We start from the raw sequence: 230,686 nt of genomic DNA, 5'->3' as shown, positions 1-230,686 counted from the left end.
GACCATTAACAGAAACTCAGCCAACCAAAATAGCAGGATATAGGTCAAACTGGTCCAATTATAGACACCAATGGACAAGGCTGAAAAGAATCCGAAGACCGCAGGTCCACCTGCCATCAAGAGAATCACCAATTCAGGAATATAGGCATTAGTCTTACGCGCTCCTTCCGTATTGAGCAGGAAACTTTTGGGAGCTGCTAAAGCCTCTCTAGTCTGCTGGTCATAATAGACCGCCTGACCATCACACTCGCCAATAAATACTCGACGACGTCTAAGAAAAAACATTCTAACCTCTTTCCAATTAGTTATTGAAGTTCTGTTACCAAACTTTATAATCTCTACTGCTTCACTCACTTTTATTTAATTTCAAATCAGCTAAGCTCCAGCTTTATAATCATGTAGCTCTTTTGTCAAAATAGCTCCATCCGGTCCGACGCTCACTTCTAGATAGACACCTGGATCGTCATCAGATCTACATATCACACTAATTTTCCCCTCCTCAAACTGTTGTGATAATTTCAAGATTCTAACAAAGTAATTTTGATTGAACGCAACAAAAGCAATTCCCAACAAAAGACCTGCAAATATAATCTTAAAAATTTCACCTCCAATCGGTTGCCCCAACAAGTCTTTAAAGCGGGAAATAAAATCATATACATAGTAGAAACCTACTGCAGGAATAGTAAATAAGAGTGCATTAAAATATAAAAAAGCACCTTTACTAAAACCTTTTTCCGTCTTTTCCTCCTCGTCTTGATTTTCGTCATCCGGATAAATCATAGTAGTCAGACAAACTGTTTGAGTAGTCACTTGAGCTATATTGACATTTCTATACAAGGCTCGTTCTACAAGGAGAGTGACAAAAGCAAACTCTGCTATCCAGATAAGAATAACACTCCAAAAAGTAGTCATGCTATAAGTTCCTTGTAAAAATAGACTAAAGAAGGAAGAAATGCCACTTCCGCTAGCTATAAAGAGAACAACTAAGAGAGGAATATGTCGATTCATCTTATTTGACTTCTCTGTATCTAATAGTTTACTCTTTGGCGCTTCTAAAACTTCGTGGGTCTTACGATCATAATAAATTGCTTTGTCATAATATTGATTCAAATAAAAACGACGTCTTCTAAAAAACATTCTAGCCTCTTTCTATTTTCTTTATTCTATTTCCTTTTTGACGCGATGATTTCTGTACCGTTCAACTGCCTTCAACCATCGAATCATATTATTTTGCCATAGCAATAGAACTGCGACAGCTGGCAAAATCCCCATCACGCTTAAATTGAATATCTCACTGCCGATGGGTGTTCCCATCATCTTCAAAACGAGCATGGTGAAGATAGAAATCGGGCCCACCAAGCCCATGATAGCCATAAAAACTGTGAAAATCCAAGCGAATCACGAAGAACTATAGATTGTTTCTTCATTGACTCCATCCAATTTAATTACACTATTGATCAATCGGTCTATAATGATTGGCCAGTTAACGGCCACTTTTTTGTACAATCACAACTCTTCATATTCTGGATGCTTTCGGATATAGATGGCTGCGTAAACGGCATCCACGATAACCGCAGGAAACGTTAATGTGATTAACATCCCCAAGAAAAGACCGAAGATTCTCTCAACATAGCCTGTCATCACGGCTATGAACAGCAGTATAATTCCAATAACTCCCAAAATGTTGAAAAGCCATTCTTTTTTCTTACTATTCACCTTATAGGTCTCCCATTGGTTAATCTTCCAAATTTTCCCTTGATTTTGAGGGAGGTAATACCAGGCGTAAATCAAGGTCATCCCAAGGAATAAGAGCAAGATGGGAATGAGATAAAACAAGGTGAAACTGGAATCATTGACCGTTCGTGCACTAATAGAATCCTCGCCCGAGGTAAACATCAATAGGCCAATAAAGGTGAAGCTGACGACTATTGTCCAAGCTACCAAGCCGATTAAGATGTAGGTCAGAGATTTAAAGCGATTCACCAAAGAGTTAAAAAGGCCAAAGATAATACTAAATCCATTAATCAGAATACAAGAAAGAAATAAAACCTTGATAATACCAATCCTATCTTCGTAGCTACCCGCAAAATATAAAAATGCCGTAATCGGTAGCATGATCCAAGGAAAAAATTTAATATAGCCTAAACTAACCTCATTTGTAATCAAAGGGCCGTGGTAGCGTTCTTCGATCACTACTTTCTTTTTCTTTGAAGCTTTTGACATGAACTCCCTCTCCTTATCTGGTCAGATTGATTTTATACAAGAAAACTATTTTCCACTCTCTACCTTCTACTTCAAAACTTGGTTTTCATCTTTCTGTAGTTCGGTGATGATAGGTTCTTGATCTGTTCCCATCCTCACTTCTAGATAGACATCTGGATCGTCATCAGCTCTACATATCACATTAAGTTTTCCAGCACGGAATAAATCCAATATATCAAAACTCTTGGGAAGATTGTTCTGATTATATAATACGAAAGAAATACCTAATAAAAGTCCAGTTGCAATAATTTTAAAGATTTCTCCTCCAATAGGATTACCTAACAAGTCTTGATAATTAAAAATAAAATCATAGGCATAGAAGAATCCAACCAAGGGTACTAGAAAAATTAAACATCTTATCAAGCGTGTAGCATTGCGGCTATCTTTTTCACTCATCTCCATCTCTGCCTCCACTTCCTTGGCTTCGTCTGACTTTTCCATAATCACCCGACAAACCGTTTGAGAGGTAACTTCTGCTCTATTGACATTTCGGTACAAGGCGCGTTCTACGAGGATAGTAATAAAGGCAAACTCTGCTATCCAAATAAGAATAACACTCCAAAAAGTTGTCATGGTATATGTTCCATGTAAGAACAATCTAAAGAAAGAAATTAGGCCTCCTCCACTAGACAAAAATAGGACAACTAAGAGAGGTATATGTCGGTTCATCTCGCTTGACTTCTCTGTATCTAATAGTTTACTCTTTGGCGCCTCTAAAAGTTCGTGAGTCTTACGATCAAAATAAATTGCTTTATCACCATATTGATTAAAATACATACGACGTCTTCTAAAAAACATTCTAGCCTCTTTCTACTTAACTATATACTTCCTATTACCAAATCTCTGGATTGAAAACCAGGAAGACTCATTTTGCGTTTGCAATATAAGCCAATTTCTCAATTCTATCATGAAGGTCTTCTACATTCAAATTTTCTCGAAGGTATTCACAGAGCACTCCATTTTCATAAAACATTTGCTCTGAAAGCTGACCTTTTGGTTCATTAGGGCACTGAATCATAACAATGCTGAAAACACCACCAGGACCAGAATTTTCAATTGAATTCCCCTCAAAATGATAGGTGAAAGCCCGAAAATGAGAACCATTGTAGTTACCTGAAATTACATAGGCAACTTTTACTAGATTTCCACGACCAAATGGATAATGACTAAAATTAGCGTATTTTGCTACATAAGGATTCTGAAAAAGTTTCAGTGTCAGGTCATTACTTGTTTTTTGCTTAGAGTAATCTCTGTAATAATCGTTACCTTGTGCTTTGTCAAATTGATAGCCGTGCTCGGAAGCGAAGGCTTGGTATACTTTATTCTTTTTGGCGGAATGACTAATCGCCCAATAAACTATCCAACCTACGAAAGCAAAAATTGCTAGCATTAAGACAATAAAAATTATTACAAAATCCATCATTTTCTCCTATTTTTCTTAAATAAAACGATTCAGTCATCAAAATCTTTAGTAATACGATAACTGAACCACATTAAATATCAATTTAATTTTTCCTGTAAGCTCTGTCAAGCTCATTTCTCACAGAAACTGCATACTCCTACACCTTCTCCGCCAGTTCTTCCCACTCTAGCATGGCTTCTTCTTGGGCGGCGGTCAGCTGGTCGATTTGCTGCTGGCTCTCCATGAGTTCGGCGGCGTCATTAGTGGCCTCCATGGCTTCCTGAAGCTGACTGATCTGACTATCCAAATCCTCGATTTGCGCTTCCAATTGCTCTAGGCGGCGGGCCAGCCGGCGCTGTTCTTTCTGGTTTTCCTTTTGGATTTGATAGTCATTGGCAGGGACAGGCTTGTCAGAATCAACCTGCTCCATCTCCTCACGCAAGGCTTCCTGCTCTGCCTTTTTCTCCAGATAGTAGTCATAATCACCCAGATAAAGGGTAGAGCCTGTCTCAGAGAGCTCGATAATCTGGGTGGCCACGCGATTGATAAAGTAACGGTCATGGCTGACAAAGAGCAGGGTGCCGTCAAAGTCAATCAGGGCATTTTCCAGCACTTCCTTGCTGTCAATGTCCAGGTGGTTGGTCGGCTCGTCCAGAATGAGGAAGTTGTTGTTTTCCATAGACAGCTTGGCTAGGAGCAAACGTGCCCGCTCTCCACCCGATAGCATGCCGACAGACTTCTTGACATCGTCTCCCGAGAAGAGGAAAGCGCCTAATCGATTGCGAATCTCGACCTCTGGTGTCAGCTTGAAGTCATTCCATAGCTCATCGAGAACCGTATTGCTGGCAGTCAGTTTGCTCTGGGTCTGGTCATAGTAGCCCACTTCCACATTAGCTCCCAGCTGCTCCTTGCCTCTGATGAAAGGAACTTGACCGATTAGTGATTTAATCAAGGTCGTCTTTCCAATCCCATTCGGACCGACAATAGCTATCGCATTGAACTTGCGAATATCAAGGTTAACCGGCTCCGACAGGACTTCCTCGCCGTAGCCAATAGCTGCATCTTCCAAGGTCAGAACAACATTGCCCGAAACCTTATCGGATTTGAAGGTCATATTAGCCGAGCGACTGCTGGTCTCCGGCCTGTCCAAACGCTCCATCTTTTCCAGCTGCTTACGACGGGACTGAGCCCGCTTGGTAGTGGAAGCCCGAACTAGATTGCGATTGACAAAGTCCTCCAGCGCAGCGATTTCTTTCTGTTGCTTTTCGTAGTTCTTGGCTTCAGTGGCTAGCTTCTGCTCCTTTTGGACCACAAAGTTAGAGTAATTGCCCACATAGCGATCCAAGGAATGCTTGGTCAAATCCAGCGTCATGGTCGCAACCTTGTCTAGGAAATAACGGTCGTGGCTGACGATGATCAGGGCACCGCTGTAGTTGACTAAGTAAGTCTCTAGCCAGGCAATGGTCTCGATATCCAAATGGTTGGTCGGCTCGTCCAGGACCAGCAGTTCTGGCTTTTCCAAAAGCATCTTAGCCAGAGACAGACGGGTATTCTGCCCGCCTGACAGTTCAGAAATCTTCATCTGCCACATGGACTGGTCAAACTTGAAGCCATTCAAAATAGCTCGAATATCGGCCTCGTAGGTAAAACCACCTTTCTGGCGAAAATCCTCTGAAAGCTGGTCATACTGGGTCATGAGTGCAGTCAGGGCTTCCCCCGACAATTCTCCCATTTGCAGCTCCATCTGCCGCAAGCGCTTCTCTTGCTGGCGCAGACTATTAAAGACCAGCAGCATCTCGTCATAGATAGTATTCTCCGACTCAAAGCGGCTGTCCTGAGCCAGATAGGACAGAGACAGGTCTCGTTTTTTATTGATCTGACCAGAAGTAGGCTCTTCCTCACCCACCAAAATCTTGAGCAGGGTTGACTTCCCAGCTCCATTTTTACCGACGAGGGCAATCCGGTCACCCTCATCCACCTGCAGGTTAATATTGTCAAAAAGAAGCTCCCCTGCAAAAGAGCGCTCAATCTTGCTTGCTTGTAAAATAATCATAAGACCATTATAGCAGATTTCCAGAAGCACAGCTATCAGAATTCAAGAGAAAGCGAACTCAGCTCTCCAAAAGAAAAAAGACAGTCATATCAGACTGCCTTACATAAAACTATTGAGAATAGATTGATTCTGCAAAATCAGATAAATTCCCAGCAGAATCAGAACCACAAAGACAGCAAATTTAATCATTCCCTTAATCAGACGAATAACCAAAAGGATAATCATGGACCCGACTAGCCACATAAAGGCGGAATTGTGAAAAAATCCCTGAACTGCCTCAATATTCTGGCCGAAGAAGAGCTGAATGGGCGCTGGAACATGATTTTCCCAAGCCGCTGTCACTCCTAGCTGGTTAGCAATCTCATTACCGCTTTTCCATAGCCAGACAAAGATTCCTGAGTTAAAAACAAAGAGAAAAACTTGCTCTGGAAAGTGTCGAATCAAATAAAAAATAGATTTTAACATAGGCTTACGATTGATACAAGTCTTTTACAGCCTGGATATCTGTCGGCTGGATACTGTAAAATGAGCCTGCTGACTGCATCACTGATTCCTCCTCATTATGGTCTAATCCGATAGCATGGCCCAATTCGTGCGCCGCTGTATTGACAATCCGCTCATGAGAATAAGCATAGCGACTGTCTAGCAGGTAGTAACTATTAAGGCGAACTGTGACATGGGTAAACCGCTTGGTTAGGAGATTAGTCTGCGACTCAGCTTCACCAGCTGCACTGACATTGCCATCGTTCATCTCCGTCGCAACAATGTCCGCCTTGTCTTTGTCATTGATGATTTGAAAGGTGAAGGCACCTGTTTGATTCCAAGAATCAATGGCCTCCTTATAGGCTGAACGGAAGGTTTCATTATTTGTATCGATATAAATTGTAGCGCTTGGCTGATCCCAACGAGCCCCTGTTGTTGCATGCTCATCTGTCAGCTGATCCGTCTGCGTCTCCTCACTGCTGTGAAGCCCCGTGGAAATGCCTTGGTGATTTAAAAATTGATCCACTCTGCCAACAGCCGTCTGAACAGCCTGCGTCAGTCCCTCTGTACCCGGTTTTGTCGAAGTGGTAAAATAGAAAATTCCGACAATAACCATAAAGCTCAGGACAAAGGACCAGGCAAGTCCCCAAACCACGCGCCCAATCAAACGCATGAGAAACCGGATGCATTTAAAAATAAGTCCCATCGCAACCTCCTTTACTAGATTGTAAGAGAACGTTGATTTTACCACCGCTTTCTTAAAAAAGACTGAAAAATTAGCCTTCTTTCTATCTATTATTATAAAAGAAAATGACTACAAATCTGCAACCATTTCTTTTCATACTATTGAATACTCTTTGCAAATCTATTTTTGAGTATAAAATTAAGAACCCGTCTCCTGACTGACCTTGCCACTATTATAGTCCAAACGAATCCCTTTTTGCACATTCGGAATAAAGACATTGAATTCTAGACTGCCATCGCTGGACTTGGCCTCTAAATGTGACCCAACCGGTACTAAATCAGTCTCCGTGGCATAAATCAAGGTTACCCGGTAGCGCACCCGCTTGTTCTTATCCAGGGCCTTACGGATCTTTGTCTCATAGTAATTCTGCCCTGTCGAATCCGCTTCATTGGCTTGGTTGGACCAGGCCGTCTGCACAGCGATATTGGCAGGATTGCTAGTAGAAGCATCAAAGCCCTTCAAACCACCGATCAGCGAATAGGCCAAGAGATGTCCGCGGTCCACAGCGTGATTGTACTCACCAGGGAGGTTCTTGAGTTGATGCCAGCCTGCCGGTACCCATGAAGTGTTGGCATTTCTAGTTTCTTCCCGTTTTTTGTACTGGCGGGTAGACTTGGATAAAAAGGCATTCGCCACTGTCGGAAGGGTTTGCCCTTGTACAAGCTTGGTCTTATTGTCAGCGTAGGGCTTACTAGAAATCCCCGCATCCAAGTCTGTCTTATTCCCATTCACGATAAAGGCACCAGCTCCATTCCATTCAATGCTGCCTTTAAGCTGAGCTCGGACAGCATCCGTCAGAACGCTCTCAGCCAGTTCCCGACTAGGGGTGCCCTGATCTTGAACTTGCCCAACTCTGATTTCTGAATTTGGACTCTGAAGTGGCTGCTGACCATCCTGTCCCCAGAAATAGCCAGCCAGCGCCAAAATCAAGGCTAGAGTCAGCCCAGCCCAGCCTTGCAGGCTCTTAGAATTCCTTTTCTGACTAGTCTTTCTTTTCATCTTCTTTCTCTCAACTTAGCAAACTGGATTCACATTTCAGCCAGTCTTTTCGACTAGGAGCTAGTTTCCAGTAAACTTCCCGATTAATTCTTGCCAGGTTTCTGGTGAAAAAACTGAGCCCTTACCGTTTCCGATAATGTTATAGCCAATCATCAAAGCCACAAAAAAGAGAATCACGTCTACCAGGAGAACCAACAGAACAAGGCCAATCTGCCGGCCTAAATATTTAAGATTTTCACTCATCGTCTTCTTCCTTTACACGCTTCACTTTGGCTCCCAAGGCTGCCAATTTTTCATGGAATTTATAGTAGCCTCGGTCTAAGTGTACCAGTTTGCTGACCTTGGTCTCGCCTTCAGCAATCAAGCCCATCAAAATCAAAGTCGCACTGGCCCGAAGGTCAGTTGACATGACTTCAGCTCCCTGAAGACTGCCACCACCCCAGATGCGAGCTGTATCACGCATGATATCAGAGTGCAACCCCATCCGACGCATTTCCTCTAGATGCTGGAAGCGGTTCTCAAAAACAGTCTCAATCATCGTAGACTCTCCCTTGGCCATGGCCATGAGCGCCGTAAACTGAGCCTGCATGTCGGTAGGGAAACCCGGATAAGGAAGGGTCTTGACCGAAACCGGTCTGAGCTTGGAAACATCGGAACGAATCCGAATCCCTTCATCTTCCTCTGTCACTTCCACTCCCATTTCCTGCATTTTGGAAAGCAGGGGACGATTGTGCTCCCAAATGGCATCCTCAATCAGCAAGTCACCGCTGGTCATAGCTGCAGCAACCATAAAAGTTCCTGCTTCGATACGGTCTTGAACCACATTATGCTTGGCCCCTCGCAGCTGGTCCACTCCGACAATAGCCAGAGTCTCTGTACCCGCTCCTCTGACCTTGGCTCCCATTTCATTTAAAAAGAGGGCTAGGTCAACGATTTCAGGCTCCCGAGCAGCATTTTCAATCACTGTGGTGCCTTGAGCCAGCGTTGCAGCCATCATGATGTTTTGCGTTGCTCCCACACTAGGAAAGTCCATGTATATGTGAGCTCCCTTGAGCCGCTCTGCCTTTGCTTCGATATAACCCGCTGTTTGGGTAATCTGAGCGCCCATGGCTTCTAAGCCCTTCAGGTGCAAGTCAATAGGTCGGCTGCCAATCGTACAGCCGCCTGGCATGGAAACCTTAGCATGACCATTACGAGCTAGGACTGGCCCCAAAACAACGATAGACGCCCGCATTTTGCTGACATATTTGTAAGGCGCCTCCTCAGACAAAGGCTGGGTGGCATCCACAACAACTGTATTTTCTTCCTGATTAAAATCCACCTGAGTGTTTAAACCGCGGACCACATTGTTCATGGTAAAGACATCAGACAAGACCGGAACATTTTTCAGCACAGACTGGCCCTCGCTAGCCAAGACTGTCGCTGCTAAGAGAGGCAGGACCGCATTTTTTGCTCCTTCAATCTTGACCTTTCCGACCAAGCGATTATCTCCACCTTGAATAATAATTTTTTCCATACCGATTCCTTACTCTAAATTTTTAAAATCATCCATACTATCATACCATAAAATCAAAAATATGACCTTATAAAGTACCATTAAAAATCGCCCGGCTCATATCGTAAATACCAATGAAGAAAAGGCTGACTAAATAGCCCAAGGCAATGCTAAACAAGAGAATCAAAAAGCGAATTTTCATCGCATTATCGGCATTAACCTTGAAAAATCTCTCCCACTCAACAACCGTTGACAGCAGATGAAAGGCAAAGAAAATAAAGAGCAAATGACTGCATAATTTAAAAACAACTTCTACCATAACTTTTATTATACCACAAGACTCCAGTCAGGGACGAACTAAATAGTCCCCCCTTTTTCTTTGGAAAAGAAAACTGAGACAGTTCTGCCTCAGTTTTGCGTATTCAGTTTGTATTCATGAAAGCATATTACCAGATGATGAACTACTTCCATCAATCTAGGCAAAATGGCTTCTTATAATCTTGTTCCGACATTGATCCGGTTGATCGCCCGTTGCAGGGCAATCTTAGCCCGGCGTTCTTGGTCAATCAAATGCTTATCATGTGCTTCTTCGATTTCTTGCTCAGCTCGGAGCTTAGCCCGCTCAGCCCGACTAATGTCGATATCTCGCTCACGCTCAGCTGAATCCGCCACAATGGTAATGACATTATCTGCAATTTCAATGATTCCGCCATTAACCGCAATCCAGTCGATATGCTTGTCATCATCAATCCGGCGCACCTTGACCTGATCCACTTCTAAAACAGCGATGGTATTGATGTGGCGGGGCAAAATCCCCAGCTCACCATCAATGGTCTTTACGGAAACAAATGCAGCATGGTGATCATAAATAAGACCATCCGGTGTCACGATTTGTACTGTCATTTGAGCCATCATTCACCTCTTAGAATCCCATTTTCTCAGCCTTGGCCAATACATCCTCGATGGAGCCCACACCACGGAAAGCGTCTTCTGGCAGCTTATCGTGCTTACCTTCAAGGATTTCCTTGAAACCACGAACCGTTTCAGCTACTGGTACATAAGAACCTGGCTGACCGGTAAATTGCTCCGCCACATTGAAGTTCTGTGACAGGAAGAACTGAATCCGCCGCGCACGTGCAACCAAAGTCTTCTCATCGTCAGACAACTCATCCATACCAAGGATAGCAATGATATCCTGCAATTCATGATAACGTTGCAAGACCCGCTTAACCTCTGCTGCCACTGCATAGTGCTCTTCTCCGACAATCTCTGGTGAAAGGGCACGAGAGCTGGAAGCCAGTGGATCCACGGCTGGATAAATCCCTAACTGAACCAATTTCCGTTCTAGGTTGGTCGTAGAGTCTAAGTGAGCAAAAGCTGTCGCTGGCGCAGGGTCAGTATAGTCATCCGCTGGCACATAAATAGCCTGGATGGAAGTAACGGAACCTTTCTTGGTCGATGTGATCCTTTCTTGTAACTGTCCCATTTCCGTCGCAAGTGTCGGTTGGTAACCAACGGCTGACGGCATGCGGCCCAAAAGGGCAGACACTTCCGAACCAGCCTGCGTAAAGCGGAAGATGTTGTCAATAAAGAGCAACACATCCTGACCTTCCACATCACGGAAATATTCCGCGATAGTCAGTCCGGTAAGAGCAACCCGCATCCGAGCTCCTGGCGGTTCATTCATCTGACCAAAGACCATAGCGGTCTTTTCGATAACGCCAGACTCTTTCATTTCCCAGTAGAGGTCATTCCCTTCACGCGTCCGTTCACCAACACCCGTAAAGACAGAAATCCCCCCGTGTTCTTGGGCAATATTGTGGATCAATTCCTGAATCAGGACAGTCTTCCCAACTCCGGCACCACCAAAGAGACCAACTTTCCCACCTTTCAGATAAGGAGCTAGAAGGTCGATAACCTTGATCCCTGTTTCCAAGATTTCTGATGAAGTCGATAGTTCATCAAAGGTCGGTGCCTTCTTATGAATCGGCTGGCGCTCTGCATCAGCAGGAAATGGCGCATCCAAATCAATAGTATCTCCTAGGACATTGAAGACCCGACCCAGAGTTTCCTTGCCGACCGGAACAGAAATCGGACGACCAGTATCCAAAACCTCCAAACCACGCGTCAAACCATCGGTCGACTCCATGGCAATGGTCCGCACCACACCGTCACCAAGCTCAAGAGCTACTTCAAGGACGATTTTTGATTTTTTCTCATCATTTTTATAGACTACAAGTGCATTATTTATCTCAGGTAGTTTGTCTCCAGCAGCAAACGCAACGTCTACGACTGGCCCGATAACCTGAGCAATTTTGCCTGAGCTCATGTTTTTTCCCTCGTTTAATTTCTAATTCATTTGTGGCCTTATTCTAGGGCACTTGCACCCGCCACGATTTCAGTAATTTCCTGCGTAATGGCAGCCTGCCGAGCGCGGTTGTACTGAATAGTCAAATCACTGATGACCTTTTTAGCATTGTCTGTCGCTGTCTGCATAGCAGTCATGCCGGCAGCATTCTCAGCCGTCTTGGCATCAATAATGGCACCGTAAATCATGCTCTCCGCAAACTGGGGCAGCAGTTGATCCAAGATAGAATCCCGACTGGATTCCAGTTCCAGATTCAGCGTATAATCTTCATCAGCTTCATTGGGATCCAAGTCAATGATTGGCAGCATCTGCTCCACCCGCATCTGACTAGTCAGACTGTTGACATGGTGATTATAGCAGACATAGAGCTCATCGAAGAGTTCATTCTGATACATCTCAATGGTTTTGCTAATGATTTTACGAACCTCATCAAAGCTAGGCTGGTCGGCTAGACCACGCAGTTCATAAACTGGCTGAATGCCCCGAGCTCGGAAGAAATCCGCACCGACGCTTCCGATACAGATGACTTCAAAGTCCTCTCCAGTCGGATGGTACTCAGCTTTCAGCTCCATCAAAGCCTTGAGAATGGTTGCGTTATAACCTCCTACCAGACCGCGGTCAGAAGTAATGACGATATAGGCTGATTTCTTAACTGGCCGACTGATTAACATCGAGTGATGACGGGCATTTTCTGCCTCGTGGCCATGCAGCATATCCGTAACTAACTTACGCACTTTCTGGGCATAGACCTGAAAGTTCTTAGCTGCTTCCTCAGACTTTCCCAGCTTAGCAGCAGAAACCATCTGCATGGCATTGGTGATTTGACTGGTGTTTTTCGTGGATGCAATTTTATTTTTAATATCATTTAATGAAACTGCCATCTGACACCTCTATTCTTATTTGAAGCTAGACTGGTCAATAAACTCAGTAATGGCAGCATCCAAGACTTCTTCGCTTGGAAGATCTTTCGTTGTCCGAATGGTTTCATAAATGCTTTCTTGATGTGCATCAAAGTAGGCAAATAGTTCTGACTCAAAGCGCAGAATATCGTCTACTGGCACACTGTCTAAGAAACCATGGGTCAAAGCATAGAGAATCACGACCTGCTTTTCAACCGGCAGCGGCTCATGAATCGGCTGTTTCAAGACTTCTACAGTCCTGCGTCCACGATTGAGTTTGGCCTGCGTTGCTGCATCCAAATCACTACCAAACTTAGTAAAGGCCTCCAGCTCCCGATAAGAAGCCAGGTCGATACGCAGGGTTCCAGCTACTTTCTTCATAGCTTTGATTTGGGCAGAGCCCCCAACCCGTGATACAGAAGAACCTGCATCAATGGCCGGACGTACCCCAGCATTGAACAGGCTGTCGCTGAGGAAAATTTGTCCATCAGTGATTGAAATCACGTTGGTCGCGATATAAGCCGAAATGTCTCCTGCCTGCGTTTCAATAAATGGCAGAGCTGTAATCGAACCACCGCCTAGCTCATCAGAAACCTTGGCTGAACGCTCCAAGAGACGGCTATGCAGATAGAAAACATCCCCTGGAAAGGCCTCACGGCCTGGCGGACGACGGAGCAAGAGGGACAATTCACGGTAGGCTACAGCCTGCTTAGACAAGTCATCATAGACAATCAAAACATGCTTGCCATTATACATGAACTCTTCTGCCATCGCTACACCAGCATAAGGCGCTAGGAAGAGCAAAGGCGACGGCTGTGAAGCAGAGGCTGTCACGACAATCGTATAGTCTAAAGCACCATACTGACGCAACGTTTCTACCTGTGTACGGACTGTAGATTCTTTCTGACCAATCGCCACATAGATACAAATCATATCCTGACCTTTCTGGTTCAGGATGGCATCAATGGCAATGGTCGTCTTCCCAGTCTGACGGTCCCCGATAATCAGCTCCCGCTGGCCGCGGCCAATCGGAACCAAGGCATCAATAGCCTTGAGACCTGTCTGCAAAGGCTCAGATACTGACTTACGCTGCATGACACCCGGAGCCGGTGTTTCAACCGGACGTGTCTTGTCCGTGACAATGTCACCAAGTCCATCAACAGGACGACCCAGCGGATCAACAACCCGTCCAATCAAGGCCTCTCCCACAGGAACTTCCATGATTTTACCAGTCCGGCGAATGGTATCTCCCTCACGAATGTCTGTAAAGTCTCCCAAGATGATAATCCCAACATCAGTTGACTCTAGATTTTGCGCCATACCATAAGAGCCATTTTCAAAGATTAAGAGCTCTCCGCTCATAGCCTTATCCAGACCATGAGCACGCGCGATTCCATCACCAATATAAGTGACGACCCCTGTTTCTGTGACGTCAAAATTTGGCTGGAAATTTTCAATTTGTTGCTTAATTAAAGCGCTGATTTCTTGTGCGTTAATCGCCAAAATTCACACCACTTTCTATTTCAATTTTTCTTTTACGACTTGCAATTGACGTTTTATACTTGCATCAATTGTTTTGTTATTGGCAGAGATGACAAAACCGCCAATCAAGCTGCTGTCCAATTCTTCCTTGAGCGAGCGGACTTTTAGGCCCATCTTCTGCTCAATAATTGGTCGAATCTTTTCCTTCTGACCGGCTGTCAAAGGCTGAACAGAGCGCAGTGTCACCTCAAACTCATTGCTGATCTTTTCAAGCTGGTGCTGACTCTCCAGCACAATCTCATAAAAGAGGTCCTCACGATGATTGAGAATGACGATTTCAATCAGATTATCAAGCAGCTGGGAGCCTGAGTTTTGAAAGAGCCGCAGACTCTTTTCTTTCTCGTGGTCACTGATGCCGATATGTGACAAAAAGTCAGCAAGGCCGGTCTCCGCGAAAACAGCCTTAATCTGACTCAGTTTTTCAAAAACATCTTCTTGCTGACCTTTTTCAAAGACCGTCTGAACAAAAGGCAAAGCATATTTCTCAATGATTGCATATTGCTTCTTATCCATCAGGCATCTCCTAACTGTTTGATATAGCGGTCAATGAGCTCGCTCTGAGCTTCCTTGTCCAGCTCCTGACTCAAAATCTTACTAGCCAGAGTTACTGTCAAGTCAGCTACTTCTCCTTTGATGCTGCTCATAGCCTCTGCCTTGTTTTGGGCAATTTCCTGATTGGCTTTAGCCTTCAAGCGCCCTGCTTCTTCTGCTGCATTAGCTAGGATTCCAGCCTTGTTCTTCTCAGCTGTTTCTTTAGCTGTTTCAACAATAGTAGCAGCTTCTTCACGGCTTCCTGCCAAGGCTTCTTCACGCTTTTGCGCCAAGGCTTCAGCTTTCTGACGGGCAGCTTCTGCACCATCAATATCGTCTGAAATCTTTTGAGCACGCTGATCTAAAATCCCGATAATATTGCCCCAAGCAAACTTCTTAATGAGAAATACTAAAAGAAGAAAGGAGCCAGCAATCAGGATAAAGTTGCCAATAATTTCACCTACGGTTATATTCATTTTATCTATCCTTTCTTTTTATTCTTCCTCACCATTAATTTTCTTACCAAGATACATAGATGTTAGCATGGTAAAAACATAGGCTTGGATACAGGAAATAAAGATGGAAAAACCAGTCCAAACCATGTTCATAATAAAGGCAACCGGATACCAATAAGCAGCTTGATTTGCTAACATTAACAATAAACTAGCCAATGCTTCACCCGCAAAAATATTCCCATAAATCCGCAAGGCTAGGGAAGCAAAGTTTGTAAACTCTTCCAAGATATTCATGGGTGTCATGATACCCGGAGTCACAAAACCTTTTAGATATCCTTTTATCCCTTGACGTCGGACTCCTTCGACATGACAGAAAATCGTCACCAAAAGAGAGAAACCTAAGTCAAAAGCCAGATTGGCTGTCGGCGATGTCCAGAGATTGAAACCATTGGTTGTCTGAACCTTAGCCATTAATCCCAAGTTATTCGCCACAGCTACGAAAAGAAAGAGGGAGAATAGAAAGAGCGAATAATTCTTCATATAGTGCTCGCCAATATTTCCCTTGGTAAAATCCATGACAAAGTCATAGATATATTCCAAAGCATTCTGCTTTCGTGACGGCTTAATGGTCATCTTTCGACTTGCCCAATAAACAAAGCCAAAGGTTACAAACACCGTCAGCAGGGTCATAGCTAGCAGGGTCAAATCAAAGGTCACAGGACCCATATTGATAGTCGGATTGACACTTTCTTCCAACAGATGACACCCCCTTTTCTAAAGTGAATTCTTTCTTACTTGATAAAAAAAGCCATAGCCATTGTTACAAAGAAGGTTCCTTCAACGAATGCAATTCCTAAGAGCAAAAAAACTCTCAACTGATTGATAATTTCTGGCTGACGAGCTGCTGCCTTAAATAGATTACTCATAATCATACCTTCAGCAATTGATACGCCCAAGCAGGCCAAACAAAGTCCTAAATATGTTAAATTCATGATGACTTCTCCTTTATATTTTAAAATTTACTTCCTTAGTTTACTCCTAAAATATCGAATAGTCAATCTTTTGCCACCATTGTAAGCGTTTTTTATTTCATTCTTTTGATTTACAAATTTTCCTGTCAAAACAATTGAATTATTATTGATATACAAACTATTCTGCTATATAAATAAGAAGAAAGTGATTAAAATTTCACTTATTTCATATATTTTTTAAAGAAAAAAGAGCAAAGTGATTATTTGCTCTTGATTTTCCTATAGTTATGGATGGCTGACAATCAGCTGCAAATCTCCAGCTAAGGTCCATTCTGTGACATCGCTAGGCAGGATGAAATGCTCCCCTTTTTCAAGAGGATAAACTGCCCCACCAACTTCTAGCTCACCGACACCTTCCAAGACACTGACCAAGCTATAGTCTGCTGTCTTTTTAAAATTGACTGAACCGACGATATCCCACTTGTAAACAGCAAAGAAGTCATTGGCCACCAAAAGAGTAGAAGTCAAACTATCTGCCTGAATGGTAACAGGACGGCTATTGGCTAGCTCACCGATAGTTAAAACATCAATCGACTGCTCCAAATGCAGCTCACGAAGATTACCAGCATCGTCCTTGCGATCAAAGTCATAGACACGGTAGGTCGTGTCACTGGACTGCTGAGTCTCCAAAATCAAAATCCCTGAGCCAATGGCATGCATGGTGCCACTTGGTACATAGAAGAAGTCACCAGCCTTGACTGGAATTTTGGTCAGAAGATGGTCCCAGTCCTTGCTCTCAATCTGCTGGCGCAGCTCTTCCTTGCTCTTGGCATTGTGACCATAAATAATCTCTGCTCCTTCGTCTGCAGCAATGACATACCAGCATTCAGTCTTACCAAGCTCCCCTTCGTGCTCTAGTCCATAGGCATCATCAGGATGGACCTGAACACTAAGCCAGTCATTAGCATCTAAAATCTTGGTCAAAAGTGGAAAGACTGGCTCCAGACGATTGCCAAAAAGCTCACGGTGCTCGGCATAGAGAACATCTAACTTCTGGCCTGCAAAGCGTCCATTCTTAACGGTTGACACACCATTAGGATGAGCCGAAATAGCCCAGTACTCTCCTACATGGTCGCTGGGAATCTCATAGCCAAAGACATCGCGCAGCTTGGTACCGCCCCAAATCTTCTCCTGCATCACAGACTGTAGAAATAATGGTTCTGACATAGTAGACTCCTTAAATATTTTTTACATCCAGCAAGGAATAACCCTTGGTGTCGAAACGGTTGTTACTGCTTCTATTATAATATAGCTGGAGGTCCTTTGTCTACTCTCTTCCGAAAACAGGTCCTTTATAATAAAAAAAGTATAGCTCCCCAGCAAATGCCGCAAAGATAGCCTACCAGCACATCCTTTGGATAGTGCACTCCGCCAATCACGCGCACTACGGCCAGCCCTGCTGAAAGCAAGAGGCAGAGGAGTCCCGGCAGCCAGAAAAAGTAGAGCAGGCACATGGAAATCACTGTCGCCGAAAAGACATGGCGGCTGGGCATAGACTTACCTGATGTATCCTTGGCCAGCAAGGGTTGAATAGCCCATTTTTCGTAAGGGCGTGCTTGATTCAGTCGTTTACGAATAGCCGACAGCAGACCAAATCCGATAGCTGGTAAGAAGAAAAAAGTAAGCAACCCTTTCCAGCCTTCCGTCAGAAAGGCACTGATTAGAACGAGACCATAAACGATAGGTATGAAGAGGGTCATTCCCCGATTGAAGTAAACCAACCCTTTCAGCCACTGAGGGCGACTGCGAAAGGGAGTCGTTAATTGTTGATAAAAAATCGTGTAGTCTTTCATGCTTGCTTACCTGCTTTTCTAAAAGTTGGACTCTCATACTTTCTCTACTATAGCATATTTTTAGACAAGATGGTAGATAGATAGCAAAAGAGACTGAGACCCAAGCCCCAATCTCTTATTGTTCATGTTTTCTCAGGAGTATTATTTCTCCAAGTTCCAGATTTCCTTGGCATATTGCTCAATGGTATCATCTGAGGTAAACTTATCGGAAGTAGCAATGTTAATCAAACTCATGCGTGCCCATTTTTCTTTGTCACGATAGAGAGCATCAATCTTCTCTTGAGCTTCTACATAGGCATGGAAATCTTCCAAGAGGAAATATTCATCATTGTGGGTGATGAGGGCTTCGTAGATTTCAGAGCCTTCTTCACGGACGTTTGGAATGGTGCCATTGACAAAGGTATCGACCACTCGGCGAATGTCTGGATTGCTTTCATAGACACCGCGTGAGTAGTAATCGTGGCGGGCATAATGCTCGTAAACTTGGTCCTTGTCCATCCCGAAGATGACAATGTTGTCGTCACCCACCTCGTCCTTGATTTCGATATTGGCTCCATCCAGAGTAGCCAGGGTAATGGCACCTGTCATCATAAACTTCATATTGGAAGTACCAGAAGCTTCCTTGGAAGCCAGAGAAATCTGCTCTGATACATCTGCCGCAGGAATGATGAGCTCAGCCAGGCTGACCCGGTAGTTTTCTAGGAAAACAACCTTGAGTTTACCTTGCAGACTTTCATCCTTGTTGACCAGATTAGCCACTTCATTGATCAGCTTAATGACCGACTTGGCAAAGTGGTAGCCTGGAGCAGCCTTGGCACCGAAGATAAAGACGCGCGGTACCATATCCTTGTCAGGATTGTCCTTGAGGTCCCAGTAAAGCTTGATGATATGAAGCAGGTTGAGCAGCTGACGCTTGTAAGCATGGAGCCGTTTCACCTGCACATCAAAGATGGCTTCTGTAGAAACTTCCACTCCTGTTGATTCCTTGATGAAGTCAGCCAGACGAGCCTTGGCTTCTTGCTTCACTCGGTAGAAATCGCCCAGCACTTGCTGATTGTCCTTGAATTCCAAAAGCTTGCGCAGCTCATGAATATCACTTCTCCAGCCCTTACCAATCAGTTTATCAATCTCAGCCGACAGAGGCTGGTCCGCAATTTGCAGCCAGCGGCGCTGGATAATGCCATTGGTCTTGTTGTTAAACTTCTCTGGGTAAATACTGTAGAAATCACGCAAAGTGTCTTCTTTGAGCAATTCTGTGTGGAGTTTGGCAACACCATTGATTGAATGACCACCGATGATAGCCAAGTGAGCCATGTGGATTTGATTGTCCTTGACGATCCGAGTGTTTTCGATGACTTGCGGATCAAGGCTGAGTCCAGCCATTTCAGCCACATAGCGGTTGTCAATTTCTAGGATAATCTGATAAACCCGCGGCAGGACATTCTTAAAGAGCTCTGCATCCCATTTTTCCAAGGCTTCAGACAGAATGGTATGGTTAGTGTAGCTCATGGTTTTAACTGTAGCATTCCAAGCATCTGCCCATTCCAAATCGTACTCATCCATCAAGAGACGCATAAATTCAGCCGGTGCGACAGCTGGGTGGGTATCGTTGATATGGACAGAGACCTTCTCATGAATATCCTTGAGCGGGCGACCTTGCTTAAGGTAGGATTTGATAATGGTCTGCAGACCTGCACTGGTCATAAAGTATTCCTGAATCAAGCGCAGCTCTTTTCCTTCGTAGCTAGAATCGTCTGGATAGAGAATGGCAGTGATATCTTGCACCCGGCGACGAGCCTCAATGGTCGGATAGTCCAGTTCATGCTCCTCTGGAATTTCAACATCCCAAAGCCGGAGATTGTTGACATTATCATTGCCAAAGCCAATCTGCGGCACATCGTAAGGAACAGCACGCAAGGTTTTGGAATTCTCATAAAGTGGCACGATCCGGCCCTTTTCATTGGCATGGAGGGAAACATTTCCGAAGATTTTAACATCAACAATATCATGGTCCTTACGGGTCTCCCAGACATTGCCTAGACTGCCAAACCAAGCATCAGGAATTTCTACCTGATAGCCATCTACGATGCGTTGCTTAAAGAGGCCATAGCGATAGCGAATCCCATTTCCAAATCCTGGATAGCCAGTGGTTGCCAGCGAGTCCATGAAGGCAGCCGCTAAGCGGCCCAGACCACCATTCCCCAAGGCCATATCGTACTCAGCATTCTTAACATCCTCAAAGTCAACGCCCAAATCGGCAAAGCCTTCCTTGACCGTATCGAGGATTCCTAAGTTGAGCAAATTGGTTTCCAGCATACGACCTGGAAGAAACTCGATAGAAAAGTAATAAGCTGTCTTTTGCTGCTGCTCAATCAACTGATTGCGACGCTCCAGCCACAGGGGCGTGATATACTTGCGGATGGTGCTGGCTAAAGCCTGAAAAAGCTCCACTGAAGTCGCATCAGCAACCTTAATCAGCTGTCTTTCATGTAGAATATCCTTAAAATCTCGAATAAAACGTTCTTTTGTTAGTTCCATAGTGGATGGTTATCTCCCTTTCTTAATAGCGGGAAGCAGATTTAAACGTAGAAATACTTTTTTTCAATCAAGATGAGAAGCACTCGCTTCAGCCACAAGCTGCAAACAGGGCTCCAAAACAGTATGATAATATATAAAAATGTAATTCTCACGGAAATCCTCCCTTGTCCTATGGGCAAGAGAGGATTTGTTTATACTGATTCCAAAGTAAATGTTATAGGAGTGATTGATATAAATCACTGTAAGCCTGGCTGGCTGTATCCCAAGAGAAGTCTCTCTCCATCGCCTGCTCTTGCAGAGATTTCCAAGCTTCCTTGTCATTGGCATAGAGCTTAAGGGCCTCCTTGAAGGTCCAGGTCAGCCAGTATCCAGAAAAGTTATTGAAGCTAAAGCCCGTTCCCTGTCCTGTATAGACATTGTAAGGTTCGACGGTATCACGCAGACCGCCCACTTCATGCACCAAAGGCAAGGTTCCATAGCGCATAGCCATCATTTGTGACAGGCCACAAGGCTCGAAGCGGCTTGGCATAAGGAAAATATCGCTGGCAGCATAGATCTCCTGAGCCAAGGTCACATCAAAGAGGATGTTGGCTGAAAGCTTATCAGGATAGGCATGACCAAACCAAGCGAAAGCCTGCTCAAAAGCTGGATCCCCTGTTCCCAAGAGGATAATCTGCACATCTTCCTGCAGGAGATTGTGCAACTCTTCCACTACCAAGTCAAAGCCTTTCTGACGGGTCAGACGGGAAACAATCCCAACTACCGGCACATCGTCACGCACAGGCAGACCAACCCGTTCTTGCAAAGCTCGCTTGTTTTCTAGTTTACCAGATAAGTCAGATTTGTCAAAGTGATGGGCTAATAGCGGATCCGTTTCTGGATTATAGATATCTGTATCTATACCATTGACAATTCCGACCAACTTACCGGACTCCATCCGCAGGATTTGATCCAAATGGCAGCCAAATTCTGGTGTACGGATTTCACCTGCATAGCTTGGTGATACAGTTGTCACTCGGTCCGCATAGAGAATGCCAGCCTTCATCCAGTTGAGACAGTCATTCCAACGCAGGGTTCCGTCTGCATAGCGCTCATAGCCTACTCCAAATAGTTCCCAAAGCATGCTGTCAGGGAATTGACCTTGGAACTCCAGATTATGGATGGTCAAGATAGTCTTGATATTCTGATATGCTTGAATCCAATGGTATTTTTCCTTAACCAAGAAAGGAATCATAGCTGTATGATAATCGTGAACATGCAGAACATCTGGAATAAAATCAATCCGCTCCATCAGCTCTACGGCTGCTAACTGGAAGTAAGCAAAGCGCTCACCATCATCAAAATCCCCGTAAACATGACCGCGGAAGAAATAATGCTGATTGTCAATAAAATAGAAGGACACACCATTCAAGACCAGTCGCTTGACCCCAACGTATTGGCGACGCCAGCCAACGCTGACTTCAAAATAGAAAAGGTCTTCCACTTGGTCGCCAAATTTGGCATGGGTCATGTCATAGTATGGCAGAATGACACCAACTTCATGGCCAGCCTTGACCAGTGATTTGGGGAGAGCGCCGATAACGTCTCCCAAACCACCTGTCTTAGAAAATGGGGCTCCTTCTGCTGCTGCAAATAAAATCTTCATCGAATTATGTCCTCTGTAACTTTTTGGCCCTTCTTGACTACGATTGGGTCTTCTGCTGTTCCGCGAATCACCACTCCTTCGCCAATTTCAACACCCTTGTCCACAATCGCATACTCGACAGTTGCATTTTCTCCAACTTTCACTCGAGGGAAGAGAACACTGTGTTTGACACTGCTTCCAGTCTTAATCTTGGTATTCCGTGAAATCACAGAATTGATGACTTCACCTTCCACAATGCTTCCTGACGCAAACTGGGAGCGAGATACTTTTGAAGACTCAGCATAGTAAGTCGGCTCTTCATTCTTAACCTTGGTGTAAATCTTTTGGTTCGGACTGAAGAGAGAGTAAAATTTCTTACTTTCCAGCATATCGATATTAGATCTGTAGTAGGTCTCTACAGAATAGATATTAGCCAGATAGCCTGTATATTCGTAGGCAAATGCCCCTTCCTGAGTCGCTAAATCACGCAGGACATAGCGAAGTTTTTGCGGATGCTCTTTCTTAGCTTCTTCTTCCAGCTTTTCAATCAGCCATGGAGTATCTACCACAAAGATGTCTGTAGACATATTGAAGAGCTCAGCATCTTCTCGGCCATCAAAGAGTTTATGCCCTCTGACATGGTCTGTCTCATCAATATCTAGGACAGCATTTACATCTGAGATATTTTCCTTGTGCAATTTCTTATAGACAACTGTAATCGGCTGCTCTGTTGTATTGTGCAAGTGGAAAACTTGATTGAGGTCAATATTGACCAAGATATCGCAGTTAAGTGCGACAGTTTGGTTGGAACCAGAACGTTTAAGGTAGGTCAAAAGCTGATCATAGTATTCCTCACCGACTGTAGAGCTTTCTACACGGGTATTGTAAATTCCCAAGTAATAGTGGCTGAGCAAGGTAGACAGACCCCACTCACGACCTGAACGAATATGGTCAAAGACAGAGCTAATATTGTCCTGCTGGAAGATACCAAAGACACTGCGGATACCAGCATTGGCAAGACTTGAAAGCGGGAAGTCAATCAAGCGGTATTTCCCACCGAATGGCAAACTTGCTACTGGACGATGATTTGTCAGAGTTGACATATCATGGAAGCCGACTGTGTTTCCTAAAATTGCTGAGTATTTATCAATCTTCATCTTTTGGTACCCCCACTTTCTCGTTGTATCCGACAACATATACTTCCTCTGTACCATCAATCTCTACACCATCAGAGATGATCGCACCTTCACCGATAATGGCCCGCTTAATCTTAGCGTCTTTGCCAATAACAGCTCCACTCATGATGACAGAGTCTTCAATGACTGCGCCCTTTTTAACTTGAGCACCAGTAGAAAGAATAGAGTGTTTTACTGTACCGTCAACGAAACAGCCATCAACGACCAGCGAATCTTCTACATGGGAATTTTCACTGATGAAGTTTGGCGGAGAAATCAAGTTGCGAGAATAAATTTTCCAGCGACGATTGCGGCTATCCAGAGCATTTTCTGGGCTGATGTATTCCATATTGGCTTCCCAGAGAGACTCTACTGTACCAACGTCTTTCCAATAGCCTGCAAAGTCATAAGCATAAACGCTTTCGCCAGATTCAAGGTAGTTAGGGATAACATTCTTACCAAAGTCAGACATATCCACATTACTCTTTTCAGCAGCTACCAGCATATTGCGCAGACGCTGCCAGTCAAAGATATAAATCCCCATCGAAGCCTTGGTTGACTTAGGATTTTCTGGTTTTTCCTCAAATTCAACAATCCGATTATTAGCATCTGTATTCATGATACCAAAACGGCTGGCTTCTTTGAGAGGCACATCCAGAACGGCAACTGTCAAGCTGGCATTGTTGTCCTTGTGAGACTGAAGCATATCATCATAGTCCATCTTGTAGATATGGTCCCCAGACAAAATCAGGACATACTCAGGATTGATGCTGTCGATATAGTCGATATTTTGATAAATCGCATGGCTGGTACCTTCAAACCAACGATTTCCTTCGCTCGCAGAATAAGGCTGAAGAATGGACACGCCTGAGTTAATACCATCGAGACCCCAGCTAGAACCATTTCCGATATGACTGTTCAGAGCTAGTGGTTGGTATTGAGTAATGACACCGACATTGTGAATACCGGAGTTGGCACAATTAGACAAGGCGAAGTCAATAATACGATAGCGACCGCCAAACTGTACCGCAGGTTTTGCGATACTCTGTGTGAGCTTTCCAAGACGAGTTCCTTGCCCGCCGGCAAGAATCAAAGCTAGCATTTCATTCTTCATAGACTATTACTCCTTTGTGGAATCTTTTTTAACATTTTTTCGAGCAATCCGACGCTTGATCTTCCAGATGCTGGCTCCAAGAGCTGGCAGTGTAAAGGTCAAGGTCTGTGGATAATCTTTCCAAAGTCCTTCTTGAGACTGAACTGTTTCATTATGTTCCTTCCAAACACCTCCCCATTCTTCTAATTCAGTGTTCCATACTTCTTCATAAGTGGCTTCCACTGGAACACCAATGGTAAAGTTCTTCCGCTCTACAGGCGCCATATTGAATACACAAACTAACATATCTCCTTTTTCTGTCTTACGGATAAAGGAGAGGACACTTTGATCAGTATTATCCGCATCAATAATTTCGATGCCATCGTAGCTCAGGTCAATCTCCCAAAGCGGACGATTGTCTTTATAGAAGGCATTGAGTGCAGCAGTAAAGCCCTGCATCTTCTTGTTCATCTGATCGTCCAGATTCGACCATTCTAGTTGCTCTTCTGACTTCCATTCTAGGAACTGACCAAATTCTGATCCCATAAAGAGCAATTTCTTTCCCGGATGGCAGATTTGGTAGGTCAGCAAGTTGCGGAGCCCTGCGAATTGATTGTAACGGTCGCCCCACATCTTGTGCATAAGACTCTTCTTGCCGTGAACCACTTCATCATGCGAGAATGGCAGTAGGAAGTTTTCAGAGAATACGTACATAAAGCTAAAGGTTACCAGATTAAAATCGTACTTACGATAAATCGGATCTTCCTCGTAGAAACGAAGGATATCATTCATCCAGCCCATATTCCACTTGTAGTCAAAACCTAGACCACCCAGCTCTCTCATGCCAGTAATCTTGGTCTCTGAGGAGCTTTCCTCTGCAATCATCATGACATCAGGATGAGCTAATTTGATAACCGTATTGAGACGCTGCAGGAAGTAATAGCCTTCATAATTGCGATTGCCTCCATCTTTATTTGGCTGCCAAGGACCGCTGTCATAGTCCAGATAGAGCATATTGCTGACAGCATCAACCCGAATTCCGTCCAGATGATAAAAATCAATCCAAAATTTAATGCTGGAAATCAAGAAAGACTGAACCTGATTTTTACCCAAATCAAAGTTGAGAGCACCCCAGCCATAGTTATGAGCCCGATCGTGGTCCTGATACTCGAAAGTTGGTGTCCCATCATAGTAAGCCAAAGCATCATCATTAATAGTGAAGTGACCTGGTACCCAGTCCACAATGACCCCGATATTGTTCAAGTGACATTCTTCGACAAAATCCTGAAACTCCTCTGGCGTACCATAGGTATGCTCAAAGGCGAAGTAGCCCATAAGCTGATAGCCCCAGCTAAGTCCCAGCGGGTGAGCCATAAGCGGCATGAATTCCACATGTGTGTAGTTCATCTCCACCAGATACGGAATCAAGTCTTCTTTTAACTGGGCAAAGCTATAAGGACTGCCGTCTTCATTGCGTTTCCAAGAGCCAGCATGCACTTCATAGATATTGACCGGCCGAGAGAAGAAGCCCCAACGCTTCCGGCGTGCCAGCCAAAGACCGTCTTTCCACTTCTTCTCAGGAATAGTGCGAATAACTGCTCCCGTGCCCGGACGCTCTTCCAGATAGATAGCCAGCGGATCAATTTTCAAAATTTCCTGACCACTGCTGCGCTTGATATTGTACTTGTAAATATCTCCTTCCTTAGGCAGCTCTGTGAAGACTTCCCAAACGCCCGCTTCATTTCGGATCATAGGAATCTGCTCTTCATACCAATTGGTGAAATCTCCAATCAAATGGACACTCTGAGCATTAGGTGCCCAAACGCGGAAAGAGTAGCCAGACTTGCCGTCCACTTCATCCTGATGCGCCCCTAGATAATGCTGTAAATGAAAGTTTTCACCTGTTGTAAAGGTTCTTAATGCTTCGTTCTTATCCATGCAATCACCTTTCTATTTGTAAGCGTTTTCTATAATACTATTCTACATTATTTTTATCTCTTTTTCAAGTAAATTTCAAATATCCTTACGGAAAATTACTAAAACCGAACATTAGCTGAAATTAGTAATAAATGAGAGAGAAAACACTGCATTTTGTGTCTCTCAGTATATTTTAATTCCTTTTTCGCTAAATATAGGAGCTATCCAAAACAAGAAAAATATGAAAATTTTCATAAAGATATAGACCAATATGTAAATTTACATTTTAAAATAATAAGCAATTAAACATATAAATGCTTGATTCTTTTCAAATGGTTCGATAATCTTGTTAAATTTACAAGTTCATCAAGGTAAGAAAAAAGACCGCACAAAGCCGCCTTTCTCATTATTTCACATCAAACACGATGGATTTCACTTGTGTCATCGCTTCGATACTGTAACGAATCCCTTGCACTCCGGCTCCAGATCCCTTAACTCCAAGGAATGGGAAGTTATCTGGACCACGTTGGGTCTTATTATTGATGTGTACAGTACCCACTTCCAGTTTCTCAGCAATTTCAAATGCTTTAGGGAAATCATTTGTAAAGACTGAAGATTGAAGACCAAACTCTGACTGGTTACAGATCTGAATAGCCTCTTCAACGGAAGTCACACGAATAATCGGAAGAACAGGACCAAATGGCTCTTCCCAAGCTAATTTCATATCCAGTGTCACATGGTCAAACAAGGCAGGCCAGATGAGATTTGCTTCACGTTTGATTTCTGTCAAGGCTGACGCTCCCTTTTCTTGAGCATCTTCAATCAAGCCCCAGATGAAATCTGCTGATGCATGATCAATGACTGGTGTGATATCCGCATTATCAAAGGGATCACCAACCGTCAGTTTCTCTACCTCTGCCTTAATCAGCGCCGCTAATTTATCTGCTACGCTCTCCATGACAATGACACGTTTAATAGCCGTACAGCGCTGACCGGAATAACTGTATGCCCCGCCAACAATCTGCTTAGCTGCATGCTCCAAGTCAGCATCTTCCAGCACAACTGCAGCATCCTTACCACCCAATTCTAACATAATTGGACGCATACCAGCCAACTTACCGATGCGCTCACCGATTGGAGTGGAGCCAGTAAAGTTAATGTAGTTTACTTCCTTATGCTCAATGATGTAGTCCCCGATTTCTGAACCACGTCCTGTGATGGTATTGAAAACACCAGCAGGCAGACCAGCCTCAGCAAAAGCCTGAGCCAAGAGCAGACCAGAGATTGAACCTTGAGTAGGTGGCTTAAACATCACGACGTTTCCGCCGATAAGGGCAGGAGCAATCTTAGAACCAGACAGATTGACTGGGTAGTTAAATGGCGCAATGGCCAGTACAACTCCTACAGGCTCACGACGAACCACAGCCAATTTCTTCTTGCTGGCAGCTTCAAAGCCGCCACCTTCCATAACCTGTCCGTGAATACGAATGCCTTCTTCAGCCGCATAGCGAATCAAGTCTGCTGTCCGGACTACCTCTCCGACTGCCGCTTTGATACCCTTGGCAACTTCTTTTGCAAGGATTTCACCGATCTTCTCCTGATCGCGCTCCAAAATATCTGCAACCTTATGCAAATAAGCTGCACGTTCAACTGCTGAAAGAGCTCGCCAAGCTGGCAAAGCCGCACGAGCGCTCGCCATCGCATAGTCGACCTCTGCCTGAGTCATGGCAGGCACAGTTCCTAAAATCTCATTGTTGATAGGAGATGAGATGGTAATTTCATTTTCAGAAACTTTCCACTCTCCATTTATATAGTTTTTATATTGTGTCACTTGTCCCCTCCAAAATGTTATTAAATATTATTTTACCAAATTTTCTGAAAATTTCAACCAAAAGTTATAAATTTAAAGAATTTTTTCACAATTAAGATAGATTATCTAAATTTGTTCATATTAGATCTGCTTATTTTCTGCTTTCTTTGATTTCAACTTTCTGCACAAACTTCACTATGCCTTTGAAGAAAACTAAAAAAGACCAGGAAATTTTTCCTGATCTTAATTTTTCAGATTAATCGAAGTCCAGATATTCTTTTTCAAGTTCAAGAACTTCTTCCATCGTTGCACATTCAGTCAGTGCACGCTGAGCCAGTTCTTCCATCTTCTTCGTATCCAGCTTCTTCATGAGGCTACGAGTCCGAAGAACTGAAGTCGCACTCATAGAGAATTCATCCAAGCCCATACCTACGAGCAATGGCACCGCTGTTTGGTCACCGGCCATTTCTCCACACATACCTGCCCACTTGCCTTCAGCATGAGCTGCCTTGATAACATTGTTGATCAAGCGAAGGATAGAAGGGTTGTAAGGTTGATAGAGGTAAGAGACTTGCTCATTCATCCGGTCAGCTGCCATAGTATACTGGATCAAGTCGTTGGTACCGATAGAGAAGAAGTCTACTTCCTTGGCAAATTGATCCGCCAACATAGCTGCTGCTGGGATTTCAATCATGATACCCACTTGGATATTATCTGCTACTGCAACTCCTTCAGCCTGCAGCTTAGCTTTTTCTTCATCATAAACCGCTTTAGCTTTGCGGAATTCTGTCAGAAGGGCTACCATTGGGAACATGATACGCAATTGTCCATGTACAGAAGCACGCAAGAGAGCGCGGATTTGTGTACGGAACATAGCATCGCCAGTTTCAGAGATAGAGATACGCAAAGCACGGAAACCAAGGAATGGGTTCATTTCATGCGGCATATCGAAGTAAGGAAGTTCCTTATCTCCACCGATGTCCATAGTACGAACAACAACTGGTTTTCCATTCATGCCTTCAAGTACAGCCTTGTATGCTTCATACTGCTCATCTTCTGTCGGGAAGTCTTGAGAATCCATGTAAAGGAACTCAGTCCGGTAAAGACCAACTGCTTCTGCACCGTTAGCATTGACACCTTCAACATCTTTTGGCGTACCGATATTGGCTGCCAATTCGAAGTGCTTGCCGTCTGCAGTCACAGTCTGAGCATCCTTAAGCAATTCCCATTCAGCTTTTTGCTTAGCATAAGCCTCACCAGCAGCTTTAAATGCTGCGATTTGCTCTTCAGTTGGGTTGATAATCACTTCACCAGTGATACCGTTAGCCGCAATCACATCGCCATCTTTTACAAGCTCAGTAATATTATTAGTTCCCAATACTGCTGCGATTTCAAGCGTACGAGCCATGATAGCAGAGTGGCTTGTACGGCCGCCGATATTGGTTACAAAAGCTTTAACAAATTTCTTATCCAGCTGTGCTGTATCAGAAGGAGTCAAGTCATGAGCAATCACAACTGATTCTTCATTGATAGACGCTGGATTTGGCAATTTCTTGCCCAGAAGGTTAGCAAGAACACGCTTTGTCACGTCGCGGATATCTGCCGCACGTTCCTGCATATATGGATTGTCGTCCATGTTTTCAAAGAGAGTGATAAACATGTCCGTTACTTCTTTCAGACCAGCTTCTGCATTGGTCTTTTTCGCACGGATTGTTTCTTTGATTTGCCCAACCATTTCAGGGTCAGCAAGTACCATTAAGTGAGCGTCAAATACCTGAGCGGCTTCCTCACCAAGGCTATCTACTGCTTTCTCACGGATAACAGAAAGCTCGTTCTGTGAAGCTTCAAGAGCTGCATCCAAACGAGCCTCTTCTGCATTCGTATCTTCGACTGAAACAGTCTCAAATGATAAATCCGGTTGAACTAATAGATATGCCTTAGCAACGGCAACACCGTCAGATGCTGCAATTCCTTTAAGCATTTCTGTCATATTAAGCCAATCCTTCTTTTTCCATTGTTTCAGAGATTGCAGCGATAGCATCGTCTGCATCTGCACCTTCAGCTGAGATCTTAACATCAGCTCCTTGGCCAACACCGAGACTCATAACACCCATGATAGATTTCAAGTTTACTGATTTACCTTTGTATTCAAGCGTGATGTCTGAAGCGAATTTGCTAGCAGTTTGAACCAACAAAGTTGCTGGACGTGCGTGAATACCTGTTTCTGCTACAATGTGGAAATCTTTAGAAGCCATAGTTAGACTCTCCTTTTAAATAATTCTTTTTGAGTTATTGTGATAACCCTTACAAGTTGATATTATATCACCTTTTGAAATCTTTTTCAAGAATTTTATAGCCCGCTTACAAAATATTTCTTAGGAAATGAAAACTCTTCTTATTATATTGAAGAGAGAATTTTCGAGCTAAATCCCACATTCCTCAAGCTTTATTCAAAAATTGCTTCCACTAAGTTTTTAATCATAAATTTCTTATTTTATAGAAACTAATTGTTATAAAAATAAGAATATAAACTCCCCCTCCACTCCTACTAGTGATTCCCTAAATTCTGTAACACAAGATATTGGATTTTGGTTTTTGGGAGGAAAATCTTCCAGTCATTTATCTAACATTTTAAGACTTGTTTAAGCATTGCTGCAACAGCATTTTGCTCCCTTTCTGCAATTTTTCACTTCTTTTCATCGTTTATATAAACACTATATATTGTATTGTAATCTATCCTATAACAAAATATCACACAATATTTAGTTCAAAACTATTGACATTCTATTTTCTTTTAGATATACTAGTTTCGTATTATTTAAAAGAAAAAACGAAAGTTTAGAGGAATTTTTAATGGTAACTATTTACTCAAAAAACAACTGCGTTCAGTGCAAAATGACCAAGCGCTTCTTAGATACTAATCATGTAGAATACCGCGAAATCAATTTGGACGAACAGCCAGAATTTATTGACCATGTCAAAGATCTTGGTTTCAATGCTGCTCCTGTGATTCAGACAGCAACTGAGGCATTTTCTGGTTTCCAACCTGGTAAATTGAAAAAATTGTCTTAATGTAGTTTATTTTGAGGGCGGCGCGCCTTGATTGGGAGATAAACTAAAAGACAGATTATCAGGGCAAACTGCAGCTCCTATGCTCATAGGGGCCGTTTCTTTTGTAAGGCGGATATTTTTCCGCTAGCTAATTATCTTATTTATATAGAAAAGGAAAAACATGGGACTCAAACATTTAGAGGATGTGACATACTTCCGACTCAACAACGAAATCAACCGTCCAGTTAATGGTCAGATTATGCTTCATAAAGATCAAGAAGCCTTAAAAGCTTTTTTTAAAGAAAACGTTGAGCCAAACACCAAGCAATTTTCTTCTATCACAGAAAAAATTAAATATTTAATAGAAGAAAACTATTTGGAAAAGGAATTTATTGAACTTTATTCTCCTGAATACATCGAGGAGTTGACTGCTTTTATCCATGCTCAAGATTTCAAGTTTAAATCTTTCATGGCTGCTTATAAGTTCTACAACCAGTATGCACTGAAGACCAATGATGGTGAATACTATCTGGAAAGCATGGAAGATCGGGTACTCTTCAACGCCCTCTACTTTGCCAACGGAGATGAAGCCATTGCCAAGGAGATTGCTAATGAAATCATCCACCAACGCTACCAACCGGCGACACCAAGCTTCCTCAACGCTGGTCGGGCTCGTCGCGGTGAACTGGTTTCCTGCTTCCTCATCCAAGTAACAGATGACATGAACTCTATCGGCCGCTCCATCAACTCTGCCCTGCAATTGTCTCGTATCGGAGGCGGGGTCGGTATTTCCCTCAGCAATCTGCGGGAAGCTGGAGCTCCTATCAAGGGCTATGAAGGTGCTGCATCTGGGGTTGTGCCTGTTATGAAACTCTTTGAGGACAGCTTCTCCTACTCTAACCAGCTGGGCCAACGTCAGGGAGCTGGGGTTGTTTACCTCAATGTCTTCCACCCAGATATCATCGCCTTCCTTTCTACCAAGAAAGAAAATGCTGACGAAAAAGTTCGGGTTAAAACCCTCTCACTCGGCGTTGTCATTCCGGATAAGTTCTACGAATTAGCGCGTAAAAATGAAGAAATGTATCTCTTCAGCCCATATTCTGTTGAACGCGAGTATGGAGTGCCATTTGCCTACCTTGACATCACTGAAAAATACGATGAATTGGTCGCTAATCCAAATATCACTAAGACCAAGATCAAGGCCCGTGATTTGGAAACAGAAATTTCCAAACTCCAACAAGAATCTGGCTATCCTTATGTCGTAAACATTGATACGGCCAACCGTTCAAATCCAATTGACGGTAAAATCGTCATGAGTAACCTTTGCTCTGAAATCCTGCAGGTGCAAGAGCCTAGCCTTTTGAATGATGCGCAAGAGTATCTTCACCTAGGAACAGACGTATCATGTAACTTAGGCTCTACGAACGTTGTCAACATGATGACTTCGCCTGACTTCGGAAAATCCATCCGAACTATGACACGCGCTTTGACCTTTGTCACAGACAGCTCGCACATCACAGCTGTACCTTCTATCGACAATGGTAATAGTCTGGCGCACACCTTTGGTCTGGGAGCTATGGGACTGCACAGCTACTTAGCTCAGCAGTTGATCGATTATGGATCTGCGGAAGCTGTAGAGTTCACTAGCATCTACTTCATGCTCATGAACTACTGGACTTTAGTTGAGTCTAACAATATCGCTCGCGAACGTGGCGTGACCTTCCACAACTTTGAAAAATCTGACTATGCCAACGGCACTTACTTTGACAAGTACCTGACGGGTGAATTTGTACCTAAGTCTGACCGTGTCAAAGAACTCTTCGCAGGCATCTTTATCCCGTCTGCAGAGGATTGGGCAGAGTTGCGCGACAAGATCAAGGCTGATGGTCTCTACCACCAAAACCGCTTGGCCGTTGCACCAAATGGCTCTATCAGCTACATCAATGACGTTTCTGCTTCAATTCATCCAATTACTCAACGGATCGAAGAACGTCAAGAAAAGAAAATCGGTAAAATCTATTATCCTGCTGCTGGTCTATCAACGGAGACTATTCCTTACTACACCAGTGCTTATGACATGGACATGCGCAAGGTTATCGATGTTTATGCAGCCGCAACTGAGCACGTGGATCAAGGACTTTCCCTGACTCTCTTTATGCGCAGCGATATCCCTAAAGGCCTCTACGAATGGAAAAAAGAAAGCAAGCAGACAACCCGCGATCTTTCTATCCTGCGTAACTATGCCTTCAACAAGGGAATCAAGTCCATCTACTACGTCCGCACCTTTACTGATGATGGCGGCGAAGTAGGTGCCAACCAATGTGAAAGCTGTGTCATCTAACAAGAGATTTTAGAAAAAGAAAAGGAAATTCGACCATGTTACAATTTTACCTTCCTCATCATTGTCAGGAAGGTAAAATCGTGAAGCATTGGGACAGTATCCAAGAAGGGATAGCTGATACCCCATTAGGTCGTACCATCTACTAAAGGAGAAAGAATGCAAACTTACTACAAAGCCATTAACTGGAACGCTATCGAAGATGTCATCGATAAGTCCACCTGGGAAAAACTGACTGAGCAATTCTGGCTGGATACGCGGATTCCCCTATCCAATGATCTGGATGACTGGAGAAAGCTGTCCCACAAGGAAAAGGATTTAGTTGGTAAGGTCTTCGGTGGCCTGACCCTGCTGGATACCCTCCAGTCTGAGTCTGGTGTGGATGCCCTGCGCAAGGATGTCCGCACAGCCCATGAAGAAGCTGTCTTCAACAACATTCAATTTATGGAGTCCGTTCACGCCAAGTCTTACTCTTCTATCTTTTCTACGCTCAATACCAAGTCAGAAATCGATGAAATCTTTGCCTGGACCAACACCAATCCATACTTGCAAAAGAAAGCTGAGATTATCAACGAAATTTACCTGAATGGTACAGCTCTGGAAAAGAAAATAGCCAGCGTTTTCTTGGAAACCTTCCTCTTCTATTCTGGTTTCTTTACTCCGCTCTACTATCTTGGTAATAACAAACTGGCTAACGTCGCTGAGATTATCAAGCTGATTATCCGTGATGAGTCTGTCCATGGAACCTATATCGGCTATAAGTTCCAGCTAGCCTTTAACGAATTGCCAGAAGACGAGCAAGAAAAACTCAAAGAATGGATGTACGACCTGCTCTACACCCTCTATGAAAATGAAGAAGGATACACTGAAAGCCTGTATGACACAGTCGGCTGGACCGAAGAAGTCAAGACTTTCCTGCGCTACAATGCCAACAAGGCTCTGATGAATCTGGGGCAGGATCCCCTCTTCCCAGACTCAGCGGACGATGTCAATCCTATCGTCATGAACGGTATCTCAACTGGTACTTCCAACCATGACTTCTTCTCCCAAGTAGGTAACGGCTACCTGCTGGGCGAAGTTGAAGCCATGCAGGATGACGACTATAATTACGGTTTATAAGACAAAGAATCCCTCTTTCCAAAATACGGAAAGAGGGGTTTTGACTGACTATTAATCTATTGATTATCGTAGATATATTCTTCCAGATGTTCTGCGACTGTAATCTCAACTCCAGCCTCAGATGTTAGATAAATCACGGTACAATCATGAGCTGGGACAATAGGAAATAAAAAGGGTTTCATATTTTGATAAATTCTATACATCCGCCTTTGACTCGTTGGATTTTCAAGATAAAGCTTGCTGTCACCACCAGAAAAGTCAGCCGGCAGAAGGGCATAGTAAGCCACCAAAGCTCCATTTTCATCCAATACTCTAATCTTATTTAAGTCCTCAGCTATTTTTTTCATCATTAAGGTGGCCATTTTTTACTCCCTTCATATCTTTATCCAAATAAAGGTGGAGCTGGGAACATCATCCCTAACCCCACCTATACAGTCACTAATTAGATACGCGATAATACGGATGCTGTGAAGCAGTGATAGCATCGCTACCTAGTTGCAATTGTTCTTTTGGAGCAGGATTACCTGTCAAGGGCAATGCAGCACCTTCTGGAATAAAGAACAAGGGATCACTGCTACCAGAGCTATAGTACCCAAAAGATACGACATATTTATTATTATCAACTCTACCATTGTAAAAGGTATTATTGTCAATCACTTCTCCTGAACTTCGTTTGAGCACTGTTGAACCATTGCCATCAATAACAAATTGATCTCCCAAATCATTTTGCCAGGTACCAGCCACAGTAGAAAAATCTCCTGCCGCCAAAGCATTGACATCAATACCTGCTGCTGGAGTGGCTGAATCTTTCGTGTCAGACTTTGTTTCATTTTTAGGCTGAGCTTCAGAAGATGCTGACGCTACATCAGTTTCATCTTGGCTAGCTGATTGAATAGCTTTTGATTCAGACTTGACATCCGATTTAGAAGTTTGAACTGTTTGACTAGAGCTACTGCTTTGAGATGTTTGCTTCTCCTGCTGTTTGCCACAAGAAATAAGTAAGAAAACGGACGCAACAAGCGTTGTACTAGTAAGCAGAAATTTAGCATTTTTCATAAAGGGAACCTCCTCTAAGTTTCAAACATATAATAATCAAGTAAAATTAGTTAATCAGCTACTCGATAATACGGATGCTGGGAAGCAGTGATAGCATCTTGTCCAACTCGAATCTGTGCTTTAGGATTTTCGTTTCCAGTATCAGGCAAAACAGCTCCTTCAGGAATCACTAAAAAGGTTGCGCTGCTGCTACCAGCAGTATAAGCAAGAGTAGATACATAACTACCATCGCTTACTTGACCTTTTAGTAAAGTATAATCGCTGGATTCTTTTCCATTCAGAGTATGAGAAACAACCCCTTGATTATTCAATACTATCACATCCCCCAAATCATTTTGCCAAGTACCGGCTACAGTCGAAAAATCTCCTGCTGCCAAAGCATTGACGTCAATACTCGTTGCTGGAGTCGCTGGGTCTTTCGCGTCAGACTTTGTTTCATTTTTAGGCTGAGCTTCAGAAGATACTGACGCTACATTAGTTTCATCTTGGCTAGCTGATTGAACAGCTTTCGCTTCAGACTTAGAATCTAATTTAGAAGTTTGAACTGTTTGGCTAGAGCTGCTATTTTGAGATGTTTGCTTCTCCTGCTGTTTACTGCAAGCACCAAGCAAGACAATAGAAGAAGCGAGCGCAGTCGCAAGAAACATTAATTTTGCATTTTTCATAAAAGGACCTCCTTTAGGTTTGCCTAATTATAACACGAAAGATTTTGCCAAAACAGGACATAGATGTCCTGCTAGCCTTGATGATAGAGCCGAAGTTCTTTATTCCACTCCTCAGACATTTTTTTAGATAGAAAAGTATGACCTAACAATTTCGCCAGCGTCAGTCCCTCTTCGTAGTATTGTTGAGCCTTTTTCTCGTCCTTGTGTACGAAAAGCTCATATTCTCCCTCTAACATTCTTATCAGCGGTTTCTTTTGATAGTCCTCTGTCAATTCCATGATTATATTAAGTTTGTTGAGTGTATCTTTTGTATAAATGAACTCTTTTCGCTCGCACTCAATACCTGGGATTGTTAGTAGAGCATCTCGCATGAGAAAGAGATATTCATTTGGAATATAGTCAACTGACTGCAGTAATCGCCGAGCGATTCTTGTATATAATTCCTTATCAAACTTAGCTGACCGAATCTCCTCTTCATCTCCCACATAGATCTGATAGAGCTGGATGTAGAGTAAGTCATTCACGTCATAATGCTTTTTACTTTGCAAATCATCCAAATGCTGGGAAAAGAGAGTCATTCCATACTTCTGGAATTTCTCAGAAGTATAAGTATAAATCTTTGATTGCAAGATATCCATTACATTCTGCTCAGCTTCTGGCAAATCATCATAATAAACTTCAAAAATCTCATCTATGATATGCTCCAATTCGGACAAGACTTTGGTATTGCCATAAGTGGTCGTCCGAATCAGCTTATACTTCAAGCGCTGGTAATCAGCAGGTAGAGCTACATCTTCTTTTTTACTTCCTGTCAAGGTTGCCAAATCGACCTCTAGACAGGAAGCAAGATATTCTAAAGTAGAGAGAGTCGGCTGGGAAATGCTGGACTCCAAACGCGTTAACTGCCGTATAGAAAGCTTTGACTCATCACCACACAATTGCTCCTTGGTCCAGCCCCTATTTAATCGAAGCTGTTTCAAATGCTGTCCAAATTCTTTTCCTTGCATCGTCAATTCCCCTCCCAAATAAATCAGGAAACCTTTGCTTATGTTATCATGTTATTCTAGATTTATTATAGCATAACTGGAAAGATTTTACTAATAAAATTCTAAAAAGATTACTTCCTTTTCTCAGTGATGAAATCTACCTAACTGTTGCAACAGTTAGGTAGAGCGGAGCTATTGAGACCTTAGACTCAATAACTAGTCATGGAACTCTGCAGGAGGTCGCTGACGTCCGCCATCACTTGAGAAAAGTATGTAAATCTAAAAATTAGCATATTGCAAATATTAAAGGACCCCAAACTTAAAAGTTTGGAGTCCTTCTATCATATTCTTTTTTAAGCCTAAACACAAAAAACTAGCAATACACATTCAAGTGAGATGGCAAGACACGAATCGTTACTGGCAGTTGGTCGCCCTCATCTCCGTCAACGTTGACGCTAAGCTCTGCCTTATCGTCAGCCAACTCAACTGTGATTTCCTTAAAGGTCAGATACTCGATATTATTACTTTCTTCTCCATTGCCCGAAATCAAATCTGGAACAGAAACCAAGGTGTCCAAGAGATTTTTATCCTTAAGATACAAGAGATGAAGCAAGCCGTCATTGACAGTGGCTTCAGGGAGAATGCTCTCGAAACCTCCGATTGAGTTGGTAGAGCCAATCAAGAGTGTGCTGCTCTTTATCGTGCGCTCTTCTCCATCAATCTTTAAGTGAAATTCGTAAAAACTAGTATCCATCAACTGCTTGAAGCCAGAGATAAAGTAGGCAAACTTACCCCACTTGGTCTTGTCTTCAGAATCTACGTTGTTAATCGACTCTGGAATGGTTCCAATGGCAACCACATTCATAAAGTACTGGTCGTTAATCTTGCCAATATCAAGTGGCTTGACTTTGTTGATATCCAGATTCTGGATGGCTTCTTCAGCGTCTAGGGGAATGCCGAGAGCACGCGCCAAGTCATTGACCGTACCAAGTGGAAAGAAACCAAAGGTCGGACGATAGTCTAGTTCAGCCAGACCGCTGATTCCTTCATTGACTGTTCCATCGCCACCCATGACAAAGACGCTATCATAACGGTCTTCTGCGGCTTGCTTAGCAAAAGCTGCTGCGTCTCCGCCTTTTTCAGTATGCTTGACTACTACCTCATTGAAACATTCTGCCAGTTTTTCTCTTGCCAAGTCTTCATAGGACTTGGCTTTTTCGCCTCCCGAGCTAGGGTTGACAATTAATAGGACTTTAGACATAAGGAAACCTCTTTTCGTTTGATAGCTTATTATACCATCTGGAAAACACTTTCACAAGAATTTGAAACTGCTAGCTTTCGAAAGACCAGAAAAGCAGTTTAGTATTTAAAATCCATTCCACAGAAAAACACTTCTGCCGTTAGATTTTTCTGTCTAACTTTAGAAGTGCTGTCCTATATTTAACTTTTTCTACTAAAAGAAGACAATGAGAACAAAGGCAATTAGATTATTGGCCAAATGTAGCCCCATTGAGTAGCGCAGGTCCTTCTTAGCTAGATAGCCTAGGCCAAAGATTGCCCCCAAGATGAAGTAAACCAGAAACTGAACTAGATTGCCCGGCATGTGCAGAAGAGAGAAGAAGCTGGCAGATACAGTTAAATAAAGCAGGATTTTCGCTAAGCTATTTTGGTCGGGAAAGAGAAACTTAGCCAAAAATCCTCGTGTCAACAACTCCTCTAGAATAGGAGCAAAGATTACCATGTATAGGAAGGCAAAGGCTGGCTGCTGCTGAATCAATTGTACAGCAGTGTTCTGATTGGCAGAAGATTCAATAGGCACGAGCTGCTGGAAGATGATAAAAGCAAGCAAGAGGACGCTAGGAAGCCAGATAGAGCTGGTCAGCTTGGTATTTTTGATTTCCAGTTTCAAGTTTTGCTTATACCATTTCCACATGGCAAAAGAATAGAGACTTGCAAGTATGACAAAAATCGGCAAAATTAATAGTTGAGAAGTTCCTCCTGTCAGAGAATCTATAGTGAAGACAACTATAGCCGAAAATATATAGAAATAGGCCAAGAGAACAAGTATATAAAGTCCAAAATTAGTAAAGAAAGTTTTTAATTTCATAGTGATTCCTTATAGATTGATTTACTTAAACATGGCTAGCAGCAATATTATAGCCATGGGGAGATTGTTCAGGATATGAACCAACATGGAATCTTTTATATTCCCCCGACGAGCATAGGATAAATAAAGAACCAGTCCAAGTGCAAAATAAATTGGGAACTCTGTCAATTGAGTGATATGAGGCAGAGTGAAGACCACAGAAGTCACAATGGCAGCCAAAACTTTTTGATTATTTTTGAAAAAGAAGGCAGTCCCAAAACCGCGGAAAATTAATTCTTCCATGATAGGAGCAATAAAAGCAATCGTTGCAACAAAGAGCAAGGCAAAGAAGATATGCTGCGAAGACATCATTCCCCCTAGCCCTTGTATGGCACTGTCATTACTGGTCTGGGAATTGCCGCTCAGGATGAGATTGAGATAAACACCGACAATAGCAGCCACTCTGGCAAGGAAAAAGAATAGAAAAGCAAAACCGATATCCTTGCCAGACAGTTTGAATTTCTTCTTTTCTTCAGGCACATGCTTCTGATATCGCCGCCACAAGCTACGAAAAATTAAGAAAACTAAAATCAGATACAAGGCTACCAATAAGATTTCTGCATAAATAGGTAAACTCTTCCCGAGCCTTAAGAATAGCATCGGAGCAACATTTATAAGGAGGCTAAGAGCAATTAAGCCTATCCATTTTACAAGTCCTAAAGCAGTTGATTTGAAGTTGTTCATTTTGTATTCTCCTTTTGATAAATATTGATCCCGACTTCCGTATCCTCAACAGCGATTTCCCCCTTCTGCCGGAGAATAGCGGCAGCGAGGAAAAAATCTCCTGCACAGCCGGCTGCATGGAAGCTAGCAAGGACGATATAAGAAGCCGCAGTTAGAATATGCAAGCCATAGATCAAAGTCAAGGCTAGGCTAATCAGAAAGAATGGTGCCAGGATAATGACGAGCATCCTTTTCCGACTGTAACGACTGCCTGGGCTAGTCGCATAGGCCATGCCGCTCTTAAAACCAAACTTGACCTTGGTATTTTCATCCCCCAAGACCTTGAAGAAAAAGCCGTGGATCAGCTCATGAATGACCATTAGAACAAGGAGGTAGAGTAAGTCAAAAAAATGAAAAACTTCGCTACCCTTGCCATACATCAGAATAGCAATCCAAGTAAAGAGGGCTAGAAAAGGGAAAATCAGCAATACAGCCGTTATATTCAGAGTCAGATTGACCTTTTTATTATGGATAAAATCAAGTTCTTTCAGTAGTTTCATAATTTCCGCCTTTCATCGGGAAATAAGCTTATTTGAAATATTTTCTTACCATTGGATAATACATAAGATTGATATAGATATGGATCACCACTAGGACGACAAAACCGGAAACGACATTGAGGGGGGTGAAAGTTCCCACTATCCCTAAAACAATATAGAGGATTGGCAGAAGTCTCTGATTTACATTGAAGAGAATAAGATAGCACTGTTCATAATTGGCTTGCAGCTCTGACTCATCATAAGAGAGCACAAATTCTTTTATTTCCTCAGTAGTCGGAAAGGCTGATAGCTTATAGTGCCGCACCTTCTGAACTGTCTTTAAAAAGACAACTTGCAAAATAATATAAAGAAAGGCAATCGCATAATCTATAAAACTCCACTGAAGCGGGCTCTTATGATTAGTAATATTTCCAATAAAAACAACTCCAACTAAAATCGTAAAAAGAACGATAGCACTGCTGATATTAAAGACAATAGTCGCATATTCCAGATTTTTAAAGGTTAGCCGGTACCATTCATAATTCTTATCCTCATCTGCTTCTTTTTCATAGGCTTCATTGTATTTACGAGTCCGATAAATCAAGAAAAAGACCAAGGGATAGAGGATGATAAGGCTGGCCCTACCTAGCTGGCGCAGCAGTTGAACAGAAAAAATAGTCGACCAACTGATGTTTTTTAGCAGACCAGTTTCAGAAAACAAAATAGACAGACCACCTATTAAAGCTCCAGCTAGAAATATAAGGACATTATATAAAACTCTTTTCTGTGTAGATATACGTTTTTGCTCTTTCACGACTTCTTCTCCTTTATTTTTTTACAATAGATGATACAAGAATGCTGAGGCTGAAGGACTGTTTTAGCTCCTGTTGAAATGAATCTTAATTGGTTCTTCATTCTGCTTCCTCCACCAGCCGAAAGACATTCTCAACGTTTTCATTGAAAATATGGGCAATCTTAAGGGCAATCACAATCGACGGGGTATATTCGCCTCTCTCTATAAGGCTGATTGTCTGCCTGGAAACACCGGCCAGCTTAGCCAGTTCTGTCTGGTTGAGACCGTCACGCGCCCTCAACTCCTTGAGTCGATTTCTTAATTTCATTAAAATCCCCCACTTCTCCTAAAGCTCGATAGACCGAATGTCTTCAATACGAATCAGCTTGGTCTTGGTCTGACCTTTTTTATCTGTCATGCTCAGCTTGACCCATTCTTCATCCACATCCACTACCAGCCAGTTTACCAGCCAGTTATTGGTTCCAATTGACTCGCTCATAATTGTCGGCTTCTTTCCAATCATTTCTTTTAAAAATTGTGACATTGTTTTGTTCCCCTTTCTTTTTCTTTCTAAAGACTTTATCCGTCCCTGCATCCGTTTTAGCTTATTGGAAGAATCAATCCCAAAGATAAAAACCATAAAAGTCATCGGAAGCAAGAACCATAAGAATGCATTCATAAGCGTCCCTCCATTTCCTGTTCAAAAGTATTGTAACAGATTCTTTTCTTTTTGACAAGTATATTTGTCAAAAAAATAATAATCATTGTCAAGAACACCATTATCATAGACAAATAAGGGGCTGGGACAAAAGTCCTAGCCTCTCAATTGTCTTTGGATTGTCGAGCAAGACGCAGTGGTTGAGTGGGCTCTACTACGCTGATTTCATCAGCTTTTACAGCCCTACTCAACTGTGCGGAGGTGGGACGACGAAATCGAATTCTAACGAATTACCGATTTCTGTCCCACTCTCTTTTCCTTTATTCATCTAATTCTGAAAATACTTCTTTTAAAATAGCAATCCCTTGCTGAATTTCCTCCCTGTTGATAGTCAAAGGCGGCAGGAGACGGATAACATTCTCTCCGGCTGTCAGGATAATCAAGCCCTTCTGACGAGCGGCTTCAACAATCTTTGACAGACTGGCACTTGTTTCAATCCCAATCATCATGCCCAGGCCTCGAACAGCAGAAATATTTGGATGGTCCTGAAAAGCAAACTGCAGCTGCTCCAGTAAGATGGCACTCTTAGACCTGACTTCTTCCATAAATCCCGTCTCTTTCATGATATGCAAAGTCTCCAAGGCAGCTGCCATGGCTAATTTATTGCCACCAAAGGTAGAGCCGTGGCTGCCAGGTCCAAAAGCCGGAACCAAGCTAGATTTTCCTAATAGAGCGCCAGCGGGCAGGCCATTGGCCAGCCCCTTAGCCAGTGTCACAATATCCGGTATAATCCCATAATGCTCAAAGGAATAAAGCTGACCCGTGCGCCCCATACCTGTCTGCACTTCATCAACAATCAGCAAAATCCCCTCCCGTCGGCAAAAATCAGCCAAGTTTTTTACAAAAGCATCTTCTGCTGGACGAACTCCTGATTCTCCTTGGACCAATTCCAGCATGACAGCTGCCGTATCCTGATTGACCAACTCTTCTACGCTGGCCAGATCATTGTAAACCGCATAGCTGAAGTGAGGAACCCCATCACCAAATCCTTCCTTAATCTTAACCTGTCCTGTTGCGGCCATAGCGCCAAAGGTCCGACCGTGAAAAGATTGCTGAAAAGTGATAATGCCTTGCTTGCCAGTAGCTTTGCGGGCTAGCTTAATAGCAGCTTCATTAGCTTCTGCTCCGCTATTGCAAAAAAATGCCAAATAGTCATAAAAACCTGCCAGTTCCTGAGCCACCTGCTCTTGCAGAGAGCTAAGATAGAGATTGGGACTGTGCCAGATGCGCCCTGCCTGCTGTATCAAAGCCTGCTGGATCTGCGGGTGAAAGCCAAGATTGGTTACACCAATCCCCGATGAAAAGTCCAAATAAGCCTTTCCCTCATTGTCAATCAGATAGGAGCCCTCTGCTTTAACAAACTCAATGGGTGCCCTCTTGTAGTTTTCAAATAAATAAGTCATCGTTATCCCTCTGCTATCAAGGTGCCCGTCAAAAGATTGTCACCAATCAGAACCTGCCCGACACCGGAAAGCACAGTCTGGACAGCACTCTCAATCTTAGGAATCATGCCGCCCTTGATGACACCTGTCTGAATCTTCTTGGAAACCTGACTGGTCAGAAGCTGGGGCAGGACTTTCTTGTCCTCCAGAACCCCTTCTATATCTGTCATCAGAATCAGCTTCTCTGCCTGCAAGCTGCTAGCAACTGCCGCAGCTAGATAATCTGCATTGATATTTAAGAGCTCGCCAGCTGCATTTTCCCCCAGCGAAGCCAGCACTGGGACTATGTCCTCAGCTAGCAGCTGCTCTAGATAGGCAGTTTGAATGGCCGTCACATCACCGACATAGCCATAGAGGTCTTTGTCGATAAAGTCCGCCGAAACTGTCTTTCCCAAATGTGAAACCAGCTGAAGGCTTTCAATATCTGAGTCGTTCAGTTCTTGTGTCAGCGTCCGGCCGACTTGACCTAGCAAGGCCTGCTCAATAATGGGTAAGTCAGACTTAGCTGTCACCCGCAACCCCTTAACCTTACGAGTAGGCAGCTGGCGCTCTTTCATAAGTTGGTTTATGACCAGACCACCCCCGTGAACGACCACGATTTTCTTACCAGCTGCTATCCACGCTTGCATTTGCTTGATAAACTTAGTAGACAGCTTTTGCGCAGCAACACCACCAATTTTTATAACAATCACATCTTTCATTGCATTTCTCCTTAGGTTCTATAGAGGGCGTTGATTTTCACATAATCATAGGATAAATCGCAGCCCCAGGCCTGAGCTTCAGCGTCCCCATCGTGCAGGTCAATGGTCAAGGTCAGCAGCTCCCCAGCCATGGCATCACTCGTCTCCTCGGGGTCAAAAGCCACAGGGCTAGAAGCCTGCATGACTGGAATCCCCTCAATCCAAATATCAATATTATCTACCGAGACATCTGCTCCCGCATAGCCGATAGCTGCTAAGATTCGTCCCCAATTGGGATCTTGACCAAAAATAGCCGTTTTGACCAAGCTAGAGCCAACGACACTCTTAGCAATCATACGGCCACTCCGTTCATCCTTGGCGTGCCGCACATTAACTTCAATCAGCTTGGTCGCTCCCTCGCCATCCTTGGCAATTTTCTTAGCCAAGTCAGCCATAAGATAGCGGAGCATTTTAGAAAACTTTTCAAATTCTTCCGTATCTGGTAGAATTTCTTCATTTTGTCGGTAGCCGTTCGCCATGACTAATACCATGTCATTGGTCGATGTATCTCCATCCACGGTGATTTGGTTGAAAGTAGTCTCCACATGCTGACTGAGAGCCTTTTGCAAGGTAGCACTGGAAATATTGGCATCACAGGTGATAAAGGCCAGCATGGTCGCCATATTCGGATGAATCATGCCCGAGCCCTTGGCCACCCCCGCCATAGTCACCAAATCTGAGCCAAACTCTTCTGTGACTACACAGGTCTTAGTGCAAGTATCCGTCGTCAAGATAGCCTCAGCAAAATCTTCTGACTTGCCACTCACCAGAATCTGTGACAGACCATTTTTCAGAGCATCCATTGGAAGCTGCTCGCCGATGACTCCTGTAGAAGCCAGACCTACCAAGTCGGGCTCAATCTTCAGCTTTTGAGCAGTCAATCGCTGCATCTCACAGGCGGCGTCCAGTCCCTGCTGGCCTGTACAGGAATTGGCAACACCAGAATTTACAACTATTGCCTGCAATTTCTGGCTCTTTTGGATTGAGGCTTTAGTCACTAGAAGCGGAGCAGCAATGACCTTATTAGTCGTATAGACTCCTGCCACACTGGCCGGCACTTCTGATACAATCCAGCCAAAATCCAACTTCTTTTTCTTAAAGCCAGCGTGTAAGCCATCAGCCGAAAAGCCTAGCGGACTGGCAATCGTTCCATCAATAATCTTCATATCTAACCCTTTCTCATCTAGACATAGGAAGGCTGACTGAGCAGGCCATCTGTTTCAGGAAAGCCCAGCATCAGATTCATATTTTGAACCGCCTGACCAGCAGCCCCTTTAATCAGGTTATCCAGCACAGCCACAACAGTTAAAATATTTGTCACAGGATTATAGTCAAAACCAATATCTGTATAATTAGTACCGACAACCTGATGCAAATTCGGCAGATCAGCTTGGATACGGACAAAAGGCTTGTCCTGATAGCAATCTTGGTAAATAGCAGCCAGTTCTTCCCGAGTCAAAGGTTCCTTCAACTTGCTGTAAACCGTCGCTACGATGCCACGATTGAGCGGAATGAGGGAAGTTGAAAACTGAATCTGCTGCAATCTCTTATCAAAACGCTGCAATTGCTGCACAATCTCCGGAATATGCTGATGCTGATTCAGCTTGTAAGTCACATAATTGTCGTGCACATGAACAAAATGGCTGGATGCAGCTGGATTTTTCCCCGCCCCTGTTAAACCGCTCTTGGCATCGACAATAATAGAGCCCAACTCAATAGCTTGAGCCTGCAGTAAGGGAATCAAGGCCAACTCTGTAGCTGTCGCATAGCAGCCGGGATTGGCAATAAATCGCTCCCCCCTGACATCTGTAAACTCAGACAGCCCATAAATAAACGCTTTTTGGACATAGTCTTCAGCTGGCTCTTTCTGATACCATTTTTTATAAATATTCCCTGGTAAACGATGATCACCAGATAGGTCAATAACTGGAAATCCCGCTTCTACAAAATCTTTTGACAAATCTTTAGCCACTCCGCTTGACGTTGCAAAGAAAACAAGATCTGCTCGTCGCATTATTTCCTGACTGTCGAAAGCTTCTATTTTCAGGTCGCAAATCCCCTTCAAATGAGGATAAAGCTCTGACGCAGGAGCCTCCATATCTTGGCTGGCATGAAGGGAAACGACTTCTGCCTGCGGATGCTGCAGTAAAATACGGAGGAGTTCCATTCCTGAATAACCAGTTATTCCTACAATCGAAATTCGCATATTTTTAAAACACCTCCGTATAAATATGCGTTTTATTTTACTCGCATATTTTCCCTTTGTCAAGTATTTTCTGTATTTTTATGCAATATTTTTGAAAATATCATTATTTATTCTAAAACAATTCATACTTTCTTGCCGAAAAACGGCCTATTTGCTTCTCATATAGAGAAGTAAAGGAGCTGAGAGCACAGAAAAAGATCCGCCCAAAGAGCAGACCTTTTCATCTATCTGTTATCTAATATTACAACTTCTCAGCAACTGCTGCTAGCAGGTCTGGAATAGCTGATTGCTTGCTGCCGCCGGCCATAGCCATGTCTGGCTTACCGCCGCCTCGACCATCTACAATCGGTGCCAATTCCTTAATCAGATTACCCGCATGGACGTCCTTGGTCTTGCTGGCTGCAAGAACATTGACCTTGTCTCCAATTGCTGCGACCAGTATGAGAACATCTGAATAGTCCTTCTGCTTCCAAGTGTCCGCAAAGGTACGCAGGGCGCTTGCATCAGAAACAGAGACCTGACTAGCGATAAAGCTATGTCCATTTGCCTCTTGAACATTCTTGAAGACTTCACCAGAGGCCGCTGCTGCTGCCTTTTCCTTGAGCTCTGCATTCTCTTTTTGCAGTTGACGCAGCTGCTCTTGCAACGCTTCTACCTTGTGAGGCACTTCCTTGATTTGCGGTGCCTTGAGGGTCGCTGCGATAGCCTTGAGCGCTTCTTCTTCCTCGCGGTAGGCTGCAAAAGCTTCCTTGCTGGTGACTGCCAAGATACGGCGAGTTCCGGATCCGATCCCTTCTTCTTTGACAATCTTGAAAATGCCGATTTCAGAAGTATTGCCCACGTGAGTTCCTCCGCAAAGCTCGACAGAGTAGTCACCGATGGTTACGACGCGAACTTCTTTACCATACTTTTCGCCAAAGAGCGCCATAGCACCCATTTCCTTAGCCGTGTCAATATCTGTCTCTACTGTCTCAATGGCAAGGGCTTCCCAAATTTTCTCATTGACTTCTTGCTCGATAGCACGCAGCTCTTCTGCTGTCACTGCTTGGAAATGCGTAAAGTCGAAGCGCAGGAATTCTACTTCGTTCAGAGATCCTGCCTGGGTTGCATGGTTACCAAGAACATTATGCAGGGCTGCGTGCAAGAGGTGAGTCGCCGTATGGTTCTTCATGACACGATGGCGACGGCTATGGTCAATTTCCAGTTTATAGCTTTGACCCAGAGCCAGAGGAGCAAAAACTTCTACAGTATGCAGTGGCTGACCATTTGGTGCCTTTTGCACATCCGTAACTTGCGCTACCAGCTTGCCTGCTCCATCAAAGATTTGACCGTGGTCAGCTACCTGACCACCCATTTCTGCATAGAATGGTGTTTCTGCAAAGATGAGGGCAGCTGTTCCTGTCTCAACAGACTCTACTGATGCATCATCCGCCACGATAGCAAGGAGTTCAGCTATCAGCTCTTCTTTTTCGTAATTAAAGGCACTTTCTACGGTGATGGCCTGCAAGGTTTCATTTTGCATGCCCATTGAGCCGCCCTTGACGACAGACGCACGCGCCCGATCCTGCTGCTCTTTCATAGCCGCTTCAAAGCCAGCACGGTCCACAGTCATGCCTGCTTCTTCAGCGATTTCTTCGGTCAACTCCAGCGGAAAACCGTAAGTATCGTAGAGTTTAAAGGCATCTTGACCAGCAATAACAGTTTGTCCCTTAGCTTTCAAATCTGCCACAATTGTTTCTGCAAAGTGTTGACCAGAGTGCAGAGTACGAGCAAAAGATTCTTCCTCACTCTTGATAATCTTTTCGATAAAGTCTTGCTTTTCAAGAACTTCTGGGTAGTAGCTTTCCATAATCTTGCCCACAGTTGGAACCAGTTTGTAAAGGAAAGGCTCATTGATACCCAGCTTTTGGCCATGCATTGAAGCACGACGAAGAAGACGACGAAGGACATAGCCACGACCTTCATTTCCAGGAAGAGCCCCATCACCAATGGCAAAGGAAAGCGAACGAATATGGTCTGCGATAACCTTGAAACTCATATTGTCGCCATCTTGATCATAGACCTTGCCAGACAGTTTCTCTACTTCACGAATGATTGGCATAAAGAGGTCGGTCTCAAAGTTGGTCTTAGCCCCTTGGATAACAGCGACCAAACGCTCCAAACCTGCGCCCGTATCAATGTTCTTATGTGGCAATTCCTTGTACTCGCTACGTGGTACAGCAGGGTTAGCATTGAATTGTGACAAGACGATATTCCAGATTTCGATATAACGGTCGTTTTCAATATCTTCTTCTAAGAGACGGACCCCAATATTTTCTGGATCAAAAGCCTCACCCCGGTCAAAGAAAATCTCTGTATCCGGTCCAGAAGGTCCCGCACCGATTTCCCAGAAATTATCCTCAATCGGAATCAAATGACTGGGCTCAACTCCCATAGCAATCCAGCGGTTGTATGAGTCCTTGTCATCTGGATAGTAGGTCATGTAGAGCTTGTCTTTGGGAAAATCAAACCACTCAGGGCTAGTCAAAAGCTCGTAAGCCCACTCAATTGCTTCATCACGGAAATAATCACCGATAGAGAAGTTGCCCAGCATTTCAAACATAGTATGGTGGCGGGCAGTCTTTCCGACATTTTCAATATCATTGGTTCGAATGGCTTTTTGCGCATTGGTAATTCGAGGATTTTCTGGAATGATGGTTCCATCAAAGTATTTCTTGAGGGTTGCTACACCAGAGTTAATCCAGAGCAAGGTTGGATCGTTGACCGGCACCAAGCTGACAGATGGTTCTACTGCATGACCTTTACTTGCCCAAAAATCCAGCCACATTTGACGAACCTGAGCACTTGACATTTGTTTCATTTCTTTTTCTCCTTAATTTTTTTCTAAAAATAATTGCATTATGACGACGAACTTTCCAGCATTTCGACATAATCAATAGCGACACAGAGGGAAATCACCAAATCTGAATAAGTCACATCATAGACACTCACCTGATAAGTAGAGGTTAGATGGAAAAGCTCCTTGGTAATCTCTGCAACGACTTGATTGCTGTCATCCAGCAGACGAAAGTTTAAATCCCAGATATTCCCTTCAACTCGAAGACCCAAATTATCAAATTTATATTTATCACGCAAAAAAGAGAATTTCTGACGGATATAAAAGCTATGCCCACTTCTGAGTTTGATTTCAAACTGGGGCAGGAGGGTTATAAGGGTCTTGGTAATCTGACTGACGATTTGTCCTTGACTATCATAGATAGTAAAGGTCTTAGGAATCTGGAAGAAAGAGCCTTCCACTTGGTAATCCACATTTCCTCGATCGTCCTTGATATCAAAGCGTTCGCCGCCTAAGCGAAATTTCTGTTTGACAAGATAGGTTTTCATTATATTACCTCCACAGTCAACATAAAAGACAAGTTCCTTGTCCGAAGGGCGAAAAACCGCGGTACCACCTTCATTCAATGAACTTGTCATTCTCATTTCATATTCTATTTTTCAAGATGAGTAGCATGATTCTCCGTCTCAGATGGCTCGCAGCACCGCCAATTCTCTGAACTAAGAACTTGAAAAATCAATTCTCACCAGTCTTATTATACTTGCTTATTCTCTTTTCGTCAACCTTATTCTGCGGCTGATGATGAAGCTTCCGCTGAACTGCTTTCAGCTGCTGAGCTAGACTCAGAAGTCTTTGAGCTGCTGGCAGCACTTGATGAAGAAGTTGAAGAGCCTGTCGTTTCAATATACTGAGCAAAGACAGATTGGAAAGCACTGTCCTTAACCTTGATGTTGGCATCTTTCAGCTCTTTCGCCACAACGCTTTGGATGAAGCTAGTATCTTTTTCTTTTTGCGCAATGATAATCTTTTTCAGCTTGTCTTTGTAGTCTTTCCAGTTAGAAGATTTCTCTGACTTCTTGACCAACTTAACAATATAGTAGCTTGCTGAGTACTGTGAATCTGGAACAGTCACAAGGTCTGAAACGCCATTTTCTTCCAAAGCAAAAGCAGCTTTTTTGACAGCATCTGGAACATCAGTAGAGCCAGAGTCAAACTTAATTTCTCCGCCTTTTTCCTTAGTGGCAGCATCGGTAGAGTTTTCCTTAGCGATTTGACTGAAATCTGCTCCTTCAGCTTTAGCTTTTTCAAGAACTTCCTTACCTTTGTCTTCGCTGTCAACCTTGATGATTTGAGCTGTTACTTCTGGCGTGTAGTTTTCAAAGGCAGCCTTGTAGTTTTCGTCAGTCAGCTCTTTTTCAGCAGCCTTCTTAACGGCATGCTCTACCAGCATATTGGTGCGGATTTGCTCCTTGTAGGCATCTTCGGTCAATCCATTTTGGGCTAAGACTTGGGCAAAAGCCGTACCGTAAGCCGTTTTAGACTTTTCGAAAGCATCCTTAACATCCTTGTCTTTGACATCTTTGCCGTATTTTTCTTCAAAAATGTCTTTGATAGCCATCTGCAGCAAGACCTGCTGAGCTGCACCATTGTTTTTCACTTGATCGTAAAATTCATTGACAGTAATCGTGTTTCCTTTCATGGTCACGATGTCCTTGCCTTCTGAGTTGGAACATGCTGCTAATACTGCGACTGACAAGAGTGTCACAGCTCCTGCAAATATTTTTTTCTTCATTTTATATTGACTCCTTATTCTTAAAAGTTCACGTTTTCTATTGTAGCACAAATTTGAATTGATATCTTAAATTTTACTAAAAATTTTTGGAAATTAGGAAAAAATCAGAGATGTCATTTTTTTCTAATCATAAGCAGTCCATCTCCCAAGGGAAGCAGACTGGAAGTTAAATCTGAACTGTCCAAAGTTGCGTCAAACAGGCTGTGCAAGCCACGGTAAATAGCTCGTTGACCACGCTTAATGTCCTCAAAAGGCTTGGCAACATCGCCACCTTGAAAGACATCATCAATGAGGACCAGACCACCAGGATTGAGGCGCTTGAGGACATGGGGCAGAAAGACCACATACTTGGACTTGGCAGAGTCCATAAAGACAAGGTCGTAAGAATCCTCTAGTGTCTCAAGCAGATCCACCGCATCACCTTCCAGCAGAGTGATTTGCTGACGGCTGTCATACTTAGCAAAATTAGCCTTGGCCAGCTCAATCATCTCTGGATTGCGATCAATAGTCGTAATCTGAGCCTGAGGAGCATGCTCCGCCATCAAAAGGGCCGAAAATCCAATAGCAGTACCGATTTCTAAAATCTTCTCAGGCTGCAGGCTTTCGAGTAGCAGGCGGAAGTAGGCCACTGTCTCATGGGGAATCACGGGCACATTTTCAGCTTTGGCAAAATTCTCCAGCTCCTTGAGTCCACCAGTGACCGGTTGGAGACGCTGCCTCATAAAATCCACAATCTCTTCTTTGACCACTGGCCGACGCATATTGGGATTAGAGTTTTGGTTATAAGTCTCGACCATCTTATGCCAGTCCCAACTTTTCTACCAAGGCTTCAAATTCGTCCAAGCGACGCTCAAAGACAGCAAAAGCAGCGTTTAGGTAGTCTTCTTTTTCCATATCCACACCTGCTTTTTTGATGACATTGAGTGGATAGTCAGAGTTCCCAGCTTTGAGATAGTCCAGATACTTGTCCTTGTCTTCCTGACTACCATGGACAATCTTTTCAGCCAAGGCAGAAGCCGCTGAAAATCCTGTCGAATATTGGAAAACATAATAATCATAGTAGAAATGAGGAATCCGAGCCCATTCGTACTGAATCTGTGGATTATCTTCTTTTTTCAGTCCATAGTATTTCTCGTTCAAGTCAGCGTAGAGCTCATTGAGAAACTCGCTGGTCAAAACTTGACCTTCTTGGTCAGCCTTGTGGATAGCATGCTCAAACTCAGCAAACTGGGTTTGACGGAAGACGGTTCCTCGGAAGCCATCTAAGAAGTGATTGAGAATAGCAAAGCGCGTAGCATCGTCTTCTACTTCTTCCAAGAGCTTCTCGGTCAGGATATTTTCATTGGTCGTCGAAGCAATCTCAGCTAGGAAGATAGAATAGTCTCCATAGACATAAGGCTGGGTCTCACGGGTGTAGCTGGAGTGCATACTGTGGCCTGTCTCGTGCACCAAGGTAAAGAGATTGTCCAGCGTGTCCTGCCAGTTGAGCAACATAAAGGCATTGGTATCATAAGAACCGCCTGAGTATGCCCCTGAGCGCTTGCCTTGATTTTCATGAACATCAATCCAGCGCTCTGAAAAAGCTGTCTTCACTCGGCTCAAATAATCCTCACCCAGAATAGCCAGGACTTCCTCAGACTTAGCCAAGGCTTCCTCATAAGTGAACTTGTAGTCTGTCTCTGACAAAGGTGTGTACATATCATACATCTTCAAATCAGAAATGCCTAAAATCTTCGCTCGCAAAGCGATATAACGCTGCAAAAGAGGCAAATGCTTATTGACAGCTGAAACTAGACTATCATAGACACTTTCTGGAATAAAATCAGCTGATAAGGCTGCTTCACGGGCAGATGAAAACTTGCGGACTTTCGCATTGTAGTTGTGAACCTTGACATTGGTCTGCAGGGTCTTAGCATAGGTATGCTGATACTGCTCGTAGACGCTGTAGAGAGCCTCGTAAGCTTCCTTGCGGACCTCTCGGTTCTTAGACTCAACTAGGGTAATATAGTTACCGTGGCTGAGCTGAACTTCATTTCCATCTTCGTCATGCACCATAGGAAAGACGATATCTGCATTATCCAAGATAGCAAAGGTCTCGCCTGCTGCACCAAAGATTTCACCAGCACCGGCCAATAGCTCCTCTTCGCGCTGTGTCAGGATGTGGGCTTTCTTTTTCAAAAGCTTGTCAAAATAATGCTGATACAGCTGCAAACCTGGCTGCTCAGCCAAGAAAGCTTGGTACTGCTCTTCTGTAATCGCCATAAATTCTGGCTCATAGAAAGCAAAGCTTTGACCAAAGTCGCTGTAAAGAGTCATGCCTTTAGCCTGATACTCTTGGTACTTAGCCACACGTGTATCTTGGTCATTCTTCATGTGAGCATAAGAATAAAGCTTTTCAATACGACGCATCAAGTCCAACTGCACTTCAGTCGTTGTTAAGAGACTGTCCGCTGAATCAAGCAAATGCCCAGCCAGACCAGCTGCTTTCTTCACTTCTTCTGAAACCTGAGCCAATTCCTCTTCAAAGGCTTCATCTGTTGGGAAAATGGTACTCAAATCCCAAGTATATTTTTCTTCAATTTCATTTCTTTGTTTTGCCATAAAAAAATCCTCCGACTCCCCTATTCTATCACAAAATTCTACTTTTTATAAAACTCAAGTACCAAAATCACATAGTAGCTAGGCAGACAGACTTAATTAATAAAAAAACTCTTTGAACCTAATTCCTAACCAAACAAAAATTAGATTCCAAAGAGTTCATTGCTAAATTTCTTCAAATTTCGTACCGCTGTTGTCTATAACGCTTACAACTTTTTTAGAAAATTGCCCTTTCATCGAGCTATCTATCTGATCTGCAGCTACTTTCACACTCTCCTGAACAGTCTTTGCGACATCGGTAAAAAGAGTATCATAATTGCTTTGAAGGCTGCTTTTTTGAGCTAACAAAAGAGGAGCTAAAACATTCGTTATAATTTGCTTTTCTATTGCTTTCCTAATTTCTGTCAAATCGGCTGTTTTAGATGGTGAAAAGTAACTTTTTACTGGTGCTGAAGCTATTTCTGATATAAACATAGACTTTTTCCTTTCCTCTGCTCTAAACTGCAGATTTATTTAGAATCACGAAGACGACAATAGCTATCTTCAATTTCCCATTCTAAACGGCGTCTCTGCTTAGAGAATGTTTCCAAAACTTTCTCATCTTTTAGATTAAGATTTTTCAATTCCTCGCTGCTAGCCTCTTCTGCCAATATATCATAGGTTTCTATATACTGATTTAGAGTCTGCCATTCGATACTAGTGTCCCTTTCTTGTTTCCGTAAAATAGCAGTCGCCATTTCATACTCTTCTTGTAGCATGTCGGAAAAAGCTTTTTTCTTAGATAGTATGATATCTCGTTCTTTATCAATCTTCAAACGTTCCTGCTGAAGTTCTGAGTATAGTCCCTCCATCTCTTTTTCTTTTTTAGCTATATCCTGCTTCATTGATTGATTTGGTTCCATTGCTCAAAATCTCCTGCTAATGTCTGATCTTTAGCCAGCAGCTGCTCAATTCCAGCTTCAATCTGACCTTGCAAAACTTCAAAGATAGTTAGAAGCATCTGAAATTTAGACAATCGACTTTCAAAGTGCTCTTGTAAAGATCCGACCAATGATTGATAATCTGCACCTCCAGCCTGATAGGCTGCAGTCACCTCATCTGGACTAAGACTGAAGCCCTGAGGAACCTTTCCCAACTGCTCTGCTAGCTTTTCCGCTTCGCTAACAACCTGATCTCTAGCCTGCTGCAACGTGTCATAGCCTAGTTTGGTTACATTTACTAAATTTTGAACAGTTGCCTGGGCTTGAACACTGTCTAGATAAATCTTTTCATTACTGCTAAATCCCCCCTTAGACAGATACTTCTTCATATTCTGGTAAGGAATCATATTTGCTTTGATGGTATCCTTGATAGTCGTCTTTCCTGTCCCATCCATAAGCACAAAATTTTTATTTTTATCGTAGATATAGCCCTCCATCATATGCTGATCGCCGATTTCTTTTTCGACAGTCGCAATATGGCGTACAATGCCAGCAGCATTTTCACTGCCAGATAAGCTGTAGCCTAAGCTGACGATATCCTTATGGTCGATATGATTAAAAATCTTATACTTAGCGCTATCCAGTCGTGCCTGCTGTTCCTTGGGCAAGAGAGGATAGATATTAGGGCCATTGTAGATATGGACTGTGCCAATATGGCGCATCTCCTCCTCTGTCAGGGTGGATAGAGCATACTGGATATCCATAGAGCCCAAAGAGTGTCCGTAAAGATCAATCTTGGCATTCGGATACTTACGAATGGTTTCCTTAAGATGCTTAGCCGCATCCTTAAACTGAGCCGGAGGAAACTCTTGTGTCTGTTTGAGATAACTAGCAGCTACCATAATATTTGGTGCAGCAATTCCTGTCATGAAAGTTCCGCCAGAAATACCTGCAAGATTTGATATAACATTCTTCCTCAGCTCATTAAAGGGATTTTTATTGAAAGAATTAAGGCTCTGCTTCACTGCTTGACCAGCATCTTTATTAAAGATTCCGACTACATTTCCTATCTTATTACTTACGTCTCGATCTGCCTTATCTAGTTCTTCTCGGCTTTTTTGAGTAATAATATTTTTTGAATGACGATAAACAAAAGGGGTAGCATATTCTACTGCACCTACAGGTCCCAGACGGTGAGATGCCGTCACAAAGTCTGTAGGCAGCCAATCCGTAACAGTATCGTGGATTAACTTAGGAGTGTCCGTCTTGGTCTGAGAGCCCTGCATCATGACTGTCACATCCTGCACCTGAGCACGCTCAGCATCCGAAGCTGAGTAGGGAACAGCCTCGCGATTCGTTCCATTATTTGTTAGTACATAAACCTGCTCTTCATTGCCATTTACATTATCATAAATTTGGGAGACTGTGCCTAAATAATCGCCCCCTTTTACATCATATTGTTTACCAACATACATACTCCTATACTCATATAAAGCAGTCTCAACATGTTGTTTATCTCTATATTCGCTACCATCAATAGGGTTTTTATAATCAGGCATATTACTTCTCTCCTCTAATTAGCTCGTTAAATTCCGGAGACATGCCATAGCCACCCGTCTCGTATTCCCCAGTGGTTGAATTTTCTTGAAAAGTCATGTCTAATTCAAACTTCTTATCATCATTAATTATTAAATAGATGTCTAATCCTCCCATCGGATTGAAATCTAATTTATTCTTTTCAATTTTATACGTTTTAATCTTCCCCTCTGGTGTCAGAGCTTTAGGATCCAGTTCTCTCAACTCTTTCTCAATCGCCTTCTTCATTTTTGTACTTTCCGCAATCTGAATCATTTCTTCTTTTTCTGACCGACTATTTAGCATACTACAACCTCCTAAAAACACAGCTGAACTGAGCGTGAAGATACTCAGAAAAATGACAAAAATTTTTTTCATGGCAGCTCCTTTCGTTTCTTATCTTTGCTAAAGCTGGAGCCTTAGCAAAAATGGGAAACTAGATTTAGATTAATGTTTTATATTGATTATTATACTATTTTTATCGAGAATATGAAAACGGAATCATCGGAGATTCATAAATATAAAATTCTTTATCATATGTCATGTCATTCTCCCCTCAATTTCTTTGCGAGTTCACCAGAAATTACGTATCCAGAATATTCCATCTGTCCATTAGAATCTTCCGTTAATGTTGTTGTAATTGTCAAGTCAGGATCATCGTTGATTATAAGCTCAACAATTAAACCTCCCATGGGATTATACTCAAGATTTCTTTCGTTTATTGTATATTTTTTGATTATTCCCTTTTCTGTCAATGCTTCAGGATCTTTCTTCTTTAACATTTGCTTAATCAATCTCTTAGATTTTTTACTCTCCGCAATCTGAATCATTTCTTCTTTTTCTGACCGACTGTTTAGCATACTGCAACCTCCTAAAAACATAGCTGAACTGAGCATGATGATACTCAAAAAGATTACAAAAACTTTCTTCATGGTGGCTCCTTTCGCTTCTCATCTTTGCTAAAGCTGGTACCTTAACAAAAATGAGAAACTAGATTTAGATTAACTTTTTATATTAATTATTATGCTATTTTTCCAAATAACATAATAGCGCAATCATTGCTAGGAAGTTATGAAGAAAAAGTCTTATTCTTCATTGTTATTTACATTTTCTTCATTAATTGTTATACTATTTTTCCAAAGAATATGAAAGCGGAATTATTTTTAAAGATTCATAAAGATAAAAATTTGTTCTTCATGGCCATTTACATTGTCGTATACCTGAGAAAGATTACCAATGTATCCATTCTTACCTGCTATTGAATATTTTCTCCCAAATTCTAATTCACGATACTCTACCAAAGCTTCTGCAACATTCTGCTTATCATTGTACTCTGCATTATTAGCCATGTTAATTCTCTCCTAATAACTCACTCAATTCTTGTGGAATACCATATGATACAACTTCATATTCTCCAGTATCTTCTTCTTGAACAGTCATATCAATATTCAAAACTTCATTCCCATTAATAATTATATAAACATTTAGTCCACCCATAGGATTATAATCTAACTTATCCTTTTGAATTTCATAGGATTTAATCTTTCCTTCTGGTGTCAAAGCTTTAGGATCTAAACCTTTGAGAAAATTTTCCAAGGCTTTCTTCATCTTTTTACTTTCTGAAATCTGAAGAATTTCTTCTTTTTCTGACCGACTGTTTAGCATACTGCAACCTCCTAAAAACATAGCTGAACTGAGCGTGATGATACTCAGAAAAATAATAACTATTTTCTTCATGATAGCTCCTTTCGCTTGTTAGCTTTGCTCAAACTGATGTCCTAACGAAAATGTGAAAATGGATTTGGATTAATGTTTTATCTTATCATTGTTATACTATTTTTATCGAGAATATGAAAGCGGAATCATTGATAGAAATTTGTAAAGATAAAAAATTGTTCTTCATTGCCATATACATTGTCGTAAATTTGGGAGACCGTGCCAACTTAGGTTTCACTCCCCTCTTCCCTAATTACCTCATCTTTAGTTTTCGAATCAATATGATATTTTTTTAATGTAAAATCCACATGTTGGTTATCATTTAATTTTTCGTCCTCTATTAATACCATGCTAAACTCCTATCATCTCATAAAAAGCCGGTGAATAAACAATTTGCAGATTTTTTTGCTGGAGATTGGCGTAATAATTCTCAAACTGCTGGTAATAGTCAGTCAGGTCGGTAGTTATCTGACAGAAGGAAGCAGCTTGTATTGGCCGAACCTGCGGATAGAAATCCTCTGCTGACTTAGTCAGGAGATTATCTCCAGCCTGATAAAGCTGGGCCTGCAGCCGCATCCATCTAGGCTGTTGGTAATAAAGCTGACGGCGGATATAATTGCAGATCTGCGGATCTTGCTGGGCCAGAAAGCTGTTCATCTCCTGCTTTTGAAAGGGCAAACGCAAAATATCCAAAAGCTGACTGTGACCAAAGGGAAAGTTCTTGGTCTTGTACTGGACTTTTCCATGCAGATCTTCGTGAATCAGGTATTTGAGACGCAGAACTTGCTTTTCTTGATCCAGCTCCCAAAGATGAAAGCCCATATTTTTACTAAAATAGAGAAAATCCTTCTGCAGGCGAGTTAGGGAATCCTTGAGCCAAACTTTTCTCCCCAAAAGCCAGAGAACCTGATAGCCATGCTGGCGGTAAGAAAGCGTCCGTTCCTGCAGCCGTTCTATACTTAGAGGACTGCACTGGACTTCAAGCGCCAGTTTTTCATCAACCAGTAGATCAGCAATCTGCTGCAGAGCAGGCAAAAAAGCCTCCACCTCAACTTCTTCTGTCTGGACAGCCCAGCGAAAAAGCTCCGCCTTAAGGTTGAGGTGCTCAGCACTCTCATTTTCCCTATAAAAACTACACTCTTCTAGCGAAACATGCGCAAAGTGCGGCTGCATAACCTTCCCTTTTTTAAAACGGACTGCCCCCGAACAAGCGGGGCAGACGAAATCAGCCTCTTTCTCAATCTTCTCCTCTAGAGCATTACACAAAAGTCCCTTATGATTTCGCGCCACAAACATATCCTAGCCCCCTCTAAAATTTCTCTCATTTACTAAAATATTCGCAAAAGAAAGAGAAACTATCTAGACAAAAAAACGAGTCAAGAGAACATCTCTCCGACTCGTTTTTAATTATCCAAATAATTGATTTCCTTTTCGTTCTGGCAATTTTAGAAAGAGGGCCAGCAGGCAGACTAGACAGATAACTGCTGCTAGAAATAGGTTCATTCCTTCGTAACCCCAACTGTCCAAAAAGTGACCCGCAAGATTTTGAATGAGAATGGTTCCTAGACTGCGGGCTGTCTGGACCAAAGCAATGGCTGTAACTAGGTATTTTTCATCGACCAAGCTGGCTACGATTTTTAGGGTCACCATAATCAAAACCATGCCCGTCACATGCTTGGAAAGGAGAGTCATCCCGATTTTCGAAATCAAACCCAGGTCCAAGGCATAGACACTGTACTGGAGAAAGATGATTCCCAGACAGATATAAAGAAGCTTCTTCATCGAAATCTTGTCCATAAAAAGATAGGAATAAAAGATAAAAGGCGCTTCAACCAGAACTGATAAGGCAACGACAGTCGAAGCCATATCCACCTCTAAGCCACTATGCTGTAACATGGCAGGGATATAGGTATGACCAGTATTCCCCACCCCAGAGTAAAGGGCGACCAAAAGCAGGTAAAAGAGATAGGTTTTGTTGGTCAAGAGCTTCCCCAGACATGTCTGCTTGCGGGTATTCCTGCTTTCTAGGGCTGCTCGGTCGTGCTTGGGCTGGATTCCCAAAAGTCCTATGCTGCTGATAAGCATCATGCCAATAAAGACTGGGAAAATAGCCTGTGGTGCGACTCTTTGATAAATCAATCCTGCCAGCTGAGAGCCTAGTGCATAGCCAATGGTTCCCCAAATCCGAATCTTACCATAAGTATAAGGACTTTGAGCTGCAAGAACATCCATGACTGGATTGACCCCGTTAACCAACATGAGAACTAGGCTATACCAGACCAGTAACTGCCAAAGCTGAGTCGCTTTCATGAAAAATACAGCCCCAACCATCATAACTAGAAAGCTAAAAAGGAAGATCTTTTTAATTCCCAAAGCATCGCTGAGAACTCCAAAAATTGGCTGAGCCAACATGGAGGCAAAGAAGGAAGCTGACACTACCATCGATACTTGGGCATTTGAATAGCCTAAGTCCTGCATATAGACTGATATCAGAGTCGAAAAAAGAGAATAGGCTAGAAAGAAAAAATTAAAGAGTAAAAAATGAGCTAGATAGCTGTTGTGAAACTTTTTTCGCATGAAAATCTCCTTAAAACAGAAAGAAAACTCAGCAAAAGAACTGAGTTTTAGCTTGGAAAGTCATTCCGTTCGTCTGTGACAGAGGACATTCCCTTTATTCAACATCTGTGTTTCTACGACGTTCCTGCTTTGCAGCCTTGCGTTTTTGACGACTGCGGTATTCAAAGTACAGAATGATTAGCAGGATGCCAACAGGCAGCAGAATTAACATCTTATCGCTGAAGAACACGCCATACCAAGGCTTGCTTTCTGATTTGCTGCCAGTCACATTTTCAATGGCCTGAGCAACTGGATTCTCAACTTTCTCGACTTTCATTTCATCAGAGATCTTGCTAGACAAGGTCTTCAAGTCATTTTCAGCCTTGAGAACATTGTTTTCAACCTTGACCTTAGGCTTGGTTCCCTTTTTAACAGTAGCGTAGAAATCCTCAGGCAGCTTATATTTCTGACCATCAATCTCCTGCTCACCCTTAGATAAGAGTTTTTTGTACTCATAGTCCGCATAAGCCTTCTCAATCAAAGCATTACCAAAAGGATGGCGGTAATACTCGCCGTCTTGGTCAGACCAGTCACCGACTCCCATAATCACGGCAATCATGCGCTGATCTCCACGCTTAATGGTCGCGATATAGTTGAAAGCACCGTTAGGACTAGAGCCCGTCTTCATACCATCTACGCCCTTGAGTGCGTATTTAGCACCCGGCAGGGAGTAATTATAGGTTTCAAAGGTCTCCTCGTAAGGAGTTCCGGCTTTAACCGTAACCTTTGCTTTATTAGTATAGTTTAGAATCTCAGGATGGTGGTTGACAAAGTTATAAGCCAGAATCGCCAAATCACGGGCTGTTGTCTGATTGCTGGCATAATTATCATAGTTTTGAGGGTTATAATAGCCCTTAAAAGAAACCGCTGCTGCACCGCTGGCATTGAACCACTTGGTATTCGTCATGCCCAGTTCTTGAGCCTTGGCATTCATCCGATCCAAGAAAGCATCTGGGTCATTGTCGGATAAATAATTGGCCAGCATGACGGTTGTCGCATTGGATGAAGGCACGATTGTCATGGTAATCAGCTCAGATACGGTATAGTCCACACCAGCGACAATTTTATTATTAGAAATTTCATAAATATTAGCAGTGGCCTGATCCTGAGGTGTAGCTGTAATGACCGTCTTTTCGCTGATTTTTCCTTCCTTAATCGCTTCAAAGACCAAGTAAAGCGTCATGAGCTTACTCATACTAGCGGGATCACGCACCTCATCGACATTATCCTCCCAGACAACATCACCTGTACTGCCGTCAATAACGAGAGAAGACTTGGGACGATTAATCGCCTGAACATTATCATGCGGATACATCTTTTTAGCCATATCCACTAATTCATCAGCCCTAGCAGCTAGTGGCACTAACGAGGTCAGGAACACAATTCCCAATAACAAAAGCTTTTTCTTCACAGGATCCTCCAAAGAACAATTATACCTATCTAGTATATCATATTTTACGCAAAGTCAACCATAAATCTAAAAATCCTACCTAAAAAATAGATAGGAAATTAAGAGACTTTTATCTGGCAAAGCCAGTTTTATAGCAACAACATCAAAATCTTAGTGTTTTAACAGACTAAGCGCTTCCTTATCAGCGATAATCACAACATCTGGATGCTTCTGGAGAGTACTGCCTGGCAGCTCCTCTGTCACCTCACCCTCAACAGTCCCTGCTATGGCTTTGGCCTTAGCTGAACCGTAAGCAAAGAGAATGATGGACTTAGCATTTAGGATATTACCAATTCCCATGGAAATAGCCTGAGTCGGAACATCTTCCACCTTGTCAAAGAATCGAGCATTGGACTGAATGGTGGACGGTGTCAGATCCACTAAGTGAGTCTGACTGTCAAAACTAGTTCCCGGCTCATTAAAGCCGATATGGCCATTCGTACCGATTCCCAAAATCTGCAAATCAGCTGGATGCTCTGCTAGAAGCTGATTGTAGCGCGCCACTTCTGCTTCTAAATCTTTCGCTGCGCCATTAGGCAGGAAGCTTTCTTTAAAAGGCTTTTGGTTAAAGAGGTGCTGGTTCATGAAATAGCGATAAGACTGAGGATCGTCCTCCTGCAAACCGACATATTCATCCAGATTAACACTGAACATCTCTGAAAAATCAAGGTCACTCTCAACGATCTGCTTGTAAAATCCTTCTGGGCTGCTACCTGTAGCTAAGCCTAAAGTTTTTGCCCCCTGAGCCAGCTTTTCTTTGAGCAGCTCGAGAGCCACTTTTCCACCTTCTACTTGGTTTTCCACTTGAATAATTTTCATTTTCTACCTCCACTTCTGTTCTTAATTTTATTATATGGTATAGACCAATTTTTGTCAAGAAAAAGTATGCAAAATAGACATACTTTTCAGTCATGCTCGCTTCCTTTTGCGGCAAATCGTGTTATAATAGAGACATGTTTTTACTGATTGTTTTATTGATTTTATTTTTAGTCGGAGTCTTACTCTGCAGCTTGAGTTTCCTCATGAAAAAACAACCAGGCTGGCAGATTGTAAGTTTGATTTTGGGCGGCTTGCTTACAGCTAGTCCCTTTCTACTCGCTGCCTATCTACTCTGGCTGATGAAAACAATATAAGGAGATACGATGAATACCGCTGATTTTGATTTTGACTTGCCCGAAGAGCTGATTGCTCAGACACCTTTGGAGAAAAGGGATGCTTCCCGCTTGCTAGTGGTCGATAAAGAAACAGGAGTCTTCTCCGACCAGCACTTTGACCAGATTATTGATCAGCTCCAGCCCGGCGATGCCCTAGTGATGAATAATACACGTGTCCTTCCTGCCCGCCTTTATGGTATCAAGCCTGAGACAGGGGGCCATGTCGAGCTGCTGCTACTCAAAAATACTCAGGGAGATGACTGGGAAGTGCTAGCCAAGCCAGCCAAGCGCCTCAGAGTAGGTGCTCAGATTTCCTTTGGCGATGGCCGCTTAACTGCTACTGTGGTAGAGGAGCTTGAGCATGGCGGTCGAATCGTGCGCTTTGACTATGAAGGGATTTTCCTAGAAGTCTTGGAAAGTTTGGGAGAAATGCCGCTTCCGCCCTATATCCACGAAAAACTGTCAGACCGCGAACGCTACCAGACTGTCTATGCCAAGGAAAACGGCTCTGCCGCTGCGCCAACTGCTGGACTTCATTTCACAGAAGAGCTATTGGAGCAGATTGCTGCCAAGGGAGTCAAGCTGGTCTACCTAACCCTTCATGTCGGACTGGGAACTTTCCGACCGGTTTCTGTAGACAGCTTAGATGAGCACGAGATGCACTCCGAATTTTACAGCCTGTCCGAGGAAGCTGCCCAGACACTCCGTCAGGTCAAGGCTAAGGGATGCCGTGTCATTGCAGTCGGCACGACATCTATCCGCACCTTGGAGACAATTGGTAGTAAATTCCAGGGGCAGATTCAGGCTGACTCTGGCTGGACCAATATTTTTATCAAGCCAGGATACGATTGGAAGGTCGTTGATGCTTTTTCAACCAACTTCCACCTGCCCAAGTCAACTCTGGTCATGTTAGTCTCTGCCTTTGCCGGACGTTCCTTAACGCTTGAAGCTTATGAGCACGCTATTGCTGAGCGCTATCGCTTCTTCAGCTTTGGTGATGCTATGTTTATCAAATAACTATAGGTGAAAATTTATGAATAAAATTGAAAGCAGACACCGTCTCATCCGCTCCTTAATCATGGAGAAAAAAATCCATACCCAGCAAGAACTCCAGGAGCATTTGGAAGCAAACGGCGTCATTGTAACCCAGTCCACTCTTTCACGAGATATGAAAGCACTCAATCTGGTCAAGGTCAGTGAGAACGATACTTCCTACTATATCATCAACAGTATTGCACCATCCCGCTGGGAAAAACGGCTTCGCTTCTATATGGAGGATGCTTTGGTCATGCTGCGGCCAGTTCAAAACCAAGTCGTCATGAAAACCCTGCCTGGGTTGGCTCAATCTTTCGGTGCCATCTTAGACGCCTTAGAGCTGCCACAGATTGTTGCTACTGTCTGCGGTGATGACGTCTGTCTAATTATCTGCGAGGATAACCAAGGTGCCCTTGACTGCTTTGAGAAGCTCAAAGAATTCACTCCACCATTTTTCTTTAGTAAATAATAAAAGCTGAGACAAATTACCTCAGCTTTTTCTATTTACGATTTTTGTCTCAATGAAACCATTAGTAAATCAGCAAGCCATACTTGACCAGAGCAAGGCAGCATAAATATGATTTGAAGATGGTTTTAAAAAGTGAGCATTTAAGGTGTTGTAGCCAAACGATAAATGGCTTCCGCGTAAATATCCATGGCCCGATACAGATCAGCTAGGCGGAATCGTTCATTGACCTGATGCTCTGTCTGATCAGCTCCCGGAAAGAGAGCGCCGAAGGCGACACAGTTAGGCATAGTACGAGCAAAGGTCGCTCCGCCAGAAGACATAGCTGGACTGTCGTCTCCTGTTTTCTCCTGATAAATTGCCATCAGGGTGCTGACCAACTCACTGTCCAAAGGTACGTAGAGCGGAGCCAAGTAATCAAACTCCTGATAGGTTAGCTCGTATTGACTGGCTATTTCTGCCAGCTTTTCAACCAGCTTTTCCTTGTCTGCCAAGACCGGAATCCGCATGTCAATCCGAATCTCAGAGCGGTCAGAGGTTAAAGTCAGACCGGCAACATTAAAGGAAAGAAAGCCCGTCGGTTCATCAGACACAGGCCCAAAGAGATGGCTGCCTGTCGCATCTTCACCAACCGCCTGAGCCAGAAAGGCAAGAGCTGGATGCGAATCCAAGGGTTGCAAGACCTTAGCTAGGCGAATAATAGCATTGACTCCTTGAGCGGCATCCTTAGCGTGCTTGGGCAAGCCGATAACCGTTACTTCTTCTGCCGTTCGCTCATATTCATAGCCTAAACCTTCCAAGCCAGCAACGACTGACTCCAGTAAGTCACCTGAATAGGAAGCCTTGTCAGGAACGACATTAAAAGCTTGACCAGCTTCGAGCTCTAAAGTATCAGAGCCTGGCCCTTCCAGCTTAAGCTGCAGAAGCCCCTTCTCAGCATAGGTCAAAGGGAAGGAAGAGTCAGGTGCAAAGCCAAGTGCAGCCTGCTCTTCTAGCTGGTTATACCTACCCATACAGCGCCAAAGCGTCTCCTCATCTGTACCAAAGATAAAGCGAACCCGCTTTTTAAATTCCACTCCACTGTCCAGCAATGCTTTTACAGCATAAAGAGCGGCCATGGAAGGTCCCTTGTCGTCCTGCACCCCACGACCAAAAATCCAGCCATCTTTGACAGTCGCTTCAAAAGGCGGCGTCTGCCAGTACGACTCATCACCTGATGGAACAACATCCAAATGACAGAGAACGGCCAGGAGCTGAGCTCCATGACCGATTTCTGCATATCCGTAATAACCTTTAGGGTCGAGGTAGGTTGTAAAACCTAGCCCTCGACAGATTTCTAAAGTTTTTTCTAGGACATCCTGGATAGCTTGTCCAAAAGGTGTTCCATTTTGACCTTCATTCAGTACTGAAGGATAAGAAACGATTGTTTTCAAAGATTCAAGAAAATCTTCTTTAACTTCTTCCGTTATATAATTTTTCATGGAATCACCTCAGCTTCTAGCTTATAAGAACGGTAAGAAAGTTCCTAGGAGTAAGAGACCAATACTGATCGCAATGATAGCTACAATCAGCTTACCGATAAATTTCCACCAAGTTCCGATATTGATACGTCCGAGTGCCAAAGCACCCATAACGATACCAGAAGTTGGAGCAACCAGGTTTAGCACACCTGAAGCAGACTGGTAAGCTGTGATGATCAAGCTTGCCTTGACATTGACAAATTCTCCCAAAGGAGCCATGATTCCCATAGTCGCACTGGCCAGACCTGATGATGATGGGATAAGGAAGGACATTGGCAGGTAGAAAATGTAAGTCAAGACGATAAATACTTGTGATGACAGACCGCTGAGTCCTTGTTTGCCCCAGTTGAGAATTGTGTCTGTAATCATACCGTCATTCATGATCACTTGGATACCACGAGCGATTGCTACGATTAGGGCTACGCTAAGCAGGTCAGCCGCACCGTTCATAAAGGCAGAGATAATCTTGTCTTCCTTGAGACCGTAAACAGCGCCAATCAAGATTCCCATGAAGGCAAAGAGCATAGCTCCTTCTGGGAAGTACCAAGTCCCCAGTGCGGAAGTAGATGAACCAATAATCTTACCGAGTACTGGAAGACCTGTCAGCCAGGTATTGACGTCCTTAAAGATAGTAATACCAAGATCTGTCCAAGGAATGAAACTCAATACCATAAGGACAAATGTCAAAATGAACAATACTAAGACAAGTCTTTGCTTTTTGCTCAGTGTTGACTCAACAGATGAAGAAGTTTCAACATTGAAGTGTTTCAAATCTTCTTCGCGAGTACTGTAAACCAGTGACTTGGTCGGATCCTTTTGAATTTTATCCGCATAGCGATAAACAAACCAAGTACTGAGAGCTGTCATGACAAACAAGAAGATAAGACGGAGAGCAATCCCTTCACCGGTACCAACACCAGCAGTCGCTGAAGCGATACCCGTTGCAAATGGATTTAGCGTAGAAGCCAAACATCCGATTTGCGAACCAAGCAGGATAATAGCCACCCCAGTCAGACTGTCAAAACCAACCGCCATCATCACCGGTACCAAAAGCGGATAGAAGGCCATGGTTTCCTCACCCATACCGTAGGTAGTACCACCAAGAGCAAAGAGAGGCATCAAGACAACAATCAGCATCTTTTCGCGACCCTTGTACTTCTTAACGATAGAGGCAATTCCCACATCCAAAGCGCCAGTTTCATTGACAACACCAAGGAAACCACCGACCATGAGGATGAAGAAGGCAACATCTATCGCTGCAGTAGTTTCCTTGATCAAGGATCCTTCCTCTGGATGCGTACCCAGCATTGCACGAATCGGTGCCATCAGGACATCCCAAATCCCTTGTGGATTTTGTGGCTGAGGCTGATAAACACCTTTTACAAAAGCCCCTGCTGGGATAATCCAAGTCAGCACTGCCATAATGGCAATGATTATCAACAATACGGTGTAAGATGAAGGCATCTTAAACCCTTTTTTTGTTTTTTCACTCATTTGTATTCCCTCCTAAAAATTTTTTAACGAGGTTACGAACCTGCATTCCCCTGTATGAGCAAACAAGAAAACGCTTACTTTGTTTTTATTTTACCATATTAACATTGAAAAAGCCAGTATTTTTGAAAATAATCAATGATTTTCAGGAAAAGACTTGCAGCAACGACAGAGCTCAGCTGCTATCGACTTTCAATCAGTTCTATGCCTAGCCTTTTTCAATAATCGTACCGCTCTCAGACTCAATCAGAGCACCAAGATTTTCCAGAGATGTGATAACTGCTTTACCTTCTGGACGGCCATTGACAAAGGCAATAGCTGCTTCTACTTTTGGAAGCATGCTGCCTGGTGCAAATTGTTCTTGCTTGATATATTCTTCCAATTGAGCAACATTCACATGTTCCAGCTTTGCTTGGTCTGGTTTGTTGTAGTTAACAAAGACATAGTCCACACCAGTCAAGACAATGAAGAGGTCTGCATCAACCAACTCTGCCAAGCGCTGAGAAGCAAAGTCCTTGTCAATAACGGCTTCAACACCAGTAAGATGGCCATTGTCTTCCTTTACGACAGGAATACCGCCGCCACCTGCAGCTACTACTACTTGACCTTGATTCAAAAGCGTACGGATTGTTTCAATTTCCTTGATATCCACTGGTTTTGGTGAAGCAACGACCTTGCGCCAACCGCGGCCAGCATCCTCTTTGAAAGTCGCTCCGCTCTTTTCAGCTTCCGCTTTTGCTTCTTCTTCTGAATAGAAAGGACCGATTGGCTTGCTGAGGTTGACAAAGGCTGGATCGTTCTTATCAACTACTACTTGCGTCACAACAGAAGCGACATTCTTTTCGATACCTTCATCCAAGAGAGCATTTTGCAAAGCATTTTGCAGCCAAAAGCCAATGCTTCCTTCTGTCATAGCCACAAGAGAGTCTAGTGGGAAAGCAGGATTCTTCTCAGAGTTCGCTGCCAACTGTTGCAGCAGCAAATTCCCTACCTGTGGACCATTTCCATGGGTAATGATAAGATCATCACCGTTTTTTATCAATTTTACCAAATGTTTAGCAGTTTCCACCAAGGCTTCCTGCTGTGCTTTCGCTGATGGATCAGATGAAAGGATGGCATTTCCTCCCAAGGCTACAACGATTTTACGATTTGACATTAAATTCTCCTTAATTGCGCCATAAATGAATGCGCTTCCAATTTATTTTAGTAGATTTTTTAATTTTCAATAAGAAAATGAGCTTTTCTTATCATATAAAAGAGGGCCGGACTAAAGCTATTAGTCGCAGCCCTCATAGCTGTTGGTAGACGGTTTCTTATGTAAGATTATACTTTTGGAATGTAGAGGTTTCCAAGAGTTGCAGCCATAACCGCTTTGATGGTGTGCATGCGGTTTTCAGCTTGGTCAAAGTGACGAGCATATTTGCTGCGGAAGACTTCGTCAGTCACTTCCATTTCTTCTACGCCGAATTTTTCAGCAACATCTTTACCGTAAACAGTATTTGTATCGTGGAATGCTGGCAAGCAATGTAAGAAAATCAAGTTTTCGTTATCAGCTTTCTTCACCAAATCCATGTTAACTTGGTAAGGTTTAAGGAGGGCAACGCGTTCTGCAAACTTGTCTTCTTCACCCATGGATACCCAAACGTCTGTGTAGAGTACATCAGCGCCTTTGACTGCTTCGTCAGCGTCTTCTGTAATCAGCACACGAGCACCGCTTTCTTTGGCAAATCCTTGAGCCAATTCAACGATTTCTTTTTCTGGGAAGAGTTCTTTTGGTGAGAAGATATGCACATTGACCCCAAGGATAGCACCTGTTACCAAAAGGCTGTTGGCAACGTTATTGCGTCCATCACCGCAGTAAACCAGTGTCAATCCTTCCAGACGGCCGAAGTTTTCCTGAACAGTCAGGTAGTCAGCCAGCATTTGAGTTGGGTGCCATTCGTCTGTCAGACCGTTCCATACCGGTACACCTGAGAATTCTGCTAATTCTTCTACCATGCGTTGGCTGAAGCCGCGGAATTCGATACCGTCAAACATACGGCCCAATACCTTAGCAGTATCTTCAGTAGATTCTTTTTTACCTAACTGAATGTCGTTTGCGCCCAGATATTCTGGGTGAGCTCCAAGGTCGATGGCTGCTGTTGTGAAGGCTGCACGCGTACGAGTAGAAGTCTTTTCAAACAAAAGAGCAATGTTTTTACCAGCAAGGTAACGGTGCTCAATATTTTCCTTTTTCAGGCGTTTCAAATGAGCTGAAAGGCCAATAAGGTATTCTAACTCTGCACGGCTAAAGTCTTTTTCTGCCAAGAAGCTGCGTCCTTGGAATACTGAATGTGTCATTCTATTATTTCCTCTTTCTATTCTTTATGTATTTGTTAGCACTTGTATGCTTAAATTTCTTCACGTTCAAACGGCATAGACATACAGCGTGGTCCACCACGACCGCGAACCAATTCACTTCCTCGGATCTTAATCAAACGCAAGCCGTATTCTTCCAAAATCTTGTTAGTAACTGTATTGCGGTCATACACCACTACAACACCAGGTGCGATAGTCAAGGTGTTAGAACCGTCATTCCACTGCTCACGCGCAGCAGCTACGATATTGCCACCACCACAGCGAATCAGGTGAACTTTTTCCACACCAAGGTTTTCTGCCAAGATTTCTGCTAGATCACCTTTTTCTTCAACAATCTTAAGTTTGTCATCAACATAAGTCACTGAGTAGACGCGAAGATCGCCTTCGATCTCTGGGTGAATCGTGAACTTGTCATAGTCAACCATAGTGAAGACAGTGTCCAAGTGCATGAACTTACGGTTGTTGGCAAATTCAAAGGCTAAAACTTTCTTGAAGCCAACATTTTTCTTGAAGATATTGACCAAGAGTTTTTCGATAGAAGCTGCGTCTGTACGTTGTGAGATACCTACTGCCAGCACGTCTTTTGAAAGAACCAACTCGTCCCCACCTTCGATACGTGTATCTTCTTCACGATTGTAAACAAGTTCAACATTTCCACCGTATACTGGGTGATGTTTGAAGATGTATTTACCGTAGAGAGTTTCACGATTACGAGTGTCTGCATACATGTGATTGAGCGATACAGCATTACCAATTGTAGCAAATGGGTCACGTGTAAAGTAAAGGTTTGGCATTGGATCAATAGCGAATGGATAATCAGATTCCACCAAGTCCGTCAAGCCTTTTGCTTCTTCAGGAATTTCTGGCAATTCAACTTTTTGAACTCCTGCCATCGTTTTTTCAACCAACTCTCGGTTATCTTTGATACCACGGAGCAGTTCGCGAATAGCCTTCTTGGTTTCACGGCCACGAATATTGGCTTCTTCCAGATATTCTTCGATGAATTGCTCGCGGATTTCTGGAGAAGTCAGTGACTCAGCAGCCAGCTGCTCAAGATAGAGCACCTCAACTCCTTCATTACGAAGCGCTTGAGCAAAGTTGTCATGTTCTTTTTGTGCATCTTCCAAGAAAGGAATATCATCAAAAAGAAGACGTTCTAAGTAGTCCGGCTGCAAGTTTTCTAACTCCTTGCCGGGACGGTGCAACATAACTTTTTTCAGTTTTCCGATTTCTGAGAAAACATGAATGGGATGTGTAGACATCTACTGTCCTCCTTTTTCTTTGCGGTTTAGGTTTTTCTAATCCCGTTTACATATATTATTCTAGCATTTGCCGATAACGCTTTCAAGAAAAATCTTACACTATAAATGTCAAATCCTTTGCTTTTTTACGACAAATATTCTATAATATTCTTTTTTAAAGCGGTTTCTTTGGATATTTTATACATTATATTATTTTTATCAATATTTATTTTTTTGGAAAAAGTTGATAAATGATTAATATTAGAACATTTCGAATTTATTTAACAAAAAAAGAAGCTAATCAGAACCGATTAGCTTCCAGCAAGGTATTTCATAAAATACTCTTTGTCTTTAAAGGTTAATTTTTTATGCTTATATTCAATCCGACCTTCATCCAAGAGCTTTTTCAGAACTTGATTGACCGTTTCCCGAGTCGTGGCTCCTAGCTTAGCCACCTCTTTCATGCTGATAGGAAAGGGCAGACTATCCCTCTCCTTGCACAAATCCATGCAGAGCAGGGACAAGGACTGAACCACACGCTCACTGGCACTGGCGGCCACGACATTGCGCAATCTCAATTCCTGAAATTCCAAGATTTGCGATAGCCGCTTGGTAATGAACAACAGCTGGTCCACACTCTTCTTAGAATATTCTTCAAACAAATCGATAGGAATGGAGAAATATTCGACATTGGTGACAGCACTTGCTGTGTAATGATAGCACTCATCAAAAAACATACCTCCATAGGGGAAAACACTGTTTTTCTTGACATAATCCATATATGAAAATGTGTCCGTCGAATCATATTGCTCAATCCGTACATAACCTTGAGACAAGAGGAAAAGACGTTCTCGTCGGTCTCCTGCAAAAAAGATAATTTGCCCTTTTGGAATCTTGCGATATTGAATCTCCACTGCTAATTTATCGAAATGCTCCACTGGCAGATTGACAAAGGCAGGGTGATGTCGGATATATTGATAATGCTCCTTGGTAATCATGATAACCCTTTTATTTGATACTTGATACCATTATAGCATAAATCCGTTTACAAATAGAAAATGCTGACTATAAAAGTAATGAATCCTAACAAAACAAAGAGGTATGCCCATTTTCTATTCATGGGCTCTCTGTCTGCCTGGACTTTCTTCGGCAGGTAATTGCCCAGAACCACCAAGAGCAGACCGATGGACAGAAAGGCCAGCTTGGTCATAGGAAAGCCCTGATGGAGATTGCGGTAGATGGTCGCCGGATAAATGATGAGATTGATAAGCGGGATGATCCAGCGGATGAGGTGCTCAAAGTTTTTATTGAGCAAGGGCTTGGCAATACTGGCCCCAAAAACAAGCAGCTGGGCCGCCAGCATAAACAGAGGGATGAGGATCAAAAAGAGATGCTTATCCATGTAGGTCGTCACATTGCCAGCCAGATCAAAACGGCTGGACATGACTTGGGGCAGCCGTCTGGAGACCGAAAAGCCATAGAGGGCCGGCAGCAGTAAGAGAGTCAGACTGCAGATAAATTCAATTAGGCTATATTTTTTCATTTCCTTTTCCTCCTCCCAGAGACTGGAACCAGACTAGGATTTCTTCAAAAACGGTGACATCCAGACTGTAGTAAATATAATTCTTCTGCTTTTCTTCGGTCAGCAAACCGGCTTTTTTGAGCTGAGACAGGTGATAGGAGACGGTCGCCGGCGTCAGTTCAAAAGCCTGGGCAATCTCCCCTGCAGACTTCGGACCATGCTTGAGCATTTCCAGAATCCCCCTTCGAACTGGGTCAGCTAGGGCTTTAAGCGTTTGACTGATGCCCATGATTGAACCTTTCCTTCAGGTAAACTTTCAAAATTTTCTTGGTCAGAAAGACTAGTGCCACTACTTCTACTAAGAGCAGAGCCTCAACAGCCAGTGGCGGAAGAAAGCCTACCTGAGCCAGAGCAGGCGCTAAGTCAATCAGGGCGTGAAGTCCCAGAGCGGCTAAAAAATACACTGGAGCCTTCTCCTTGACCGCTTTCCAAACCCAGAAGGTCAGAAGGATTTGAATGAGAATAGCCAAGATCCGTTCAAAAGCCAAAAGATAGATGTTGCCAGCGTTCATGGAACGGACATTGTCAATAACTGCTTGAGGAATTTGAGCCAGCGTCTGAGCATTCCCCTGAGTCACTACCTGAGCTATAACCCAAAAGTTTAAGAGACTGACAATACCAACAAACAAAGCCTCAATACCACCATGCCCCAAGCCATAGGCCACACCATCCCTAAAGGTCAGTGGACGCTTCTTCTGCAGCCAGTAAAAGATGACCCAGCGGGCTGTTTCTTCAAAAATAGCTGCCGCAGCAATAGCATAAAGAACGTATAGCCAAGGATTTTCCGTCTGCAAAGCGATAGTTCCATCAGCCTGAGGCTGTAAAACGATACGATGCAAAATATTTTCCAGAACTTGACTAGACAGATAAAAGCCAACTCCCCCTAAAAGGAAAACTAGCAGAGAAATGTGCTTGGTCTTTTTAAAATAAATCAAAAAAACAAGGACTGACCCTAAAATCAGCAGCATGGCAATCAAGATATGAATGGAAATCATCGTTTTTTCTCCTAAACTGTTTTGGTTTTTTTCTAAATAGATTATACATCTTTCCTTTCTTTCTGTCAAATCTATTTCGAATTTTTTCTAAATAACTTCAATCTAAAAATCATCAAGCTCTACTGCAATAAAAAACGGCTCTATAATTTCTGTAGTGGGTAAAACCACTGTAGGAATGATGGAGCCTATTTGTTGTAGAAAAAAAGTCCCTTAAGACCTATAATGAAAAGCGACAAAACCATCATTAGAAAGACTCTTATGGAACAGTTCAATTTTATCACAAACTTACTGGGAATAAAAGACCCTAACATCATAATCTTGGATGTTCTAGATGCTGGAACTCATAAAGAAATCATCGCTTTGAATATCAAAAAGGAGGGCGGTGGGACAGAACTAAATTTTTAAAAATTTAGTTCGTTGTCCCAGCCCCGCGAGGATGATTAGGAGCTTTTTGGAGTCTAAAAGACGAACAAAAAGTCCAATCAGCTACCGCGTCAAGAGTTTTTTACCAAAACAAAGCGAGACTGAAGAACTTTTGTCTCAGCCTCCTCCAGATTATAACTTCTCATCAACCCACTACAGTTGACAAAGAGTCAGAATGAGACTAAACAAAAGCGCACAATCTGTGCACTTTGTTTTCACTTAATTTACAAAAGAAAGAGTCCCACTAGTACGGCTGTCAATCCGACCAGGATAAAGAGGTAGGCTAGCCAACGCGGCGCTGGTTTTTCTTCCACCACCATTTTCTTAGGCATATAATTTCCAGAAATTAGAAACATTACCCCCGAAAAAATCGCTGCAATTTTATTAATGTTGAAGTGGGAATCAAGAGCATAGAACAGAATGGAAAGATAGACAGCAATATGGGTCAAAGGAACAATCCAAAGGACGAAGCGGGCAAAAGCGGGCTTGGTGATTTCTCGGTAAGCCGTTGCCCCATAAACAATCAGCTGTATCAAAGTCATAAAGATTGGCAGACCCCAGATAAAGAGAAATTTGGGTGCATACTCAAATGTCGGGCTAATCAGCGACACGAAATTGATCCTAATATTCTCTGGCAAACTAGGATAAATCCATAAGGCATAAGCAAGTGGCAGCCAAATAACCAAGAAAGTCAGCAGCAATTCCCTAAGGTTATTTCTCAGTTTCGTTTTCATTATTTTTCCCTCCTAGCGCGGCAATCCAGACCAAAATTTCCTCAAAAACCGTGGCATCTAAATGGTAGTAAATGTAATTTTTCTGCCGTTCTTCATAGATGAGCCCCGCTTTTTTCAACTGGGACAAATGGTAGGATACCGTCGCTCCCGTCAAATCGAAGACTTGAGCGATTTCACCAGCCGACTTAGGACCTTTTTTTAATATTTCTAATATTTCCCGCCGAACTGGATCAGCTAGGGCTTTCATGGTTTCACTAATTCCCAATTTTGATACCTCTTAAAATTGATTTCTAGCTAAGGACAAACAAAGCAACTAGCTCTAGATAAGTCATGGCTCCTACAAATGTAAGCAAGGCGCTACTCAAACGGACAAGATTTTCTGCCAGCAATCCTCCTAAAACTATTTAGAGAACTTTCAAATTCTTTTCTCCATTATACTGTTTTTGAGGATAAAAGACAAGGAGGGCTTAGCTAAACACTTGCTTTTTCTTGGCTAGATAGGCGGTGAGAAGAGCAGCCAGCGCCATAACAATGACTGCTATCAGCCCGCCTGATAGAGGTTCGCTTGGCGTTCCTGCTAAGAAACTGTTGGCTTGACTGGTCAAAGTCGTCTGTAAGAAACTACCGTGCTGGAGATTGTTGCCCGTCCCAATCACTCCAAAGACACCTAGATAAATCATGTTATTAGCCGCATGCAGCGCTATGACCAGCCAGAGATTGTCCGTCAGTGCAAAAAGGAGGGAAAGGAAAATCCCGGTCAGAAAGACATTGAGGATATAAAGGACGGGCGTTCCACCTTTAAAAATGTGGATAACCGCAAAGAGCAGGGAGTTGAGCAGGACAGCCGGTAGCAAGTCCAGCTTGGTGCGGAGTTTGTTCATGACAAAGCCGCGGTAAATCATCTCTTCAGCCAGCGCCTGAAAGAAGAAATTGACCAGGAAAAAGAGCCAAATTCCTAGATTGAACTGCTTTTCGACTTGAATGTGGAGCTGTCCGCCGAGCAGATTGAAGCCCACAGCCAGAAGGACTAAGAAGAAACCCAGTGCTGTACCAAGCAGCAGATTGAACCCTAATTTTTCCTTCCAAAGTCCAAAACTGGCAAGGCTGCGCCGCTCCCAAAATTTAGCGACGAAGAGAATGATGAGTAAACTGCTACCTAAAAAGACGGATAAAGAAACGATGCCTATCAGTAAGCGATTGGCGTCCGTCATGCTCGGCAGCAAGAGCCATTGGGACAAAGCTCCGCTGATGAGGCTTCCCGCAGCAATCGCAAGAAAAGCCAGTGGCAGGCTCAGCCACCAATTTTTTACTCCTGCTTCTTCTTGCAAGATTTCCAGACTAGAGCGATGGGCTGTCTTTTGATAAGTATGTGTCATGTGTGACCTCCTTAAGGTGTATTTTCCCCTACACCCTTATCCTAACAAAAGAAGTACGCCAAACCAAGCTCTTTTTGGTAAGTGGTTAGATTGCGCTAGTAAGTGGTAGAAAAATCACCTAAAAAAGATTAAGAAATCCCCTGCTGACTTTCTCTCTCTTCGCGCTTGGTCAGCCAAACGGCAATGACAAGAGCAATGAGAGCGCCAAAAAGTCCAGTTGGACTAGGACCAAGGAATTTAAACGTTTCTACCCCACTAACAGTGAAAACGGTAGTTATCATGGCAACGGCATCAATGACCCCATGTCCAAAGGCTGGCAGCCAAATGGTTTTGCTACGTACATAGTAAATATCAAGGATAATCCCAAAAGAAATAGCCATGATATAATAGGGAATTAAATTTAAGAAACGCTCACCCAGCGTCCCTGCTCCAATCATATTGACAGGAAAATGCCAAATAGCCCAGATGAGACCACCAATGATGCGTCCCTTAGTCCGTCCGTAGCGCTCTTTCAAATAAGGATAGAGAATACCCCGCCAGCCAACTTCCTCGCCCAAGCCAGAAAGACTGATGGCTAGAGTTAAGACCGTAAGAATCATTAAAATTTGAAGGGCGACTTGTGGGTTCAGGGCAAAAGCCAAATGCTGCGGAAAGACAGCAAAATAGACAAGTGCGCCGCCAAGTACAATGCTACAAATGGCTAACCAGCAGGCTAGGTAATCGCGCCATTTACTGGCGATCTTCAATTTCCAGCCGATAGACTTTACAGGAGCTTTAGCCAAAAAAGCAGCCACCATAGGGGCGAACATTACCACACTTGCGGATAAAATGTTACCGACAAGTTTCTGATTGATCGCATAAAAGTAAGCTATGACTAGCATACCTGGCCAAGCGAGCCCAAACGCCCATACTAGAAACCTTTTAATGGTTGAAGTTGAAATTGTGTTTTACATATAAAATGCTCCTTTCTGTCATTTGTAAAATTATAAAGTCCACCATTGGTATAGCGACCAATAGAAAATATTAAAAGCGATGATAAAAGCGGCGGAGCTAGTTGCTAGCGTGAGGTACTTATTCCCTTGCTTCAACCTCGCTTTGAAGAAGGGCAGATAGGGAAGAAAAGCACTAATCAGCAAGACCACAGCAAGCAAGGCAAACAGTTGGAAATGCCCCGTCAAACCAGCGAGATCGAAAGAATTTTTCGCGAGAATAATTGAGAAAAATGAGAACAAATTACGAAAAGCCCAAAGAATAAGGAAGCCAGTCAGATAATGCCAACTAGACCAGACAACCGAACCTGTTCCCTTGTTTTTCCTAGTGAGCAAACGATACAATTTTGCCAAAATACCGCTGAGATAGCAAAGGGCGACATACAGTGCGGCAAGCCCAGCGAGTAATAAACTACCATAATCTTTGATAACATCCAACAAGGGCAGCTTTGTCCTATCTGAAATAGGCAGGTTCAGAATATAGTGCCCTCCTCTTTCTCCTGCCGTCCAAAAACCAAAATAGTCTTTGATAGGCGCATTTTCAGAAGGGTTAGTTAGATAGCTAGTCGATTTGAAAACCCTAAATATAGATAGGGGACCTCCACTATAAATACGCGCTTCGCGGTAAAAACCAGCTTGAAAGTCCTTTTGAGCTGCCTTTGAGGCTTCTTTTTTCTTACCGTAAATGAGGTCAGGCATGCTAAGAGCGAAATGAAACTCATTTCTTTGATTGACTGTAACGACTGAGCCAATCCCTGACTTCAAATCAAGCAAGAGGCTGGTCGTAAAGCCTGGTGAGTTTCCCCCGTGCCCAAAAGTTCTGGTGTTTTCAAACTCCGTCACCCAAAGTCCGTGAGCATTGACGGGAATATCTGTACCCGGATAAGTATGGCTAGCGCTGTAAAAATTCTCCCAAGTCTCTGCCCTTTTAAAGAGCTTCTCCTTTTGCAGGAGGGCTTGGGCAAATTTCTTGATGTCGGCAAATGTTCCTGTTGCCCGCCCCGCTGGATATTCTCCAAGAACAAAGGGTTGGTCGCCTTTTAGTAAGTCTCCATTTGTATCATAAGTTTTCTCCTTCTCCCGCTGTTTTTGTACAAATACATTATCTGATAAATCAGGTTTGAGTGCGGTGTGTTTCATACCCAAGGGCTGGAAAATATGCTCGTGGACATAGTCGGCAAAGGATTGCCTGCTAATGCGCTCCACGATATAGCCCGCCAGCGCTGTTCCATAGTTTGAATAGGATGTCACCGTCCCCGGCTCATAAATCTGAGACGGAGTTTTTTTCATCAATGCTCCTAAATCCTTGTCGGAGCCTATATACAAAGGGTAATCTTCAAAGCCCGCTTGGTGGTTCATGAGGTCCAGCATGGTAATGGGCTTGTCGTATTTGAGATTTTTTAGGAGATTTTGGGGCAGATACTCCCTGATGTCCGTTTTCAGGTCAATCTTGCCCTCCTCCCAAAGCTGCATGACGCTGACCCAGACGGTGATTTTGGTGGTTGAACCCCACTCGAAGACCGACTTGTCATCCACCGCTAGCTTCTTTTCCTTGTCCGTATAGCCGAAGTTCTTTTGATAGAGAGTATTGCCGTCTTTGTCAAAGACCGTTGTTGCCAGTCCTGCGCTGGTTTTTTCGTGTTCTTGGTAGTAATTTTCAATCTTCTGACCGATTTGGTCGTAAGACGTGCCTGACGGCAATTTTTGCTGGTCGGCGTAAGCGTGGGCTGCTCCAAAAGCTAGCAAGCCACACGTTACCAGCGCCACAGTGCTTTTCAAAAATGATGATTTCATGATGATCTCCAATCATTATTTTCTATATTTCCTTCACTTAAAAAGGAAAAAGAAAGAGTAAACTGAGTAGACCGAGAAGGAGCCAGATCCAGCCAAAGATAAAGAATAAAAGCATTTTAACAAAAGTAAAAATATGAAACATGATTTTCTCCTTTCCTATCAGATTGCTATTTTAAAAGAGGAAGAGGCTGACCAGAAACAGGATTGAGCCAACTCCTCCGAAGATATAAGCTAAAACGCGTGGAGCCGGCTCTTGGTCTGCCACTATTTTTCTCGTGAGGAAGTAGCTGACAGCATTAAGGATGATTGCAGACATAATCCCATTGACCTTAAATACCGGAAAAGCCGGATTGAGCCCATAAAGAAGAACGCTGATATAAACTACGGCATTGATAAAGGGAACCAGCCAGTAAAGGAAATGGACAAATTGCTTGTCGATAATCTCTTTAATAGTCGTCGTGTAGCAAACAATCAGTTGAATTACACTCAAGAGAACTGGCAGAAACCAGATAAAGACTTGCTTGGGCATGCCTAGACCGCTATAGGGCAAATGCCCTCTGATTAGCTGAGATAGGTCTGCATAGATTGACAAAGCGTAGATAAGCGGTAGCCAAATAACGATTAGGCTTGCCACTAATTCTTTCCATTTTAATTTCATTTTCTTTCCTCCTTTTATAATTCCAGACAGTCATCAAAGCGGTCTAAGAGTGCCCTGCCTTGATTATGAGTAATAACGATAACAATGCGGTCCTTGATGGACAAGATATAGTCCATGACTTCCGCCGCCAAGCTCGGGTCAAGATTACTGGTCGGCTCATCAAAAATCAGCACATCATAATCCTTAACCAAGAAACGCGCCAAATCAATCCGCTGCTTTTCACCATAGGAAACTTCCTGCCGCTCCAAATCCAGCTTCTTGCTCAAGAAAGCCTCATTAAAATGCAGACTTTGGTACAAGAAAGTTTGGTCAGGTGCATTTATATCTCTGTATAGCGCGATATTGTCCGCCACACTTCCCTCGATAAAAAAGTCATTCTTTTGGATAAAGGCGATTTTCTGATAGAGACTGTCGCTTGCTAGCTGGCTGACCGCTTGACCATTGACCATGATTTGACCAGCGTAGTCCTTGCTATCAAAATAATTGAGCAAGAGCTTCATCAAGGTCGACTTGCCCCGACCAGACTCGCCGATAATAGCATAGTGCTTGTCCTTGGCAAACTGATAAGAAAAATCCTGAAAGAGAGCCTTGTCGCCCAACTCCAGACCGAGATGTTCAAAATCAATCCGATCAATCGTTTCGGTCAGATTTTGAGCGGGCTCCGCTTCTTTCTTAGCCAACTTAGCATCAAAATCATTCTTAATATCCTTGACCGTGCTCATGAGATTTTTGTTATTGATAAAAAGCTGCAAAGGAGTGAAGACAAAGTTCAAAAGCTGAACACTGGCAATCAAAGCCCCAATGGTCAGAGACCCTTGGCTGACAAACCAAATCCCCAGAGACATACAAAATATCTGAGACAGAAAGCTAAAGAACATCATCAGAGTCACAGCGCCCTCCTTAGCCGCATTATAGCTTTTTCTGGCTTGCTCAAAGTCGCTGTTGCTGCTAGACAGGTGCTCAACCACCCTTTTTTGGATTTGCAAAAGTTTGATTTGCTCAAAGCCTTCCAAAAAATTGGTGACTTGCTTCAAAAAGTAATTGCTTTTCTGAGTGAAATTCGCTGTCGCCTTGCGCATCAATATCCCTGGAATTTGTGACGCAGCCATGGTCAAAAAAGAAATGAGAATAAAGCCCAGAGCCATGCGCCATTCAATCCAAAAAATAGCCAGTGTACTGATAAAAACTGAAGAAAAGGCAGCCACAATATCACAGCGCGGGGTCAAGTAATTCTCTTGGTAAATATCCATATTCTTGGTCGTTGTGTTGAGATAGCTATTTTCCTGCTCGGAAGCCTTGTCATGCAAATTCTTGTCATAAAAAGAATGGAAAAGCCTCGTTTTGACTTCTTCCAAGACTTGCTTATTATGATTGTTCTTGAACCAAATAGCCAGCAAGCTGCAAAGAGACCAAGCACAAGTGCAAAAAAGGCAGATAAAGAATTGTCCAAGCAAGTTAGAATGAGCCTTCTGCGCACTGTCCACAACAACTCCCAGCTGCAAAGAAAACAAAGTGATAAAAATCGTTGCTCCAATGCTAAAGATAGTCGCACCCAGATAAGAAGCGCGGTATTTCCGTAAAATTTCTTTCAACATTTAATTTTTCCTTCCAATTTTCGTCTATTTTTGAAAACGATCCAAGACGGGATTGCCCAGCAGACGGATAAAACCGTGAGCAAGCCTATAAGCAATAAAAGTAATCCTCTTTTCATCTTTTCTCCTTTATCTATCTATTTAGAAAATTTTCTAAATAAAGAGTACGAAACGAAGCAATCTAATCCTTCTTAGGTATTTCGATTTGTTTCTAAATACTCTGGATTAAAAAATCTAGTCTAGAAAAACTAGATTGCCTATTTTGTATTTAAAAATGTTTTTGATTGGATATTTTTTGCAGGTCGTCCTTATTTTTATAGAGCACCCAGGAAAAAACAGCCAGCCAAATAGATAGACCCGTCACTAGACCTACTACGGTTAGTAGGATTGAGTTTCTTGCTTTCTTCATTTTTCCTCCTTTTTGAGTAGAGAAATTTAGAATTTTTTCTAAATAGCTTTTATAAAAAATTGCTCAGTGACTAATTAAACAGAGCAGAATGAAGTAATTAGAACATCTTCTAAATAGATTGTAACACTTCTCTTTCAAAAAAGCAAGAGGTATTTTGGTTTTTTTCTAAATAGCTATCAAAAAATCTAGCCTGTCTAGACTAGATTGCTCTTAGTTCATATTAACCCGATGCCATTCATTGATGACGTAGGCTAACTGACCAACTTGCTCAATTCCGACACCACTGATCTCATCACTGGCCTCGGTGCTACCACCTAAATAAGCCGTATAGAGAGCTATAATATAGGGCTTCTCTTCCATAACTAATGCATCCACATTGAGCGCCTCACGAACATATCCAGGCTTTTGATAGATGGTAATGTCACGCAGATAGCGCTTATAGTATTCACCTGGGAAGGATTCGCCTATATAATAAAGGATATCCTTGTACTTTTCCTGATTTTTAGACAAATACTCAAGGACCTGAATATAGTAGTCCGTCGTGGTCTTATTATTCTCACGGCTGATCGTCTTAATATCAGCCTTGGACTGACCGTAGCGACTAAACATATCATAGGCCTTTTCCATGCCGCCTAGACGCTCTGCTAAAGCGTAGGCTGGAGTATTTTCAGAATAAACCAAGGAATATTCCTGCATGTCTGATATTCTCATAGCACCGTTGAAAGCACCAACATAGTTATCATGCTCGCCCCTATATTCATAGTTTGTATTGGTAATATCAAACCGCTCGTCCATAGAAAGTTTGCCGGCAGCAACCTCATCTACTACCAGCATATTGAGAGGGAGCTTGTAGGTCGATCCCGCAGTCATAGGCTGGGTATCATTCATTGCAAAGGTCTTGCCAGTCGTCAAATCCTTATATGAAAATGCAACCTGGGAGGGTTCAATTCCCATTTCAGTCATATAAGCCTGAATGACCTGAGTCAAATCCAAATTTGCATAGTCAAATCGAAGTCCTAAAGCATCCATAGTAGGGCCGTCCGCCTCCATGACCTTCTGCTTCTCCTCTGGACTTTTTTCAACAGGCTTTGGCTTTTCTTCAACTGGTTTGGAATCAGGCTTGACTTTCTCCTCCTCCTGTTCTTGCTCGCCAGACTTTGCAAGTTGGGCAGCCTCTTGTGCTTTCTTTTCAATGGCCTTATTTCGTTGGGTTATAAACAGGAAGATGAAGCCCAGCAGACAAAGACAAGAAAGGACAGCTACGATAATCGTTACAATTTTTTTACTCAAAACATTTCTCCTAGCATTTGTATTATAAAAAATTATGAGGAAAATAACAAGTGAAACCCAGAAAAAAGGCATTTTAAGCATCAAAAAAGGCAAATCATTAATCGATTCGCCTTTTTATCTATTGAAACTGCCTGTTTATTTAGCAGCCGCGTAAAGTTCGTCAACCTTTTTCCAGTTAATAACTGAGAAGAAAGCTTGGATGTAGTTCGGACGAAGATTGCGGTATTTCACATAGTAAGCATGTTCCCAAACATCCAGTCCCAAGATTGGAGTTTTACCTTCTGAAATAGGAGTATCCTGATTTGCTGTTGAAGTTACTTCCAACTTGCCTTCTTTGTTGACAACCAACCAAGCCCAGCCAGAACCAAAACGAGTTGTAGCCGCTGCAGTGAAAGCTGCTTTAAAGTCTTCAAATGATCCAAAAGTAGCTTCGATATCCGCTGCCAACTCTGCAGATGGTGATGTTTCTGCTGGTGTCATCAATTCCCAGAAAAGAGCGTGGTTAAGATGACCACCACCGTTGTTGATGACTGCCTGACGGATATCAGCTGGGATAGACTCCACATCAGCCAATAATTTTTCCAAGTCTTCACCGATTTCAGGATGCTTTTCAAGCGCAGCATTAACATTCGTTACATAGGTATTGTGGTGCTTGTCATGATGCAAGTGCATTGTTTCTTCATCAATGTAAGGCTCTAACGCATCGTAAGCGTAAGGAAGATCAGGTAAGATAATTGCCATTTGATAGACCTCTTTTTCTATATGATTATAAAAATGATAACGCAATCATTAGAATTTTTCAACTATTTTGCTTGTAAGTCACCCGTCGCAATCTTGAGCAGAGCCAAATCAAACAAGTAATCTTTATCATACAGCCCTGACTTAATCTGGTAATCTGTTTCAATCAGACAGGCCATGGTCTTTTTAAGAAAGGATAAACTCAGTGAGCGAGCATCCTTTAAAGCAAACTTGACTTGATAAGGATTGACCTTGCGGCCTAGATAGTCGGACAAATCAGACACAATCTGACTCTCAGCTCTGCCATTTTCTGCTAAAATCTTGACCTGAGTAAAGATACGAAACTGCCCCAGCATAATAGCAATAAGCTTGATTTCATCCTCACCTTGAAGAGTCAAATCTCGCACCAAGCTTCTAGCTTCATCAATCTTCTGTCGCAAAATCAGCTGGGTCAGGTCAAAAATATTGTCCTGAAGAGTCTTGGGAATGGCCTCGGCAATATCTTCTAAACCAATCTGACCAGACTCTTTATATCCTTTCAGAAAGGCTAAATTTTTACTGATTTCACTGAACTGAAAACCTGATTTCAGCAGCAACTGATCGAAAGCTGCCGGAGCAAATTGTAATCCTTCTGCCTGCGCTTCCTTGCTGAAATAAGCCCGCAGATCTGCTTCCTTGAGTTCTGCAGCCTCAAAAATTTTCCCGTCCCGTTTCAGCAGTTTGACCAGACGGCGCTTGCTATCCAACTTACCTTCTGCGAAGATAACCAGACGAGTTGTATCCGCTGGATTTTCCAGATAATTTTCAAAAGATTTGAGTTCTTCATCAGTCAGATAGCGCTTCTTAGCTGTTGTCAAATCAGCAAAATGGTCCAAAATTACGATTTTTTCATCCGCAAAAAAAGGCAGACTGACCAAGTCCAACTCCACATCCTGGTAGTTTGCTTCTTTCATATCAAAAATAGCAGTGTTCAAATCGCCCGGTTGAAACTGAATCTGGCGGAGAAACTGCTCCTTCAACAACTCAAATTGACCCAAGTCATCTCCAGCAAAAATGGTCAAAGCAGGAAGGTTGCTTGGCGTGATTTTTTTAATTTCCTCAATAGCTAACACCGAAAGTCTCCCCTACTTTATATTTCTTGTCAATTTTTTTCATGTATTGATTGTAACAAAAAAGAGTCGGAAAGTCTGTTATTTTCTTTGCAAACAAAATCTAATTTTTGAATAGATCCGCTATACAAATAGAAACTGTTAGCGGCTTCATTTTTCTTTGTTCTAAAAAACTATCCATGTCCAGTTCTGTTAAAACTTTTCTGCGAACGACAGAGCAAAAAGAGCTGGAAAAATTCCAACTCTTCTTTGTTTATTCTTGGTTTTCAGTTGCATCCTCTACACTGTTTTCAGCTGGTGTAGAAGCTTGCTCCTCTTGAATTGGTGAAACAAAAGGATTATCCTCAACAGGTGCCTGAGTTCCAAAATCCTGAGGTGTTGACTGCTCAGGTGTTTCAGCAGTAAATGGATTTTGAACTGGTTCTGCTTGCTCCACTGCCTGGCTTTGTTCAGAAACAGATTGTTGTGGTTGTTGACCAAACTGTTGGCCTTGGAAACCACCTTGCTGTGGCTGTTGGCTAAATGGTTGGCTTTGGACAGGTTGCTGTGGTTGTTGACCAAACTGTTGGCCTTGGAAATCACCTTGTTGTGGTTGTTGGCCAAATGGTTGATTTTGAACAGGTTGCTGTGGTTGTTGACCAAATGGTTGGTTTTGGACAGGTTGCTGTGGTTGTTGACCAAATTGTTGTCCTTGGAAACCGCCTTGCTGTGGCTGTTGGCCAAACTGTTGATTTTGAACAGGTTGTTGTGACTGACCAAACTGTTGTCCTTGGAAACCGCCTTGTTGTGATTGCTGACCAAATTGTTGTCCTTGGAAACCACCTTGTTGTGGTTGTTTTTCATAGTTTAAACCTTGATTGTATGGCTGTTGACCAAACTGTTGACCTTGGAAGTTTTGCTGGCCATATTGCTGACCATATGAATTTCCAACCATTTCAGGCTTAGAGCCTTGACAAAGCAAAACAATCAAAGCAATAAAACATGGAAGAACTACTATTCCTGCAATAATATTTAGAACCGGAACAAATAACAGTACAAGAGGACCGACATACAGGAAAAGAAAAGCCCAATGATAACCAGCGTCACGCAAGCGGCGAACAATAATAGCCATCTCCGGAATAAAGGTAGCTAAATTATAAATCAGTAGGATAAACCAAAAAATGACAGCAAATCCTGCACCAGCCAAGATTGCAGATGGATCCGGTTCATACCCATAAGTTGCGTCCTGAACTGCTGATGAAAAAAAACTTCCTAATGCAGAAACCCAAATAATGATAAACAATGGTACGACGATAATTATTTTGCACAAAAATGCCCACCAAAAATCTGACCGACTTGAACGACCCGAAAAATCAGCATAGTGTGTCCAGAATTTTTTATATGCAGCAAACATAAAATTCTCCTCTATAATTTTTTATACCCATTATCTTATCACAAATGCATAAATAAATCAATATGACTTCCTGACTGAAGCTAAATGGACATGAGAAAAAAGTATCAGTTGGCATCTTCAATCTAGATATCAGCGAACCGTTTCAATTCTCCAGGAATTCCAACCAGTAAACCGAATGGCCCCCTGCTGGTCAGTTCGATAGATGGCTGTATTAAACTTCTCAAATCTTTGCAAAGTTTCCTGATGCGGATGTAGATAACGATTATTCTGACCGGCTGATATCAAGGCCAGTTTCGGCTGAATTTGCTCTAAAAACTCTGGACTGGAAGAGCCTTTGGAGCCATGGTGACCTGCTTTTAAGACATCTGCTTTCAGCTGAGGGAATCGCTGCAGCAGTTCAGTCTCTCCTTGTCTTTCCAAATCACCTGTAAACAAAAATTTTGTCTGAAAGAACTCTCCGTAGAGTACAATTGAATCATCATTTCCACCGTCGCCTGTTCCAATAGGATAGAGAACCTGCAAAGCTGAGTCAAATACCGGAATCTCATCTCCCACTTCTACGACATGGACAGAAGTTTCTATCTGCTCCAGTTTTTGAACAAAATCAGGCTGAGTCAGACTTCCTTTGGAAACATAGATTTCCTTGATGGAAAAATGCTTAGCTACCTCCAGCATATCTCCCATGTGATCGGTATCGGTATGAGTCAGGACCAATACATCCAGACTAGCAACGCCACGACTTTTGAGATAGGGAATTAAGGTCTTTTCTGCATTGGATGAAGTCTGTCGCTCCTGCCAAGCCTCCTTTTTTCCTATCTCAACTCGTCCTCCTACGTCAATCAAAACCGTCCTGCCCTGCCAGTCCCTGAGAAAAATGCTATCCCCCTGACCAATATCCACCACTGTAATCTCATTTTGCAGCGGATGCTTTGTTAGGAAAAATAAGAGAAGAGCTAGCAAACTAAAAGACAAAAACCAGCTTTTCTTTCTCCGAAAGTCATAGATTAAAGCTAAAACCAAAAGCAGAGCGGCCAGTAACCAGAGGTTGGGTTTCCCAAAAATCAAAGGGCGCGGAGTAAAGTCAGCTACCCAATGAATCACACCTTCGAGTAACTCAAAGAAAAAATTGACCTGAGAGATTTTTATAAGTGGTGACAAAATAAAAATGAGGGTTAACCCTGGCAGCATCAGCAAGTCAAAGAGTAATGAAAATAGAAAAGTCAGAAGTACGGACCAAGGCTGAAATTCTGCAAAGTAGTAGATTAGTATAGGCAAAATCCCCAATGAAATAGTCAGACTTTCTGCTAAAAGCTTCCGAATCGGCGGCAACTTTTCAAAATCCATCATAGAAATCAAAAAGGCATAGGCGCAGGACAAGACACCGCCTGCTGTCAGAAGAAAATTGGGCATGATGATAAAGAGAACCATCAGTGTCAGAGCAAAGTTATCTAATCTGGTCAGTCCTTGCTGGGCCAACAAATTCTGAACTAAGCTTCTGACGACAGAAACAGAAAAGCCTGTCAGTCCAGCATAGATAAATGAAAAAGGCAGCTGCAAAGCATTTACTGTCTCCCTCTTCATCCCCAAACGTAGAAGAATTCTGCGAAAATCATCCAAAAAGAAACCTACCTGCATACCAGACAAGGCAAACAAATGGATGATACCCAAGCTAGAATACAGGTCACTCATTTCCGCAAACTCCGTATCTAAGTCACCAAACAAGAGTCCTGTCATGTAATGGCTCATTGGACTAGGAAAATTACTTCGAATATAGACCAGCGCTTTTCTGCGCCAGATAGACAGCGAATCCAGTGGATTCAGGCTGGAAATTGGTCTTAGTGACTGAATCTTATTGATTTTTAAGGTACGGTAAATCCCCTGACTCTTTAAATAAGCCTGATAGTCAAAGCCCGAAAAATTTCGTTGCTGCTGGGCCTGTTCAAACTCTCCTTCAATATCAAGTACGACCAAATCTGTCAAATGCTGAAAAGCTTTCTTTTCACTGGCTGATTTGATCTTGTAGAAGACCTGATAAAGCCGACCGTCCGTTCGCCCTCGAAAGGATAGGGAATCTCCATTGACTTTGATCGTATCCGGCAAGACCTGAACCGAGCTAGCTGAAGGAGGTTCCTGCCTAAAGGCCTGCTCTGCCATTTCCCGACGAAGCAAGAAAAAGAGGACAAAAAGGGACAGGAATGCCAAGGCAGCTAGACTTTTTTTGAGGGGATAGCTGAAAAAGAGACGAAGCAGAAGGACACCCAGCCCTAAATAAGCCAAGGAACTGCCAGAATAGACTGCAAAATAGGCCCATACAAGTATGAAAGCCAGATAGATAGGGGCGAGGGGTAGCTTTTTAATCCACTGTGACATATTCTTTCAGCTTTTCTAAGGTCTTATCTCCAATCCCTGACACCTTTTTCAGATCATCTACTGACTTGAAGCGGCCGTTGCTTTCGCGGTAGGCTATGATGTCAGAAGCTCGCTTCTGTCCGATGCCTGAAATGGTCTGTAATTCAGCCTCTGTCGCCGTATTTAGATTGACCTTGTCCGACTGTCCACCACTGGAACCAGCAGAATCAGAAGCTCCTGCTTGATGCTGGCCAGTCTGTGTGACATCAGCTCCTTCTTCACCAATCTTTGCCACATAGATTACTGCTTCATCCGTTAATTTTTGTGCCTGATTAATGGACTTAGCCTCGGCGTCTGCTGTCAATCCGCCAGCTTTTTGGATGGCTTCATGGACTCTCGCTCCTGCTCTCAGCTCATAGACACCAGGATTCTTAACTGCGCCTTTAATATCCACAGTGACTTGCTCGCTCTCCTCTTCGTCCGACTTAGCCTTAGAAACAATCCTTTCGCTTTCTTCATCAGCTGAGCTGGATGAGGAAGTTAGCTCTTGGCTCAAGGCGGTTACTTGATTTTGCGGTTGATGATTTCCTTTGATAAGGAAAAAACTACCTAGCACAGCGCCAACTACTGCCAGACCGACAAAGAGCTTGTATTCTTTCAGCTTTTCAATGATTTCTTCAAGCATATTTTTCTCCTTTGTCTTTTTATTCGTAAAAAATTCAAAAAAATAAAACAAGCCGAAAGAATTTTCAGCTTGTCATATTTTAAAATCTTTATTTTACAAGTAGTCGTATAGATAGGAGGGGCATTGATGAAAATAGGAGCTGCAATATCAGTCTGCTTTGCTTATCCTGTATATCCAAGCTTCTATCTTTTGAGCTCTGCTATGTAAAAAGGCCAGATTTGCCAAAAGAAAAGCCATCACAAGCACGCTTAGAATCAGAAGCAGCGGCCAAGAAACTGACTGCTGACATAGATAAAGGATGAAGACTAAGATAAGTATAGGAAAAGTCGTCAAAGCTGTGAAGCAGCCCGGTACCCAGCGACGAAAGCGAAACACTTGCATGATATGGCCCAGCAGATGGAGGGTATGACAGAAGCCAATAGCCAAAGCCAGCTCGGGAATGCGAAATAGAATGGCAAGTAACAAAAGGATAAAAGCCAGTAGAAACTCCTCCGCAATCATCAGAGCAATGCTTTCAGCAGAAAGATAACTTCCTCTTCTGGCAATGAACATCTCCTTTTGATAGCCTTGATGGTCTTGATTCTGAGAAATCCAAGGCCGAACCAGGATAATCTCATCAAACTCATGCAGCATAAACAGTGATAAGGTTACAAAAGATAAAAAAGCAAGAGACATAGCATCCTCCTTATAAAACATACCTACATTATAACTCACTCACATACAAAAATCAGCTCCCAAGCAAGATTGCTCAGGAAGCTGATTAGTATCTTATTTTCTATGCTTATCTGGATCCCAGACAAAGCTAGCAAAAAAGCTGAAAATGATGGTCAAAATTCCAATCAAAATAGCAGGAATAAAGACAAAGGCACGTAAAATCCGTAAGAAGATATTGCCTTTCTTTTGTGTCTGGTAAGGTGCTACTTCAGCATCCAAACGGTCAAACTCCGCATGAACACGGCGGGCCACTTCCTCAACTCCCTCATCATTCATCTTCTTAATGTCTGAAATATCAATGGGATTACCAAAATTCATGTCCACGCGCTCCCCAGCTGCCAAGCCTTTGAGGCTCATAGGACCAGCATAGACCACTGGCATGATACGGACTTTAGCCATCTTAGCAATCACTGCCACTCCTCCCTTGACATCCGTAGAATGGCGGCTGCCGCTTGGGAACATAATCAGGGAACGATTGCTCTTTTTCAGCATATTGACAGGGTATTTGATAGCTGACGGGCCAGGATTTTCTCGGTCGATAGGAAAGGCACCACACATGCGAATCCACCAGCCGAACACCCGATTTTCAAAAAGCTGTTTCTTGGCCATGAAAATGAACTGCTTGGGCTTGGTCGCAAAAGCCATGTAAACTGGATCCCACCATGTCCGGTGAGGGGCAACCAAGATATAATTTTCATCTTTTGAAGGAATCTTTTCTTTATTGTGGTAATGTGCATTGCCGTTTAAGGTCCACAGGATAAAAATCACTAAACCTCGCAAATAAGTATAAAACATAAACTCTCCTTATTTCAAACCAAAATTATACTTGAAATTTATTACATCCTTTCTCATTATACCCTATACCCTTATAGTCTGCAATATTTTTCCAAACTTTGGCTGTAACAGCTGATTCTGATAGCCATTTCCATAAAAAAATGGTATCATTAATCTCATGAACAAGAAAGAATTAATCGGTTTAAACCAAACCCAAGTAGATGAAAAGATTTCGCAGGGCTTGACCAACGATTTTACAAGTGACACCAGCACCAGTAACTGGCAAATCGTTAAGCGGAATGTTTTCACCCTTTTTAATGCCCTTAACTTTGTTATTGCTCTAGCCTTGGTCTCTGTCCAAGCCTGGAGCAATCTGGTCTTCTTCGCAGTAATCAGCTTTAACGCCGTCACTGGTATTATTACAGAGCTGCGAGCCAAGCACATGATTGACAAGCTCAATCTGGTCAGCCGAGAACTGGTCACAGTCATCCGCGACGGCCAGGAAATCAAGATTCAGCCAGAAGAAATTGTACTGGGTGACCTGATCAAGCTGTCAGCCGGCGAGCAAATTCCCAGTGATGCCCGTGTAGTAGAGGGTGTTGCCGAGGCCAATGAAGCCATGCTGACAGGTGAGAGTGACTTAGTTCTCAAGGAAGAAGGCGCTGAGCTGCTGTCTGGTAGCTTTCTGGCCAGTGGGCAGATCTATGCTGAGGTGCACCATGTCGGCGCAGACAACTATGCCAACAAGCTCATGACTGAGGCTAAAACACTCAAGCCTATCAACTCGCGCATTCTATACAATCTTGCGAAAATTTCCCGTTTTACTGGAAAAATCATCATTCCTTTTGGACTGGCTCTCTTCTTTGAAGCCCTAATGATAAAGGGACTGCCTATCAAAAACTCTGTCATTACCAGCTCGACAGCTCTTTTGGGTATGCTGCCTAAGGGAATCGCCCTGCTAACAGTCACGTCACTCCTGACAGCTGTCATCAAGCTCGGCATGCGCAAGGTGCTTGTTCAGGAAATGTATTCAGTCGAAACTCTGGCTCGGGTGGATACTCTCTGCCTGGACAAGACCGGTACAATTACTCAAGGTAAGATGACTGTTGAAGCCTTGCATAGTCTGTCAGATAAGTTTTCTGATGAGACAGTCGGTCAAATCTTAGCAGCCTACATCCAAACTAGCGAGGATAATAACCCAACAGCCCAGGCTATCCGCAAGGGCTACGGCCATCTGGACCATGCCTATACTAGCGATAATGTTATTCCATTTTCTAGTGACCGAAAATGGGGCGCAATGCATTTATCCAGTGTCGGAACTATCTTTTTGGGAGCTCCAGAAATGCTGCTGGACAGCAATCCTGCAGCGGTTGGAGAGGCTCAAAAACGCGGATCGCGGGTTTTGGTGCTGGCTCACAGCGACCAAGTGCTAGACAAACACAGTATCCAACTGCCTGAAGATATGACCGCTTTAGCTGTTCTGGAAATCACTGATCCTATTCGTGAGGGAGCGGCTGAGACACTGGATTACCTGCGCTCTCAGGATGTTGATTTGAAAATCATCTCTGGTGACAATCCAGTGACTGTTTCCCATATTGCGAGCCAGGCTGGATTTGCCAACTACGACAGCTACATCGACTGCTCTAAAATCAGCGATCAAGAACTGGTTGAGCAGGCCGAAGAAACAGCTATCTTCGGCCGTGTTTCTCCTCATCAGAAAAAGCTGCTCATCCAGACTCTCAAGGCCGCTGGTCGGACAACAGCCATGACGGGAGATGGTGTTAATGATATTTTGGCCTTGCGTGAAGCAGACTGCTCCATCGTCATGGCCGAGGGAGATCCCGCAACTCGGCAAATTGCCAATTTGGTCCTTCTTAACTCTGACTTTAACGATGTCCCTGAGATTCTTTTTGAAGGCCGCCGGGTCGTTAACAATATCGGCCGGATTGCTCCGATTTTCTTCATCAAGACGATCTATTCCTTTATCCTGGCTATTATCTGTATCGCCAGTATCCTGCTCGGAAAACCTGAATACCTCTTGATTTTCCCATTCATCCCGATTCAGATCACCTTGATTGACCAGTTTGTCGAAGGTTTCCCACCCTTTGTCCTCACCTTTGAGCGCAATATTAAGCCGGTTGAAAAGCACTTCCTCAAACGCTCCCTGCAGCTAGCTCTGCCAAGCTCCCTCATGATTGTCTTCAGCGTGCTATTTGTTCGCATCTGGGGCAGCAGCCATGGCTGGAGTGACATAGAAATGTCCACCCTGACCTACTACTTGCTAGGCAGCATCAGCTTCCTGTCCGTCATCCGGGCCTGCCTGCCACTCAACCTCTGGCGCAGCCTGCTCATTATCTTTTCTGTCTTTGGCTTCTATCTATCAGCCTTTGTCCTGCAGCACCTTTTGGAAATTGCAACGCTGACAGCCGCAACTTTGCCAGTCTATCTGATCCTCATGGTCGTTTTCGGACTTGTCTTTGTTGCCTGCACCATCAAGCAGAAATACAGATTTGATTAAGGACTGAATTAGCATTTAAGCTCATGGAAACATGCGAGAACCCTCGCATGTTTTTTTGATTGTGTAAAAACTTCCCATATCCCTTTGGAATCCTTGCTAAATCATGCTATAATTGACTTATGAACGAAGCAAAACTAAAAGACGGAGAACGCGTCAACCAGCTCTTTTCGACGGATGTCAAGATTATTCAAAACAGTGAGGTCTTCAGCTATTCAGTAGACAGCGTGCTGCTTTCCCGCTTTCCCAAGCTGCCTCAGCGGGGTCTAATCGTTGATCTCTGTGCTGGAAATGGCGCTGTTGGACTTTTTGCCAGCACTCGCACCAAGGCCAAGATTCTAGCAGTCGAGATCCAGGAACGTCTGGCAGATATGGCCGAACGCTCCATTGAGCTCAATGACTTGACCCAGCAAATGCAGGTCATTCAGGATGATCTGAAAAACCTAGGACGCTATATCACTGGCAGCAAGGTTGATATGATTCTCTGCAATCCTCCATATTTCAAAGTGGACAAGCAATCCAATCTCAATGAAAGCCAGCACTACCTTTTAGCCCGCCATGAAATCTCAACCAATCTGGAAGAGATTTGCAAGATTGCCCAGCGAGTCCTCAAATCCAATGGTCGGTTGGCTATGGTTCATCGACCAGAACGCTTTTTAGATATTTTAGATACCATGCAAGCCCACAACCTGGCTCCCAAGCGCATCCAGTTTGTCTATCCAAAGCTGGGTAAAGAGGCCAATATGCTGCTTATCGAAGCAATTAAAGATGGTTCCCGCGATGGTCTCAAAATCCTGCCTCCTCTCTTTATTCACAATCAGGACGGCAGCTACACTCCGGAGATTCACGAGATTTACTATGGAAAATAAAGCCTATATGTACGTGCTTGAATGCGGGGACGGCTCCCTCTATACCGGCTACACAACGGATGTCCAAGCCCGACTCAAAAAACATCAAGCTGGCAAAGGAGCCAAATACACTCGCGCTCGCCTGCCAGTTACCTTACTTTACCAAGAAGAACACCCTAGCAAGCCGGCTGCCATGTCAGCTGAAGCCCTCTTTAAAAAGAAAACTAGACAAGCCAAACTGGCTTACATCAAAGAAAGGACTCAAAATGCCTGAAATCCAGTTTAAAGGCGACTTTCATCATATCGAAATTTCCCCAGACAGCCAGCTCGATATCGGTCAAGATGTCATCTTCCAATCTTTTACCAGCCTCAATGTAGCCAGTGGCGCACAACTCAAGCTAGGAACCCGAGTTTTCTTTAACGACCATTGTACTGTCCGCTGTCAGCACTCTATCGAAATCGGCAAGGACACCATGTTTGGTGATGGCGTCCGTATTTTTGACCACAATCATCAGTATTCTAATTACCATATCGAGAAGATTGATTATAGTGTTGCGCCAGTCAAGATTGGAGCAAACTGCTGGATTGGGGCCAATACTGTGATTCTCAAAGGTGTGACCATTGGTGATAATGTCATCATTGGAGCCAACAGCTTGATTTTCCAGGATATTCCCAGCAACTCTATCGCCATGAGCAAGGAAGAGCTTATCATTAAGGAGCGTCCACAGGGCAATTTCCATGCCTTCACGCTGACAGCTTCTGATACCTTGGAACAATTGGCTTATTTAGCAGAAAATCTGCCAGAATTAGAATTTCACATAGCTGCTAAGACCAATATTTCTCCTTACTTAGCCAGCTTTAATGACTATCCCAATATCAACCTCTACACCAATATCCACCAGGATGACTTTATTGAGGATTTGCTCGATAGGGCGGATATTTACTTGGATATCAATCACTGGGGAGAGGTAGACCAGATTGTCCAAAGGGCTATCAGCAAGGGGAAGCCAGTTTTAGCTTTCCGTCAAACTGCCCACCAGCCTGAAGCAAATACTTTACTTTTCGAATCGGACCAACCCAAACAAATGGCTAATGAAATACGAAAATTATTGAAAGAAAAGTCTAGGACATAAAGATCCTAGACTTTTCTTTTGCAGTCGATATGTATTTTATTAACTTTATTCACCAGCAATTCCATTTGGAATGATAACTTCCTTGAGTAACTGCTCTTCTTCTTTGATACGGACATAGAGGGTGATACAGTAGAGCGGGAAGAGGATGAAAAGAGCAAAGTAGGCATGACTGAGCAGGGCCAAGCCCACCAATTCTGGTACAACATTCAGGAAATAATTAGGGTGTTTGACATTGCGAAAGAGCCAGTGGTCGACAAACTTATGATCCTTAACCAGCATAAGCTTGATGGTCCAAACTGGTCCCAAGAGCTTGGCAACAAGGTAGAGCATAAACATAGAAAAGAGCAACAACACAGCTCCCAGTAGGCTCACCAAGTCAAAAGCTGGCTTTTTCAGGAGCAACTCCAGAAAGCAGACCGCGTAAAAAAGCATGTGTAGGTACTTCATGATATTTGAGTTTTTCACCCCGTACTCCATGCCACCCTTGGCCAGAATATCCTGCTCATTCTGAGAGGATTTCCTCAAAAACACCAAACGAAAAAGCGACACAGCCGCAAAAATCACTATAATGATTGTCATAAGACCTCCTAAAATTTAATAATACATTTTATTATATAAGGAATTCCGCGACTAAGTCAAGACTGTTGTTTACAAAATCGACCAAGATATAAAAAAGCCGCGACTAGAATTTCCAGACAAAATCCCAGTCACAGCCTCTATAAAATATTTATTTGAAGCAAGTTTCTTTCACCGGTCAGACATCACAAAATTTCAACATAAGTGCTGTATTTTTCCTTGACTTTCGGAGCTATATTATCGTCCGTCACAACTGCACTGAGGTTGTCCAGCCGGTAAAAAGAATAGAAAGAATAGCTGTCAAACTTGCTGTTATCGGCTACAATGTATTTGCTGATGGCATTGTTAAGGATAATCGCGTCACCGTTGCCTTCCTCTTCATTGCTGGTGGTAACATTATGACCGTCAATGCCATTCGCCCCAATAAAGGCCTTGGAAACCTTGATTTCTTTCAAAAGATTATTGGCAAACTGACCGACAAAGGTTTGAGTCTTAGCCCGATAACGTCCGCCAATCAGAATTAAATCTAAAGTGGCTCTTTCTTTTAACTTCTCAAAAATTGGCAGAGAATTGGTGACAATGCTGATATTTTTTCCATCCAAATAGTCTCCGATAAAATCTGTTGTGGTTCCTGACCCAATAAAGACCGTATCCCCGTCAGCAATCAAATCCGCACATTTACGGGCAATCTGCTTCTTCTCCTCAACATTCAGCATTTGCTTTTCTGAATGGGAAATCTCGTTGAGAGCATTCTTGACCTTCTTATGGGCTCCGCCATGAACACGGGTCAGCATGCCCTGCTTCTCCAAATCAATCAAATCCCGACGAATGGTCATATCCGTGACACCCAGCATTTCCTTGAGGTTTTTAACAGCAACCACACCTGTTTGATCCAGTTCTTGCAGAATGATTCTATGTCTACTTTCTTTCATTTTACATTCTCCTTTTGCTCCTGAATTTCTTACAGACTCACCTTCACCTTATTATACAACAGTTCCAGCATATAAACAAAGATTTGTGAATTTTTTTATTTTAAGTAGCTGATATGTTGAATTTAAATATGTAAATTAGTGCTATTTAATCTGTTCTACAACAAGAAAACTAGACTTTATCTATATCAGCCTAGTTTTCTTCGCTTGACTATTTGTTTTTATGGCTTACTTTATATCTTATTCTAGCCACAAGCTTTTATTTTTCCTTTGCAGCGTAGGCTTCGTTACGTTTGATCATTTGTTTTCTATACCAAGCAAAGATTCCTACATAAGCTCCCAAGAAGATAACTGCACCGATGATTGCTTTGATATCACCAGTTGTAGTATTACCGATGGTCCAGCCTAGCAGCTTCTCAATCGGCCCTTCAAGCGTAGAGTGAGTGATTAATTGCGATTTGCTAACTCCTTCAGGGAAGGCACCAACACCTTTAGCAAGTTCTGTTGCGAATGGTGCAATCAGAGTCCCTGACAACAGGAAGAGCGGAAGCAAAAGACTTCCAAACACAATCATACGTAAGAGTTTGCCACGTGTAACTACCAAGAGCGCTGGAGTTACGCCCATTGCAATGATACCAGCCAATGGTAGAATACCATTCCCTACTTTAGAAAGAAGAACTGCTTCAATCAGCATGATTGGTGCAAGTACGTTGGCACAAGCCCAGATTTCAGCACGACCTGCAATAAAAGGCCAGTCCAAACCGATATTAAACTTGCGACCTTGCAGACGTTTTGTAGCAACGTTTGTAATACCTTGTGAAAGTGGTTCTACAGCTGCAATGAACCATGAACCAATCAATGAGAACAGTTCCAAGCAGACACCGGCAGTCAAACCTAGAGTCAGCCAACCTTTAATGACTAATTGCCAAGTGTTTGCATCTTCTGCACCTGCTACAGGGTGTGGAGTTCCCATAAAACCAATGACCACCCCGAGAAGGAAACCGATAAAGAACTTAGAGCCCCAGAAACCAATTTTCTTATTCAAAGCTGCGGCATCAAAGTCATATTTGTCTAGCCATGGGAAGAATTTATCAAAAATCTTATCCAAAACCATGATGACAGGATTCATCATATAGTTCATGTGAGTAGACGTCATCGGAGATGAACTTGGTGCATTCAAAAGATCATCAAATGTTGGCTTCATCAAGTCTGAGTTGATGATTTTCAAAACACCAACTAGGACAACTGCTGCAGTCGCAATCAGTAGTGATACAGCCGGACTCACATGATTGTTATCCGCATACCACTTAATTAGCAGTCCGGTGATGGACAAGTGCCAAATATCAAAGATGTCAACATCCAGTGTATTTGTCTTTTTCATAACCAGCATAACGACATTGACAATCAGCATGATAAGCAAGAAGTACAAGGTCCATGGAGAACCCCAAGTAATTGTTGCCAAAGGAGCCCAGCCAACATCTGTGATGTTAAGCTGAATGCCTGTATTTTCAACAAATTTTGCAAGTGAAGCTGAGAACGCTCCATTCAGCATACCGATGATGGCCCCGATACCCGTCAAAGCGATGGCTAGCTTAATACCACCCTCCAAAGCTTTGGAAAATTTTACACCAAACAACAGAGCCAAGACAGTCAAGATAATCAGCATGACTATCGGGCCGCCCATTTTTATAATGGGATCAAAGAACTTATTCGCTATATCAATAATAGCATTCATAACAAAACCTCCTGGTTTAACCTTTTATAACCTAACTTAGACCATGCTCTTTAATGGCCGCTTCAATATTGTCATACACCGGAGCACTCATAGCTGGGATACGGAAGAGAATCGGTCCTGCTTCAATAACAGGAATTTCTGGTGTGAAGCCCAAATCTGTTGCTGCAATCGGTGTAAAGATATCGTATCCTTGAATTAAATCTTCATTGACATCCTTGACCATTACTGCATCACAATGAACATCATAACCACGGTTTGACAATTCTTCCTCAAGGGCACTTTTGATTTGGTGGCTGGAATTTACACCAGCTCCACAGGCTGCTAAAATTTTAATCATGGTAAAAACCTCCATTTAATTTATTTGATGACTGTTGAAATATAGTGAAACAATTCTTCTTCAGTGTTGCACTTAGCTAACTCAGCTAAATTACCTTGGCTAGTGAAGAAGTCCATAAGCTGTGCCAAAATGTTAGTTTGACTTGAGCTAGAATGGTTAATAATAAAGAATAAAAGAGAGACTGAAACTGTCTGTGCAGGTGCAATCATATTGTGGAAAGTCACAGGCTGTTCCAACTTAACCACAACCACATTCTCTGTTAAGTTGTGCTCAATGTCTGTATGGGGAATAGCTACATTTGGCAAGTCTTTGCCTAAAAACTCCATATCCAATCCAGTTGGAAAAGATTTCTCTCTTTTTATCAGAGCCTCTTTATAAGAAGGCTTGACAATTTTTCTCTCTTCCAGTAAATCAGCTACCTGATAAAATAGCTCTTCTTGACTTTTTGCAGTTAGACAAAAAACTAACTCTTTATCAAACAATTGAGAAAGCTCCATTATTACCTCACCTTGTTTCTTTTTGTTTGTAAATTCATTATATCATTATGATATAATATAGTCAATAGCTTATTATATCTTTTTTATAAATTGTTTGTTTACAATAATTAATAAATCGTGTACTATTTTGTTTGATTTGATAACCAAGTAACTAAATTACACTTTATGTACTTTTTGCTTATAAGATTTCTCACAAAAAACGCCACAAGATTGTGGCGTTTTTTATCATAAAATACTTAAATGTTCCAATCAAATTTTTTTACAAAAGACGAGTATAATAGCATTAACATCTCATCAAAAGAAAAAACTCTGATACATATTTGATGTATCAGAGTTCTAATTTTTTATTTATCACCCTTGTTACGGATAACAAAGCCGGTTTTCTTTTCGCTAGAAGTATTGCGTGGCTTCTTATGGTCCTTGCGGTAGCGATTTTCTTTATCGAAACGCTCGTCTTTGCGACCTTTCTTAAATTGGTCACGACGGCCACCTCGGTCACGGCGGTTGTCATTGCTGCGACGGTTGCTATTTCCGCCACGACTGCCCTTGCCTTTTCCGCCAAAGCCACCGCCAGACGGTTTAAATGGCAATGGTTTTTCACGGGCAATTTCTACTTCAGGAAGAGCATCTGGATCCTGCACCGTCAAGCTGAGGATATACATAGCCAGCTCTTCCGGACTGAATTCTGCTGCTAGCTTGCGGGCATCCTTGCCAAATTTCTCAAAGTTAGAACGGATGTTTTCATCCGCAAAATCGCGTTCAATCTTCTTAAGAGCAACTTTTTTCTTAGCTTGGAAAGCTTCCTCTGCAGTCGCTGGCTTGAGGCCTTTCATACGCTTCTTGGTCAGATTTTCGATGATCTGCAGATAGCCCATTTCATTTGGCGCTACGAAAGTAATAGACTGACCTGACTTACCAGCGCGACCAGTCCGACCAATCCGGTGAACATAGCTTTCTGGATCCTGCGGAATGTCGTAGTTGTAGACATGGGTTACACCAGAAATGTCCAATCCACGCGCTGCCACATCTGTCGCCACCAAGACATCCAGATTGCCGTTTTTAAAGTCGCGTAGAACGCGAAGGCGCTTGCCTTGGTCCAAATCACCATGGATACCCTCTGCTCGGAAACCGCGGATTTTCAGGCCACGAGTCAGCTCATCCACCCGGCGTTTGGTCCGACCAAAGACGATAGAGAGCTCTGGCTGCTCCACGTCCATCAGGCGGGTCATGGTATCAAATTTTTCATTTTCCTTGACACGGATATAATACTGGTCTACCAGCTCTGTCGTCAGCTCTTTAGCAGCAATCTTGACATGTTCAGGCTCCTTCATGAACTTAACACCGATACGCTTGATAGCATCCGGCATAGTCGCTGAAAAGAGCAAGGTCTGACGTTCTTCTGGCACACGGGAAATGATAGACTCAATATCTTCCAAAAAGCCCATGTTAAGCATTTCATCCGCTTCGTCCAAAATCAAAGTTTCAATCTGATTCAGCTTAAGCGCCTTGCGTTTGATCAAATCCAAGAGACGGCCAGGTGTTCCTACGACGATATGAGCACCAGATTTGAGGGCCTTGATTTGCTTTTCGATGCTGGAGCCACCGTAGACAGAGCGTACCTTGACACCCTTGCTGCGGCCAAAACGGAAAAGCTCTTCCTGACTCTGCACGGCCAATTCACGGGTTGGAGCGATAATCAAAGCCTGCACAGCAGGATTATCTGTATCAATCTTCTCCAAAGTCGGAAAGCCAAAGGCTGCCGTCTTTCCTGTCCCTGTCTGGGCCTGACCAATGACATCCTTACCTGCCATAGCAAGCGGAATTGTCTGCTCTTGAATAGGGCTTGCTTCTACAAAGCCAGCTTTTTCAATCTCTGCTAGTAATTCAGCAGATAAATGTAATTCATTAAATTTCAATGTTCTTCTTCTTTCTAAAGGCGGTGCGAAGCCACCTTATAAGGCTTTTGATACTCAACTATCGAAACATACCAAGTGCTTTTCTCTTGCTAAATCTCGATTTTCTGAGAGTATTCGCTCTTCTCTTCATAAATATGGTCTCTCAAGTCCGGGCACTAAAAAAGCGCCGACTCGGTCGCTAGTTCCCACTGAATAGAAAAACTGTATTTCTGCAACTAATCTAGTATACCACAAAAGCACCTAAAAAGATAGAACTTGGCTGTAAAATATTTTATTAGAGATTCTTTTGTAAAAAAATGAAAACTTGAAAATCATTTTCAAAAACATTATAATCTACAAAGAAGAAAGGAGACAGGGATGAATAAATTTTTACGAGTGATTTTCATTTTACTAATCTTAGCTATGCTGGGCGCGGCTATGATCCAGATTTTCCAGCCCCAGCTCTTGGGCAATGAGTCCATCTACGGCCTAGCCCCCTACTGGCAGCGGGAAATTGGTTTCTGGAATCTGGCTATTCTGCCTTTAGTCATTGCCGCCAACATAAAGTATGATTGGTTTTATCTACGGATGACCCTGCTAGCACTGATTCTGGGTGGGCTGGGCTTTGGCACCAACCATCTGCTAGGCTATCTGGAAAAGGCGAATCAAGCCAATCTACTGGGCTGGATTGAAAATTATCTGCTAGTCGTTTGCTGGATCATCGGTTGGGGACTGGAATATCGAAAAAGACAAAAAGTGATGAAGAGACTGTCTAGATAGGCAGATCCTTCATCGCTTTTTTCTTCATTATGGACACTTCTCTATATTAGCCAGCAGCTCCTCAGCAAATTGACCAGTGGTCAAGGCTGCTACTCCTTCCAGCTGACTGGCAAAATCTCCTGTCACTTTTTGCTCAAAGAGAGCCTTCTCAACAGCCTTAGTCAGGAGATGAGAGACCTCCGACCAACCAATGTAATCAAAGAGCATGGCCCCCGATAAGAGAAGAGAACAAGGATTAGCCCTGTTTTGACCTGCTATATCTGGCGCCGTCCCATGAGTAGCTTCAAAAATAGCATGACCAGTCTCGTAATTGATATTGGCCCCTGGCGCAATACCAATCCCGCCCACCTGAGCAGCCAGAGCATCGCTGGCATAGTCACCATTTAGATTGGTCAAGGCGATAACATCAAATTTCTCTGGATAGAGCAGAATCTGCTGCAGAAAATTGTCCGCAATGACGTCCTGGATGATTAGTTTTCCAGAAGCTAGCTCGTCCACATACTCTCTTTGAGCTAGTTCATAGCCCCATTTCCGAAAACCGCCCTCTGTAAATTTCTGGATATTGCCCTTGTGGACCAGAGTCACCCGGCTCAGTCCTTTGGCTAGTGCATAGTCAATAGCCGCCCGTATCAGCCGCTCGCTTCCTTGCTTAGAGATAGGCTTGATTCCAATAGCAGAGCTTTCTGGGAAGCGAATCTTGTCAACCTGCATATCTTTCTGCAGGAAATCGATGACTTTTTGGACTGCATCCGTTCCACTCTCCCACTCAATCCCTGCATAGATGTCTTCTGTATTTTCCCGAAAAATCGTGATGTCAGTCTTCTCTGGGTGCTTGAGCGGACTGGGAACTCCCTTGAAATAACGAACCGGCCGCAGGCAGGCGTAAAGGTCTAGTTCGTGTCTCAGCGCGACATTCAAGGAACGAATCCCTTCTCCGACTGGGGTTTCTAGCGGACCCTTAATAGCCACCAGATGGCTCTTGATCGTTGCCAGCGTTTCATCCGGTAGCCAGTCACCCGTCAGGTCCGCCGCTTTTTTCCCAGCCAAAACCTCCTTCCAAACAACCTTTCTCTGGTCACCATAAGCCTTTTCTACAGCCTTATCAAAGACCAGCCGGGCGTTTCTCCAGATATCAACCCCAATCCCGTCACCTTGGATGTAAGGAATAATAGGAGCATCCGGTACCAGCAATTGCCCTTTCTCAAATAAAATCTTATCTGCCATTTTATCTCCTTCCGATGGGAAGATACTCCAAACCTTGAGCACCGATATAGTTAGAACGTGGTCGAATCAGCTTATTGTTCTTGCGCTGTTCCTGAATATGGGCAATCCAGCCAGCCACCCGACTCATAGCAAAAATCAGGGTGTAAATACTGCTGTCAATGCCCAACACATGGTAAACCGTAGCCGAATAAAAATCGACATTTGGTATCAGGTGCTTGGTATGCTTCATATAGGCTTCAATTTCTACTGAAAGCTGATACCAAACCTCATCCTTGGTCCCCTGTGTCAAGTCCTTGGCCATTTGACGCAGGTATTTTTCACGCGGATCTTGGGTCTTGTAAACTCGATGACCAAAGCCCATAATCTTCTCATGAGAGGCCAACTTGCGATCTAGGTAGGCCTGGCAATCCCCTTCCTCTCTGATCTCTTTCAGCATATCAAAGACACATTCATTAGCGCCGCCATGAAGCGAGCCCTTGAGCGCTCCAACAGCCGCTGTCACGCAGGAATAAATATCGGTCAAGGTTGAGGCACAGACTCGAGCCGCAAAGGTTGAAGCATTGAGCTCATGATCGGCATGAAGGACCAAGGCGCAGTTGAAGGCTTTGACCTCAAGCTCACTCGCCTCTTGTCCTTTGAGCATATAGAGGAAATTAGCCGCAAAGCCCAAATCCTCTCGTGGCTCTATTGGAGTCTGACCCGACCTCAGCCTGGCAAAAGCCGCAATAATAGTCGGCATCTTTGCCATAAGCTGGATGCTCTGCTCATAGGTCGCTTCTAGAGACGCTTCCTCAGCATGGACATTATAAACGCCCAAAAGACTGACCGTTGAGCGCAAGACACTCATGGGATGAAGGTGCTTGCGGGACTGGATGAGAATACACTGCTCCACCGCATCGCTAATGGCATAATTAGCTCGCAAATCTTCTTCAGAATGCTTGAGCTCAATTTGAGTCGGCAAATGCAAATGCCACAGCAGATAAATCACCTCTTCAAAACTTGCATGGTGCTCTACCAATTCAGAAATATTGTAGCCTGCATAAAATAAAGAATCATCCACAATCTGGCTAATCCTGGTATCACAGGCAATGGTATCTTTCAAACCGTCCGTCTGACTCATGCTCACACCTCCTCTAATTTCTTTCTAACGACCATGGGTAAAATTCCTCCATTTTCGTAGTAACGAATATCCGCCTCTGCATCAAAGCGCAGCCGAGCTTGAAAAGCTATTTCTTCAGCACCCTTCCGAGCTACCACATCAACTAGCTGGCCAACTTGCGGATCCTGCGGCAGATTGATGTCAAAAATCTCCTTGCCTGTTAAGCCTAGACTAGCCGCATTTTCGCCCTCTAGATACTGCAGAGGAAGAATCCCCATCATGACCAGATTTGACCGGTGGATACGCTCAAAACTCTCTGCCAGCACCACCTTGACACCCAAAAGATTAGCCCCCTTAGCTGCCCAATCACGGCTGGACCCCATACCGTAGTCTTTGCCAGCTAAGACAATGGTGCCAATTTGCTCCTCTTTGTAACGCATGGCTGCCTCATAAATGGATAGCAACTCTCCTTTATAATCTGTGTAACCGCCAATTTTCCCATCCGCCAGTTCGTTTTTTATCCGAATATTGGCAAAAGTCCCCCGCATCATAACCTCATGATTGCCCCGACGGCTGCCATAAGAATTAAACTCTTGGTAATCCACTCCGTGCTCCATTAAATAGGAAGCTGCTGGGCTGTTTCTGGCAATATTTCCTGCTGGGGAGATATGGTCTGTCGTCACCGTATCCCCAAATTTTGCCAACACAGCAAGATTTTTCAGTGGCTGAATGGCTAAATCATCAGCTAAGCCATCAAAGTAAGGTGGATTTTGAATATAGGTCGAAGCCTGATTCCACTGATAATTTTGAGAAGAGGCTGTCGGAATCTGATTCCATTTTTCATTATCGTCAAACACATGAGCATATTCTTTTTCAAAAAGCTGGCGCGTCACATATTTTTGAACATAATCTGCAACCAAATCGTGCTCTGGCATCAAATCCATCAAATAAACAGGCTGCCCCTTTTGATCATAACCTAGTGGCTCACTGGTCAGATCAATATTGGTATTTCCAGCCAGAGCATAGGCAACTACCAAGGGCGGACTAGCTAGGAAATTGGCCTTGACCAGTGGATTGATTCGTCCTTCAAAATTGCGATTGCCTGAAAGAACAGCACTAGCCAGCAAGTCAGTATCCGTAATCGCCTGAGCCACTTCCGGTCGGAGATCGCCTGAATTTCCAATACAAGTGGTGCAGCCATAGCCGACAAGATTGAAACCAAGCTGATCTAGATAGGACTGAAGACCACTCTTCTTGAGATAGCCTGTGACCACCTTGCTGCCAGGAGCCAAAGAAGTCTTGACAGTCTTTGAAACGCGTAAGCCTTTTTCTACTGCTTTCTTGGCTAAAAGCCCCGCAGCCATCAGGACATAGGGATTGGATGTATTGGTACAGCTAGTAATGGCAGCGATAGCCACATGGCCGGTCTTAATCGTCTCCTCATGGTCAGAAAACTGAACCACTGCAGACTTTTCCAGCTCGCTCTCATCTAATCCAAAGCCTCGGACCCCCGCTTCTCTGACTAGACTAGCTTGAAACTCTTCTTTAGCAGCTGTTAATTCAATCAAATCTTGGGGACGCTTGGGGCCTGAGATGCTCGGCACAATGCTGGACAAATCAATTTCGATTACCTTGGTATAGTTCGGCTCAACCTTTTCATTATAGAAGAGGTGATTTTTTTGAGCATAGAGATGGGTCAGCTCGATATGATCTTCTGATCGATTGGTCAGACGCATGTAATTCAGCGTTTCCTCATCTATCGGAAAATAACCGCAGGTAGCTCCATATTCTGGCGCCATATTAGCCACCGTTGCCCGGTCAGCCAGACTTAGATGAGACAAGCCTGGCCCAAAGAACTCGACAAATTTACCAACAACATTTTCTTGACGCAAGATTTGCGTGACCTTTAAAGCCAAATCCGTCGCTGTCGCAATCTTAGGTAGCTTGCCCAAAAGACGGACACCAATCACCTCAGGAACTGGGAAATAAGAAGCCTCACCCAGCATGGCAGCTTCAGCCTCAATCCCACCGACTCCCCAGCCCAGAACACCGATACCATTAATCATGGTCGTATGACTGTCCGTCCCAAACATGCTGTCTGGATAGAGTTGGTCCTCCTTTTCAATGATGACATCACTGAGAAATTCGATATTGACCTGATGGATAATCCCGGTAGCAGGAGGGACCGCCCGATAATTATCAAACGATTTTTCTGCCCACTTAAGAAATTCGTAGCGCTCATTGTTACGGACAAACTCTTGATTCATATTGGCCTCTAGAGCTGTATCACAGCCATAAAAGTCCACCTGAACACTGTGGTCAATAACTAAATCAACCGGAATCTCTGGATTAATCTGATCGGCCTGACCTCCATGCCCGACAATAGCATCGCGCATACTAGCCAAATCCACCACAACAGGAACACCTGTAAAATCCTGGAGAATGACTCGACTAGGCTTAAAAGGAACTTCTCCGCTTGGTGATTTAGCTTGATAATGCATTAAAGAACCGATGTTATCTTTTGTTACGTCAATCCCATCTTCCTTACGAAGAATACTTTCTAATAATATGCGTATAGAATAGGGAAGCTCTTCTATATCCCCTCCTAGTATAGCTGAGGCTTTATCAAGGTCTGTATATTGGTATACTTTACCTTTGTAATTTAAATCGTTTAGGTATTCTGCCATATTTCTACCCCTCACTTATTTTAAATTGTTTTATATTATACTTTATTATGAAATTTTATGCAATAAAAATTATAATTTTTATGTTATGTTTTCTAACACAAAATAACAGTTTTTTAAATACAGGCAAACTGTACTAATCATTTTCTTTCCAAAGCAAGAAAAAAACAAGCACCATTCTCGGTGCTTGTTATAGGGAAAATAATTTCAAATATTTACTTCTTATTGGCTAACCATTTAAGAAGCTTGGTTAGAAGTCCCCAGATGATTAGACTAATGACAACAATATAAATCCAGGCATTTTTATCATTAGACAAGGGCAGAGGAACATTCATACCAAAGAAACCCGTGATAACTGCGAGTACTGCCAAAAGGACCGAAATAATGGTCAAGACCGTCAAATTGTCATTCAGATTGTTGTTCAGGATGTTATTGTAGGAGCCAGAGAGCTGGCTGAGAACTTGAGCAATCAGATCGGTCATGGAGACGAGCTGACGAGCCTCAATCATAGCATCCTCAAACTGCTCAGTTTCTAATTCATCAAAACGTCGGTAAATGCCATGACTTTTGATATGCTCTAGGAGCATACGATTCTGCTTAGCTGCAGCAACTAGATAGACCATAGAAGTTTCCAAGTCGGACAGGGCAAATAGGTGTTTTTTGGTAGTGGTCTGACGCAGGAGAGCATTAATCTCATCCTTGCGCTTGTCCATCCGCTCAACAACCGGATAGTAAGAATTGGAAATCAACTCTAGACTAGCAAAGAGAAACTTATAGACCGATACTGGCTCATGACGCTCAGTATAAGACTTCATCATATCGACAACATAGGCATTGTCTTGGTTGCTGATCGTAATGAGCCGTCTCTGTTGCACCACAAAGGTCATAGGAATCGTCTCATAATGTTCCTTATCTGTCGCTAGATCAAGGACATTGTAGATAAAGACAACAGTTCCATTCTCACGATTGTAATCCATGTGAGCCCGCTCGTTCTTATCCAGCGCATACTCGATGGTCTCTTTATCAATTTCATAATCCTGATAAATCCGGGCATTCTTTTTGAAACTATCTGAGTCAATGTTGATCCAGACAGACTGATCTTTTAGTTTTCTTTCCAGAAACATGGAGCTCCTTTCTATTATTTTTTTATTTAACGAAAACTACTTTCTCTTCCTCTAACTTCTTTGAAGCTAAGATTTTTATCAATAAATATGATAGTTTTTAAAGCGATTGAAATCCTTTTCTTTGTATATTAGCTGCCAAACTATTTTTTATCGATTGCAATAAATCACTATTTACTGAAAAAAGCATTTCTTTATCCTCAAAATAATCCCTGCTTTCATCTTGAATTGGAATTGTCCTAAATTGTGACAAATCCAAAATCAAAAACACATCAAAGCACTCTCCATTAGCTTTAAATTCAAATTTTGGAGACAAAAATATTGACTGTGGTAAGCATTTAAAGTTTAATTCACCATTTGCTTTTATTGAATAAACCAAAGCTTTATTTTTTTCTCCTTGGGTTAGTTCATTCGTAAGAGTTGTAAAAACATTTTTCATTAAAGACTCTGAAATAACCATTCCTGGAATCACTCTATAAAAATTTCTTTTATTTTGGGCTACATCACACTCTGGACTGATTTCAAGACCTACCGTTTTGAAGTAATCATTCTCTGTTTTATTTTGATTTGCAATTTCTATGAATTGCCCTCTTAGTTCATTATTTTTAATGATATTATCATCAAGGAAAGAAGAGCTAGGCATTGAAAACACTTGCCCTATACGACTAGGATTATCTATTGTATTAATATTCAGCCAACTATTTACTCGTGCAGAATTAACTTCATAATTGTCTTCTGAGGAAATTTCACTAAAACGATCCTCACTTAGCTTGATATCTTCTATTTTATGATTTAAATACGATGAAAAAACAGTATTTAAACTTTGGTATGCAGCAACTATTAACTGTTCATTTCCCACATTTCTTGAAAACTGTTCCAAATTAATATGAGATAATAAGTGTACTAACTGTTTTGCACTCATCCCTTGACCAACATCAGAAGTTTTCTTTATTAATTTCTGACTTGTTAACAATATTTTATTTTCCCAGCTTGAATAGAATTCTAGTAGCTCTATGCCACTTACCATTTCTTCTAGTTCTCTTTGAAACTCTTCCACTCTATCGCTGTTGAATTTATAACCATCAACTTCTGTTTCAAAGTAATCTGCTTTATTTAGACATTTGATCTCTAAAGGTTTTAAATGAGGATATGTTACGTATATTTTTTCCATATCATTATTGAACTCTTGAGCATCATTCTTATTCTTACTCCAAAGTAAAATAAAATACGGGCCGTTATCTTCGTCTATAATTCTTGTTAAATTTGCAGCTATTGTAGAAACTTGACTAGCGCTACCTGTGGTCCCCTCAGTTAAATTGTAATCTAAAAAAACTAGTCTTGTCGCTTCTTTCTCAATGCTTTTTAACGGTAAATTTTCATACTTTCCGTCATAGTATCGAAAAGACTTATTATTTTTTGATAAAAGTTTAATTAATGGTTCTGCTTCCGTATATTGATCATCTAAAATTACAATAGATCCATTATTAGGCAAATTAATCATATCCTATCTTATCCCTCCGGCAGTGGTAAACTTAGTATTATAGTCGCTCCTGATTGATATTCTTTCGGTAAATCTAAATCTTTATTTTTTGGAAAAAGTAGCTGTCCTTTTTGTGAATTCATAATTTCGTTAACAATATTTAACCCTAGACCAAGTCCACCTTGTTTTTCTCCGACAAAAGGACGAATCATATCCTCTGGATTCCCCTGAAATCCTGTTCCGTTATCTGCTATTATTAGCTCAACACGATCCTTATCAGTTAGTACCGTATCGATTAAGATTTTTTTTTGTTTTTTCCCTGATTTATGTATCCAGTATATTGAATTATCAATGATATTCATGATAGCAGACACAATCAAACCTTTGTCACACAATACCTTGTAATTCTTATCTTTATAAAAACTATCAAGCGAAACTTCATGGGCTTCCAACCTAAACTCAACATTAAATAAAGCATTATTAATAATCTCTATAACAGAATAGTTAGATTTTCTTCTATTTCGTAATATAGAAGTATATCCATCAATTAGATCTCGCAATCTAAGAGTTAGTCGATTGATTCTTTCAATTTCTTTAGAATTCCATGAAACTGTAGAAAGCTCCTTTACAATTTTTTCCATCTCATGAATAACAATTGCATAGTTACTTGTGGCTGATGAAGTTTTTACATACGTTTCTTTAATAAATTTATACTCTGACTTCACTCGATTTAATTTATGAGAAATCTGTTTCTTTATTTTTGTTTCAACATCTAAAGATTCAATATCATTTGCTACCTCATCAATAATATCAACCAGATCTTTATTATCTTCTTTTAAGGATTGGCGTAATCTATCCTTATCGATATTTCTTTCCCTAGTAAATTCAAATAAATACTTCTCAATTATATTTACAAACAATTCATAGCTCTGGTTGTCAATGAAACCTTCTCGATTTGCTTTTTCAACCAATCCTCTACTATTTTTGCGTTTTAGAGATATAGCTCCTAAAATTATATTGTTACTCAACGAACTAGCTGGATTATTTACACGTTTTGAGTCAAGATTGAGCCAATCGTTCCCCTTTTCACCATAATCTAAAACTCGCATATTATCACGGAAAATTCTTATTCCCCCATTTTCGGTCAAGTAATCTTTAAAAGATTTTTTATCTTTTACAATAAAGCGAGTAACATCTGATGATTTATCAAAAACATACAGCTCAATAGAAAAGTCATTTATCCCTTGCTGTTCCATGAATTTTTTAGGTTTCCCTTGAAAGAATTTAGCTGGGTCTTTACGTTTGCTATCACTAAAAAGTTCAAGCGGGATAACATCTTTTTCTATCCTACGAGATTCAACTGACATATTATCATATGGTGAAAACTCATACTTAAAATCTTTAATATTACCATCTTTAAAATTAGCTGTCGAACGGTACAAAGCAAATTGTTTAATCTGATTGAAATTTAAAATGCCATCAAGCCAATCTTCGTGTGTACTTTTTATATTAACTTTAAACGATTCTTGGGACTCAAACGGAGAATTCAAAGAAATGATTTGTCTATATGTTTCACGAAATTTACGTTTATCCCACTGCTCTATATTTCTAATTTGAATCCTTGTTCCAGTACTATTTATAAACTTATGAGGTTCCCGTTCCTCAATAGTAATTGGTATTTCATCTAAAAACTGATTTGAATCAAACTTACTCCAATCAATTTTAAAATATACTTCGGGATTTCCCTTCGATCTAGTAATAATTTCAATTTCTTTACCTAGTTTATGAATTCCGAATCGGCCAATTCCTTTTTCTCCAATCGGTAAGCGCCCCAACTTAGTCTTCTTTTCTTCATCAACTTGATTCTTTTTATGAGTATTTCCCGGTTGCATCCAGACATCTCTAATCGTTTCAAAAGACATTCCTACTCCGTTATCTTCAATAACGATTTCCCCAAGCATTTCTGAGTCTAAATAAGATAAATTCACCTCACATTCTTTGGCATCAGCATCGTATGAATTTTTTATTAACTCCAATAATGCGATACCCTCATTTTTAATTAGTTGATCTCCCAATTGAATTAAAATTTGAGCTTTCGGTCTAAATTTAATTTCTGTCATCTCTCAGTCCTCGTTAATAAAATATTCCTCTAATTTTTTTGCAATATAATAAGCCATTAGAGGAGGTACTGCATTGCCAATTTGGGTAAATGCTGCTGTTCTAGGCCCTTCAAAAAAATAATCATCGGGGAAAGATTGAATTCTAGCGGCCTCTCTGACACTTATGGAACGACATTGCTTAATATCAGGATGTATAAAATAGTGCCCGTCCTTAGCAATATGTGCAATCATAGTATGAGAGGATGGTAAATTTGAAGCTAAAACTTTAAACCTATCTAAAAATGATTTTTGATTTTTGTGTGTTACAAGATTTTTAGGTAATGAGTCATATCTCAATCTTACTTTACTTTTATCCCATAATTCAATTGCCTTAGCATAAATTTTTCTATCTCTTTTATTTGTATATCTTGAAACATGCCACGTCAATGGAGCATCACTATCTCTTATGAAACTCTTAACCAGATAGTCGTTCGATTTCGATATATACCTATTATCTTCAGTATTAATATCTAGCTTAGCCAAATCATCTAAAATAAATTTTACACTGGAATTCGGAAAATATTTTTTTTTAAAAACAGGGTATGAAAAATTAAATTCTTTTTTCCATCCAATTAAGATGACTCTCTTACGATTCTGTAGAACACCAAAATCTTCAGCATTTAAAACTTGATATTTCACCTTATAACCAGATTTTGAAAACGATTCTATAATATCTTCTAAAATTTTCCCCGATCCAGCAGTTAAGATACCTGGGACGTTTTCAAAAATAAACATCTTGGGAGAGTAACGAGTAATAAACTTCACATATAGTTTATACAAATAATTCCTAGGATCATCTTTCATACCAGTGAGACTTACAGAGCGGCCCATAATAGAATATGCTTGACATGGAGGCCCTCCAATTACTAAATCCACCCTTTTTGTCTCAGATAAACCTACAAGGTCATCTATTTGTGCAAAAAATTCAAGAATATTATCATCGCTAAGTTCTGCATTTATAACGCTTTCCAAAATAGCATCCGGAATTAGAGTCCATAACTCATCTCTAGAAATCTCTTTCTTAAGATACTTATAATAACTTTCTATACTATTATTCTCTCTTAAATAATAATAGGCTAGTCTTGTCTTTAAAGTATCACAAGCATGCTTATTCATTTCAACATGAGCTATAGAGTTGTATTTACCAGTTCTTTTAAACCCTTCAGAAAGACCACCTGCACCCGCAAATAAATCTATATATTGTATATTAGTTTTCATCTATTCATTCTTATTCTTATAGAAATATATTCCTTTTTTATTAACTTATAACATTAAATAAACTAATTGTCTTTAACAAACAATCACATCTTCTCTTCCAGTTTAACATCTGGATACTTGTCCGCGAACCAGCGCAGGGCAAAGTCGTTTTCAAAGAGAAAGACTGGCTGATCAAAGCGGTCTTTTGCTAGGATATTACGGCTAGAAGACATACGCTCGTCTAAGTCATCTGGTGAAATCCAACGGACAGTCTTCTTGCCCATAGGATTCATGACCACTTCAGCATTGTATTCGTTTTCCATGCGGTGCTTGAAGACCTCAAACTGGAGCTGACCGACAGCGCCTAACATATACTCGCCCGTCTGATAGTTGGTATAAAGCTGGATGGCTCCCTCTTGCACCAGCTGCTCAATCCCCTTATGGAAGGATTTTTGCTTCATGACATTCTTAGCTGAAACCTTCATAAAGATCTCTGGAGTAAAGGTTGGCAGAGGTTCAAATTCAAACTTATTCTTACCTACAGTCAGGGTATCACCGACCTGATAAGTCCCTGTATCATAAACCCCGATAATATCACCAGCTACAGCATTGGTCACATTTTCCCGACTTTCGGCCATAAACTGAGTGACATTGGATAGCTTGGCAGACTTGCCAGTGCGAGGCAAATTGACACTCATACCGCGCTCGAACTCGCCAGAAACGATACGGACAAAGGCGATACGGTCGCGGTGGCGCGGGTCCATATTGGCCTGAATTTTAAAGACAAAACCTGAGAAATCCTTATCATAAGGATGCACAATTTCGCCATCTGTTTTCTTGTGTCCATGCGGTTCTGGAGCAAACTTGAGGAAGGTTTCCAGGAAAGTCTGAACGCCAAAGTTGGTCAGGGCTGAGCCGAAGAAAACAGGTGTCAGTTTGCCAGCCAAAATCGCTTCTTCTGAGAATTCATTCCCAGCTTCGCTCAAGAGCTCAATATCTTCCTTAACTTGCTCATAGAAAGGGTTAGAAGCAAACAGTTGATCTCCTTCTGCCAGAGTTGCAAAGCGCTCCTCACCCTTATAAAGCTCCAACCGCTCATTGTAGAGGTCATAAAGACCCTCAAAGCTCTTCCCCATCCCAATCGGCCAATTCATCGGATAGCTGGCAATTCCCAAAATCTCTTCCAGTTCTTCCAGCAAGTCCAAGGGCTCGCGGCCGTCACGGTCCAGCTTGTTCATAAAAGTGAAAACCGGAATACCACGATGCTTGACAACCTCAAAGAGCTTCTTGGTCTGAGCCTCAATACCCTTGGCCGAGTCAATAACCATGACCGCAGCATCCACTGCCATCAAGGTCCGATAAGTATCTTCTGAGAAGTCCTCGTGCCCTGGCGTATCCAGGATATTGACCCGCTTGCCATCATAGTCAAACTGCATGACAGAGGAAGTCACTGAAATCCCCCGCTGCTTCTCAATATCCATCCAGTCAGACTTGGCAAAATTACCCGTCTTTTTCCCCTTAACTGTCCCAGCTTCACGAATCTCGCCCCCGAAGTAGAGCAACTGCTCCGTAATGGTTGTCTTCCCCGCGTCTGGGTGGGAGATAATAGCAAAGGTCCGGCGTTTCTTAATTTCTTCTTGTAAAGTCATCTTCTTCTCTTTCTTTCATTTAGGATAATGGCAAATCTTAGTATTTGTTTTTTTATTTTACATCGGAGTATTTCAATCCTTTCAACCTACCTATTATAGCGGATTTAGCGCTTTTTTTCAATTATCTTAGAAAGATAAAAAATCGCCCTTTCGAGCGATTCTATTCTCCTAAGTCAATGAAATTTCTCTTATAATCTGACAATGACACAAATTGCAACGATTGAGTTCAAATCCAGTAAATGGAGCAGACAATTTTCTGGTTTCCAGTTCTTCTTTCTCTTCAGCTGTCATGGAAAAAATGGCCTTATTCCGTTTCAAGAGATAGAGGACAAAGTCTCCTTCCCTTTGTCCGTTAGCTTTAAGAAATCCCAAAATTTAGGATATTTCATTCCGCGAACAGAATCGTCTAGCTCGACCAGCTTAAAGAGTTGATAGAAAAACAGTCCATTTGTTACTAGAAGCAAGACAAGTCATGATAAGGCTTCTTAATTTAAGAAAACTCCTGCCAAATTAACTTGACAGGAGCTATAAATTTAAAGTGAATTAACTGCGGACCAAACTTAACTGCTTTTTCCACCGTATCTTAAACAATATATCAAAGAGAACCAGGGCCAAAGAAAGGATGGCTGACACAAGAAGATACTTTAGCCATAGGGGTGCGTTAGGGATAAAAGGCGGACTTTTTAGCAGACCGTAATTACCTCCGGTCACTTGATTAACGCCGACTAGGAAAAGATTGAGTCCAAAGGTGTAGGCTACAATCATGTATTTCTTGAGCAAGGTCTTGTCGTAGTGATTCATCAGATAAATCAAGGAATTAACCAAGAGGGCATAGTGGCCAATCAGGAAAGAAAAGCTGGTAATGTGCGGGAAATCATAGGGGTCAAAGACTGGATAGCCCAAGGCAAAGACCGCTCCGCTGGCTCCTAAAAGAGCAAAATACTGCTTGCTGCGCCATTTGTCTGGCAGAAAGACCACCGCAAACATAGCCAGGCGGCAATGATAGAAGGGCAGACTATTGGAAAAGGGAATTCGAAAACCAAAATACCAGCTATAAAGCATCAGCAGCTGAGCAATCTGAATCCACTTAAAAGCCTTGACAAAACGCGGATTATCATGGTATTTGAGCGAGCTCCAAATAGACAGCAAGACCAGAGCAATCATCACAGCATACCATAAAATCGAGATAGGCGGTGCTACCGTTTTTGTCGTAGTTAAAAAATCTTTCATAAATCCTCCGTTAGATGATTAGGTTAGGGTGACTGTCTTGATCTGCTCCACACGCTTAAAAATGTCAGAAACCAAGCAAACTGCTGCACTTAAGACGATTGAGACAAGCAGATAATTGAGCAGGAGCCCGTGATTGCCAACAAGCGGCGGATCTGTGAGAAATCCATAAGAACCCTTTGTCAACATATTGATAACAAGCAAAAAAGCATTCATCAGAAAGGTCGTCCACACCACTCGCTGCCAGCTCATAGAGAAAGTATGATAATATCTGAAAAGATAAATCAAACAATTTCCCAAGAGCGCTAGATGGCCAACGATAAAGGACAAAATAGTGATATGGGGAAAAGGGTAAGGATCAAAAATCGGATAAATAAAGGCTACAATCGAGCCAAAAGTCCCCAAAAGTGCAAAATAAAATTTATACACTGAGCGATTAGGCAGAAACATCAAGGCAAACATAGCCATTCTGCAATGATAAAAAGGCAGACTCTCAGACAGTGGGGCAGCAGACAGCATATACCAAGAGTAAAGGCCTATCAGCTGGCAAGTTTGCATCCCGACAAATAGCTGCTGGTAAGGCTTCCGATTGTAGTAGCGATAGGAAAGCCAGATAATCACAAAGACCAGCCCCAAAAGAACAAAATACCAAAGTCCCAGTTGAGGCGGTTCGGTTTTATAGGTTGTAAACATATCTCTTATTCCCATCTCCTAGGCTCCCATTCTAATATAAGGTTTGAACAAGACTCAGTCTGCCTGTTGTTGCAATAATTTCTAGCTTTTTCAGACAAAAAGTATCCCAGAAACTTACTTAACTAATCCAAATACTGTTCTCTATCTCCTTGATAAATCTCCCAAAGGATTTCCAACTGTTCTTTTGTCGTCCGCTTAGAGGATAATTCTGGTAAAGATTGGATATCAAAGAAAGCTAACTCTTCTATTTCTGTATTAGGCTGAAAATCTCCATCCTCTATCTGACACTCGAAGACTAGTTTAGCATATTGCTTACTCTGAAATTGAAATTTATTAGTATCAAAGATTGCAAGCAGACGAGAAACTGAAGCATTAAATCCCGTTTCTTCTTGGACTTCCTTGACGATATTTTCCTTAGGAGATAGTCCGACTTCACAAAAGCCGCCAGGTAAAGCCCAAGTTTTCTCATTTTTACCCTTGACTAAACAGACTTTTCCGTCTCGAACCAGTAAGGCGCGGACATCAATCAAGGGAGTGGCATAAAAATCCGTTGGGCGCAACAGCTCTGCCAATTCTTTCCCATCCAAATCTGACCAATCAGCCAGAAGGTGTCCCAAAAGCTGACGGAGTTCTAAGTAACGCTCTCGATCAAATTCATCACGACTAAATGCCAGTCCAGTCTCTGCAATAGAAAGGAGACGTTGAATGGTTTTTGCAGCTTCTTTAGTTTCCATCTTCCAAATCCTCTACCAGCTTAGCCAGATTCATGGAATTGCTGCCTTTGAGAAGAATTTGGTCGGCAGGAGTCAGCTTCTCTCTGACAGCTTGTTTCAGCTGTTCAAACTGGTCTTTCTCGTCATTTTTGACAAAGTATTGCACCTTGCCTGGCGGGTAAATCTCCTTGGCATAGTCATAGAGGGCTTCCATATCCTGTCCATAGAGGAAAAGGTCGGTCACAATTTCTGGATTGAGACTGGTAATCATCGAGCCATGCATGGACTTAGAGTCCGCTCCCAGCTCTTTCATATCCGCCAGCACTGCTAATTTTCGTCCGCCTGGATTGGCTGGAATGGTCGAGAAGGTCTCCAGAATCAAGCGCATGGCTGTTGGATTGGCATTGTAGACATCCGATAGGATATCTGCGCCATTACCAGCTTTCTTCCACTCCGTTCGATTACGGGTCAGCTCCAGCTCAGAAAAGGCTTGAGCAATTGCCTCCTCAGATACCCCCTCCTGCAGAGCTGCATAGGCCGCAATCATGGCGTTGGTCGCATTGTACTTACCGGTCACAGGCAGGTCAATGCTTTGCTCCAAAAAGTTGCATTCAAAGCTCAAGCTGTCCTTGCGCTCTTCCAGACGCGTCAGGAAGATATCCGCATCAGGACCAAAGCGAACCAGTTTGCAGTCTGCTGGCAGAAATTCATTAACAATCTTATCCGCCGGAACGATCAAGAGACCGTCTTTTCTCAAGCCGTCCGCAATCTGCATCTTGCCTTGAGCAATCTCAGCTCGGCTGCCGAAAAATTCCAGATGGGCTTCTCCGACCAGAGTTACAATGCCTGTCTTAGGTTTGGCAAGTTCCGACAGGAGATGGATATCGCCCAAGTGGTCCTGCCCCATTTCTAAGACAAGTTTCTCTGTGTCCTCAGGCATGTGCAGTATTGTGTAGGGCAGACCGATTTCGTTGTTGTAATTACCTTGTGTCTTATAGGTTTTGTAACTGGTTGCTAGTAGCTGAGCCAGCATATCCTTGGTTGTTGTTTTGCCGTTGGAACCTGTCACCGCCAGCACATCCACCTGCATCTTTTCCAGATAGTACTGGGCCAAGCGCTGAAAGGCTGTCAGGACATCATCAACCAAGATATAAGCCCCCTCTGCCACTGGACGCTCAGATAGGGTGGCAGCAGCTCCCTGAGCAAAGGCTGTTGGGATAAAATTGTGACCGTCTCGCGCTCCCTTAAGCGGCACAAAGAGGTCACCTGACTCAATCAAGCGGCTGTCGAACTCAGCATTTCTAAGAGAGACATTTTCAAACTGAGTCACATCATTTTTCGCAGACAGGACTTCTGCAATTTCATATAAATCTAGTTTCATACTTCTTCCTCGTTTTTCGGTTTGCTCGCAAAAAGAAAGGACCGAAAATTTTCAGCCCCTCTATTATATCATATTTTAGAGAAGATGCGCCTCTCTCTTGGCAAATGCCTCTTCAGATAGGCCAACTAATTTCTCAATCAAGTCAGGATAGGCCAGTCCCATATTTTCCCAGAGTAGTGGATACATGGACCACTGGGTAAAACCTGGCATGGTATTGAGCTCATTAAGGAAGACCTGACCATCTTCTGCATAGAAGAAATCACAGCGGGACAGTCCCAGACCGCCCAGAGCTCGGAAAGCGGCCTCTGCATTTTGACGCATCAGGCTCACTACTTCTTCTGGAATCTTAGCCGGAATATCCATGGTAATTTTATTATCAATGTATTTGGCTTCGTAGTCATAGAAAGCTACGTCTTTGACCACTTCTCCGGGCAGGGTACTCTTGACATCCACATTGCCCAGAAGCCCAACCTCAATCTCGCGAGCCGTCACTCCTTGCTCAACCAGCACCCGGCTGTCATATTTGAAGGCCAGATCCAGAGAAGCACGCAATTCTTCTCGATTTTCGGATTTAGAAATGCCGACACTGGAGCCCATATTGGAAGGTTTGGTGAAGACTGGATAGGTCAATTTCTCCTCGATTTCCTGGATTTTTTGCTCGAGATCCTCGCCATCAACCAGTGCTACATAAGGCACTTGGGCAATACCTGCCGATTCCAGCACTCGCTTGGTCGTGATTTTATCCATGGCTAGGCTAGAAGATAAAATATTACAGCCAACATAAGGCATTTTGAGCACTTCTAGGAAGCCTTGGATAGAACCATCTTCACCCATAGGACCATGCAGTACTGGAAAGATTACTGCTCCATCTTCGTAAATGTCGCTAGGCTTAATCTTCCGAGACATATCCACTGTCGCATTGGTCATCAGCTTCTCATCAGCCGCCGGATTTGCTTCAAATTCCTGAGTTTGAATAAAATCTCCATCCTTGGTGATGAAGTAAGTCTTCACTGAAAATCTATCATAATTGACAGCCCGCATGACGCTCTCAGCTGATAAAACCGAAACTTCCCGCTCTGCACTGCGTCCGCCATACAATAAAATCAATCTTTGTTTTGCCATGATTTTTCCTATCATTTTCTAAAAATAGTACGATTTACAAAAGCTGCCAGCCCGAGAAGAATCAGGCTCAAAAGCTTGGTTTTGCATCTACCTAGCCGGTCAATTCTTTCAAGCAAGAGCTTCTGTATCAGTCCGTTTTAGTATATCACAATTCCCAGCATTTTTGAACAGAAAAAAGGACTCTTCCAGCCAGCTAGAGCCAGAAAAATCCTTGATGTTTATAATTCCGTCCGATTTTCGATAGCGCGAATCAGCGTAACCTCATCCGCATACTCAATGTCGGAGCCAACTGCTAGACCACGCGCCAGGCGAGTCACCTTAATCCCAGCGGGCTTCAGAACCCGTGAGATGTACATGGAAGTCGCTTCGCCATCCGCAGTCGCATTGGTCGCGACGATAACCTCCGTCACTTCACTATCCATCAAACGAGTAATCAGACTCTTGAGATTGATGTCATCCGGTCCAACGCCGTTCATAGGTGAAATCAAGCCATGCAAGACATGATAAAGTCCGTGGTATTCCTGAATATTTTCCATGGCAGATACATCCCGACTGTCCTCAACAATCAAAATAGTCGATTGATCGCGCGACTGGTCTTGGCAGATAGCACAAGGGTCTTCGTCCGTCAGGTTGCCGCAGACAGAGCAGTAGCTCAGTTCACGCTTAGCAGCCAGCAGGTTCTTGGCAAATTCATTGACATCATCATCACTCATGCCAATAGTGTAAAAAGCCAGTCGAGTGGCTGTTTTGATGCCAATGCCGGGCAGCTTTGAAAAACTGTCAATCAGCTTGGCAATAGGGGTTGGGTAAAGCATAAAATCCTTTCTCTATTCTCAAAAAATCTCCTCAAACCAGATTGCTCTACTTGAGCACTGACAGCTCTTAGTTTTCTCCGTTTGCTGATGATTTTCATTGAGCACTAATTCATAGGGTGTTGTTGGTTGTAAAGATTGATAATATCGCGAGTGATACTGTGGCTGACAGTAGAAGATAGGTTTGTATTGTGAGGGAACACCACCGCCACCGCAATCTGCGGCTTCTCACTCGGTGCATAGGACACGACATTTGTATTGATGGCTTCTTTCTTGCCCTTGTCCACGAAGGTCTCAGCCGTACCAGTCTTGGCACTGATTGGCACGCTCTCTCCCTGAGAAATAGTCCGGCCAGTCGTAAAGCCACTGCTGCCATGAACCACTTGATAGAAGCCTTGCTTGATAATGCTCATATCCTCGTCAGAGATATTAACCTGGTTCAGCTCCTTGGTGTCAATTTTCTGCACCAAATCACCCAGTCCTCCTTGGTCACTGTTGCCGTAAATGCCTTCAACGATATGTGGAGCCACACGCTTCCCATTATTAGCTACTGTTGAGGCATACTGGGCTAGCTGAAGTGTCGTATAGTTGTCAAACTGACCGAACGAATTGGTCAGATAGTTGGCAAAAGTAAACTTGTCTGGAAGATAGCCTGTGGACTCATTTGGCAGGTCAATCCCTGTCGAAGTGCCCAGACCATACTCTGCAAAAGTCGACCGCAGCTTTTTCATGGACGGATCCAGCTCATCAAAATCCAGCTTCATATCTGCTGAGTAAGGCGTTCCCATCATCTTCAGCGCTACCTGCACCATATAGGTATTGGAAGAGTATTCCAAAGCCTCTTGGGCTGTGATAGCACGTGAACCATACTGGGTAAACCAAGAGGTAATACTGTCCGTACCACCAAAGCTAATGGGCTGGTCTGTCAGGACTTGGTTGCCGCTAATGGCATTATTTTCCCAGCCCGAGGTCAATGTTGCAGCCTTGACCACAGATCCCGGAACAAAGACATTGGTCATGGTCCCCAGAGCATCGACAGAGCTTTCTCCTGTTTCCAGGTCGTGCTGGATGCCTGCCATGGCCAAGACAGCGCCGGTATTGGGATCCATAGCTACGGCATAGACGCCCTCAGAGTAAGTCGCATTGCCACTAGCCAACTCTGCATTAAAGGCATTTTTGAGAATGTCCTCCACTCCCTGCTGGAAGCTTAAATCCACCGTCAGCTTGAGATTGTCGCCCTTACTGCCGTCAGAGATATTTTCCACGCTCTCCATATTACCATTTTTGTCCAGATGAATCTCTTTCTCAGCTCGCTTGCCTTGCAGGACTGACTCATATTGCTTTTCCAAATAGGAGGTCCCAACCCGATCATTGAGGGAGTAGCCTTTTTTCAGGTAATCATCCACTTCCTCAGCCGGAAGTCCAGTCTTTTCTGTCGATATATTTCCCACGATGGAAGCCAGCGAGGTATCCAAGACCTTGCGGTCCCAGCCCGTTGAGACACTGATACCCGGCAGTTCCTTGCTGCTGGAAGCCAGTACAGCCACCTGCTCTGTTGTCAGCGCATCTGTTTGGATGGTTCCCGTCGCAAAGTTGGAAATGGCATTCATCTGACTAAAGAGAACGATGGCCTTCTTTTCCTCATCCGTATAGCCCAGTTGTTTAGGGTCAATGCTCTCAGCTGCTGCCTTATAGATTTTGGACTCAGGCAGGCGGTTGCCGTCTGTATCAAATTTCTTGTCCTTGGGCAGCTTTTCCACTACTTCCTGATAGACTGCGCTGTCCGCCAAATAATAATCCACCTCTTGGCGGTCTGTCACCTCTGTATCGCTGACACTGACATAGGTCAGGAGCTTTTGAGCTGTCGCTCGAATCTCTCCAGCCGTCAGCCGGTTATCCCGTGTATAGGTCACCACCTGCTTGGTCGTATTTTCCACCAAGGGCTTGCCGGTAGCATCATAAATCTGCCCACGCACTGAGCTAGTGGTAATCTTAGTCTTGCTGGCCTTGGCCAACTTATCCGTATAAAAGTCCTGATTGACCACCTGCATATAGCCCAGACGAGCAATCAAGGCTAAAAACAAAAACATCACGATTCCAAACAGCAGATAAAGCCTTCTGGTGATGGAATGACTGTCAAATTTTCTCTTCTTCCTTGCCATCTTCTCTCTCATTCTAGTAAAAGTTCTGACCTTTATTTTACCATAAATCCAGCTCGATGAATGTTTCAAAACTGATAGAAAATCTGAAAATGTGGACGAGTTAAGAGGAAGTCTGCCAAATTACTGAGCCTAAAAGACTTGCCGGCTAGGCTTCCAGCATGACTTATTCTTCCTCTCTGGAAAAGCAAAGAACCTGAGAATAATCCCAGATTCCTTTAAGCTTATTTTCCAAGGTAGTATTCTTTTACTACATTCAATTTTTCGTCAAATTCGAATACCAATGGTGGGAAGTTTGGAATTTCCACATCCATGATTTCATCATCAGACAATTGTTTGATGTGCTTCACAAGGGCACGGATTGAGTTACCGTGTGCACCTACAAAGACATTCTTGCCATCTTTCAAAGCTGGAGCAATCTTGTCTTCCCAGAATGGAAGGGCACGTTCCAAAGTCACTTTCAAGTTTTCAGCATCTGGAATAACTGAGTCGTCAAGTGAAGCGTAACGACGGTCAGTGTGAGCTGAGTATTCGTCATCACGAGGCATTGCAGGAGGCAATACATCGTATGAACGACGCCAGATGTGCACTTGCTCATCACCAAATTGCTCAGCTGCTTCTGCCTTGTTTTTACCAGTCAGGCCGCCATAGTGACGCTCGTTCAAACGCCATGATTTTTCAACTGGTACCCAAAGCTGATCAGCCGCTTCCAAAGCAAGGTTAGTTGTCTTAATCGCACGCTTCAAAACTGAAGTGTAAGCTTGGTCAAACTCGATACCAGCTTCTTTAATCAGTTTACCAGCGTCGATTGCTTGCTGTGTACCTTTTTCAGACAAGTCAACATCAGCCCAACCAGTGAAAAGGTTAGCTTTGTTCCATTCAGACTCACCGTGGCGAGCAAAAACTAATTTTACCATTAGATGGATTCTCCTTTTATTTTCCGAGGCAGTCCCCGTTTATCTATTCTATTTTACAAAATTTTCGCCTAAAAAGCTAGCCTATTTCGTCAAATCAGACCTTTTTCAACAAGAAAGCGCTTTTGTATTTCCGAGCAGAAACCTTTGCCTTAACACCCACCAGATAGATAAACCTCGTTGGCTTCCTTAAGCCACCAAGTCCGCCGCCTGTCTATCAGTTGATGAATGGCCAACAAGCCTGCTACTATCCAGTTACAAAGCATATTGACAAAGACAAAGAGCTCTACTCCCTTAGTCTGCTGGGCGGGAGTTAGCTGAATTTGCTTGACAATCAACGATTCTCCTTCCATTTCGTAAAACTTAGGCATATAAGCACTTAATAAGATGATAACAAAGATAAAGAGAGTAAGCTGAACTGGCCAAGAATAAAGAATTTTATGAAAATGCTCAATCCTCAAAGAGAAGGTAAAAAATCGCTTAACACGCTCTCTTGCTACAAAAAGGATAAATAAGGGAATGTAGCCAAAAAGTGTCACACTAAATAAGGTGGGATTATGAGAACTAGAAGGAATAAATCTACTAAATCCATAGTCGCCTGTCCATAGAAACCAGCCACCTATAACCTGTGGCAACCAATAAGATAGAATGATAATGAGCAGTGTTGAAGTAATCCCAATTTTGACACTCCATACTCGCTGCATCTTCTCCCATATCAGGTGCAGACGTGCTTTATCCGCGCCTTTCTTAGGAAAATTCTCTTTTATGAGTCCACCGCAAGAAGGACAAATAGGATAGCCAGCTTCCTCTTCAAAGAGAAGATGACGGCATTCCAAAAGAAGTGATTCATCACTGTCTAACAACTCATCCAGCCATTTCTTTCTCCACCAGAACATAAGACCTCCTAAAAATCTACCCTACCCACAAAGTAATACCTCTTAAAGATTTCGATACTACAGACTTATGACGAATTTACCTATATTGTAAATGCTTCAGAACTCTTTGAATCTCTTTGTACAAGGCTTTATTCTGCTTTCATTATATCAAAAGAGAATTGGCCTGTAAAATAATAGCATAAGTATATAAGGGGTTATCGTTGAAATATCTGATCTTGCTAAATGCTGTACTTGACTAGGTACCAACGTCTCTAAGCTCAGATGATATCCTGCGAACAAGCCTCGCTAAAACACATAGAAAAAGGCTAAGAGACATAAGTTCTAGCCTTACCTTTTATTAGTAATAGAATCTTGGCGCAGTAGCCGATAGCTCAAAGTACTGCTTTGAAGTTGCAGATTGAATTTGCAAAGCGAGTCACAACTTTGTTCATCTTTAGACTCCAAAAAGCTGCTAATTATCCTCGCAGTCACACCGCCTCCTGCTGGCATTGGGGGCATAGGCCATAGACAGTCGTTTGGCTTTGGGTGATGTGGTAGCCAGTCTGCACTTCAGCCTCATGCTTCACATCCGGAAGTTCCAGCTCCATATCAGCAATACGGCCGCACTTTTCACAGATGACATTGAGGTGCTGATGGCCCATAAAGTCAAAGTAGGTTGTCGTATCATTGCGAACCTTGAGCTCAGCGACAAAACCCTCATCAATCAGAACCTTGAGATTATTATAGACTGTTGCCAGACTCATATTAGGGAAATTGGGCTTCAAGTCCTGATATATCATTTCAGCGCTAGGATGGTCGTGACTTTGGATAATATAGTCAATTACCGCCTTCCGCGTTTCTGTAATACGCACGCCCTTGGCGCGCAAATGGCCAATTACTTGGTCAAAGTCATGCTGATGTTCTTGTTTCATTATTTACTCCGTTATAGCCTCTCATCTAAGTCATTACCATTATACCATGACTAGGCTTACTTGGCTATTAAGAATGATTGTAAATAAGCTAAAAAGAAAAAAGCAGGGCAGAACTAACCAAAGTTCAGCCTCCTGCTTCTGCATGATTGCTTATCCATTTAAGGCAATGCAAGCTTTAAACTAGTATTTTTTTCAATCCTCGCTCTATGCTTGGAATCTCTTTAAGCTTGCTAAATAAAGGGAACCGCCTATGATAGAAAGAATAGCACCAATCCAGCCCAAGAAGTCATTAAAGGTAAAAATTCCACCTACAATCATCAAGATAGAGCCTGCTGGTCCCACACGATTGTCATCCTTATAGTAGACAATACCAGCAATCCCCAAAGCTAGGATTGCAATTTTCAGGATGTCAAATACACCTAGCATAAAATAAATAACCCAAATGAAGAAAGGCCACAAAAGTAGAATAATACCACCAATAAGTCCAACAAGTCCATTTACGAGTGCTAATGTTTTTGTCTTCATCAACAGTCTCCTTTGTATAATTTTTTACTAAAATAGTTTACCATATTTACTAGAAAAATACAAACTTATTTTTAATTTTATGAAAAATTCAAGCATTTGACTGCTTATAATGCTTAGCTTTCTCTGAAAAAGAAAAAGCCTGTTATCCCCAACAAAAGTTGAGATAACAAACTTTTCATATATTCTAGATTTTCAAAGCTTTTTACTGAAGTTTAATCTTAGTCACGCTGACGTTTGGTCAAGCCAACTGCTCCTCCAAGAGTCAAGAATCCAAGAATCAGCATCCAGATAGATGTATCTTGGCCAGTCTTAGGCAGAATTCGTTTCTTGCCAATCTCTTTAACTTGAGCATCTACAAGCAAGCGATTGGTTACATTCATACCTTCAGCTTGATTGCTGTAACCTTCCACTTCGTCCTCGCGGACACTATAGACGATTTCTTTTCCATCCTTGAAGCGAGGCAGGTTTTCAAAGCTGTATTTCCAGCCCATTGCCTCATCAACAGTTACGCTGATGCCTGTATCCTGTCCATCTGCAAGTAAGTGAACAAGGACACTCTGTGGTCGGCGACCTGAACCGTTATCATTGTCAATCCAGATCACACTGCCAGTAAGCGTAGTTGAGTCAGCTGCAAAAGTCCAAGTACCGACAAAGTGAACATCTGCACCATTAATAGTTGCTTCGTTCTTGTCATATGACTGGAAGCTCCATGTGCCATCTGCTGTCTTCACTTCTGTCTTGACCGGCTGGGTTGGAGTGGTCTTGCTACCGTCGGCTAAATCAGATTTATCAGTCGGAAGTAAGGATTTCACTTCTTGTGGCAATTCCTTACCTGCTGTACCGCTGACAAATTCATGGGTTGACTTGTAAGTTGGTGCCGGGCTAGGCTTCGCCACAAACGTCCAAGTTCCAACAAATTTAGCGTCTGCACCATTAATGGTTGCTTCGTTCTTGTCATATGACTGGAAGCTCCATGTGCCATCAGATGTTTCAACTTCTGTCTTTGATGGCTGGGTTGGAGTGGCCTTAGTGCCGTCTGCCAAATCAGATTTATCGCTTGGAAGCAAAGCTTTCACTTCTTGTGGCAATTCTTTACCTGCTGTACCGCTGACAAATTCATGTGTAGACTTGTAAGTTGGTGCTGGACTAGGTTTTGCCACAAACGTCCAAGTTCCAACAAATTTAGCATCTGCTCCATTAATTGTTGCTTCGTTCTTGTCATATGACTGGAAGCTCCAGCTACCATCTGATGTTTCAACTTCTGTCTTCACTGGTTGTGTTGGAGTGGTCTTAGTGCCGTCTGCCAAATCAGGCTTGTCGGCTGGAAGCAAAGCTTTCACTTCTTGTGGCAATTCCTTACCTGCTGTACCACTGACGAACTCATGCACTGCTTTATAAGTTGATGATGGAGTTGCTGTGAATTCCCATGTACCAACAAAGTGCGCATCTGCTCCATTGATGGTCTCTTCTGTTTTATCATAAGACTTAAAGGTCCAAGTACCATCAGCGGTCTTCACTTCCGTCTTCACCGGCTGGGTTGGAATGGCCTTAGTGCCATCTGCCAAATCAGGCTTGTCGGCTGGAAGCAAGTCTTTCACTGCTTGTGGCAATTCCTTACCTGCTGTACCACTAACGAACTCGTGAGTTGCCTTGTAAGTTGGCGCCGGTGTAAAGTCCCAGGTACCAACAAAGTGAGCGTCTGCTCCATTGATCGTATCTTCGTTCTTATCGTAAGACTTGAAGATCCATGTACCGTCGGCGGTCTTCACTTCTGTCTTCATCGGCTGGGTTGGAGTGGCCTTAGTGCCATCCGCTAAATCAGCTTTGTCGGCTGGAAGCAAATCTTTCACTTCTTGTGGCAGTTCTTTACCTGCTGTTCCACTGACGAACTCGTGTGTCGCCTTATAGGTTGGCGCTGGAGTAAAGGTCCAAGTGCCGACAAAGTGTGCATCCGCTCCGTTGATGGTCTCTTCGTTCTTGTCATAAGACTTAAAGGTCCAAGTACCATCTGCCGTCTTCACTTCCGTCTTAGTTGGCTGGGTTGGAGTGGCCTTAGTGCCATCTGCTAAATCAGGCTTGTCGGCTGGAAGTAAATCCTTCACTGCTTGTGGCAGTTCTTTACCTGCTGTTCCACTAACGAACTCGTGAGTAGCCTTATAGGTTGGCGCTGGAGTAAAGTCCCAAGTGCCGACGAACTTCACATCTGCTCCATTGATGGTCTCTTCGTTCTTATCGTATGACTTGAAGGTCCATGTACCATCAGTGGTCTTCACTTCTGTACTAGATGGCTGGGTTGGAGTGGCTTTCGTGCCATCTGCCAAATCAGGCTTGTCAGCTGGAAGCAAGGATTTCACTTCTTGTGGCAGTTCTTTACCTGCTGTTCCACTGACGAACTCATGAGTAGCCTTATATGTTGGATTGGGGGTGAAGTCCCAAGTGCCGACGAACTTCACATCTGCTCCATTGATGGTCTCTTCGTTCTTATCGTATGACTTGAAAGTCCAAGTGCCATCAGCGGTTTTCACTTCTGTCTTCACTGGTTGTGTTGGAGTGGCCTTAGTGCCATTCTCCAGATTCTTTTCTGTTTCTGGTGTTAGGTCTTTGATTTCCTGCGGGAGTTCCTTACCAGTAGTACCACTGACAAATTCATGTTTCTTTTCATAGAGCAAGTCAGTAGTAACTTGATTAGATGGTGCTGAAAGATTATCTACTTTTAAAGTCACGGTATTTGCAATCGTTGCAGCACCCTTTTCTGCTACCTTTTGATTGGTTGCAGTCTTGTAGGTAATGACTATATCCTGAGAAAAATTTGCTTTAACATACTCAGGTGTCATCTTGACCGTAACGGTCTGGCCTTTCTTTTCAATCGTGTAATCACGACCTTCCTTCAAGGCATTACCGCCAGCCTCAACCTTGAGCTCCTTGTAATCCAGACGCTCATCAAAGGTTTCAGTCATCTCAATAGTAGTCGGGGTAGCCAAAATATCCTTACCAGGAACTGGAATCTTGAAGGTTCCCTTATAAGTCACCTCTTGACCTTCCTTAGCTGGAATCTTAACTGGATCCACTTCTAAGACTGGCTTGGGATCAACTTTTTCAATATAAAGACCAAAGACTGCCGAGCAAGCTTCTGTTGATAAATAACCGAAATTCAACGTGTTATCTGCAGAACGAACGGCCAAACCAGAGATGTTGTTTTCATTAGCAGCACCGCTAGTTGAAGTCGTTGCTTCCCAAATTGTCCGACCGCTCTGATCTGTTTGATTCAAAGCATTGGCATTGTTCATCAAGCGCTTATCAACAGCATTTTTATAATCATTAATATAGAAAGACTCTTTTAGACCAAAACCGTCAACTACATCAATGTCAGTCGGTTTCATAACCAACTTCAAATCTGTATCCGAACCATCCGCATAGCGTAGCTCTGCTGTAACATCAGCCTCCACCCAGAAAGCTTTGTTCATAATGTTATTATGGGCCGCATCCACATATGGGATATTCCCAATCTCAAAAGCGCTTCTCTCCCACAACTCTGAAATAGAGAAAAATTCAACTGCATTTTTTTGAGTATCATTCATCTGAGCTTCTGCTGTAGATGAGTTCAGATAGTGGAGTGTTACCTTATTAAAAGTCAGATAGGCATCTACATGTTTTCCATAAGCCGTTCCAACATTAGAGAACTTAAGAGAAAGCGGCTTATTAAAGACCTGATCTGCTTTTTGAGACTTGTCTACTTTGATGGTGAAATTTTCCATTTCTCCAGGATAAACTGCTCCCAGATACTCATAGTTTGGATTAGTCAAATGAACCTGTTCAATCGCCTCTGACTTAGAAAGAACACTGACATTGTTAACATTCAAGTCAAACTTATGAATATTCAACTTGGACAAATCCGTGCCATCCTTCAGCTCCTCCAAGGCAGACAAGGTCTGAATGGGGAGCAGAAAGATTGAAAAAAGCACAACAAATAATCCCATCAGCAGGCGAAATTTGTTGCCAAAAGGATTAACAGGACGCAGTGAGTCCTGAAGTGGTTCCCATTTCATTTCTTACCTCCTAAACTTTTTCAATGATCTCGCAATCATTACGCAAAAAGAAATGTTCCCTTCATTCTATCATAAAGACCTATGATTTAAAAGTGCTTTTGCTAAAATTTTCAACTTTTTATTTTAAGTCTTTAAATATGTTTGTCTCTTATCATTTTCTTTTGTTTAGAGACAAATTTCTTCACTTTACTGCAAAATAAAAACTCCAAGAAAGTTCATAAATCAACTTTCTCGAAGCACCTAAATCTTTTATTGAGCTCAAGAAATGTGGGCAAAAAGAAAAACCTGACATACTCGCCAGAGGCAAGTGTATCAGGCTTTATTAACCAAAATTATTTTACAGCGTCTTTAAGAGCTTTACCTGCTTTGAAAGCTGGTACTTTAGAAGCTGCGATTTTGATTTCTTTACCAGTTTGTGGGTTGCGACCTTTACGTGCTGCACGCTCACGAACTTCAAAGTTACCAAAACCGATAAGTTGAACTTTTTCACCTTTTGAAAGGTACTCAGTTACAGCTGCGAATACAGCATCAACTGCTGCTGCTGAATCTTTTTTAGTCAATTCTGTAGCTTCTGCTACTTTTGCGATCAAATCTTGTTTGTTAGCCATTTAACAAATCCTCCAAATTTTTTCTGGGTTAATAACCCTAACAAATATTATCATATCTAAAAAAAGCATTCAGGTCAAGTACTAAGCCGCTATTTTCTAAATTATTATGGTTTTATTCGTAACGAATCAGCACAGCCCAAGCATTTTCCCCTGTATGTGTCTGAATAATGGACCCTGTTTCCAGCACTGAAATAGGTTTTTTGACATACGGCTGTAAACTTTCCTTCATTTCCTGGGCCAATTCTGGACCGCCTGCATAGGAAATTCCAATCTCAGCCACTTGCTTATTTTGAAGACTTGCTGTCAAATCATCCAACCATTTTTTAAAGGTCTTAGCGCCCCTGCCCTTGACAATGGGCTCCAGCTGATGGTCCTTCATTTGCATGATGACACGGATATTGAGCAGGGAGCTAATCAGACCGGAAACTCGGCCAATACGGCCTCCTTTAACCAGATTTTCTAAGGTAGAGAGACCGATATAGAGCTCTGTATTTTCCTTCACTTCCTCGATTTTAGCTAGAATCTCCTCTAGGCTAGCTCCTTCTTTGGCCAGTTTAGCTGCTTCAGTGACCTGGAACTTCATAGCCTGATCAGTGAAAGAACTATCAACAACCGTCACATCAGCATTAGCCAGAGTCGCTCCCTGACGGGCCGCTTCAACAGTTCCCGACAATGCATGAGACATGTGAATGGAGATAATCTGTGCTCCATCCTCTGCCAAGCGCTCAAAAACATCAGCAAAGACTCCGACAGGCGGCTGGCTGGTTTTAGGAAGATTGCGACTAGACTGCATAAGACGAAGAAATTCACCTTCCGCTAGGTCCGCATCCGAATAGACCACCCCGTCCACCATAACAGAGAGAGGCACAATGGTAATGTCTAATTCCTTAGCAACCTCTGGTTCAATGGTTACGGATGAGTCAGTTACGATTTTTATTTTTGTCATAGATTTCCTACTCTGTATCTAAAATTTAACTTGTTATTACACTACATTATACCAAATTTTTATGGTTTTGTGGGGGAATATTCGCTAAAATCACAGCTCAGGCCAAGCGTTTCCTAAATTTAATCTGCTTGTTTTAGTTTTTTAATCTTTTTGCGCTTCTTTAAAATTAGATGAAAAAGTGTTTACATGCTGCTTTTTTTAGCTTTATTGGGGAAATTTTTGGGAAAAAGCTGGTTTTCAAAGAGAAACTCAGCAAAAAAAGATTGGATTTTCCCAATCTTTTTTCAGTCTTCGGCTACCAAACCATCATTTTTTATGGCATACCGCTCTATGATGCCATTATGACCAAAGAGAACTCCGTGGAGGACTCCGCCATAAACAGCTCCGCCATCCATGCCAATCTTGCCATCCTCAGTCATCCATAGCTGATCAGTTCCCGGCGCCTCATGCAAGAGGTAAAATGTCGGTGTATGACCAAAGACAATCGTTTTGCCAGTCTGATTGCTGCCCTCGTGAAAAGGCGCGCGAATCCAAACTTTTTGATAATCACTGGTCTCTCGCCAGTCTTTCAGATCCAAATCTAGGCCGGCATGGACAAAAATGTACCGCTCTGTCTCCAATAGGAAAGGCATCTGACGAATAAAATCTACTAAATCGGCCGCCTCCGTCTTGACACGTTCCGCGTCTGCTACTCCATCTACAGGAGCATTGAGAGGTCGACCTAAAAGCGAATTAATCGTCGTATCTCCGCCATTACGCCGGTAGTGGTCATAAGACTTTTCAGGATTGTCCAGCCAGGTCAGAAACATATACTCATGATTGCCAGACAGACAAACAGCTCCTTTCTGATCTACTAAATTCTTGACCCGCTCCAAAACTGCTCGGCTGTCCTCGCCTCGATCGATCAAGTCGCCTAGAAAGACTAGTTGGCTGCGACCGTCCCAGTGCTGGAGCAGCTCATCTAGCATACTAGCCTTACCATGGACATCACCGATTGCAAAATATTCTGTCATATGCGCCCCTTCCTAAAGGAGACCGAAACACTAGTGTCTCAGCCTCGCTTGTTTATTTCTTTAATAATTCTCTGGCTTGAGTCAATGCAGCATCCGTTACATCTTCGCCAGCCAACATCTTAGCAACTTCCTGAACACGCTCGTCAGCCGTCAGCAAGCGAACCGTTGAGACGGTTGAATTCTCATCCGAAATCTTCTCAATAAAGAACTGATAATCGGCAATCGCAATGACCTGCGGCAGATGGGAAATTGCCAAGACTTGCCCGTTGGAGCCAATCTTGTGAATCTTCTGAGCAATAGCCTGGGCCACTCGACCAGAAACGCCCGTATCCACTTCGTCAAAGACAATACTGGTCTTGCCTTCCTTACGAGAAAAGGCAGACTTGATTGCCAACATGAGACGGGAGAGCTCGCCGCCAGACGCAACCTTCACCAAAGGTTTGAAATCCTCGCCTGGATTTGCCGAGATGTAAAACTCTACTTGTTCATTGCCTTCACGGTTGAACTTGCCCTTACTGAACTGCACTTTAAAGCGCGCCTTTTCCATGTAGAGGTCCTGCAGCTCTTGCTTGATTTCTGCTTCCAGCTGGGCTGCTAGGCCATGACGAGCCTGACTCAGCTCCTGAGCCAGCTCTACCAGCTCTCTCTCCAAGGCCTTCAGCTCTCGGTCCATATCCTCTGAGGACAAGTTACTTCCAGTTAAAAGGCTGTATTCTTTGGAAATCTGAGCAAAGTAATCCAGCACATCATCTACTTGGCCGCCGTATTTGCGCGTGATGCTGTTAATCAAATCTAAGCGACTCTCCACCTGCAGCAGCCGATCTCCGTCAAAATCCAGTCCATCTAAAATATCCTCTAGACGTTTGCTGACATCTTCCAAGACATAATAAGTCTCTGACAAGCTGCCAGACAGTTCCTTGTAGGCTGGATCGTAATCCTCGATAGACTCGAGATCATTCATAGCTGAGCGGACATTGGTCAGACTGGAAAAGTCTTCATTATCCAGCATAGTATAGGCGTTCGTCAGCGTATCGGCAATGAGCTTGTGGTTGAGCAAACGTTCTCGCTCCTGATGCAGGGCAGTATCTTCACCGCTTTTGAGGGCTGCGCTTTCAATCTCCGCCATCTGAAACTCCAGCATCTCAATTCTGGCCTTATGCTCCTGCTGATTTTTCTGCAAAGCCAGGACTTGCTTACGCAGGCTTCGATAGCGGTCAAAGGTTTCCTGATAACGGCCTTTGAGATGCAAAAAGTCAGCTGAGCCAAACTCATCTAGCATGGCAATATGAAGCTGAGATCTCATCAGCTCTTCCTGATCATGCTGGCCATGGATATCCACCAAATGCTGGCCGACAGCCTTTAGAACAGACAGGTTAACCATCTGACCATTGATACGGCTGATACTGCGGCCGTTTTGCAGAATTTCCCGACGGATAATCAGCTCATCGGTCAACTCCCAGCCTTGCTCCTCAAAAATCTCTTGCAAAGCTCTGCTATTTTCCAGCGAAAAAAGTCCCTCTATCTCAGCTTTGGGCGCTCCATGGCGAATAACATCCGTCGTAGCACGGCTGCCCAGCATCATGTTCATTGCATCAATAATAATAGACTTGCCGGCTCCGGTTTCCCCGGTCAACACCGTCATACCTTGCTCAAAATTAAGGGCAATTTCCTCAATAATGGCAAAATTTTTAATCGAAATTTCTAATAACATAGGCTTTCCTACCAATGGTGAATGATGGTTGCAACCCTTGCGGCTGCTTCCTCTGTCATCATAACCATCAAAATACTGTCGTTGTCTGCCAAGATACTGAAAATATCCTCAGCAAATTCATTTCTAAGATGGCGCTTGACCAGTGCTGTGCTCCCCGGTACCAGACTGAGATTGATCATATTTCCCAAAACCTGACAGGACAATATGTTATTTTCAGCCAAACCCAGACTGCTAGTCATGGTCTTAGGCAGCTCATAGATATAGGTGTTGTCCTTGAGAGGTATCTTGACAATGCCCAGTTCTTTGATATCCCTAGAGACCGTAGCCTGGGTCGCTGTAATCCCAGACTCCCTGAGATGTTCTACAATTTCCTCCTGTGTGCCAATGTCATAGTCACTGACAAAGCGTCTAATCTTTTCTAATCTATCCTTCTTATTCATCCTTAAATTCCTTGTGTGCCGCCTCTACGACAGCTGTCATCAGTTCTGTATCAAGGGACTGCGGCTCTGTACTCTTTTCTAAATAGGCCAGAAATTCCACATTGCCCTGACCTCCCTGAATAGGTGAAAAATCCAGTCCCTTGACAGAAAAGCCAGCCTCCATCATAAATGCTGTGACCTTTTCCAGAACTGCCAGATGGACCTTTTTATCCTTGACAATCCCTTTTTTCCCAATCTGCTCGCGGCCTGCTTCAAACTGAGGCTTGATTAAGGCGACCACTTGGCCCTCCCACTCTAAAATCTCATGCAGAGCTGGCAAAATCAAACTCAGCGATATAAAGCTGACGTCAATACTGGCAAAGCTCGGCTCCTGCTCAAAGTCAGTCCTTTGGGCATAGCGAAAATTATACTGCTCCATGCTAACAACCCGCTCATCCTGCCTGAGCTTCCAAGCCAGCTGATTAGTACCAACATCTACTGCATAGACCAGCTTAGCTCCGTGCTGCAGCATGACATCTGTAAAACCGCCAGTCGAAGCTCCGATATCCAAGGTCACTCGATCAGTGACCGAAATATCAAAGACTTGCAAAGCCTTTTCTAGCTTGAGACCGCCACGGCTGACATATCTGAGTTTCTCGCCTTTTAAGCGTAGCTCTGTTGTTGTGTCAATCTTTTCACCTGGCTTGTCAAAGCGCTGGCCATTGGCTGCAGCAATGACTAGTCCAGCCATCACACCACGCTTAGCCTGCTCTCTGGTCTCAAAGAGCCCTTGTCTGTAGGCCAGCACATCTACTCTTTCCTTAGCCATTCAATCTCAAACTTTCTATTATCTTTTGAATTTTTCCGCCTGAAAACTCTGTCTTCTCTTCCAAGTCTGACAGAATAAGCACAGCTTCATCAAGGGTCTGATTGAAAAAGCTCTTAGCTCCATCCAGTCCCAGAAAGGCTGGATAAGTCGACTTGGCCGCAGCTAAATCTTTCTGCGGGGTTTTACCCAGCTCTTCAAAGCTGGCCGTCACATCCAAAATATCATCCCGCACTTGAAAGGCCAAGCCCAAGAGTTCTCCAATCCTACGAAGCTTGTCTTGAACAGACTGCTGAGCCTGAACAATCAAACCAGCTGCGACAAAAGGATAGGTCAGTAGCTTACCAGTCTTATTGGCATGGATGGTTTTTAAATCTTCTAAACTAATTGCTTGGCCTTCGCCTTGCATATCCAGAACTTGTCCTGCGACCATACCAAAGCTCCCTGCTGCCAGAGACAACTCAGAAATCAAGTCCACCTTGACCTGACTAGGCAGCTCGGCCCTTGCCAATAGTCCATAGGGGTCCAAAAAGAGAGAATCACCTGCTAAAATAGCCATATCCTCTCCAAACTTCTTATGGCTAGTCAGGCGGCCGCGACGATAGTCGTCATCATCCATAGCTGGCAAATCATCATGGATAAGACTGCCAGTATGAATCATCTCAAGAGCCGCCGCGACCTGATAGTGGGCCTCAGCCAGCTCAAGACCAAAAGCTTGAATCAACTCCAATAGCAATAAGGGACGAATCCGCTTGCCGCCTGCCTGCACCGAATACAAAATAACTTCTGATAAATCCGACGACACTTGCTGAGACCTATAAAAATCTTCAATCGTCAGACCAATTTTTCCCAGTTTCTCGTTTCTTGTCATTCCATTTCCGTTTCTGTGCCGTCTGCCTGCATAACCTTCACTAATGTCTTTTCAGCCTTGTCCAGACTAGCCTGGAGTTCCTTTGAAAGCTTCATCCCCTTTTGAAATTCCGCAATCGCCTCTTCCAGCGCTACGTCACCATTTTCCAGCTTTTGGACAATGACTTCCAAGTCTGCTAAGTTTTCTTCAAATTTCTTTTCTTTGGACATGTTTTACCTCTACTTCCAGCTGCCCATCCCGCATAAGCAGGGTCAGCTCATCTTTTTCTTCAATGCCTGCACTTGACTCGACAACCTTTTGATTCTTTTGGACAATAGCATAGCCACGCGCCACGATTCGACTGGTATCCAGCATAAGCAAGGCCTCGGACAATCTCCTGACTTGAGCCACCTTGTTATCATAAATAACTGCCATATTACTGCGCAGTAAGCGCTCCAACTGGGCAGTCTGCTCCTGAAGACGCTGAACACGACTGAGCGGATTCAATGCCTCCAAACGATGCTGCAAGATTTTGACCCGCTGTTGCTCTTCACTATAATATTCGCGAATTTTTTGCTTGAGTCGCAGGTTAAGCTGATCTAACTTCTGCAGATGGCCATCGTAAAGCCGCTCTGGCTGTCGGAAGATAACAGACTGGGTTAGCTTATTCAATCGCTCTCGATAATAGCTCAGGCGATTGGAAATCGCTCGAGACATGCGGTTTTCCTGCTGCTGCAGGTGTCCCAGCAGGTCTAGCTTCGTGACCGGTGTTGCTAGCTCAGCCGCAGCCGTCGGAGTCGCAGCCCTGCGATCTGCTACAAAGTCCGCCAAAGTCGTATCAGTCTCATGGCCGACACTAGAAATAATAGGAATCCGAGACTCAAAAATAGCCCGAACTGTTTCCTCTTCGTTGAAAGCCCAGAGATCTTCGATAGAACCGCCGCCTCGACCAATAATCAGCACATCCAAATCGGACCGCTCATTGGCCAGTTTAATGTGGTCAGCAACCTGAGCTGCAGCCCCATCTCCCTGCACTTTTGTCGGATAAAGGACAATCTCCACTCCCGGAAAGCGACGGCTGACCGTCGTGATAATGTCTCGAATGACCGCTCCGCTGGGACTGGTTACGACGCCGATTTTCTTAGGAAATTGGGGCAAGGCCTGCTTGAATTTCTCTTGAAAAAGCCCTTCTTCTCCCAGTTTTTTCTTGAGCTGTTCAAACTGGATAGCCAAGGCACCGATACCATCCGGCTCTGCTTTTTCAATGATGATAGAATAGGAACCGCTCGGCTCATAGAGCTGTACCCGGCCAATGACATTGATTTTCATGCCTTCTTCCAGCTCAAAGCCTAGCTTCTGGTGGACACCAGACCAAATCGTGACCTGAATGACGGCCTTCTCATCTTTCAATGAAAAATACTGATGATTGGGACGCCGGCGGAAATTGGACACTTGGCCAGTCAGATAGACCCGCTCCAAATAAGGATCCCGCTCAAACTTCATCTTCAGATACTTGGTCAAGGTCGAAACCGACAAATACTCTGGCATGTCCTTTTCCTTTCATTTCTAGTTTTTCCGTAACTTTTATTATAACAAAAAACTGCATAAAAAACCGATTACAAAGTCTAAAAATTCCCTGAAAAGCAAGAAAAAAACTGGGCTTCCACAAAAGAAACCCAGCTGACTTAAAACCCAAGAAAAAGTCTACTGACTCATCTCCTTCATCCACTTTGGAATGACCCTGCTGATTGCCGTTGGAAGGACGACATAAGCTTCCTGGCTCAGTTCATCTGCGATAAGGGAGTGAAGAAGTGTTGCAGCCGCCACTCGCTCAAAGAGACTACTTGACTTGAATTGTCCAGCAAAAGCGGCAATCATACCAGCCAGCGTATCCCCCATTCCGCCAGTTGCCTGATAAGGTCCGCCCACTGTCAGCTCAAAGACCTGCTCTTGACCACTTTGATAGATGGCCGTTCCATGCTTTTTCTGCACAACAATACTGCCTAGAGGTAGCTGATTGACCGCTGCCTGATTGGCTGCCGCTGTCTGATCTGACAAGCTCAAACCCGATAAGCCTTCCCACTCCTTTTGATGAGGGGTAAAAACTGTTTGGGCTTTTGGAAATGGCAAAGCTGCTTTGCTAAAGAGTGAGATGGCTCCGCCATCCATGATAAGTATCTGCTGTTCTGCCACAGTCTGGACTACCTTTTGTAGGATATCTAGACCTAGTTGATCCTCCGCCAGGCCTGGACCAATCAAGACTAGATCTGATTTGGTCAGCTGCTCTGTCAATCGGTCTTGCTCCTCTAGGTCAAAGGCCATGGCCTCCGGTAAATGACTGTGCAGAGGGGCGATATTTTCTCTGTCTGTAGCAACAGTCACCAGACCAGCCCCACTATTGACTGCTGCCAAAGCTGCCATGATAATGGCGCCCCCATAAGGATAGGTCCCCCCAATCAATAAGAGACGGCCGTAATCGCCCTTGTGGCTATCCAAGGGGCGTTCCCTAATGACTCTTTTTAAAATATTTTCAGCGTTTTTTACCATGATATTCTCCTAGACCAACTTCATCCTGCACTTCAAACCTATCTTCATTATACACCAAAAGGCACCTAAACAGGTGCCTCGTATCGCAAGAAAGTTATTTTCTTCGGAAATCTGCAAATTTTTGTAAGATTCTTGCTGCGACTGCCTTGGGTAAATTTTCCTGAAAGGCGACCTGCTCATCCGCATAATCGCTCAAGCCTGGGAAATCCCCAACCTGCACAGCATAGAGAGAATTCTTAAAGAGCTGGAGATCATTTTGATCATTACCAAAAGCCACATAATCCGAACCGCAGAGTTCCTTTACAGTTGAAGCTTTATTGGTTTCAGCCGGATTGACATAAAAACATTTCTCATGTTCATGATAGTCTAGACTTAGATTAGGCAAGTTTTTAAAACGAGCTTGTAAATCTTCTAAAAGTTTCTCATGATTCCCCATGTAAATAACAAGCTTAATAGGGTGCTGGAGATCAGTCAGTTCCAGCCGTCTTGCCCGCTTGAGAGGATCTACACTGGCAATAAAAGGAATTTTTTCTAAAATCTGGCCGCTGTAGTCAAAAGTATTATCAACGAAAAAAGGCAAATTATAGGTCAAACAAGTATCTAGAATGGCTTGATAACTTGACTGATGCAGCTGACGCTCAAACATCAGCTGTCCCTTCTGATAAGCCACTCCGCCGTTCAGGCCAATCACTATCTGCTGGCTCAATTCTGGACCTAATAGTCCCAGACAATCCCGATAAGAGCGCGCCGAAGCAAACAGAACTTCATGCCCAAACTGAGGAGCCGTCAGCAGAACCTGCTTAATCTCCTCATCAATCGTCATATAATCAAAGGACAAGGTCCCATCCAAATCAAAAACAAATTTCATGATTCAAGACTCCGTTTAAAGGCTTGGTAAGTCTGCTCCATCAGCATGGTAATGGTCATAGGCCCAACACCTCCAGGTACAGGGGTAATCAGACTGGCAAGTTCAGACACTTCATCAAATTGAACATCGCCAATCAGCTTGCCATTTTCATCTCGGTTCATACCGACATCAATGACAACAGCTCCTTCCTTGACAAAGTCCTTGGTCACAAAATGTCCACGTCCGATAGCGACCACCAAAATATCTGCCCGCTTAGCAGTCTTGGCTAGATTGTGAGTCCGCGAATGTGTCAGAGTCACAGTCGCATTCTTAGCCAAAAGCAGCTGAGCCATGGGCTTACCAACAATATTACTCCGCCCGATGACAACCGCTCGCTTGCCTTCCAGTTCAACGCCATATTCATGGAACATTGCCATAATACCTGCAGGAGTAGCCGGAATCATGACCGGATGGCCGCTCCATAGCTTGCCCATATTAAGCGGATGAAAGCCATCAACATCCTTGTCTGGATCAATGGCCAGCAGCACAGCTTCATCATCGATATGGTCAGGCAAGGGCAGCTGGACCAAAATGCCATGCCAGTCAGGATTTTGATTATAAGTTTCAATCAAGCTCAAGAGCTCTTCCTGGCTGGTCTCTTCTGGCAGACGTTCTACCTTACTCCGAAAGCCAGCAGCCAAGGCTGAGCGCTCTTTATTACGCACGTAGATTTGACTGGCTGGATTATTTCCCACCACAATCACTACCAAGCCCGGTACCTGACCTGTCTTTTCTTTGAGGCGAGCCGTTTTTTCGGCTAATTTTTTCTGAAGCTTCTCTGCCAAACCTCTACCATCAATAATCTGGGCCATGTCATTCTCATTTCTTTTTCATTATCTTTTTCATTATACCAAAAAAATCTGGGCCCAGCCTATAACTTTTTCTTATATAAGGTTATAAGACGAGGATTCATTGGCAGCTAGTGGTAAAATTTTCAGACCTACTGAATTTTTTCTATCTTTTTCAAAATAAGATAAAAAGGGTAAAAATAAAAAGCAGCTAAGTGCTTTTTAGTAGAGTAATTCATAAATTTCCATTGCAATCAAATCGATGCTGTCGAAAGTATAGGTCTCACGCGCTGCGACATCACGCAAGGTGAATACAGAGCCGTTTTCTTCATCGTAACTGTAAGCTACTTCTGCTACAACCACTCCTTCACGCTCAAAATTACGTTTCAAATTTCCGCCATCCTTAGCCATAGCTTCTAAGCGGTTAATAATTCTAACTAAATGTGATTCCATTTTGTTTCTCCTATTTACTTAGTTCCCTCTTATTTTACCATAAATAGCGACTGAAATACCACTAAAAGCCAATTTTTTGTAATTTTTCAAGAATTTGTTTTCATTCTGCTCGGTCTAAGGGAAGATTTTGTAGTAAATTCTTGCAAAGTTCGAGAATACTGATATAATGAAACTATAAAACTTTGACTATTTTTGACCTTTAATCATTTCTATAAATAGCTTGCACACTAAAAGAAAAGAGGTATCTGCATGCTTTGCCAAAATTGTAAAATCAATGAATCTACGATTCACCTTTATACCAACGTAAATGGCCATAAACAGCAGGTGGATTTGTGCCAAAACTGCTACCAAATCATGAAAACTGACCCTGAACATTCCTTGTTCGGTGGAATTGCTAATGCCAACAATCACGGAACAGATCCTATCGATGACTTCTTCAACAGTCTCAGCAATTTTCAACAGCCTCAGGAACCAACTATTCCTCCTACCCAATCTGGCGGAGCCTATGGAGGCGGTGGCGGCTACGGCTCCAATCCTAGCAAGGGTGGTCAGCCTCAGCCAAGTCCGCAAAAGCCAAAAGGCCTGCTGGAAGAGTTTGGTATCAACGTGACTGAGTTGGCTCGGCGAGGTGAGATTGACCCTGTTATTGGCCGTGATGAAGAAATCGTCCGTGTCATTGAAATCCTCAACCGCCGCACCAAAAACAATCCTGTTCTCATAGGAGAGCCAGGAGTCGGAAAAACAGCCGTGGTGGAAGGTCTTGCCCAGAAAATTGTTGATGGTGATGTGCCTCATAAACTCCAAGGCAAGGAAGTTATCCGCCTAGACGTTGTCAGCTTAGTACAGGGAACTGGTATCCGTGGCCAATTTGAGGAGAGAATGCAGAAGCTCATTGATGAGATTCGTTCTCGTCAGGATGTCATTCTCTTCATTGATGAAATCCATGAAATTGTCGGAGCAGGCTCTGCTGGCGATGGCAATATGGACGCTGGGAACATTCTCAAACCAGCTCTGGCTCGCGGAGAACTCCAGATGGTTGGAGCAACCACCCTTAATGAATACCGTATCATCGAGAAGGATGCTGCACTGGAGCGCCGCATGCAGCCGGTTAAGGTAGACGAGCCGACGGTAGAGGAAACGATTACCATCCTCAAAGGGATTCAGAAAAAATACGAAGATTACCATCACGTCAAGTACACAGATGCGGCCATCGAAGCTGCTGCGCTTCTCTCTAACCGCTACATCCAAGATCGCTTCTTGCCAGACAAGGCTATTGACCTCTTGGATGAGGCTGGTTCTAAGATGAATCTGACCCTCAACTTTGTTGATCCCAAGGTCATTGACCAACGTCTGATCGAAGCAGAAAACCTCAAGGCTCAGGCAACTCGTGACGAAGATTTCGAGAAAGCAGCTTACTTCCGTGATCAGATTGCCAAGTACAAGGAACTCCAGCAGACAAGTGTGCTAGACAAGGATACTCCGATTATCAGCGAGAAAACGATTGAACACATTGTAGAGCAAAAGACCAATATCCCAGTTGGCGATCTCAAAGAAAAGGAACAGTCTCAACTAGTCAATCTCGCTAGCGACTTAAAGGCTCATGTCATCGGCCAAGACGATGCTGTGGATAAGATTGCCAAGGCCATCCGCCGCAACCGAGTCGGACTAGGAAGTCCTAATCGCCCAATCGGCAGCTTCCTCTTTGTCGGACCAACTGGTGTCGGTAAGACTGAGCTATCTAAGCAACTAGCCATTGAGCTCTTTGGCTCGGCTGACAGCATGATTCGCTTTGATATGAGTGAATACATGGAGAAGCACAGCGTGGCCAAGCTGGTCGGTGCCCCTCCGGGCTATGTCGGCTATGATGAAGCTGGCCAATTGACTGAGCGCGTCCGCCGCAATCCATACTCACTCATTCTGCTAGATGAGGTGGAAAAGGCCCATCCCGATGTTATGCACATGTTCCTGCAGGTTCTAGATGATGGCCGCCTGACCGATGGCCAAGGCCGGACTGTCAGCTTCAAAGACACCATTATCATCATGACATCCAATGCCGGAACTGGCAAAGCTGAAGCCAGCGTTGGCTTTGGAGCAGCGCGTGAAGGCCGCACCAACTCCGTTTTGGGTGAATTGGGTAACTTCTTCAGTCCTGAGTTTATGAACCGCTTTGACGGCATTATCGAATTCCAGGCGCTCAGCAAGGACAATCTACTGCAAATCGTCAACCTTATGCTAGACGATGTCAATCAACGTTTGGCAACCAACGACATTCATCTGGATGTTACAGAGAAAGTCAAAGAAAAATTGGTTGACCTGGGCTACGATCCAAAAATGGGCGCTCGCCCACTGCGCCGTACCATTCAGGACCATATCGAAGATGCTATTACTGACTTTTATCTGGAAAATCCAAGCGAAAAAGAGCTCAAAGCTATCATGACCAGCAATGGTAAGATTCTCATCAAGTCAGCCAAGAAAACTGAAAGCACAGAGTCCGTTAATTCATCACAAGAAGAAAAATAATTTTCGACAAAATAGAGCAGAAAACACTTAGTTTTCTGCTCTATTTCTTTATTGATCCTTCTGAACCTTGTAGCGCAGAATTGTTTTCAGCTTGCTAGGGTCTGTCCGATTCAGATTATTGAGGTAGATTTCTCTATGAGTGTTTGAAATCCGTGTCAGCTGGTGATTCTGGCAAAAGGCATCCATTTTAGCGAAGGATTGAGGTTCTTCGTCAAAAGGACCCAGATGCAGCATGGCGACACACACTCCTTCCGTCATTTCTTCAAAGCGAATCTCATCATAGAGAGGATTAGGCTTTTTGACACGAACTTGTTCCAGAGCCTTTTTCACCATCTCTTCAGTGATAAAGTCCGGCTGCCCAATCATAATAGTATAAATCAATTCTTCTTTAATCAGTTCTCCTACTTGCTCCTGCTGCCAAAGTCCTTCCAAGGGATAGACTGTAAAATCAGTAAATTCTTGCTCGACCGCTGTCTTTTTGTAGTTCATCTTGATAGCATAGGCTAAACTGTACAGAGCACCAACTCGTTCCGAAAAGTCAGCAGCATTAGGATTGCCCTTGCCGTCAATCATGATAAAAGACTGGGCAGGAACATCTATGAGACAGGGTGCAGACTTGATTTGATAGAATTCTCGATTGGCTTTTCTCCATTCATATTTCATGAGAGAGCCCTCCTTTCTTTACTACAAACAGTATAGCAAAGAAAAGCTGACAACCTCTGTCAGCTTTTATAAATATCGGCAATAGCTTTTAACTTTTCTTTGAATTCTTCCCGTAACCGAGACGGCTCTAGGATTTCAACTCCATCCAAAAAGGATAGCAAGTAGGTATAAAGACTATCGTGACTCGGCAAATGCGTTTGGACATAAAGGCTCCCATCAGTCTCCTCTATCTCTGCTTCTGAAAACTCCTCGTACACTCGAAAGGCATGCTTCCGGTCAAATTTCAAGAGGACTTTTACAGTGCCTCCTAGCCGCTCCTCAGAACTAAATTTCTCATCCAAGACTCTCTGCTTAAATCTTTCCTCTAACATCTGACAGTCTCTCATTCTGTTGAGTTTAAAAAAGCGCGGAGCTTGTCTTAAGCGACAAAAGCCAGCAAGATACCAGTTTTGGCTTTTAAATACTAACTTCAGCGCCTCTATCTTGCGCTGCTCTCTTTCTCCACGCCCATTCAAGTAAGAAAAAGACAAGACTCTTCTTTGCAATATTGCTTGCTTAATGGTATCAAACAGTTCTTTCTGATCTGCTTTCTTGCGCCAATCAGTGAAATCCACCTCCAGCCATGAAGTTGCCTGAACTTGAAACAATGACTGCAACTTAGACAGGGTCTCTACTTGCTCGCCATCTGTTAAAATCTGCAAGCCTTGAAGAGCAGCTAATAGCTCATCCCTCTCAGACTCTGAAAATAAGGCCTTGTCTAAGACAAAATCCTTCATCAGAAAAATACCCCCGCCCTTGCCTGGGCTACAATAGATAGGGATTCCTGCCAAACTCAGCTTGTCCACATCTCGATAGATGGTCCGAATGGATACTTCAAATAGTGAGGCCAATTCGGGAGCTGTTGTGCGGCCCTGCTCTAAAAGAAGATATAGGATTTTAAAAAGTCTGCTTTCTGTCATAAAACCACCTCGCTACTATTATAACAATTTCTCCTATAAATGTTTTACTATTCCCATAAAGAAGAGATTTTTAAACAGTCCAAAGAAGGAATTTATAATTTGAAAGGAATTTCTTTCAAAGACTATCATTCTTTTTCTGTCCAATAAACCGAGTAAATTCTTGACAGCTGGGCCTTAGTCCATTATGATAGATAGTAAACTGACTAGAGATTGAGGATATTAGAATGACAAATCCAACCTTTGGTGAAAAGGAAGCAAATGTAGAATATGTGACCCGATACGGAGTCTACGCCGTTATCCCAGACGAAAAAAAAGAAAAGATTATTTTGGTCCAGGCGCCTAATGGGGCTTGGTTTCTGCCTGGTGGAGAGATTGAAGAGGGGGAAAACCATCAGACTGCCCTTGAACGCGAGCTGATGGAAGAACTTGGATTCACAGCCCAGCTTGGACGCTATCTTGGACAGGCTGATGAATATTTTTACTCCCGCCATCGCGACACCTACTTTTACAACCCAGCCTACCTGTATGAGGTCACCTCTTTCCAAGAAGTCCAAAAACCGTTGGAAGATTTCAACCAGCTTGCCTGGTTCCCAGTCGAAGAAGCTATTGAAACACTCAAACGCGGCAGCCATAAATGGGGTATCCAAGCCTGGAAAAATACACTTAAAGCTTAAAGAAATCATTCACAATTCATAGCAAACATGTTATAATAATAGCAGGTATAAAGCAGGAGGAAATCGTATGAAGCTTATTAATACAACAAACAGTCATGCTGACCTTGTCAAAAGCCAATTGGAAAGCACCGATGCGATATTAGTCGAAGTTTATTCTGCTGGAAACAGCGATATTGTTTTTACACAAGCTCCTCTTCACTATGAAATTTTGATTTCAAACATGCACCGTGCTGTACGCGAACAGGAAATCGAAAAAATTAGAGAGTTTTTCTTGAAGAGAAAAATTGATGCAAATACTATTGATAGAGCTGCTATCCGCACGATTTACGCTAATAATCTAATCGAAATTTCCATTCCTGTGAAACAGTAAAAACTAAGGCCTGTCCTTAGTTTTTTTATTGTTTATAGATCATGGTAATGTGAGGTGTCGATTCAAAAATAAAGGGTTGGCCAACTGATTTGAAGCCATACTTTTCATAGAGAGCAGCCACCTGAACCTGAGCCTCTATTTCAATTTCCTTTCCTGGCCATTTCTCAGCACATAATTGCAAGATTTCTCTGATAAGCTGTCCTCCTAAGCCCTGTCCTCGTGCAGACTGAGCTGTGACTACTCGACCAAAGACTAAATGCTCTCCCTCTTCAAAGACACGGGCATAAGCATCAATTTCCCCTTGTTTATTAGCATGGTAAACATGCACTGCTTCTAGGTCTTTCTCATCCAGTTCATGATAGATGCGCTCCTGCTCCACCACAAAGGTGTCAATGCGAAGTTTTAAGATTTGATAAAATTCTATCGGGTTCAGCTCTGTTAATTTTTTCCTAGACCACATACTTGTTTCCTCTAACTTTTTAATGTATAATAAGTGCAAATGCAACTATCAAGGAGTTCCTATGGATTACCGTCAACTTTTCCGGCAAATGGGCTTGATTTCTAGACAAGCCATGATGAAAATGAATCAGAAAGCTAGTAACTACGGCCTAGACAATAATTTGTTTCTACTTCTCATTCGCATCGTCGAAAATGAAGGTCTCAGCCAATCACAACTGGCAGAGCTAGTGCAGATTGACAAGACTACGCTCAGCCGATCTCTAGGAAAGCTGGAAGATAGAGGCTTGATTATCAAAAAGACCAAAGCTCAAAATAAGAAGTTCAAAGAGCTCTATCCTAGCAGTCAGGCTCTCAAACTCTATGACCAGCTGATTGGCTTTGAAAATACCTACGCCAGTCAGGCTCTGCAGCAACTGACTTCCTCTGAGCTCTTTCAGCTCCAAAATATTCTAGCTAAAATAGACACATCTAAGTTATAAGTAGTATAACAGAAAACAGTTGCAAACGCAATTGTTTGTTTTTGCTAATTTGGTTTTAAATTAACAAATTTTCAAATCGATCTATCTAAAAAATGGCTTACCACTAAAGGGCAAAGCCATTTTTCTATTTAATAATTTACATGAATATAATCGTCATCGATCAGAATCAATACACAGCGCTGACAGAGTAGATTGCTATCTTCGATATTATCAATATTAAAACTTTTAACAGTAGAATCATTACGACGGCAGCGATCACAGACTTGTCCCTGCGCATGCTCTACGACAAAAGCTACATCTTCAAAGACTAGAGCGCCTTCTGGAGCAGGTCCTTCAGCAATCGTCAATTGAGAAACAATGAGAAGCTGTGCCACATCGCTGTTAACTGCTTCCAGCAAGGTCTTGATGACTTCATTCGGATAGACAGTCAGGTGCGCTTCCAACGATTTCCCGATAACCTTCTCATTGCGGGCTTCTTCCAAGGCTTTCTGAGCCTGACTGCGGAAGTCCATAAAGGCAGACCAAGTGTCCAAGATTTCTTCTTGATTTGGGAAAGTCTGAGCTTCTGGCAATTCAGATAACTGAACAAATTCTTCCTCTTCGTGCTCTAGGTAAGACCAAATTTCTTCTGCTGTATGCGGCAGGATTGGTGTCAACAGCTTGGTAATCTTGACTAAAATATCATAGAAAACAGTCTGCATCTGACGACGTTCCAATGATTTTGCTGCTTCGATATAGACTACATCTTTGGCAAAGTCCAGATAGAAAGCAGACAAGTCAACGGTCACAAAGTTGACAATCGCTTTGTAAATAGTCAGAAACTCAAAGTCTGCGTAAGCCTTGCGAATAGTCTCTACTAATTGATTGAAGCGGATAGTCATGTACTTATCAACGGAGCGAAGCTCTTCGTAAGCTACAGCATCCTCAACTGGATTAAAGTCAGAGGTATTAGCAATCAAGAAACGCAAGGTATTCCGAATCTTACGGTAGGTTTCAGAAACTTGGCTCAAGATATCCATAGAGATGCGAACGTCGTTGCTAGAATCAACACTGGTTACCCAGAGACGCAAGATTTCCGCACCAAATTGTTTTTCTACATCGCTTGGAGCAATGGTATTTCCAAGTGATTTAGACATCTTTTCACCCTTACCATCTAAGGCAAATCCTTGTGACAAGATTTGTTTGTAAGGAGCTACGCCATGGTTGGCAACTGAAGTGATGAGGGATGAGTTGAACCAACCACGGTATTGGTCTGAACCTTCTAGATAAAGATCAGCTGGGTAAGTCAATTCCGGACGGTTGACCACTACACCATTCCATGATGAGCCTGAGTCAAACCAAACGTCCATGATGTCCGTTTCCTTGGTAAATTCGCCGTTTGGAGAACCTGGATGAGTAAATCCTTCTGGCAAGAGGTCCTTGGCTTCACGCTTCCACCAGACGATAGAGCCATGCTCCTCAAAGAGTTGAGCTACGTGTTCGATGGTTTCGGCCGTCATGATTGGTGTTCCGTCTTCGGCATAGAAGATTGGCAACGGCACACCCCAAGCCCGCTGACGAGAGATAACCCAGTCACCACGGTCACGAATCATGTTATAGAGACGTACTTTACCCCATTCAGAATGGAATTTAACCTTTTCAATTTCATCTAAAATTTCTTGACGGAATTTAGAAACAGATGCAAACCACTGTGGTACTGCCCGCCAGATAATTGGCTTCTTAGTACGCCAGTCAAATGGGTAGGAATGAGAGATTTCTTCCTGAGCAAGGAGCAAGTCCCCAAGCTTTTCAATAACTGTTGGCGCAACTTTGTCATAGAACTGGCCTGCAAAGTCAGGACCAGCATTTTCCATCATGATACCGCGCTCATTAACAGTGACAAATACTTCCAAGCCATTAGCTACACCGACATTATAGTCGTCCTCACCAAAACCAGGCGCTGTATGGACAATACCAGTACCAGAGTCAGTCGTAACGTGGTCACCCAGGATAACAAGTTCATCTACAGCAGTATCCCATGGGTGAACTGTCACGATGTGATTTAATTCTTGACCACGGTAGGTAGCCAAAACTTGAACATCAGCCCATCCAAATTTCTCAGACAGACTATTCAACAATTCTGAAGCAACCACAAACTTACGAGATTCACCAGCTGGCTGAACGACTACGTAATCAATATCTGCTCCAACAGTCAAACCACGAGAAGCTGTAATAGTAAACGGAGTTGTTGTCCATACGACGATGTAAGTATCTGTGTCCAGTACCCCTTTTCCGTCTTTAACGCGGTTAGCATAGTAGAGAGAGGTGGAAACCAAGTCATGGTATTCAATTTCTGCTTCAGCCAAAGCTGACTCAGAAGACCAAGACCAGTAAACGGGCTTAGCACCACGGTAAATGTAGCCTTTCTTAGCCATTTCGCCAAAGACACGGATTTGAGCGGCTTCATAGTCTGGAGTCAAGGTTACATAAGGATTATCCCAGTCACCAGAAACACCCAAACGCTTGAAGTCTTCTTTTTGCTTTTCGACTTGGCTAAGCGCGTAGTCCCGACACATGTTGAGGTACTCAACCAAGTCCAGTTCTTTACGCTTAACGCCTTGCTTTGCCAATACCTGCTCGATTGGAAGACCATGCGTATCCCAACCTGGAATGTAAGGTGCATAATAGCCAGCCATAGACTTCGAGCGAACAATGATATCTTTGGAAATCTTGTTCATAGCATGGCCGACATGAATATTCCCGTTAGCATAAGGAGGGCCATCATGCAGGATAAAGTGCGGCTTGCCTTCATTCAGTTCCTGACGGCGTTGATACAGCTTAGCTTGATCCCATTCCTTTTGCCAGAGAGGCTCCTTATTTGGAAGACCAGCACGCATAGGAAAAGCAGTTTTTCCAAGATTGAGTGTTTCTTTCAGTTTCATTGTATTCCTCTTTATTTTTTAAATTACAAATTAAAAACCGCAAACTTCTCCAAAAAGGACGAAAATTCGCGGTACCACCTTTGTTTAGGCAAGACAATAGCATGATGCTCCTCTTGCCCCTCTTTGTCCGTAACGTGGACTGCCGTTTCATCCTACTGATTTCAGACGAAAGTTCTGTAAAATGATAGCCCAAGCAAGATGGACTGCAGATCTTTCACCATCATCTGCTCGCTGAAAGTATTTTGCTTGGTCTGTGTTTTTACAATCTTATCTTCTTTAAAAGTTATAAAATATTTACTGGAACTTTTTGTTCCCCATTTGTATCATCATCGTGATGGTCAGCTTCTGAGTTTTCCTCAGCTGCGTGAGCTTCTATATCTTCATCGCTGAGCGGAGAAAAAGCTTGTGTCGCAGCTAATTCACGGTTTGCAGCTTCAATGCGCTCTTGCAGCTCAGCCATTTCCTCTGGAGAAAATTGGCGTGTCACATCCACTTCTTCCTCGCGGACAACTGCTTCTTCTCCCAGAACCTCCGATACAACTTCCTTGAAGGCCTCATCGCTGGTCTGCAGGTAAGTAGCTGTCGGACGCAGGATTTCTTCCCACTCAGACGAATCCACAATACTGAGCTGGCTCTCAATAGTTGATTTCAAGCGTTGATGGAAGACACGTGTTTTATTTTTCAGTTCTTCTGTTTCAATGGCTACTTTCTTAGCATTGTCAGCCGCCTGACGCAAAATTTCATCAGCCTTGTACTTAGCTCCATCCAACAAATGCTGCGCATCCTGCTCTGCCTGACGGACAATATTTGTAGATCGCTCATTGGCAGCAACTTTAACGCGCTCAGCCGTATCCTGAGCAATCAAAACAGACTGGCTGAGAGAGTCTTTCATCTCATCAAAATAAGTCAGACGTTCTTCCAGATTACGAATTTTTGCTTCTTTTTCGTGGTTTTCACGAACCAAGTCCTCATAATCGCGGACAACGATGTCAAGGAATTCATCTACCTCTTCAACATCATAGCCTCTAAACTTGGTTCCAAAGGATTTATCTTTAATTTCTAATGCTGTAAGTGTCATAGTTCCTCCTCATTTACTAGCTAATAATTCAACGGTTAACTTATGTTTTCCATTCTTGGAAAGGCCATTTTCTCTTAAAACCTTAAATCTTCCAAATCGTCTAACGCTAATTAAGTCTTCAAGCCCGACCTGCTGGCTGGGATTGTCATTAACAGCGTAGTTCATTTTCACATGCTTACCAGAAATCAGCTGAGCGGCCTGGCTCCTTGATAACTTAAAGGTACTGGCTACCAACTTGTCCAAGCGAAGGCTAGATGCTAAAATTTCTCTGGTGACAGCCTGCTTCTGCTCTTTCAGCTGCTCTGCAAAGGAAACTTCCTTTAGTCTAACAGGCATCTTTGCTACTTTTGTGACATGATCTATAAAATACTGGGCCAGTCTCTTATCTACAAAGAGCTGAGCGCGGTCTCCAACCACAAGAATATCACCAAAGGTCCGTCTTTCAATCCCTAATTGATTGAGAAGAGTCCCCATAATCTGCGAATGACTGATTTTATAAAATTTGCTTGCATAGGAAATTTCCAGCAAGCTCAATTCAAAATCATCCATATTCAGTTGGTAATAAGAAGGCGCCACAAGAACTCTTGCCAGTTCACTTGGAAAAAAATCCGAACTAGCAAAGACTTGCACATCATATTGCTTGCCAATATTCTTCAGGATTGAGACCTGATGGGGATTCAGAAAAGACGTTGTTTCAAACGCATAGGTATCTTGAACCCGCTGAAGCAGCTCCAAACTCCTATCAATAAACTCTCGATCCTCATGCGAAAAGTGTTGATATAAATCTTTCATCATAATAACATTAGTAAAACGCTTATTAAATAAAAGACCACACGATTTAAAAGGTTTAAAGCCAGAATTGCAACCCAAACGGTAAAGTCCAGCCCTGCAAACTGCAAGGGAAGACGGCGAAAAAGTTTTAAATACGGTTCTACAATTCGTGTTAGAAACTCTCCGAATTTGGTTTGATAAGCTCCTGGAAACCAAGACAGAAGTGCATAGACAATCAAGGCAATGCTATAAAGATCGAAAAGATTAGAGATGGCACGAATTACAAAATATAACATATCTCTTATCTACTGCGCTTCATATCAAAGTCGAATTCGCTGATTTCAACATCGTTAGGCAGGCGGATATCTTCCACATTTACCACTACATTAATCGGAGTCAGCAAATACATAGTGCTTGCAACTTTTTTCAAATTTCCAGCCAAGACATAACGCGCACCGTCTAGGTAGTCTAAACAGCGACGAGCCTGTACCTCAGTCATATACTGGAAGTCAATCAGGATGCTTTCATTGGCCAAAAGCAGGTCAACAATTTCAGTCGCTTCCTCATATCTCCTCGGATAACGAACATCAATCGTAATCTTCTCATCCGCATTTGCACGGTGCTGAGCCAATTCCTGCTGACGTGCATGCAGTCTGGTAATATTCTCTGTCGAAGATTTCTGTTGTGGCTGTGGTTTAGGCTGTGGCTTGGCCGCAGCAACCGGACGAGGAGCTGGCTTGCTCTCTCTGACTGGCTTAGGCTGAACCAATTCAGGCTTCTGCTTAACAGGCGCTGCAGGTCTGCTGACAGTCTGCTCCTGAACCTCAGTCTCATCTCCATCTTCTGTAAAATAATCTATAAATTTATCAAATCTATCTTTTAATGACATATTTCTTTCCTATTTAAAAAATGCTGTACCGATTCTGACATAGGTCGAGCCATGGGCAATTGCTTCTGGATAATCACGGCTCATTCCCATGCTTAATTCAGAAAAGGGCATATTATTTAACTGTTTCTTTTTTAATTCTTTTTGTAGTTGATGAGCCTTTTCAAACATTTGGTTCAGCTCCTCATGACTAGCTTCAAACGGAGCCATAGTCATCAATCCCACAATTTGAACATTCTCTAATTTTTCAAGTTCAGGCAGGACAACTTCAAGTTCTTCAATCAAAAAGCCATGCTTGCTCTCTTCTTTAGAAATATTCACCTGCAGGAAACATTTAATCACATGTTCAGCTCGTTTGTCAATCTCCTTGGCCAATTTTACAGAATCTAAAGCGTGAAAGTAATCAACATAGTTAATCACATCCTTGACTTTTCTCCTCTGCAAACTGCCGATCAGGTGCCAGGTCAGATTCTCATCTTTCAGAGCATGGTATTTATCTAGAAATTTATCTACCCGATTTTCTCCGATATGCTGAATACCTGTACGAACAAGCTCCTGAGTTGTTTCGCAGCCAACATATTTGGTAACTGCAATGATATTTACTGAATCTTTCAAACGCTGGGCTTGCTCCGCCGCTTGAGCGACGGATTGAAAGACCAACTCTTTATTATTCTGCAAATTCATGATTTAGATTAACGATTTCTGAAGAATGGAGGTGTTTCCAGCTCATCATCATCTTCATTAGTTTCTGCATAGCGCTCCACACGTGCTGACGAACTTGGTTCGGCCTGACGAACAATCGCTTCGCGGCGAAGATCCCAATCACCAAAAGCGGAACCTTTAGGTGCATCCGTTCTTGGACGGCTTGGAGCAGGAATATCAACTGTTTCGGTCATATCAAAGTTTCGTTCAAACTGTCCTGAGCGAACTTCGCGGTTTGGCTCAACTTGCTGCGGACGGCTTGGACTAGTAGGTTGTGGTGTCTGACGAATGCCGCTGACCTTTTCAACCTTGTCCTGACGAACACCAGTAGCTACAACAGTCACGCGGATTTCATCCTTCATGGACTCATCAATAGCAGTACCGAGCCAGATGTTCACACCATGACCTGCTGCTTGGTTGACAATTTCTGAAGCTTCTTCAGCTTCAATCAGTGTCATATCTAAGCCACCAGTAACATTGACAATCACGTCCTCTGCACCATCAATGGTTGTTTCCAAAAGAGGTGAGTAGATAGCTTTGCGAGCAGCTTCGATGACGCGTTCTTCACCGCTACCAACACCAATTCCCATCAAAGCATTACCCTTGTCTGCCATAACTGTTTTCACGTCGGCAAAGTCAAGGTTAATCAGTCCTGGGCTGGTAATCAAGTCAGTAATCCCTTGGACACCTTGGCGAAGAACATTATCTGCTTCACTGAGTGCTTCAAGGAGCGGAGTCTTCTTGTCTACAATTTCAAGCAGGTTGTTATTTGAGATAATCAAGAGTGTATCTACATGCTCGCGAAGTTCGTTGATTCCCTCTACTGCAAAGGTTCCACGCTTGCTTCCTTCAAAACCGAAAGGACGTGTAACTACAGCAACAGTCAGAGCACCAACATTTTTTGCGATACGAGCAATCACTGGAGCAGCTCCTGTCCCAGATCCACCACCCATACCAGCAGTGATGAAGACCATATCTGCTCCTTGCAGAGCTTCGGTCAGGACTTCTTCACTTTCTTCAGCAGCCTTACGGCCTACTTCAGGCTGACCTCCGGCACCAAGTCCGCGAGTCAGCTTTGGACCGAGCTGAATAACTGTTTCAGCTTTGGCACTGCTAAGAGCTTGAACATCTGTATTTGCTGCGATGAATTCAACACCAGCAACACCTTCATCAATCATTCGGTTGATGGCGTTACCGCCACCTCCACCGACACCAATAACTTTAATTACTGCGCCTTGTGCGGCAGCAGCGTCAAATGAAAATGTCATATTCTCTGTATTCTCCTTAATCAAACATTTTGCCAATTAGGTTGCGCATCCGATCTGTAATACCGGTTTTTGGTTCTTGGTTTGGCACATCAGCACTGGCAACTGGAACTTCTTGGACCGGCTCCTCAGGAATCTCATCAGCTGGTTGAGGTTCAAAACGTGGTACTGACTGAGCAGGACGCTCAAAGGATACAGGTCGATGGCGCAGTTGCTCATCACCATGAACAGCAACCTGAGCCAGCATATCCACATCTGTTAAGTTTCCAGCATACTCTGACAGGCTTATAACATGTGCAAAGGCTGGATTGCGAATGCCGATTTGATTTGGCACATAAAGCTTGACATTCACGCCAAACACTTCCTGAGCCAGCTCAACCACTCCTGGAAGAATAGCTGCTCCACCAATAATCACAATGCCGCCTGGCAACTCGAGGAGATGCCTTCTATCCAAATCGCGTTTGATTTGCTCAAAAATATGTTGGATACGAGCAGAAATAATTTCAGCCAGATACTTTTCAGTTACTTCAACCGGCTCAATCTCTCCAATCACTTCTACTTGGAAGGACTCTGTCCCAGCTTCAGGAACATAAGCAGAGCCATAGTTAAACTTGAGACTTTCAGCCAACTTTTGCGAAGTCTTCAAAACCTTGGAGATGTCCTTGGTTACGTAGTCGCCGCCTTCTTGGTATATATTCGTATATTGAAGTTCTTGACCTCGAACAGAAGCTACTGTAGTTTGGCCCCCGCCCATATCAATGACAGTTGCCCCAAACTCACGTTCCCCTTCGTTCAAGATTGACTTAGTCATAGCCAATGGGGAGATAATAACGTTCTCAAGCTGAACTCCCGCGCGCTCAACTGTCTTACGAAGGTTATGCAGGATAGTTCGTGGTCCAGTGTAGAGGAGACCACGCATTTCTAAGCGAATCCCCATCATACCGCGTGGGTCACGAATCCCTTGGAAACCATCCACTACAAACTCTTCTGGGATGAAAGTAATCACTTCGCGATCAGGAGTCATACTCTTAGTCAGAGCAGATCTAACAACATTCTCTACATCTGTATCTGTGATTTCCTTAGAATCACTAGTCACAGGAATCATACCCTGAGTAGGCTCAATCTGTAAGAGATTAGCCGGAAGTCCGACATTAACTAAACCAATTGAAATGCCTGCTTTTTCTTCTGCTTGAGAAATAGCTGTCTTAATGGCAGCAGCAGCAGCCTCAATATCAACAATAATTCCATCTTTAACGCCAGCACTTTTGGCGTTGCTGACTCCAATAACATTCATTTCATCGTTGATGTGCTCTGCCACCAACACTTTAATTGAGCTAGTTCCTATATCTAATCCAGTAAAAAAGCCGTCTCTAGCCATTACACCAGTCCTCTCTATCTTCCATGTTTCCGGTCTATACTAATAACGCTAAAAATTAGAGTTACCCAAGCTTTATTATAACATAAAGAAACTGAAAATGTGCAGTTTTTCTACATATAATTTAGCGATTTTCAGCAGTTCCCGGGTTTTCTGTCGAATTTTGCGGCTCTGCAGGTTCTTGTTCCTGACTTTCTGCCACCTGCTCAGCCGCTTGTTCTGTTGGCTGTCCCGTCGATTCCTCTTCTGCTTTCTGCTTTTCTTCATCAGAAGAAGACGACTCGTTTTGAACTCCTTCAACATAACTAAAAATCCCTGCTTCCATATCTACGACACTAGGTACACCCTCTTCCAGCTGCGATTGGATTCCCTTGTAATATGGCAGTTTCTTAGCAATATGCGAAATTGGTACCAAAATTTTATTGCCATCATGCATTGTCAGCGTAACCAAGTCCGGTGTCACCTTGCTCGGGGTCAGTTGAACTGTCTTAATATTTTTCTTGACCGAAGCCGGTACCTTTTCAATTTGAAGAGCAAATTCTTTAATCAATTTTTTATCTGAAAACTCTATCGAAATATGGGTTTCTGGCAAAGAATCTGCAGCAGTCGGGTCCGAAATAACCTGCCCATTTGTCAGAATAGGATAGTACTGCCCACCCTCATGCAGATAGGCCAGAACTCCGTACTCCTTGACCTTTACCTGAAAAGTAATCGGAAACTGATAAGCCATCTCCAGGTTGTTAATCCAAGGACTAGAAGCTTTCATATTGCGGATATGATTGCCGCCATTGATAAAGGTTGTTAAAGTATAGTCCTTCTCATCAATTTTACTGCTTTTGAGCAGGTCTTCCTGACTGACCATTTGATTCCCTGAAAATTCGATTGTCTTCATGGTCGCCAGTGGCGTCAAAAAATAAACTGACATGATAAAAATCAAGCCGCTGCCCAGCAAAACCGGCAGTGCTCGATAAATATGAACCCTTGAAATATGCACCTTAGCAGCTTCTTTTTCTGCCTTTTTCTGAAGTTTCTCCAGTTTTTTGCGCTCTTTCTCACTCAATTCAGTCTCTAGCTCAGATCCAGATGAGTCATCTTCCAAATATTCTGTTTCTTCCTCTTCATAGGATGAGTCATCTTCTTCCGTCTCTTCAGCTATTTCTTCGCTTTCAATTGAGTCCTCAGCTTCAGCTTCTTTTGCTTCCTCTTCTTCCAGTTTCTTTTGTTTGCTGGCCTCTTCCTGAGCCTTCTTTTCAAGATATTCTTTGTTTCGTTTCTGCCATTCAGAGAGGTGCTCATTTACCTCTTCCTTTGGCTCATCGTGGTTTTTCTTGCTCATTTCTTTCCCTTGTCAATATCCGCTTTCAATAAAGCATAAAATTCATCTACAGACTTGATTTCCTGAGAATTTTTCATAGCTTGATGATAAGAAGCCTGGTTTGCCAAAAGGTCATCAAGTGCTGCCTGTAAATTGCTCATATCCAGCTGTTCCTCTGCCAATTGCTTGGCATATCCCTTTTTCACAAAATAATCAGCATTTTCAATCTGATCGCCGCGGCTGGCTTCCCGTCCCAGAGGAACGATAATGTGCAGCTTAGCCATGGCCAAGAGCTCAAAGATTGTATTGGAACCGCCGCGTGTCACCACTACATCTGCCAAGTCCATCAAAGGCTGGTAGAGTTCGGTCACATAGGCTCTGCGAAAGAGACGTTCAGACAGAACATCCAAACTTGCATCGCCTGTCAGATTGATAACGTTATAACGCTCGGTCAGCGCAGCTTGATTCTGGCTGACAAAGTCATTAAAGACCTTAGCACCAGCAGAACCACCGACAAAAAGCAGAGTAGGCAGCTCTTTATCAAAATACTGACGGATTTCTTCTAGTTCCTGCGGTGGGACTGACTCTTGGTTACCGACCTTGGTCACAGCTCCGACATGCTCAATCTTGGTTAGACTGGAAGGTTGCTCAAAGGTTGCATACATCTTGGTCGCACACTTATAGGCGATTTTATTGGCCAAGCCAATGGATAGATCCGATTCATGAACATAGACGGGCATCCCAGACAGGCGAGCTGCAATCACAGGCGGAACGGACACAAAGCCTCCCTTAGAAAAGAGAGCCTGTGGCCGTACCTTGAGCATGATGCCCAGCGACTGGAAAATGCCCCAGACGACCTTAAAGCCATCCAGCAGATTCTGCCAAGAAAAGTAGCGGCGAAGCTTGCCCGTAGCTACCGAATGGAAGGTCACATCCAATCCTGACTTTTGGATTTCCTGGTACTCAATACCATGCTTATCGCCAATATAATGAACCTGCCAGCCTTCTTTGATAAATTTCGGAATCAGGAGAAGGTTGAGGGTTACATGCCCAACCGTTCCTCCGCCTGTAAATACAATCTTTTTCATCTTAACCTTTTAATTCTTCAAATGCAGCGAGAAACTCATCGCCACGGACTTCAAAATTACTATACATATCCCAGCTGGCATTGGCAGGACTAAGCAAGACAATGTCTCCTGGCTCCGCTTGCGCAAAGGCCTTATGAGCTGCATCCCAGACATCAGTCGCATCTAGATAAGAAACACCAGCCTGATCAGCTGCCCTCTTTACACGCGGAGCTGATTGTCCTAAGATCACCATTTTCTTGAGTCCTTTGAGGTCAGGCACTAACTCGTCAAATTCATTGCCACGGTCCAAGCCACCCACAATCAGAATCACCTTGCTATTGTCAAAACCAGATAAGGCTTTCTGTGTTGCCAAGATATTGGTTGACTTACTGTCATTGTAAAAGGCAACCTCATTTACCTGCCCCACATACTGGAGCCGGTGCTTAACACCCCCAAAAGCTGACAAGACTTCTTTGAGCGTCTGATTGTCAATGCCACGCAGTTTGGCTACTGCAATCGTAGCCAGAGCGTTTTCGACATTGTGGCTGCCAGGAACGCCGATTTCAGCCGCCTGCATAATCGCTTCTCCACGGAAGGTCAAGACATCACCCTCTAGATAGGCACCATCCACCTTTTCAGTCGTTGAAAAAGGCACAACAGTAGCCTGAGTCTGGCTAGCCATTTCCTTGGCCCATTCTTGATTGAAATTCAAAACCAAATAATCATCAGCTGTCATGTTTTTCTGGATATTCCACTTGGCAGCTGCATATTCCTCAACAGAGCCGTGATAATCCAAATGAGTCGGCATGAGGTTAGTAATAACAGCTATTTGCGGATGAAAAGCCTCAATCCCCATCAACTGGAAAGAAGACAATTCCATGACCAGCGTATCTTTGCTGCTGGCTGTTTGGGCTACTTGACTAGCAGGAAAACCGATATTACCAGACAATAAACCGTTTTGACCGCCGGCCGTCAAGACTTGCGCAATCATGGTTGTGGTCGTCGTCTTACCATTTGAACCCGTAATACCAATAATCGGTGCTTCAGAAATTAGATAAGCCAACTCTACTTCAGTGATAACTGGAATCTTCTTCTCAAGAGCCCGAACGACCATGGCATTGTCATAAGGAATACCTGGATTTTTCACCATTAGTTCAAAATCTTCGTCCAGCAACTCCAAGGGATGACCTCCTGTCACCACTTTTATACCTTCTTCTAGCAAGGATTGGGCAGCAGGATTTTCCTCGAAAGGTTTACCGTCGTTAACTGTCACGATAACTCCTAATTTATCTAAAAGGCGAGCTGCTGACTCACCCGACTTGGCCAATCCCAGGACCAAGACCTTCTTATTGGCAAAATTTGCTATTTTTTTCATAAGCAACCTCTTCCATTCATACTTCACTCTATTTTACCTTTTTTTGTGAAAATAAAAAAGTCATAGGAGTCTTTTATTTTCGACTGTAAGCAAGTTTTGAAAAAAATGATATGTTTTCATCTATTTGAAATATTTTGTAACATAAACCTATTATTTTTGTAAAAATATAGATCAACAAAAAAGCAAGATCTCAAAACGTCTATCCGACTTCCTAAGTTCTTGCTCATTTATTATTCTTCATCAAAATTCTTTTTTGATTTCTTAGGCGGCTTGAGACGATTAATATCCCGCAAAGCCAAGACGGTCACTACGGATAGGCCAAATCCTACAAAATATTCAGCTGGCAATTGGAAAATCTGAAAAATGCCTAAGCCGAATAAGATAATCAAGGCCACAATCAGTAAAACCATGGTCACAGCATTAACAGTGCCTTTAATACTGGATGGAACAGCAAAAATGTAGAAAAAGAGGATTAAAATCCCAATGATAAGATAAACCATATTGCTGCTCCTTTCCTTTTTGCTTATTCAGCTGCAGCTGATTTTTTCTTTTTATTGGCTTTTTCGCGTTCTTGTTTGTTCAAAATTTGCTTACGCAGACGAATAGATTCTGGCGTTACTTCCATGTATTCGTCGTCATTCAAGAATTCCAAAGATTCTTCTAAGGTCAAAATGCGCGGTGTCTTGATGACTGCTGTCTGGTCCTTGGTTGCAGAACGAACATTGGTCATTTGCTTAGCCTTGGTGATGTTAACAGTCAAGTCATTTTCACGAGAGTTTTCACCGATAATCATTCCTTCATAAACCTCAGTACCTGGGTTGACAAATATAGTTCCGCGCTCTTCGATAGACATGATCGAGTAGGTCGTTGCCTTACCAGCATCGATGGATACCAGAGCACCGCGGTGGCGGCCACCGATTTCACCTAGAATAAGTGGTAGGTATTGATCAAAGGTATGGTTCATAATCCCGTAACCACGAGTCATGGATAAGAACTCAGTTGAGTAACCAATCAAACCACGGGCTGGAACTAGGAAGACCAAACGAGTTTGACCATTACCAGTAGCTACCATATCCAGCATTTCACCCTTACGTTCAGAAAGGCTTTGGATAACAGATCCTTGGTATTCTTCTGGAGTATCAATTTGGACACGCTCAAATGGCTCGCACTTAACGCCATCGATTTCTTTTACGATAACTTCTGGACGAGATACTTGCAACTCATATCCTTCACGACGCATGGTTTCGATCAGGATTGACAAGTGTAATTCGCCACGACCTGAAACTGTCCACTTATCTGGTGAATCTGTTGGGTCAACACGAAGGGATACGTCTGTCTGCAATTCTGCTTGCAAGCGTTCTTCCACCTTACGAGAGGTTACCCATTTTCCTTCCCGGCCAGCAAATGGTGAGTTATTCACCAAGAAGGTCATTTGAAGCGTTGGCTCATCGATGTGAAGGATTGGAAGAGGTTCAATGGCATCTGTAGGTGTAATGGTTTCACCAACAAAGATATCTTCCATACCGGATACGGCAATCAAGTCACCCGCTTTTGCTTCTTGGATTTCACGACGCTCCAAGCCAAAGAAACCAAAGAGCTTCGTGACACGGAAGTTCTTCGTTGTTCCGTCTAGTTTAGAAAGGGTAACTTGGTCCCCAACCTTAACAGTACCACGAAAGACACGTCCGATACCAATACGACCTACAAAGTCATTGTAGTCCAAGAGTGAGACTTGGAACTGCAAAGGTTCATCAGAGTTGTCCACTGGAGCTGGGATATGGTCGATGATAGTATCAAAGATTGGTGCCATTGTTTTTTCTTGATCAGCAGGATCGTCAGAAAGTGAAGAAGTTCCGTTGATAGCTGAAGCATAAACAACTGGGAAATCAAGCTGGTCATCATCTGCACCAAGCTCAATGAAGAGTTCCAATACTTCGTCCACTACTTCTGCTGGACGAGCTGATGGTTTGTCGATTTTGTTGACAACAACGATTGGGACAAGGTCTTGTTCAAGGGCCTTTTTCAATACGAAACGAGTTTGTGGCATGGTTCCTTCGTAGGCATCTACCACCAAAACAACACCGTCAACCATTTTCATGATACGCTCAACTTCTCCACCGAAGTCCGCGTGTCCTGGTGTATCCATAATGTTGATACGAGTTCCGTTGTAAGCAACGGCTGTATTTTTAGCAAGGATCGTAATACCGCGCTCTTTTTCGATATCGTTTGAGTCCATAGCACGCTCTGCCAACTCTGTACGAGCATCAAGAGTTTCAGACTGCTTCAATAATTCGTCAACGAGGGTTGTTTTCCCGTGGTCAACGTGGGCGATAATCGCAATGTTACGGATATCTTCTCTTAATTTTGTCATGATTTCCTCTGAATTTTTAAATTTTATTTCTAACTGAACAATTATACCACAGACGCAGGCAAAAAACACGGCTTTGATAAGTGTAAATGTTTTCATTAAAAAATATGGGAGCTGCATGAGGATTTGCATTTCCCATCCTGAAAATTTATGATATGATTTAGAAAAAAATAAGGAAAACAGATGCGCCTCGACCAACTGCTGGCTGCCAATCATATCAGCCGAAAAAAGATGAAACAAAGCCTTTTGCAAAAACAGATTTTAGTGGATGGTAAGCCCGCCTGCAAACTCAGCCAAAACGTTGATACCGGCCTGCAGCAGATTACTTTTCAAGGAAAGCATGTCAGCGGCCCTGCCCACCGTTACTACATGCTGAATAAACCCTCTGGCGCAGTCACAGCCAATCGTGACGCTGAAAAATTGACTGTCCTGGATTTGCTGGATAAGGAGATAGAAAAAGAAAATCTTTACTCTATCGGACGGCTGGATAGAGATACAGAAGGACTTCTTCTGATTACCGATAATGGTCCTTTGGGATTTCAGCTGCTGCACCCTCAATATCATGTCGAAAAAACTTACTATGTAGAAGTCAATGGACCTTTAACCTCTCAGGATAAAATTGCCTTTCAAGAAGGCATTCGCTTTTTAGACGGCACCATCTGTCAGCCCGCCCAGCTCTCTATCCTCTCCAGCAGCTCTAGTCTGAGCCGTGCTACCGTCAAGATTTCTGAGGGGAAATTCCACCAGATTAAAAAGATGTTTCTAGCAGTTGGTGTCAAGGTCATTTATCTCAAGCGGATTCAATTTGGGAATTTTACATTAGACCCAGACCTAGCAAAAGGTGATTGCCGTCCTTTAAACCAAGAAGAATTAGAGATTATTAAAGAATCTTTGGAGAAAAGTTGGTAAAACAAAAAAGCTTTAAAAAATAAAGCTTTTTTCTTAATTCCTATATCCGTTCATGAATGTTTTATCAGCTAGCTTTCACCTTGCCATTCCAAGAATCCAACCCATAAGAAAGAATATAGATTTCTTTAAATCCTTGTTTTTTCAGATACAGAGCCGCATTGGTCACGCGCTGACCACGACTATTTTCATAGAGGAGAACAGCCTTGTCCTTGCGAAGTGCACCAACACTATCCTTGAGCTGCTGAGATGGAATATTGCGAGCACCTAAGATATGCTTCCGGTGAAAATCAGATGGATCCCGCAGATCAACCAACTGACCTTGGCGAATCAAATCTTCAAATTCCCCGTTATCCACGATTTTTGCCGCCTGACGAAGGCGCAGATAATTAAAGCCCATCCAGCCAATTATTCCCAAAAGTACCGCCCACAAAATCCAAATTGTCATCTCAAGTCTCCTTTTTCTTTGCTAAATATTCTAACTCTAATCGATGTTCTCGGCGTAAGACTGCCTCCGCCTCAAAATAAGCTAGCTTATCCATTAGACCGGCGTCGTAAATCCTCTTCAGCTCGATTTTCATCATTTCAATATCATAAAGGCGTTTACCCATATAGATAATGATTCCGAAACTTTTAAGAAATTGCTGAACATCATACAGGGTTTTCATGAGCTATATTTTATCAGATTTTCCAGCGCTTTTCAAGATGAAAAAAGCAGAAAGGAAAGTCTGTTCCCTTCTGCTTGGCATGGATCATTTTTTATAAACCTGGTGCTTGACCAATTTCAGCTGTCAGCATCCAGATAGTCTTTTCAAGGTCAGCCTTGGCACCGACAAAGATATCATTGGTTACATCGTCTCCTTCTTGGTCTGTTACATCCAAAGCTTCTTGGTAAAGACCTGTCAGATAACGGAAAATCTCAATCACACGCGCCAGGCTTTCTTCTACATCCTTGCTGAATTCACCAGCTTTTTCTTCAATCTTGCTGTGTTGGATAAACTCGGTCAACGTAGAATAAGGCTTGCCTCCTAGTGTAATCAAGCGCTCGCTGACTTCATCCAAAGTTGTATCCAAAGTTTCCATGTATTCATCCATTTTTGGATGCCAAACCATGAAGCCTGCGCCACGCATATACCAGTGAACTTGGTGAAGAGCGATATGAGCTGTATAAAGATCTGCCACTACTTGATTAAGAATAGCCTTAGTCTTTGGCAAAGCCTTTTGATTGCTGAAAGTTGCTACGTCAGTTGCTGCACCATTTTTTACTTGTGTCATTGTATCTACCTCGTTTTTATTTATAATGATTCTAATCTTTTTAGATTATGGTTTAATTATAATGTTTCTAAATAAGAAAGTCAAGACAAAAGTTTCAAAAAAAGAGTTTATTAGAAAAGTTGCAAAATTTCAGAATTTTTCAGTTTAAAATTACGAATAAATAAGTATGATTCATCTATACTTTTTTATCCTTGGCACTGTCTTTGCCTCATTCCTAGGCTTGGTTATCGACCGCTTCCCAGAACGGTCTATCATCACTCCCGCTAGCCATTGCAATGCCTGCGGGAAAAGATTGGCACCACGTGATTTGATTCCTATTTTTTCTCAAGTCATGAACCGGCTTCGTTGCCGCTTCTGCGGAGACAAGATTCCCTTACGCTATTTATTTTTTGAATGTCTCTTGGGCGGTCTTTCTCTAGCAACTTCGCTTGGCACGATTTCCATCAGTCAACTCCTACTATTCACCATGGGCTTGACCCTGACCATCTACGATCAAAGAGAGCAGCAATATCCCCTGATGCTCTGGCTGATTTTTCAGCTTTTGCTGCTGATGACAGCAGGCGTCAACCTTCTCATGCTCTTCTTTTTAGCCTTAGGACTTCTAGCCTTCTTTTTTAATCTTCGCATCGGATCTGGAGATTTTCTCTTTCTTGCTTCCTGCTCAGCCATTTTCAGCCTGACAGAAATTCTCCTTCTTATCCAAATCGCTAGCTTCGCTGGTCTCGCCTGTTTCTGCTTTAAAAAGAAAAAAGACAGGCTGGCATTTGTCCCCTGTCTTTTGTTTGGTGCATTTACTGTTTTAATGTTTAAATGTATTGTGTAATTTGTAAAAGTACTATATAATGAAAGCAGATTATTTATTAAGGGGATTTTATTATGAAATTAGAATTACCAAAATCAAAATTAAAACTGCCTAACATTGATGAAAAATCGATGTTAAAAGTTCTTGATTGGACTTATGAAACTACAATTAATGGTATTCCTGGTCAAAAGACTATAGAAGAACTTGCTGCTGATTATTTGAAGCATGATGATATAGAAACTGCAATTTCAAAGATGATTACTTATCAAACTTCAAAAGCTGGAATATCTGGTTTCGTTACTGGATTCGGGGGAATATTAACAATGCCGGTAACTATTCCAGCCAATATAACTTCTGTTATTTTAGTTCAAATGAGAATGATTGCCACTATAGCTTATATGAGAGGATACGACTTAAAGAGTGATCAAGTTCAAACATTTGTTTATGCCTCATTAACTGGAACATCTGTTGCTGATATTGCAAAGAAAGCCGGGATTATTATTGCAAATAAAATGGCAACTGGAGTAATTAAAAAAATCCCTGGGAAAGTACTAACAAAAATTAATCAAGCGGTTGGTTTTAGATTGGTAACCAAATTTGGCACTAAAGGAGCTGTGAATTTAGGAAAAATGGTTCCTATTGCTGGTGCTTTTATAGGCGGAGTTGTGGATACCGCATCAACTCAAATCATTGCGAAAAATGCTTTAAAAACCTTTACTTCTAAAGGAATTAATATAGGAGACGGTACAATTATTGATATCAAATAAAGAAAATAATGAGGTTCGATAGAAAGAACCTCATTTTATTTATTTCTTATAGGCTGCTGCTTCTTGGATAAAGGTTGCTATGCTGGCGTCCTTTTCATGAAGAGCTTTGACAATCTTAGATCCAACAATAACTCCATCTGAGACTTGATTGAAGCGGTCAACATCCTCTAAAGTCGAAACGCCAAAGCCCGTCAGTACTGGAATCTCAGCAATATCACGAAGCTTGCTCAAGTGCTGGTCCAAATCATCGCGGTAGCTTCCGCTCTTACCCGTCACACCGTTGATAGCTACAGCGTAGATAAAACCTTCAGCTTCCTTGATCAGCTCCTGCTGACGTTCTAGTCCAGTCGTCAGACTCACCAAAGGAACTAGAGCGATATCTGAATCTTCCAGCAAAGGCAAGATGAAATTTCTATGTTCGTAGGGCAGATCCGGAATAATCAATCCTTTAACCGGTGTTGTAGCTAAGTCCTTGACAAAATCTTTGAGACCATACTGGAAAATTGGATTGAAGTAGGTCATGATAATGAGAGGGAGCTGAGTGTCCAACTTCTGCAAGCTTGCCACTAAAGACTTGGCGGAAGTATGGTGACCCAGACTTCTCAGACCGGCTTCTTCAATAACCGGCCCATCTGCAACAGGGTCTGAAAATGGCAGACCGATTTCAATGGCTGACACGCCCAAGTTTTCCAAAAATGAGATGGTTTCTACTAATCCTGCTAAACCTTTCTCATGATCGCCAGCCATGATATATGGAAGGAAAATTCCCTTACCTGCTTTTTTGATGGCTTCTAAATGCTGAGTGAGTGTTTTAGTCATGGGCACCTCCTTTTTGAGCCGCTTCTCTTTCCAAGCGTTCCTTTACCTGAACGACATCCTTGTCACCACGGCCGGATAGGCAGACAATCATTGATTTATCTGGTCCCAACTCCTTAGCAAGCTTAACTGCGTAAGCAATAGCGTGGCTAGACTCTAGAGCGGGGATAATCCCTTCGATACGAGACAGGAGCTGGAAGGCTTCCAAGGCTTCTTCATCCGTGACTGGAACATAAGTTGCGCGCTGGATAGCATTAAAATGAGAATGTTCTGGACCGATGCCTGGATAATCCAGCCCGGCAGAGATAGAGAAAGCTTCCAGAATCTGCCCTTGCTCATCCTGTAGGACATCCATCAAGGCGCCGTGTAAAACACCCGGCCGGCCCTTGGTTAAGGTCGCAGCATGTTCATCTGTATCGATGCCTCGCCCAGCGGCTTCTGTTCCATACATGGCAACTGTGCTATCGTCAACAAAGGGATAAAAGAGCCCAATAGCGTTGGAACCACCGCCAACGCAGGCCACTAAAGCATCTGGCAGGGCACCTGCGTTTTGCTCAGCAAACTGGCGCTTGGCCTCACGACCGATCACACTCTGATAGTCGCGGACAATCTCTGGGAAAGGATGGGGTCCCAAGGCTGAGCCCATAATATAATGAGTATCATCGACCTGAGCCACCCAAGCTCGCAAGGCAGCATTGACTGCATCCTTGAGAACTCGAGAACCATCAGTCACAGATTCTACCTTGGCTCCAAGAAGTTCCATCCGAAAGACATTGAGGGCTTGGCGCTTGACATCTTCTTCACCCATGTAGATAGTACAGTCCATGTTGAAAAGGGCTGCAGCCGTAGCTGTAGCTACGCCGTGCTGACCTGCACCAGTCTCTGCAATGATTTTCTTCTTGCCCATCCGCTTGGCTAATAAAACCTGACCTAGGGCATTATTGATTTTGTGAGCCCCGGTATGGTTGAGGTCTTCCCGCTTCAGATAAATCTTGGCACCGCCAGCATAGGCTGTCAGATTTTTAGCAAAATAGAGAGGATTTTCTCGCCCTACATATTGCTTCAGCAACTCGTCCAGCTCAGCCTGAAAGGCTGGGTCTTTTTTACTCTCACGGTAGGCTTTGTCTAGCTCTAAAACTGCTGTCATCAGCGTTTCGGGAACAAATCGTCCACCAAACTCACCGTAAAATCCTTCTTGATTGGGTTGATTATATGCCATCTTTCACTCTTTCTATAAATTCTTTTATCTTTTCTAAGTCCTTCTGGCTGTCAGTTTCGACCCCGCTTGAGACATCAACTGCGTAAGGAGCGAAGTGCTGAATAGCTTCTCGGACATTTCCTGCATTCAAACCACCGGCGATAAAGAAGGGCTGGTGGATTTGACCTTTATCAAAAGTTTGCCAGTCAAAGGTCTGACCACTACCAGCAAGAGGGGCATCAAAGAGCAGGTAGTCCGCTTGTTGGCTGAATCCCTTTAACGCTCCCTTGACTTGGTAAGCTCGAATAACTGGCCGGCCGACCTCAGTCAGAAGCTCTTCATTAAAATCGCCATGAATCTGCACCAAATCCAGATTTGCCACTGAAATAGCTTCCTGCAGCTCTGCCAAGCTCGGAGATACGAAAACTCCTACCTTTCGGACAGTAGGCGGCACCAAGGCAACTAGCTTCTGAGCTTGCTCCAAACTGACCCTCCGACGGCTCTTAGCAAAGACAAAGCCAATGTAATCCGCACCAGCCTGGCATGCCGTCTCCACAGCGCTGGCCGTTGATAAGCCGCAAATCTTAACCTTTGTCAATTTTTAGCTCCTTAATTTTTTCTGCCACATCCTCAGCCTGCATCAGGGCTGTTCCGACTAAAATCGCATGAAAATAAGGAGCTACTAGCTCAGCATCTTCCTTGCTGAAAATAGCAGACTCAGATACGTAAACCTTGTCATCTTTGAAATGGGCAGACAGCTGGAGACTGGTATTGATATCTGTCTCAAAAGTAACTAGATTGCGGTTATTGACACCGATTATCTGTGCTCCTATTCTATGGGCAATTTCCAGCTCCGCCAGATTATGGGTTTCGACCAGAACTTCCAAGCCTAAACCTGTCGCAAAATCATAGAGTTCTTGCAGTCGCTTTTCAGATAAGGCAGCCACAATCAGGAGAATAACTGTCGCTCCTGCATTGCGGGCACGAACAATCTGCTTTTCATCAATAATAAAGTCCTTATTGAGGGTTGGAATGGTCACTTGGCTGGAAATCTCTCTCAGGTAATCCAGATGTCCTTTGAAGAAAATCTCATCTGTCAAAACCGAAATCATAGCTGCACCGCATCGTTCATAGGTGCGAGCCTGCTCAACAATATCCACACCGAGATTAATATCTCCCAGACTTGGACTGGCTTTTTTGACCTCAGCAATCAGCTGCAGCTCTTGAGGGTGGTTTTTGAGATACTCATAGAGGGAATAAGTCGAGCGCAGGGGCTGCAGCTCTTCATAAGACATAGCCGCCACTTCCTGCTCTTTTTGCTTTAGAATGGTCGGGAGAAATTCTTTGCTCATTTCTGATACTCCTGTAGTTGCTTGAGTTTTTCATAGGCTGCGCCGCTAGCAATCACTTGGCGGGCTAGAACTATTCCTTCTTCTATACTGTCTGATTTTCCATTAGCATGAAATCCCAATCCAGCATTCAGAACTGTCGTTTCTAGATAGGGGCTGGCTTGATTTTGCAAGACAGAAAGCAGAATTTCTGCATTTTCCTTGGCATTGCCCCCACGAATCGCTTCAAGAGCTATTTCTTCCATGCCAATATCTGCCGGCAGAAAGCTGTGCAGGCTGATTTGCCCATTTTCCAGCAGAGCATACTGGGTACGGCCATGAAGACCCGCCTCATCCAGACCATCCGGCCCCGACACAACTACTGCACGCTTACGGCCCATATTTTTCAAAACCTCTGCCGTACTCTCTAGCATATCCGGCCGGCTGGTCCCCAAAAGCTGAGTTTCTAAACTCATGGGATGGATGAGTGGGCCAGTTAGGTTCATAATAGTGGGAATGCCTAGACTAAGACGAGCTGGCATGATGTATTTCATGGCTGGGTGCATGTTCTTTGCAAAGAGAAAGACGATACCTGTCTGCTCAAAAACCTTGCCCAAGCTAGCAGCGTCCAAGTCTAGATTGATACCCAGAGCTTCTAACACATCAGCTGAACCTGACTTAGAAGAAATGGAGCGATTGCCGTGCTTAGCCATCTTAATTCCGCCACCTGCCAGTACAAAAGCTGCCGTAGTCGAAACATTGAAGCTGAAAGACTTGTCTCCGCCGGTACCGCAATTGTCCATGGCAGTGCGAATAGTGGTCGGAATCTGCTTAGCATGTCCTCGCATTACCTGAGCCAAAGCAGTTCGTTCCTCAATCGTCTCCCCCTTCATCTTGAGCCCCAGCAAGAAGGCTACAATTTGGGACTCTGTCACCCGTCCGGTGACAATACGCTCAATCACATCTGTCATCTCAGCGCTGCTTAAATCCTTAAAATCAGCTAGTTTTGCAATAATCTCTTTCATACACGCTCCTTTATTTTACTAAATCGATGAAATTCTTGATAGACGACAAGCCGTCCGGCGTGCCAATACTTTCAGGATGATACTGAAAACCATAAATGGGCAGACTCTTGTGTTGGATAGCCATGATCGAGTTATCATCAACCGCTCGAGCTGTCACTTCAAAGTCCTCCGGCATCTCCTCAATCAAAATCGAATGATAACGCATGACTGGCTGCCCATCCTCTATCTCCTCATAGATAGGAGATTTTCCCTCAAAGCGCAGAATACTTTGCTTGCCGTGCATGACTTTGGGAGCCAATCCTAGCTTTCCGCCAAATACTTCTGCAATGGCTTGATGCCCCAAGCAAATCCCTAAAATCGGCTTTTTACCAGCAAAATCGCGGATAAGCTCTTCCATCCGTCCTGCATCTGCTGGCCAGCCTGGACCCGGAGACAGCACCAAAGCATCAGCTTCTTCTGCCGCTTGATAAAGGCCTGCATCATCATTTCGCAAGACCTTAACTTTTGCAAAATTGCCGATATACTGGGCTAGATTGTAAGTAAAAGAATCATAATTATCAATCAATAAAATCATTGCATCTCTCCTATCTTGGTCATTGATTTGGCCTTGTTGATGGTTTCTTGGTATTCATTAGTAGGAATCGAGTCATAAACAATACCCGCTCCAGCTTGAACGTAAGCTCTGCCATTTTTCAAAATCATAGTCCGGATAGCAATGGCAACATCCATATCCCCTGTCGCAGACAGATAGCCGATAGCCCCCGCATAAACGCCACGCTTTTCCTGCTCCAGCTCATAAATCCGTTTCATGGCTCGAATCTTAGGCGCGCCTGAGACGGTACCGGCCGGCAGGGTGGACTTGAGCGCATCCATGGCTGTCAGTTGGGGCAGAAGCTGACCACGGACCACGCTGGTCAGATGCATGACATAGCGGAAATACTCCACTTCCATGTACTTAGTGACTTCCACGCTGTTATTCTGGGCAATTTTACCGATATCATTACGCCCCAAATCAACTAACATGCGGTGTTCCGCCACTTCCTTCTCGTCAGCCAGCAACTCCTCTGCCAAGGCTTTATCTTCTCTTTCATCCTTCCCACGCGGTCTGGTTCCAGCAATAGGATTGGTCGTAACCTGACCCTGCTTGACAGAGACTAGACTCTCTGGGCTGGCTCCGATAATCTGATAATCTCCGAAGTCATAAAAGTAGAGATAGTTGGAAGGATTGGTCACACGCAGATTGCGATAGTAATCCAGCGGCCTACCAGAATACTCTGCTGAAAACCGCTGACTGAGCACACATTGGAACATGTCGCCCTGCCGAATCAAGCTACGCGCTTCTTCCACCATTTTTTCAAAAGCTCCCTGCTCGATATGGCTCTGGAAGTTCAAACTGGACAGTTCCAGCGGTGAAAATTCATCTGCCGCAGGCTGCGCCAGCTCAGCCATGATATGCTCCAGACTAGCAGCCATATCAGCTTCGCTTCTATTGCTGTAGAGGGCCTCCTCGACGATATAGACCTTGTCTTTTTTATGGTCAAAAACCATGTAACTCTCATAGACGAAAAAGTGCATATCAGGCGTTCCAATCACATCAGCTGGAATTTGGCCAATCTCCTCATAGAGGGAAATCATATCATAGCCAACAAAACCGATGGCTCCACCACCAAAAGGCAGTTCTGAATGATGGCCTTTTTTTACGGCTAACTCATGCAGATAGTCCAATGGATCTGCCTCAATTACTTGCCCGTTCTTCGTTAACCGGCTATTTTCATAGCGGATTTCAAAGACTGGATTATAAGCTAGGATAGAAAAACGAGCTGTCTCGCTATCTCTCGGAATACTTTCCAAAATCACCTTGTGGTCGCCCTGAATCCGCATATAAGCCAGAATCGGCGATAAAATATCAGCTGGTAAAATCTTTTGCATAATTTTTCTTTCTATTTAATCAGAAGCGTTTAAGGAGGAGTAATTTGCTAGCTATGACTGCATTCACAAGAACAGATAGCACCTGTCCACGGTCATAACTTGCCCCAGAACTACAGAAAAACGCCCGCACAGTTCATCCTGTGAGGGCGTATCATCGCGGTGCCACCTCAGTTATGGAGTTTTCAGGCTCCACATCTCATTTACTTATTTACAGTCATTTAGATCCCTTTTAGTAGAAGGTAGCATACTGGTTTACAACAAAGCATGCTAACAAAGTAATAAAAGATCAACTAAATGACAAAATTTTGACTCCAGCAGCCCATTTCATAACTTCTCCTGCCTGTTTTCAGCAACCACAGACTCTCTGAAAGGAGGGGTGTTACTACTCTTCTGCTGGGTATTTTATTTTCGTTTTTCTAGATAGTCGGCAATGGCTGCCACATCCTTGTCTCCACGACCAGATACATTGATAATGATGATTTGGTCAGATGGCAATTGCGGAGCTCGCTTGATGGCTTCAGCAATGGCATGTGAGCTTTCAATTGCCGGCAAAATTCCTTCCTTTTGTGTCAAGAGAAGCAAAGCGTCCACAGCTTCATCATCTGTCGCTACCACGTATTCTACTCGACCAGAATCTTTAAAGAAAGCATGTTCAGGACCAACTCCAGGATAGTCCAAGCCTGCTGAAATGGAGTAAACCGGTGCCACCTGACCATCTTCAGCAAAGACAGCGTAGGTCTTCATACCATCCACTACTCCGACACTTCCCTTGGTCATGGTCGCCGCATGCTGGTCTGTATCAAGACCCCGTCCAGCTGCTTCAACACCAACCAGCTTGACTTCTTCATCCGCCACATACTGAGAGAAAGCGCCGATAGCATTGGAGCCACCGCCTACGCAGGCAATAACATAGTCCGGCAAGCGGCCTTCCTTGTCCAAAATCTGCCGGCGAGATTCTTCACTAATCACCTTTTGAAACTCATGGACAATCGTCGGATAAGGGTGAGGACCGACAGCAGAACCCAAAACATAGAAGGCTTCCAAATCGCTCATCCACGCTCCAAAGGCCGCATCTACAGCATCCTTGAGGGTTTTGGTGCCTGTTTCCACTGCGTGAACAGTCGCACCCATCATTTCCATGCGGAAGACATTAAGGCGCTGGCGTTCTACATCCTCTGCACCCATGTAAACATCGCACTTCATACCAAACTTAGCTGCGGCTGCCGCAGTTGCCACACCATGCTGGCCAGCTCCAGTTTCAGCAATGACCCGGGTCTTGCCCATGCGCTTAGCTAGAAGAATCTGCCCCAAAACATTATTGAGCTTATGAGAGCCCAGATGATTGAGATCTTCCCGCTTTAGATAAATCTTAGCGCCGCCCAGATGCTGGGTCAGACTTTCTGCAAAGTAGAGCGGGGTTTCCCGACCTGAATAATCTGCCAAATAATGCCGGTATTCATTTAAAAATTCTGGATCATCCTTATACTTCTCAAAAGTCGCTTCTAATTCATCCAGCAAGGCCTGGATAGGCTCTGGTACAAAGGAGCCGCCGAATTGTCCAAAATATCCTTTAGTTTCTGTCATCTTGATTGCCTCATTTCTTTATTTTCAAGCAAAACAAAAGCCCACACACAGAAAAAATCTGTGTGAGGGCGTATAATCGCGGTGCCACCTCAATTATGGAGCAAAGTATAGACTGCCTCCATATCTCTGTCTTGTCTAACAACAAGCTGCACTGTAAGGTGTGCTCACCGAATTTTTATTGCTTCAAATTCATTTTTTGCATCAGCCCACTTCATAATCTTCTACTGCCTGTTTCCACCAACCACAGGCTCCCTGAAAGTAGAAAAAATTATTACTTTTCTGATGATTTATTTTATTATAGGCCTTTCCCTTTTTCTTGTCAAGAAAAAATTTAATTTTTTCTCCCAAATCCGAACCTTTCTCTTGCTAGTCTCTTTTGAAAGCGTCGCCTTGACGATTTTTCCAGATTTTCTGACCACGCTGAAATACCCACCAAGCCAGATAACCACCCAAAGTATTGGTCCAGAGATCATCAATCTCAAAGACTCGATTGGCGTTGATGAGAAGGTCCAGTAGAATCTGAGTCACTTCGATAGACAGACTCATCCCAAAGCTCAGCCATACAACCTTCTTGGTCTTCCTCAATTTCGGAAAGAGGCAAAGCAATTGAAAAATTAAGGGCGATAGTAGAAAGATATTGGCTAGATTTTGGATAAAGACCTTGGCCAGCTGGATCCAAGAGGTAATCTCGCCAATATTGACAAAGGAATTAAAAGGGATTAACAAAACTACTATTCGGCCAAAATACTGGATTCCAGGAGTTTCCATTCCTGGCTCTGGAACCTGAGGAATAAAGCACAGAATGCAAAGCATCAAGAAATAGAGCCAGCTTCCCCCTACCAGCAATTTCCGTCCCTTAGCAGTCAGCTCACCGTCTGAAGTCAGATAGTTCTTAAGGCTGAACATTTTCTACCAATGCTTTCTCGCGATCACGCTTCATAGTATTGGAACGCAGCTGGCCGCAGGCTGCATCAATATCCGTTCCATGTTCCTGACGAACCACGCAATTGACTCCGTTTTTCTTGAGGGTATCATAGAAAGCCATCACGCGCTCTTTGGGACTGCGGCTGTATTGGTCGTGCTCGCTAACGGGGTTGTAAGGAATGAGATTGACATAAGATAGCTTCTTAATGTTCTTGAGCAGCTCAGCCAGTTCCTTGGCCTGCTCTATCCCGTCATTGACTTCATTGAGCATGATGTACTCAAAGGTCACTCGACGGTTGGTCGTCTCAATATAGTATTCGATAGCTGCAAAAAGCTTTTCGATAGGGAAGGACCGGTTAATCCGCATGATGCTGGTCCGCAGATCATTATTCGGGGCATGGAGGGATACAGCTAGATTGACCTGCACACCTTCATTGGCAAAGTCACGAATCTTATGAGCCAGCCCTGAGGTCGAAACCGTGATATGGCGGGCCCCGATAGCCAAACCTTTGTCATCATTGACCGTCCGGACAAACTTGAGCACATTGTCATAGTTGTCAAACGGCTCACCAATTCCCATAACCACGATGTGGCTGACCCGCTCATCCTGACCACGCTCATCAAAATACTTCTGAACCAGCATAATCTGAGCTACAATCTCACCGTTATTGAGGTCGCGTTGCTTTTTAATCAAGCCAGAAGCACAGAAGGTACAGCCGATATTACAACCTACTTGAGTGGTCACGCAGACAGAAAGGCCATAGTGCTGGCGCATAAGTACGGTCTCAATCAGCATACCATCCGGCAGCTCAAAGAGGTACTTGACCGTACCGTCAGCCGACTCCTGAACAATGCGCTGTTTAAGCGGATTGACGACAAACTGATCATTTAGCTTGGCAATCAAATCTTTAGATAGATTGGTCATCTCTTCAAAAGACTGGACCCGCTTGCGGTAGAGCCACTCCCAAATCTGGGCAGCGCGAAATTTCTTTTCTCCCTGAGCTTCCGCCCATTCAATCATTTCCTGACGCGTTAAGCTATAAATAGATGGTTTCATTTTTCTCCTTTATTCTGACGAATTACAAAATGGCGATTGCTGTCTTTTGGCTTTTTCTGCCTATCTTGCTGGGAATTGTTGCGAGAGCGCTTATTGTCCCTTTTAGAGCGGCTGTCTCGGTCTCGCTCGCTTCTGCGATTGCGGTTGCCGCCTGAACGGCTGTTGCGAGAACGTTTTGACCGACCTTCTGTCTCTTTCTTGCCATGGGATTTCTTATCAAAGGAAGCGCGCTGGGGATTTGGATTTTCCAAGACAAAATAAGCACAGCCGTAGCTGCAGTACTCCAGCAAATAGTCTTCTAAGCGGCTGATCTTCTCATCGCTTTCATTAGCCCGCTCGTCCTTGTAAAAACCGCGCAGTCGCAGCTGCTCATTGCCCCAGTCGCCGACAATATAGTCAAACTTGGTGAGAATTTCTGAAAAACGCTGATGAAAGGCAGTCAAGTCAAAGCCTTCCTTATAATTCTCAATCAATTCAAACTCGAATTTTTCTGCAACAATCTTGCTGTCAATCTGTTTAAACTCCGGTCCCGGGAATTTATTATAATTATACAATTCAGGTGAAATATCTTTACGCATACTCTTCCTTTAACAATCTTGGATAGTTTATCTACAACACTTTATTTTATCATAAATCAGCCAGTATTTCGCGGACTTTTCATCAAAAATATCTTTCTGAAAAAAGTCAGACGATTTAAAGTAGAAAAGGTCGTCTAATTTTGTCTATTTCACAAGAAAAATCTTAGCAAAAGCTAAGATCTTACTTGTTCTTTTTCAGATAGTCAATGGCGTCCTGCAGCGTTTTAACTGGAACAATTTTCATATCCGTTTTAATCTTCTTGGCTGTCTCCAAAGCCGTTTGGTAGTTGTTTTTCCCATTAGGAGAAAGCTTCTTCTCTTCCTCTGTCAGTTCATTGTTGGGTGCAAAGAAGATATCTGCTCCGCTTTGGGCCGCTGAAACGACTTTCTTATCAATTCCGCCGATTTCGCCAACTTCACCTTCCCGGCTGATGCTGCCGGTCCCTGCAATATCGCGGCCATCACGAAGAGTCGGATCAGCCAACTGGGTATAAATGGCTAAGCTGAACATAAGACCAGCACTGGGACCGCCGATACCCTCAGTTGAAAACGTAATCGGAATACTGCTGCTGACCTCCGTCCGGTCTATCAGACCAATCCCAATCCCGTTCTTACCGTTCTCTAACTTGATAATCTTTCCAGTTGCCGATTTCTCCTGACCATCCTCTTGGAAAGTCACCTTGACCTTATCCCCAAGCTTCTGCGAGTTGACATACTTGACCAGCTCCTCAGAACTTTCAAATGTTTTGTCATTGACACCGGTTACCGTATCAGCAATATTGAGAACCCCCTTGAAGGTTGAGTTATCAGCTACCTGCAGGACATAAACCCCCAGATAATCCATCTTGATCTCTTTACCAGCTGTCGTCAACCCTTGATATTTAGCCATGTTTTGTGATGTTTCCATGTAAAACTGGTTGATCCGATTGAACTCCTCATCCGTGGATCCCCCCGTCATATCCTTAGCGGAATAAATATCGGTAAAAGGGGTCAGCCAAGCATAGACCAGATGGGCAAAAGTTGCCTGCTCTACTCCGACTGTCACAAAGTTATAGGAACCCGCTTCCTTATCGGCCTTTTTATCAACCAGTAAGACCTGCCGAACATCCTCGGCACCACCAGGAACTTCTATATAATAAGGCAGACGAACCCAAAATGCTGCTATAAAAAAGGCAATAGTGACGCCAATGACCGTCGGCCATAGATACTTCTTAATTCTTTTCATCGTTGATTCTTTCTAATTCTTTGATTACACTTTGGGGCACATAGGCCGCGATATCCTGCTGAAAAGCAATCAGCTCACGAATACGTGATGAACTGATATGCTGATAGACTGGCTTGCTGAGTAAGAAAATCGTCTCCAGCTCTCCTGCTAGTTCATGATTGAAAAAGTTCATATTGGCTTCATAGTCTAGGTCTTGACTATTGCGGAGACCACGTACAAAGGCCTGGGCTCCCAGTCTTCTGGCCACTGTCACTGCTAGCTCATTCTGAGAAGTGATTACCTCGACATTATCCAAATGCTGCAGAGCTTCTTTGACCATGCGCTCTCTGGCCTCAATTGTAAAAAAACCTGACTTTTCCCGGTTATAGAAAATCCCTACATAGAGCTTGTCAAAAAGCCTGCTGGCCCGCTCAATCAGGTCCACATGGCCCTTGGTCATCGGGTCAAAAGACCCTGTGAATAATCCAATCTTATCTGACATACACCGTCACCTTTGAAATTCCATATATCTTCTGCTTCCAAATGCCCAGCCCTGCAATTTCCTCAGGTAATTCAACTTCCTTGTCTGTCTCACAGACTACCAGAACATCTTGACTCAAGAGCTGGCCTTCCTCTAGCTTCTCAAGGTCAGCCACAATCTGCTCCTCGGCATAAGGCGGATCCAAGAGAACTAAGTCAAAAGCCCCTGTCAAGGTATCTAGAGCGCGGCCAGATTCCATCTTGAGCAAGTCAAAACGTTCCGGCTCCTTGGTCATCTGAATGTTCTCTGAAATAATAGCCTGAGCTCTGCGATCCTTCTCGACTAAGATAGCTGTCTCCATACCTCGCGAAATAGCCTCAATGGCCAAACTCCCGCTCCCAGCATAAAGATCCAGCACCCGACCGCCGTCAAAATAGGGACCAATCATATTAAAAATCGCCCCCTTGACCTTATCAGTCGTAGGCCTGGTCGTCTTGCCGTCCAAAGTCTTGAGGGGCCTGCCCCCGTATTTACCTGCAACAACTCTCATAAAAAACATTATAACACACATCGCACAGGAGGCCAATTTTTTGAAAACTGGACAGATAAAAAACAGAAGTCCCCCAAAATTAGAGACTTCTATTTTCTTTTAGTTTTAGTAAAAAATCAATTAATTCAGGCTGACAGTCTGCCTTATCCAAGATCAGCCCTATTGACCGGCCAACCATAATATAAAAAGTTTCTGGCTTGTCTATAATCGCCACAATATCTTGATAGTCAAATCTGGCATTGTTATTCCGATTAACGACACGAAAGTCTGTCTCATAGAAGCTAAACTCCTGCTCTATATCATGCCAGAGGGGGTTGCCTCTATAAAACTTTTTAATATGGCGATTCATGGACAGATAGTAAAGAAAAGGAAGGACAGCCACAGTAACAAGAAAAGCTACGCCTCGCAAAGGTTCCCCGATGAAAAAACAGATTGCACCGCATATCAGCACCACTATCTCAGGGAGAATCAGTGAAAAGAGGCCATTCTTTTTATACCAAAAATTGGTCCAAGCGAAACGGCGATAAGCTTCTTCTGTCATAATCGTTTTTGCTGTCATAGGAAACATCTCTCTACCTCCAAGTTATATTCCTCCCTACAGTTTACCACATTCTTGCTAAGAATGAAAATACTCAATAAAGAACTTGCTTTTCTAAATTTCATCTGGTATACTATATGTAACTTTTAAAACGTTACATAGGAGGTGTGATATGTTTTCGCATGAAAAATTAAAAAAACGCCGGATGGAGCTTAATCTGACTCAGTCTTCCATTTACCAAGAGCTAGGCATCTCTCGAAAGACTTACTCTGCTTGGGAAAATGGTCTAGCAGAACCCCACGCAAAAAATCTCAGGAGGTTGGCCACCTGTCTCAAGGTCCAGGAGAACTACTTTGTGGATGAGACCAGCGCGCTCTACACCTACCCTTTACTAACCCCACCGCATAAAAAAGAAGTAGACCAGCTCGCTAGTCGGCTCCTAGAGAGACAGCGTAAAGTCAGATCTCTTACAGCCTATAAAGTTCTATCCGTTGAGTTGGCTGCAGGTCGCGGTCACAGTTATTATGACAATGAAACAGACTACGAAACTGTCTACTTTAATCAAGATATCCAGCACGATTTTGCATCCTGGGTCTCTGGGGATTCGATGGAGCCCAAGTATCCCAATGGTTCTGTTGCCCTTATGAAACAGACAGGATTTGACTACGATGGGGCAGTCTATGCTCTTATGTGGAATGGCAAGACCTATATCAAAAAAGTCTACCGCGAAGCTGAAGGCCTACGCTTAGAATCTATCAATCCTGACTATGATGACCTCTTTGCCCCTTATGAAGACCAACCTAGCATTGTTGGTATCGTCGTTGGACATTTTCTGCCGATTGAGGTATAAGCCATGGTCCTATTTGATTATTCACGCGAGCCTCGTTCAGACATCGCTTTTGTGGATATGAAAAGTTTTTATGCCTCTTGCGAATGCATTGCCCTCGGCCTTGACCCTTTAAAAACCTCGCTCTGTGTCATGAGCCGAATTGAAAATTCTGCTGGACTGATACTAGCCGCCACCCCTCTTTTTAAAAAAATTTTCGGCAGCCAGAATGTCAGCCGAAGCTATAATCTTCCTTTTGATGTCCACACCCGTAAGTTCAACTTTGCTGCTGCCCGCAAGCAGGGACTGCCTATTACAGCAGATTATGTGCGTTTTATCGAAGACGCTGCCCAAAAGACCCTACTGGTCCCCCCTCGGATGAACTACTACATCCAGAAAAACATGGAAATCCAAAAGATTTTCCAGGATTTTGCGGCTCCCGATGATATTTTCCCCTACTCAATTGATGAGGGCTTCCTAGATTTGACAAGCTCTATCAACTACTTCATTCCCGATCAGACGCTGGACCGCAGGACCAAACTAGACCTGCTGGCTGCCCGCATTCAACAGGCTATCTGGAAGAAGACCGGGATTTATGCCTCTATCGGCCTGAGCAACGCCAATCCTCTTCTCGCCAAGCTAGCCTTGGACATTGAAGCCAAACACACAAAAAAGATGCGGGCCAACTGGTCCTATGAGGATGTTCCCAGCAAGGTTTGGACCATTCCGACCATGACTGATTTTTGGGGAATCGGCCACCGAACAGCCACCCATCTTAAGAAGCTAGGAATCCACTCCATTTATGATTTGGCTCACTTTAATCCCGATATTCTCAAAAAAGAAATGGGAGTCATGGGCCTGCAGCTTTGGTTTCACGCTCACGGCATTGATGAAAGCAATGTTCATAAGCCTTATCAGGTCAAGTCGCATGGTCTGGGCAATTCGCAAATTCTCCCCCGAGATTATAGACAGCAGGCAGAGATTGAGCTCGTTTTCCGAGAAATGGCTGAACAGGTCGCCATTCGTCTCAGACGCTCTGGTAAGAAATGCCAGCGTGTCTCCATCTATGCTCGTTATTCCAAACAGGAGCGCCTGCCTTCCATTCATACACAGAGAAAAATTGAGCCCACTAACAACAGCGATCGATTGGCCCAAATCGTGGTTCAGCTTTTTCGTTCTAAATATCAGGGCGGGGCTATCCGACAGATTGGTGTTTTTTACAGTGACTTTGTCGATCAGGGATATAGGCTGATTTCCCTCTTCGATGATCCCCTGCAAGTTCAAAAAGAAGAGGAACTCCAGCTGACGATCGATCGCATCAGAGATCGCTTTGGCTTTACCTCTTTGCTTAAGGGAGCCGCCTTGCTGGACTCCTCCCGTGCTATTGCTCGAAGCAAGTTAACTGGTGGCCATTCTGCTGGAGGTTTGGAGGGCTTATCATGACTGACCGCTCTTATCTCCCCTATCAGTCGGCACGTGACTTTCAGGATCGGGGCATGGCGAAATGGGCTGGCTTTTTCCTCTCTGAGCATAGCACTGCTCTAGCCAAAAAAGAACTAGATATCAGTCGCCTGACCCAGCTTGACAGACAGGAGAAATTCTATTTACTCAACCAAGCCTATATCCAGCAAATTCCCATACGAATCACCTTTCTTAATCAGGGAAAGCTGACCGACATTACTGCTACCGTCTTTCATCTGGACTGCAAGCAGGTCCTCCTGCAGGAAGGTGACCATTATAAAGGCCTTGCTATCCAGCAGATTCTTTCCATACAAGCTTCAGGAGGCGCAGATGACCACTCAGAATGTACATGAGGAACTTCAATTCGACTATTTTTCCCAGAATTACTATCAATTTCAAGAGGATTTTTATCAATTTTCCAATCTTCCCCAGCCTCTGATGGTCATGGAAGATGACATCCTACTCCACATGGCTAGCCGCCAAGCCTCTTATTTCAAACTCTCCAAGACCAAAAGCTTGGACAAGAAGGACCATTACTTCCACTTTACCGTCAGTAGACCAGACCAAGCAAACCGACTCTGCATTTACCACTATCAAGGCCAAACAGAAGATATAAATCAATAAGCTCCCAAACTGAGTCTGGGAGCTTATTGTATAGGGCTGGTCATCTACTAGTATCTTCTCAATTATTTCTTGCTTTAAGTCAGGGGAATAATATTGAAGATTTGGGCCAGCTATATTGTATTTGAGGTCAATCTGAACCCAAGAAGTGCCATTCTTTTTAGGTTATCTTTTCAGTTCATTTGTATAAACTAATTTCATACTAAAAACACCCCAATCGTTAGATTTTCTGTCTAACTTTTGGGGTGAAAGTCAAAGCGAATTATCTTTTCTTTTATTTTTTATCGGTGTCAAGATTTGCAGCTTCAATAACCGGCTGCTCATCTTGTTTTAGCTTGTTAACAGTCATATTAACACCAAGAGCTCCTGCTAGGAGTTGACGAATATCGAAGCCTGCACCTTGCGACACTTGGTCAATACTCTGCATGATATCACCAACCATCTTAGAAGCATTGCCTTCACCATACATAGTGATTTTGTCCACTTTAGTAAGCGGCTCTGCTACAGCACGGGCAATTTCTGGCAGTTTGTCTACAATCATCTCAGTAATGGCTGCTTCTTGCATCTTCTTCATGGCTTCTGCTTTTTTATCCAAACCTTGAGCTTCGGCTTCTAGCTTAAGACGAATCGCTTCCGCTTCAGCACGTCCTTTAGCTTCAATAGCTTCGGCTTCTTGCAGTTGCGCAAACTTTTCAGCCTCGGCTTGAGCCTTGCGAGCTTCGGCTTCTTTTTGTGTTTCAAAGAGTTCTGCCTCGGCTTGACGTTGACGCTCAATCAATTGTGCTTCCGCCGCTTGTTGGCGAGAGTATTTTTCAGCCTCAGCCTGTTTGCGGATGTTAGCATCCAGTTCTTGCTCCCGGACCTTAACTTCACGTTCCTTGACTTCAGCTTCCTTCTCTTGCTTCATGATATTAGCTTCAGCGGCCACGCGCTCTTGCTCACGACGCTGAATTTCTGCCTCGATCCCTTTGGCTGCATCAGCCTTAGCTTGCGCAATATCTGCTTCCTGCTTGAGGGCTGCTTGCTTCAGTTTCAACTCATTTTGCTTTTGAGCAATTTCCAAGTCAGCAGCTACCCGCTTGTCGTTTGCTAATTTGTCTTGCTCAGCTTCTACTTCCTTGCGCTCACGTTCAGCTTTAGCCTTTGCAATTAAGGCATCTTTTTTGATGGTTTCGACATTTTCAATACCGAGATTATCAATCACGCCACCTTCATCTGAAAAAGATTGGACAGTAAAAGCGATGACTTCCAAGCCCATTTTAGCCAAATCAGGAGCTACGTTATCCTGCACTTTTGAGGCAAATTCCTGACGGTCATTGACCATCTTGCGTAATTCCATCTGACCAATTACTTCACGAAGATTTCCTTCCAAGACATCTTGAACAGAGTTAGAAATATCAGTTGTATTCCAATTAAGGAAGTTTTCTGCCGCACGAGCAATCATTTCGTCAGTCGTTCCGATTTTTAGCTTAACTGCTGCATCAGCACGAACATTAATGAAGTCTAGAGTTGGCACCGCCTCAGACGTACGAACATCTGTTGAGAACTGCTCAATGTCCAGATAAGAGCGTTGCTCAACAAAAGGAATCATAAATCCAGCCTTACCTCGAAGGTGACGCTGTTTACGAAGACCTGTAATTACAACTACTTCGTTAGGGCGTGCGTTAACATAGCCTTTCACTAAAAGTACGACAAGGACAACCAGACCAATAATTACTGGAATCAACCAAGTTGGAAAGAAAAATGTATCCATTAAATCTCCTTCTATAAGACAATTTCCATTGTCTATTTTCTTTTTATACTTAGTATAACAAATTATTTCAAATTCTCAAATCATTTTCAAAATTTTTACAAGATTCATTCATCAAAAAGTCCTTGCAAACCGGCGAAAGGATTGTTCTTCTCTTTTTGAGCTTCCTGGGCAGCGGCGAATTCTTCTTCTGTCATAACCTGCCAGTCCTGACCTGACAGAAAGCCTTGGCCGGCTTCTTCCTCAGCTGTTAGGATTTTCAGTGGAATATTCATCAGGATATTGTCAGCTACACTCTCAGCTATATTAATCTCGCCATTTTCAATCGGAAGCACCAAGTCCTGATCAATCAGTTCCTGCGATGCAGCCTGTCCTTCTTCCATGAAAATTTCGTTGACTAGATAAGACTCCTTGAGTTCCACTGGCTCCATGCTACGACTGGACGTTAAAGTAATGGTATAAGACAGATCATAATCCAGAAAATAAAGGCCATCTTCATATTGAACTTTTCCTTTGGCTACAATATCCTGAACATCTAAAATCTCAGGATTACGCTCTTTTAACTCCTCTGCCAAGTCCATCTTTTTCTCAAAGGCTAGACCATCTGGATTCTTCCGAATTTCTTGAATATACAACATAAGTTCCTCTTTGTTTTTTCTTTATATTATATCATGTTTGAGCGCTTCGATGTTATTGAAAATTATTTTGTTATAATAAAATGCAAGGAGGGAAGACAATGGAACATCTAGGACAGGTTTTTAGATTTTTTCGAGAGGCAAGGCACATCTCTTTATCCGAAGCAACTGGCGGAGAATTTTCAAAATCTATGCTCTCTCGCTTTGAAAATGGGCAGAGCGAACTTTCGGCACAGAAATTTTTTAGCGCTCTCAGCGCCATCCACACGGAAACGGAAGAATTTACCGTTGCAGCTGGCATCCAGAATCATCATTCTCACAAGGAACTCTTAAGCCACATTCAAGACCTGTTGCAAGCCAATCAGCTTGAATTATTAGACGAACTTTATCTGGAAAAAGAAAAAGTCACTCAAAAAAGCAAGCGAGCTAGCGATTGGGTTGATCGCCTGATTGTAAAGGCCTATCTCTGCGCCCTCAAGGAGTCTGAAAAGGCCAGCCCAGGCGAGCTGGATTTCCTGCATGATTACCTCTTTTCAGTTGATATTTGGGGCCGCTACGAGCTCAATCTTTTCTCTGTCTGCACTCCGGTTTTATCTCTAGACTTGTTTTCCCAATACACCAAAGAAATCCTCTCAAGAAAGGATTTTGTCGCCTTGTTTGCCAACAACCGCAACACCCTGCATACTACCTTTCTTAATGGCTATCTTCTGGCCATCAGTCAGGAAAATATCACTCAGGCAGACTATTTCCAACAAGTCATTGAGCGACACTTTTATGAAGAAAATGAGACTTACTTCCGAATTGTCTATCTCTTTGCTCAGGGAGAGTTAGCTTGTTTGAAAGGGCAAATAGAGGAGGGACTCACTCAAATGAAGCAAGCTGTCGACATTTTCCGAATCTTGAACTGTCAGCATAGCGCTGACTACTATCAAGAAGCCCTTGATACTGCTTTTCAAAAATATAGCAAATAATGCAAATTTCCGCTTTTAAGCTCAGCGATTTTGAGTTGGAAAGTGGTTTTTTTGTTCCTACTCAAGCTCCACCTTTCTGATTTAAAAGTTTCTACCCGAAAATCGTTGAATATATGCAACATTTCCTGCAGATTGGATTTTCTATTTTATACTAAAAGCAGAAAGAGCTAGCGCAAGTCACTTTCAGAATTTTACCACTTACTTATGAGACCTAACCAGTTGCCGAAAAGCCCTTGTTTTTGGCTTTAAACGGTCTATAATGATCATCAGAAAGAGAAAAAGACAAAAGCTAGATTACAGATGCACCCAATCAGCTTTTATACAATCTTGCAGTTTAGAAAAGGAGTCTACGATGAAATTATTTTTTAAAAATGGGGTCTTTGCCTCACTCAGTCTTTCCCGAATCTTCAACACCTTGGGAGCTTCTATTTTCAATATTGTTTTTGTGGTACTTGCTTCCAGCATGCCCAATCCCAAGTTTGCTATTGCCGTGGCTAATTTTATCGTCCTGGTTCCGACCTTCTTTACTATCTTTGCTGGTATCAAAGCTGACAAGACTATCCATAAAGCTCGTTGGCTGATTCATTTTGGTTATCTTCAAGCCCTGCTCTTTGTCCTTGTCGCCTTCATGACTCGCTCTAGCTCTTATCTAGCCTTTTCAGCCGTCTGCTTGATGAATATTCTTTCAGATATCATCAGCGACTATCGCAGCGGCCTGCAAATGCCGATTTTGAAAAAGAATGTTCCAGAGAAAGATCTTATGGAAGCCTTCTCTTTTACCCAGCTCATCAGCTTTCTCTGCAGCCTGGCCGGACAAGCTTTGGGAGTTTGGCTCCTAACCGTCAGCCAGCAAGACTTTTTCTTAGTTGCTTTGGTTAACGCTTTGACCTTTCTCCTATCTTCCACCATCCTCTACCTAGTCCGTCGCAGATTGACTCATGACCCAGTGGCAATTTCTGAGAGAAAAGCTCCTCTGAAAGAAGAATTGAAGAAAATGTACACATCGTCCAAGCTCATCTTTGAGCAGGAAGGTTCTAACAATTTTCTCAAACTGCTGGCTCAAATCCTGATCGTCAACGCTATGGCAGGTTCTCTTATAGCTCTTTATAATCTCTACTTGCTGGATAACCCCATCTTCCAGCTATCCTTTAGTCAGTCTCTCTTGGTTCTTCAGACCACTCTTGTCCTAGCCATGATCGCAGCCAGTCTGACTCCCAACGATTACTTTAGCCGCCTCTCTCTAAATCAACTAACCCTCTGGGCTGCTCTTACCATGATTCTGCTTGCTGTCAGCAATTTCTTGCATCTGCCTGTTTTCGTCGGCATTGCTTTTGGATTTTTACTAGCTTATATCTCCGGCAAGATCAATCCCAAAATCAACACCCTCTTACTGAGCAAATTGCCTTCTGATGTTCTCGCTCAGACTTCCAGCTTTCTGAGTCTGCTCTTTTCTTTCTCTGTTCCCTTTGGCACTATGGTCTTCAGCAGCCTAGCCCTCTGGAATATGAACGCTAGCTGGCTCATCTTCAGCATTATCGGTGTGATTGCTCTGCTCCTATCTATCGAAAAAAAAGGTGTTAAAGAAAGATGATAGATTCAATCTTGTTTCTATATTTGTCCTCCTAAAAGACAGCAAAAACGATAACTTCCAAACAAGAAGTTATCGTTTTTGTGTATTAGAAAGCTAAAGATTAAGTTTCATTTAGCCTATTCTATTGCTATTAGTTCCAGCCGAAGCGTCTGCCTCTACCATTGCGGTCAAAGTACATCCAACTTCCATCTTCCAGCTGGATCCATTTATTGCGCGCCATTTCTCCTGAATTCGGATCAAAGTAACGGTTAGCACCATTGACATAGACAATCTTACCTTTGACTTGCTTGCCATTTTGGTCGAAGTAAAGGGTTTGTTGGCCAATCTGCTGCAAACCTGTCACTGCTTTACCAGCATGATCGAAGTAGTACCATTCGTTCTTGGCACCTTCAACAAACTTGTTGGCTGCCATTTCTCCTGAGTTGGCATCGAAGTAACGAATAGATTTATCAGACAGAGTTACTAGCTGTCCTTTGACTTGCTTACCATTTTGGTCGAAGTAAAGGGTTTGTTGACCAATCTTCTGAAGACCTGTCACTGCTTTACCAGACTGATCAAAGTAATACCATTCGTTCTTGGCACCTTCTGCAAACTTGCCGACTGCCATTTCTCCGGAATTAGCATCGAAGTAACGGATAGATTTATCAGACAGAGTTACTACTTTACCTTTGACTTGCTTACCATCTTGGTCGAAATAAAGTGTTTGTTGGCCAATCTTCTGAAGACCTGTCACTGCTTTACCAGTCTGATCGAAGTAATACCATTCGTTCTTAGATCCTTCTGCAAACTTGCCGACTGCCATTTCTCCTGAGTTGGCATCGAAGTAACGGATACTCTTGTCTGCAAGTGTCACGATTTTACCCTTGACTTGCTTGCCATCTTGGTCGAAATAAAGGGTTTGCTGGCCAAGTTTTTGAAGACCTGTTACTGCAACACCATCTGCTCCGAAATAGTACCAGTCACTTGGATTATCACCTTGGGCAAAGCGGTTAGCAGCAGCATTACCTGAATCCTTATCAAAGTAACGAAGTTTACCATCTTTGGCACGCGCAATCTTGCCTTTGACTTGGTAGCCGTTTTGGTCGAAGAATTGCTGATTGCCGCCCATAGTTACCAGACCTCTAGCCATGACACCCTTGGCATCAAAGTAACGCCAGTTTTGGCCATCAGTAGTGTAGTAACGGTTGAGAACTTGGGCACCAGTCTTATCGTAGTAGTACTGATTGCCGTTTTCATCTTCACGGAGAGAATCACGCAGCTGAATACCATTCTTGAGGAAATAAACTTGCTTGCCATCAATTTCATGAGCACCTGTTGCTAGGTAACCTCGTTTATCGAAGTAATACCAATTTCCATTTTCATCTTGGATAAAGGAATTTCTAGCTTGATAGCCACTAGTTGAATAGTACTTGAATCCAGTAGTATCTTTGACAAATCCTGTGTAAGCATTCTTATTAACTAATTGCTTAGGCAGTACCATCTCACCATTCTTGTTGTTGAGATATTCGTTGCTAGCCCAGTCTTTAAGAACATAGTAAGCACCACGACCTAAGATATTGGTACCGTTGAAGTGTTTAGCTGACCACTTGGTAATCTTCTCATCAGTCGTCATCTTTTGACCGTTGGAAATCTGTACTCTTTCAAAGATTTCTGGGTATTTAGCTTTGAGTTCATCCAAGAAGGCTCCACCATACTTGCCTTGATAGTCTGTACCATTCGTTTTAGTATTGGCAACGTAAAGATTTTCCTTGATTTCTGCGCCTTCACGGTAGGTTCCGTAGTTGTTGACACGAGTTGCTGTTACCACTTCCTTGCCTGGCAGGTTGTAGATTTGGTCTGGCACCCAGTCCGCAATGGCTTGGATATTGACACTGTGAAGAGCACGGAGAGCATTGAGCAGGTCATCTAAAGAACCATATTTATTGTTCTTGCTCATAGCCATATCATAGCGGTCTTCAAAGGCATAACCATTCTGGATGATAGAGTCTAGGAAAGTACCGTCTTGGCTAGATACATACTGAGGTGGCAGCTCAAATGAAGTCACTCCCCATTCCTTGAAGAGGTTGACATTTTTAGCAATGACTTTATTGGTATATTGGTCATCACGAGTTGCAAAGTCTTGGAAGTTAGAGAAACCTTCGTAAATCAGCTGAGAATCAAGGGCTGCGCTAGACTCGTAAACCTGACCGCTGGCATTTTTCTTCTTACTGGCTGTTACACGAGCATCCTGATCTGCCTTAGCACCAACTGGTACCCAAACAGCCAGATAACCAGAAACTTGGATATTGCTGTAGCCTGCAATATCATTCATATCAAAGGTCAAAATACCATTGGCATCTGTCTTCTTCCAGAGGGATTGTGGTACTTCTTCGTCAGTTAAATAGCGGGAAATACCATCTTTGGTCGTCAAGAGCACAGGGCGGTAGTATTGATTCTTATGGGCTGCTCCCATATTGACTTGCAGTTTATCCCATTCGTTCAGTTTCAGATTCGGATTATTAGAAGCAATAACTGCCATCCCTTGGGTACGAGTTTCTGCTGTTCCTTCATCTGTTGCTTCGTTAGCACCAGTACCGTAACGAACAGAGGTTAAAATACCATTGTAAGACCATTTATCAGCCTCACGAGGGACACCCATATAGGTGACTTTCATGTCCTGTCCGCCAGCTACATACTTAATACGAGCACGCAACAGGGCATCGATAGCATCGTGGTAAGGAGATTTTTTCTCCATATATTGACCGTCATCTGTATAGAGATCACCATAGTAGACCCGAGTGATGGAGTCTTTGTTGGAGAGCATGAGAGCATGAGCAGTTGGGATATTGAACTGCGTATACTTCTTGTCGGCCTTGCGCATATCTTCGTTGTAGATCTTGAAGGCTTGCTTGAGCTCATCCATGGTAAAGGTCAAACCATCCGTGTTTGGATTGATATTTTCTCGGATGATATCGGCAATAACGGTTTGCACTTCACTATCATGAGCCCGAACAAAGATATAGTTGGCCATCCGTTCGCCATTTTTCTTTTCAGTAGAACGGTCATTCAGACTATTCGTAATCGTTGGCTCTACACCGCTACGGATAGAAAGTTTACGCATGAACGAATAAAGCAAGGACAGACGAAGCTTATTATCAATTGGCAATTGAGCACCCTTGGTGTCCTTGTTGTAGTCAGGGTCATTGTCAGACCAAGCTTCCAAGATAGACAGGTGCTTAATAGCCTGCTCTTCACTTTCTCCGACCTTGTAGCGTGACTTGAAGTAGTCAGAGGCAATTTGGAGCAAGTCCGCATTGACATTATCCACCGCATCGACACGGACTCCGTCAAAGTTAGCAGTCGGATCATTAGCTACGATGCTGCCGAAGTTCATCATAAAGTGCAGCCAGTTGAGTTGCTCAGCCTGAACAGCTGGATTAGAGTTGTCAAAGTCGTTGGCCAACAGGAACTCATAACCACCGTTTGACTTGTCAATAAAGTACTTAGGTGTACCAGTTTGGCTGGTAGGTGTGCGGTTCAGGATGCGGTACTTAGAATTAGCATGAGAAGTCTTATCACTATTGGTATAAAGCAGAGCTCCGCCTTGCAAGTGGTCCTTATTCGTACCAGTTGTTTCAGACTCTGTCTTAATGTTCCAGTTTGGCTGAGTTTTGACAAATGCACCCATCAGCGTTCTCAGCCATTTAGTATCGCCGTCTTTACCGATTCTTTCTTCAATTTTGCGCTGAACCTGCTGAGAAGCACCTGTCAGGATAGCTTGTTCCACTTTGTTTTCAAAAGCTCCTGCTCCCAAACCTTGCTGGTTCATATAGTTGAGATAGCTAACCTGCGTTTGCTTATCAGGCCACCAAGCCATTAAAAGCGGACGCAAGTCGGTCTCTGTAGACTGAGTCCATGTTTTTCCATCCTTGAGGATAGCTTTTGGACGATACCAGCTATCTGCTGTCAGGTAGCCGTCAACTGTTTCAATATCCTTTTCCGTAGTGCCATGGAAGGCATTCATTCTGGTAAATTCATTGTTAAGACTGCTAGTACCTTGCTGGAATTGATACTCAGCTGAATCAATCAGTGCTCCAGTCTCTGCATCGAAATAAAGAATTTTTCCATTAAGCTCAACTGCAAAATTCTTTTTAACTGTACCGTCATCCTGAACATAGTATTTCTTGCCATCAATCGTCTTGATGTGAGATAAGACATCATCATCATGCTCAGCATTAACAGGCGCCGCTTGAGCTTGAGCAGCCACCATTCTTTCAGCTATCGCTCCCTGTCTTTGAGCCGGTTCTGGCAAGCGGTCTTTCTTTGCAACCTTTGGATTTGCAACAATCTTGTCTGTAACAGTCTTCTTTGCTTGTTTGTCAGCAGTTGCGGGACTTGCTTGTCTATCTTGAGCAATTGCTGCAGTTTTAGCAGTTTCTGATGTTGCATTAGCTGCTTTTGCTTCTTCAGCAACAGCTGATTTTTCTGTAGTTGCTGCTTCTGCTACTGCCGGCTTAGCTGGCTCTTGAGCATCTGTTTGAACCGCTGCTTCCGTATTTGCTGCAGTTTCAGCAGTTTTTTCACTGGCTACAGCAGCATCAGTCACCTTGTCTGCAGAAGTTGCTTTTTCTGCTTCCAACTGAGAAGCTGAGTTGACTTGTACTTGAACTGGCTGACCTGAGCCACTATCCTGAGCTGCAGTTGGTTCTTGAACTGCCACCTGCTTAACATCATCAGCGTGGACAAGACCTGCTTCGAGACCAAGTACTTTTGGTGCTACGATAAGTGCTAAGGTAGTCACACCGATGGCTACCCAGTTCTTCTTAACTTTATGCATCTTATAATGAATTTTTTTCTCCATCATAAAGCCTCCTTCTGAATTTGGTATAAAGTTATACTCTTATTCTAGTATATTTTTAGAAATGAGTCTATTTTATTTGCACATCTGCAACTGAGAACGGCAAATTCTTTCAAACTGAGCTTTGAGTTTCTGGGCAACACCGAAGGAATCTAAGAATTCCAAAAAAGATAAGCATTGCTCAATATCACTTAGAGCATGGCTATTTCCAACCTTGTAGGAATAAAGAGCCCTATGATACTTAATCAGCATCCGATCATAGAGATCTGTCTCAGGGATTTTAGAATGGTCAAGATAATTTAGGAATCTCATAGCAACCAGCAAATGATTTCCCTCTATGCAGACGCTGATAACATTAAGCAGCATCTTGATAATACGCCGGCGATTCTCTGGTAGGTCATTATAAAACTGGGTCCGATTAATCATCTCACTAGCAAAGGTTTCCAGTGTTTCCAAGGTCAGTAGATCGACACTATTAGTAAAGAGCCAGAGCTCATAACGTCCCCACTCCTCGACGGAAAAGAGATAGTCAGTCAGCAATTCTGTATCTTTCTTGCTAATCTGAAAATCTGGACTGCAGGAAGACAATACTGCTCTAACAACAATTGTATTGAGCCTATAGTTCTTCTTCTCAGGGAACTTTTCAGCCAAAGCTTCTGAGCTAGCCAAAATACTTTGGAGCTTGACGACATTGTTTTCCTGATAAGCATCAGCTACTTTTTTTGAGAAAAGCGCATCATCTGCCTCAATGTAGTTATGGTAAACATACTGGAACTCGTCTAGAGAAACAGCCATATTCTTCAAGCAGCAATAGAAAGAATCAAGCGTGATACCGCTGACTCCCCGCTCAAAACGAGACAATTGAGCCACTGAAATATCTCCGGCTGCCGCCTCTTTAAGAGACATGTTTTTTGATTCTCTAATGACTTTGAAAATTTTTCCAAATGTTTTCAACATACCGAACCCCCAGTTTCATATATGCAATAAAATTTTTTACTAAATTTAATATACTAGTAATATATTTCTATTTTGTTACAAAAAAACTACTTTGTATTTCTAAATGATACAAATAGATTAACTTGAACAATAAAATAACTCAATATAGTGATTTTTTTTGAAAATTTTATGGTTTTCAAGAAAATGCTAATTTTACAAGAAAGTCAGGAGGGTTCAACCTGACAACTTGAAAACACTGGCTTTTTTAAATCTAGCTTCCTTACTTATACAAAAATAAACTTGGATGATCTAAGGTTTATAGATGACTGAAATAAAACTGTAACAAAATCTAAACGAATATTTTTTAGACATGAATGAAAGGAAGAAAAATAAATCTGCCTAATGAACTAAAATAGATTTGACTAAAAAAAGAGGGAATAGAATCATAAAATCCCCCCTCTTCTATTCCTTTCTGTATCAATCAGGCCAATCAACCATGTGGTCATACCCTTCGTCTATGGAATAGCCTATACTACCACGATAAGAGTATTCTAGCAATGATACTGACCCTTCAGTCAAGTCTTGGTCACTGTCGTTCTTGTTTAACTGGACTAACTTTCCGTCCTTGACTTTGGCAAAAAATTGCTTTTTGCTAGTAACATTATCCTTGTCTGTCTCCTCTATCTCAAAGACATAGTTTCCTGTCTGAAAGAGGGAATAGTCCATATCATGCAAGAATTTTTCTCCTGAATCTGAAGCAAAGAGTCTTTGCTTCAGATTCAGCTCAATTCTAATACTGATCCAAACATCTTCTTTTTCTAGCAATTTCTCATCAGTAATATCAAAGAGAGAATTTAATTTGAAATCTTTTTCCTCAAAGCTCTTGGGTTTTGAGCGCTTAGGATTAGTTATGTACTCTACAGAAACCTCTGTATTCCCATAATGAGGAATGATATTAACACTCTCATCTATATTATCTAGACTTTTTTCTACATTTTCTTTCGTTTTGATTAGATTTTCTTGACTATTTTCCTTTTGGAGAATAACTCGCAGGATGGGAGAAGGTGTTGTTTTCGGATCAATAAACGCAGCTTCTTCAATGCCTCCCGCCTTATTGACTCGAACTTCTTCATAGAAAGAATGCTTGCCAATAGTTACTTTAAATTTCCCGATTGGGTATATATCATTAAAGTCTGGATTATTCGAATCTTCTTCCCCGTATCCACTTGGTACAGTCTCTACCTTAGCATCCATACCCCGCTTTTTGTACTCCTGCTCCAAGCTGCTGAGAACTCGGCTGGTTCGTGTTAATTGGGGAATGATAGGCTGAAAAAAAGCTACAACCATGAGCAAAGTTAGCATGCCATTAACCACATGCCCTGCCCAGAGCAGTGCCTTCTTTCTTTGTCCTTTGAGTCCATACCGACCGTAAAGATAGCTGAGGAAAGACAAAATCGAGCATAGTGGCACAACCCCTATCAACCAGCGATAAGGTTCTATGGTTCGCGTATCTTTCAAAGCAGAGATGAATGGAAATAGCTGAAGCAACAGAGTCAGAATTAAACTGATTGGAGCCAGATGAAGCGAGTCCCTGCTTGTCTTTATACTCTGAATCAGCGAACGAAGGCTCAAAATCAGATAAATAAACAGATAGATCAGAACAACACACTTAAAAATCATACTAAATATCATAAAATGCATTAATATGCTTGTCTTGCCTGAACTCAGAAATTCTATAGTAGATAGCATTAGAACTATAACTGCATAGCCACCCAAAGGGGCTATTATTATAGACAGAATCCAATTAACAATATAAAAAATTGCAAATAAATCTTTAGAGGCTTTTAGTTTTTTCATTATATTTCCTACTTACTATATTATTCGTCTATCATTATAGCATAAACAATAAAAAAACTGAGATTTCTCCCAGCTTTTACATATGCCTCAAGCGCTCCACCCGCTCTGAGATAGGAGGGTGCGTATAGAAGAGTTTCTTCAGTCCGCCTTCTTTTTTGGGGTCGCTGATATAGAGAGCTGCACTGGCATCATCGACATGATGCTCCATAGGCTCGCTGCGATCCAGCTTAAGTAGGGCATTAATCATCCCTTGCGGATTGCGGGTCAGCTCTACACTGGAAGCATCAGCCAGAAACTCCCGCTGACGAGAAATGGCCAACTGCACCAAGGTAGCTGCCAGAGGAGCTAAAACGATAGCAATCAATGATACGATAAGTAGAATAATTCCTAATCCACTATCGTTATCTCGATCATTACTACTCCGACGTCCGCCACCAAACCACATCATCCGGCCAGCTAGGCTAGACAACATGGTAATAGCACTGGCCAAAGCCACAGCAATCGTTGAAATTCGGATATCGTAATTGCGAATATGGCTGACTTCATGGCCAATCACTCCCTCAAGCTCCTCACGATTCATGATTTGCAAGATACCTGTCGTTGCTGCAACAGCTGCATTTTCAGGCTTAGAGCCGGTCGCAAAAGCATTGGGAGAGGGATCTTCTACGATATAGACACGTGGCATAGGAATCTGTGCGACCATGGCCATATCTTGAACAATATGATAAAGCTCAGGCGCCTCCTGCTCAGAGACCTCGCGAGCTCCGTTCATCGCCATGACAACCTCTGTAGACTGAAAAATCATCACTCCGGCATAAATCGCGCCGATAATTAAAGCTAACAAGATACCACCAACAGCAGACCGCAGCCAGAGATAACCAATAGCTGCTCCAACAAGAGCCAAGAGTCCGAAAAAAGCGATAAGGAGGAGCCAAGTCCTCCTTTTATTGCTGGCAATTTGATCAAATAACATCTTAGTCACCTAGTCCAGTGCTGCCAAAGTCAACTTTTGGCACAGCCTTTTCTTCTTCTGGTGTCTTGAGGAAGTCCACAGCTTTAAAGCCAAAGATTCCTGCAACAATATTGCTTGGGAAAGTTTCCAGCTTGACATTGTAGTTGCTAGTAACTGAATTATAAAGCTGACGAGAATAAGCAATTTTATTTTCAGTATTGGTCAGCTCTTCCTGCAACTTCAAGTAGTTGGTATTTGCTTTCAGATCTGGATAGCTTTCAGCTACTGCAAAGATTCCAGAAATCTGACGAGAAAGGGCGTCGCTGGCTTGCATAGCTTCGGCTGGTGAAGCAGCTGAAGCTACCTGGTTGCGCAGTTGGGTTACCTTTTCCAAGGTTGCCTGCTCATACTTGCCATAGCCTTTGACAGTTTCCAAGAGGTTAGGAATCAAGTCATTACGGCGTTTGAGCTGCACATCGATCTGACTCCAAGCTTCCTGAGTCTGCATGCGGCTTTTAACCAAGGTATTGTAAGCACCAACAACGAAGAATGCTAAAACCGCGACAATAATAAGAATAATAATAAAAGTCATGATATACTCCTTCAATTTTGATTAGACTTATTATATCAAAAAATAGTAGAACTGTCTTTATTCTTGACATTGATTTAGAAAAGATGTACGATAAAGAAAAAAATGGACCGACTGTCAGTCGAATAAAATTTTACTACCAAAAAGGATGCAAGCATGGCTAATAAAAAAGACTTTATCTTAGATACCGCACAAAAGCTTTTTATGGAGCAAGGCTTTGACCAGACCTCTATCTCCCAGATTTTAGAAGCGACTCAAATCGCCCGCGGTACTCTCTACTATTACTTTTCTTCTAAGGAAGAGATAATGGATGCCATCATTGAGCGAACTATTGAACAAGCATTTACAGCTTCTCAAGCCTTTGCTAATAATCGTGAACTAACTGTCCTAGAACGCTTGGCTGGCAGCATAGCTGCACTGAATCTCAATCACCAAGAGGGAGAGGAAGTGCTACTGCATCTCAATCAGCCACAAAATGCACTCCTGCACGAAAAGACCAATCAAATTCTTCTTGAACGGGCGCCTCAGATTCTACTTCCCATCATCCAAGACGGCATCATCGCTGGACATATGAGGACTGACTATGCCTACGAAAGCCTGGAAATGGTTTTAACTTATTCGCTTCAAGCTTTTGGCAGCAGCTTTCAAGCTCTATCCCTAGAAAAACAGCAGCAAAAACTGCAGGCTTTTCTCTATCTTTTAGAAACTCTTTTTCACAGCCGGCAAGGCTACTTCGATCCCTTTCTATCTTTGATTCAGACTCAAAGCAGCTAGACAGCTAATTACTAGATTTACTATTTACACTTACTTGACATTGCAAGAATAAGGAGGTAACTATGAAACAATCAGGCTTTAGACTCTTTTTATTGATTTGGATTGGGAGCCTCATCTCGGAAATCGGCTCTGGTATGACTTCTTTCGCTTTAGGTGTTTATATCTTCCAGCTGACCGGTTTGGTTTCTGTTTCTTCTTTTGTTACGCTTTGTGCTTTTCTACCCGGTCTTTTGGTTACTCCTCTGGCTGGAATTCTGGCAGATCGCTATGACCGAAGATTGCTGATGGCTCTGGGAGATGGTCTGTCAGGCTTAGGAGTTCTCTGGATTTACTTTAGTCTGAAGAATCCTGCTTTGATTTTTATCTGTATCGGAGCTGCCATTAGCTCGCTCTTTTCAGCCTTGGTCAATCCGGCCTTTCGAGCTACGATTTCCGACTTGCTGCCTGAGGACCAGTTATCAAAAGCAACTGGTTTGTCCCAGATTAATGGCATTGCCCGCTATCTGATTTCACCAGCCTTGGCTGGAATGATTTTGGCGAGTGGACATATCAGCACGATTCTGTTGCTGGATTTTTCAACCATTTTCGTGACAGTAGCCTGCACCTTGCTCGCTCGTAGGGCCATTCACACACAAGTTTATAGCAGTGATAGTCGTTTCTGGGCGGATTTCCTTAAAGGTTTTCAAATCGTCTATAGAAAAAAAGGAATCTGGATTTTAGTCCTAGCTGGAACAGGCTTTTCCTTCTTTTTGGGAACAGTCCAAATCCTGTTTTCTCCCTTGGTACTGGCTTTCGCAGACGCTAAAACAGCCGGCTGGGTCATGACCATCTCCAGCAGCGGGATGCTGATAGGAGGCTTGGTTCTGGGGATATTTGCTATCAAAAAACACTTCCATCGTATGCTCTACCTCTCACTATTTCTACTGGGATTCTTCATGGTTGGGCTGGGAATGAAAGAAAATTTCATCTGGATTTGCAGCTTTGGCTTTCTCCTCTTTGCTGCCCTGCCTTTCGCCAATACAGCCATTGACTATCTGGTCCGCATTAATATTAACAAAGCCGATCAAGGCAAGGTCTGGGGAACCATTGGCATTATTTCTCAGCTGGGTTATGTCCTAGCTTATGCCGGCATGGGTTGGATCGCGGATACCTTTTTCAAACCCTCACTGACTTACTTTGGCTGGCTAGCAAATTCTGTCGGAAAAATCATCGGTGTCGGAGGAGGCAGAGGCTACGGTCTGCTCTTTATCCTATCCGGTATCTCTATCAGCATCGGTGCTTATCTGCTCTCCCGAGCACGTTCAGTAAAGGAGCTGGAATATGTTTCAACGCTTGATAAAAAATGATTTAAAAGAAAACAAAGTCAGCATGCTAGTCATTGGACTTTTCCTGCTTCTGACTCTGACTCTGAGCTTTGCAGCCACTCGCCTGACCGTTAGTCTCACTAGCTCGATTGAGCGCTTTGTGGAAACAGCTAAAAGTCCTCACCTGCTACAGATGCACAGCGGAAACGTCAACCGAGAACGCCTGCAAAACTTCGTCCAGCAGCATGCTGAAATTGCCGATTGGCAAGTGACCGACTTTGTCAATTTAGAAGGAACAGCCATCCGCATCAATGGACAGGACTCGCTTCAGGACAGTTCCCAAGATAATGGTTTTTCCAGTCAGAACCAACACTTTGACTTTCTGCTGGATCAGAATAACCAGCCAGCCCAGCCTCAGCCAGGGCAAGTTTATATCCCTCTTTATTATTACAATAGCGGAAAAATCAAAATCAGCGACAAAATAAGGGTCGGCAAGCTACGGCTAACTGTCCAGGGATTTATCCGAGATGCCCAGATGAATGCTGGTCTAGTCTCCTCCAAGCGCTTCCTCATCTCACAGACTGATTTGCAGATTCTGAAAAAAGAAGCATTTGCATCTAATGAGAACCTGATTGCCTTTCGAGTGCATAAGCTTAGCCAGATTTCTACTATCGAGCAAGCCTATAAAAATGCCGAGCTTGAGTCCAATGGACCGCCTATGATTACCTATCCGACTATCAAGATGATTAACGGCTTCAATGATGCTCTAGTCATCCTAGTCATGGGGCTACTGGTTATGGCCATCATTGGCATCACCTTTCTCTGCATGCGCTTTGCCCTCTTGACCAAGATTCAAGAAGAACTGCAGCAGATTGCTGTTATGAAAGTGATGGGGTTGCCCCAAAGCTTTATCAGCAGGGTCTACCTGACCAAGTATTATTTCTGCCTGGTTCTGGCAACCATCGCAGGCTGGGGACTGTCCTTTCTTCTGAGTGGTCCTTTTAAAAAGCAGATGGCACTGTCTATGGGGCAAAGTCCGACGCCCTTCTATAGCTATCTTTTGGAAATGCTAGTAGCTCTGCTACTCTGTCTTTTAATCTTCTGGCTGACTGCCCGGCCTCTCAGCTCTTTTAAGAAAATGACGCCCGGCCAAGCTTTAAGATTAGCTTCTTCCAACAGTCTGACCGAGACTCGTTCTACTCCGAAAATGGGTTTACCGACTATCCCCTTCTTAGACAGGCCCTATTTCGCCCTAAAAACGATTCTCAGTCATAAAAAACTCTATTTGACTATGTTGGCCATTGTCAGTTTGATTAGCCTGCTTATCCTGCTGCCAGCCAGTCTCTACAGCACTGTGATGGACAAGAACTTCATCCAGTATCTAGGAGCTGGTCAGTCAGATGTGTTGGTTGATATTTCTCAGACTGAAGATATCGATACCAAGGCTGCCCAGCTTCTGAAAGAACTGCAGGCAGACAAGGATATCGCAGAGATTAATCAGTACCAGAGCCAGAATTTCTCCTATCAAGACCAGCAAGGTCAAACCCAGCAGTTACGGGTAACTCTGGGAAACCATGCGGGATTTCCAGTCAAATACAGCCAAGGCCGCTATCCTAAAAACGAGGATGAAATTGCCCTCTCCAAGCTACAAGCAGAAGAACTCAAGCTAAAAGTAGGAGATAGCCTGACTTTGAATATTGATGGCCAAGCAAAGAAACTAAAAGTGGTCGGTATTTACTCAGACCTGACCTATGGTGGAAAGACTGCCAAGGCGGTCTTTGTGACAAAGCAGGATCAAACGCTCAATAGTCTGACGACCATCCGTTTTAAAAATCCTAGCAACAAAGCTAAAAAAATCAACGAATGGAAAAAACGCTATTCCAACTATAAATTAACCGACGTAGAAGACTTTTTCCATCAGACTTTTGATGACACTCTAGCCATGCTCCGCCTGATTCAGACCAGCGTTTTCTGGACAGGGCTTGGCATTGTCTTCATCCTTATGACTCTCTTTGTCTATATGATTTTCACCAAGGACCAAGCTGACTTGGCACTTTATCGGATGCTGGGATTTGGCAGTGAACGACTCAGGAGCCACTACCTGCTCGCCGTCTTCTTCATCTTGATGCTGGCTCTGGCAATAGCCGACCTGCTGCTCCTTAGTCTGGGACAAGAAGTCTGCAGTCTACTGCTCAGCAGCTTCGGTATCAGCAAACTCCAGCTCATCATCAATAAGTCCCTTACTTTTCTATGGACACCGCTGGCTCTGCTTCTTAGCGGACTCACAGCAGCACACATCAGTCTCCGAGCTCTGAACAAGCTGGAAATTAGACGCTATCTCAAGGAACATTGACCTTAAGCAAATAGCTTCCACGCACTTAGCATTTATTTTACATCCGAGGAGAAGCCTATGTTATTAGAAGCACATAACCTCAGCAAAAGCTATCAGGAAAATCAAGAGCCCATTCTCCGTGATTTATCGCTAGAGATTGAAAGCGGCCAATTCATCGCCATCATGGGACCGTCTGGCTGCGGGAAATCCACTCTTCTCAATCTTCTATCCACCATTGACAGACCTGACCAAGGCCAGATTCTTTACGAGGGACAGGACTTGCTGGCCATGAAAGATAAAGACTTAGACCACCTTCGCAGAGAAGCTTTTGGCTTTGTCTTCCAGCAGGCAACCTTCCTGAAAAATCTCAATATCCTAGACAACATCTGCCTACCGAGTATTATTGGTAAGAAAAGCAGCGAGCGAAAGGCAGCCTATAAGCGAGCCAAGGAGTTAATGGCTCTGACTGGCATTAAGGACATTGCTCACCGCTCTATCCATCAGGTATCGGGCGGCCAGCTCCAGCGAGCCGGCATCTGCCGGGCTCTCATGAACCAGCCTCGAATCATTTTTGCTGACGAGCCGACAGGAGCCCTCAACTCTCAGGCTGGCCGTCAAGCTATGGAACTCATGCAGCACTTCCACCAGCAGGGCGCTAGCATTCTCCTAGTGACGCACGATGCCAGCGTAGCTACCTATGCCGACAAGGTCCTGCTCATTTTAGATGGCAAGATCAAAAAAGAAGTTCTATTTGACCAAACCGCCAATCAGGATGAGCGGCGCCAGCTGCTCTTGGTGGAACTCAATCAGATTGGCATATAAGAAAAGAGGCCCTTTGGCAAAATGCTGGGGTCTCCTTTTTATGATATAATAGGATGAATACTGACAAACAAGGATGAAACTATGACACCGCAAGAATTTTACCAGCTCTTGGCCCAGCAGGGAATCGAGCTGAACGACCTCCAGAAAGACCAGTTTGAGCGTTATTTTGAACTCTTGGTCGAATGGAATGAAAAAATCAATCTGACAGCTATTACCAAGAAAAATGAAGTCTATCTCAAACATTTCTTTGATTCAATTGCCCCCGTTTTGCAAGGCCTGATTGATAATCAAGAGCTTAAGCTATTAGATATCGGAGCCGGGGCCGGCTTTCCTAGCCTCCCTATGAAAATCATCTGCCCTCAGCTGGATGTGACTATCATTGACTCACTCAACAAACGAATCAACTTCCTCAAACTGCTGGCAGAGGAGCTGGAGTTGGACAAGGTTCACTTCTACCACGGTCGCGCAGAAGACTTTGCTCAGGACAAGGCCTTTCGAGCTCAATTTGACCTGGTCACTGCCCGTGCAGTTGCTCGGATGCAAGTTCTGTCTGAACTGACTATTCCCTATCTAAAAGTTGGCGGGAAGCTTTTGGCGCTTAAGGCTTCTAATGCTCCTGAAGAACTGGAAGAAGCAAAAAATGCCCTCAACTTACTCTTTAGCAAGGTTCAAGACAACCTCAGCTATGCCTTACCAAACGGCGACCCCCGCTTTATCACAGTGGTGGAAAAGAAGAAAGAAACACCCAATAAATACCCCCGCAAAGCCGGTATGCCAAATAAAAGACCGTTATAAGAAAAAAATCAGGCAAGGATTGCCTGATTTTTCTTCGCCATTAGAGAATATTATTTTTTATTTGCTTCATTATAGATTCTAATCTGAGGGGCGACTTGATTAACCACATCTAAAAACTGTAATAGTTCAACATAATTTTGATTAGTATAGCGTCCCAGATGCAGACGAATATCTTTGTTAGCACTCATGGGACTATAATACAAATATAGATGAGGATACTTGACGTACTTGTTCTCTTGAACTTTCTCAATCTTAATAGTCAAATCAGTTAAATCAGAAAGCATAAGAAACTGAAAATAGGTATCATCTCGTATGATTGCATCCTTATAAAGATAAAGAGATAGTTTTTCACGTGAATAGCGAGACTGGCTATAAATCTTGTAAAACTTCTTCTCCAGCTCCGGATAATGAGAATAAAGCTTCTGATAGCTTTGCAAGCTCTTTTGCTTAGTAATCCAAGCAAGCCAGGTAAAGAGTGCACTCATCAGTAGTAGCAAAGCAGCAAAAATCAAGGATGCCCAAAAACCAAATTCGTCCGCATGTGGCATATAGAAGAGAAAAATTATACCTCCTAAACCATATAAAACTGGAAATAATAAGTCCTTACGGAATCTACTCTTTATTCTTTCTTCCACCTAGTAGTTATCCTCCTAATATATATTAAACGAAGTTCACACACTTTATCCTACCTCCACGGATTATAAAAGCGGCCGTGATTGACTGCGAAGAGGACAAAGCAGAGTAATAGAAAGGCGACTGCCAGTGTCAGTACCAGCATATCTCGTTTGCTTAGAGCCTGATAGGTATACCAGGTCCGTTTTTTATTTTTTCCGAAACGGCGCAGCTCCATGGCTGTGGCAATGGTATTGATGCGCTCTAGTGAGCTGAAAATCAGCGGAATGATAATCTGCAGATTTCCCTTCACGCGCTGAGCCAGTTTGGCTTTCTTGGATAATTCCTGCCCACGCGCTTCCTGAGACATTCTGATTAGGAAGAATTCTTCCTGCAAATCTGGAATATAGCGGAGCGTCAGACTGACTGCGTAAGCAATTTTATAAGAAATACCAAGCTGATGCAGGCTGGAAGCAAACTGACTGGGATGGGTTGTCATGAGGAAAATCACTGCCAGAGGAATAGTAGAAACATACTTGAGCAGGAGATTAAAGAGGTAGAACAGCTCCTGAGCTGTTAGATTATAAGCTCCCCATCCGGTCCAGAGGACATCTTTGGCCCCGTAGATATCGACACCATACTCAGGCGCAAAAAGATAGACCATCACTAAGTTAAGAGCAGCAAAGGATGCCGCAAAGACTAAAACAAATGAAATGTCTCGGATGCGGATACGGGACAGCCGAAAGAGACAGAGGGACAGCAGGGCTAGCCCCAGCAAAAAGCGAGTATCGTAACTAATCATGGCCGCCACTGATACCAGAACGAAGAACAGCATCTTGCTGGCACCGGACAGACCATGAAGAAACGTGTTGCCTGAATGGTAGCCGATTAATTTTCGCTGATTAAGCATGCTTGTCCTCCTTTTTTCGCATATAAAACTCGGTCAAAGCCAGAGGATCGGCACCAATCTTCTCAGCCAGAGCAAAGATTGACGTTTCCTTTAGATGAGCCGCTGCAATCAACTCTTGATCTGTCAGAACCTGAGCAGGCGCCTTATCGGCTAAAATCTGACCATCCACCACAACTACTGCCCGATCTGAGTAATCCAGCATCAGCTGCATATCATGGGTAATCATGATAATCGTATGTCCCTGCTGGTTGAGCTCGTCTAGAAAGTCCATCATCTCTGTATAATGGCGCTGGTCCTGGCCAGCTGTCGGTTCATCCAAGAGGATAATCTCCGGATTCAGCACCAAGATAGACGCAATAGTCACCCGCTTCTTCTGGCCGAAAGACAGGGCCGAAATCGGCCAACTACGGAATTCATAGAGGCCGCACGTTTTAAGAGCCGCATGGATCCGCTCTTCGATTTCCGCTTCTGCCAGTCCGCGCAAGCGCAAGCCTAGAGCCACTTCATCAAAAATCATGGCTGCCGAAATCATCTGATTGGGATTCTGCAGGACATAGCCAATCCGCTCAGCTCGCTCCTTGATGGAGTCTCCTTTGATATCCTGACCCTGCCAGCTATAGCTCCCCTCAGTCTCGATAAACTGACAGAGGGCCTTGGCCAGGGTTGACTTACCAGCTCCATTTTTACCAACGATGGCTATCCGCTCACCCTTGAAAATCTTCAGATTGATATCCTGCAAAATAGGCTTGCCGCCGCTCTGGTAAGCAAAGGAAACGTGCTCCAGTTCCAGCAAGGGCTCCTGAGACTCTTTGTCAGAGTCAGACCAGTCCCTGCCCTCAAAGGTCACATCTGCTAGCTGCAGCTGATCCAAGCGGAACAATCCCTCAATCTTTTCCACATCAACACCCAGCTGGCGTAGAGTGGTAATATAAAGCGGCTCGCGGATGCCGTTTTCAGCTAGCAGCTGGGTTCTGAGCAGGTCATCCGGCTGTCCATTAAAGAGAATGCGTCCGTCATTGACAAGCACTATTCTGTCTACCGGTCTGTAAAGAACATCTTCCAAGCGGTGCTCGATAATCAGAGTCGTCGTTGCCGTCTCCCGATGAAGCTGGTCAATCAAATCAATGGTATCCTGACCCGACTTGGGATCCAGATTGGCCAAGGGCTCGTCAAAAAGCAGAATAGGACTCTCGTCAATCAAAACCCCAGCCAGACTGACGCGCTGCTTTTGACCGCCGGATAGATCCTGGGGCCGATGCTGCAAAAGCTCCGCTAGATCCAGCTTCTCTGACCAGGTTTTGACTTTTTCGCGCATAAGCGACAGCTCCATCACGTCATTTTCCAGCGCAAAGGCCAGATCTTCTGCTACGCTAAGCCCGATAAACTGGCCATCCGTGTCCTGCAAGACCGTGCTGACTAGATTGGACTTATCATAAATGCTGGATTCAAAGGCTGGCTGTCCCTTAATCAAGATCTGTCCGCTGGCCTCTCCTTTATAAATGTTGGGGATAATCCCATTGAGACACTGGCCCAGCGTTGACTTACCAGAGCCAGATGGTCCGACAATCAGAACCTTCTCCCCCTCGTAAATAGTCAGATTAATCTGCTTCAGGGTCGGCTCAGACTGAGCCTGATATTGAAAGCTAAAGTCTTCAAATTGGATAATTGGTTTTTTCATCTTATTTCTCTATAGTGCCAGAGCGATTTGAATCGCTAGATTGGCAATCTTATCTTTTTCGTCTAAGTCTGCATGATTGGCTAGGTTGCGCATATCCCAAGTTTCCTCAGACAAGTGATCGGCTGCATAGAAGAACTGGCAGACGGTTATCTCTCGAAAGGCTGCCAAAGCCGCTACAGCTGAGCATTCCATATCCACACAGATGGCTCCCTCGGCCTTTCTCTGGCGGAGCTTAGCAGGCGTCTCACGGTAAATGCCGTCTGTCGTCCAGACCTTGCCCTTGCTATGGGAAATACTGCGCTCATCTAGAAAAGCCGTCAGAAAATCTTTCAAGCCAAGATTGACTTCCTGCTCACGGCTAGCTGGCTGATAGTGATAGCTAGTCCCCTCATCACGCAGGGCCTCCGTCGGGATAATGACAGACGTTTCCTTAATCTCCTCATCCAAGATACCGCAAGTACCGAAAAGCACCAGCTTCTTCATACCAAAAGCAATCAGGTCTTCCAGAATAGCCACACAGGCCGAAGCTCCAACCGGTGCATTGAAGAGAGCCAGTTCCCGTCCATCCACGAAAACACGATAGATAGGAATTTCAATATTAGCCATGCTAGTTGTCGTAATCAGCTCATGCTCAAAATCCGCCAACATCCGAGCAAAAGTCTCTCTGGCAAAGCAGGAAACGGCCGTCTCAGGAAACCCTTCTATGAACTCATTCAAGTCCTCTGGATTGATGATGGCCTTGCGACTTTGGTCAAATTCTTCAAGTATCATAGGCTTGCTCTCTTACCCCCTTCTTCCTGATGAAACAGCCAGCAGATCTCTACTGACTTCATCTTACCATTGTATCATAAAAAGGCGGTCTGCTGAACGCTGCCTGCATATTTTCTACATAGCAAAAGCCATAGGCAGGCTCTATAGCTACAAGTGAAGTGAGTACTTTGTCCAATGATTTTCCAATAAAAAAAGACTGGGCATAACTCCCAATCTCATCTTACATAAGGGCTGTAGCAGCAGTAATCAAGCCAAATACAATACCCGGCATATTAGCCGCTGCCAAAGGAATGTCCCGTTTCTCTTTAAATAGGCCATAAATGACCCAGAGAGTACAGTTTAGAGCAGCTACTGAAGGCTGGATAAAGTCACCCTTGTTGCCAGCTAGATTATTCATAATCTGTGGGATATAGGAAACATACATCATAACAGACATAAAAGTAGCCACCCAGCCCAAGATTAGCATGTGTTTTTCTTTCATTTCGTTCTCCTTTTTATAAAACTGACCTCTATTCTATAGCTTCTTTCTGAAATTTTCAAGTTGTTTTCAAAAATGTTACTAAAACGAAAAGAGTCACAAAATTGTGAGAACTGCTGACAGTCCTAAAAAAGCTGCCTTTTGGCAGCTCTGTTAAGATACAAAAAGTAAATTTTCCTAGCGCTAAAACTTCGGTTCTCCATCAGGAAGCTGGTCCAAAATGGCTTCCAGTTCCAGCCGATTGAGTGGCTGAATCCGGATCTGACTGGAATCCAGATAGCTACGGTGAGTCTCTGGAATCTTCTCCAAAAAAGCTTTTAAATCCTTTGTTGTCAGATATTTATAGCCCTGCGGACTGCTGGCATCCTCTATCAGGATATGGATATGCCATTCCATGTCTTGACTAGCTCCATTCTCAAACATCTCTTTTACCAAGTAGCCCTTGGGCATGGGCTGAGTTGGAAGGACTGTCTCCACTCCTTCTGCCAGAACATAAGAACCCAGATATTTCCCACCCTGATCCTTATAATACTTAGGAGTAGAAAATTGACTCTGGACCTGCTGCATCTCGGCCATCTGCCTGCCAAACTCCTCCACAGGATCTTCAGCTTTGAATAGTTCCAGAAGCTTTTCCTGCGACATGTACAAATCATGAGCATAGCCTTCAAAAACATGCATAGGCGCAGCTGCCACTCTGGCATCATTCAGGCCGTAGAGAATATCCGCTTCAAAATCAATATTAAAAATCCCGTCAGCAGTGTAAGTATTGCCGTATTCATCAACAATATCCTGCTTCATCTTCTGAGCCAAACGACTCATAAAGAGAATAGCCCCTTTCCAGTCGCCCACCGTTGATGGTGTCAAGACGCGGACCTGATAGGTTTCCCGGTCTGGCAGATAATAAACTTCAAAACCACGGCCTGCCCCTTCCCAGTAGACAGCCAGAAAAGTTCCGACCTGATCCAAGGATTGATAAGCCTTATCTCCCTCGAGACCTACGACCTCAAGACCTTCTACTAAGGAAACCAGGGACAAGGGTGTTTCCACGGCCTTATAGCTAAACAAACCCTTTCGATTCTGAATGTAAAAAGAAATACTCATACCATGCTCCTTTCTAACTACAAAAGCCTTTCAGAAAGCGAGAAAATGCAAAAACAAAACTCAATACTGGTACAAACTAGCTTTTCTCAAAGACTTTTAAGGATAAACTCCATTCTTAAAACGGACTCTGGTATTAGTATAACATTTTTGGAATAAAAAGACGAAAAAACCTGTATCCATGAAGAGACTTTTCGATTGAAAGCTTCATCAATACAGATTCTAAGAATATATTTGAACTTGATAAAAAGGCAACGAATAAACTTCTAAGAAGGCCAAGCTCATCTGAGCACTTCTTACTTTTTATCCTGCTGCGTCAGCTTGTGATTGTAGGCCAAGGCTAGCTTGATCCAGTAAGGCAGTTCCTTTTGTCCTTCGCCATCTAAATCAATATAGCCATGATAAAGCCTACCCTTCATCACTGTGACACTGGCACCATTTTTAGGCAGGACCTGCTTTTCCATTTCCTTACCGATGCGTACCATGACAAGCTCTTGACCTCTCGAACTCACAGTAACGGTCATCTTACCTCGGACCATAAAAGCCAAACCACCAAACATCTTCTTCTCTTCCACCTCTTCTTCAAAAACATGAGGAGGAAGTTCAGTAGCTAAAATGGCACGGACTTGCTGGGCTAAGGATTCACTATAAACCATCCTCCCACCTCATTTCATCACATCCCAGCCGATACCAAAACGGTCAATCAAGCGGCCATAAAACTCTGCGAAAGCTTGTTCCTCTAAAGGATAGAGAATTTGCCCACCTTCAGCAAGCTTAGCAAAGAGCTCATCGGCTTCTTCTCTACTATCTGGACTCAGAACCAACCATTGATTGGGCTGATGATTGCTAGGAATAGATAGGTCGCTAAAAATGCCTAAATCCTCACCATTCAGGGTCAAGTTTTCCGTATCTAAGGCAATCCAGGCAAGCTTATCCCGTTTTTCTGCAGGAAGGTTTGCTGGGTCCATCATCTCACTGGCTCGGACAAGTCCCTTTATCTCTGTCTGAAAAAGATCTGCATAAAAACGAAAAGCTTCTTCGGCCTGACCATTAAAACTTAAAAACACGTCTAATTTCATTATTGTTCCTCCAATTTTTTATATCTGAGAATAAATCTCTAGTATCAGTTTATCAATTAAGATAAAAATTTTCTTATTCTCAATTGCGCTTGTTTGGCTAGGGAACGCATGATTAAAACTGGAAGATTAACTGTAATAGGTGGATCGCTGGGCAAGGGCCTGCGCATGCTGATTTCCTCCTGATAGATGCTATCGCCTGAAAAAGTGAGAGGTTCATCGCTGCCCCAGCGAAAGTTATGCTTCAAGACATAGTTTTTAGTTAGGCGTAAATCCTCCAGCAATTCACAGGCCAAAAGATAGTAGTGGCCATCGGGTACATTTTCAAAAGTAAACTGTCTCTCCTGACTCAGTGCTACTCCGATAATCGGCTCTTCTTTGGGAATGCGGGTTTTAAAAAGCCCGACACAACTAATGCGTGGCTCATACCCCTCAGGATAAGATAGCGCCACAGTCAGCCTATTGTCACTTTTACAGTCGGGATCCTGATGTAACAAAGCTCCCTTCTCATCCAGCTGTTTGACCATAAAATCATAAGCCTTGGTTGATTCCTGATAATATTTTTTAGGCGAAAGTCCAGTATGCCGCTTAAAAGTATTAGAAAAACTGCCTAGACTATCATAACCAGCTTCCATAGAGGTCTCAGTCACATTTTGCCGACCTTCCACAATTTCCTGAATCCCTTTTTCCATCTTAAGAGCTTCCACATATTGCTTGATAGAAAAGCCCATCTTTTTCTTGAAAGTTCTGGATAGATGGGAAGGGCTATAGTGGAAATGCTGAGCCAAATCGGTCAGACTCAGCTCTTCATCTGCATGCTGACGAAGATAGGCTGCCACTTCTTCCATGATAGCTTTAGACATGGACTTGCTCCTTTCCCATTTATTTAAGCTCATTATATCACATCATAAAGAAAGGACAAAAAATCAGAACTGTGGAAAGAAAATCCGAAATCAAGCGATAATCCGAGAGATGTCCCAAGAATCGTTGGAAATAGTCTACTTTCCCAAATCTCTGTCCAACAAGACTTTTACATGCAAATAAATAACAAAAAAACTTTAGACATTTGAAACGTCTAAAGTTTTTAGTTTTTCTTAGGAATTTAGAAACTTGCCTTACCATCAAAAATAGTCAGCTTATGCAAATTTTCCATGCCTGCAATAATGGGTCTAGCTTTTGCAATGAGATTTTGAAAAACTTCCAAGGTCAGACTGTCATTGTGAGCTTGCTCGCTCTCCCAAACTTCGTAAATATAGATGCTGTTGGGTTCATCTGCCTTCTCACCTAAGATATAGCAGAAACAAGTGTCAAGATTTTGCATTTCTTTGACAACTTCTTGCATGTAAGCAGTAAGTTCCTGCACCTTTCCTTCTTGGGCCATTAATTTCCCATAAACACAAAATTTTTCCATTAGGATCTCTCCTTATTACTGAGCCACCAATGTTTCCAAGCTTTCTCCGATCGCAGCCAAACGTTCCATCACTTCTGCCTGGCTCAGGCTGTTTTCAGCCACATAGCGGTTACGAGGGTGAACGCGGCATTCGTGAGAACAGCCACGGAGGTACTTGTCTTCGTTTTCTTCTGAAGTCAGGATGCGACGGTTACACTCTGGATTGCCACAGTTGACATAGCGCTCGCAAGGAGTACCGTCAAACCAGTCTTTCCCAATCACAACTGGATCAACATGGTTGATATCAACCGAGATACGCTCATCAAAGACATACATCTTACCGTCCCAAAGCTCACCTTGAACTTCTGGATCCTTGCCGTAAGTTGCGATACCGCCATGAAGCTGACCGACATCCTTGTAGCCTTCACGGACCATCCAGCCTGAGAATTTCTCACAGCGAACACCACCGGTACAGTAAACAACCACGCGCTTGTCCATGAACTTCTCTTTGTTATCACGAACCCATTGCGGCAACTCACGGAAGTTGCGGATGTCTGGACGGATAGCTCCGCGGAAGTGACCCAGATCGTACTCATAGTCGTTACGAGTGTCTAAGACAACAGTGTCTTCGTCCAAGAGGGCTTCCTTAAATTCCTTAGGTGATAGGTAAGCTCCTGTCGTCTCTAGTGGGTTGATGTCATTGTCAAAATCATTGTCTTCCAAGCCCAAGTGCACGATTTCTTTCTTGTAGCGAACAAACATTTTCTTGAAAGCTTGCTCGTTTTCTTCGTCAATCTTGAACCAAAGGTCTTCCATGCCCGGAAGGCTGTGCACATAATCCATGTATTTTTGAGTGGTTTCATAGTCACCAGAAACCGTTCCATTGATTCCTTCATCTGCTACCAAGATACGGCCTTTAAGGCCGATAGATTTACAGAAGGCCAGATGATCAGCTGCAAATTTCTCAGCATTCTCAATCGGAACATATTTGTAGTAAAGTAGGACGCGAATATCTTTTGCCATAAGATTTCAACTCTCTTTTCTCTATAAAATTTTCTGAATTTTTTAATTCATCTATTTATTATAACCTGATTGAAAAAACTGGGCAAAATATTTGTTTGAAAAATAGCAGAGCTGGAAAGTTTAAATGAGAAGGACAAGTCAACGCTCTTCTCCCGATTGATTCAAATACTTCTCAAAGCGCTTTTACTACATTCTCTTACAGATTCTCCTTTCACTTTATAAATTTCTATAATACAATATATAATTTACATTATACTTTTTATTTTGTACAAAAAAGACTGGGAATCCTCCCAATCTTTCAATTTTTGATGTAATCAATCCTTTTTCAGACTTCCTGCGCGAGTGCGGGTGCGAGCGTAAGCAGTCAGCAAGACAGTTCCGATGACTGCTACTGTCGCAGAATTCACCAGAATAGCTACAATACTTTGAGCAATGACCTTATTGACCGGCTCACCAGATACAATCACGTCACCAATCGGACCGATTAGCCAAGCGATTGCATTTGCTCCAAACTGAATCAAGTTAAAGCGGATAATATCCTTGACTTCAAATTTTCCTTCTTCCACTTGGAAGAATTTTCTAAAGAAACCAACCAATAGACCGAAGACTCCGCTACCGGCAATCCAGAACCACCAAAGTCCGCCACCGCTCATAGCGTCTTTAATGGCGTGGCCAATGAAGCCCATCAAGAAACCAACGATTGGTCCAAAAATGACGCTAAAAAGAGCTTGCAGAGGGTATTGGAGCTGGATGCTGGTATTGGGTACAGGCGTTGGAATATTGATCATTCCGATGACCACGAATAGGGCTGCTCCAATTCCTGTTGCGACTACGTTTCTGATTGTATTATTTTTCATGTTCTTCTTCCTTAATTTTCAATTCTCTTGATTTCAATATGCCACTGGGCACCGACGCCAACATTGTAGGCCTTAGCAAAGGAACCTTGGTTAATCGCTAGACCGACCCGATAGAGGGAGTTGATATAGAGGATAGGCTGGCCGATGCGGACATCCGCAAAGGACTTGCCATAGGTTACTTGGTTTTGATAAACCAGCATGTCATTATTGTAGATGGTAACCTCGAAGCGGTCGCCAAATTCTGGTTTCAAGGTGCAGAACTCCTCGCGGGTGATAGAGGTCCAGAGAGAGCCGAAGCGAACATCCAGGATATCAATAGCTCCGCTGACATAATTATCCGCAAGCGTGGTCTCTACTACCTGAATTTCGACAATGTCTTCAACTTTAAGCTCTGGCCCGACTTCTTCAAAGCTGATATGACCGCTGGCTAGCTTGGCACCTGTATAGGCATAGACATCACGGCCGTGGAAAGTGTAGGAATGCTCAGTATCCTTGCGGCGATTTTCCACTTCAGAAATTTCCCGAATGGCTTCAATTCCGACATGCTTCTTGATGAAAGACAGGGTACCATTGTCAGGCGTGACGATGTACTGACCTTTTTTAGTCTTGGCTACCACACTCTTACGCTTGGAGCCCACACCCGGATCCACTACTGACACAAAGGTCGTTCCTGCTGGCCAGTAATTAACTGTCTGAAAGAGACGATAGCTTCCCTCAAAGATATTGTAAGGGGTGATATCGTGAGTCAGATGATGAATTTTCAGAGTGGGCGACTCTTCTAGCGCCACTCCGATCATGGCTGACACAGCTCCATCCACCAGACCAAAGTCCGACTGGAGTACGAGTAAATTGTTCATATTTTCTCCTTAGTTATATTTTCGATGGTATTTAGACCGAAGCTGACTTGGAATGTCTAGCTTTAAGGATCTTCCTTCCTAACAGGGCTCCAAGTAAAGCACCCAGTAAAATGCTGGCCACAAACCAGAGGACTAAGCTGGGTTCCGGCTTAAGCATGACTTGCCCGATATAAGCCGGAGTCTTTCCTCTGGCAAGAAGACTAGCTTCATACTGCTTGGGCGCCAGCCACATTAGGAAAATCGGACCCGCTGTGCTAAAGCTGAAAACCATAAAAGCTAGCAAGCTTCTAACAGTCTTTTGATAGCCGCCTGACCAAGCTATCAGATCCGCTAAAATACCACAAATCAAACCAGGTAGAAAGGCCCCAAAGCCATGTCGACTAAGCAGAAAGAAGAGACCCAGCAGACAACCTAGGCCGCTGATTAGACCGAAGGTCTTTATTTTCTCAGTATAGAAGATGAACAGAACTCCGCCAAAGAAAGCTGTAAAAGCCGGAGCGTAAAACATATTGCCTGAGCGGTCAAATAGAAGCCCAACCAAGACGCCTAAGAGCATGGCTAGGAAATAAAAGAGGTAAAAGAAGCCAGCCTGCTTCAGTTTGTCTTTTCTTATAGAGTATAGCATAAGACTTCCTTTCCCGCTAGTCAGCTTGACGGTAACTGCCAATCAAGTCTTGAATGAGCTCTATATGTGTATAATAATCAGCAATTTTCACATTCTCATCTCCGCCGTGGTCCCGGCTGTTAGCATTCCCAAGTCCGAAAGCCGCCATAGGAACCTCCAAGGCTTCATAAACCGTATGCATCGGACCAGTTCCAGCTGAAGTCGGCAGAACAGAGATTCCCTCTTGATAATAATCTTTAGCCAGCTCTATAAGATTGAGAATGGAAGGTGCGCTCATGTCGCTGCGATAGCTCATTTCTCCCAAGGTATAAGTCAGCTTAACTGCTGGATAGCCATTCTTGTCCAGCTGTTGACGAATCTTGTCTAACACATCCTCTGGCTCCAGACCAGGCACTAGACGAACTTCCATCTTAGCCTGGGCATCTGAAGGTAAAATGGTCTTGACCCCTTGGCCTTGATAGCCTGATCCGAAGCCTTCAATATTCAGCGAAGGTTCAAAGTAAAAGCGACGGAGGAATTCCTTCCGCTCGTCCAATAGAACTGGCAATTTTAAACCGTAGACTTGACTTAACTCTTCAGGAGTCCGCAGGGCATATTGCTCAATCAGAGCCAGCTCCCGTTCATTTGGCTCTTGAACCTGTTCATGAATGCCTTCAACTAAGATGCGGCCGTCTGGACTGCGCAAGCTGGATAAAGCATTGAGCAAATACCAAGGAGCGGAATTGATAACCCCGCCGAAGCTGGAATGAATGTCTACATCTGCACTTTTGACTGTCATATCAAAGGTAACAATCCCCTTGTTACCGCCTGAGATTTCCAGCTGACCTAGATTGTTGCGGCTGCCTTGCTCCCAAACCAGCAAATCTGCTCCTCGCAGGCGTTTGCGATGCTTGGCCAGATATTTATCCAAATCTGTCGAAGCAGACTCTTCTGCCCCTTCCATCATAAAGATGATATTGACTGGCAAATCACCATGCTCTCGAATATACTTGCGAACAGCCGTCAGACGAGCAGTAATGTGCCCCTTGTCATCATCCACTCCTCGCCCATACATAACCCCGTAATGAACCGACAGTGTAAAGGGATCATTGGTCCAAGGCTGGTCATCATCTGCCGGCACTGTATCGTAGTGGTTGTAGAAAATAATGGTCTTAGCAGCAGGATTTGAAGAAAGAAACTCCGCCAAAACAAATGGAGCAGTATAGCTGTCGTCAATCATGACCTTGGCACCTGCAGCTGTAAAAATCTCTCCCAAATAGTTGGCTACTTCCTGCAGACCAATCTGCTGGGCAAAGATTGATTTTTTAGAGATCAAGGTCCGCAACACTTCAAAATAGTGCTGGGCGACCTCGTCGTTTTCAAATTTCTTGATTTGTTCAGTCTCAGTTGAGAAAGGCATGCGTTACTCCTATTAACAGCAGATAAAGGGCTGGGGAAATAAGCTTCCCCGCCCTTATCGTATTTCTTGTATCAAAGTCTAGCCAGCCAAATGCAGACCGAACTTGATGGGATTTCTTACTTGATATCTTTTGCATCTGGCAGGTAAGAACCGCCAAAGAATTCTTGTGATAGTTTTTCAAGCGTACCGTCCTCATAGAGTTCCTTGATTCGCTTGTTGACAAATTTTTGCAGGTCTTCCTGACCACTTGCAATAATTGGATAGACATAAGGCTGCTGGTCGCTTGGAAGTTCAATCACTTCCAGATTTTTCAAGCCTTGGTCTTTGATAATAGACTCTACAGTTATGCGCTCAAAAACCTTATAGTCCGTACGGCCGTCATTCAGATTGGCCAAGATTTGCTGAATGGTTCCGTCCGTATAATTGATTTTTGTCGGATTATCGCTATGTTCCTTGTTGTAGTCCTCTAGTTGCTGAGCTGTTGAAGTCCCCTGAACAACCTCAGTAGACTTGCCGCCAATGTCATCCAGCGATTTAATGCCCTCACCCTTACGGACAACTAAAACTGTTGGATTTTTCGCATATGGACTAGCATAGAGATACTTGTTAGCTCGTTCTTCAGAGTAGCTGATATTATTAGCACCGATCTGGTAGCGGTCGCTGTCCAGACCTGAGAAAATAGAAGCCCACTTGGTCTTATTGAAATTGACTTCATACTTGTCTGAGTCCTTAAAAATAGCACGAAGGACTTCGATATCGTAGCCAGTCAGTTTACCATCTTTATCCTCGTATGAAAATGGTTTAGTCGTTCCCACTGTTCCGACTTCTACCTTTATTTTCTCTGTTTTCTTCTCACTTGATGATGAGCAGGCCACTAGGGCACCAATGGCCAAGACACTGACAGCCGCCAGAGAGAAGTATTTCAAGGTTTTCTTCAGGTTCATATTTCGAATTCCTCCTAAAAAGTCTTTCTTTATCATATCAAATAAGGAGAAACTTGACCATTATATATTTTTTATGGAGGTGATAGCTTTTCTTTATCAGCTTTGAGGCAACTATCTCTAGACTTTCTGCTTATAGTGCTGCAGGAGAAAGAGGGCACTTTCGACATAGTAAGGAACGGAGACTTTGAAAGCTTCGTCGTCAATAACCATGCTGTCGTGATGGAGGTCAGGAGCATTTTCTGCCCCATTTGAGCCGATAAAGGCAAAGACGCCTGGAAGCTTCTCCTGATAAAAGGCAAAATCCTCTCCAGCCGAGGAAGGACTGGCAGGCAGAACCTCAGCCAGATTCTGTGAGTGCTCATAGAGCAGCTCGGCCAATTCGGGATCATTATAGGTCACTGGAGGAGTATGGTCCCAAGAAATCCTGACTTGAGCCCCAAAATTCTCCGCTGTATTCTCTACAATTCGGATAAAGTCTTCCTTGAGACGCTGCTGCAAGGTGGGATTGAAACTGCGAATGGTCCCTTCAAAAAAGCCCGACTGCGGCAGTACATTCCAGGTCGCTCCCGCTTCTATATGAGTTACAGATAAGACAGCCGATTCAAAAGGAGACACAGTACGAGCCACTAGAGCCTGCAGATTTTGAATCATACTAGTCAAAGTCAATACCGTATCAACACCTAAATCTGGCCTAGCCGCATGGCTGCTGACTCCTTCTACCTCAACCTTGAACTTCTCAACCCCAGCCATCATGGCTCCAGCTTTAAGTGCCAGCTGCCCCGCCTTAAGCTGGGGCATATTGTGAAAGCCGATAATAGCAGACACATCGTCCAGCAGACTAGTCGCAAGAACCTGACTGGCTCCCTGAGAAGTTTCCTCAGCCGGCTGAAAAATCAGACGAACCGTCCCTCTCAAATCTCCTTCCATAGCCTTGAGCAGCTCCGCTGCCCCCAAAAGGCTGGTCTGATGAAAATCATGGCCGCAAGCGTGCATGACGCCTGAATTCTGACTGGCGTAAGGCAGACCTGTCCGCTCCAAAATAGGCAGAGCATCTATGTCTGCTCTCAGGGCAATAACCGGCTTGCCAGATCCAACCTCGGCAACCAAGCCAGTTTTCAGATCGGAATCCAAAATCCTAATCTCCAAATCTTCCAGATAGCCTTTTAGAAAAGCCGTCGTCTCAAATTCCTGCCCAGACAGCTCAGGATGTTGATGAAGATAATGCCGCGTTTGCATCAGTTTATCATAAAATTTTTTCATGGCAGACTCCTTTACTCGAATACACTTATCTATCATCCAGTATAGCACAAAGCTGGACGCGGAAACAAAAATAGAGAGCAAATAATCAATAATTAGCCCTCTAATTTTTGTATTATGATATATCGCCTTCGAAGGAGATGGCAATGGATTCATAAGAAAAATCACGCTCCAAAACCCACTTGCCACCTGTCTTTACAAATTTTAACTGATAATCTCGTTCTGGTGTAAGAAGCAAGGCACAGGCCGTTAAGCTCATCCCCTTAATAAGTCAATCCTATGACTTTTGTACTTTACCATACTTAGCTGCACTGGTAGATACAGTTTGAGACTTCTCATCACAGAAAAACCTGTAGCTCCAACTACAGGTTAAGTATCTTTAGAATCCATCTACATTCGTATAGATTTTTTGGACATCTTCATCGTCTTCCAAAACGCTATAGAGTTTTTCAAAGGTTTCGAGGTCTTCACCGGTCAACTCTACTTCAGACTGAGGAATCATTTCAAGCTCGGTTACTTGGAATTCTTGAATGCCAGATTCACGCAGAGCCACGATAGCCTTGTGAAGGTCAGTTGGCGCTGTATAAACAGTGATGCTTCCTTCTTCTGCTTCAACATCATCAACATCCACATCCGCTTCCAGCAGCTGTTCAAAGACACTGTCAGCGTCGTCCCCAGCAAAGACAATCACGCCTTTATTATCAAAAAGATAAGATACAGAGCCGCTAGCTCCCATATTACCGCCATTTTTACCAAAAGCAGCACGGACATTGGCTGCAGTCCGATTGACATTTGAAGTCAGTGTATCGACAATCAGCATAGAACCGTTTGGCCCAAATCCTTCATAGCGGCCTTCAGTAAAGGTTTCGTCGGTGTTTCCTTTTGCCTTATCAATAGCTTTGTCAATAACATGCTTCGGCACCTGAGCCTGCTTAGCTCGGTCAATAACAAATTTCAAAGCTGTGTTAGACTCTGGATCTGGATCACCTTTTTTAGCCGCTACATAGATTTCTACACCAAACTTAGCATACACTTTTGAGTTTGCGCCGTCTTTGGCCGTTTTCTTTGCCACAATATTGGCCCATTTACGTCCCATTGGAGATTCTCCTTTTGATAAATTACATTTTTAATCTTTCTTATTATAACACAGGGAATCAGAAAAATCACTAAGAAAAAATGATAACTTTTAGAAGAACCAGCTTGGTTTCTTTAACTTTACACCTATTTCTATTCCATAAAAAATCCAGTCGCTAAAAGAGCAACTGGACGGTACATTCTATTTCCCGAAACCGGCAGGTCTGTCATAACGGACCTTTACCGAAATCCATCAAAAATATCACTGATCATTTTTCACAATAGGCAAATCCGGCTTGCACCTGCTTAAGCAAGCAAAAACATCCTCTATTCTGCCATCTAAAAAAGTGACATCTACTCGAACGGACTTGCCATGATAAGGCTTGACATATAGGTAGTCTCTCCGATGGTACCTGACTCCCAGTCGAAAAGAAGCCTGCCCATCAGAAGTTCTTCCCCAAGCCGGCCGGTAAAAGACGCTTTCCAGCTGATTCCAAGCAAAGCTATGCTCTTTCAAGAAAGCACCTCGCACGGTCAAGCCCCATTCTGTTCCTGCAAGAACAAAGCACTTTTTACTCAGCTTGCGTCCCGCATGAACTATTGCAAAGATTTCGACTACAGCAGTCATGAAAAAAGCAAGTATAAAAGGCAAACTGAACGAGCGTATTCCTGCTCCAGGCATGGCCTTTTCGAAAGAAAATAGTATAAAGTAAGCTAAAGTTCCGAAAATAAGGCTTAAGGCTAAAAAGACAGATGCCAAGATGACTATGGTCAAATAGAGTCCTCTACGATAGCGAAAAGAAAACAATAAAGGCATGGCTTTTCCTTTCTTTCTCAGCTAATAGTTTTGCTTATGCTTTACTGAGGCGCCTTAAACTCATCTTCCTCTACCTTATTCCAGTCAGAATATTGAGTATCTGTTTGAACATCCATACTACCTTTTTCACCTTTATAAGATAAACCTAGCTTAAATTCTTTTAAGAATAAGGTCTTTTTATCCAAGCGTACTTCTAACTTCTTATCCATATCTGCCTGAGTAACACCTGACAGCTCTAGTTTGAATTCTTCACCAAAAAGTCCTAGCAAATCAGCATTTTTGCTACTTAATTTAAAGATATATTCATCGCCGCTTTCCTTTACAGTGACATCATCAGCCATTTGATAAAAGCCGTCCATAAGTTTGAAATAATCGGGCTGAACATAATAATCTGCACCGCTTCCCATTTCTTGCTTAGACCATGTTCCATTTTTAGAAGAACGAGTATACAAAAGTTTATCCTCTCCGCCTGGCATAATCGCTTCTTGATAACTCTCCTGACCGCTCTCTTTTCCATCTATGACTAAATGCCCCTTGGCCAGTTCATCCGTGCTTTTATCATAGAGAAGATCTCCGCTCATCGTTTGAGTTTTATTGGAACCATCTACAGTGATAGATAGTTTTACCTTCATTTTCATTGAAGTTAGATCTTCATTCGCTGTTTCTGCTTTCTCCAAGAGTTCTTCAATATCGTCAGAAGAAGTATTCTTTTGGCTCTCACGGGAGCTATTCTCAGTCCCACCTTGATTCTTTTGAGAATGCTTCTGCCCAATCAAGCTACAAGCACCTAAACTAAGCGTAAGCAAGGCTGTAAGTGCCATAAAGGTAATCTTTTTGAATTTCATGAGTCTTCCTCCTTTGAGATATGGATAGGAAAGATAATCATTCAATCAGCACAGCAATGTTTTATTGACCGAATGCTAGCTTTCATATCTACAGTCAAATCACTAAAAAGCAAATCGTGCTTCTTAGTGAAAACAATTTTATTTGTTTATTATACCATTTTTTATTTACCGTCGCAAACAAAGCAAAAAGGCTGAACATTCAGCCTTACTTGTCTTTCATAATCGGAACCCGTCCAAAATTCTGCTCCCTAAGTGCGGGATTGACTAGCTGATAGATCTTATCAGCCTGCTGGGTCAAACTGTCCCACGGCTCCTTGCCGATACGGCTGACTAATTCAACCTTGCCCTTAAGCTTGGACAAATGCTGGCGTCCCTGCTCGGAAAAGCCTAAAATGTGGATTCCTGACGGAAGCTCTTTTTGCCTAGCTCCGACCAGAATATAGGTCAAAAGACGCCTGACTCGTGCCTTGGTATAGCGCTTGGTCGCCACCTGTTCAACTAGCTCCTCTATGGTCTCACTGCTTTTCAAGGCCACTCTAATCCTGACGGCCAACTCCTGATTGACCTGGTAAAAATCTGTCAAATCCGGACTTGTCACTATCTGGTAACGGAGATAGGGAAAAAAGTCCGACCAGGTCACCTTGGGAGCCATCTTAATCAGCTCATGAGCTGGGGTGAATTTCTTGAGTAAGTCTGACTGATCCAGATTCTGACGAAGGGCAGTTGCGGAAGCAAATTCCTGATTAGCTGACAAGGAATGGTAGCCAGCCCCCTGGCGTTGAATTGGACACAGTTTTATAGCCTTTCCCGCCACAGCCTTGGCATAGGCCAAGCCCAAGATATGATTGGGAGTAGAGCCTGAGAAATTGAGCCCTGCAAACTCCTGCCACATGGCCTGAGTCTTTTGAGGATAGGAGAGGGAATCAGGCAGACCAGTCAGATAAGCCTCCATCTGCTCGGCCTTTTGACCATAGACCTTGGAAATACTCTCATAGTCCAGCACTTCCTCAGTTCCAAACATTAGATGAACAATGCCCAGTCTCTCTAAGATGTCTACTGCCCCCTTAGCGAAAAAGTCCGCCGCCTGAACGCTGACCAAGAAAGGCAACTCAAGGACCAAATCCGCTCCAGCTTCCAAAGCCATCTGTGCTCGAGTCCACTTGTCCACGATAGCCGGCTCACCTCGCTGAACAAAATTGCCGCTCATAGCGATAATTTTCAGACCAGCAGCCTGCTCCAACAGATATTTGTGCCCGTTATGAAAAGGATTAAACTCTGCGATAATACCGGTAACTGTCATCTCATTTCTCCGCTACAAAGAACCAGCGCGCGCTCTTGTCAGTCGGCTCCTTGTCCTCAAAGTCCGCGTACACCTTGACGTTCTTAAAGCCAGCCTGCTCCAGCAAGATATCATAGGTCAGAATCTCATAGGTCCGCTCCTCATGCACCTCGTCATGGCGCGTGAAGCGCCCATCTTCGTCTTGGACAAAGAAGGTCAGCTCATGCACGATGGAATGAGGCGGTTTGTCCGCATAGGAATCCCAGACCATGGCAAAGGTTTCAGCATTTTCATGATAGGAATAGCTCGGAAAAACCTCATCAATCTGGTAAATCGAGTGCACATCGAAGATAAAGCGGCCGTCCTCATTTAGATGCTGATAAACTTGAGTGAAAACCTGACCGACATCAACTTCGTCTTCCATATAGCAAATCGAGTCCGAATAACAAGTCACCAAATCAAACTGACCAATATCACTCAAATCCAGCATATTGCCCTGGATAAAGGGAATGTCCAAACCGGCCTCTCTGCTGCGCTTCTCTGCCAAATCCAGCATTTCCTGACTCAGGTCCAGCCCTGTCACCTCAAGACCCGCTTGCTTAAAATAAATGGACTGGATGCCCGTGCCACAGGCTAGCTCCAGCAGCTTTTTCTTATCCTTGGGAAAATGACGCAGGCTGAAATCTGTCCACTTCTCATACAAAGAATCATCCATAATCGCATCGTAAACCGACGCGAAGGTTTCATAAGTTGCCATACTTTTCCTTTCAAAAATAGCCCAGCCAGCAGGCTGACTGAGCTAAATTCTGCTTTCTGCCCAAGGGCAAAAAATCACTTGTTTTTTTCTTCCAATAAGGCTGCAACATCCACACCAGTTGCTTCGTGCCACAACTTTTCAAGATTGTAATGCGCCCGCATCTCCTCTGAAAAGACATGGACAACCACACCGCCCAAGTCTAAGAGCACCCAGCCGCCAGCTGCGTCTCCCTCAACATGACCAGCAGAAACGCCAGCCGCAGCAGCTTTCTCACGGATATTTTCAGCGACTGCATCCAGCTGACGACTGTTCATCGAGCTGACGATAACAAAATAATCTGTCACAGTAGTCAGACCTTGCAAGTCCAACGCCACAATATCTTCTGCACGCTTTTCATCGGCCGCTTTCACGACCAGTTCCAATAATTCTTGTTCTTTCATAGTTCCTCTTTAATTTTCTTCTATTTCCTTTAAATAGCCTACAAAGGCATTGTAGGTTTCCAAGGTCTGCGGATAGATGGGTAACCCCTTATGAGCCAAATGCTCCACAGTCCTTGCTGTTTCGTATGCCACGGCTTGATTGAGCGACCGTTGAGCCAGCTCTCTAGCCTTATCCACTCCCGGAAAGTCTCGGTTGTGCTCGATATAGTCAGCGACATAGACGACCTTGTCCAGCTCAGACATGGTGCTACTCCCCACTGTATGAATCTCGATGGCTCGGAGAATCTCTGCATCTTCGATGCCTAAATCTTCCTGAATCTTGTAAATGCCCACCATGCCATGCCAGACATTATTGCCCCAGTTTTTCAGGCCCGGATCCAGCTGGTATTTATCAATCAAGGCCAGAAACTCCTCGTCCGAGACCTTCTTAGCATAGTCGTGTAGGAGACCTGTCAGACCTGCTTTTTCGACGTCAAGACCGAAGCGCTCCGCTAATTCACGGGCAGCCTTTTCCACACCCAGACAATGACGCAGGCGTTTCTCAGGCATGACTGTTTCCATCTTAGCCAGCAAGGCCTCACGACTCATGCTGATATAGCTTTCATAGGTCATAGGTAAAGCCCTTCTTTCTCGATATAGTCTAAGACTGGCTGAGGCAACAGGAAATTAGGAGTCCGTCCCTGAGCCAGAAAATCCCGCACCATACTGGAAGAAATATCCATAAGCGGCACATCCACCCAGATAACAGGATAAGAAGTCCCTGCCTTGTAGCGCGGTCGCTGAACACCGACAAATTGAACTAGCTCAACCAGCTCATCAATCCGGTACCACTTGGGCAGATAATCCACCATATCTGCACCGATGATAAAGTAATAGTCTGTATCTGGATGCTGCTCTGTCAAGAGCTTCATGGTGTCGTAGGTATAGGAAATCCCCTTGCGCTCCAGCTCAATGGTTTCAATTCCTAGGCCTTCAATACCCTCAATAGCCAGCTCCAACATTTTCAGCCGATGCTGTTCATCAATGGTCTCTTTCTTGTCCACATGGGGCGGCTCGTACTCTGGCATGAGCAGGACCTCATCTAAGCCCAACTGTTGGCGAACCTGATCTGCCACGACCAAATGAGCATTGTGGACAGGGTTGAAATTCCCACCTAAAATGCCAATCTGCTTGCGTTTTTTATCTTTAACTTCTGGTTCTAAATCCACCTTGGTAAAGGGGGTTAGTAATTCAATAGCCATAGGCTGACATCTCCACAGAAATTTTTCCTTAAATTTGCTTGACTTTGACAGAGAGTTTGCGATTTTCCTTTTTGCTGGACTGCTTGTAGAGAATCAAGATCCGGCCAATCTTCTGCACCGTATCCACCCCGATTTCCTCTTCCAGAATCTCAGCGACCTCGTGGATATTTTCATCCGTATTCTGCAAGAGCGTAACCTTAATCAGTTCTCGTGCGTCCAGTGCCTGACGGACGCTGGTTTTGATTTGGTCGTTGAGTCCATTTTTCCCAATCTGAATGATAGGCTTGAGACTATGTGCCTGACTGTTGAGAAAGGCGCGTTGTTTTGATGTTAGTGTCATGTTCTTCTATAAGGCTTGAGACAGTTAGGACCTGTTTATCTCATCACTGTTCACAGCCTTTTCCTTCCTTATTTTAAGGGGAGTTATTCCCCTTGGTTTCTTGAGTATTAAATAATAGCTTTCCGAGTGACAACCGCCACACCCTCTGGCGCCCAGCCAGCTACTCGGGCAGGTCCACTGACGCGAATCCAGCCCAAACCTGAGAAGACGATATCCGTCTTGTCCTTAATGGTAAATTCATGCTTAACCAAGGCTGGAAACTCTTCTTTTTCCTTGCCAACTGGTGGCACTAAGAGACTGCCGACATGTTTGTCATAAAATTCGCTAGCACCTTGCAACTTGGTCCGGTGGAGCTTAAGCTCATTATCAAAATAAGCTGTGAAGCCTTGCTTGTCTCCCGCCACAAAGTCAAAGCGACCCAAACCACCCAAGAAGAGGGTTTGCTCTGGATTGAGCTGGTATGTTTTGGGTTTGATTTCCTTTTTGGGACTGACGTATTTGAGATTCTTAGCAGATAGATAGTGAGCCATCTGGTGACGATGGATGATACCCGGCGTATCATAGATATGACTGCCATCTGCCAAAGGAATCTCGATTTTATCCAGAGTCGTACCTGGGAAGCGCGAAGTCGTAATAATATCCTTGTCGCCTGTAATTTCCTGGATAATCGCATTAATCAAAGTGGATTTGCCCACATTGGTCACTCCAACCACATAAACATCACGCCCTTTACGACAGTGCTCAATCTTGTCAATCAAGTCCTTGATGGCCTGCTTGTTCTGAGCAGAGGTCAGGACCACATCGACTGGACGCAGACCTTCTTCGTGAGCCCGTTCCGTCAGCCATTGGGTCACCTTGCCATCCTTGACCGACTTTGGCAGAATGTCCTTTTTATTCCCAACCAAGAGAACATCATTTCCAGCGACAAAGCGAGGCAGGCCAGGAATGACCGAGCCATTAAAGTCAAAAATATCGACAACATTGACGACCAAGGCGTCGCTATCTCCAACTTCGTGGAGAAGCCGCAGAAAATCATCATCCGTCAGCTGGACATCGCTGATTTCATTATAATGGCGCAGGCGGAAACAGCGCTGACAATAGAGTTCACCTGTCTCCAAGCCTTTTTCTAGAGCTGACTGGGGCGTATAGCCTAGCTTGTCCTTATCTTCTGTCTGAATAGTGGCTCCGCAGCCAATGCAGAGAAGTTCTTCCATGCTTAAATTCCTTTTTTGTATTGAATAGGGCCGTATTTTTCATTGATTTTCTTGAGCACACGGCGTTCACGCGCCCGATTGATTTGAGTCTTGATAGAGTCGTGCTCAACCAGTGGCTTCACCAAAATCGAACGAATCCCGGCCCGATGAGCTGCCCGAATATCCGTCATGAGCTGGTCGCCCACCATGACCACTTCATTTTTTTCAAAATGAAAAAGCTTGAGCGCTCGGTCAATGCCCCAAGTGAAGGGTTTCATAGCCCAGTAGATATAGTCAATTTCAAACTTTTCAACAGCCCGCTTGACCCGTTTTTGGTTATTATTGGACACCACGATTATCCGAATGCCCGCGTCCCGCAAATCATGGAGCCACTTCTTCATCTCTGGGGTCCCATCAGGATTATTCCAAGCAATCAAGGTGTTATCCAAATCCACCAAAACCGCTTTGATACCCTGTCTTTTCAAACTCTCTACTGTCAAATCGTAAACTGCCTCAACCGCAAAGTCTGGCATATAATCTTCAATCGCCACATCTCTCTCCAAAAATTCGTATTCTCATTATTATAGCATAAAATGGGCTTTTTGACACCTTCAGCCTCAAAGGTTACAAAAAGGACAAAAGATGATATTATAGTGGTGATAGTATAAATGTCCTGGAGGTTTGTATGGCAGAAAAAAACAGACAGATGCAGGCTGTTTCCCCTCTTTTGCAAAAAATTATCAACTGGTCGTCCGCCATTGGCGCTCTAGGAACGGTGGCCTTTTGTCTTTGGGCCTATTTCGCAGGCATTCTCCAGTCCAAGGAAACTCTCTCAGCCTTTATCCAGCAGGCTGGCATCTGGGGACCGCCTCTCTTTATCTTCCTGCAGATTCTACAGACGGTCGTACCCATTATCCCTGGCGCCCTGACCTCTGTTGCTGGCGTTTTCATCTACGGCCATATCATCGGCACCATTTATAACTATATCGGTATTGTCATTGGCTGCGCCCTGATATTTTATCTGGCGCGCACCTACGGTCCGGCCTTTGTTCAGTCTGTCGTCAGCAAGCGCACCTATGATAAATACATCGGCTGGCTGGATAAGGGTAATCGCTTTGAGCGCTTCTTTATCTTCATGATGATTTGGCCCATCAGTCCAGCCGACTTTCTCTGCATGCTGGCGGCCCTGACCAAGATGACTTTCAAAAAGTACATGCTAATTATCCTTCTCTGCAAGCCCGTCACTCTCATCATCTATACCTACGGACTAACTTATATCATTGATTTTTTCTGGAAAATGGTCTCCAAATAAAAAGAAGTTGAATTGAACCGCACCCCAAAAGTTAGACAGAAAAAATCTAACTTTTGGGGTGCGGTTCAAAAATATGGTCCCTTTCAAAACTTTTGACATCCTAAACCTCTTTCTATATCTTTGCTTATTATAGCATAATCCATAAAGAAAAATCAGCCAGTTTTGACTGATTTTCATCTCATGATTAAGCAAAGATTTATTCTTGCGATACCAAAATCTTGATCTGCGCCTTGTCCTGGGTCAGCTCGATAAAGCCTTCTTGCACAATATCCTCCAGCTTAATCTTCTTGGTCACAAGCTTGTCTGCAGAGAAATAACCCTGCTCCATCAGTTCCAGCACCTTAGGGAAAATATGCCGGTAAGCGATAATACCCTTGAGCGTTTTTTCTTGAATGGCAAATTCATTAGGGTTAATGCTAGCTTCTCGTTCCCAGATAGAAACCACCATACATTCTCCAGCCTTGTGAACAGCAGCTAAAGCCTGCCCCAGCACAACCGGCACTCCAGTTACTTCATAAGACACATCTGCCCCGCCACCAGTTAAACGATGAATAGCAGCTACCACATCTTCGCCCTCTTCTGGACGCACAATGATGGCCCCAAGCTCCTCAGCCTTGGCTTGGCGTTCTGGAGATAATTCAACTCCGTAAATCTTAGAGGCACCGGCTGCCCGCAAAGCCTCAACAATCAAGAGCCCGATTGGACCCAAACCGAAGACCACCGCGGTATCGCCCGTCTTAAGAGCTGACTGACGAACTGCGTAAACAGCCACAGCAGCAGGTTCTGTCAAAGCTGCCTGCTCATAGCTAAGGCTGTCTGGAACTTTGTGAACAATGTCTCCGTCCAAAACACAGTATTTGGCAAAACCACCGTCTGCCGCCAAACCGACAAAGTTTAGATTGGGGTCCAGATTGTAATCACCGACAAGATTATGCTTAGCTAAAATAGGCTCAACAGCCACCCGATCGCCAACTTTCACCCGTGTCACAGCACTGCCGACCTCAACAATCTCCCCAGCAAACTCATGTCCCAATGTCACAGGCGCTTTCTGCCCAGAGTAGACATGCTCTGTTTCTGTCGGAATAAAAATCGGTCCGTCCAAGTATTCATGCAAGTCAGTTCCACAGATTCCTGTGAACTTGACAGCAATTTTAACCTGATGCGGTTTGACTTCCGGTACATCCACTTCTTCAATACGAACATCTTTAGCGCCATACCAACGCGCAGCATTCATTTTTGCCATAAACATACCTCACTTTATAATTTGTTAGTTTTATTGTAAACCCTTTCAGAAATCTTGTCAAAAGATTAGCTACATTTTCAAAAAATAACATACAAAAAACCAGCATCTGCTGGTATCAAGTTTATTCTGCAATTCTAGCAGAGTAGAAAGGAAGAAGGAACATTAAAACAATATAAAGAATCAAGAGAATCGCACGAAACAATCCACCAAATAGAAAAGCAACTACTAGAGTTCCCAAACAAATAGAAAAATTAGTAAAATTTGTTTCAATCAGCAAGGTTTGTCCTGCTTTAACTGTTACTGGCTTGGTTTTCATAGGAGCTGCTCCTACACGAACAACAGCTTCTTCCCCCTCAATAGGGAAGACAGCCTCATCACCATTCTTAATTGCGCCCACTTTCTGATCATTAATAAAGATTGGAAACTTTCCAATAATTCCAACAAAACCTGTCCCACGTTTCACTTTGATTTCCGACATAAAAGACTCCTTTGTTTTTTAATTATTTTAACATAACTAATGGCTAAAGAAAAGATTAAAAACCAGCCTCACGACTGGTTTTCTACTTATTTCTATAATTTCTCCAACTCTTCATTGAGCAGTTTTTGTGCTACTTGTGGGTTGGCTTGACCCTTGGTTGCCTTCATGAGCTGGCCGATTAGGGACTTAGCCGCATTCTTGTTGCCGCCCTTATAGTCATTGATGGCTTTTTCATTGTTGGCAAATACTTCTTGGATGATTGGAAGAAGCTGGGCAGGGTCTGAGATTTGAATCAGGCCTGCTTTCTGTACATATTCCTTGGCAGAGCCACCGTTTTTAGCTAGATGGACAAAGACCTTCTTAGCGATCTTAGAGGAGATCGTTCCGTCTGCAATCAGAGCAATCATCTCAGTCAGGTTCTCAGGTGTTAGCTCAATCTCAGAGATGGTCTTGCCTTCGGCATTGAGGTATTGAGCCACTTCCCCTTGAAGCCAGTTAGAGACAGCCTTGGCGTCACCGCCTGCTGCAAGAGCTGCTTCAAAGAAGTCTGACACAGCCTTGGTCGCTGTCAACTGCTTGGCATCGTAGTCAGACAGGCCGTAATCGCCCACATACTTAGCCCGGCGTTCTTTTGGAAAGGCTGGCAGACTGCTGCGTACTTGCTCAATCCAAGCATCCTCAATCTCAAAGATAGGCAGATCAGGCTCTGGGAAGTAACGGTAGTCCGCTGAACCTTCCTTGACCCGCATGAGCAGGGTTTCGCCAGACGCTTCGTCATAACGACGGGTTTCCTGACGAATTTGACCACCGCTGCGTAGGATTTCAGCCTGACGTTTTTCCTCAAATGCTAGACCCTTGCGGACAAAGTTGAAGGAGTTAAGGTTTTTCAGCTCAGTCTTAGTACCAAACTCTTCCTGTCCGTAAGGACGGATGGAAATATTAGCATCCACCCGCATGGAACCCTCTTCCATCTTGACATCCGAAATGCCCGTGTACTGGATAATTTCCTTGAGGGCAGTCAGATAGGCATAAGCTTCTTCTGGACTGCGCATATCTGCTTCCGATACAATCTCAATCAGAGGCACCCCTTGACGGTTGAGGTCCACATAAGAATAGCCATCGCTGCCGTGGGTATTCTTTCCTGCATCTTCTTCCAAGTGGGCCCGCTCGATACGGATTTTCTTGGTCGTGCCATCTTCTAGCTCAATCTCAATCCAGCCATTGTAGCCAATCGGCTCATCAAACTGAGAAATTTGATAGGCTTTTGGATTGTCCGGATAAAAGTAATTCTTGCGGTCAAAGTGCATCTTCTGGTGAATATCCATGTTCAAAGCCAGAGCAGCCTTGATACCATAGTCAATAACACCCTTGTTCATAACAGGCAAAACACCTGGGAAGGACCAGTCAATGATATTGGTGTTGGCATTTGGATCTTCACCGAAGTGAGCTGGAGCCGGAGAGAAAATTTTTGAATTGGTCTTCAATTCAACATGGACTTCCAGTCCGATAACTGTTTCAAAGTTCATTATTTTTCACCTCCAAAGATAACTGGCTGCTGTTTGTGGTAGTCAGTCGTTGCTTCAAATGCTGCGGCTGCCTGATAGATGGTCACTTCATCAAAGTGGTTACCAATCAGTTGCAAGCCGACAGGAAGACCATCTGCAAAGCCAGCTGGGATTGAAATGCCCGGCAGGCCAGCCAGATTGACTGGAATGGTCAAAAGGTCAGCCAGATACATAGCCACTGGATCTTGGTTTTGACTGCCCAAGTCATAAGCTACAGTTGGTGCAGTTGGGCCTAAGATCAAGTCGTATTTTTCAAAAACCTTAGCAAAATCTTGCATAATCAAGGTCCGAACCTGACCAGCTTTCTTGAAGTAAGCATCGTAGTAACCAGATGACAAGCTGAACGTCCCCAGCATGATGCGGCGTTTCACCTCTTCACCAAAGCCTTCGCTGCGAGATTTGACATAGACATCTTCTAGATTTTCAATGCCTTCTGCGCGGTAGCCATAGCGAATACCGTCAAAACGCTGCAGGTTCGAGCTGGCTTCAGA

The 230,686-nt window shown here is 43.4% G+C and carries 230 protein-coding genes, 2 pseudogenes and 1 other annotated feature (2 of these 233 only partly in view); of the genes and pseudogenes, 31 read left to right on the top strand and 201 right to left on the bottom strand.

Translation table 11 applies throughout. The features are described 5' to 3' along the window. The 30 genes and pseudogenes from K4I03_RS08450 to K4I03_RS08305 all read right to left on the bottom strand — a co-directional run. Positions 1-285, bottom strand: a pseudogene (locus K4I03_RS08450) (hypothetical protein); it reaches 387 nt to the left of the window's first position. A 90-nt stretch (positions 286-375) separates the two neighbouring features. Then, positions 376-1,137 (bottom strand): hypothetical protein, encoded by a 762-nt coding sequence (locus K4I03_RS08445; protein WP_227964653.1) that lies wholly within the window; start codon positions 1,135-1,137, stop codon positions 376-378. A gap of 369 nt (positions 1,138-1,506) precedes the next feature. After that, a complete protein-coding gene (locus K4I03_RS08440; RefSeq protein ID WP_002900725.1) occupies positions 1,507-2,223 on the bottom strand; it encodes a hypothetical protein in 717 nt (238 codons plus the stop codon). A 66-nt stretch (positions 2,224-2,289) separates the two neighbouring features. Continuing rightward, positions 2,290-3,039: a hypothetical protein gene (locus tag K4I03_RS08435; protein WP_227964826.1), complete on the bottom strand. Its 750-nt coding sequence runs from the start codon at positions 3,037-3,039 to the stop codon at positions 2,290-2,292. Between the two features lie 88 nt (positions 3,040-3,127). After that, the gene (locus K4I03_RS08430) at positions 3,128-3,685 is read right to left on the bottom strand and encodes a hypothetical protein (RefSeq protein WP_227964650.1); all 558 of its coding nucleotides are present in this window, start codon (positions 3,683-3,685) and stop codon (positions 3,128-3,130) included. A 136-nt stretch (positions 3,686-3,821) separates the two neighbouring features. Further along, positions 3,822-5,717 carry an ABC-F family ATP-binding cassette domain-containing protein gene (locus K4I03_RS08425; RefSeq protein WP_227964647.1) on the bottom strand — a complete coding sequence of 632 codons (1,896 nt, stop codon included), beginning with the start codon at positions 5,715-5,717 and terminating at the stop codon, positions 3,822-3,824. A gap of 99 nt (positions 5,718-5,816) precedes the next feature. Further along, on the bottom strand, positions 5,817-6,182 hold the full coding sequence (locus tag K4I03_RS08420) for a hypothetical protein (protein WP_227964645.1): 366 nt from the start codon (positions 6,180-6,182) through the stop codon (positions 5,817-5,819). 4 nt (positions 6,183-6,186) lie between these two features. Then, positions 6,187-6,906 carry a matrixin family metalloprotease gene (locus tag K4I03_RS08415; RefSeq protein ID WP_002902711.1) on the bottom strand — a complete coding sequence of 240 codons (720 nt, stop codon included), beginning with the start codon at positions 6,904-6,906 and terminating at the stop codon, positions 6,187-6,189. A 177-nt stretch (positions 6,907-7,083) separates the two neighbouring features. Further along, positions 7,084-7,944: a DNA/RNA non-specific endonuclease gene (locus tag K4I03_RS08410; RefSeq protein ID WP_002900735.1), complete on the bottom strand. Its 861-nt coding sequence runs from the start codon at positions 7,942-7,944 to the stop codon at positions 7,084-7,086. Positions 7,945-8,004: 60 nt separating this feature from the next. Continuing rightward, positions 8,005-8,187, bottom strand: a complete 183-nt coding sequence (locus K4I03_RS08405; protein WP_227964643.1) for a DNA-directed RNA polymerase subunit beta — start codon at positions 8,185-8,187, stop codon at positions 8,005-8,007. Beyond that, the gene (murA, locus tag K4I03_RS08400) at positions 8,180-9,460 is read right to left on the bottom strand and encodes a UDP-N-acetylglucosamine 1-carboxyvinyltransferase (protein WP_002900738.1); all 1,281 of its coding nucleotides are present in this window, start codon (positions 9,458-9,460) and stop codon (positions 8,180-8,182) included. Before murA ends, K4I03_RS08405 begins: the two co-directional genes overlap by 8 nt. A gap of 67 nt (positions 9,461-9,527) precedes the next feature. Next, positions 9,528-9,758, bottom strand: a complete 231-nt coding sequence (locus tag K4I03_RS08395; RefSeq protein ID WP_002895990.1) for a DUF1146 family protein — start codon at positions 9,756-9,758, stop codon at positions 9,528-9,530. 173 nt (positions 9,759-9,931) lie between these two features. Next, positions 9,932-10,354 carry a F0F1 ATP synthase subunit epsilon gene (locus K4I03_RS08390; protein WP_002900740.1) on the bottom strand — a complete coding sequence of 141 codons (423 nt, stop codon included), beginning with the start codon at positions 10,352-10,354 and terminating at the stop codon, positions 9,932-9,934. A gap of 7 nt (positions 10,355-10,361) precedes the next feature. Continuing rightward, positions 10,362-11,768 carry a F0F1 ATP synthase subunit beta gene (gene atpD / locus K4I03_RS08385; RefSeq protein ID WP_002897903.1) on the bottom strand — a complete coding sequence of 469 codons (1,407 nt, stop codon included), beginning with the start codon at positions 11,766-11,768 and terminating at the stop codon, positions 10,362-10,364. A gap of 38 nt (positions 11,769-11,806) precedes the next feature. After that, the gene (locus K4I03_RS08380; protein ID WP_002895995.1) at positions 11,807-12,688 is read right to left on the bottom strand and encodes a F0F1 ATP synthase subunit gamma; all 882 of its coding nucleotides are present in this window, start codon (positions 12,686-12,688) and stop codon (positions 11,807-11,809) included. 15 nt (positions 12,689-12,703) lie between these two features. Further along, positions 12,704-14,209, bottom strand: coding sequence for a F0F1 ATP synthase subunit alpha (gene atpA / locus K4I03_RS08375; RefSeq protein ID WP_002895997.1), 1,506 nt, complete (start codon positions 14,207-14,209; stop codon positions 12,704-12,706). Between the two features lie 15 nt (positions 14,210-14,224). Next, the gene (locus K4I03_RS08370; RefSeq protein WP_223314598.1) at positions 14,225-14,761 is read right to left on the bottom strand and encodes a F0F1 ATP synthase subunit delta; all 537 of its coding nucleotides are present in this window, start codon (positions 14,759-14,761) and stop codon (positions 14,225-14,227) included. Beyond that, on the bottom strand, positions 14,761-15,255 hold the full coding sequence (atpF, locus tag K4I03_RS08365) for a F0F1 ATP synthase subunit B (RefSeq protein ID WP_227964642.1): 495 nt from the start codon (positions 15,253-15,255) through the stop codon (positions 14,761-14,763). Before atpF ends, K4I03_RS08370 begins: the two co-directional genes overlap by 1 nt. Before the next feature lie 18 nt (positions 15,256-15,273). Further along, positions 15,274-15,990 carry a F0F1 ATP synthase subunit A gene (gene atpB, locus K4I03_RS08360; protein ID WP_227964640.1) on the bottom strand — a complete coding sequence of 239 codons (717 nt, stop codon included), beginning with the start codon at positions 15,988-15,990 and terminating at the stop codon, positions 15,274-15,276. Between the two features lie 35 nt (positions 15,991-16,025). Beyond that, the gene (locus K4I03_RS08355; RefSeq protein ID WP_227964638.1) at positions 16,026-16,226 is read right to left on the bottom strand and encodes a F0F1 ATP synthase subunit C; all 201 of its coding nucleotides are present in this window, start codon (positions 16,224-16,226) and stop codon (positions 16,026-16,028) included. A gap of 264 nt (positions 16,227-16,490) precedes the next feature. Continuing rightward, positions 16,491-17,432: a mannose-6-phosphate isomerase, class I gene (gene manA, locus K4I03_RS08350; RefSeq protein ID WP_227964637.1), complete on the bottom strand. Its 942-nt coding sequence runs from the start codon at positions 17,430-17,432 to the stop codon at positions 16,491-16,493. Positions 17,433-17,557: 125 nt separating this feature from the next. After that, positions 17,558-18,058 (bottom strand): phosphatase PAP2 family protein, encoded by a 501-nt coding sequence (locus K4I03_RS08345; protein WP_227964635.1) that lies wholly within the window; start codon positions 18,056-18,058, stop codon positions 17,558-17,560. A 141-nt stretch (positions 18,059-18,199) separates the two neighbouring features. Then, positions 18,200-20,596 (bottom strand): glycogen/starch/alpha-glucan phosphorylase, encoded by a 2,397-nt coding sequence (locus K4I03_RS08340; RefSeq protein ID WP_227964632.1) that lies wholly within the window; start codon positions 20,594-20,596, stop codon positions 18,200-18,202. Between the two features lie 214 nt (positions 20,597-20,810). After that, positions 20,811-22,241 carry a glycogen synthase GlgA gene (gene glgA, locus K4I03_RS08335; protein ID WP_227964630.1) on the bottom strand — a complete coding sequence of 477 codons (1,431 nt, stop codon included), beginning with the start codon at positions 22,239-22,241 and terminating at the stop codon, positions 20,811-20,813. Further along, positions 22,238-23,377, bottom strand: coding sequence for a glucose-1-phosphate adenylyltransferase subunit GlgD (gene glgD / locus K4I03_RS08330; protein WP_002921778.1), 1,140 nt, complete (start codon positions 23,375-23,377; stop codon positions 22,238-22,240). Before glgD ends, glgA begins: the two co-directional genes overlap by 4 nt. Further along, entirely contained in the window at positions 23,367-24,509 is a 1,143-nt protein-coding gene (locus K4I03_RS08325; protein WP_002904142.1) for a glucose-1-phosphate adenylyltransferase, read from the bottom strand. The genes glgD and K4I03_RS08325 overlap by 11 nt, the downstream gene beginning before the upstream one ends. A 6-nt stretch (positions 24,510-24,515) precedes the next feature. Further along, a complete protein-coding gene (glgB, locus tag K4I03_RS08320) occupies positions 24,516-26,426 on the bottom strand; it encodes a 1,4-alpha-glucan branching protein GlgB (protein WP_227964628.1) in 1,911 nt (636 codons plus the stop codon). 385 nt (positions 26,427-26,811) lie between these two features. Further along, positions 26,812-28,236 (bottom strand): NADP-dependent glyceraldehyde-3-phosphate dehydrogenase, encoded by a 1,425-nt coding sequence (locus tag K4I03_RS08315; RefSeq protein WP_002912068.1) that lies wholly within the window; start codon positions 28,234-28,236, stop codon positions 26,812-26,814. Positions 28,237-28,471: 235 nt separating this feature from the next. Further along, a complete protein-coding gene (gene ptsP, locus K4I03_RS08310; protein ID WP_002896016.1) occupies positions 28,472-30,205 on the bottom strand; it encodes a phosphoenolpyruvate--protein phosphotransferase in 1,734 nt (577 codons plus the stop codon). A gap of 1 nt (position 30,206) precedes the next feature. Next, positions 30,207-30,470 (bottom strand): phosphocarrier protein HPr, encoded by a 264-nt coding sequence (locus K4I03_RS08305; RefSeq protein ID WP_002896017.1) that lies wholly within the window; start codon positions 30,468-30,470, stop codon positions 30,207-30,209. A 598-nt stretch (positions 30,471-31,068) separates the two neighbouring features. On the opposite strand from K4I03_RS08305, the gene nrdH reads away from it, so the two are divergent. The 3 genes from nrdH (at position 31,069) to nrdF (ending at position 34,723) form a co-directional block, all read left to right on the top strand. Beyond that, positions 31,069-31,287 (top strand): glutaredoxin-like protein NrdH, encoded by a 219-nt coding sequence (gene nrdH, locus K4I03_RS08300; RefSeq protein WP_002897920.1) that lies wholly within the window; start codon positions 31,069-31,071, stop codon positions 31,285-31,287. A 160-nt stretch (positions 31,288-31,447) separates the two neighbouring features. After that, on the top strand, positions 31,448-33,607 hold the full coding sequence (nrdE, locus tag K4I03_RS08295; RefSeq protein WP_227964625.1) for a class 1b ribonucleoside-diphosphate reductase subunit alpha: 2,160 nt from the start codon (positions 31,448-31,450) through the stop codon (positions 33,605-33,607). Between the two features lie 156 nt (positions 33,608-33,763). Further along, positions 33,764-34,723 carry a class 1b ribonucleoside-diphosphate reductase subunit beta gene (gene nrdF, locus K4I03_RS08290; protein ID WP_002896021.1) on the top strand — a complete coding sequence of 320 codons (960 nt, stop codon included), beginning with the start codon at positions 33,764-33,766 and terminating at the stop codon, positions 34,721-34,723. A gap of 56 nt (positions 34,724-34,779) precedes the next feature. Here the strand turns inward: nrdF and K4I03_RS08285 are convergent, their stop codons facing one another. The 32 genes from K4I03_RS08285 to nagB all read right to left on the bottom strand — a co-directional run bounded on the left by K4I03_RS08285 (position 34,780) and on the right by nagB (position 62,999). Continuing rightward, positions 34,780-35,085, bottom strand: a complete 306-nt coding sequence (locus K4I03_RS08285; RefSeq protein WP_002912062.1) for a hypothetical protein — start codon at positions 35,083-35,085, stop codon at positions 34,780-34,782. A gap of 76 nt (positions 35,086-35,161) precedes the next feature. Further along, positions 35,162-35,779, bottom strand: a complete 618-nt coding sequence (locus K4I03_RS08280; protein ID WP_227964622.1) for a DUF6287 domain-containing protein — start codon at positions 35,777-35,779, stop codon at positions 35,162-35,164. Between the two features lie 50 nt (positions 35,780-35,829). Further along, on the bottom strand, positions 35,830-36,444 hold the full coding sequence (locus tag K4I03_RS08275; protein WP_002897925.1) for a DUF6287 domain-containing protein: 615 nt from the start codon (positions 36,442-36,444) through the stop codon (positions 35,830-35,832). A 71-nt stretch (positions 36,445-36,515) separates the two neighbouring features. Further along, positions 36,516-37,451, bottom strand: coding sequence for a helix-turn-helix domain-containing protein (locus K4I03_RS08270; protein ID WP_227964619.1), 936 nt, complete (start codon positions 37,449-37,451; stop codon positions 36,516-36,518). A 352-nt stretch (positions 37,452-37,803) separates the two neighbouring features. After that, positions 37,804-38,721, bottom strand: coding sequence for a diacylglycerol/lipid kinase family protein (locus K4I03_RS08265; protein WP_227964824.1), 918 nt, complete (start codon positions 38,719-38,721; stop codon positions 37,804-37,806). A gap of 162 nt (positions 38,722-38,883) precedes the next feature. After that, positions 38,884-39,537: a CPBP family intramembrane glutamic endopeptidase gene (locus K4I03_RS08260; protein WP_227964616.1), complete on the bottom strand. Its 654-nt coding sequence runs from the start codon at positions 39,535-39,537 to the stop codon at positions 38,884-38,886. Positions 39,538-39,558: 21 nt separating this feature from the next. Further along, entirely contained in the window at positions 39,559-40,260 is a 702-nt protein-coding gene (locus tag K4I03_RS08255) for a CPBP family intramembrane glutamic endopeptidase (protein WP_002929867.1), read from the bottom strand. Continuing rightward, positions 40,257-40,799, bottom strand: a complete 543-nt coding sequence (locus K4I03_RS08250) for a DUF3267 domain-containing protein (RefSeq protein WP_227964612.1) — start codon at positions 40,797-40,799, stop codon at positions 40,257-40,259. The genes K4I03_RS08255 and K4I03_RS08250 overlap by 4 nt, the downstream gene beginning before the upstream one ends. A 28-nt stretch (positions 40,800-40,827) precedes the next feature. After that, positions 40,828-41,592 carry a DUF3169 family protein gene (locus K4I03_RS08245; RefSeq protein WP_002925430.1) on the bottom strand — a complete coding sequence of 255 codons (765 nt, stop codon included), beginning with the start codon at positions 41,590-41,592 and terminating at the stop codon, positions 40,828-40,830. A gap of 97 nt (positions 41,593-41,689) precedes the next feature. Next, a complete protein-coding gene (locus K4I03_RS08240) occupies positions 41,690-41,899 on the bottom strand; it encodes a helix-turn-helix transcriptional regulator (protein WP_002896031.1) in 210 nt (69 codons plus the stop codon). Positions 41,900-41,917: 18 nt separating this feature from the next. After that, positions 41,918-42,250, bottom strand: coding sequence for a hypothetical protein (locus K4I03_RS12615; RefSeq protein WP_002921810.1), 333 nt, complete (start codon positions 42,248-42,250; stop codon positions 41,918-41,920). 299 nt (positions 42,251-42,549) lie between these two features. After that, positions 42,550-43,692 carry an acetylornithine transaminase gene (locus K4I03_RS08230; protein ID WP_227964610.1) on the bottom strand — a complete coding sequence of 381 codons (1,143 nt, stop codon included), beginning with the start codon at positions 43,690-43,692 and terminating at the stop codon, positions 42,550-42,552. 2 nt (positions 43,693-43,694) lie between these two features. Further along, positions 43,695-44,432 (bottom strand): acetylglutamate kinase, encoded by a 738-nt coding sequence (gene argB / locus K4I03_RS08225; RefSeq protein WP_125348458.1) that lies wholly within the window; start codon positions 44,430-44,432, stop codon positions 43,695-43,697. 11 nt (positions 44,433-44,443) lie between these two features. Further along, positions 44,444-45,637, bottom strand: a complete 1,194-nt coding sequence (argJ, locus tag K4I03_RS08220; protein WP_227964597.1) for a bifunctional glutamate N-acetyltransferase/amino-acid acetyltransferase ArgJ — start codon at positions 45,635-45,637, stop codon at positions 44,444-44,446. Positions 45,638-45,654: 17 nt separating this feature from the next. Further along, entirely contained in the window at positions 45,655-46,677 is a 1,023-nt protein-coding gene (gene argC / locus K4I03_RS08215; RefSeq protein WP_227964595.1) for an N-acetyl-gamma-glutamyl-phosphate reductase, read from the bottom strand. 241 nt (positions 46,678-46,918) lie between these two features. Further along, complete coding sequence (alaS, locus tag K4I03_RS08210; protein WP_227964593.1) at positions 46,919-49,537, bottom strand: alanine--tRNA ligase; 2,619 nt, start codon at positions 49,535-49,537, stop codon at positions 46,919-46,921. Between the two features lie 38 nt (positions 49,538-49,575). Further along, a complete protein-coding gene (locus K4I03_RS08205) occupies positions 49,576-50,157 on the bottom strand; it encodes an LURP-one-related/scramblase family protein (protein ID WP_227964590.1) in 582 nt (193 codons plus the stop codon). A gap of 140 nt (positions 50,158-50,297) precedes the next feature. Beyond that, the gene (gene prsA / locus K4I03_RS08200) at positions 50,298-51,305 is read right to left on the bottom strand and encodes a peptidylprolyl isomerase PrsA (RefSeq protein WP_002897941.1); all 1,008 of its coding nucleotides are present in this window, start codon (positions 51,303-51,305) and stop codon (positions 50,298-50,300) included. Between the two features lie 113 nt (positions 51,306-51,418). Next, positions 51,419-52,102, bottom strand: a complete 684-nt coding sequence (locus K4I03_RS08195; RefSeq protein ID WP_227964588.1) for an O-methyltransferase — start codon at positions 52,100-52,102, stop codon at positions 51,419-51,421. A 1-nt stretch (position 52,103) separates the two neighbouring features. Further along, complete coding sequence (gene pepF, locus K4I03_RS08190; RefSeq protein WP_227964586.1) at positions 52,104-53,906, bottom strand: oligoendopeptidase F; 1,803 nt, start codon at positions 53,904-53,906, stop codon at positions 52,104-52,106. Positions 53,907-54,068: 162 nt separating this feature from the next. Then, the gene (locus K4I03_RS08185; RefSeq protein ID WP_002912043.1) at positions 54,069-54,377 is read right to left on the bottom strand and encodes a hypothetical protein; all 309 of its coding nucleotides are present in this window, start codon (positions 54,375-54,377) and stop codon (positions 54,069-54,071) included. A 35-nt stretch (positions 54,378-54,412) separates the two neighbouring features. Further along, positions 54,413-54,787 (bottom strand): hypothetical protein, encoded by a 375-nt coding sequence (locus K4I03_RS08180; RefSeq protein ID WP_321573172.1) that lies wholly within the window; start codon positions 54,785-54,787, stop codon positions 54,413-54,415. After that, a complete protein-coding gene (locus K4I03_RS08175) occupies positions 54,784-56,382 on the bottom strand; it encodes a hypothetical protein (protein ID WP_227964580.1) in 1,599 nt (532 codons plus the stop codon). The genes K4I03_RS08180 and K4I03_RS08175 overlap by 4 nt, the downstream gene beginning before the upstream one ends. A gap of 1 nt (position 56,383) precedes the next feature. Next, positions 56,384-56,776 (bottom strand): DUF1310 family protein, encoded by a 393-nt coding sequence (locus K4I03_RS08170; protein ID WP_227964578.1) that lies wholly within the window; start codon positions 56,774-56,776, stop codon positions 56,384-56,386. Positions 56,777-56,943: 167 nt separating this feature from the next. Next, a complete protein-coding gene (locus K4I03_RS08165; protein WP_227964575.1) occupies positions 56,944-57,330 on the bottom strand; it encodes a DUF1310 family protein in 387 nt (128 codons plus the stop codon). A gap of 231 nt (positions 57,331-57,561) precedes the next feature. Then, positions 57,562-57,747 (bottom strand): hypothetical protein, encoded by a 186-nt coding sequence (locus K4I03_RS08160; protein WP_227964573.1) that lies wholly within the window; start codon positions 57,745-57,747, stop codon positions 57,562-57,564. A 1-nt stretch (position 57,748) separates the two neighbouring features. Next, a complete protein-coding gene (locus K4I03_RS08155; RefSeq protein ID WP_032914211.1) occupies positions 57,749-58,135 on the bottom strand; it encodes a DUF1310 family protein in 387 nt (128 codons plus the stop codon). Between the two features lie 206 nt (positions 58,136-58,341). After that, a complete protein-coding gene (locus K4I03_RS12555; RefSeq protein WP_265333619.1) occupies positions 58,342-58,464 on the bottom strand; it encodes a hypothetical protein in 123 nt (40 codons plus the stop codon). Between the two features lies 1 nt (position 58,465). Then, a complete protein-coding gene (locus tag K4I03_RS08150) occupies positions 58,466-59,410 on the bottom strand; it encodes a competence protein CoiA (RefSeq protein WP_227964570.1) in 945 nt (314 codons plus the stop codon). A 111-nt stretch (positions 59,411-59,521) separates the two neighbouring features. Further along, a complete protein-coding gene (locus K4I03_RS08145; RefSeq protein ID WP_227964569.1) occupies positions 59,522-60,691 on the bottom strand; it encodes an MFS transporter in 1,170 nt (389 codons plus the stop codon). 94 nt (positions 60,692-60,785) lie between these two features. Next, positions 60,786-62,141, bottom strand: coding sequence for a DUF1958 domain-containing protein (locus K4I03_RS08140; RefSeq protein ID WP_125356519.1), 1,356 nt, complete (start codon positions 62,139-62,141; stop codon positions 60,786-60,788). Positions 62,142-62,291: 150 nt separating this feature from the next. Next, complete coding sequence (nagB, locus tag K4I03_RS08135) at positions 62,292-62,999, bottom strand: glucosamine-6-phosphate deaminase (protein ID WP_227964566.1); 708 nt, start codon at positions 62,997-62,999, stop codon at positions 62,292-62,294. Between the two features lie 134 nt (positions 63,000-63,133). On the opposite strand from nagB, the gene K4I03_RS08130 reads away from it, so the two are divergent. The 3 genes from K4I03_RS08130 to K4I03_RS08120 are packed head-to-tail and all read left to right on the top strand — an operon-like array spanning position 63,134 to position 64,838. Then, positions 63,134-63,313 carry a hypothetical protein gene (locus K4I03_RS08130; protein ID WP_002897949.1) on the top strand — a complete coding sequence of 60 codons (180 nt, stop codon included), beginning with the start codon at positions 63,134-63,136 and terminating at the stop codon, positions 63,311-63,313. Positions 63,314-63,322: 9 nt separating this feature from the next. Continuing rightward, positions 63,323-64,351 (top strand): tRNA preQ1(34) S-adenosylmethionine ribosyltransferase-isomerase QueA, encoded by a 1,029-nt coding sequence (gene queA / locus K4I03_RS08125; RefSeq protein ID WP_227964563.1) that lies wholly within the window; start codon positions 63,323-63,325, stop codon positions 64,349-64,351. Between the two features lie 16 nt (positions 64,352-64,367). Continuing rightward, on the top strand, positions 64,368-64,838 hold the full coding sequence (locus tag K4I03_RS08120; protein WP_002929798.1) for an arginine repressor: 471 nt from the start codon (positions 64,368-64,370) through the stop codon (positions 64,836-64,838). A 140-nt stretch (positions 64,839-64,978) separates the two neighbouring features. On the opposite strand, the gene K4I03_RS08115 is transcribed toward K4I03_RS08120, so the two are convergent. From K4I03_RS08115 to K4I03_RS08075, 9 genes are all read right to left on the bottom strand, one after another. Then, positions 64,979-66,316 (bottom strand): dipeptidase, encoded by a 1,338-nt coding sequence (locus tag K4I03_RS08115; RefSeq protein WP_227964561.1) that lies wholly within the window; start codon positions 66,314-66,316, stop codon positions 64,979-64,981. A gap of 21 nt (positions 66,317-66,337) precedes the next feature. Then, a complete protein-coding gene (locus K4I03_RS08110) occupies positions 66,338-67,849 on the bottom strand; it encodes a YfcC family protein (protein WP_002896071.1) in 1,512 nt (503 codons plus the stop codon). A gap of 205 nt (positions 67,850-68,054) precedes the next feature. Next, a complete protein-coding gene (gene arcC / locus K4I03_RS08105; RefSeq protein WP_227964559.1) occupies positions 68,055-69,002 on the bottom strand; it encodes a carbamate kinase in 948 nt (315 codons plus the stop codon). Positions 69,003-69,169: 167 nt separating this feature from the next. Continuing rightward, positions 69,170-70,186: an ornithine carbamoyltransferase gene (argF, locus tag K4I03_RS08100; protein WP_227964556.1), complete on the bottom strand. Its 1,017-nt coding sequence runs from the start codon at positions 70,184-70,186 to the stop codon at positions 69,170-69,172. Between the two features lie 50 nt (positions 70,187-70,236). Next, positions 70,237-71,466 (bottom strand): arginine deiminase, encoded by a 1,230-nt coding sequence (gene arcA / locus K4I03_RS08095; protein WP_227964554.1) that lies wholly within the window; start codon positions 71,464-71,466, stop codon positions 70,237-70,239. Between the two features lie 290 nt (positions 71,467-71,756). Then, positions 71,757-72,443, bottom strand: a complete 687-nt coding sequence (locus tag K4I03_RS08090) for a Crp/Fnr family transcriptional regulator (RefSeq protein WP_227964552.1) — start codon at positions 72,441-72,443, stop codon at positions 71,757-71,759. A 47-nt stretch (positions 72,444-72,490) separates the two neighbouring features. Then, a complete protein-coding gene (locus K4I03_RS08085; RefSeq protein ID WP_227964550.1) occupies positions 72,491-72,988 on the bottom strand; it encodes an SdpI family protein in 498 nt (165 codons plus the stop codon). Beyond that, positions 72,975-73,256: an autorepressor SdpR family transcription factor gene (locus K4I03_RS08080; protein ID WP_128836941.1), complete on the bottom strand. Its 282-nt coding sequence runs from the start codon at positions 73,254-73,256 to the stop codon at positions 72,975-72,977. Before K4I03_RS08080 ends, K4I03_RS08085 begins: the two co-directional genes overlap by 14 nt. Beyond that, a complete protein-coding gene (locus K4I03_RS08075) occupies positions 73,234-74,022 on the bottom strand; it encodes a YhfC family glutamic-type intramembrane protease (RefSeq protein WP_227964547.1) in 789 nt (262 codons plus the stop codon). The genes K4I03_RS08080 and K4I03_RS08075 overlap by 23 nt, the downstream gene beginning before the upstream one ends. A 258-nt stretch (positions 74,023-74,280) precedes the next feature. On the opposite strand from K4I03_RS08075, the gene K4I03_RS08070 reads away from it, so the two are divergent. Further along, positions 74,281-74,427, top strand: coding sequence for a hypothetical protein (locus K4I03_RS08070; protein ID WP_227964832.1), 147 nt, complete (start codon positions 74,281-74,283; stop codon positions 74,425-74,427). A gap of 242 nt (positions 74,428-74,669) precedes the next feature. On the opposite strand, the gene K4I03_RS08065 is transcribed toward K4I03_RS08070, so the two are convergent. The 16 genes from K4I03_RS08065 to K4I03_RS07990 form a co-directional block, all read right to left on the bottom strand. Next, positions 74,670-75,179 (bottom strand): SdpI family protein, encoded by a 510-nt coding sequence (locus K4I03_RS08065; protein ID WP_002915640.1) that lies wholly within the window; start codon positions 75,177-75,179, stop codon positions 74,670-74,672. Next, the gene (locus K4I03_RS08060) at positions 75,157-75,444 is read right to left on the bottom strand and encodes an autorepressor SdpR family transcription factor (protein ID WP_002897962.1); all 288 of its coding nucleotides are present in this window, start codon (positions 75,442-75,444) and stop codon (positions 75,157-75,159) included. The genes K4I03_RS08065 and K4I03_RS08060 overlap by 23 nt, the downstream gene beginning before the upstream one ends. A gap of 202 nt (positions 75,445-75,646) precedes the next feature. Beyond that, a complete protein-coding gene (locus K4I03_RS08055) occupies positions 75,647-76,555 on the bottom strand; it encodes a CPBP family intramembrane glutamic endopeptidase (RefSeq protein WP_227964545.1) in 909 nt (302 codons plus the stop codon). A gap of 128 nt (positions 76,556-76,683) precedes the next feature. After that, entirely contained in the window at positions 76,684-77,496 is an 813-nt protein-coding gene (locus K4I03_RS08050; RefSeq protein WP_321573171.1) for a CPBP family intramembrane glutamic endopeptidase, read from the bottom strand. Between the two features lie 42 nt (positions 77,497-77,538). Next, entirely contained in the window at positions 77,539-79,338 is a 1,800-nt protein-coding gene (locus tag K4I03_RS08045) for a serine hydrolase domain-containing protein (RefSeq protein WP_227964539.1), read from the bottom strand. Between the two features lie 172 nt (positions 79,339-79,510). Then, the gene (locus K4I03_RS08040) at positions 79,511-79,996 is read right to left on the bottom strand and encodes a hypothetical protein (RefSeq protein ID WP_002904097.1); all 486 of its coding nucleotides are present in this window, start codon (positions 79,994-79,996) and stop codon (positions 79,511-79,513) included. 14 nt (positions 79,997-80,010) lie between these two features. Further along, positions 80,011-81,591: an ATP-binding cassette domain-containing protein gene (locus tag K4I03_RS08035; protein WP_227964536.1), complete on the bottom strand. Its 1,581-nt coding sequence runs from the start codon at positions 81,589-81,591 to the stop codon at positions 80,011-80,013. Positions 81,592-81,856: 265 nt separating this feature from the next. Continuing rightward, entirely contained in the window at positions 81,857-81,997 is a 141-nt protein-coding gene (locus K4I03_RS08030) for a hypothetical protein (RefSeq protein ID WP_002897970.1), read from the bottom strand. A gap of 210 nt (positions 81,998-82,207) precedes the next feature. Next, positions 82,208-83,287 carry a serine hydrolase gene (locus K4I03_RS08025; protein ID WP_312022685.1) on the bottom strand — a complete coding sequence of 360 codons (1,080 nt, stop codon included), beginning with the start codon at positions 83,285-83,287 and terminating at the stop codon, positions 82,208-82,210. Between the two features lie 135 nt (positions 83,288-83,422). Further along, complete coding sequence (sodA, locus tag K4I03_RS08020; protein WP_002896081.1) at positions 83,423-84,028, bottom strand: superoxide dismutase SodA; 606 nt, start codon at positions 84,026-84,028, stop codon at positions 83,423-83,425. Positions 84,029-84,090: 62 nt separating this feature from the next. After that, positions 84,091-85,137 (bottom strand): DNA polymerase III subunit delta, encoded by a 1,047-nt coding sequence (gene holA, locus K4I03_RS08015; RefSeq protein WP_149566238.1) that lies wholly within the window; start codon positions 85,135-85,137, stop codon positions 84,091-84,093. 250 nt (positions 85,138-85,387) lie between these two features. Beyond that, the gene (locus K4I03_RS08010) at positions 85,388-86,527 is read right to left on the bottom strand and encodes a DUF805 domain-containing protein (RefSeq protein ID WP_149566237.1); all 1,140 of its coding nucleotides are present in this window, start codon (positions 86,525-86,527) and stop codon (positions 85,388-85,390) included. Between the two features lie 129 nt (positions 86,528-86,656). Continuing rightward, positions 86,657-88,897, bottom strand: coding sequence for a DNA internalization-related competence protein ComEC/Rec2 (locus K4I03_RS08005; protein WP_227964533.1), 2,241 nt, complete (start codon positions 88,895-88,897; stop codon positions 86,657-86,659). After that, positions 88,881-89,561, bottom strand: a complete 681-nt coding sequence (locus K4I03_RS08000; RefSeq protein WP_227964531.1) for a helix-hairpin-helix domain-containing protein — start codon at positions 89,559-89,561, stop codon at positions 88,881-88,883. Before K4I03_RS08000 ends, K4I03_RS08005 begins: the two co-directional genes overlap by 17 nt. A gap of 147 nt (positions 89,562-89,708) precedes the next feature. After that, positions 89,709-90,257: an HXXEE domain-containing protein gene (locus K4I03_RS07995; RefSeq protein WP_227964529.1), complete on the bottom strand. Its 549-nt coding sequence runs from the start codon at positions 90,255-90,257 to the stop codon at positions 89,709-89,711. 72 nt (positions 90,258-90,329) lie between these two features. Next, the gene (locus K4I03_RS07990) at positions 90,330-91,070 is read right to left on the bottom strand and encodes a lysophospholipid acyltransferase family protein (RefSeq protein WP_002900842.1); all 741 of its coding nucleotides are present in this window, start codon (positions 91,068-91,070) and stop codon (positions 90,330-90,332) included. 157 nt (positions 91,071-91,227) lie between these two features. On the opposite strand from K4I03_RS07990, the gene K4I03_RS07985 reads away from it, so the two are divergent. From K4I03_RS07985 to K4I03_RS07970, 4 genes are all read left to right on the top strand, one after another. Next, positions 91,228-93,567, top strand: coding sequence for a cation-translocating P-type ATPase (locus K4I03_RS07985; RefSeq protein WP_227964528.1), 2,340 nt, complete (start codon positions 91,228-91,230; stop codon positions 93,565-93,567). 119 nt (positions 93,568-93,686) lie between these two features. Continuing rightward, a complete protein-coding gene (locus tag K4I03_RS07980) occupies positions 93,687-94,433 on the top strand; it encodes a tRNA1(Val) (adenine(37)-N6)-methyltransferase (protein WP_002912006.1) in 747 nt (248 codons plus the stop codon). Then, positions 94,423-94,686 (top strand): GIY-YIG nuclease family protein, encoded by a 264-nt coding sequence (locus tag K4I03_RS07975; RefSeq protein WP_002896092.1) that lies wholly within the window; start codon positions 94,423-94,425, stop codon positions 94,684-94,686. Before K4I03_RS07980 ends, K4I03_RS07975 begins: the two co-directional genes overlap by 11 nt. Then, complete coding sequence (locus K4I03_RS07970) at positions 94,679-95,545, top strand: DapH/DapD/GlmU-related protein (RefSeq protein WP_227964527.1); 867 nt, start codon at positions 94,679-94,681, stop codon at positions 95,543-95,545. The genes K4I03_RS07975 and K4I03_RS07970 overlap by 8 nt, the downstream gene beginning before the upstream one ends. Before the next feature lie 45 nt (positions 95,546-95,590). Here the strand turns inward: K4I03_RS07970 and K4I03_RS07965 are convergent, their stop codons facing one another. From K4I03_RS07965 to K4I03_RS07940, 6 genes are all read right to left on the bottom strand, one after another. Continuing rightward, positions 95,591-96,124, bottom strand: coding sequence for an isoprenylcysteine carboxyl methyltransferase family protein (locus K4I03_RS07965; RefSeq protein WP_125408834.1), 534 nt, complete (start codon positions 96,122-96,124; stop codon positions 95,591-95,593). 182 nt (positions 96,125-96,306) lie between these two features. Beyond that, entirely contained in the window at positions 96,307-97,053 is a 747-nt protein-coding gene (locus tag K4I03_RS07960) for a DeoR/GlpR family DNA-binding transcription regulator (RefSeq protein ID WP_227964525.1), read from the bottom strand. A 256-nt stretch (positions 97,054-97,309) separates the two neighbouring features. Further along, a complete protein-coding gene (locus K4I03_RS07955) occupies positions 97,310-98,785 on the bottom strand; it encodes a PTS galactitol transporter subunit IIC (RefSeq protein ID WP_002902641.1) in 1,476 nt (491 codons plus the stop codon). A gap of 31 nt (positions 98,786-98,816) precedes the next feature. Next, entirely contained in the window at positions 98,817-99,122 is a 306-nt protein-coding gene (locus tag K4I03_RS07950; protein WP_009659841.1) for a PTS sugar transporter subunit IIB, read from the bottom strand. 20 nt (positions 99,123-99,142) lie between these two features. Further along, positions 99,143-99,619 carry a PTS sugar transporter subunit IIA gene (locus tag K4I03_RS07945; protein WP_227964523.1) on the bottom strand — a complete coding sequence of 159 codons (477 nt, stop codon included), beginning with the start codon at positions 99,617-99,619 and terminating at the stop codon, positions 99,143-99,145. 344 nt (positions 99,620-99,963) lie between these two features. After that, positions 99,964-101,535, bottom strand: coding sequence for a DEAD/DEAH box helicase (locus K4I03_RS07940; RefSeq protein ID WP_227964520.1), 1,572 nt, complete (start codon positions 101,533-101,535; stop codon positions 99,964-99,966). A 357-nt stretch (positions 101,536-101,892) separates the two neighbouring features. Between K4I03_RS07940 and K4I03_RS07935 the strand changes: the two are divergent. Next, a pseudogene (locus K4I03_RS07935) lies at positions 101,893-102,290 on the top strand (hypothetical protein). 31 nt (positions 102,291-102,321) lie between these two features. Here K4I03_RS07935 and icd read toward each other — a convergent pair. From icd to K4I03_RS07770, 34 genes are all read right to left on the bottom strand, one after another. Continuing rightward, positions 102,322-103,518: an NADP-dependent isocitrate dehydrogenase gene (icd, locus tag K4I03_RS07930; protein ID WP_227964518.1), complete on the bottom strand. Its 1,197-nt coding sequence runs from the start codon at positions 103,516-103,518 to the stop codon at positions 102,322-102,324. Position 103,519: 1 nt separating this feature from the next. Beyond that, positions 103,520-104,638 (bottom strand): citrate synthase, encoded by a 1,119-nt coding sequence (locus K4I03_RS07925; RefSeq protein WP_227964516.1) that lies wholly within the window; start codon positions 104,636-104,638, stop codon positions 103,520-103,522. A gap of 2 nt (positions 104,639-104,640) precedes the next feature. Then, the gene (gene acnA, locus K4I03_RS07920; protein WP_227964513.1) at positions 104,641-107,304 is read right to left on the bottom strand and encodes an aconitate hydratase AcnA; all 2,664 of its coding nucleotides are present in this window, start codon (positions 107,302-107,304) and stop codon (positions 104,641-104,643) included. Positions 107,305-107,516: 212 nt separating this feature from the next. Then, on the bottom strand, positions 107,517-108,425 hold the full coding sequence (locus tag K4I03_RS07915) for a magnesium transporter CorA family protein (RefSeq protein ID WP_002896103.1): 909 nt from the start codon (positions 108,423-108,425) through the stop codon (positions 107,517-107,519). A gap of 97 nt (positions 108,426-108,522) precedes the next feature. Beyond that, positions 108,523-109,923, bottom strand: a complete 1,401-nt coding sequence (locus K4I03_RS07910; RefSeq protein ID WP_125439126.1) for a hypothetical protein — start codon at positions 109,921-109,923, stop codon at positions 108,523-108,525. Between the two features lie 8 nt (positions 109,924-109,931). Then, a complete protein-coding gene (locus K4I03_RS07905) occupies positions 109,932-112,022 on the bottom strand; it encodes a sensor histidine kinase (RefSeq protein ID WP_227964511.1) in 2,091 nt (696 codons plus the stop codon). 3 nt (positions 112,023-112,025) lie between these two features. Next, positions 112,026-113,279, bottom strand: a complete 1,254-nt coding sequence (locus tag K4I03_RS07900) for a DNA cytosine methyltransferase (RefSeq protein WP_221761879.1) — start codon at positions 113,277-113,279, stop codon at positions 112,026-112,028. A gap of 83 nt (positions 113,280-113,362) precedes the next feature. Next, on the bottom strand, positions 113,363-114,907 hold the full coding sequence (locus K4I03_RS07895; protein WP_227964509.1) for a peptide chain release factor 3: 1,545 nt from the start codon (positions 114,905-114,907) through the stop codon (positions 113,363-113,365). A 543-nt stretch (positions 114,908-115,450) separates the two neighbouring features. Next, positions 115,451-116,137 carry a YwaF family protein gene (locus K4I03_RS07890; RefSeq protein WP_227964507.1) on the bottom strand — a complete coding sequence of 229 codons (687 nt, stop codon included), beginning with the start codon at positions 116,135-116,137 and terminating at the stop codon, positions 115,451-115,453. Positions 116,138-116,155: 18 nt separating this feature from the next. After that, positions 116,156-116,842 (bottom strand): YwaF family protein, encoded by a 687-nt coding sequence (locus K4I03_RS07885; protein ID WP_227964504.1) that lies wholly within the window; start codon positions 116,840-116,842, stop codon positions 116,156-116,158. Positions 116,843-116,949: 107 nt separating this feature from the next. After that, entirely contained in the window at positions 116,950-117,561 is a 612-nt protein-coding gene (locus K4I03_RS07880) for an NUDIX hydrolase (RefSeq protein ID WP_227964502.1), read from the bottom strand. Continuing rightward, a complete protein-coding gene (locus tag K4I03_RS07875; RefSeq protein WP_227964500.1) occupies positions 117,551-118,921 on the bottom strand; it encodes a UDP-N-acetylmuramoyl-tripeptide--D-alanyl-D-alanine ligase in 1,371 nt (456 codons plus the stop codon). The genes K4I03_RS07880 and K4I03_RS07875 overlap by 11 nt, the downstream gene beginning before the upstream one ends. A 75-nt stretch (positions 118,922-118,996) precedes the next feature. Continuing rightward, positions 118,997-120,043 carry a D-alanine--D-alanine ligase gene (locus tag K4I03_RS07870; RefSeq protein ID WP_227964496.1) on the bottom strand — a complete coding sequence of 349 codons (1,047 nt, stop codon included), beginning with the start codon at positions 120,041-120,043 and terminating at the stop codon, positions 118,997-118,999. A 218-nt stretch (positions 120,044-120,261) separates the two neighbouring features. Next, on the bottom strand, positions 120,262-120,858 hold the full coding sequence (gene recR / locus K4I03_RS07865; RefSeq protein ID WP_002897999.1) for a recombination mediator RecR: 597 nt from the start codon (positions 120,856-120,858) through the stop codon (positions 120,262-120,264). A gap of 104 nt (positions 120,859-120,962) precedes the next feature. Then, the gene (pbp2b, locus tag K4I03_RS07860) at positions 120,963-123,029 is read right to left on the bottom strand and encodes a penicillin-binding protein PBP2B (protein ID WP_227964493.1); all 2,067 of its coding nucleotides are present in this window, start codon (positions 123,027-123,029) and stop codon (positions 120,963-120,965) included. Between the two features lie 209 nt (positions 123,030-123,238). After that, the gene (locus tag K4I03_RS07855) at positions 123,239-123,931 is read right to left on the bottom strand and encodes a phosphoglycerate mutase (RefSeq protein WP_002896114.1); all 693 of its coding nucleotides are present in this window, start codon (positions 123,929-123,931) and stop codon (positions 123,239-123,241) included. A gap of 149 nt (positions 123,932-124,080) precedes the next feature. After that, a complete protein-coding gene (locus tag K4I03_RS07850) occupies positions 124,081-124,824 on the bottom strand; it encodes a hypothetical protein (RefSeq protein WP_227964491.1) in 744 nt (247 codons plus the stop codon). A gap of 467 nt (positions 124,825-125,291) precedes the next feature. Further along, positions 125,292-125,735, bottom strand: a complete 444-nt coding sequence (locus tag K4I03_RS07845) for a Fur family transcriptional regulator (RefSeq protein WP_002896119.1) — start codon at positions 125,733-125,735, stop codon at positions 125,292-125,294. Positions 125,736-125,939: 204 nt separating this feature from the next. Beyond that, positions 125,940-126,260 carry a hypothetical protein gene (locus tag K4I03_RS07840; protein ID WP_002896121.1) on the bottom strand — a complete coding sequence of 107 codons (321 nt, stop codon included), beginning with the start codon at positions 126,258-126,260 and terminating at the stop codon, positions 125,940-125,942. A 218-nt stretch (positions 126,261-126,478) separates the two neighbouring features. Continuing rightward, positions 126,479-130,306 carry an LPXTG-anchored SHIRT domain periscope protein gene (locus K4I03_RS07835; protein WP_227964489.1) on the bottom strand — a complete coding sequence of 1,276 codons (3,828 nt, stop codon included), beginning with the start codon at positions 130,304-130,306 and terminating at the stop codon, positions 126,479-126,481. A gap of 332 nt (positions 130,307-130,638) precedes the next feature. After that, entirely contained in the window at positions 130,639-130,914 is a 276-nt protein-coding gene (locus K4I03_RS07830) for an HU family DNA-binding protein (protein WP_002896125.1), read from the bottom strand. Between the two features lie 112 nt (positions 130,915-131,026). Further along, on the bottom strand, positions 131,027-131,860 hold the full coding sequence (locus K4I03_RS07825; RefSeq protein WP_227964485.1) for a DegV family protein: 834 nt from the start codon (positions 131,858-131,860) through the stop codon (positions 131,027-131,029). Positions 131,861-132,144: 284 nt separating this feature from the next. Next, complete coding sequence (locus K4I03_RS07820) at positions 132,145-132,873, bottom strand: metallophosphoesterase (protein WP_227964482.1); 729 nt, start codon at positions 132,871-132,873, stop codon at positions 132,145-132,147. Between the two features lie 52 nt (positions 132,874-132,925). Beyond that, the gene (recN, locus tag K4I03_RS07815) at positions 132,926-134,584 is read right to left on the bottom strand and encodes a DNA repair protein RecN (RefSeq protein ID WP_227964480.1); all 1,659 of its coding nucleotides are present in this window, start codon (positions 134,582-134,584) and stop codon (positions 132,926-132,928) included. Positions 134,585-134,592: 8 nt separating this feature from the next. Next, complete coding sequence (locus tag K4I03_RS07810; protein ID WP_002911979.1) at positions 134,593-135,024, bottom strand: arginine repressor; 432 nt, start codon at positions 135,022-135,024, stop codon at positions 134,593-134,595. After that, positions 135,017-135,832, bottom strand: coding sequence for a TlyA family RNA methyltransferase (locus K4I03_RS07805; protein WP_227964478.1), 816 nt, complete (start codon positions 135,830-135,832; stop codon positions 135,017-135,019). The genes K4I03_RS07810 and K4I03_RS07805 overlap by 8 nt, the downstream gene beginning before the upstream one ends. Then, positions 135,825-136,700, bottom strand: a complete 876-nt coding sequence (locus tag K4I03_RS07800) for a polyprenyl synthetase family protein (RefSeq protein ID WP_227964476.1) — start codon at positions 136,698-136,700, stop codon at positions 135,825-135,827. The genes K4I03_RS07805 and K4I03_RS07800 overlap by 8 nt, the downstream gene beginning before the upstream one ends. Beyond that, a complete protein-coding gene (locus tag K4I03_RS07795) occupies positions 136,697-136,909 on the bottom strand; it encodes an exodeoxyribonuclease VII small subunit (protein ID WP_002896137.1) in 213 nt (70 codons plus the stop codon). Before K4I03_RS07795 ends, K4I03_RS07800 begins: the two co-directional genes overlap by 4 nt. Continuing rightward, entirely contained in the window at positions 136,887-138,227 is a 1,341-nt protein-coding gene (xseA, locus tag K4I03_RS07790) for an exodeoxyribonuclease VII large subunit (protein ID WP_227964473.1), read from the bottom strand. The genes K4I03_RS07795 and xseA overlap by 23 nt, the downstream gene beginning before the upstream one ends. Then, positions 138,172-138,408 carry a hypothetical protein gene (locus tag K4I03_RS12610; RefSeq protein WP_002896141.1) on the bottom strand — a complete coding sequence of 79 codons (237 nt, stop codon included), beginning with the start codon at positions 138,406-138,408 and terminating at the stop codon, positions 138,172-138,174. Before K4I03_RS12610 ends, xseA begins: the two co-directional genes overlap by 56 nt. Beyond that, positions 138,384-139,226, bottom strand: coding sequence for an NAD(P)H-hydrate dehydratase (locus tag K4I03_RS07785; protein WP_227964471.1), 843 nt, complete (start codon positions 139,224-139,226; stop codon positions 138,384-138,386). Before K4I03_RS07785 ends, K4I03_RS12610 begins: the two co-directional genes overlap by 25 nt. Before the next feature lie 94 nt (positions 139,227-139,320). Further along, positions 139,321-140,094 (bottom strand): HAD hydrolase family protein, encoded by a 774-nt coding sequence (locus K4I03_RS07780; RefSeq protein ID WP_227964468.1) that lies wholly within the window; start codon positions 140,092-140,094, stop codon positions 139,321-139,323. Then, positions 140,091-140,945 (bottom strand): bifunctional methylenetetrahydrofolate dehydrogenase/methenyltetrahydrofolate cyclohydrolase, encoded by an 855-nt coding sequence (locus K4I03_RS07775; RefSeq protein ID WP_223314663.1) that lies wholly within the window; start codon positions 140,943-140,945, stop codon positions 140,091-140,093. Before K4I03_RS07775 ends, K4I03_RS07780 begins: the two co-directional genes overlap by 4 nt. A 198-nt stretch (positions 140,946-141,143) precedes the next feature. Next, positions 141,144-141,374: a DUF1797 family protein gene (locus K4I03_RS07770; protein WP_002896146.1), complete on the bottom strand. Its 231-nt coding sequence runs from the start codon at positions 141,372-141,374 to the stop codon at positions 141,144-141,146. A 249-nt stretch (positions 141,375-141,623) separates the two neighbouring features. Here K4I03_RS07770 and K4I03_RS07765 point away from each other — a divergent pair, with 249 nt between their 5' ends. Continuing rightward, a complete protein-coding gene (locus K4I03_RS07765) occupies positions 141,624-143,894 on the top strand; it encodes an ATP-dependent Clp protease ATP-binding subunit (RefSeq protein WP_227964466.1) in 2,271 nt (756 codons plus the stop codon). Positions 143,895-143,942: 48 nt separating this feature from the next. Here the strand turns inward: K4I03_RS07765 and K4I03_RS07760 are convergent, their stop codons facing one another. Both K4I03_RS07760 and K4I03_RS07755 read right to left on the bottom strand, forming a co-directional pair. Beyond that, the gene (locus K4I03_RS07760; protein WP_227964463.1) at positions 143,943-144,557 is read right to left on the bottom strand and encodes a GyrI-like domain-containing protein; all 615 of its coding nucleotides are present in this window, start codon (positions 144,555-144,557) and stop codon (positions 143,943-143,945) included. A gap of 59 nt (positions 144,558-144,616) precedes the next feature. Beyond that, entirely contained in the window at positions 144,617-145,516 is a 900-nt protein-coding gene (locus K4I03_RS07755) for a helix-turn-helix transcriptional regulator (protein ID WP_227964461.1), read from the bottom strand. Positions 145,517-145,740: 224 nt separating this feature from the next. On the opposite strand from K4I03_RS07755, the gene K4I03_RS07750 reads away from it, so the two are divergent. After that, complete coding sequence (locus K4I03_RS07750; RefSeq protein ID WP_002904052.1) at positions 145,741-146,190, top strand: NUDIX hydrolase; 450 nt, start codon at positions 145,741-145,743, stop codon at positions 146,188-146,190. 67 nt (positions 146,191-146,257) lie between these two features. Beyond that, complete coding sequence (locus K4I03_RS07745; RefSeq protein WP_002915695.1) at positions 146,258-146,560, top strand: DUF1827 family protein; 303 nt, start codon at positions 146,258-146,260, stop codon at positions 146,558-146,560. A 25-nt stretch (positions 146,561-146,585) separates the two neighbouring features. Here the strand turns inward: K4I03_RS07745 and K4I03_RS07740 are convergent, their stop codons facing one another. After that, positions 146,586-147,020, bottom strand: coding sequence for a GNAT family N-acetyltransferase (locus tag K4I03_RS07740; protein ID WP_032908870.1), 435 nt, complete (start codon positions 147,018-147,020; stop codon positions 146,586-146,588). A gap of 22 nt (positions 147,021-147,042) precedes the next feature. On the opposite strand from K4I03_RS07740, the gene K4I03_RS07735 reads away from it, so the two are divergent. Continuing rightward, on the top strand, positions 147,043-147,498 hold the full coding sequence (locus K4I03_RS07735; protein WP_161543406.1) for a MarR family winged helix-turn-helix transcriptional regulator: 456 nt from the start codon (positions 147,043-147,045) through the stop codon (positions 147,496-147,498). Positions 147,499-147,626: 128 nt separating this feature from the next. Here K4I03_RS07735 and ileS read toward each other — a convergent pair whose 3' ends face one another. From ileS to typA, 13 genes are all read right to left on the bottom strand, one after another. Further along, the gene (gene ileS / locus K4I03_RS07730; RefSeq protein WP_227964459.1) at positions 147,627-150,419 is read right to left on the bottom strand and encodes an isoleucine--tRNA ligase; all 2,793 of its coding nucleotides are present in this window, start codon (positions 150,417-150,419) and stop codon (positions 147,627-147,629) included. Positions 150,420-150,702: 283 nt separating this feature from the next. After that, positions 150,703-151,497: a DivIVA domain-containing protein gene (locus tag K4I03_RS07725; RefSeq protein ID WP_002907042.1), complete on the bottom strand. Its 795-nt coding sequence runs from the start codon at positions 151,495-151,497 to the stop codon at positions 150,703-150,705. 9 nt (positions 151,498-151,506) lie between these two features. Continuing rightward, positions 151,507-152,292 carry a YlmH family RNA-binding protein gene (locus K4I03_RS07720; protein ID WP_227964456.1) on the bottom strand — a complete coding sequence of 262 codons (786 nt, stop codon included), beginning with the start codon at positions 152,290-152,292 and terminating at the stop codon, positions 151,507-151,509. After that, positions 152,289-152,564, bottom strand: a complete 276-nt coding sequence (locus K4I03_RS07715) for a YggT family protein (protein ID WP_002896162.1) — start codon at positions 152,562-152,564, stop codon at positions 152,289-152,291. The genes K4I03_RS07720 and K4I03_RS07715 overlap by 4 nt, the downstream gene beginning before the upstream one ends. Positions 152,565-152,569: 5 nt before the next feature. Then, positions 152,570-153,157, bottom strand: a complete 588-nt coding sequence (locus K4I03_RS07710) for a cell division protein SepF (protein ID WP_002896164.1) — start codon at positions 153,155-153,157, stop codon at positions 152,570-152,572. Between the two features lie 9 nt (positions 153,158-153,166). After that, entirely contained in the window at positions 153,167-153,838 is a 672-nt protein-coding gene (locus K4I03_RS07705; RefSeq protein WP_227964454.1) for a YggS family pyridoxal phosphate-dependent enzyme, read from the bottom strand. A gap of 8 nt (positions 153,839-153,846) precedes the next feature. Next, positions 153,847-155,124, bottom strand: coding sequence for a cell division protein FtsZ (ftsZ, locus tag K4I03_RS07700; RefSeq protein WP_227964453.1), 1,278 nt, complete (start codon positions 155,122-155,124; stop codon positions 153,847-153,849). 16 nt (positions 155,125-155,140) lie between these two features. After that, complete coding sequence (ftsA, locus tag K4I03_RS07695) at positions 155,141-156,499, bottom strand: cell division protein FtsA (RefSeq protein WP_002904044.1); 1,359 nt, start codon at positions 156,497-156,499, stop codon at positions 155,141-155,143. 121 nt (positions 156,500-156,620) lie between these two features. Then, positions 156,621-157,832, bottom strand: a complete 1,212-nt coding sequence (locus tag K4I03_RS07690) for a cell division protein FtsQ/DivIB (RefSeq protein ID WP_125381879.1) — start codon at positions 157,830-157,832, stop codon at positions 156,621-156,623. Next, positions 157,829-158,899: a UDP-N-acetylglucosamine--N-acetylmuramyl-(pentapeptide) pyrophosphoryl-undecaprenol N-acetylglucosamine transferase gene (locus K4I03_RS07685; RefSeq protein ID WP_125381881.1), complete on the bottom strand. Its 1,071-nt coding sequence runs from the start codon at positions 158,897-158,899 to the stop codon at positions 157,829-157,831. Before K4I03_RS07685 ends, K4I03_RS07690 begins: the two co-directional genes overlap by 4 nt. A gap of 1 nt (position 158,900) precedes the next feature. Further along, entirely contained in the window at positions 158,901-160,253 is a 1,353-nt protein-coding gene (gene murD, locus K4I03_RS07680; RefSeq protein WP_227964451.1) for a UDP-N-acetylmuramoyl-L-alanine--D-glutamate ligase, read from the bottom strand. A 230-nt stretch (positions 160,254-160,483) separates the two neighbouring features. Further along, the gene (locus tag K4I03_RS07675; protein ID WP_002929675.1) at positions 160,484-160,753 is read right to left on the bottom strand and encodes a DUF3165 family protein; all 270 of its coding nucleotides are present in this window, start codon (positions 160,751-160,753) and stop codon (positions 160,484-160,486) included. Between the two features lie 23 nt (positions 160,754-160,776). Next, the gene (gene typA, locus K4I03_RS07670) at positions 160,777-162,624 is read right to left on the bottom strand and encodes a translational GTPase TypA (RefSeq protein WP_227964448.1); all 1,848 of its coding nucleotides are present in this window, start codon (positions 162,622-162,624) and stop codon (positions 160,777-160,779) included. 180 nt (positions 162,625-162,804) lie between these two features. On the opposite strand from typA, the gene K4I03_RS07665 reads away from it, so the two are divergent. Beyond that, positions 162,805-163,530 carry a pseudouridine synthase gene (locus K4I03_RS07665; protein ID WP_227964446.1) on the top strand — a complete coding sequence of 242 codons (726 nt, stop codon included), beginning with the start codon at positions 162,805-162,807 and terminating at the stop codon, positions 163,528-163,530. A 64-nt stretch (positions 163,531-163,594) separates the two neighbouring features. Here K4I03_RS07665 and K4I03_RS07660 read toward each other — a convergent pair whose 3' ends face one another. The 3 genes from K4I03_RS07660 to K4I03_RS07650 form a co-directional block, all read right to left on the bottom strand. Beyond that, positions 163,595-163,975, bottom strand: a complete 381-nt coding sequence (locus tag K4I03_RS07660) for a rhodanese-like domain-containing protein (RefSeq protein ID WP_002900929.1) — start codon at positions 163,973-163,975, stop codon at positions 163,595-163,597. Position 163,976: 1 nt separating this feature from the next. After that, positions 163,977-164,195: a YqgQ family protein gene (locus K4I03_RS07655; protein WP_002921971.1), complete on the bottom strand. Its 219-nt coding sequence runs from the start codon at positions 164,193-164,195 to the stop codon at positions 163,977-163,979. Between the two features lie 91 nt (positions 164,196-164,286). Next, complete coding sequence (locus tag K4I03_RS07650; protein ID WP_002921972.1) at positions 164,287-164,802, bottom strand: Dps family protein; 516 nt, start codon at positions 164,800-164,802, stop codon at positions 164,287-164,289. Positions 164,803-164,968: 166 nt separating this feature from the next. Here K4I03_RS07650 and K4I03_RS07645 point away from each other — a divergent pair, with 166 nt between their 5' ends. Together K4I03_RS07645 and K4I03_RS07640 are read left to right on the top strand one after the other, a co-directional pair. Continuing rightward, complete coding sequence (locus K4I03_RS07645) at positions 164,969-165,625, top strand: prepilin peptidase (RefSeq protein WP_227964443.1); 657 nt, start codon at positions 164,969-164,971, stop codon at positions 165,623-165,625. A gap of 53 nt (positions 165,626-165,678) precedes the next feature. Further along, the gene (locus K4I03_RS07640; protein WP_227964441.1) at positions 165,679-166,371 is read left to right on the top strand and encodes an EcsC family protein; all 693 of its coding nucleotides are present in this window, start codon (positions 165,679-165,681) and stop codon (positions 166,369-166,371) included. Between the two features lie 39 nt (positions 166,372-166,410). On the opposite strand, the gene trpA is transcribed toward K4I03_RS07640, so the two are convergent. From trpA to K4I03_RS07565, 15 genes are all read right to left on the bottom strand, one after another. Then, positions 166,411-167,190 (bottom strand): tryptophan synthase subunit alpha, encoded by a 780-nt coding sequence (trpA, locus tag K4I03_RS07635; RefSeq protein WP_227964440.1) that lies wholly within the window; start codon positions 167,188-167,190, stop codon positions 166,411-166,413. Further along, positions 167,183-168,406 carry a tryptophan synthase subunit beta gene (gene trpB / locus K4I03_RS07630; protein WP_227964438.1) on the bottom strand — a complete coding sequence of 408 codons (1,224 nt, stop codon included), beginning with the start codon at positions 168,404-168,406 and terminating at the stop codon, positions 167,183-167,185. The genes trpA and trpB (K4I03_RS07630) overlap by 8 nt, the downstream gene beginning before the upstream one ends. Then, positions 168,396-168,983, bottom strand: a complete 588-nt coding sequence (locus K4I03_RS07625) for a phosphoribosylanthranilate isomerase (RefSeq protein ID WP_227964435.1) — start codon at positions 168,981-168,983, stop codon at positions 168,396-168,398. Before K4I03_RS07625 ends, trpB (K4I03_RS07630) begins: the two co-directional genes overlap by 11 nt. After that, positions 168,970-169,737 (bottom strand): indole-3-glycerol phosphate synthase TrpC, encoded by a 768-nt coding sequence (gene trpC, locus K4I03_RS07620; protein WP_227964432.1) that lies wholly within the window; start codon positions 169,735-169,737, stop codon positions 168,970-168,972. Before trpC ends, K4I03_RS07625 begins: the two co-directional genes overlap by 14 nt. After that, entirely contained in the window at positions 169,734-170,738 is a 1,005-nt protein-coding gene (trpD, locus tag K4I03_RS07615; protein ID WP_061592111.1) for an anthranilate phosphoribosyltransferase, read from the bottom strand. Before trpD ends, trpC begins: the two co-directional genes overlap by 4 nt. 10 nt (positions 170,739-170,748) lie before the next feature. Next, positions 170,749-171,312: an aminodeoxychorismate/anthranilate synthase component II gene (locus K4I03_RS07610; protein WP_227964429.1), complete on the bottom strand. Its 564-nt coding sequence runs from the start codon at positions 171,310-171,312 to the stop codon at positions 170,749-170,751. After that, the gene (trpE, locus tag K4I03_RS07605; protein WP_227964427.1) at positions 171,309-172,667 is read right to left on the bottom strand and encodes an anthranilate synthase component I; all 1,359 of its coding nucleotides are present in this window, start codon (positions 172,665-172,667) and stop codon (positions 171,309-171,311) included. Before trpE ends, K4I03_RS07610 begins: the two co-directional genes overlap by 4 nt. Before the next feature lie 402 nt (positions 172,668-173,069). Then, on the bottom strand, positions 173,070-174,251 hold the full coding sequence (trpB, locus tag K4I03_RS07600) for a tryptophan synthase subunit beta (protein WP_227964424.1): 1,182 nt from the start codon (positions 174,249-174,251) through the stop codon (positions 173,070-173,072). A gap of 61 nt (positions 174,252-174,312) precedes the next feature. Beyond that, positions 174,313-174,542, bottom strand: a binding site (T-box leader). A gap of 75 nt (positions 174,543-174,617) precedes the next feature. Next, entirely contained in the window at positions 174,618-175,157 is a 540-nt protein-coding gene (locus tag K4I03_RS07595) for a VanZ family protein (protein ID WP_227964421.1), read from the bottom strand. Further along, positions 175,144-176,232: a 23S rRNA (adenine(2503)-C(2))-methyltransferase RlmN gene (rlmN, locus tag K4I03_RS07590; protein ID WP_111676195.1), complete on the bottom strand. Its 1,089-nt coding sequence runs from the start codon at positions 176,230-176,232 to the stop codon at positions 175,144-175,146. Before rlmN ends, K4I03_RS07595 begins: the two co-directional genes overlap by 14 nt. Further along, positions 176,229-176,810, bottom strand: coding sequence for a YutD family protein (locus K4I03_RS07585; RefSeq protein ID WP_227964418.1), 582 nt, complete (start codon positions 176,808-176,810; stop codon positions 176,229-176,231). Before K4I03_RS07585 ends, rlmN begins: the two co-directional genes overlap by 4 nt. A gap of 181 nt (positions 176,811-176,991) precedes the next feature. Next, on the bottom strand, positions 176,992-178,035 hold the full coding sequence (locus tag K4I03_RS07580; protein WP_227964415.1) for a SepM family pheromone-processing serine protease: 1,044 nt from the start codon (positions 178,033-178,035) through the stop codon (positions 176,992-176,994). Further along, on the bottom strand, positions 178,022-178,516 hold the full coding sequence (gene coaD, locus K4I03_RS07575) for a pantetheine-phosphate adenylyltransferase (RefSeq protein ID WP_227964410.1): 495 nt from the start codon (positions 178,514-178,516) through the stop codon (positions 178,022-178,024). Before coaD ends, K4I03_RS07580 begins: the two co-directional genes overlap by 14 nt. Next, a complete protein-coding gene (gene rsmD / locus K4I03_RS07570) occupies positions 178,506-179,054 on the bottom strand; it encodes a 16S rRNA (guanine(966)-N(2))-methyltransferase RsmD (RefSeq protein ID WP_227964407.1) in 549 nt (182 codons plus the stop codon). The genes coaD and rsmD overlap by 11 nt, the downstream gene beginning before the upstream one ends. A gap of 70 nt (positions 179,055-179,124) precedes the next feature. Then, complete coding sequence (locus K4I03_RS07565) at positions 179,125-179,613, bottom strand: YcxB family protein (RefSeq protein WP_002915723.1); 489 nt, start codon at positions 179,611-179,613, stop codon at positions 179,125-179,127. Between the two features lie 142 nt (positions 179,614-179,755). On the opposite strand from K4I03_RS07565, the gene K4I03_RS07560 reads away from it, so the two are divergent. Genes K4I03_RS07560 through K4I03_RS07545 form a run of 4 tightly spaced genes read left to right on the top strand, consistent with a single transcriptional unit; the run spans position 179,756 to position 182,494 of the window. Continuing rightward, positions 179,756-180,433 (top strand): helix-turn-helix domain-containing protein, encoded by a 678-nt coding sequence (locus K4I03_RS07560; protein WP_227964405.1) that lies wholly within the window; start codon positions 179,756-179,758, stop codon positions 180,431-180,433. Between the two features lie 3 nt (positions 180,434-180,436). After that, positions 180,437-181,852 (top strand): Y-family DNA polymerase, encoded by a 1,416-nt coding sequence (locus tag K4I03_RS07555; protein ID WP_227964396.1) that lies wholly within the window; start codon positions 180,437-180,439, stop codon positions 181,850-181,852. Further along, positions 181,849-182,223, top strand: coding sequence for a hypothetical protein (locus K4I03_RS07550; protein ID WP_227964394.1), 375 nt, complete (start codon positions 181,849-181,851; stop codon positions 182,221-182,223). Before K4I03_RS07555 ends, K4I03_RS07550 begins: the two co-directional genes overlap by 4 nt. Continuing rightward, on the top strand, positions 182,201-182,494 hold the full coding sequence (locus K4I03_RS07545) for a DUF5960 family protein (protein WP_101771114.1): 294 nt from the start codon (positions 182,201-182,203) through the stop codon (positions 182,492-182,494). Before K4I03_RS07550 ends, K4I03_RS07545 begins: the two co-directional genes overlap by 23 nt. A 271-nt stretch (positions 182,495-182,765) precedes the next feature. Here the strand turns inward: K4I03_RS07545 and K4I03_RS07540 are convergent, their stop codons facing one another. Both K4I03_RS07540 and K4I03_RS07535 read right to left on the bottom strand, forming a co-directional pair. Continuing rightward, a complete protein-coding gene (locus K4I03_RS07540; RefSeq protein WP_002898072.1) occupies positions 182,766-184,244 on the bottom strand; it encodes a flotillin family protein in 1,479 nt (492 codons plus the stop codon). A gap of 104 nt (positions 184,245-184,348) precedes the next feature. Then, entirely contained in the window at positions 184,349-184,879 is a 531-nt protein-coding gene (locus K4I03_RS07535; RefSeq protein WP_227964393.1) for a YceD family protein, read from the bottom strand. A 98-nt stretch (positions 184,880-184,977) separates the two neighbouring features. Here K4I03_RS07535 and K4I03_RS07530 point away from each other — a divergent pair, with 98 nt between their 5' ends. Next, entirely contained in the window at positions 184,978-185,847 is an 870-nt protein-coding gene (locus K4I03_RS07530) for an Rgg/GadR/MutR family transcriptional regulator (protein ID WP_227964391.1), read from the top strand. 352 nt (positions 185,848-186,199) lie between these two features. Then, on the top strand, positions 186,200-187,438 hold the full coding sequence (locus tag K4I03_RS07525; protein WP_227964389.1) for an MFS transporter: 1,239 nt from the start codon (positions 186,200-186,202) through the stop codon (positions 187,436-187,438). A gap of 130 nt (positions 187,439-187,568) precedes the next feature. On the opposite strand, the gene K4I03_RS07520 is transcribed toward K4I03_RS07525, so the two are convergent. From K4I03_RS07520 to K4I03_RS07500, 5 genes are all read right to left on the bottom strand, one after another. Next, on the bottom strand, positions 187,569-192,281 hold the full coding sequence (locus K4I03_RS07520) for a glycoside hydrolase family 70 protein (RefSeq protein ID WP_227964387.1): 4,713 nt from the start codon (positions 192,279-192,281) through the stop codon (positions 187,569-187,571). Positions 192,282-192,350: 69 nt separating this feature from the next. Further along, positions 192,351-193,232, bottom strand: a complete 882-nt coding sequence (locus K4I03_RS07515) for a helix-turn-helix domain-containing protein (RefSeq protein WP_227964385.1) — start codon at positions 193,230-193,232, stop codon at positions 192,351-192,353. 456 nt (positions 193,233-193,688) lie between these two features. Next, positions 193,689-195,068 carry an ABC transporter permease gene (locus K4I03_RS07510; RefSeq protein ID WP_321573161.1) on the bottom strand — a complete coding sequence of 460 codons (1,380 nt, stop codon included), beginning with the start codon at positions 195,066-195,068 and terminating at the stop codon, positions 193,689-193,691. A gap of 76 nt (positions 195,069-195,144) precedes the next feature. Next, positions 195,145-196,041 (bottom strand): zinc metalloprotease HtpX, encoded by an 897-nt coding sequence (htpX, locus tag K4I03_RS07505; RefSeq protein WP_223323255.1) that lies wholly within the window; start codon positions 196,039-196,041, stop codon positions 195,145-195,147. A gap of 1 nt (position 196,042) precedes the next feature. Further along, the gene (locus K4I03_RS07500) at positions 196,043-196,612 is read right to left on the bottom strand and encodes a LemA family protein (RefSeq protein WP_227964380.1); all 570 of its coding nucleotides are present in this window, start codon (positions 196,610-196,612) and stop codon (positions 196,043-196,045) included. A 153-nt stretch (positions 196,613-196,765) separates the two neighbouring features. On the opposite strand from K4I03_RS07500, the gene K4I03_RS07495 reads away from it, so the two are divergent. From K4I03_RS07495 to rsmG, 5 genes are all read left to right on the top strand, one after another. Beyond that, on the top strand, positions 196,766-197,383 hold the full coding sequence (locus K4I03_RS07495; RefSeq protein ID WP_227964378.1) for a TetR/AcrR family transcriptional regulator: 618 nt from the start codon (positions 196,766-196,768) through the stop codon (positions 197,381-197,383). A gap of 62 nt (positions 197,384-197,445) precedes the next feature. Beyond that, positions 197,446-198,729 (top strand): MFS transporter, encoded by a 1,284-nt coding sequence (locus tag K4I03_RS07490; RefSeq protein ID WP_227964376.1) that lies wholly within the window; start codon positions 197,446-197,448, stop codon positions 198,727-198,729. Then, positions 198,704-201,040 carry an ABC transporter permease gene (locus K4I03_RS07485; protein ID WP_227964374.1) on the top strand — a complete coding sequence of 779 codons (2,337 nt, stop codon included), beginning with the start codon at positions 198,704-198,706 and terminating at the stop codon, positions 201,038-201,040. The genes K4I03_RS07490 and K4I03_RS07485 overlap by 26 nt, the downstream gene beginning before the upstream one ends. A 57-nt stretch (positions 201,041-201,097) precedes the next feature. Beyond that, positions 201,098-201,841: an ABC transporter ATP-binding protein gene (locus K4I03_RS07480; protein ID WP_227964371.1), complete on the top strand. Its 744-nt coding sequence runs from the start codon at positions 201,098-201,100 to the stop codon at positions 201,839-201,841. An 81-nt stretch (positions 201,842-201,922) separates the two neighbouring features. Then, positions 201,923-202,636 (top strand): 16S rRNA (guanine(527)-N(7))-methyltransferase RsmG, encoded by a 714-nt coding sequence (gene rsmG, locus K4I03_RS07475; RefSeq protein ID WP_227964369.1) that lies wholly within the window; start codon positions 201,923-201,925, stop codon positions 202,634-202,636. 50 nt (positions 202,637-202,686) lie between these two features. Here the strand turns inward: rsmG and K4I03_RS07470 are convergent, their stop codons facing one another. From K4I03_RS07470 to K4I03_RS07330, 29 genes are all read right to left on the bottom strand, one after another. Continuing rightward, positions 202,687-203,271, bottom strand: coding sequence for a hypothetical protein (locus K4I03_RS07470; protein ID WP_149566178.1), 585 nt, complete (start codon positions 203,269-203,271; stop codon positions 202,687-202,689). Between the two features lie 50 nt (positions 203,272-203,321). Further along, a complete protein-coding gene (locus K4I03_RS07465; protein WP_002925608.1) occupies positions 203,322-204,158 on the bottom strand; it encodes an energy-coupling factor transporter transmembrane component T family protein in 837 nt (278 codons plus the stop codon). Next, positions 204,151-205,836 (bottom strand): ABC transporter ATP-binding protein, encoded by a 1,686-nt coding sequence (locus K4I03_RS07460; protein ID WP_227964368.1) that lies wholly within the window; start codon positions 205,834-205,836, stop codon positions 204,151-204,153. The genes K4I03_RS07465 and K4I03_RS07460 overlap by 8 nt, the downstream gene beginning before the upstream one ends. A 9-nt stretch (positions 205,837-205,845) precedes the next feature. Then, positions 205,846-206,607 (bottom strand): nucleoside phosphorylase, encoded by a 762-nt coding sequence (locus tag K4I03_RS07455; protein WP_227964365.1) that lies wholly within the window; start codon positions 206,605-206,607, stop codon positions 205,846-205,848. A gap of 220 nt (positions 206,608-206,827) precedes the next feature. After that, entirely contained in the window at positions 206,828-207,088 is a 261-nt protein-coding gene (locus K4I03_RS07450; RefSeq protein WP_002898091.1) for a SemiSWEET family transporter, read from the bottom strand. A gap of 180 nt (positions 207,089-207,268) precedes the next feature. Beyond that, positions 207,269-208,186 carry a DUF4299 family protein gene (locus K4I03_RS07445; RefSeq protein WP_227964362.1) on the bottom strand — a complete coding sequence of 306 codons (918 nt, stop codon included), beginning with the start codon at positions 208,184-208,186 and terminating at the stop codon, positions 207,269-207,271. A gap of 293 nt (positions 208,187-208,479) precedes the next feature. Continuing rightward, entirely contained in the window at positions 208,480-208,839 is a 360-nt protein-coding gene (locus K4I03_RS07440; protein ID WP_227964359.1) for a TfoX/Sxy family protein, read from the bottom strand. A gap of 9 nt (positions 208,840-208,848) precedes the next feature. Further along, entirely contained in the window at positions 208,849-209,262 is a 414-nt protein-coding gene (locus K4I03_RS07435; protein WP_227964357.1) for a VOC family protein, read from the bottom strand. Positions 209,263-209,318: 56 nt separating this feature from the next. After that, complete coding sequence (locus K4I03_RS07430) at positions 209,319-210,122, bottom strand: helix-turn-helix transcriptional regulator (protein ID WP_227964355.1); 804 nt, start codon at positions 210,120-210,122, stop codon at positions 209,319-209,321. A 239-nt stretch (positions 210,123-210,361) separates the two neighbouring features. Further along, positions 210,362-210,670 (bottom strand): putative quinol monooxygenase, encoded by a 309-nt coding sequence (locus K4I03_RS07425; RefSeq protein WP_002903981.1) that lies wholly within the window; start codon positions 210,668-210,670, stop codon positions 210,362-210,364. A 15-nt stretch (positions 210,671-210,685) separates the two neighbouring features. Next, on the bottom strand, positions 210,686-211,672 hold the full coding sequence (gene trhO, locus K4I03_RS07420) for an oxygen-dependent tRNA uridine(34) hydroxylase TrhO (protein WP_002903980.1): 987 nt from the start codon (positions 211,670-211,672) through the stop codon (positions 210,686-210,688). A 314-nt stretch (positions 211,673-211,986) separates the two neighbouring features. Further along, entirely contained in the window at positions 211,987-212,529 is a 543-nt protein-coding gene (locus tag K4I03_RS07415) for an ECF-type riboflavin transporter substrate-binding protein (RefSeq protein WP_002900998.1), read from the bottom strand. An 11-nt stretch (positions 212,530-212,540) separates the two neighbouring features. Beyond that, positions 212,541-213,386, bottom strand: a complete 846-nt coding sequence (locus tag K4I03_RS07410) for an SAM hydrolase/SAM-dependent halogenase family protein (RefSeq protein WP_002911906.1) — start codon at positions 213,384-213,386, stop codon at positions 212,541-212,543. 31 nt (positions 213,387-213,417) lie between these two features. Further along, positions 213,418-214,011, bottom strand: coding sequence for an MptD family putative ECF transporter S component (locus K4I03_RS07405; RefSeq protein ID WP_227964352.1), 594 nt, complete (start codon positions 214,009-214,011; stop codon positions 213,418-213,420). A gap of 16 nt (positions 214,012-214,027) precedes the next feature. Next, positions 214,028-215,410, bottom strand: coding sequence for a M20/M25/M40 family metallo-hydrolase (locus K4I03_RS07400; RefSeq protein WP_227964350.1), 1,383 nt, complete (start codon positions 215,408-215,410; stop codon positions 214,028-214,030). Positions 215,411-215,526: 116 nt separating this feature from the next. Beyond that, positions 215,527-216,354, bottom strand: a complete 828-nt coding sequence (locus K4I03_RS07395; RefSeq protein ID WP_032913533.1) for an amino acid ABC transporter substrate-binding protein — start codon at positions 216,352-216,354, stop codon at positions 215,527-215,529. A 117-nt stretch (positions 216,355-216,471) separates the two neighbouring features. Further along, complete coding sequence (locus tag K4I03_RS07390; RefSeq protein ID WP_227964347.1) at positions 216,472-217,614, bottom strand: M20 peptidase aminoacylase family protein; 1,143 nt, start codon at positions 217,612-217,614, stop codon at positions 216,472-216,474. Between the two features lie 112 nt (positions 217,615-217,726). After that, the gene (locus K4I03_RS07385) at positions 217,727-217,870 is read right to left on the bottom strand and encodes a hypothetical protein (RefSeq protein ID WP_227964345.1); all 144 of its coding nucleotides are present in this window, start codon (positions 217,868-217,870) and stop codon (positions 217,727-217,729) included. A 120-nt stretch (positions 217,871-217,990) separates the two neighbouring features. Continuing rightward, the gene (locus K4I03_RS07380) at positions 217,991-218,707 is read right to left on the bottom strand and encodes a YebC/PmpR family DNA-binding transcriptional regulator (RefSeq protein ID WP_002901009.1); all 717 of its coding nucleotides are present in this window, start codon (positions 218,705-218,707) and stop codon (positions 217,991-217,993) included. A gap of 240 nt (positions 218,708-218,947) precedes the next feature. Continuing rightward, positions 218,948-219,313, bottom strand: a complete 366-nt coding sequence (locus K4I03_RS07375) for a hypothetical protein (RefSeq protein ID WP_321573170.1) — start codon at positions 219,311-219,313, stop codon at positions 218,948-218,950. 230 nt (positions 219,314-219,543) lie between these two features. Next, a complete protein-coding gene (locus K4I03_RS07370; RefSeq protein WP_227964339.1) occupies positions 219,544-220,347 on the bottom strand; it encodes a DUF6612 family protein in 804 nt (267 codons plus the stop codon). 205 nt (positions 220,348-220,552) lie between these two features. Then, positions 220,553-221,647, bottom strand: a complete 1,095-nt coding sequence (locus K4I03_RS07365) for a nucleotidyltransferase (protein ID WP_227964336.1) — start codon at positions 221,645-221,647, stop codon at positions 220,553-220,555. 1 nt (position 221,648) lies between these two features. Then, positions 221,649-222,383 (bottom strand): class I SAM-dependent DNA methyltransferase, encoded by a 735-nt coding sequence (locus tag K4I03_RS07360; protein ID WP_227964333.1) that lies wholly within the window; start codon positions 222,381-222,383, stop codon positions 221,649-221,651. Between the two features lie 74 nt (positions 222,384-222,457). Next, positions 222,458-222,823: a ribosome silencing factor gene (gene rsfS, locus K4I03_RS07355; RefSeq protein WP_002901020.1), complete on the bottom strand. Its 366-nt coding sequence runs from the start codon at positions 222,821-222,823 to the stop codon at positions 222,458-222,460. A 9-nt stretch (positions 222,824-222,832) separates the two neighbouring features. Further along, entirely contained in the window at positions 222,833-223,435 is a 603-nt protein-coding gene (gene yqeK / locus K4I03_RS07350; RefSeq protein WP_227964330.1) for a bis(5'-nucleosyl)-tetraphosphatase (symmetrical) YqeK, read from the bottom strand. Further along, positions 223,432-224,064 (bottom strand): nicotinate-nucleotide adenylyltransferase, encoded by a 633-nt coding sequence (locus K4I03_RS07345; protein ID WP_227964327.1) that lies wholly within the window; start codon positions 224,062-224,064, stop codon positions 223,432-223,434. Before K4I03_RS07345 ends, yqeK begins: the two co-directional genes overlap by 4 nt. A 28-nt stretch (positions 224,065-224,092) precedes the next feature. After that, positions 224,093-224,404, bottom strand: coding sequence for a ribosome assembly RNA-binding protein YhbY (gene yhbY, locus K4I03_RS07340; protein ID WP_002896287.1), 312 nt, complete (start codon positions 224,402-224,404; stop codon positions 224,093-224,095). A gap of 107 nt (positions 224,405-224,511) precedes the next feature. Then, positions 224,512-225,618 (bottom strand): ribosome biogenesis GTPase YqeH, encoded by a 1,107-nt coding sequence (yqeH, locus tag K4I03_RS07335; protein WP_227964324.1) that lies wholly within the window; start codon positions 225,616-225,618, stop codon positions 224,512-224,514. A gap of 2 nt (positions 225,619-225,620) precedes the next feature. Then, the gene (locus K4I03_RS07330) at positions 225,621-226,148 is read right to left on the bottom strand and encodes a YqeG family HAD IIIA-type phosphatase (RefSeq protein WP_187418380.1); all 528 of its coding nucleotides are present in this window, start codon (positions 226,146-226,148) and stop codon (positions 225,621-225,623) included. A 134-nt stretch (positions 226,149-226,282) separates the two neighbouring features. Here K4I03_RS07330 and K4I03_RS07325 point away from each other — a divergent pair, with 134 nt between their 5' ends. After that, positions 226,283-226,909, top strand: coding sequence for a TVP38/TMEM64 family protein (locus tag K4I03_RS07325; protein WP_227964322.1), 627 nt, complete (start codon positions 226,283-226,285; stop codon positions 226,907-226,909). Positions 226,910-227,105: 196 nt separating this feature from the next. Here the strand turns inward: K4I03_RS07325 and K4I03_RS07320 are convergent, their stop codons facing one another. From K4I03_RS07320 to gatA, 4 genes are all read right to left on the bottom strand, one after another. Further along, positions 227,106-228,152, bottom strand: coding sequence for a 2,3-butanediol dehydrogenase (locus K4I03_RS07320; protein ID WP_227964321.1), 1,047 nt, complete (start codon positions 228,150-228,152; stop codon positions 227,106-227,108). Positions 228,153-228,273: 121 nt separating this feature from the next. After that, positions 228,274-228,630 carry a hypothetical protein gene (locus tag K4I03_RS07315; protein WP_227964320.1) on the bottom strand — a complete coding sequence of 119 codons (357 nt, stop codon included), beginning with the start codon at positions 228,628-228,630 and terminating at the stop codon, positions 228,274-228,276. Positions 228,631-228,722: 92 nt separating this feature from the next. After that, positions 228,723-230,156, bottom strand: a complete 1,434-nt coding sequence (gatB, locus tag K4I03_RS07310) for an Asp-tRNA(Asn)/Glu-tRNA(Gln) amidotransferase subunit GatB (protein ID WP_227964318.1) — start codon at positions 230,154-230,156, stop codon at positions 228,723-228,725. Next, positions 230,156-230,686, bottom strand: the final stretch of a protein-coding gene (gatA, locus tag K4I03_RS07305; RefSeq protein WP_227964316.1) for an Asp-tRNA(Asn)/Glu-tRNA(Gln) amidotransferase subunit GatA. It continues 936 nt past the right edge of the window; 531 of the gene's 1,467 nt are visible here — the last part of the coding sequence; its start codon lies off the right edge, out of view; the stop codon is at positions 230,156-230,158. The genes gatB and gatA overlap by 1 nt, the downstream gene beginning before the upstream one ends.

It is taken from the genome of Streptococcus sanguinis (assembly GCF_020729725.1).
GTDB lineage: Bacteria > Bacillota > Bacilli > Lactobacillales > Streptococcaceae > Streptococcus > Streptococcus sanguinis_V.
The sequence above is the reverse complement of the archived record's forward strand: the minus strand, read 5'-3'. Positions and strand labels throughout refer to the sequence as shown.

Coding starts and splice junctions, on each gene's coding strand:
- K4I03_RS08410 (WP_002900735.1), bottom strand. CDS start 7,944: ATGAAAAGAAAGACTAGTCAGAAAAGGAATTCTAAGAGCCTGCAAGGC.
- K4I03_RS07445 (WP_227964362.1), bottom strand. CDS start 208,186: ATGAGTATTTCTTTTTACATTCAGAATCGAAAGGGTTTGTTTAGCTAT.
- K4I03_RS08445 (WP_227964653.1), bottom strand. CDS start 1,137: ATGTTTTTTAGAAGACGTCGTTTTTATTTGAATCAATATTATGACAAA.
- K4I03_RS08395 (WP_002895990.1), bottom strand. CDS start 9,758: ATGGTAGAAGTTGTTTTTAAATTATGCAGTCATTTGCTCTTTATTTTC.
- K4I03_RS12615 (WP_002921810.1), bottom strand. CDS start 42,250: ATGAATGCATTCTTATGGTTCTTGCTTCCGATGACTTTTATGGTTTTT.
- K4I03_RS08035 (WP_227964536.1), bottom strand. CDS start 81,591: ATGTTGAAAGAAATTTTACGGAAATACCGCGCTTCTTATCTGGGTGCG.
- K4I03_RS08070 (WP_227964832.1), top strand. CDS start 74,281: ATGGAACAGTTCAATTTTATCACAAACTTACTGGGAATAAAAGACCCT.
- gatB (WP_227964318.1), bottom strand. CDS start 230,156: ATGAACTTTGAAACAGTTATCGGACTGGAAGTCCATGTTGAATTGAAG.
- K4I03_RS07720 (WP_227964456.1), bottom strand. CDS start 152,292: ATGATGAAAGATTTATATCAACACTTTTCGCATGAGGATCGAGAGTTT.
- K4I03_RS07805 (WP_227964478.1), bottom strand. CDS start 135,832: ATGGCTAAGGAAAGAGTAGATGTGCTGGCCTACAGACAAGGGCTCTTT.
- rsmG (WP_227964369.1), top strand. CDS start 201,923: ATGACACCGCAAGAATTTTACCAGCTCTTGGCCCAGCAGGGAATCGAG.
- K4I03_RS07760 (WP_227964463.1), bottom strand. CDS start 144,557: ATGAAATATGAATGGAGAAAAGCCAATCGAGAATTCTATCAAATCAAG.
- K4I03_RS08170 (WP_227964578.1), bottom strand. CDS start 56,776: ATGAAAAAAATTTTTGTCATTTTTCTGAGTATCTTCACGCTCAGTTCA.
- K4I03_RS08415 (WP_002902711.1), bottom strand. CDS start 6,906: ATGGGACTTATTTTTAAATGCATCCGGTTTCTCATGCGTTTGATTGGG.
- K4I03_RS07640 (WP_227964441.1), top strand. CDS start 165,679: ATGAAATTAGAATTACCAAAATCAAAATTAAAACTGCCTAACATTGAT.
- K4I03_RS07370 (WP_227964339.1), bottom strand. CDS start 220,347: ATGAAATTCAAAAAGATTACCTTTATGGCACTTACAGCCTTGCTTACG.
- K4I03_RS08345 (WP_227964635.1), bottom strand. CDS start 18,058: ATGAAAGACTACACGATTTTTTATCAACAATTAACGACTCCCTTTCGC.
- arcA (WP_227964554.1), bottom strand. CDS start 71,466: ATGTCTACACATCCCATTCATGTTTTCTCAGAAATCGGAAAACTGAAA.
- K4I03_RS07415 (WP_002900998.1), bottom strand. CDS start 212,529: ATGAAAAATAATACAATCAGAAACGTAGTCGCAACAGGAATTGGAGCA.
- K4I03_RS07685 (WP_125381881.1), bottom strand. CDS start 158,899: ATGAAAAAGATTGTATTTACAGGCGGAGGAACGGTTGGGCATGTAACC.
- K4I03_RS07650 (WP_002921972.1), bottom strand. CDS start 164,802: ATGACACAAGTAAAAAATGGTGCAGCAACTGACGTAGCAACTTTCAGC.
- K4I03_RS08420 (WP_227964645.1), bottom strand. CDS start 6,182: ATGTTAAAATCTATTTTTTATTTGATTCGACACTTTCCAGAGCAAGTT.
- K4I03_RS07725 (WP_002907042.1), bottom strand. CDS start 151,497: ATGACACTTACAGCATTAGAAATTAAAGATAAATCCTTTGGAACCAAG.
- icd (WP_227964518.1), bottom strand. CDS start 103,518: ATGGCAGATAAGATTTTATTTGAGAAAGGGCAATTGCTGGTACCGGAT.
- K4I03_RS08390 (WP_002900740.1), bottom strand. CDS start 10,354: ATGATGGCTCAAATGACAGTACAAATCGTGACACCGGATGGTCTTATT.
- K4I03_RS08000 (WP_227964531.1), bottom strand. CDS start 89,561: ATGCTTGAAGAAATCATTGAAAAGCTGAAAGAATACAAGCTCTTTGTC.
- K4I03_RS07825 (WP_227964485.1), bottom strand. CDS start 131,860: ATGACAAAAATAAAAATCGTAACTGACTCATCCGTAACCATTGAACCA.
- K4I03_RS07515 (WP_227964385.1), bottom strand. CDS start 193,232: ATGTTGAAAACATTTGGAAAAATTTTCAAAGTCATTAGAGAATCAAAA.
- K4I03_RS07905 (WP_227964511.1), bottom strand. CDS start 112,022: ATGACAGAAATTAAATTTAGACCGAAAGCTCAAATTTTAATTCAATTG.
- K4I03_RS07540 (WP_002898072.1), bottom strand. CDS start 184,244: ATGGATACATTTTTCTTTCCAACTTGGTTGATTCCAGTAATTATTGGT.
- K4I03_RS07970 (WP_227964527.1), top strand. CDS start 94,679: ATGCCTGAAATCCAGTTTAAAGGCGACTTTCATCATATCGAAATTTCC.
- K4I03_RS07380 (WP_002901009.1), bottom strand. CDS start 218,707: ATGGGACGTAAATGGGCCAATATTGTGGCAAAGAAAACGGCCAAAGAC.
- K4I03_RS07610 (WP_227964429.1), bottom strand. CDS start 171,312: ATGATTTTATTGATTGATAATTATGATTCTTTTACTTACAATCTAGCC.
- K4I03_RS08090 (WP_227964552.1), bottom strand. CDS start 72,443: ATGATTACCAAGGAGCATTATCAATATATCCGACATCACCCTGCCTTT.
- xseA (WP_227964473.1), bottom strand. CDS start 138,227: ATGCCAGAGTATTTGTCGGTTTCGACCTTGACCAAGTATCTGAAGATG.
- K4I03_RS07665 (WP_227964446.1), top strand. CDS start 162,805: ATGCGCCTCGACCAACTGCTGGCTGCCAATCATATCAGCCGAAAAAAG.
- trpB (WP_227964438.1), bottom strand. CDS start 168,406: ATGGCATATAATCAACCCAATCAAGAAGGATTTTACGGTGAGTTTGGT.
- trpA (WP_227964440.1), bottom strand. CDS start 167,190: ATGACTAAAACACTCACTCAGCATTTAGAAGCCATCAAAAAAGCAGGT.
- K4I03_RS07925 (WP_227964516.1), bottom strand. CDS start 104,638: ATGAGTCAGACGGACGGTTTGAAAGATACCATTGCCTGTGATACCAGG.
- K4I03_RS07955 (WP_002902641.1), bottom strand. CDS start 98,785: ATGAATGCTATTATTGATATAGCGAATAAGTTCTTTGATCCCATTATA.
- K4I03_RS07465 (WP_002925608.1), bottom strand. CDS start 204,158: ATGCTTAATCAGCGAAAATTAATCGGCTACCATTCAGGCAACACGTTT.
- K4I03_RS08130 (WP_002897949.1), top strand. CDS start 63,134: ATGTTTTTACTGATTGTTTTATTGATTTTATTTTTAGTCGGAGTCTTA.
- K4I03_RS07880 (WP_227964502.1), bottom strand. CDS start 117,561: ATGGAAACTAAAGAAGCTGCAAAAACCATTCAACGTCTCCTTTCTATT.
- K4I03_RS08080 (WP_128836941.1), bottom strand. CDS start 73,256: ATGGGCATCAGTCAAACGCTTAAAGCCCTAGCTGACCCAGTTCGAAGG.
- yqeK (WP_227964330.1), bottom strand. CDS start 223,435: ATGACCTATGAAAGCTATATCAGCATGAGTCGTGAGGCCTTGCTGGCT.
- K4I03_RS07480 (WP_227964371.1), top strand. CDS start 201,098: ATGTTATTAGAAGCACATAACCTCAGCAAAAGCTATCAGGAAAATCAA.
- glgA (WP_227964630.1), bottom strand. CDS start 22,241: ATGAAGATTTTATTTGCAGCAGCAGAAGGAGCCCCATTTTCTAAGACA.
- K4I03_RS08380 (WP_002895995.1), bottom strand. CDS start 12,688: ATGGCAGTTTCATTAAATGATATTAAAAATAAAATTGCATCCACGAAA.
- K4I03_RS07785 (WP_227964471.1), bottom strand. CDS start 139,226: ATGGTAAAAAACGCTGAAAATATTTTAAAAAGAGTCATTAGGGAACGC.
- K4I03_RS07775 (WP_223314663.1), bottom strand. CDS start 140,945: ATGGCCCAGATTATTGATGGTAGAGGTTTGGCAGAGAAGCTTCAGAAA.
- K4I03_RS07800 (WP_227964476.1), bottom strand. CDS start 136,700: ATGACAAGAAACGAGAAACTGGGAAAAATTGGTCTGACGATTGAAGAT.
- ftsZ (WP_227964453.1), bottom strand. CDS start 155,124: ATGACATTTTCATTTGACGCTGCTGCCGCACAAGGCGCAGTAATTAAA.
- glgB (WP_227964628.1), bottom strand. CDS start 26,426: ATGGATAAGAACGAAGCATTAAGAACCTTTACAACAGGTGAAAACTTT.
- K4I03_RS08405 (WP_227964643.1), bottom strand. CDS start 8,187: ATGAGTGAAAATCTTAAATATTTAGGCCGGCAGATTGGCCTTGTTCTG.
- prsA (WP_002897941.1), bottom strand. CDS start 51,305: ATGAAGAAAAAAATATTTGCAGGAGCTGTGACACTCTTGTCAGTCGCA.
- K4I03_RS08010 (WP_149566237.1), bottom strand. CDS start 86,527: ATGTTTGCTGCATATAAAAAATTCTGGACACACTATGCTGATTTTTCG.
- K4I03_RS08065 (WP_002915640.1), bottom strand. CDS start 75,179: ATGAAAACGAAACTGAGAAATAACCTTAGGGAATTGCTGCTGACTTTC.
- K4I03_RS07425 (WP_002903981.1), bottom strand. CDS start 210,670: ATGGAAAAATTTTGTGTTTATGGGAAATTAATGGCCCAAGAAGGAAAG.
- K4I03_RS07580 (WP_227964415.1), bottom strand. CDS start 178,035: ATGAAAAGAATTAAGAAGTATCTATGGCCGACGGTCATTGGCGTCACT.
- argC (WP_227964595.1), bottom strand. CDS start 46,677: ATGCGAATTTCGATTGTAGGAATAACTGGTTATTCAGGAATGGAACTC.
- manA (WP_227964637.1), bottom strand. CDS start 17,432: ATGTCAGAACCATTATTTCTACAGTCTGTGATGCAGGAGAAGATTTGG.
- argJ (WP_227964597.1), bottom strand. CDS start 45,637: ATGAAGATTATTGATGGAACGATTGCCAGTCCGCTAGGCTTTTCGGCT.
- K4I03_RS08250 (WP_227964612.1), bottom strand. CDS start 40,799: ATGAAACTACTGAAAGAACTTGATTTTATCCATAATAAAAAGGTCAAT.
- K4I03_RS08355 (WP_227964638.1), bottom strand. CDS start 16,226: ATGAATTTAACATATTTAGGACTTTGTTTGGCCTGCTTGGGCGTATCA.
- murA (WP_002900738.1), bottom strand. CDS start 9,460: ATGGAAAAAATTATTATTCAAGGTGGAGATAATCGCTTGGTCGGAAAG.
- K4I03_RS08145 (WP_227964569.1), bottom strand. CDS start 60,691: ATGCGAAAAAAGTTTCACAACAGCTATCTAGCTCATTTTTTACTCTTT.
- K4I03_RS07485 (WP_227964374.1), top strand. CDS start 198,704: ATGTTTCAACGCTTGATAAAAAATGATTTAAAAGAAAACAAAGTCAGC.
- K4I03_RS07525 (WP_227964389.1), top strand. CDS start 186,200: ATGAAATTATTTTTTAAAAATGGGGTCTTTGCCTCACTCAGTCTTTCC.
- K4I03_RS08325 (WP_002904142.1), bottom strand. CDS start 24,509: ATGAAGAATGAAATGCTAGCTTTGATTCTTGCCGGCGGGCAAGGAACT.
- K4I03_RS07715 (WP_002896162.1), bottom strand. CDS start 152,564: ATGTTATATTTTGTAATTCGTGCCATCTCTAATCTTTTCGATCTTTAT.
- ileS (WP_227964459.1), bottom strand. CDS start 150,419: ATGAAACTGAAAGAAACACTCAATCTTGGAAAAACTGCTTTTCCTATG.
- K4I03_RS07410 (WP_002911906.1), bottom strand. CDS start 213,386: ATGAACAATTTACTCGTACTCCAGTCGGACTTTGGTCTGGTGGATGGA.
- K4I03_RS07500 (WP_227964380.1), bottom strand. CDS start 196,612: ATGACTTTTATTATTATTCTTATTATTGTCGCGGTTTTAGCATTCTTC.
- nrdF (WP_002896021.1), top strand. CDS start 33,764: ATGCAAACTTACTACAAAGCCATTAACTGGAACGCTATCGAAGATGTC.
- K4I03_RS08110 (WP_002896071.1), bottom strand. CDS start 67,849: ATGAGTGAAAAAACAAAAAAAGGGTTTAAGATGCCTTCATCTTACACC.
- K4I03_RS07320 (WP_227964321.1), bottom strand. CDS start 228,152: ATGGCAAAAATGAATGCTGCGCGTTGGTATGGCGCTAAAGATGTTCGT.
- K4I03_RS07520 (WP_227964387.1), bottom strand. CDS start 192,281: ATGATGGAGAAAAAAATTCATTATAAGATGCATAAAGTTAAGAAGAAC.
- htpX (WP_223323255.1), bottom strand. CDS start 196,041: ATGTTATTTGATCAAATTGCCAGCAATAAAAGGAGGACTTGGCTCCTC.
- glgD (WP_002921778.1), bottom strand. CDS start 23,377: ATGAAGATTGATAAATACTCAGCAATTTTAGGAAACACAGTCGGCTTC.
- K4I03_RS08305 (WP_002896017.1), bottom strand. CDS start 30,470: ATGGCTTCTAAAGATTTCCACATTGTAGCAGAAACAGGTATTCACGCA.
- pbp2b (WP_227964493.1), bottom strand. CDS start 123,029: ATGAGAGAGAAGATGGCAAGGAAGAAGAGAAAATTTGACAGTCATTCC.
- K4I03_RS07545 (WP_101771114.1), top strand. CDS start 182,201: ATGACCACTCAGAATGTACATGAGGAACTTCAATTCGACTATTTTTCC.
- K4I03_RS07810 (WP_002911979.1), bottom strand. CDS start 135,024: ATGAATAAGAAGGATAGATTAGAAAAGATTAGACGCTTTGTCAGTGAC.
- K4I03_RS08045 (WP_227964539.1), bottom strand. CDS start 79,338: ATGAAATCATCATTTTTGAAAAGCACTGTGGCGCTGGTAACGTGTGGC.
- trpD (WP_061592111.1), bottom strand. CDS start 170,738: ATGAAAGAGATTATTGCAAAACTAGCTGATTTTAAGGATTTAAGCAGC.
- ftsA (WP_002904044.1), bottom strand. CDS start 156,499: ATGGCTAGAGACGGCTTTTTTACTGGATTAGATATAGGAACTAGCTCA.
- K4I03_RS07915 (WP_002896103.1), bottom strand. CDS start 108,425: ATGTTTCTGGAAAGAAAACTAAAAGATCAGTCTGTCTGGATCAACATT.
- K4I03_RS07845 (WP_002896119.1), bottom strand. CDS start 125,735: ATGAAACAAGAACATCAGCATGACTTTGACCAAGTAATTGGCCATTTG.
- K4I03_RS08160 (WP_227964573.1), bottom strand. CDS start 57,747: ATGGCTAATAATGCAGAGTACAATGATAAGCAGAATGTTGCAGAAGCT.
- typA (WP_227964448.1), bottom strand. CDS start 162,624: ATGACAAAATTAAGAGAAGATATCCGTAACATTGCGATTATCGCCCAC.
- K4I03_RS08115 (WP_227964561.1), bottom strand. CDS start 66,316: ATGAAAAATTATATAACGGAAGAAGTTAAAGAAGATTTTCTTGAATCT.
- K4I03_RS07490 (WP_227964376.1), top strand. CDS start 197,446: ATGAAACAATCAGGCTTTAGACTCTTTTTATTGATTTGGATTGGGAGC.
- K4I03_RS07660 (WP_002900929.1), bottom strand. CDS start 163,975: ATGACAATTTGGATTTTGTGGGCGGTACTTTTGGGAATAATTGGCTGG.
- K4I03_RS08005 (WP_227964533.1), bottom strand. CDS start 88,897: ATGTCACAGTGGATTAAAAAGCTACCCCTCGCCCCTATCTATCTGGCT.
- K4I03_RS07675 (WP_002929675.1), bottom strand. CDS start 160,753: ATGGTTTATCTTATCATTGGGATTTTAATCCTCTTTTTCTACATTTTT.
- K4I03_RS07440 (WP_227964359.1), bottom strand. CDS start 208,839: ATGGTTTATAGTGAATCCTTAGCCCAGCAAGTCCGTGCCATTTTAGCT.
- K4I03_RS07890 (WP_227964507.1), bottom strand. CDS start 116,137: ATGAAAGATTTTTTAACTACGACAAAAACGGTAGCACCGCCTATCTCG.
- K4I03_RS07455 (WP_227964365.1), bottom strand. CDS start 206,607: ATGATACTTGAAGAATTTGACCAAAGTCGCAAGGCCATCATCAATCCA.
- recN (WP_227964480.1), bottom strand. CDS start 134,584: ATGTTATTAGAAATTTCGATTAAAAATTTTGCCATTATTGAGGAAATT.
- K4I03_RS08370 (WP_223314598.1), bottom strand. CDS start 14,761: ATGGATAAGAAGCAATATGCAATCATTGAGAAATATGCTTTGCCTTTT.
- acnA (WP_227964513.1), bottom strand. CDS start 107,304: ATGGCAGAATACCTAAACGATTTAAATTACAAAGGTAAAGTATACCAA.
- K4I03_RS07395 (WP_032913533.1), bottom strand. CDS start 216,354: ATGAACCTGAAGAAAACCTTGAAATACTTCTCTCTGGCGGCTGTCAGT.
- K4I03_RS08185 (WP_002912043.1), bottom strand. CDS start 54,377: ATGTTTATATCAGAAATAGCTTCAGCACCAGTAAAAAGTTACTTTTCA.
- K4I03_RS08205 (WP_227964590.1), bottom strand. CDS start 50,157: ATGAGAATGACAAGTTCATTGAATGAAGGTGGTACCGCGGTTTTTCGC.
- K4I03_RS07740 (WP_032908870.1), bottom strand. CDS start 147,020: ATGTGGTCTAGGAAAAAATTAACAGAGCTGAACCCGATAGAATTTTAT.
- K4I03_RS08085 (WP_227964550.1), bottom strand. CDS start 72,988: ATGAAAAAATATAGCCTAATTGAATTTATCTGCAGTCTGACTCTCTTA.
- queA (WP_227964563.1), top strand. CDS start 63,323: ATGAATACCGCTGATTTTGATTTTGACTTGCCCGAAGAGCTGATTGCT.
- K4I03_RS07385 (WP_227964345.1), bottom strand. CDS start 217,870: ATGAGCTTAACGGCCTGTGCCTTGCTTCTTACACCAGAACGAGATTAT.
- K4I03_RS07565 (WP_002915723.1), bottom strand. CDS start 179,613: ATGTTTCCTATGACAGCAAAAACGATTATGACAGAAGAAGCTTATCGC.
- K4I03_RS08180 (WP_321573172.1), bottom strand. CDS start 54,787: ATGAAGCAGGATATAGCTAAAAAAGAAAAAGAGATGGAGGGACTATAC.
- K4I03_RS07985 (WP_227964528.1), top strand. CDS start 91,228: ATGAACAAGAAAGAATTAATCGGTTTAAACCAAACCCAAGTAGATGAA.
- trpE (WP_227964427.1), bottom strand. CDS start 172,667: ATGCAAAAGATTTTACCAGCTGATATTTTATCGCCGATTCTGGCTTAT.
- K4I03_RS07430 (WP_227964355.1), bottom strand. CDS start 210,122: ATGTCTAAAGCTATCATGGAAGAAGTGGCAGCCTATCTTCGTCAGCAT.
- K4I03_RS07375 (WP_321573170.1), bottom strand. CDS start 219,313: ATGACTGCTGTAGTCGAAATCTTTGCAATAGTTCATGCGGGACGCAAG.
- murD (WP_227964451.1), bottom strand. CDS start 160,253: ATGAAAAAAATAGCAAATTTTGCCAATAAGAAGGTCTTGGTCCTGGGA.
- K4I03_RS07655 (WP_002921971.1), bottom strand. CDS start 164,195: ATGAAAACCCTGTATGATGTTCAGCAATTTCTTAAAAGTTTCGGAATC.
- K4I03_RS07870 (WP_227964496.1), bottom strand. CDS start 120,043: ATGGCAAAACAAAGATTGATTTTATTGTATGGCGGACGCAGTGCAGAG.
- K4I03_RS07750 (WP_002904052.1), top strand. CDS start 145,741: ATGACAAATCCAACCTTTGGTGAAAAGGAAGCAAATGTAGAATATGTG.
- K4I03_RS08075 (WP_227964547.1), bottom strand. CDS start 74,022: ATGATTTCCATTCATATCTTGATTGCCATGCTGCTGATTTTAGGGTCA.
- K4I03_RS08435 (WP_227964826.1), bottom strand. CDS start 3,039: ATGTATTTTAATCAATATGGTGATAAAGCAATTTATTTTGATCGTAAG.
- nrdH (WP_002897920.1), top strand. CDS start 31,069: ATGGTAACTATTTACTCAAAAAACAACTGCGTTCAGTGCAAAATGACC.
- K4I03_RS07400 (WP_227964350.1), bottom strand. CDS start 215,410: ATGCCTTTCTCAACTGAGACTGAACAAATCAAGAAATTTGAAAACGAC.
- K4I03_RS07645 (WP_227964443.1), top strand. CDS start 164,969: ATGATTCATCTATACTTTTTTATCCTTGGCACTGTCTTTGCCTCATTC.
- nagB (WP_227964566.1), bottom strand. CDS start 62,999: ATGAAAATTATTCAAGTGGAAAACCAAGTAGAAGGTGGAAAAGTGGCT.
- K4I03_RS07960 (WP_227964525.1), bottom strand. CDS start 97,053: ATGAAAGAAAGTAGACATAGAATCATTCTGCAAGAACTGGATCAAACA.
- yhbY (WP_002896287.1), bottom strand. CDS start 224,404: ATGACACTAACATCAAAACAACGCGCCTTTCTCAACAGTCAGGCACAT.
- coaD (WP_227964410.1), bottom strand. CDS start 178,516: ATGTCAGATAAGATTGGATTATTCACAGGGTCTTTTGACCCGATGACC.
- K4I03_RS07315 (WP_227964320.1), bottom strand. CDS start 228,630: ATGTCGGAAATCAAAGTGAAACGTGGGACAGGTTTTGTTGGAATTATT.
- K4I03_RS07765 (WP_227964466.1), top strand. CDS start 141,624: ATGCTTTGCCAAAATTGTAAAATCAATGAATCTACGATTCACCTTTAT.
- K4I03_RS07530 (WP_227964391.1), top strand. CDS start 184,978: ATGGAACATCTAGGACAGGTTTTTAGATTTTTTCGAGAGGCAAGGCAC.
- K4I03_RS07555 (WP_227964396.1), top strand. CDS start 180,437: ATGGTCCTATTTGATTATTCACGCGAGCCTCGTTCAGACATCGCTTTT.
- K4I03_RS07950 (WP_009659841.1), bottom strand. CDS start 99,122: ATGATTAAAATTTTAGCAGCCTGTGGAGCTGGTGTAAATTCCAGCCAC.
- K4I03_RS07840 (WP_002896121.1), bottom strand. CDS start 126,260: ATGAAGACAAAAACATTAGCACTCGTAAATGGACTTGTTGGACTTATT.
- K4I03_RS07975 (WP_002896092.1), top strand. CDS start 94,423: ATGGAAAATAAAGCCTATATGTACGTGCTTGAATGCGGGGACGGCTCC.
- K4I03_RS07895 (WP_227964509.1), bottom strand. CDS start 114,907: ATGACTTTACAAGAAGAAATTAAGAAACGCCGGACCTTTGCTATTATC.
- K4I03_RS07560 (WP_227964405.1), top strand. CDS start 179,756: ATGTTTTCGCATGAAAAATTAAAAAAACGCCGGATGGAGCTTAATCTG.
- K4I03_RS08255 (WP_002929867.1), bottom strand. CDS start 40,260: ATGAACAACTTCAAATCAACTGCTTTAGGACTTGTAAAATGGATAGGC.
- K4I03_RS08155 (WP_032914211.1), bottom strand. CDS start 58,135: ATGAAGAAAATAGTTATTATTTTTCTGAGTATCATCACGCTCAGTTCA.
- arcC (WP_227964559.1), bottom strand. CDS start 69,002: ATGTCAAATCGTAAAATCGTTGTAGCCTTGGGAGGAAATGCCATCCTT.
- K4I03_RS07910 (WP_125439126.1), bottom strand. CDS start 109,923: ATGATTAATTTGCCTAATAATGGATCTATTGTAATTTTAGATGATCAA.
- K4I03_RS07795 (WP_002896137.1), bottom strand. CDS start 136,909: ATGTCCAAAGAAAAGAAATTTGAAGAAAACTTAGCAGACTTGGAAGTC.
- trpB (WP_227964424.1), bottom strand. CDS start 174,251: ATGACAGAAACTAAAGGATATTTTGGACAATTCGGCGGCTCCTTTGTA.
- sodA (WP_002896081.1), bottom strand. CDS start 84,028: ATGGCAATTATCTTACCTGATCTTCCTTACGCTTACGATGCGTTAGAG.
- K4I03_RS08195 (WP_227964588.1), bottom strand. CDS start 52,102: ATGGTCGAGACTTATAACCAAAACTCTAATCCCAATATGCGTCGGCCA.
- K4I03_RS08275 (WP_002897925.1), bottom strand. CDS start 36,444: ATGAAAAATGCAAAATTAATGTTTCTTGCGACTGCGCTCGCTTCTTCT.
- rsmD (WP_227964407.1), bottom strand. CDS start 179,054: ATGTTTTTTATGAGAGTTGTTGCAGGTAAATACGGGGGCAGGCCCCTC.
- K4I03_RS08030 (WP_002897970.1), bottom strand. CDS start 81,997: ATGAAGAAAGCAAGAAACTCAATCCTACTAACCGTAGTAGGTCTAGTG.
- K4I03_RS07745 (WP_002915695.1), top strand. CDS start 146,258: ATGAAGCTTATTAATACAACAAACAGTCATGCTGACCTTGTCAAAAGC.
- K4I03_RS07945 (WP_227964523.1), bottom strand. CDS start 99,619: ATGGAGCTTTCTCAATTGTTTGATAAAGAGTTAGTTTTTTGTCTAACT.
- K4I03_RS07495 (WP_227964378.1), top strand. CDS start 196,766: ATGGCTAATAAAAAAGACTTTATCTTAGATACCGCACAAAAGCTTTTT.
- K4I03_RS08150 (WP_227964570.1), bottom strand. CDS start 59,410: ATGTTTGTGGCGCGAAATCATAAGGGACTTTTGTGTAATGCTCTAGAG.
- K4I03_RS07325 (WP_227964322.1), top strand. CDS start 226,283: ATGGCAGAAAAAAACAGACAGATGCAGGCTGTTTCCCCTCTTTTGCAA.
- ptsP (WP_002896016.1), bottom strand. CDS start 30,205: ATGACAGAAATGCTTAAAGGAATTGCAGCATCTGACGGTGTTGCCGTT.
- rlmN (WP_111676195.1), bottom strand. CDS start 176,232: ATGAAACCATCTATTTATAGCTTAACGCGTCAGGAAATGATTGAATGG.
- K4I03_RS07900 (WP_221761879.1), bottom strand. CDS start 113,279: ATGAAAACTAATATACAATATATAGATTTATTTGCGGGTGCAGGTGGT.
- K4I03_RS07345 (WP_227964327.1), bottom strand. CDS start 224,064: ATGGCTATTGAATTACTAACCCCCTTTACCAAGGTGGATTTAGAACCA.
- K4I03_RS08165 (WP_227964575.1), bottom strand. CDS start 57,330: ATGAAGAAAGTTTTTGTAATCTTTTTGAGTATCATCATGCTCAGTTCA.
- atpD (WP_002897903.1), bottom strand. CDS start 11,768: ATGAGCTCAGGCAAAATTGCTCAGGTTATCGGGCCAGTCGTAGACGTT.
- K4I03_RS08285 (WP_002912062.1), bottom strand. CDS start 35,085: ATGGCCACCTTAATGATGAAAAAAATAGCTGAGGACTTAAATAAGATT.
- K4I03_RS07885 (WP_227964504.1), bottom strand. CDS start 116,842: ATGGGAATAAGAGATATGTTTACAACCTATAAAACCGAACCGCCTCAA.
- K4I03_RS08040 (WP_002904097.1), bottom strand. CDS start 79,996: ATGAAATTAAAATGGAAAGAATTAGTGGCAAGCCTAATCGTTATTTGG.
- K4I03_RS07820 (WP_227964482.1), bottom strand. CDS start 132,873: ATGACAGAATATTTTGCAATCGGTGATGTCCATGGTAAGGCTAGTATG.
- K4I03_RS07770 (WP_002896146.1), bottom strand. CDS start 141,374: ATGGAATCACATTTAGTTAGAATTATTAACCGCTTAGAAGCTATGGCT.
- K4I03_RS08260 (WP_227964616.1), bottom strand. CDS start 39,537: ATGAAATTAAAAACTTTCTTTACTAATTTTGGACTTTATATACTTGTT.
- K4I03_RS07460 (WP_227964368.1), bottom strand. CDS start 205,836: ATGAAAAAACCAATTATCCAATTTGAAGACTTTAGCTTTCAATATCAG.
- K4I03_RS07360 (WP_227964333.1), bottom strand. CDS start 222,383: ATGGCAACTTATGAAACCTTCGCGTCGGTTTACGATGCGATTATGGAT.
- K4I03_RS07595 (WP_227964421.1), bottom strand. CDS start 175,157: ATGTTCAGCCTTAAGAACTATCTGACTTCAGACGGTGAGCTGACTGCT.
- K4I03_RS07755 (WP_227964461.1), bottom strand. CDS start 145,516: ATGACAGAAAGCAGACTTTTTAAAATCCTATATCTTCTTTTAGAGCAG.
- K4I03_RS07550 (WP_227964394.1), top strand. CDS start 181,849: ATGACTGACCGCTCTTATCTCCCCTATCAGTCGGCACGTGACTTTCAG.
- trpC (WP_227964432.1), bottom strand. CDS start 169,737: ATGAGCAAAGAATTTCTCCCGACCATTCTAAAGCAAAAAGAGCAGGAA.
- K4I03_RS12555 (WP_265333619.1), bottom strand. CDS start 58,464: ATGGTATTAATAGAGGACGAAAAATTAAATGATAACCAACATGTGGAT.
- K4I03_RS08175 (WP_227964580.1), bottom strand. CDS start 56,382: ATGCCTGATTATAAAAACCCTATTGATGGTAGCGAATATAGAGATAAA.
- K4I03_RS07875 (WP_227964500.1), bottom strand. CDS start 118,921: ATGAAACTAGATTTATATGAAATTGCAGAAGTCCTGTCTGCGAAAAAT.
- K4I03_RS07980 (WP_002912006.1), top strand. CDS start 93,687: ATGAACGAAGCAAAACTAAAAGACGGAGAACGCGTCAACCAGCTCTTT.
- K4I03_RS07780 (WP_227964468.1), bottom strand. CDS start 140,094: ATGAAATTTGTTTTTGATTTGGATGGGACCTTGTCCTTTGATTATATG.
- alaS (WP_227964593.1), bottom strand. CDS start 49,537: ATGAAACAAATGTCAAGTGCTCAGGTTCGTCAAATGTGGCTGGATTTT.
- K4I03_RS07510 (WP_321573161.1), bottom strand. CDS start 195,068: ATGAAAAAACTAAAAGCCTCTAAAGATTTATTTGCAATTTTTTATATT.
- K4I03_RS08055 (WP_227964545.1), bottom strand. CDS start 76,555: ATGACACATACTTATCAAAAGACAGCCCATCGCTCTAGTCTGGAAATC.
- K4I03_RS08120 (WP_002929798.1), top strand. CDS start 64,368: ATGAATAAAATTGAAAGCAGACACCGTCTCATCCGCTCCTTAATCATG.
- argF (WP_227964556.1), bottom strand. CDS start 70,186: ATGACACATTCAGTATTCCAAGGACGCAGCTTCTTGGCAGAAAAAGAC.
- pepF (WP_227964586.1), bottom strand. CDS start 53,906: ATGGCAAAACAAAGAAATGAAATTGAAGAAAAATATACTTGGGATTTG.
- K4I03_RS07690 (WP_125381879.1), bottom strand. CDS start 157,832: ATGAGCAAGAAAAACCACGATGAGCCAAAGGAAGAGGTAAATGAGCAC.
- K4I03_RS07990 (WP_002900842.1), bottom strand. CDS start 91,070: ATGTTTTATACTTATTTGCGAGGTTTAGTGATTTTTATCCTGTGGACC.
- K4I03_RS07710 (WP_002896164.1), bottom strand. CDS start 153,157: ATGTCATTAAAAGATAGATTTGATAAATTTATAGATTATTTTACAGAA.
- K4I03_RS07735 (WP_161543406.1), top strand. CDS start 147,043: ATGTATAATAAGTGCAAATGCAACTATCAAGGAGTTCCTATGGATTAC.
- K4I03_RS07855 (WP_002896114.1), bottom strand. CDS start 123,931: ATGGTAAAATTAGTTTTTGCTCGCCACGGTGAGTCTGAATGGAACAAA.
- K4I03_RS08270 (WP_227964619.1), bottom strand. CDS start 37,451: ATGCAAGGAAAAGAATTTGGACAGCATTTGAAACAGCTTCGATTAAAT.
- K4I03_RS07365 (WP_227964336.1), bottom strand. CDS start 221,647: ATGACAGTTACCGGTATTATCGCAGAGTTTAATCCTTTTCATAACGGG.
- K4I03_RS07850 (WP_227964491.1), bottom strand. CDS start 124,824: ATGTTCTGGTGGAGAAAGAAATGGCTGGATGAGTTGTTAGACAGTGAT.
- K4I03_RS08340 (WP_227964632.1), bottom strand. CDS start 20,596: ATGGAACTAACAAAAGAACGTTTTATTCGAGATTTTAAGGATATTCTA.
- argB (WP_125348458.1), bottom strand. CDS start 44,432: ATGAAAGATGTGATTGTTATAAAAATTGGTGGTGTTGCTGCGCAAAAG.
- K4I03_RS07835 (WP_227964489.1), bottom strand. CDS start 130,306: ATGAAATGGGAACCACTTCAGGACTCACTGCGTCCTGTTAATCCTTTT.
- K4I03_RS08230 (WP_227964610.1), bottom strand. CDS start 43,692: ATGACTTATTTATTTGAAAACTACAAGAGGGCACCCATTGAGTTTGTT.
- K4I03_RS07405 (WP_227964352.1), bottom strand. CDS start 214,011: ATGCTATACTCTATAAGAAAAGACAAACTGAAGCAGGCTGGCTTCTTT.
- K4I03_RS07965 (WP_125408834.1), bottom strand. CDS start 96,124: ATGACAATCATTATAGTGATTTTTGCGGCTGTGTCGCTTTTTCGTTTG.
- K4I03_RS08240 (WP_002896031.1), bottom strand. CDS start 41,899: ATGAAATTAAGAAATCGACTCAAGGAGTTGAGGGCGCGTGACGGTCTC.
- K4I03_RS07585 (WP_227964418.1), bottom strand. CDS start 176,810: ATGCGTAAAGATATTTCACCTGAATTGTATAATTATAATAAATTCCCG.
- K4I03_RS07390 (WP_227964347.1), bottom strand. CDS start 217,614: ATGAAAAAATTTTATGATAAACTGATGCAAACGCGGCATTATCTTCAT.
- K4I03_RS07435 (WP_227964357.1), bottom strand. CDS start 209,262: ATGAAATTAGACGTGTTTTTAAGTTTTAATGGTCAGGCCGAAGAAGCT.
- K4I03_RS08425 (WP_227964647.1), bottom strand. CDS start 5,717: ATGATTATTTTACAAGCAAGCAAGATTGAGCGCTCTTTTGCAGGGGAG.
- yqeH (WP_227964324.1), bottom strand. CDS start 225,618: ATGGAAGAACTTCTCTGCATTGGCTGCGGAGCCACTATTCAGACAGAA.
- atpF (WP_227964642.1), bottom strand. CDS start 15,255: ATGAATATAACCGTAGGTGAAATTATTGGCAACTTTATCCTGATTGCT.
- K4I03_RS07535 (WP_227964393.1), bottom strand. CDS start 184,879: ATGTTGTATATTCAAGAAATTCGGAAGAATCCAGATGGTCTAGCCTTT.
- K4I03_RS07995 (WP_227964529.1), bottom strand. CDS start 90,257: ATGTTTTATAAGGAGGATGCTATGTCTCTTGCTTTTTTATCTTTTGTA.
- K4I03_RS08440 (WP_002900725.1), bottom strand. CDS start 2,223: ATGTCAAAAGCTTCAAAGAAAAAGAAAGTAGTGATCGAAGAACGCTAC.
- nrdE (WP_227964625.1), top strand. CDS start 31,448: ATGGGACTCAAACATTTAGAGGATGTGACATACTTCCGACTCAACAAC.
- K4I03_RS08280 (WP_227964622.1), bottom strand. CDS start 35,779: ATGAAAAATGCTAAATTTCTGCTTACTAGTACAACGCTTGTTGCGTCC.
- K4I03_RS07705 (WP_227964454.1), bottom strand. CDS start 153,838: ATGAATTTGCAGAATAATAAAGAGTTGGTCTTTCAATCCGTCGCTCAA.
- recR (WP_002897999.1), bottom strand. CDS start 120,858: ATGCTTTACCCAACCCCTATTGCCAAGCTGATTGACAGTTTTTCAAAG.
- K4I03_RS07830 (WP_002896125.1), bottom strand. CDS start 130,914: ATGGCTAACAAACAAGATTTGATCGCAAAAGTAGCAGAAGCTACAGAA.
- rsfS (WP_002901020.1), bottom strand. CDS start 222,823: ATGAAAGAACAAGAATTATTGGAACTGGTCGTGAAAGCGGCCGATGAA.
- K4I03_RS08430 (WP_227964650.1), bottom strand. CDS start 3,685: ATGATGGATTTTGTAATAATTTTTATTGTCTTAATGCTAGCAATTTTT.
- trhO (WP_002903980.1), bottom strand. CDS start 211,672: ATGGCAAAAGATATTCGCGTCCTACTTTACTACAAATATGTTCCGATT.
- K4I03_RS07450 (WP_002898091.1), bottom strand. CDS start 207,088: ATGAAAGAAAAACACATGCTAATCTTGGGCTGGGTGGCTACTTTTATG.